A 227,508-nucleotide genomic window follows, 5' to 3' on the forward strand; every position below is an offset into this window, starting at 1 on the left:
TCACTTTGCTGCCTGGGAGGAGCCGGAACTCCTCAGTCAGGAGATCAGGGAGGCCTTCAGAAGCTTGCGGTCTTAACGCCGCCTGGCCTTTGGTTCGCAGTCAGCGTCCCCGAGACCGGTTCGTCGATTGACGTTGGTCGTGCAACGCTTCACAAAGTCCGAAGTTTCGACCAATCCGGCAAAAGCGACGACACCATCGCGGGGACCACGGCCACATGCGCATCATCGACGACCGTCATCCCCTCCGCAGAGTGCGTGCATTCGTGGCGGTGGTATTTTCAACGCTTCTGCTGGCGAGCGCAAACCCCGCCTCGGCGGCTGAGCCGACCAATTCCTCGGCGCCGATCCGGGTTATTATCGAATTGCCGAATGATGATTCCGGACGAGCGCTGGTCGGCCGGATCGTTCCGGGCAATCAGGAACCGGCGCAGCCGGTGGCAGTCTCGCAAGAGGCGGCACCGACTTCGATTGCCACGTCACTACAGGATTTGCGCCAGAGGTTGCTGACACTCGTCGATGCCGTTCCGACCCTTCCCGGGCAGATCCAGTCGGCGATCCGGGTCTTCCAAACGGATGATCGTATCGAACCTGTCGGCCTGATCTTGGCGGTCATACTCTTCGTCGCAGGCGGGTTCGTTGCGCAGCGCCTTGCCTGGTGGTCAGGGCGAGGGCTGCTCCATTTTGTGCTGAACGCGCCTGCCGACACCGTTCGGCAACGGATCAAGCTCCACGCCGCCCGGCTTTCAATGGGTCTTCTCGCGTTGGTCGGTTACCTGATCGGAAGTCTCGGCGCGTTTATCCTCTTTCCATGGCCTGCCGTGTTTCGCGATATTGCGCTCATCCTGCTATCAGCCGCGCTCATGGTGCGCCTTGGCGTGCTTGTGGGCCGTATTGTCATCGCGCCAGGCGCCCGTCTGCCGCATATGCGGCTTCTGACGCTTGTCACCTCGCTTGCCTGGTTCTGGTACTACTGGCTCCTCGGAATCGTCACAGTGCTGGCGGCTGGCTGGGCCACCATTGAAGTGATGGGGACGATCGGGGCTTCACCTATCTTGGCCGACCTCTTTACCGCAGCATGGCTTGGTGTCGTTTCAATCGCTTTTATCGTTATGATCTGGCTGCGGCACTTTCGTTCTGATGGGCCGCCTGTGAGCCGGCTGGTCTGTGTCGCCTTCAGCGCGAGCATCCTGCTATCGTGGCTGTTATGGGTATCCGGGCTCCGCGCTGCATTCTGGACGGTGATCATCATTACGCTTCTGCCGCTTACCGTTTCGGTGGCTCATGATATCATTCGTCGCATTATTCAATCCGGGGAGGGGCAGGCGGTCGAGGATCCGGCCATCGTCGGATGGTCCGTTGTCATCATGCAAACGCTGCGGAACGGTCTCATTGTGGTCGCCGCTCTCCTCATTGCCCGCGCGTGGAATGTCAATCTCAGTGACCTCGCCGCAGCCGAAACCGTGACCACGCGTTTGATCCGCGCCGGAATCCGCATCGTTATCGTGTTGCTGGTGACCGACGTTATCTGGAAGCTCGCAAGCACGTTGATCGACAGTCAGATGGCGGTGGCGTCGCGAAGCGTGCAGGAAGGGCATCAGGAAGGACCCGATGTACGCCGGCGTCAACGGTTGAATACCCTCCTGCCCATTCTTCGCAATGTACTGTTCCTGGCGATCGGAGCCGTCGGCTTCCTGATGATCCTGGATGCCGTCGGCATTCAGATCGGACCGCTGCTGGCAGGTGCTGGCGTCGTCGGCATAGCCGTCGGCTTCGGCGCCCAAACACTCGTCAAGGACATCATCTCCGGCGTCTTTTATCTGTTCGACGATGCCTTTCGCATCGGCGAATACATTCAGGCGGCGAAATATAAAGGGACGGTCGAAGGTTTCTCGCTGCGATCGATCCGCTTGCGCCACCATCGCGGTCCGGTCACCATCGTTCCCTTCGGCGAACTGGGCGCGGTGCAAAACCTCAGTCGCGACTGGGTCATCGACATCATTACGCTCACCCTGAACTATGACAGCGATCTTGAGGAGGTCCGCAAGACCATCAAGCGCATCGGCGTTGAGCTTCTGGAGGACGCCGAACTCGGGCCCAACATCATCGAGCCTTTGAAAATGCAGGGGATCGAGCAGATGGCGGACTACGGCGTGCAGATTCGGCTGAAGTTCATGACAAAACCCGGCGAACAGTTCGGCGTTCGCCGAAAGGCTCTCGCCATGCTCAAGAAGACATTCGCGGAAAAAGGCATCCAGTTTGCAACGCCGACTGTTCATGTTTCCGGCGGTCCCGCCGATGCCGCGGCTTCTGCTGCCGCAACGGAGCTGCAAAGACCATCGAAAGTCATCTCGACACTTGAGGAATAGCAACGGCGGGCGGACAGGCGCGCTTTTCGTCGAATCCCGTCAAAGCAACTCTCTGACCCGGACGTTGCGGCCAAGCGCGTCGTCCGAGACACGGGTTTCGAAAGAGTTTGTTGGCTGGGATCAGTTGTTCCATGAGGGTACTTTCGCCGGTGAACTCGTCGATGTGCTGGATCGTCAAGACGCAAATTCGAGCAGGCCGATTTTAAAAGAGTGGACCTGTGAGATGGATGACGAAGGTATGCCATTGTAATCAAATGGCATCTTTCTGTTCCATAATCTATCTTATGCGATATATGTGTGTAGCCGGGTACATTCTATTTCCAAGCGCGACTTGCGAAAGATGCCAATGGGTTATCGCTCGCAAGGAAAGCGCAATGAGACACACCTACTCCCATATCGACCTGGATGAACGCCGCAAGATCGCTCGCTGGTCACGATACGCGTGGCCGCTCCCATCCACTGACCTAGTCCTGATTGGCAACCACTGGCAAACTGCCTTCGTTGGAATGACGGGTATCGGTCTGCCGGGCGGCAGAGACAAGGCGGCGCTTTGCGCGGATCGCGTGCCATTGTTGGTCGATCAGAACGCCGATGAGGATCACGCCACCCATGACAGCGAAATTCAACGACGAAGGGATACCAAGTAGATTCACGAGATTCTGCAACTCTTGGAGCAGGACCGTCCCCAGCACGACGCCGACGATCGATCCCTCGCCGCCGCGGAGCGAAAAGCCGCCTAGTACGGCAGCGGCAATCGCGTAGAGTTCGTAGAACTGGCCATGGCTCGCCGGCGAGATCGAGCGTGTGTACATGGCGAAATAAATTGCCGAAAGCGCCGTTAGCAGCCCGCAGATGACATAGGCCGACATGACCATGCGGCCGGTACGGATACCAGAATAGCGGGCCGCCTCCTCGTTCTTGCCGATTGCGTAAAGATAACGCCCGAAGACAGAGCGATGCAGCATGACCCACATGACCACGGCAATGATGACGAGTGCGATGAAAGTGTTGGGAACGCCGTAAAACCGCCCAGCGGTGAGGAATTCGAGGTCTGGGAAATTCTGGCCGAAAGCAAAGCCCGCCGTTCCGTCGGCCGTATAGAAGCGCGCTGCCCCACGATAAATCAGGAGGCCGCAGAGGGTGACGACGAAGGGCTGCAGGTTGAGCCGGGTGATCAGCCAGCCGTGGACGGCGCCTATGACCGCGCCAAGCACGAGAATGAGCGGCAGCGCCAGCATCCAGGACATATCCTGGACCGCGATGAAATCGACGAACAGCACGCCGAGAAGCGCGACGAGCGAGCCCACGGAAAGCTCGATACCGCCGGTAATGATGACAAAGGCTTGGCCAATCGACAGGATGCCGAACAGGCCGATCAGGTTGGCGGTGTTGGCCAGGTTGATCGGTAGCAGGAAGCGCGGATTGATGATGGCGACGACGATGCCGACGACGACGATCAAAAGCAGCAGTCCGAGATCTTTTTTGATCATTCGAGATCCATCCCCGATACTTATTTATATTGGCCGCAGCCGCTATTTTACCCGTTTGCCGACAGCAAGCAAAAGGACGCTTTCCTGGCTGATTTCGTCCTCTTCCAATATGCCGGCGATCTGGCCCTCGTGCATGACGGCGATGCGGTCAGAAACGCCGATCACCTCTTCCATGTCGCTGGAGATCATCAGGATCGCCACTCCGGCATCGGCAAGCGCTCGCATCAGGCCGTAGATCTCGTTCTTCGCGCCGATATCGATGCCGCGCGTCGGCTCGTCGAAGATCATCACCCTCGGGCTCATCGACAACCATTTGGCAAGCACTACCTTCTGCTGGTTGCCACCGGATAGAGTGCCGGTTCGCGTCGAAACGGAGGGCGCCTTGATACCGAGGCGAACGCGCTGTTTTTCGGCCGCCGCCTTCTCCTGCTCAGCGGAGAGCATGAAACGGCTGGAGAGCTTGGGGAGATCGGCAAGGGTTATGTTCTGGGCGATCGGGAAATCAAGAAGAATGCCGTTGCGCTTGCGATCCTCCGGCACCAGGAAAATGCCCCGAGCGACGGCGTCCCGGGCAGACCCGATCGCAATTTGCCGCCCGTCCTGAAGAATGGCTCCGCCGTAGCTCCGGTCGATGCCGAAGAGTACTTTTGCAAGCTCGGTGCGGCCCGACCCAACGAGCCCTGCAAGCCCCATGATTTCTCCATACTGGATTTCCAGATCAACGGGACGCCCGGGATAGGCCTCGGTGCGCACGCCGCTTGCCTTCAGCGCCACCGAGCCGGGCGAGCGCTGCGGTTTTGCGGTCCGGGCCGCAAGCACCCGGCCGATCATCAGCTTGACCATCTGGTCGTGGCCGATGTCTTTCTTGGCGAGCGTGCCGACGAGCGTGCCGTCGCGCAGGACTACGACGCGGTCTGCGACGCGCTCAACCTCGTGGAGGCGATGCGAGATGAAAATTACGCTGATGCCATCCGCTTTCAGCGATTTGATAATGCTCAGGAGCCGCTCGGTCTCGGCCAGCGGCAGGCTGGACGTGGGTTCGTCGAAGATGACGAGCCTGGCGTTGATGGACAGCGCCTTGGCGATTTCCACCATCTGCTGCTCGGCAAGGGAAAGCGATGCCACGGGTGTATCGGCGGAAAAATGAGCCCCTACCCGCTTCAAGAGCGGCTTCACCATGTCTCGCAGTCGATCGCGATCGACGAGCTTGAAAGGTCCCGCCTTCAGCGGTTCGCGGCCCAGGAAGATATTGGCGGCAACGTCGAGATTCTCAAAGAGATTGAGTTCTTGGTGCACGAAGGCAATGCCGGATGCGATGCTCGATTCTACAGTGAGGAAACGAAGCTCCGTGCCGTCGAGCAGGATCGTGCCTCGGTCGGGGGCGATCACGCCGCCGAGAATCTTCATCAGCGTCGATTTTCCAGCCCCGTTCTCGCCGACGAGGCCGATGACCTCTCCTGGCATGATGTCGATCGACAGGCCCTCAAGCGCAACGACGCCCGGATAGGTCTTGCCAACGCCGGAAAGCGACAGGAATGGCGTTGCAAGCGCGTCCGGTGACGGGATGTCGGAGCTGTGGTTCATCGCCTGTCCATGGCTGCCAATGGCTGTGTCGGCATGAGACGTCTTTCGCGGCAGCGGCAAGTGCCACCGCCGCGAAGGAGGATTATTTTCCAGACATGGCCTTCAGGCTAGCGGCATACTTGTCGACGTCATCCTTGCCGATGATCACCGTCGGGATGATGATCAAGCCGTTGCTGGGAACGCCTGATTTGTCGCCCTTGAGGTAGGCCGCCATCAGCTTCATGCCCTGATAGGCCCACTCGAACGGCTGCTGCACGACGGTCGCTGCGATCGTGCCTTCCTTGACGCCGCCGAGCGTGATCGGATCGTCATCGAAGCCGACGACGGTGATCTGGCCGAGTTTGCCGGCGTCGCGCAGCGCCTCATAGATGCGCGGCGTATTGTAGGAGTAGAAGCCGACCATGCAGGTGACGTCGGGGCTGGCCACCAGCGCGTCCTCGACGTTCTTCTTTGCGCGCGTCTGGTCGATATCGTCGCCGCGTACATCTGTCAGCTCGATCTTCGTGCCCTTCAAGCCGTCCTTCATGCCCTGGATGCGTTCTTTGGCATTGTCGGCGCCGAGCAGGCCGACGAAGCCGATGCACTTGCCGCCGTCCGGCATCGCCTTCTTGGCGATTTCGGCCGCTTGCAAGCCGGCGTCGATATTGGACGAGCCGATATAGGCAACGCGGTTGGTCTGCGGCGCGTCACTATCGGTCGTGAAGAGAGCAGTCTGCGAGCCGATCTTGTTCAAGCCATCCGTCTGGGTCTTGGGATCGACCGCGGAGACCATGACCCCCTTGACGCCGGCACTGACCAAGTCTTCCATAAGTCGTTGCTGAACGGCGACAGATGCCTGCTCAGGGTACTTCAGCTCCATCTGGTAGTCAGGCATCTCGCCCTGCGCCTTCTTCACGCCCGCTTCTGCGGCTTTCCAGAAGTCGGATGCGCCGTTGACGACGAATGCAAGTGTCGGTTTGTCGGCAGCATGCGATACGGCAATCGGCGCCGCGCTCAGCATCAACCCGGCGAAGAACAAGGCTGCATTGCGTTTCAGCTGTTTCATAATACACCTCCCGAGGGGCCGCAGTTGCACGGGCCCGTTTCCGATTTACGGCCGGCCGGATGCGCGCCCCCTCCTAGGGCCGTCGCCAAGCGACGAGTGGCATAGGTTCCGATCGCTCCCTGACGGTATACAAGAAATTTAATTAGTAAATAGTATTATCAATGCAGATCAAAACATTTCATCACGCAGTGGCCAGGATGGCTATTTTGTACTGGCAATGGCCAATAACTGATAGTGTTGCAACAATTCATGCAATTGCCAGCGCTTTCAGATAGATGCTAATATTAATTAGCCGAAACGACGATCAATCCACCCGACCCTATTATCCCGAGAGAGACAGTTTCCACGAATGCGAAAACCCAAGACCCAAAATAAGCCTGCGCGCGTGACGATGATGGACATCGCCGCGGCGGCTGGCTGCTCGCAGGCGGCCGTCTCCTTCGTCCTCAACGACACGCCCGGCACCCGTATCTCACAGCAGACGCGCGACCGCGTATGGGAGGCGGCGCGCGCGCTCGGCTACATGGAGAAGACCTACACGACGAAGGCCTCCTATTCGGGACTGGACAACGTCATCGGTTTCGCCGTGGATCAGCTCGCCACCAGCCCGGAAGCGATCGTTGCGATCGAAGGCGCGCGGCAAGCCTCCTGGAACGCCGGCAATGTCCTTTTGGTAACCCAGACGCTCAGTGATCCCGTCATGGAGCCGAAAGCAATCGAGGCGTTGACGAGCGGAGGCATATCGGCGCTCATATATATGACAATCTATACCCGCCAGGTGGAGCTTCCTTCCTATGTCCGCAAGCTTAACATCCCGACGGTCCTGCTGAACTGTTATACGGCGGACCATGCTTTTCCCGCCGTGGTGCCGAGCGAGATCGCGGGAGGGCAGAGCTCCACGCGACATCTGATCATGCATGGACACCATCGTATCGCGACGATCACCGGCGAAATCTGGATGCAGGCTGCGCAGGACCGGCTGACGGGATATCGCCGCGCGCTGGCGACCGCCGATATACCCTTCGATCCGGAATTGGTCATTGAAGGCGACTGGTCGGCCAGTGCCGGCTATGCCTCCACGATGAAACTGCTTGCTTTGAAAGAGCCGCCCACTGCGATCTTCTGCCAGAACGACCGCACCGCCATCGGGTGCTACGAAGCGCTCAAGGATGCAGGGCTTCGCATTCCCCAGGACATGTCGGTGGTGGGTTATGACGACGAAGAAATTTCACGACATCTCGTACCCCCGCTGACGACTTCGGTCCTTCCACATCTTGCCATGGGGCAATGGGCGATCGAACATCTCAACCCGGAAAGTACGCCCGGCAAGCGCTATCCGATTGCGAAGCTCGAATGCTCGCTGGTTAATCGTCACTCCGTAGCCGCGCCGCGGGCCGAGGCGCGGCAAATCCTCGATGGCGCATATACCTCGCCATAGGATTTGGGTTCGCGCCGGGACCGAACGCCGCCGGCTGGCACGGAACCCCTGACCGGCGCGCATTGGAGGAAGTGGTCGAAGTCGCTTCGCGGACGATAGAACGGGAGAGTTTGCCTTTGGTCGATAGGTTGCGAACGGGTTGCCCCCTGCCCTTGCTTTGTCACTGACCGAACCACTGATCTCAAACATTCTCAACCACAGACACACTCTGCGCAGAGACGACGTTGACGACGTGTAGATTTGGAGCTAGCTCTATCGCCCATGAAAATCGCAATGGTTCTCGTAGTGGTGATATCGCGCATGGGCAGGACGGTCTGATCGTCCGGCAATAGCCACCCATGCGCCGAAAACAGGTCCCTGACGGGGCCTTTTTTTATGCCCCGTCGCACCTATCACCTCACTCACGACGGAACCCAGATATGACCGGCGAGAAAGCCAACTCTTCCCTCAATACCCCTTCTGATCGTCTCATGAACGGTGGCGAGATCGTTATGCAAGCGCTGCGCGACAACGGTGTCGAACACATTTTCGGTTACCCCGGCGCAGCGGTGCTGCCGATCTATGACGAAATCTTCCAACAGGAGGATATTAAACATTTCCTGGTGCGCCATGAGCAAGGCGCCGGACACGCAGCCGAAGGCTATGCCCGCTCGACGGGAAAGGTCGGCGTCATGCTGGTGACATCGGGACCAGGGGTCACAAATTCGGTTACGGCGCTGCAGGATGCGCTTATGGATTCCATTCCGATCGTCTGCCTCTCCGGTCAGGTGCCGACAAGCCTGATCGGCACGGACGCCTTTCAGGAATGCGATACGGTCGGCATCACCCGTCCCTGCACAAAGCACAATTTCCTGGTCCAACACATCGACGATCTGGCCAAAACGATCCATCTGGCTTTCCGGATCGCGGCGGCCGGTCGACCCGGCCCTGTTCTCGTCGACATGCCGAAGGACGTGCTCTTCGCCAGCGGGACCTACGTCTCACCTGACAAGGTATCTCCCCTGCCCAGCTACCAGCCCGCAATGCAAGGCGATCAGAACGCGATCCGGGCGGCTGTCGCATTGATGGCCGAAGCGCGACGACCTATCATCTATGCCGGCGGCGGCGTCATCAACTCGGGGCCGGAGGCGTCACGATTGTTGCGTGAGCTCGTCGACCTCACCGGCTTTCCCATAACGTCCACCATCTTGGGGCTTGGAGCCTATCCCGCCACCGGGCCGAACTGGCTGCGCGTCGCCGGACAGGGCGGCTCGCATGAAGCCAATATGGCAATCGGCGATTGCGACCTGTTGATCGCCATCGGCGCGCGCTTTGACGACCTTGCGACCTCGCGCATCCATGAGTTTTCGCCTCACTCGAAGAAAATCCACATCGATATCGATGCCTCGTCGATCAACAAACGCGTTCCCGTCGATATCGGCATTCAAGGCGACGCCGCGCACGTGCTGGCGGATATGCTCCATGCCTGGCGGTCACTTTCCTCTGTCCCCGACCAGAAGCGGCTGCGGGCGTGGTGGACACAGATCGACCATTGGCGACCCCGCCATTCGTTTTCCTACGAGCGGCTGGACCATACAATCATGCCGCAACACGCCCTTGAGCGTCTGCATGCGCTGACAAAGCCACACGACCCCATCATCGCCACGGAGATCGGTCAGCAGATGTGGGTGGCGCAGTTCTTCGGGTTCGACAAACCCAATCGCTGGATTACCTCAGGGGGATTGGGGACTATGGGCTTCGGTCTTCCTGCCGCCCTGGGGGCGCAGCTCGCAAATCCCGGCCGCCTTGTCATCGACATTGCGGGCGACGCGTCGGTGCAAACGACGATGAAAGAGCTGTCGACGGCGATACAGCATCAAGCGCCGATCAAGATCTTCATCTTGAGCGACGAGCATCCGGGCATGGCGCGACAATGGGGTCAAGTGCCGGATGGCAATGGTCGATCGCGCGCTTATTCGGCCTCGCTGCCCGATTTCACCAAGCTCGCCGAAGCCTATGGTGCCATCGGCCTTCGTTGCGAGAGCCCTCGCGAACTCGATGCCAGGATTGAGGAGATGATCAACGTGGACCGGCCGGTGCTCTTTGACTGCCGGGTTGCAAGGCTCGCCGACGCCCATCCGCAGTGACGGCGGATGATCGACACCCCAAAAGCAAGCCGTGCGATCCAGCAGCCGCCGCACGGTAAGTCCATTCGTTCGTGAACGCTCATGACGCCAAGATCGCCGTTCTCGAGCTGCCGAAGCTGTCCCCAGATCCGCCGCTCGTTTAGTGCTTGCGGGCCTGGGGCAGCAGGTTCATGCTTGTCCCCTGTCTGAGGCCTGCTGGTTGCGGCTGAAATAGCCGTACATCGGGGTTTCGTGAGATGCGTCCGATGGAGTGCAGCGGCTGCGGGTTCGATATTCAGAGCGGTTTTGCTTTCTGTCCGCGATGCGGCGCAAAGCAACCACTCTCCTGTGCTGCCTGCGGCCATCCTTGTCAGCCCGATTTTGCCTTCTGCCCCCGATGTGGTGCGTCGATACCAGGCACAGCGCAGTCCGCATCGAAGCCGAAGATCGAGGCGGTCCTGTCTAAATCGGAGGGTGACGCCGACCGGCGGCCGGTGACCGTGCTCTTTGCCGATCTCTGCGGCTTCACGACGCTGAGCGAGCAGATCGACCCTGAAGTCATGCGGGTGCTGCAGAACGAATTGTTCGAAGAGATGACCCAGGCAGTCGAAGCCTATGGCGGCTTCGTCGACAAGTTCGTCGGCGATGCGTTGCTGGCGCTGTTCGGCGCGCCGGTCGCTCATGAGGATGATCCCGTCCGGGCGCTCGGTGCCGCACTTGACATGATCGGTCGAGCGACGCAGGTCGGCGAGCGCTGGCATGCACGCGCCGGTGTGCCGCTGCGTCTGCATATCGGCATCAATAGCGGCCCTGTCGTCACCGGTGGCTTCGGTGCGGTCAGTACAAAATCCTATTCCGTGACCGGCGACACGGTGAATACCGCCCAACGCCTGCAGTCCATGGCCGGCGAAAACGATATCCTCGTCGGGCCGCTGACCTATCGCCTCACCCGCCACGCCTTTGCCTTCGAGAGTCTCGGCGCGCAGGCGTTGCGCGGCAAAAGCGGAAACGTCCTTGTCCATCGGCTGACCGGGCTGTCGGAAGCGCCGCATACGGCGCGCGGGCTCGAGAGTCTCGGCCTTCAGGCACCGATGATCGGACGGGATACGGAAATGTCGCGGTTGCTGACATGCCTCGACCTTGCCTGCGGCGGCGCGGCGCAGCTTGTCCGGCTGATCGGCGAAGCGGGCATCGGCAAGTCGCGGCTGGTCAACGAATTCGTCGCGATTGCCGGCAGTGCTGCCCGTTTCCAGGGCCTCGCCATCCGCAAAGCGACCTGCTCTCCGCTCGGCGAACAATCCTATGGCACGCTCGGCGCGGTCGTGCGCAGCGCCTACGGCATCGGCGAGCGGGATGATCTCGACAGGGCGCGGCAATTGCTGGCAACGGGGTTCCGCGCGCTCGATCTGACCCAGGATGAGGTCGAGGGACTTTTGCCGCTGTTTCTACATGTCCTCGGCCTCGGCGATCCCGATGGCGCGTTGCGGTACATCGAGCCGGAGCAGTTGCGGCGGCAGATCTTCTATGCCGTCCGCACGGTCTTCGAGCGGCGGCTGGCGCAAGGTCCCCTGCTGCTTGTCATCGAGGATCTGCACTGGGCGGACGCCACCTCTCTGGAAGTGCTTCGCTTCATGATGGACCGGCTGGAGCGCAGCCGGTTGATGCTACTTGCGGTCTACCGGCCGACATCGCAGACCGACCCTCTGGACTCCAATCGTGTCAGCGTCACCGTGCAGCGTCTTGCCCCACTCTTTGTGGCCGACGGGCAGAAGCTGCTTGCTGCGTTTTTTGGCGTGGATCATGGCAAGTTGCCGGCCACGATGCGCAAGCGCATCCTCGACCGCGCCGGCGGCAATCCGCTTTTCATCGAAGAAATCCTTCGGGCGTTGATCGACATGGGCACGTTGCACAATGACGGCCAGCGCTGGCATGTCGCAGCGGAAGACACGGATGTCGATATCCCGGTGAACCTGCAAGCCCTGTTGCTTGCCCGCGTCGATCGTCTGCCACAGGAGATCAGACGGCTGGCGCAAGAGGCGGCAGTGGTCGGCCCGAAGTTCGATACCGCCCTGCTCCGCACCGTCGCCACAGAGCCGGCCGCCATCGATGCTGCATTGGATCATCTCTGCGATGCCAATATCATCGAAGAATTGCGCGGGCCCGATGCGGGGCAATCGCCGGGCTATCGCTTCAGCCAGACGCTGATGCACGACGTCATCTATCACAATCTCCTGCTGCAACGGCGCATGGAACTTCATCGACGGATCGGCCAGGTTCTGGAACGTCAATATGGCGCAGCACCCGACCGGCCCGAGCACCTGGCGCAGCTCGGCCATCACTTCAGCCTGACCACAGAAAGGGCCAAGGGGGCCAGCTATCTGATGGCGGCGGGCGATCTGGCGCGCAAAACCTACGCCAATGACGATGCGATGCGCCTCTATCGTCAGGCCCTTGCCGCCCTCGCAAACGAGGTGGAGGTTACACCAGAGCAACTCGCGCTGCTGGAGCGTCTTGCCGATCTCTGCGGTCCCGCCGGTCTCCGCGACGCTGCCTTGAACCACTATCAGCGAGCGCTTGCGATCCACCGCAACAACAACCCTATCGCCGCAGCGCGGATATTGCGCAAGGTCGGCCGTTTGCATCTCGATGCAGGACGCCGCGATCAAGCGGAGACACATTTGGCCGAAGCCGAAGCAATAATCGCAACAATCGATGCGCCGGTCGAACGTGCACATGTCCTGCAGGAGCGCGGCCATCTGGCCTTCCGCATGGGGGATCAGGCCGCTGCCGCCGAGTGGGCGACGCTGGCACTGCAATCCCTGCAAACGCTGCCAATCGACGGGACAACCGAGGCCGGACGGGAGACGGCACGAGCGATGGCGGAGGCGCTGAACACCAAGGGTGCGGCCTTTGCGCGGCTCGGACGTCGCCGCGAGGCCGTGCAGGAAGTGGAGCGCAGCCTCTCGGTCGCCGAAAAGGCCGATCTGCAAAGTGCTGCCTGTCGCGCCTATTCCAATCTCGGCGTTCTCTACACGATTGTCGATCCGGCCAACGCCATCAAGATCTGCCGGCGCGGACTGGAGCTTGCGACCCGTATCGGCGATCTCGGCTTCCAGGCGCGGCTTCTCGCCAACCTCGCAGTTGCCTGCTGCACCTTCACCGATCGCTGCGCTGCCGAGGGTGTACCGGCTGCGGAAAAGGCCGTCGAAATCGACCGGGCACTCGATCAGCGCGACCATCTCTCCGTACCGCTGATCGTGCTGGGCCAAATTCATCAGTGCCACGGGCAGCCGAAGCTAGCTCGTAAGTATTACGAGGAAGCCCTTGAGGTTGCGAAGGAAATTGATGAACCGCAACTGCTCTTCCCGTGCTATGATGGCTTAGCGACACTCAGCCTTGAGCATGACGACATGGACGAGGCGGAACGGTATTTCACCCTGGCACAGGATGTGTGCATCCGCCACAACCTCGATCCTGGCACGCTCGTCGTCCTGCCGTTTCTCGACTGACTTGCCCTCGTTTCAGTGATCGCCGGAGATCGATTAGGCAAATCGATTCAACAATATAAAGGGAGGAACGAAACATGCATGAGAACCACGCCGGAAGACCGCTAAAGCCGGGAGATCGCGCGCCGAACGTGGTGCTGGACGCAATCACCCGCCAGGGCAAGGTCGCCATCGACGATTTTCGCGGCCAGAAACCGGTGCTCGTCGGCTTGTTCCGCGGACTGCATTGCCCGTTCTGTCGCCGGCAGATTGCCGCCATGGCCGAACTCACCGATGCCTTGCAGGAGAAAGGCATCGACAGCCTGACCGTTGTCAACACGCCGATCGACCGCGCTCGCCTCTATTTCCGCTACCATCCGCTTCCCAATCTGCTGGCGGCCTCGGATCCGGAACGGGTATCGCACAAGGCCTTCGGCCTGCCGAACCTTGAGTTTACCGAAGACGAGAATGACTGGCCGCACAAAATCAGCATGAGTGCGGTGACGTCGATGCGCATCGACATGCCGGACGAGCTTCCAGCGCCCATGGACCTGATGGCGGCGGTGGACTACCTCGACAAGGCGGACGGCTATGAATTCACCGAGGACGACAAGCAGATGATCGCCACCGGCCACGGCCAACTTGTCGGCGAATTCCTGCTCGATCGGGATGGAATCGTGCGCTGGTGTTTCACGGAAGTGGAGGAGGATGGTCGCCATATGTTCGGCGGTCCCGCCCCTCGGGAAGTGATGTCGGCAGCGTCGAATATGGCTGTTTGAAGCGAATGATCTGGGACGGCGCGGCGTGCCCGCGCCCATTCCACTTATCTTGAGGAACAAAACTCGCATGTCGATGTTGTCCTTGCGATGGCATGGCCATGGGAGGTACTCATGCGGAAATCACTTCAGTTCATACTCATCGGCTCGGCGGCCTTAACCGGGTTGACGATCTCGCCGACGATCGCGGCGGCGCAAGATTTGGAGTTGCGTGTCGGCCCCGGTGGCCTCGGCGTTTACGAACGTGATCGCGACCCTGATCGATATGACCGATATGGCCGGCGCGGACCACGGGGCTGCGATCCTGACGACGCTCTCGACATCGCACGCAGCGAAGGGTTTCGCAGGGCACAGATCGTACGCATGTCTTCCCGCACTATCGTTGTGCAAGGGATGACGCGCCGTGGACCGGAACGAATGACCTTTGCAAACAGGCGAGGTTGCCCGGAAATCTGACCGTTGCGTGAGCAACGAGGTGGACGGCCGGGCCTTCGAGGCCTCATACCAATGCGGACGGCGCGGCCTTGTTTCCAAACCGGCGCGGAACCTTTGAGCACTCAGGACATTGCGTCCTTGCGGCGCGCCGCGCTGCAGGAGCACCATAGGAGGATTCATCATGATGAGCGGTCAATTGAAGGCGCTTCTCGCCGTCCTTGCCGTTGCCGGCTACCAAAACAGAGACAAGATCGGGGAGCTCCTGCGGGGCATCCAGAACCCTCAGCAGGCGGGCGCAGGAAACCAGCAGCCCGGCGGACTTGGGGGCCTTCTTGGCGGACTGGGCGGCTCGGGTGGTCTCGGCGGCCTTCTCGGTGGGCTGACATCAGGCGGTATCGTCAGCGGTGGTCTCGGCGACCTGCTGAAGACGTTTCAGCAGAATGGTCAGGGTGACAAGGTGGAGTCGTGGATACAGCCCGGTCCGAATGCCGACATCGATGACGGCCAGCTCGCGGAAGCACTAGGTCCGGACGTTCTCAACGAGATCGCTGCCAATACCGGCCTTTCGCATCAAGAGATTCTTGGGCGACTGAAGCGCGATCTTCCCAAGGCTGTCGACGACCTGACCCCGAACGGAAAACTGCCCACCGCCGAAGAGGACTTTTTGTCTTCCGCGAGCCAATCAACTGCGCGGCCCGGCACCGTCTAGATCGGAGCCGTCTTCGAGGCACGCCGGCGTCACCCCGGAAGCCCCGCCTTGCGGTAGCCGTCAACGAAATGCTCAAGCGTCCGAGCGTCGCGGAAGGGTTCCGTCGCCGCCCAGTGGCGGGTTGAAAAATGCGGGTTGGCGACGAGGAACAGTTCGGCCTCGGCGCGAGCCTCGTCGAGCCGGCCCAGTTGGGCAAGACTTGCCGCCAGGAAACGGCGTGAGCTTGTCCGATAGGTCTCGTCCCTGCGCAGCGTCTCGACGGCGGCTTCGTACTGGCCGGCGGCATATTGCGCCTGGCCGAGCGCCAGATAATACCAGCTTGCCGGAAATGGGTTCAGCCGGAAGGCCTTGGCGATATGCTCAAGGCCCTCTCCGACCCGCCCGGCCAAGACCGCAATGTCGGATAGTGCCGCAAAGGTGTCGGCCTCGTTCGGGTCAAGCTCGATGGCCTTCGCGAATTCCGCATCCGCCTCGGCAAAGCTGCGCTCATAGGCAAGCAAGTATGCCAGGATCCAGCGGCAGCCGGCATCATTGGGATCGATCATTACCGCTTTGCGCGCCAGCTCCAATGCAAGGCTACGGGTGGGGTGCGTTGGTCCGCTGGAATGCACCTCTCCCATCCAGTGGTTCATGGCAAGCCAGCGATAGGCCTCGGCATAGTTGGGATCGAGGGAAATCGCGCGCGTCAGCATCAGATGCGCTTCCCGCGCCGCCTGCGGCGTATCATCCATAAGCCTGCGCGCCCGCACGCAGAGATCGTAAGCCTCGAGACTTGTGGGCCGATTGCGCGATGGCGGTGCGCGCAGCCGCCCGAGCAGCGCTTCGACGATCTTGCCAGTCACCTCGTCCTGAACGGCAAAGATATCTTCGAGGCTGCGATCGAAGCGTTCCGCCCATAGATGATCGCCACTTGCCGCATCGACCAGCTTAGCATTGACGCGCACGTGCCCTGCTACGCGTCTTGCGCTTCCCTCCAGCAGGTAGCGCACGCCGAGCTCCTCGGCGATCTCGCCTACGTCCCTCGCCTTTCCCTTATAGGCGAAGGCCGAGTTGCGGGCGATGACGAACAGGCCCGGTATCCTGGACAGGTCGGTGATCAGGTCTTCGGTCAGCCCATCCGTGAAGGATTCCTGTTCGGGATCGTTGCTGATATTCACGAAGGGCAGCACCGCGATCGATGGTTTGTCAGGCAGCGGCAAAGGTTTTCGCTTCACGCCGCCAAGTTGATTGATGGCGCCTATGAAGCGGTAGCCGACGCGCGGCACCGTGGAGATCCATTCGCCGCCGTCACCGGTCGGACCGAGCAACTTGCGCAGCTGCGCGATCTGAACGGTGAGGTTGCCTTCCTCGACCGCCCTGCCCGGCCACGCCGCATCCATCAACTCAGCCTTGCCAAGGATTTCGCCGGGCCGCCCGACAAGTGCGGCAAGCAGCATTACCCCGCGGTGGCCAACGGCAACGGGATCATCGTTCCGAAGAAGCGTTCCCGCGGCCGGATCAAGCACGAATGGTCCAAAGGCATAACGCGATCCCTGCATGAGGCGCATCCTAGAGTCTTTAAAGCTTGGATGGAACTGTTCGTCCGCTTAGGCCGCGTGGCATCGAGGACGCGAGCAGTGTAAATCATGTTCCAATGGCTGATGGCGGTGACGACCAAATGATGACGGCCTGAAAATAGAGCGTCGAGGTGACTCCCATGGTTTTCTGGATAGCGGGTGCGGTTGGATTTGCGATCGCTTATCTCCTCGGCTCCACACCCTCGGGCTATCTAGCGGGCAAACTGCTCAAGGGCATCGATATCCGGGAGCATGGCTCCAAATCCACCGGAGCAACGAACGTATTGCGAACGCTCGGCAAATGGCCTGCATTGGTGGTGCTTCTGGTCGATGTCCTGAAAGGTGTGGGAGCAGTCGTCTTTGCCCGCTGGTTTTACCCTTGGTTCTCGACAGTCTCATCGGGCACGCCACCGACAGCGTTTGATCCGCAAATCTTAGAGCCTTGGGCTGTTTGCCTGGCGGGACTTGCCGTGTTGTTAGGGCATGGCCGTTCGGTCTGGCTCAACTTTACCGGAGGCAAGTCGGTTGCCACGGGGCTCGGCGTGTTGCTGGCGATGTCATGGCCCGTAGGTTTAGGTGCTGCGATGGTTTTTGGCGTTGCGCTGGCGGGCTTCCGGATTGTTTCCCTGAGTTCGATGCTGGCGGCGTTGACGGCCATCGCTCTCATCTGCGGCTTGGAACAACCGCTGCCCTATCGGCTGCTGGTGATCGCAGGCGGCATTTACGTGATTGCCCGCCATCGCACCAACATTCGGCGGCTACTGGCCGGGACGGAGCCTCGTCTGGGCAAGGTCGCCTAGAAGCGAAAACGCACCGCACCATGCACTGCTTGCTCGCTCGCAGAGGAAGCAGTGTCTCAATCTTGCCGAACGATGGCGCCGAACGCATTGACAAGGAGGCGCGCGGCGGTCAGGGCCGACAGGCCGTCAATGTCGGCAGGAGGATAGAGCTCGACAAGGTCGAATCCTGCGATTCTGGCCCGCCTGCCGAGGCCCGCGATCAGGTCGATCACCTCAGTGTAGGTGAGGCCGCCGGGCGTACGCGCCGCCACACCCGGCATGATGCTGGGATCGAGGCTGTCGCAGTCCAAGGTGACGACGACCCGCGCTCCTTTCGGAATATGCCGGAGAGCGGCTTCGGCCCCCTCGGCATGAATCTCTCGGGCAGTTACGAAGCGGCTGCCGTAGGCCCGCGCCGCTTCGATGTCGGCGAGGCGTGCGCTGCCGACGCTGCGGAGGCCGACCTGGACCATGCCGACGACATGCGGCATCTCGCTCGCCCGACGCATCGGGCTCGAATAGCCGTGGCGCTCGCCATGCACCTCGTCGCGCCAGTCGATATGGGCGTCGATCTGCAGGACCCAGACCGGCCCGTGATCCGCAAAGCCGGCGAGGAAGGGAATGGTCACGGAACAATCGCCGCCGACTAGGATCGGCACGGCGGGCATTGACAGGACATTACGCGTCTTCGCTTCGATCCGGGCTCGGTTGCCGGCATTGTCATGCAGGGTGGTTGGGATGTCGCCGGCGTCGATGCAGGAGACCGGCCTGCCACCAAACAGCGAGCCGCCGAGATCGAAATCCCAGTGTTCGACGAGCCCGGCATCTTCCTGGCTCGCAACGCGGATGGCATCAGCGGCCAGGGCGTAGCCGCTACTGTCCTTGCCGGGATAGGTGCTGCCGTGAGCGGCTGCGAAGATCACCACGCGGGGCAAACGCCCATCGGGGAGGCGATCGGGAAGGCCGAGAAAGGAAAGTGAGGCGGTCATTTCCTGTAGTCCTGATGATGTCCGGCTGAAATTGCGGTGGTGAGGGCTTGCGGTCGGGGCAAAATGCGATGCTGACCTGTTTAGTCCCTTTGGACGTTTTTGAGAACTTTTTGGGAAAGCTTAAGTACGGCACTCCCGGCCTCCTGCAGAATTCATCCTCTTTGACGTTGGGGCTCCCCGGCCCCTCACACCATACGGTCTGACGAGGACATCTGCATGACTGCTGAAAGCATCACATCAGCGCGCACGGATCGGATCCCATGGGCCGCCATGGCGGGCATCATCGCTACCGTCACGGTATTCGCCGTGGCACAGGGGCTGACCTATCCGCTGCTCAGCTTCATCCTGGAGCGGCAGGGAACGACATCGGGCCTGATCGGCCTGTCGGCGGCAATGACGCCGTTGGGTTTTATCCTATCCGCGCCCTTCATTCCGGCGCTGTCGCAGTGCCTGGGCGGGGCGCGGCTGGCGATCCTGTGTTCGATCCTGGCTGCCCTCACCCTGATTACGATTGCCTGGATGCAGGACATCTGGGCCTGGATGCCGCTGCGCTTCCTGCTCGGCTTCTTCGCCAATCCGCTTTACGTGATCAGCGAGACCTGGCTGATCTCGATCACGCCGGCGCCGTGCCGGGGCCGGATCATGGGCCTCTATTCATCGATCGTTTCGGGTGGCTTCGCCACCGGGCCACTGTCGCTCGGCCTCACTGGCACCGAGGGATGGCCGCCCTTCATGATCGGCATTACGGCCTTTCTTCTCTGCGGCCTGATCGTGCTTGCCGTCGCCGCGCGCCTGCCCGAGATGCCTAACGAAGGCGAAACAACCTCGGTCGGAGGCTTCTTCGTACTGGCGCCGCTGCTGCTGTTTGCGGTTTTCACGGCTGCCGCCTTCGAGCAGATCCTGCTTTCCCTGTTTGCGGTCTATGGCGCAGCACTCGGCATTGCCGAGGGACGCATCGCGTCGCTCATCACCTGTTTCATCGCAGGCAATGCCGCGCTGCAGATTTTGCTCGGGCGGGTCGCCGAACGGTTTGGCTCGACGCGGATGATGTTATTCTGCGTCCTGGTTTGCCTGGCCGGCTGCCTGCTGCTGCCGTCGGTCTTCACCACGTGGCTTATCTGGCCGCTGGTGTTCGTCTGGGGCGGGGTCTCGTTCGGGATCTACACCCTGTCGCTGATTCAGCTCGGCGAGCGTTTCGCCGGTCAGGCCCTGATCGCCGGTAACGCGGCCTTCGCCTTGGTATGGGGCATCGGCGGCATCGTCGGCTCGCCCGCGACAGGACTGGCGATGCAACTGATCGGACATCAGGGTCTGCCATTGTCGCTTGGCCTGCTCAGCTGCGTGCTGGCGGTGTTTCTGATGACCAGGAAATGGCGGGGCTGATAGAGGCACTTGCTCGTGCTACCCTTCCCCTGGTCTCATCTGCCGACCACCTTCGAAGAATTGCAATTTAATTCATAACATGTTATATAACATCCAATGCAAATGGAGAGTCGGCATGGTCGAGGATGTGGTCCGGACGCTGGGGTTTCTCTGCATGGGCAGCCGGCTGCGGCGCATCGGAGAAAGGCTGCAGGCCGATACGCAGCAGGTCATCGACGAGGCCGGTCTCAGCATCCAGGCGGGCCAGTATCCGTTCCTTGCAGCGATCGACCGGGCCGGACCGCTGACGATCGGAGAGCTTGCGCAGGCGGTGGGCATCACCCAGCCCGGCGCAACGCGGACCACCGGCCAGCTTCTCGAACTCGGTTACGTCGACATGCAACCGGCGCCGGACGATCAGCGTCGCAGGCTGGTCTCGCTGACCGACAAGGGACAGGAGCTCGTCGATCATTCGAAGAAGGTGATCTGGCCGCGCATCGCCGCCGCCGTTGCCGATCTCTGCGGCGATTTCGACGGGCCGATCCTCGAACAGCTGGCCGCCATCGAGGACGGGCTTGCGGTGGCGCCGCTTGCGCGCCGCAGCCCTGTCAAGGAGGAAGGATGATGAAACATATTCTCGACCGGCCGATCTGGAGCGCACTGGAGACCGCGCATGCCGACCTTGCCGAAGGCAATGAGAAGGCACGGCGATACCCGCCGTCAATCGTCCCCTTCGCGGCGTCCGCCAACGATGCGCCGGAAAGCCTCGACGCCCTGGAGGAACTGCCGGCGCCGGAGGAGAGCATGATCCTCGTCGAAGCCGGGCCGATCGCCATTCCACCGAGCCTGGCTATCGTCACAGAGGCATCGGTGGTCCAGATGGTGGCCGAGCGGCCCCATGAGAGGATTTCAGATCCCCGCATCGAGCCCCTGACGGAGACCGATGCCGCCGACATGCTGGCGCTGGCGACACTGACCAAACCCGGGCCGTTCACCCTGCGAGCCCAGAGCCTCGGCAGCTTCTGGGGGATCAGAAGCGAGGGCCGCCTGGTGGCGATGGCCGGGCAGCGGATGCGGCAGACTGGCTTTACCGAGCTTAGCGGACTTTGCACCCATCCCGATTTCCAGGGGCGCGGCCTCGGCACCCTGCTCTTCCGTTTCGTCGCCGGCGAAATCGCGTCCACCGGCGACACGGCCTATCTACATGCCTATGCGGCGAATACCTCGGCCATTTCCCTCTACGAAACCCAGGGCTTCGCTCTTCGCTCGGAAATGAACATGCGCGTGGTCAAACGCCGTTCGTGAGCGGTGCTCACCCTATCGTACCGCCGCCGGCAGCACCTCGAATTTCCAGAATTTTTCAGGGCTGAAATAGGCCGTGGCAAACGCGCGGATATCCCCGGCAGTGACCTTGCCGTAGCCACTGAGACTATCGCGTATCCGGTCTAAACGACGCGAATCCGTCTGAGCGTGGTGCAGGTATGCGATCCAATATTCGTTGCTCTGCTGCTGATGCTTCAATGTCTCGAAGATGGGTTCCCGGGCGCGCGCGAGCTCGTCTTCGGAGACGTCATGCGACCGCAGATCATTGGCGGTCTCGTCGACAAGTGCATAGAAGCGCGCAACCTTTGCCGGGTCGGTCTCGACGTAGAAATATGCGTAGCCGTAGCCCGGGATTTCCCTTGACAGGTCAACGTCGCCCTGCACGGCATAGCTTGAGCCTTCTGCAATGCGAAACTGGTCGATCAGCCTGTTTTGGATAATCTGGGTGGCAATATTGGCGGTGAAGGACCGGGGCAGATCGGAGAGCAAATCGCCGATGGAAGCTCCTACCGCGGCGGCGGCGTTATCCGCCCTGCCGTTATGGGTCTGCAAAACGGGCTTCTCGGTCGTCGCCGGAAAGCGCACGTCGTCCCGATCGTTGCTCAAGGCCGTCTCCGGGCGCGGCGGCAATGCGCCAAAGGTTTCAGCCGTCAGGCGGATTGAGTCGTCCACTGTTACGTCGCCGACGATGGTGATGTCGATCGGGCCATTGGAAACCATAGGCCGGAACAGTGTCTCGAATTCGTCTGGCTTGGCGGCGGACAACTGCGCGCGGTCGGGGAAGGTCCAGCGCGGGTCGCCGGAATGCACGAGACCTGCGAAATCGCGGCTGAAAACGCCGCCGGGCGACGCGTCATACTGATCGAGGCCGCTCAAATAGGCCTGCTGCACACGCTTGAACGCCTCGGGGCGATAGGCGGGATCGGAGGTGTATGCGCTCATCAGCTGCAGCTGCGTCGCAAGATCTTCAGTCCGTGTACGACCGTCGAACCTGAAGGAACTGTCGCCGACCGAGAAGTCGACGCCGACAATGTTGGCCGTCAGCGCTTTCTGTATATCCTGGTAATCCATGGCCTTTACGCCAGACAGCACGACAGCCGGAGATGCCCAGATCGCGGCGGAGCGGTCGTGCGGCAGGTCCAACCGACCGCGGCCGATATCTTCGCGCACCAGCACTTCGTTGGCACGCAGCTTGGTTGGCTTGACTGTAAGCCGTACGCCGTTGGAAAAGCGCACCATGGTCACGCCGAGATCTTCAACCGCACGACGTTCGACCACAGCGCCCGGTTCGCCGAAATGGGTGTAGGGCCAGGCAACGTCAGTTGTACCGGATGGTGCCGAGACGGCAATGGCCTTTGAAGCGTCATAGACCTGCCGAACCGTGTCGGCTCCGCCCTCAGGTGGTTGGTCCGCCTGCAGCACGACCTGCGGACCGTTGCCGGAGAAAGCAAGCTGCAAGGCCCGATTGACCTCATCCGCCGTGACGCCGTTCGTCATCGTCTCGAACATCGAGAGGTCTTCGGCGGGTGAGGTGAAGACTTGATCGTCATCGACGCTGCGAGCCAGCATGGAAGCAATGTCGGTGGTCATCCGCGTCGCGGCTCCGGCCGCAGCAGCTTGCAGGGCGGAGCGATATTCGCGGATTTCGCGATCGATCTCTGCCTGCGCAACGCCGAACTCCTGGATCCGGCGCTGTTCCTGGTCAATGGCCGTGAGCGCCGCCTGCCATTTGTCCGGCTCCGAATTCGCCGCGATCAGGACGACATGGGCGGAATCGAGGAGATCCTGGGAGCCGACGTCCGCACTGATGAAAGGGGCATCCGCCTTGCTGGCGATGGCGCTCACCCGACGTTTGAGCACCAGGAAACCGAGATCCTCAATAAGCCCAGCGCGGCGCTTGGCGAAGGTGTCAGGCGCGGCGTCATAGGGACGCGTCCAGGCGATCTGTATGCTGGTCATGCCGCCGGGAACGACGATGACCTCGGCGCTTTCGCTTTTCGTCACAAGCGCGCCAAGATCCGCTTTTGTCGGCGCCGGACCCACGGCCTTCCAGTCGCCGAAGCGCTGCCGGATTTCGACTTCCATGGCGGCGGGGTCGATATCGCCCACCACTATCAGCGTTGCCCGATCGGGTCGGTAATTGGCCCGGTAATAATCACGGACGAGGTCCACGGGCGCATTGCTGATGATGTCGGCTTTGCCGATCGGCGCGCGCATGGTCGCGCGCTGGCCGGCGAGCAGCGAGTTCATGATTCCGAGTGATGCGCGATACTGCGGCGTGTCGCGTAACCGCTCCTCCGACAGGATGACGCCGCGTTCGCGATCAAAGGCGCTGGCATCGAGGGTCAGCTCGCTCGCCGTGTCGCGCATCAGCATCAGGCCCGTCGAAATTGTGTCTGCATCGACCTCGGGCAGATCGAGCGCATAGACGGTCTCGTCATAAGAGGTATGGGCGTTGGTGTCCGGCCCAAAGGCCAAGCCCTTGCGCTGCAAGATACGGACCATCTCCCCTTCGGCGACATGAGTCGAACCCTTGAAGGCCATGTGCTCGAGAACATGCGCCAGGCCCTGCTGGTCGTCGTTTTCGTCGAGCGAACCGGAGCCAATGCGAAAGCGGATAGCTGCCTGTCCGGGCGGCGTGACATTGCGCATGATCGCAAACCGCATACCGTTGGCGAGCGTGCCAAAATGCACATCGGACTCGGCTCGGATGTCGCTTTGCGTTTGCGGCCAGGGCACGGACGGGGTGTCCGCATGGGCTGGCAATGCGAAGGTTGCGACAAGGGAGACCGTCGCAAAAAACCGCCACGCCGTGGAGCATTCCATTTTTTTGTAAGACATTCTTGTCCAGATGATGAGAATGAAGTGGGTAGATGGCGTCAACTTGACTATTCCACAGGTTGCATTCCCCAGCAACTTCGATGTGTGTGAATAAATAAGAAGTCGATAATTCTGCCTAGAACAGGATGATTTTAGGCCCGGTCGGCCTAAAATCTGAATCCTGTTCTCAATTAAAGAGTTAGAGCATGATGTCGTCCGAAAACCGCTCACACTTTTCGGCATCATGCTCTGGGTGTCAGATCATTGTCATCGAACTGAGCCTCCTCCTCGTCATCCTCATGACCGAGAAGCAATGAGTTCAACCCGATGAACCGCCAGCCGGCCGCATCCTCCAGCCAGCGGTCGTCGCCGGCAAGGCTGCGCCAGCGGGAGAGCCGCTCGGCATTGACGGGCTGGTCCGATCCCTTGAGGTGGCCGCATGTGATTGCCGGGGACGATCAGCATCGGGATCGACACCCGGCGCATCAGATCCATCGAAAAGGTGATGTCTGCGTCTTTGTCGGCGCCGTCGACGGTGAGATCGCCGGTATGGACGATCAGGTCAGCGCCGGTCTCTTCGATCCAGGTCAGAAGCGGCGCCCAGTTGCCGTTGAAATGCGGCTTGTCGGGGCTGAAATGGGTGTCGGTGATCTGGATGATTTTCATGGGCGCGTCTCCGAGACGTCGGCAGCGCGTCACCCGCGCCCCCTTCTCGTGCCCTCTCTAGAAGGCTCCCATGTCAATCACACACCTGATGTTTTCAGCTGTTTCTCAGTTTTGACATCAATCTGTCATGTAAGAAGAAGGCTGCCCGCGGAAACCGGGGCAGCCTTCGCCTGCATTTGGAATTGAGATCGCGGCGAAATCAATGCCGTGGCGCGTTGGCGGGAATGGACGACACCGTTGCCGAGACCGGGTCGCTTGCAGGAAAGCTGTCCTCGAGGCCCTCGTTGAGCTCCTCCTCCAGCGTTTGCCTGTCGCCGGCCGAACGCGCACTCGGCTGGCCGATCAAACCCTTGCTGCCTTCGTCGAAATTGCCGTTGCTCAAGGCATCGTACCGGTTGATGCTGCCATCTGCTTCACGGTCGGCAAAAGAGGTCAGCTGAACCATCATGACCTTGGCGTGATCGACCGCCGTCTTATCGTCGAGCTCGCCGTGAGAATTATCAATTTTGACCGAAATCGATTCTCCTCCCTCGCCTAAAAATTCTACGGTGAAAATGTCGCCGGCCTGTGTCACTCGCGTATCGATCAACTGCATGGAAACCTCCTGTGTTCATGCCTCTCAACGGCAAGCAAGCTCCGGAGTTCCATTTCAAAGCAAGCGATCGGCTCTCGGGATAATGGGCCAGCTCGGAACAAAAAGCGGCTATTCGAGTTCACACGCAGTTCAACAGGTCGCATCCATGCCGAAATTGCCGCTGTCGCCTTCCGAGAAACGCTCGTTCTCCAATATTCCCGCAGACCAGAAACTCGCTTTGATATCGAGCTATTCGGAGGCGCTGCGTAAGCTCGCCAGATCGACCGAAGCGGTCGGACGAGCCGACATGCTACCCAAGCTGATCCAGGTGGCGGACGGGCTGGACAGTATGGCAACCACGATTGCCGAGACGGAGGCCGGAGCCGACGTGATGGCGCGCGCAGCGCGGCTGATCCGCGCGACCGAAGGGATGTTGGCATCGATGTCCTCGTCACCAATCGTCCACTAGCGTCACTTGCGAGAATGACGGGATCGATGCGGCGATACCTTTGCCCTTAAGCTTTATGGTTAATTTATTAATAATTCCGGGTTTATAAACGGAACCAGACGGCCTTTCCGAGTGTTGATGGTGCGCCGTGGAGGAACCCAATGATCCTGAAAATTCTTGCCCCCAAGCTCGATGCCGATTGCCATGACACCGGCACCTGGCCCGATGGGATCTTCGCCGAAAACCGCATCGATCTGTCCGCTCGCGGCGACGGCCGCCGCCGCTCGCCGCATGAGCGCGACTACGGCAAAGACAGGAAGGTCGAAAATCTACCGTTCGGCTTCGTCTGACCGTTCCGGGCGTTGCGCGTCACAGCCTGCGAAAGACCAGAACGCCTGATGCCGGCAGCACGGCATCGAGCACTCCTGCTGTGGCTCTAATTCTTCCGCCGCCGTTGCCGACGTTCCAGCCGCCATATTTGTGAGCATCGGTATTGAAGATCTCCTCCCAGAGATCATCCCCCAGACGTTCGCTGTGCAGCCGGTAGCCGTGTTCGAAGGGAGCGTCGTTCAGCGACCCCACGACAAGGAAATCCTCGCCATCGTCCCATCGATGAAATGCGATCACGCGATTTTCGTCGTGAACCAGGGGAATGGCGATATTGCGTGAGCGAATGGCGTCCTGGTGGATGCTGAGCGCGATCAGATCGCGATAACAGCTGATCATCCCTGCCCCGTCACCATCCGCTTCGCCGAGAATATTCTCCCGGTTCTCGAGGAAATCATTGTAGCGATAGGGCTTCTGGGCGCCGATTTCCTCGCCCATGAAAAACATCGGCGTCCCAGGTGACAGCAGCGTCATCGCCGCTGCGAACCTCGATCTCGCCTCCGCCCATGCCCGGGTCTCGCCGACAACAGGCGCGAAATTGACCGCAATAACCGCGGTTCGTGCCGATCCTTCACGATTACCGCAATCGTCATGCGACTGGTTGTAGACCACCTTGGATCGCGCGCTCGTCTGCAATGCGCCGGCAAAAGACGACATGGTCAAAGCCCGCTTGTCTCCGAAACCGGCATTCTTCAATAGCTGCGCCTGTGCGCCGCCGTGATATTCGACGAGGTTGTGATGAAAATCGCCGTACAGGTCGCATCGAAGCCGAGTCCGTCGCCGGTCAGGCTTGGTTCCGTCATCGCCGACCAATCCGAATAGTCTTCAGCCGTCAGGAAAAGCTGTGGCTTGATCAGCCGCATCGTGCGGGTCCACTGCTTCAGGAATTTGGCCCCGAAGGCGGCAGCCCGATCGGCGCGCCGGCCGTCGGCATGCAGGACCGGATATTGATGGATCGAACTCGTCTGATCCAGCCGGAAACCATCGATGTGGCAGACGGAGACGAGAAATGCCGCGCTCGAAATGAAAAGCTGGCGGACGGCTTCCTCATCAAAGCGAGGCGCCCACCCCGTGGAGATATTGTCGATGTAGCCGCCTCTGGGATCGGCGTAGTCGCCGGGATTTCCCTCATACCAATAGTAGATATTGCGGGTGTGATCGTTGGAATCATAGGCCCATTGCGCCCGCTCGCCATCCGGATCGAAATGGTTGTAACAGACATCAAGGATGACAACGATGCCGCGCTGGTGGCAGACCTTGACGAACATCTTCAGCCGGTCGGTGCCGCCAGCCCCCTGGTCGGCAGCAAAGAAATGCGACGTGCCGTAGCCCCAGTTGGCCCGGGTCTCGAATTCCGCGATCGGCAGCAATTCCACGGCGTTGACGCCGAGCGCTGAGAAATGCTCGACGAAGGCGATGGCATCATCAAGCGTGCCGGGCGCGGCCTTGCCGAAACCGAGGGCGCCGACGTGCAGTTCATAGATCACCAGATCCTCGAGCCGATCCGGAAGCTTTCGACCTCCGGCGAATTCGTCAGCCCAGAACGCCTCGGCGGCAAGCTCCTGCCCGGACGGGAGCACCACCCGCTTCGGGTCGCAGACGACCGAACAGCTTTGCGGTCCGTCCAATGCCGCCGGCGATCCGTGATAGGTTGCTCCATCGGGATCGAAGTCTCCGTCGCCAATCTGCATGAGGGACCAGATATCGGTGCGGTAGGCGAGCGATCCATCATCCTTGGTAACGCGGTACATGTACGGCGTGCCGACCATGCTGTCGAAATCTAAAAGGCCATCATCGTCGCCGGTTTCGGCGATCCAGAATCCGTCGACGGTTCTTCGCATTTTGATGGTTGCGACCGCTCCGGTGCCGTCATCGGCGATATAGCCGATGGCCGGATCGGCCAGGACCAGCAAGACATCCCGGGCGTTCGGCGCCCAGACCGAAAAGCGGATGCCATCGGCAGCGTCGCGCTTTTCAACCCGGTTCGCTCCCAGGCGGCCGATCCATGTCAGATAATAGATCTGCGGCCCGATCCCCTGCTGGAGATCGAACGAGCGTTCGCGACGCGACGAGGCCTCGTCGTCCAATTCGCCGGCGATCGCCCACAGGCTTGAAGCGCCGGGTCGACCCAGTTCGATCCCCCATCGAAAATGCGTGCCGATCTCGTCATCGGGAAAGGGAACCCTGATGACAAAGACATCATAGCCATCCTCGTCACGAGAGCGCTGCATAGGAACAGACGTCCAATCATTCGAGGGGTGACCTTGCTCGTCCCAACTTCCGCGGAGACGGACATTGTCGAACGCCAATAATGGCAGGCCGCTGCGAAACCGGAATTGAACATTGACAGTCATCGGATCCTCCAAAACCATGTCGGATTTCGCCAGACTCTGCCTATGGGCCGTCCCACTCGCGCATGATCATCCGGCCGAACGAAAAAATGCAAGCGCAGATTACATAATAAATACAATTCGAATTGAGCCACATTCGCAACAATATATCATGGATAACGAGTCATCGCCGCACGACCCTCCTCGTGTATTAAATCGAATTGGCGCCAACAGATGGGGATTAATTCCCATTGCCACTTCCCTCGTAAACCGGGAGAAAAGCTTATGGCTCAAGCCGTTAGAATAAACGATATTGTTCGTTCCTTTGGAATTGATACGCATATCGACTACACCGACGGAAAATATTCCAATGTCGGAGAAGTTGTTAAGGCTCTCGATTATCTTGGCCTTGATACGGTTCGCGATCACGCCCCCAACTCCGCTTCCGACCCCAACGGCCAAACGCATCTCGGCGATGCGGCAGAGGCCGGCGTGCAATTCGTCTTCAGCGCCCAGCGGGAAGTCGACCCCGCCACTGTCGCCCAGCGGCTGCATGATTTCGTGCAGGCCCATCCCGGGTCGGTCGTCGGCATCGAAGGCCCGAACGAAGTCAACAACTGGCCGGTCAGCTATCACGGCCTGAGCGGGCAGGCAGCAGCGGTCGCCTATCAGAAGGACCTCTCAGCCGCCGTCAACGCCGATCCCTTGTTGAAAAATATCCCGGTCCTCGGCTTTACCGGATATACCGTCGCTTCCGCCTCGGACTACACGACGATCCATACCTATGCGAAGGATGGCGACCAGCCGTACTCGTGGCTTTCCCGAGAAGCCGGCGTTCAGCGCGCTGCCGATCCGGGCAAGCCCCTGGCAATCACCGAGACCGGTTACCACACCTCGCTGACTGCCGACACCAATGGCGGCTGGGAAGGCGTCAGTGAAGCGACGCAGGCAAAGCTCCTGCTCAACACGCTGATGGACGGCGCCGCACTCGGATCGAAAAATACATTCATCTACGAGCTGCTGGATGCCTATTCCGATCCGCAAGGCACCAATCAGGAAAAGCATTTCGGCCTTTTTCATCTCGACTATTCGGCCAAGCCGGCTGCGATGGCGATCCATAATCTAACGGAAATCCTTGCGGACGACGGCGCTCAGAAGGCAAGTTTCAGCGCGGGGACCCTCAATTATTCGATCGACGGCATGCCGTCCTCGGCCCGCAGCCTGCTGACGGAGAAATCGGACGGAAGCTATCAGATCATCATCTGGAACGAGCCCGATATCTGGAACCAGTCCACCGACACGGCGATTCAGGCCGCGACGACAGGCTTCAAGGTCGATCTCGGCGCATCCTTCGGCTCCGTGAAGGTCTTCGACCCTCTGACCGGAACGACGGCGATCAAAAGCCTCAGCAACGTCTCGTCCCTGACGCTTGACGTCGTCGACCATCCCCTCATCATCGACATCGGAGGCGGCAGTGCCAGCACGCCGCCGGCAACCAACCATATCTATGGCGGCACCGGCAACGACATATTCACCGTGAGCAACCCCGCGCAAATCGTCGACGAAAGCCGGGGTGGCGGGACGGATACCGTCATGTCGTCGATCAGCTTCAGCCTCAAGGATACGACGCACACGATCGGAAACGTCGAGAACCTGACGCTGACCGGCACGGCCAATCTGAACGGCACGGGAAATGGCCTAGCAAACACTCTCGTCGGTAATTCCGGCAACAATATTCTCGACGGAAGCACCGGCGCGGACCATATGTCGGGGCGCGCCGGCAACGATACCTATGTGGTCGACAATGCCGGCGATTTTGCCGATGAGACAGGCGGGGCCGGCAAGGACACCGTCAAGGCTTCGACCTCGTTCAACCTGGCCGACCAGAAGCACACCGCCGGAACGATCGAAAATCTCGCCTTGACCGGCACGGCCAATCTCAGCGCGACAGGCAACAACACGGCCAACGTTTTGACCGGCAACGACGGAAGCAACACGATCAATGGCGGCAAAGGCGCCGACCAGCTGACCGGCGGTCTCGGCAATGACAAGCTCTTCGGGAAAGCCGGTGCAGACACGCTCACCGGTGGCGGAGGAGGCGATACCTTCGTCTTCGATGTGAAGCCCGACAATGTCAGCGTCGACAAGATCCGGGATTTTTCCTCCGCGGCGGGCGACAAGCTGATGCTCGATCATTCGATTTTCGCCGCGCTCAGCCTATCCGGATTTTCGGATGAGAATTTCGTGCTGGGAACGAAAGCGCTGGAGGCTGATGACAAGCTGATCTACGATCAGGCGAGCGGCATTCTATCCTTTGACGCAGATGGAAGCGCAGCGGGCGCGGCAATCCATGTCGCGGATCTCGATAATTCCGCAGCACTTCACTTCAAAGACATCCTGCTTGTCTGACCCGGTCGGCCCGTCGCCTTTCAGGCGGCGGGCCTACAGCGTCACGGGCAGCCGCGCCTCCTCCTCTTGCCGGAGCCGAAATCCCGGCCACATTCTCCGTTGACGCCACCCGTGCAGCTCAGGAGAAGCCTTTGCCCTGGATCGCCTATATCGCCCATTTCATCGCCGCGGCATTTCTGACCAACGGCGTCCCACATTTCGTCAACGGCGTCAGTGGCAGGCCGTTCCGCATCCCATTCGTGCAAGGGGCAAAGCTTGGCTCGCCGACGGCCAATGTCATCTGGGGCTGGGCGAATTTCCTCGTCGCCTTCCTGCTGTTTGCCAATGTCGGGCCGCTCTATATCGGCACGCCGGGCGATACGACCTTCGTGGCGGTCGGCATGCTCGTCACCGGAATTCTGCTCGCCCGCATTTTCGGGGGCGACGCCAGATAGTAACTTGCATGATGATAGTCACTGCTATAATGACAGCAGCCATGCAGCGAACAAGCTTCAGCGATTTCAAATGCCCGGCGGCGCGCGCGCTCGACAGCGTCGGCGACTGGTGGAGCATGCTGATCCTGCGTGACGCCTTCCAGGGGCTTTCGCGCTTCGACGAATTCCAGCAAAGCCTCGGCGTGGCGCCGAACATCCTGACGCGGCGGCTCAAACATCTGACGGAAAAGGGGGTGTTCGAACGGCGGCTCTACCATCAGCGCCCTGCCCGCTACGAATATCTGCTGACGGACAAGGGCCGTGATTTCTTTCCTGTTCTGATGACGCTGTTTTCCTGGGGAAGCCGGCACATCCCCGCAGTGGACCTGGCCTTTCTCTTGGGCGATGCCGCTTCCGGCAGAGAGCGCGAGACTATGCTGGTCGATGCGCGGACCGGCGAACAAATGACACCCGAAAACACCAGCCTGCTTGCAGGCCCCGCCGCCGATGATGAAGTGCACGAGCGGATCGCCCGCATGCGCGCCTGGTATCTCGGCATCGACGCCTGATGCATCATTTCATCCTCAAAATCGGAAGCGATTTGCGGATGAAATGATGCATTAATTCAAAAAGTTACAGCGTCCTTTGCGCGTCTGAAAGACGCGTGGCGCTGTCGGAGGAAAATACAATGGATCGCATCGTTGTCACCGGCATGGGACTTGTCTCGCCACTCGGGACCGGCGTCGAGCCCGCCTGGAAGCGCCTTCTCGACGGCGGATCCGGGCTGAGGGTGCTGGCGGAGGATATCGTCGGCGAACTCTCGGCCAAGGTGGGTGGTATCGTTCCTAGCATCGCTGAAGATGCAGACGCTGGTTTCGATCCCGACCGTTACATCACGCCGAAGGACCAGAAGAAGATGGACCGCTTCATCCACTTCGCCATGGCGGCGACGGAAGAAGCGGTAAAGCAGGCAGGCTGGATGCCGACCGACGAAGGCGAGCGCGAACGCACAGCAACGATCATCGCGTCGGGCGTCGGCGGCTTTCCGGCGATCGCCGAAGCGGTGCGGATCGGCGAAACGCGCGGCGTGCGGCGGCTGTCGCCCTTTACGGTGCCGTCCTTCCTCGTCAACCTTGCCGCCGGCCAGGTCAGCATCCGCTACGGCTTCAAGGGGCCGCTCGGCGCTCCGGTGACGGCGTGTGCGGCCAGCGTCCAGGCGATCGGCGATGCGGCGCGGCTGATCCGCTCCGGCGAAGCGGATGTGGCGATCTGCGGCGGTGCCGAGGCCTGCATCGACAAGGTGAGCCTCGGTGGCTTTGCCGCTGCGCGTGCGCTTTCTACCGGTTTCAACGAGACGCCGAAGCTGGCGTCACGCCCCTTCGACACGGCGCGCGACGGTTTCGTCATGGGCGAAGGCGCCGGCATACTGGTCATCGAGACGCTGGAGCATGCGCTTGCCCGCGGCGCGACGCCACTCGCCGAACTCGTCGGCTACGGCACGGCGGCGGATGCCTATCACATGACCTCGGGCCCCGAAGACGGCAACGGCGCCCGCCGCGCGATGGAGGCAGCACTCAAGCAGGCGAAGATCCCGGCTTCGGAGGTCAGGCATCTGAACGCACATGCGACCTCGACACCGGTCGGTGACAGGGGCGAGATCGCGGCGATCGGCACTGTGTTCGGCCGCAATGGCGGCATTGCCGTCAGCGCGACGAAATCGGCGACCGGCCACCTGCTTGGCGCCGCCGGCGGGCTGGAAGCGATCTTCACCATCCTTGCGCTGCGCGACCAGATCGCGCCGCCGACCCGCAACCTGGAACATGCGGATCCGGCCGCCGACGGCATCGATATCGTCGGCAAGACAGCGCGGCCGCTGGCGATGGACTACGCGATAACCAACGGTTTCGGCTTCGGCGGGGTGAATGCCAGCGCCCTCTTCCGGCGCTGGTCGTAAAGTCCGCTTTTCTTGCGCCAGAAATCGCCTACACTTCTGCCCGTCGGGGGATCGTTTCCCTGACGGAGCCGGAGATCAATCCATGCGCGCCTTCTTCGCAGTTCTCATCCTGTGTGCCGCATCCGCCCTCTTCCCCGTATCGGCCCGCGCCGAAGATCCGATCGACACGACGCGGACGATGATCGAGGAACAGATCAAGGCCTTCCTCAAGGACGATGCCGAGACCGCCTATTCCTTCGCCGCCCCCGGCATCAAGGCGATGTATCCCGACAAGAACCTGTTCTTCGCCATGGTGAAGAAGAGCTACGAGCCGGTCTATCATCCCGGCAACTACGCCTTCGGGCGCAGCCGCTCGATCGACGACGGCGCGCTGATCTACCACGAGGTGCTGATCTCAGGCCGCGACGGCAAGGACTGGACGGCGATCTACCAGATCATGCGCCAGCCGGACGGCAGCTACAGGATCAACGGCGTGCAGATCGTGCCGGACGCGGACAGCAAGGGCATCTAAACGGGTTCGAGATCACCCCTCGCCCATTCCTCCTGTGTTTCCGCCATGAAATCGGCGAAGCGGCTTTCGGCGATCGCTTTACGGATGCCCTGCATCAGTTCCTGGTAATAAGCGAGATTGTGCCAGGAGAGCAGCATGCCGCCGAGCGCTTCGTTGGAGCGGACGAGATGGTGCAGATAGGCACGCGAATAGTCGCGTGAGGCCGGGCAGTTCGACTGTTCGTCGAGCGGGCGCATATCTTCGGCATGGCGGGCATTGCGGATATTGACCTTGCCGCGGCGGGTGAAGGCCAGGCCATGGCGGCCGGAGCGGGTCGGCATGACGCAGTCGAACATGTCGATGCCACGCGCAACCGATTTCAGGATATCGTCAGGCGTACCGACGCCCATGAGGTAACGCGGCTTTTCGCTGGGGAGTACCGGCAGTGTCGTCTCCAGCATCTGCAGCATGACGTCCTGCGGCTCGCCGACGGCAAGGCCGCCGATCGCATATCCCTTGAGATCGAGCTGGCTCAACGCCTCGGCCGAACGGATGCGCAGTGCCGGGATATCGCCGCCCTGGACGATGCCGAACATCGCCTTCCCTGGCTGGTCGCCGAAGGCGACCCTGCAGCGTTCGGCCCAGCGCAGCGACATTTCCATGGCGCGCTCGATCTCTTTCGGCTCGGCCGGCAGCGCCACGCATTCATCGAGCTGCATCTGGATATCGGAACCGAGCAACCCCTGAATTTCTATGGAGCGCTCCGGCGACATGTGATGCAGGCTGCCGTCGACATGCGACTTGAAGGTGACGCCCTGTTCGTCGAGCTTGCGCAGGCCCGACAGCGACATGACCTGGAAACCGCCAGAGTCCGTCAGGATCGGATGTTCCCAGCGGATCAGCTTATGCAGGCCGCCAAGGCGGGCGACGCGCTCGGCCGTCGGGCGCAGCATCAGGTGATAGGTGTTGCCGAGGATGATGTCGGCGCCGGTCTCGCGCACCTGGTCGAGATACATGGCCTTAACAGTGCCGACGGTGCCGACCGGCATGAAGGCCGGCGTGCGGATCTCGCCACGCGGCATGGAAATCTGGCCGAGGCGGGCGCCGGCGTCGGTCTTGTCAAGGGTGAATTGGAAGGTCTCGGTCATCTAGTCTTTCCGGAAGAGAAGGCTGGCATCGCCATAGGAATAGAAGCGGTAGCCCGTCTGGATGGCGTGGTCATAGGCGGCGCGCATGGTATCGAGGCCTGAAAAGGCCGAGACCAGCATGAAGAGCGTCGAGCGCGGCAGGTGGAAATTGGTCATCAGCATGTCGACGGCCTTGAAGCGGTAGCCCGGCGTGATGAAGATGCCGGTGGCGCCACTCCAGGCGCGGATTTCGCCGCTCTCTTCCGCTGCACTTTCGATGAGACGCAGCGAGGTCGTGCCGACGCAGACGATGCGCCCGCCGTTCGCCTTGACGGCGTTCAGCCGTGCAGCCGTCGCAGCGCTGACGGTACCGCTTTCCAGATGCATCCGGTGATCGGCGGTATCATCAGCCTTGACGGGCAGGAAGGTGCCGGCGCCGACATGCAGCGTGACGAAATGGCGTTCGATGCCGGCCCTATCAAGCGCCTCGAACAGGCCAGGCGTGAAGTGCAGGCCGGCGGTGGGTGCAGCAACGGCGCCCTCCTCGCGGGCATAGATCGTCTGATAGTCCGCGCGGTCACGCTCGTCCTCGGGGCGCTTGGCGGCGATATAAGGCGGCAGCGGGATATGGCCGACGGCGGCGATCGCCTCGTCGAGCGCCGGGCCGGAGAGATCGAACAGCAGCGTCACTTCGCCGGCCTCGCCCTTCTCCTCGACGGTGGCATCGAGCGAGCCGAGGAAGCAGCTTTCGCCGGAATGGCCGAAGGAGATGCGGTCGTCCTGTTTGATGCGCTTGCCCGGCTTGGCGAAGGCCTTCCAGCGGTTGGGGCCGATGCGCATGTGCAGCGTGGCAGACACCTGCTGGCCACCGGCGCCGTCGCGATGGCGGATACCCTCGAGCTGGGCGGGAATGACCTTGGTGTCGTTGAAAACCAGCGCGTCGCCAGCCTGCAGGAAGGACGTGAGATCGCCGACGCGATGATCCGACAGCTGGTTTTTCGCATTCGGATCGACGACGAGCAGGCGCGCGCTGTCGCGTGGCTCGGCGGGCCTCAACGCAATGCGTTCATCGGGCAGATCGAAATCGAAAAGGTCTACGCGCATCAGGGCACTTTCAGGCAAAGCGAAACCCGCCCCCGCGCGGTTGACGCGCAAGGGCGGGTTTCAGCAGAAATCACAATCAGACGTCGGCGGCAACCCGCATGGAGACGATCGAATCCGGATCGGAAACCGGCTCGCCGCGCTTGATCTTGTCGACGTTGTCCATGCCTTCGATGACCTGGCCCCAGACGGAATACTGCTTGTTCAGCCAGGGCGCGTCGGTGAAGCAGATGAAGAACTGCGAATTGGCCGAGTTCGGGTTCTGCGAACGGGCCATCGAGCAGGTGCCGCGCGTATGCGTGGTCGCGGAGAATTCGGCCTTCAGATCCGGCTTCGACGAGCCGCCCATGCCCGCGCGGCCGGGATTGAAGGTTTCCGAGCCCTTCTTGCCGAATTCGACGTCGCCCGTCTGGGCCATGAAATCCTGGATGACGCGGTGGAACACGACGCCGTCATAGGCCTTCTCGCGGGCCAGTTCCTTGATGCGGGCGACATGCTCCGGGGCGACCTGCGGCAAAAGCTGAATGACAACCTTGCCCTTGGTGGTTTCCAGAATGACGGTGTTTTCGGGATCCTTGATCTCGGCCATTATCTTCTCCTCTAGTTTTCTCTCTTAACTTACTTCTTGCCCAGGGTGACCTTGATCATCCGGTCTGGGCTTTTGACTTCGCCGTTCTGGCCTTCGCCGCGCTTGATCTTGTCGACGTTCTCCATGCCGGAGACGACTTTGCCGACGACAGTGTACTGGCCGTTCAGGAAAGAGCCGTCGGCGAACATAATGAAGAACTGCGAATTGGCGGAATTCGGATCCTGCGAGCGAGCCATGCCGACCGTGCCGCGCACGAACGGGGTCTTGGAGAATTCAGCCGGAATATCCGGCATATCCGAGGAGCCGGTGCCGGCGAGGCTCGCATCGAAGCCTTTTTCCATATTGCCGTATTTGACGTCGCCGGTCTGGGCCATAAAGCCGTCGATGACGCGGTGGAAGGCGACGTTGTCGTATTCGCCCTTCTTGGCCAGCGCCTCGATCTGGGCGACATGCTTCGGCGCCACCTCAGGCATGAGCTGGATGACGACAGGGCCGTTCTTCAGCTGGATGGTGAGATAATGATCGGCCGACTGGGCGAAGGCATCCCCCGCGAAGGAGGCGAGGTACAACACGCCGGCAAATGCGAGATAGAAGAGTTTCATATGAGCTCCATTGCGGCGGGTTCCGCCTGGTCTTTGCGCTGGTTAGTCTTTGTTCTTACTAGTTTGGGCGCTTGGATGTGAGGGCTTGCAAAACGGCGGCCGGCACGAAAGCGCTGACATCGCCGCCCATGGCGGCGATCTGGCGGACCAATGTGGCGGTAATGGGCCGCGAGGCCGTACCCGCCGGCAAAAAGATCGTCTGGAGATCGGGCGCCATCGTCCGGTTCATGCCGGCCATCTGCATTTCGTAATCGAGATCGGTGCCGTCGCGAAGACCGCGGATCAACAGCGTGGCGCCATGGGTGCGGGCGGCATCCACGACCAGATTGTCGAAGGCGACGACGGTGATATCGCCGGTCTTGCCAGGCAGCGCTTGCGCCAGAGACCGGCGGATCAGCTCGGCTCTCTCTTCGAAGGAGAAGAGCGGCGCCTTGCCGGGATGGATGCCGATCGCGACGATCACCTTTTCGACGACGTTCAGCGCCTGGACCAGAACATCCACATGCCCATTGGTGATCGGGTCGAAGGACCCCGGATAAAAAGCTGTCGTCATGTGGTCCGGCCGTTGGTTTGACGCCTTTTGTCACGGATGACGCCTTCTCGCAAGTGATTTGCCCAGCTCCGACTAGCGCGCCGCGCGTCTTTTCACACACGGAAAGGACGTTATGCGTCGGGCGGTTAAACGGCGGATGAATGGCCCGTTCAAGGCCGTTTCAGATGCGATCTGCTTAATTCTCGTCATTCACGCAGCCGATGCCATTCCGGCATCAGGCGCTCCCCGAAAGACCAGGTCCATGCTGATCGTGCTCGTTGCAGTTGCCGTCGTTTTCTCCCTCGCCGCCGAGATGGCCTATGGTTATTTCGCCGATCGTTACGAGATGAGCTGGGTGCGGTCAGAGCTTGCCGAACATGCGGCGATCGTACGCGCCCAAGGCCGGCTGCGCGAAAACGGACTTCGAATCTGAACGCCAGATGAACGAGACATTCAAGGAGGCTTCAGATCGCCATTGGTAAACACCCCTCAACATCCGGCGGAACCATTTTCAAACGGATGCGTTCATTCAACCGACCCCATAGATGCGATTAGCGCGGCAGGAAGGACTAAAGATGCCCGGTAAGATTACGATGATTAACGTGCTCTGGATGGTAATGGTCACGGGCATGCTGACCGCAACTGTCGCTCTCTATGATCAGAAGGTCGATACGTCCAAGGTTTATGGTCCCTATGCTTCGGCCCGGACGGCCGTGCTGGGCCAGTACTGAGGGGCGAGAACGCAACTCCCCAGGAAAGGAATGCCTATGTTCACGATCTTGACAGTGCTCACCGCCCTCATCAGCGTCATGTTCATCGTGTCTGTGGCCTCGACGATTTCAGCGCTTCGGCGCGAAGGCGAAGAGGTGAAAGCTCTGAACGAAAAACATAGAGCGTTCTGACGTTCCTTCTCTCCACTTCCCACCCTTGAGCGGCACCCTTCCGTCGCCAGGGCCATTCAAAGCCGGATGCACCCAGCGTCCGGCTTTTTTCTTTGGGCGCGATCTCGAACCTTCCTCGGACTTCAGAAGAAAAAGGGCGGCCTGAAAAGAAAAGGGCGGCTCGAAGCCGCCCCGTTCATCTGATCATTCCTCGGCTGGCCCGGCCGGATCGCCATCGGCAATCGGCGCCTCGTCGCCGCCACCTTCGTCGGCAGCACCTTCCTCGATAGCAGCAGTACCTTCGGCGACCTCGACAGTCTCTTCCGTCTCATCCTCCTCCGGCTCGCTGATGCGTTCGACCGAGACGACCTTTTCGTCCTTGGCCGTCGAGAAGATGGTGACGCCCTTAGTGGCGCGGCTGGCGATGCGGATACCGCCGACCGGCACGCGGATCAGCTGGCCGCCATCGGAGACCAGCATGATCTGGTCGCCGTCATCGACCGGGAAAGCCGCCACCAGTTCGCCGATCTCGCCTGTTTTCGACGTATCGGTGGCGCGGATACCCTTGCCGCCGCGGCCGGAGATGCGGAAGTCGTAGGAGGACGAACGCTTGCCGAAGCCCTTTTCGGAGACGGTCAGGACGAACTGCTCCAGCTGCTTCAGCTCTTCGTAACGCTCGTCGCTCAGCTGCCCCTCCTCGGTGACTTCCTCGCCCACCAGCGCGATCTCCTCGGCCTCGCCCGTTGTCAAGCGCCTGTCGTTGGCGGCGCGCTTCAGATAGGCAGCACGCTCCCACGGTTCGGCGTTGACATGGCGCACGATGGTCATCGAGATGATCCGGTCGCCTCCGGCAAGCGTGATGCCGCGCACGCCGATCGAGTTGCGGCCGGCAAAGACGCGGACGTCGTCGACGGAGAAGCGGATGCACTGGCCGAGCGCCGTCGTCAGCAACACGTCGTCATCTTCGGTGCAGGTCTCGACAGAGAGGATTTCGTCGCCCTCCTCCTCGAGCTTCATGGCGATCTTGCCGTTGCGGTTGACCTGGACGAAGTCCGACAGCTTGTTGCGGCGAACCGTGCCGCGCGTCGTCGAGAACATGACGTCGAGATTGTCCCAGCTCGTCTCGTCCTCGGGCAATGGCAGGATCGTGGTGATGCGCTCGCCGGGTGCGAGCGGCAGCATGTTGATCAGCGCCTTGCCGCGCGAGGTCGGCGTGCCGATCGGCAGGCGCCAGACCTTCTCCTTGTAGACGATTCCGCGCGAGGAGAAGAACAGAACCGGCGTATGAGTATTGACGACGAATAGCCGGCTAACAAAATCCTCGTCGCGGGTGGTCATGCCGGAGCGACCTTTGCCGCCACGGCGCTGGGCGCGATAAGTGGTGAGCGGCACGCGCTTGATATAGCCGAGATGCGAGACGGTGACGACCATGTCCTCGCGAGCGATCAGGTCCTCGTCGTCCATTTCGAGGCCGCCATCGACGATCTCGGTGCGACGCGGCGTGCCGAACTCGTCCCGGACGGCGAGAAGTTCGTCCTTGACGATGGTCTGGATGCGGACGCGTGAGGAGAGAATATCGAGGTAGTCCTTGATTTCCTCGCCGATCTTGTTGAGTTCATCGCCGATTTCGTCGCGACCAAGGGCCGTCAGGCGGGCCAGGCGCAGTTCGAGGATGGCGCGCGCCTGCTCTTCCGACAGATTGTAGGTCAGGTCGTCATTGATGCGATGGCGCGGATCGTCGATCAGGCGGATCAGGCTTTCGACATCTGCCGCCGGCCAGCGGCGGGTCATCAGCTCTTCGCGGGCCGACTGCGGATCGGGCGCCTGGCGGATGACGCGGATGACCTCGTCGATATTGGCGACGGCAATGGCGAGACCGACCAACACGTGGGCGCGATCACGCGCCTTGCGCAGCAGGAATTTGGTTCTCCGGCTAACAACTTCTTCGCGGAACGAGACGAAAGCGCGCAGCATGTCGAGCAGGGTCAGCTGTTCGGGCTTGCCGCCGTTCAGCGCCACCATGTTGCAGCCGAAGGACGTCTGCAGCGGCGTATAACGATAAAGCTGGTTGAGGATGACTTCGGCATTGGCATCGCGCTTCAGCTCGACGACGACGCGATAACCCTGGCGGTCGGATTCATCGCGCAGGTCGGAGATGCCCTCGATGCGCTTGTCGCGCACCAGCTCGGCCATCTTCTCGATCATCGTCGCCTTGTTCACCTGGTAGGGAATCTCGGTGATGATGATCTGCTCACGGTCACCGCGCATCGGCTCGATGGCAGCGACGCCGCGCATGATGACGGAGCCGCGGCCGGTCTCATAAGCCGAGCGGATGCCGGCACGGCCGAGGATCTTCGCGCCCGTCGGGAAATCGGGGCCGGGAATGATCTGGATCAGTTCCGGCAGCTCGATTGCCGGATCGTCGATCAGCGCGATGCAGCCGTCGATGACTTCGGAGAGATTGTGCGGCGGGATATTGGTCGCCATGCCGACGGCGATGCCGCCGGCGCCGTTGACGAGCAGGTTCGGGAACTTGGCGGGCACCACGACCGGCTCGGAGAGAGTGCCGTCGTAGTTGTCGCGGAAATCGACGGTTTCCTTGTCGAGATCGTCGAGCAGCGAGTGGGCAGCCTTTTCGAGGCGGCATTCGGTGTAACGTTCGGCCGCCGGCGGATCACCATCGACCGAGCCGAAATTGCCCTGACCATCGATCAACGGCAGCCGCAGCGACCAGGGCTGCGCCATGCGGGCGAGCGCATCATAGATCGCAGAATTGCCATGCGGATGGAATTTACCCATCACGTCACCGGTGACGCGGGCGCATTTGACGTATTTCTTGTTCCAGTCGATGCCGAGCTCGGACATGCCGTAGAGGATGCGCCGGTGCACGGGCTTGAGGCCGTCGCGCACGTCGGGCAGCGCGCGGCTGACGATGACGCTCATGGCGTAATCGAGATACGACCGCTGCATTTCCTCCATGATGGAGATGGGCTCGATGCCTGGCGGGAGCTTCCCGCCGCCGGGGGGTGTTTGCTCAGTCAAAACAGATCACGATCTCTTCTAGAATCACTTGAAGATTTATAGCGGAAAGCCTGTTCCCGCGCCAATTTCACAGCGCGTTTTGAACAGGCTTTTGCGGCTTAAAGACGGTAAAACATGCAAGTTGCGCGGCCGGACCGGACAAATCCGCCGCGGGCCGCTGCGGGATATTTGCCAAATCGGAATCCCCGCTTCACAATCATAAAAACCACGCACTCATATGGGGTTCCGGAGAGCCGATGGCAAGCGCCGACCAATTGATCAACGCCTTCACGACGCTTCTCGTCACCATCGATCCGCCGGGGCTCGCACCGATCTTTCTGGGGCTGACGACAGGCATGAGCCGCAGTGAGCGCACGCAGGTGGCGCTGCGTGGCTCGACCATCGCCTTCATCATCCTCGCCGTCTTCGCTCTGTTCGGCGCCGGCGTGCTCAGCGTGCTCGGGATTTCGATCGGCGCCTTCCGCATCGCCGGTGGTCTGCTGCTGTTCTGGATCGCCTTCGAGATGGTGTTCGAAAAGCGCCAGGACCGCAAGGAGAAGGCGACCGAGGTGGCGATCACCAAGGATCACATCGAGAATATCGCCGTCTTTCCCCTCGCCTTGCCGCTGATCGCCGGCCCGGGCGCGATCTCGGCGACGATCCTGCTTGCCGGCACGCTGGCGACATCCGTCGGAAAGGCGCAGCTGATCGGCGTCCTTGCCGCCAATCTATTGCTGACCTTCCTCATGCTGCTCGTCGCCGAAAGGCTGGACCGTTTCCTCGGCGTCACCGGCCGGGCCATCCTGACACGCCTTCTCGGCGTCATCCTCGCCGCCCTCGCCGCACAATTCGTCGTCGACGGGGCAAAATCGGCGCTCAACCTCATCAGCGCGACACCGCACTGAAAATCGCGGCATCTGCCGCGAAATCAAAGAAAAAGAGCATGACGCCATCCAAGGCATCATGCTCTCTCACCTCTTTCACAAAGCCAGCAAAGGCTATCGATCAGAACGGGATATCGTCGTCGAGATCCCGCGAGAAGTTGCCACCGCCGCCACCGCCGCGGCTCGGCGATGAGGAGGGAGCCGGGGCGCCGTAATCGTCGCCGTAATCGTTGCCGCCAGCGGCACTGCCACGGCCGCCGCTCGCGCCGCCGCCTTCACCGCGGCCGTCGAGCATCGTCAGCGTCGAACCAAACCCCTGCAGCACCACTTCCGTGCTGTAACGATCCTGGCCCTGCTGGTCCTGCCACTTGCGGGTCTGCAGCTGGCCTTCGATATAGAGCTTGGCGCCCTTCTTTACATATTGCTCGACGACCTTGCAGAGGCCCTCGTTGAAGACGACGACAGTGTGCCATTCGGTCTTCTCACGGCGCTCGCCGGAATTGCGATCGCGCCAGGTCTCCGAGGTCGCGATACGAAGATTGGCGATCGGCCGGCCATCCTGAGTGCGGCGGATTTCGGGGTCTGCACCGACGTTTCCAACCAGAATTACCTTATTCACGCTACCAGCCATACTTCTCACCCTGCCTGCCGCCCTGACCGGCGGCGTTTAATCGATCGGCGCACCTTAAACCATCACGGACCGCCGATGCGCATGGGCGGCATTTAATCCACATGTTTATCCATCAGACAGCCGCATGCATTCATCAGGAATTTTGTTCTTTATTTGTTCTAGTTTATCCGTATGATCCTGTCAACAGAATCGAAAACCTTGAGCCCTTGCGGATATTCAGCCTCGACTCGCCCGTCGGCATCACTAAATAAGGGCTGTCATCCAGAAAACCAAAGCAGAGACGATGAGCGAACTGAAGACGATCTCCATCCGCGGTGCGCGCGAGCATAATCTCAAGAGCATCGATCTCGATCTGCCGCGTAACAAGCTGATCGTCATGACCGGGCTGTCGGGTTCCGGCAAATCCTCGCTCGCCTTCGACACGATCTATGCCGAGGGCCAGCGGCGCTATGTCGAGAGCCTGTCGGCCTATGCCCGCCAGTTCCTCGAAATGATGCAGAAGCCGGATGTCGACCAGATCGACGGGCTGTCGCCGGCGATCTCGATCGAGCAGAAGACCACCTCGCGCAACCCGCGCTCGACGGTTGGCACCGTCACTGAGATCTACGACTACATGCGCCTGCTCTTTGCCCGCGTCGGTGTTCCCTATTCGCCGGCGACCGGCCTGCCGATCGAGAGCCAGACCGTCAGCCAGATGGTCGACCGCATCCTCGATTTCGGCGAGGGCACCCGTCTTTATATTCTCGCGCCGCTCGTGCGCGGGCGCAAGGGCGAATACAAGAAGGAACTGGCAGAGCTGATGAAGAAGGGCTTCCAGCGCGTCAAGGTCGACGGCCAGTTCTACGAGATCGCCGAGGCGCCGGTGCTCGACAAGAAATACAAGCATGACATCGACGTGGTGGTCGACCGCATCGTCGTGCGCTCGGATGTCTCAGCGCGCCTGGCGGACAGTCTCGAAACGTGCCTGAAGCTCGCCGACGGGCTGGCGGTCGCCGAATTCGCCGACAAGCCGTTGCCGCCGGAAGAGACGTCAGCCGGCGGCTCGGCCAACAAGTCGCTGAACGAGACGCATGAACGCGTGCTGTTTTCGGAGAAGTTCGCCTGCCCAGTCTCTGGCTTCACCATTCCCGAGATCGAACCCAGGCTGTTCTCCTTCAACAACCCGTTCGGCGCCTGCCCGACCTGCGACGGCCTCGGCGCCCAGCAGAAGATCGATCCGGATCTGATCGTGCCCGAGCCCGAGCGGACGCTGCGCGACGGGGCGATCGCACCCTGGGCCAAGTCGACCTCGCCCTATTACAATCAGACGCTGGAAGCACTCGGCAAACATTACGGCTTCAAGCTCGGCACTCGCTGGAACGATCTTTCCGATGAGGCCAAGGACGTCATCCTCAACGGCACCAACGACAAGATCGAATTCCACTACGCCGACGGCGCCCGCTCCTATACGACCCAGAAGAATTTCGAGGGCATCATCACCAATCTCGAGCGCCGCTGGAAAGAGACCGATTCCGCCTGGGCGCGCGAAGACATCGAGCGCTTCATGTCGGCGGCCCCCTGCCCGGCCTGCAACGGCTTCCGCCTGAAGCCGGAGGCCCTGGCGGTGAAGATCGACACGCTGCATATCGGCGAAGTGACGGGTATGTCGATCCGCGTCGCCCGCGACTGGTTCGAGACACTGCCGGCAAGCTTCAATGCCAAGCAGAACGAGATCGCCGTGCGCATCCTCAAGGAGATCCGCGACCGGCTGCGCTTCCTCAACGATGTCGGACTGGAATATCTCAGCCTTTCGCGCAATTCCGGCACGCTGTCGGGCGGCGAGAGCCAGCGTATCCGGCTCGCCTCGCAGATCGGCTCCGGGCTGACGGGCGTGCTTTACGTGCTCGACGAACCGTCGATCGGCCTGCATCAGCGCGACAATGCCCGGCTGCTCGACACGCTGAAGCACCTGCGCGACATCGGCAACACCGTCATTGTCGTCGAACATGACGAGGATGCGATCTTGTCGGCCGACGACGTCGTCGATATCGGCCCGGCGGCCGGCATTCACGGCGGTCAGGTCATCGCCCATGGTACGCCGCAGGATATCATGGACAGTCCGAATTCGCTGACCGGCAAATATCTCTCCGGCGAACTCGGCGTTCCCGTTCCCGACGAGCGCCGCAAGCCGAAGAAGGGCCGCGAGATCAAGGTGGTCGGGGCGCGAGGCAACAATCTGAAGAACGTTACGGCGTCGATCCCGCTCGGTGTCTTCACGGCGGTGACCGGCGTTTCCGGCGGCGGCAAATCCACCTTCCTGATCGAGACGCTCTATAAATCGGCGGCACGCCGCGTCATGGGCGCGCGTGAAAATCCGGCCGATCACGACCGCATCGACGGCTTCGAGCATATCGACAAGGTGATCGATATCGACCAGTCGCCGATCGGCCGCACGCCGCGCTCGAACCCGGCGACCTATACTGGCGCCTTCACGCCGATCCGAGACTGGTTCGCCGGTCTGCCGGAGGCCAAGGCACGCGGCTACCAGCCGGGCCGTTTCTCCTTCAACGTCAAGGGCGGACGCTGCGAGGCCTGCCAGGGCGACGGCGTCATCAAGATCGAGATGCACTTCCTGCCCGATGTCTACGTCACCTGCGACGTCTGCCATGGCAAGCGCTATAACAGAGAGACGCTCGATGTTACCTTCAAGCAGAAGTCGATCGCCGAGGTGCTCGACATGACGGTGGAGGAAGGCGTCGATTTCTTCGCGGCAGTGCCTGCGGTGCGCGACAAGCTGCAATCGCTGAAGGATGTCGGCCTCGGTTACATCAAGGTCGGCCAACAGGCGAATACGCTCTCCGGCGGGGAAGCGCAGCGTGTCAAGCTTGCCAAGGAGCTGTCAAAACGCTCGACGGGGCGCACGCTCTACATTCTCGATGAACCGACGACCGGCCTGCATTTCCACGACGTCGCCAAATTGCTCGAAATGCTGCACGAACTGGTCAACCAGGGTAACTCGGTGGTGGTGATCGAGCACAATCTCGAAGTCATCAAGACGGCCGACTGGGTGCTCGATTTCGGCCCCGAAGGCGGCGACGGCGGCGGTGAGATCGTCGCGACCGGAACGCCGGAGGCGATCGTCAAGGAGAAGCGGTCCTATACCGGGCACTTCCTGAAGGAATTGCTGGAGCGACGGCCGGTGAAGAAGGCGGTTGCGGCGGAATGACGATGAGGCCAGCGTCGCCCGATGATCTGGAAACGATCGCGATGCTGACAACCGCCGCCTATCGGCCCTATACCGAGTTGTTCGGCGCTCCGCCGATCCCGGTGAGGGAGGATTACGCGCCGCGGATCCAACGCGGCGAGGTCTGGCTGCGCGAGATCGGCGGGCAAACGGCCGGCCTGGTGGTCGTCGAGCGGCATGCCGATCACCTGATGCTGTTCAGCATCGCGGTCTCGCCGGCCTTTCAGGGTGCCGGGCATGGAGTGGCGATGCTGCGCTGGCTGGAGGGCAAGGCGCGGGAATGGGCCGTGCCGGAGATCCGGCTCTACACCAATGCGCGGATGGAGCGGAACATCGCTCTCTACAGCGCCTTCGGGTTTCAGGAAACGGGTCGCCGGCCGAGCCCATATCGGCCAGGATGGACGCTCGTCGATATGACCAAAGAGATCGATGCGGCCTGAGCGGCTGCGAATGGGGAGGACAACATGACGAAATCCGGCACTATCCGCACCGGCATCGGCGGCTGGACCTTCGAGCCCTGGCGCGGGCATTTCTTTCCCGATGACCTGAAACAGAAGGACGAGCTGAATTACGCCAGCCGCCAGCTGAAGGTCATCGAGGTCAACGGCACCTATTACAGCACGCAAAAGCCTGCGGTCTTTGCCAAATGGGCGGCGGACGTGCCCGACGGGTTCATCTTTTCGCTGAAGGCGACACGTTTCGTCACCAATCGGCGGGTGCTTGCCGAAGCCGGTGAATCGATGGAGCGATTTCTGTCATCGGGCATCAGCGAACTCGGCGATCATCTCGGGCCGCTGCTCTGGCAGTTCGCGCCGACGAAGAGGTTCGATGCAGACGATTTCGAAGCCTTCCTGAAGCTGCTGCCGGCAAAACAGCACGGGCTGACGCTCCGCCACGTGGTCGAGGTACGGCACGATTCCTTCAAGGTGTCGGAGTTCGTGGCGCTGCTTTCGAAATACGGCGTGGCGCCGGTTTGCGCCGAACATTTCGAATATCCGATGATCGCCGACGTGACCGCCGATTTCGTCTATGCGCGGCTGCAGAAGGGCTCGGACGATATTGCGACCTGCTATCCGGAAAAGGACCTGAAGGCCTGGGCAGACCGGCTCAAGACCTGGGCCGAGGGCAAGGTTCCTGATGACCTGCCGCTGATCGATGGCGATCGCAAAGTGAAGACCGAGCCGCGCGACGTCTTCGCCTTCATGATCCATGAGGGCAAGGTCAATGCGCCGCATGGGGCAATCGCCCTGCAGCAGGCGCTAGCGAAATAGGCGAGGCTGGATAGTCACAACAGGGATCGTGACATTGTGGGTATCACATCGTCGGTCACGCATTCCATGAGGCTGGATATGACGCCTTGCTCGTCGACGGACTCTGGCTTTATTTTTTCCCGTCCGCCAGCGCCTCTTTTCGCCGGCGCGGCAGGAGCGATTTGAGGTACCGCCATATCGGCGAGACGGCGTAGCCTGTGACCGGAATTGCGATCAAGCCGACGACGATACCGACGATGCCCGCGCCTGCGGCCTCGACGATCCAGCGCAGCACTGATGCCAGAACGGGAACTGCATGCGCCGTCGCCTCGCCGGCATCATGGATCAGATGCGCAAGTCCGCTGATGCCATAGGCTTCGAGGCCATGAACGATGATGCCGCCGCCGACCCAGATCATGGCCGCCGTTCCGACGATGCCGAGCACTTTCAGAAAATAAGGCATGCCCGTGACAAGCCCCTTCCCGATCGAACGCAAGAAGGCGCCCATTGGAGATGCCGTCTGCAGACGCGCCAGCATCAGACCCAGATCATCGGCCTTCACGATAAGCGCCACGCCGCCATAGACCATGATCGTGATCCCCAGTCCAACGACGGCAAGGATGAGGGCCTGCGTGAACATGCTGCCTGACGGCACCGCAGCGAGCGTAATCGCCATGATTTCGGCCGACAGGATGAAATCCGTCTTGATTGCGCCGGCAACCTTCTCGTCTTCTAGCGATTTGGCATCGAGGCTTGTCGTCTCGAGTGCCGATTCATGGGCATGGGCTGCATGCGGCATCACCAGTTCGTAGACTTTTTCCACACCCTCGTAGCAGAGATAAAGCCCGCCGATCATCAGCAGCGGCGTGATCGCCTGCGGTGCGACAAGGCTCAGGATCAGTGCTGCCGGAAGCAGGATCAGAAGCTTGTTCTTCAGCGAGCCGAGCGTGATCTTGCCGATGATCGGCAATTCGCGTGCTGCCGAAAATCCGGTGACGTAGCGGGGTGTGACTGCCGCATCATCAATGACGACACCAGCCGCTTTCGCGCCTGCCTTGGCAGCCTGGCCGGCAATATCGTCGAGCGACGCCGCAGCCACCTTGGCCAATGCCGCGATATCATCAAGAAGGGCGATCAGGCCAATACTCATTCGAGCCTCCGTCGAGAAGACAGACTTACGCAGTAAAAAACGGAAAGCCCGTCAACGAGAGGTGGAATCCTCCGCCGGGAAGATGCCACGCAAGGAGCGCGACGACAATGGCCGTTATTCAGCCGACATAGGGCTCAACCCGCCCTCGTCCAACGAAGGACGGACCTGCCCATTCCCGTTTCTGCGAAATCCGCGACAGAACACCCTGGCCGCATTTGCAATTGTAAAACAACCCAGCCTGCGCCCGGCCACACAGGTCGGGTGACGATGCGGATTGCTTCCGCGTTCGAGGTGCCGGAAGCCCGCAGCGCGCAGATCCGCCAGATGGCCGGATCCGCGGCGTCCGCGCTCCTAATCCTGGCCCATGCGGAGGCGCACGCGCATCGGCCCGAAAATCGGAATCGATTGCCGGAAAGCACGATGCGAGGATTAAAAGAGTTAGAGCGTCCTTTGCGCGTCCGAAAGGACGCACGGTGCTCTAAAGCGGCAATACACGGGCTGCAAGCTCCTCCGCCGTCAGCCCCTTGCCGGCGCGTTGACCTGCCTCGCCATGCAGCCAGACGCCGGCAGCCGCTGCCTCGAAGGCCGGCAGGCCCTGGGCGAGCAATCCGCCGATGATGCCGGCAAGCACGTCGCCGGAACCGGCGGTGGCAAGCCAGACGGGAGCGTTGGTATTGATAAGCGCCCGTCCATCAGGCGCGGCGATGACGGTATCGGCGCCTTTGTAAATTATCGCAGCATTGGCGCGGCGGGCGGCGGCCAAGGCCTTGTCCACCTTGCCGAGCCCCTCGTCGCCGCCGATATCGGGAAAGAGCCGCGCGAATTCGCCTTCGTGCGGCGTCAGCACCAGACGCGGCTCACCCCGGAAAAGATCAAACAGCTGTTGCGGATCGTCCTTGAACGAGGAGATGCCGTCGGCATCGAGCACCAGATGGCGATCGGCAAGGGCCGAGACGAAGCCGCGCGCCCTGGCGCCGATGCCGAAACCGGGGCCGAGGACGAAGGTTTGCAGCCGCTTGTCGGAGAGCCAGTCGCCGAGGTCGGCCTCGTCGTCGATGGCATGCAGCATGACGGCGGTCAGATGTGCGGCATTGGCGGCCATGGCCGCGCGGGGGGCGGCGATCGTCACCAGGCCGGCGCCGGCCTTCAGGCCCGAGATTGCCGACATGCGCGCGGCACCCGTCTTGTCGGCCGCGCCTGAGAAGACGACCAGATGACCGCGCTTGTATTTGTGGGTTTCCAGCTGCTCGGCCGGCAGCGCACGCTTCCAGGCGTCCGGCGTGTTCTCGGCGATGACACCGCCCGCCTCAGCGCGGATGATGCGGGCGGGAATGCCGATATCGAAGACCTCCAATTCACCGCAAAGCTCCCTGCCCGGCATCAGGAGATGGCCGGGCTTGCGGGTCATGAAGGTGATGGTATTGCAGGCCCGGAAGGCAGCCCCCAGCACCTTGCCGGTGCGGCCGTCGAGGCCGGAGGGCAGATCGATGGCCAGCACGGGAATAGCGGTCTCGGTGACGCGGCCGATCAGCGCGCGCACATCGGCCGGCACCTCGCGGCCAAGCCCCGCCCCGAACAGGCCATCGATGACGACGTCGCCGGTTTCGGGCCGATAGAGGTCGAGGTTTTGCCCCTGGAGCACGCAACCGGCTTGGGCACGGGCGGCATCGCCCTTCAGCCTGGAGGGATCGCCGAGGTGGAAGAGCGCCACCCTCGCCCCGCTCTCATGCAGATGACGTGCTGCGACATAGGCGTCGCCGCCATTGTTGCCGGGTCCGCAGAGTACGACGAAGCGCAACGCTCCGGGATGAAGGCGCAGAGCAGCGGCCGCGACCGCGGCGCCTGCCCTCTCCATCAGGCCGAAGGAGTCGATGCCGGATGCGGCAGCGGCCGCATCGACGGCGGCCATTTCGGCAGGCGTGAGAAGAAGGTCGGACAGATGTTTGATCATCACCCTATTCAATCAAAAAACGCCTAAAAAACAACCGCCTGAAACACCAAAGAGAAGGACGCAATTTAAGCATTTGCCTATATTTTCATCTCCTCGAGATGTGTATTCGCAGTTGCGAAAATACCTGACTTTTTCCGTTTCGGATGTGATTTTGATCGGAGACAATGTTTTTCCACCTATTCCGGCACCAAAACGACATGGAATTCCCCGCAAACGCGCCGGTTTTGGCAGAATCGACGACTTTTTTCGATAAGATGGATTTCAAACTGGCACGATATCTGCATCATATCCGGCGAGCGGGAAAATTCCTGCCATAACAAGAGAAGCGGAGAGACATTTTCTCATGAAAAAGATCGAAGCGATCATTAAGCCTTTCAAGCTGGACGAAGTGAAGGAAGCCCTTCAGGAAGTTGGCCTGCAGGGTATCACGGTCACGGAAGCCAAGGGTTTCGGCCGTCAGAAGGGCCACACGGAACTCTACCGCGGAGCTGAATACGTCGTCGATTTCCTGCCGAAGGTCAAAGTCGAGGTCGTACTGGCCGACGAGAACGCGGAGGCCGTCATCGATGCGATCCGCAAGGCGGCGCAGACCGGCCGCATCGGCGACGGAAAGATCTTCGTCTCCAATATCGAAGAGGTTATCCGCATCCGCACCGGCGAGACCGGCATTGATGCCATCTGACCACTTTGCCAATCGCGCAAAGTCCGTTACCGTCATCGCCGACCTAGACCGTCATCGCAAATCGGAGGAAACTCATTAATGGCGACCGCAAGCGAAATTCTGAAGCAGATCAAGGAGAACGACGTAAAGTTCGTCGATCTGCGTTTCACCGACCCGAAGGGCAAGCTGCAGCATGTGACGATGGACGTTGTCTGCGTCGATGAAGACATGTTCGCTGACGGCGTGATGTTCGATGGCTCCTCGATCGGCGGCTGGAAAGCCATCAACGAGTCCGACATGGTGCTGATGCCCGACACCGAAACGGTGCATATGGACCCGTTCTTCGCCCAGTCGACCATGGTCATCGTCTGCGACATCCTCGATCCGGTCTCCGGCGAGGCCTATAACCGCGATCCGCGCGGCACCGCCAAGAAGGCCGAAGCCTATCTCAAGGCATCCGGCATCGGCGATACGGTCTTCGTCGGCCCGGAAGCCGAATTCTTCGTCTTCGACGACGTCAAGTATAAGGCCGATCCTTATAACACCGGCTTCAAGCTCGATTCGACCGAACTGCCGTCGAATGACGACACCGATTACGAGACCGGCAACCTCGGCCATCGCCCGCGCGTCAAGGGCGGGTATTTCCCGGTTCCCCCTGTCGACAGCGCCCAGGACATGCGTTCGGAAATGCTGACGGTGCTCTCCGAGATGGGCGTCGTCGTCGAAAAGCATCACCATGAAGTCGCTGCCGCCCAGCACGAACTCGGCATCAAGTTCGATACGCTGGTGCGCAACGCCGACAAGATGCAGATCTACAAATATGTCGTGCACCAGGTAGCCAACGCCTATGGCAAGACGGCGACCTTCATGCCGAAGCCGATCTTCGGCGACAACGGCTCGGGCATGCATGTGCACCAGTCGATCTGGAAGGGCGGCAAGCCGACCTTTGCCGGCGACGAATATGCTGGCCTCTCCGAGAGCTGCCTGTTCTATATCGGCGGCATCATCAAGCATGCCAAGGCGATCAACGCCTTCACCAATCCGTCGACGAACTCCTACAAGCGTCTTGTCCCGGGTTACGAAGCACCTGTGCTGCTCGCCTATTCGGCCCGCAACCGTTCGGCCTCCTGCCGCATTCCGTTCGGCTCCAACCCGAAGGCCAAGCGCGTCGAAGTCCGCTTCCCGGATCCGACTGCCAACCCCTATCTCGCCTTCGCCGCCATGCTGATGGCCGGCCTCGACGGCATCAAGAACAAGATCCATCCCGGCAAGGCCATGGATAAGGATCTCTACGACCTGCCGCCGAAGGAATTGAAGAAGATCCCGACCGTCTGCGGCTCGTTGCGCGAAGCGCTCGAAAGCCTCGACAAGGACCGCAAGTTCCTGACAGCCGGCGGCGTCTTCGACGACGATCAGATCGATGCCTTCATCGAGCTGAAGATGGCCGAGGTGATGCGTTTCGAAATGACGCCGCATCCGGTCGAATACGACATGTATTATTCGGCCTGATCGGGCTCTGAACACAGAAAGTCCCGGCTCGCCGGGGCTTTCGCCTCCCAGGTCATGGACGCCACTAGGAGGATATGACGTTCATGTGACGAACTCGCGCAAAAATCTTGATTTGCGCGACACCAATCACCAGATTTGGTGATGAAAGGAAGTCGTACCATGAAAGAAAGAATAGCAAAGTTCAGTATTGGCGAAGTGGTTCGGCACAAGGTATTTCCGTTTCGCGGCGTCATCTTTGACGTTGATCCGGAGTTCGCGAATACGGAGGAGTGGTGGAATTCCATTCCGGCCGAGGTGCGCCCGAGCAGGGACCAGCCCTTCTATCACCTGCTCGCTGAAAATGACGAAAGCGAATATGTCGCCTACGTCTCCGAGCAGAACCTGATGAACGACGAAAGCGGCATGCCGCTTCGCAACCCACAGATCTACCAGATTTTCGATCAGGCCCCGTCAGGGCAGTTCAAACCCAAGATGAGCTTCGCCCACTAACTCAGTCGTGCCGATCGTTGAATCAAGGCCTCGCTTCTCCCGGCGAGGCCTTTTCTTTGCGCAACAAAAAACCCGGCGCAAAGCCGGGTTTCTGTTTAGTGATGGCGGCAGGATTACTGCGCCTTGGCTGCCTTCTGGGCGTCTTCCAGTTTCTTGCGGGCTTCCTCGGCCTTCTTCTGCATGCTGTCCTGCAGGCTGCGCTGGCTTTCGGCAAGCTTGGATTCGGAAACTGGTTCGCCGTCATACGCGCCAGTGAAGCCTTCAAGCGAAATCTTGATCGGGTTCGGAGCGCGGCGGAAGTTGATCGAGGTGAAGATCACGTCGCTGCCCTTCTTGAGGCTGGCGATCATCGCGTCGGTCAGCGGAATTTCGGCGGTGCACTTGTCTGGCAGGCAGACAGCGTAGTCGAGCTTCTGGCCCTTGCCGCCGTCGATCTGCATGATGACGCCGGGAGGAACGAGGCGTGCCGTGGGAACCGAGACCTGCAGGAGCTTGCGGTTGATCTTGCCGGAAACCGAGATCAGGCCGACGGCCGTAACGAGCTGGCCGCCATTGGCGAGGATCAGGTTCTGGACAACACAGATGTCGTTGTCTTCCTGCTTGCTGCAGGTCTTGTACCAGCCGAGCTTCGGCGCTCCTGCGGCCTGTGCCGGGGCATCGGCCGGAGCCTGCGCCGCCGCATCCTGTGCGAAGGAGGAGACCGGAGCCGAAGCGCCGAACACCACCGCCAGAACGGACAGTGCTGCCCGCATTTTCTTTTCAGACTTGAACATCATAACGAATTCCGTCTCCTGATATCCGTTCGGGGCAGCGTCTTGCCGCCCCAACCATCGGGTCGTTCGGCACTCCACCTCTTAAAAAAATAAGGCAAATGCATGACCCCGAAACTTCGGGTTCACCTGTTACATCGCAGCGTTCAAGATATCCAGCATTTCTTTGGCAATTTGAGGTGCATTTCGTCGCGATGCCAAAGAAATCGCCGCTCCGTGTTGGAATCGGTCGACCCCATGATAATCTCCGCGGTGAATCATGCCCGTTTTCACGGATCAAGGATTGCCGAATGCTCCGGATCGTCGTCCCCCTCGTCCTCTCGCTGCTGTGCGGCACTGTCGCCGCCGAGCCGCTGCATGGCATTGCGATGCATGGCGAGCCGGCTTTGCCGGCCGATTACAAGCACTTCCCTTACGTCAATCCCGACGTCAAAAAGGGCGGCAAGATCACCTATGGCGTGGTCGGCACCTTCGACAGCCTCAATCCGTTCATCCTGAAGAGCATGCGCACGACGGCGCGCGGCATGTGGGATCCGGACTACGGCAATCTCGTCTACGAATCGCTGATGCAGCGCTCCAGGGACGAGCCCTTCACGCTCTACGGCCTGCTCGCCGAAACGGTCGAATGGGACGACAACCGGAGCTTCATTCAGTTCAACCTCAATCCAAAGGCGAAATGGGCCGACGGCCAGCCGGTGACGCCCGAGGATGTGATGTTCACCTTCGAGCTGATGCGCGACAAGGGCCGCGTGCCCTTCGCCAACCGCCTCAACGTCGTCGCCAAGATGGAAAAAGTCGGCGAGCGCAGCGTGCGCTTCACCTTCAACGAGAAGGCCGACCGGGAGACGCCGCTGATCTTCGGCCTGTTCCCGGTGCTGCCGAAACATGCGATCGACCCAGAGACCTTCGACCGTTCATCGCTGGCGCCGCCGGTCGGCTCCGGCCCCTACAAGGTGAAGACGGTGAAGCCCGGCGAGAGCATCACCTATGAGCGCGATCCGAACTACTGGGGCAAGGACATTCCCGCCAAGGTCGGCACCGACAATTACGACCAGATCACCGTCCAGTATTTCCTGCAGGATACGACCCTGTTCGAGGCCTTCAAGAAGGGCGATGTCGACATTTATCCCGACGGCAATCCCGGTCATTGGGCCAATGCCTATAATTTCCCCGCCGTCACCTCGGGGGCTGTGGTCAAGGACGTGTTCACGCCGAAACTGCCGAGCGGCATGCTCGGCTTCGTGTTCAACACGCGCCGACCGATCTTTGCCGATCCCAAGGTGCGCGAAGGCCTGTCGCTGGTGTTCGATTTCGAATGGGCCAACAAGAACCTCTATTCCGGCGCCTACAAACGCACCCAGAGCTTCTGGCAGAATTCCGAGCTGTCAAGTTTCGGGGTTCCCGCCAATGCGGCCGAGCTTGCCCTGCTCGGGCCGATCAAGGACAAAATTGCGCCGGAGATTCTCGACGGCACCTACAAGCTGCCGGTCACCGACGGCTCCGGCCGCGACCGCAATGTGCTGAAACAGGCCGTCGAGCAGCTGAAACAGGGCGGCTATACGATCCAGGGCGGAAAGATGCTCGATGCCTCCGGCCGCCAGCTCGCCTTCGAGATCATGACGCAGAATGCCGACCAGGAGAAGCTCGCTGTCGCCTATCAGCGTTCGCTGCAGACGATCGGCATCGCCGCTTCGATCCGCACTGTCGACGATTCGCAGTATCAGAGCCGGACGAACAGCTTCGACTTCGACATGATCATGAAGTCCTACACGTCCTCGCTATCACCTGGAAACGAACAGCTCGGCCGCTGGTCTTCGGCCGCGAAGACCCGCGAGGGCAGCGACAGCTTCGCCGGCGCTGCGGATCCCGATCTCGATGCGTTGATCGATCACCTGCTCCGGGCGCGCTCGGCCGAGGATTTCACCGCGGCGGTGCGCTCCTACGACCGGCTGCTGCTGTCCAGCCATTACGTGCTGCCGCTCTATCATATGGGGCAGCAATGGGTGGCGCGCAGCAAACGCATCGGCCATCCCGATACGGTGCCGCTCTACGGCTACCAACTGCCGCTCTGGTGGGATACGAGCGCCCAATAAGAAGCAGCCGGACCGCTCCGGCTTGAATGTCTCCCTTGGGAGACGCACAGAATAAGGAAAATCATCATGGAGCGTATCACCATCGACGTCGTCTCGGATGTCGTCTGCCCCTGGTGCTATCTCGGCAAGGCGCGGCTGGAGCTCGCCATCGCCGAGGTGCAAGACCAAATCGGCGTCGACATCAACTGGCGGCCGTACCGGCTCAATCCCGACTATCCCAAGGAAGGCGTCGACCAGAAGAAGGCGCTGGCTGAGAAGCTCGGCGGCGAGGAGCGCGTGGCGCAGGCGCACAAGATGCTCTCCGATTACGGCCGCGAGGTCGGCATCGCCTTCGATTTCGAGGCGATCAAGATCGGCCCTAACACGCTCGATGCGCATCGGCTAATCCACTGGGCGATGATCGAAGGCCGTGAGAAGCAGGACAAGGTCGTTGCCGCGCTGTTCAAGGCGAATTTCGAGGAAGGCCGCAATGTCGGCGACCATGCGGTGCTGCTCGATATCGCCGAGAAGGCCGGCCTCAACCGTTCGGTCATCGCCTCGCTGCTTGCTTCCGAAGCCGATCGCGATCTGATCGTCGCCGAGATCAAGGCAGCGCAGGAGATGGGCGTCAACGGCGTGCCATTCTTCATCTTCGACCAGCAATATGCCGTCAGCGGTGCACAGACGCCTGACGTCCTGGCGAACGCGCTGCGCGATATCGCCAAGGCGAAAGCCGAGGCACGATCAGGCCTCAACTGACGTCGACGGCCCCAGCTCTAGCCCAGAACCGGAACGCAGCGCACCTCGGTCTTCACCGAATTAGCGATGAAACATTCGTCGTGGGCGCGATGGTGCAAGCTTTCCAACTCGCTGAGCGAGGGCTGCTTTTCGCCGCTGAAGACGACATGCGGACGGAGGGTCACGACGGTCATGGCAAGACGGCCTTCGGCATTCTTCTCCATGATGCCCTCGGCAGCATCGGTATAGCTGTCGACGCAAAATCGCTGTTTGGCGGCGATCGATAGGAACCAGAGCATGTGGCAGCTGGAGAGCGAGGCGACGAAGGCCTCTTCCGGATCGACGGCATCCTCAGCCGAATAGGGCAGCGGAACGACATGCGAGGACGAGGATGCCTTCACCTCGATGCCGCCGTCGAAGGTCCAGCGGTGGGCACGGCTGTAGCGGTTGTCGGTGAAGGTTTCGCCGTTCCGCTGCCAGGCGATCGTTGCGCCGTATGTTCCCATCTCTATCTCCCTTTTTCACGCAATTCCTGGCAAAATCGCTTCGCGCTTTGCCCAGCAAAACCGCGGCACAGTTTTGCTGGAATTGCTCTATTTCGCCAGTTCCGCCAGTTGCGTCATGATAACAGCTGCGCCCTGCAGGCGTTTTTCCGGCGTCGGCAGGTCGCGGGTCAAGAACAGGCTGTGATCGGGGCGGATCTTCGCCATCGTGCCCTGCTTGCCGATATAACCTACGAGGTTTGCCGGGTTGGGGAATTCCTTGTTGCGGAACTGCACGACGACGCCCTTCGGGCCGGCATCGAGCTTTTCGACATTGGCGGTGCGGCAGAGCGATTTGATGTAGACGATCTTCAACAGATGCTGGACTTCGATCGGCATCGGGCCGAATCGGTCGATCATCTCGGCGCCGAAGCCATCGATCTCCTTGAGCTCGGTGATTTCGCCGAGACGGCGATAGAGCGCCATGCGCAGGTGCAGGTCGGGCACGTAGCCTTCCGGGATCATCACCGTCGTGCCGACCGAGATCTGCGGCGACCAGCCGGTGTCGTGGATCTCGTCGACACCCTTGACCTCGGCAACCGCCTCTTCCAGCATCTGCTGGTAGAGCTCGAAACCGACCTCCTTGATGTGGCCGGACTGCTCCTCGCCGAGCAGATTGCCGGCGCCGCGGATATCGAGATCGTGGCTTGCCAGCTGGAAACCGGCGCCGAGCGTATCTAGCGACTGCAGCACCTTGAGGCGGCGTTCGGCGGTGGCCGTCAGCACCTTGTTGACCGGCAGGGTGAAGAGGGCGAAAGCGCGTACCTTCGAGCGGCCGACGCGGCCGCGCAGCTGATAGAGCTGGGCAAGGCCGAACATGTCGGCGCGGTGGACGATCAGCGTATTGGCCGTGGGCACATCGAGGCCGGATTCGACGATGGTGGTGGACAACAGCACGTCGTAACGGCCTTCATAAAAGGCGTTCATGATGTCTTCGAGTTCGCCGGCCGGCATCTGGCCATGGGCGATGGCAACCTTCAACTCCGGCACGTCCGATTGCAGGAAGGCATGCACGTCCTCGAGGTCGGCAAGCCTAGGGCAGACATAGAAGCTTTGGCCGCCTCGATAATGCTCGCGCATCAACGTCTCGCGGATGACCAGGCTGTCGAAGGGCGAGATGAAGGTGCGCACCGCCATGCGGTCGACCGGCGGCGTGGTGATCAGCGACAGTTCGCGCACGCCGGTCATGGCAAGCTGCAGCGTGCGCGGGATCGGCGTTGCCGACAGCGTCAACACATGCACGTCGCTCTTCAGCTCCTTCAGCCGCTCCTTGTGCTTGACGCCGAAATGCTGCTCCTCATCGATGACGAGCAGACCGAGATTGGCGAATTTGATGCCAGCGCCGAGCAGCGCATGGGTGCCGACGACGATATCGGTCTTCCCCTCAGCCACTTCCTTCTTGGTCAACGCCAGCTCCTTGGCGCCCACAAGGCGCGAGGCCTGCTGGATGCGCACCGGCAGACCGCGGAAACGCTCGGAAAAGGTCTTGAAATGCTGGCGGGAAAGCAGCGTCGTCGGCACGACGACGGCGACCTGGGCACCGTTCATCGCCGCGACGAAGGCGGCGCGCAGCGCCACTTCGGTCTTGCCGAAACCGACGTCACCGCAGACCAGACGGTCCATCGGCCGGCCGGCGCCGAGATCGGAGCGCACCGCCTCGATGGCGTTATCCTGGTCCTCGGTCTCGTCATAGGGGAAGCGGGCGGCGAATTCGTCGTAAAGGCCTTCAGGCGTCGTCAGCATCGGCGCATGGCGCGTCAGGCGCTCGGCGGCGATTCGGATCAGCGCATCGGCCATGTCGAGCAGGCGTTTCTTGAGCTTGGCCTTGCGCATCTGCCAGGCGCCGCCACCGAGCTTGTCGAGTTGGGCTTCGGTGCCCTCGCCGCCATAGCGCGAGAGAAGATCGATGTTTTCGACCGGCAGGAAAAGCTTGGCCTCGTCGGCATATTGCAGTTCGAGGCAGGCATGCGGAGCACCAGCGGCCTCGATGGTCCTCAGCCCTATAAAGCGGCCGATGCCATGTTCGGCGTGGACGACGATCGAGCCCTCGTCGAGGCCCGCGACTTCCGAGATGAAATCGGCTGCGCGCTTGCGGCGCTTGGAGCGGCGCACCATGCGGTCGCCGAGGATGTCCTGCTCGCCGATGACGACGAGGTCGCCGGCCTCGAAGCCGGCTTCGAGACTGAGCACGGCAGCGGCCGCCTCGCCTCTCGCCAGCGAACCGACATCCTTCAGCGCCTCGATCGGCTTGACCTTTTCCAGGCCGTGCTCGTTCAGCACCTGCAGCAGCCGCTCCAGCGAGCCTTCGGTCCAGGCGGTGACCAGCACTTTCGCGCCGGCGGCACGGCGATCGGCAATATGCTTGACGACGACGTCGAAGATGTTGATGCGTTCGGCATCGCCGCCGCCTTCGGCGTTCGAACGCGCCCAGCGCTGGCCCTGGCGGGCGTCGACATTGACGACCCGCCGCGCCTCACCCTCATGTTCATTGAAGGGGCTGATACGGATCGCGCCGAGCGCGTCCAGGGTTTTGACGAAAAGCTTGCTGTCGAGATAGAGCTGGCCCGGCGTCACCGGCTTGTAAGGCGTGCCCTGCGTCATCTGGCCCTTGGTCGGCTGGCCGGAATTCAGGCGGGCGTCGTAATAATCGAAAACGAGCTTGGAGCGCTCTTCTGCTGCCTCACGCACCGTATGGTCGATGACGATCCGGAAGCCGCTGAGATAGTCGAAGACGGTATCGAGCTTCTCGTAGAAAAGCGGCAGCCAATGCTCCATGCCGGGGTAACGGCGGCCTTCGGAGACGGCGAGATAGAGCGCGTCGTCGCGTGTGGTCGCACCGAAGGCGGAGAGGTAATTCTTGCGGAAGCGGCTGATCGTATCCGGCGTCAGCGTCACTTCGCTCATCGGGTTGAGATCGAGGGATCGCACCTGCCCGGTCGTACGCTGGCTGGCCGGATCGAAGCTGCGGATGCTTTCCAGCGTATCGCCAAAGAAATCGAGGCGGACCGGCTCTTCGGAACCCGGCACGAAGACGTCGAGAATGCCACCGCGCACGGCATATTCACCGACCTCGCGAACGGTCGCGACCCGCTCGAAGCCATTGCGCTCCAGGCGACCGGCGAGATCGTCCATGCGCAGCTGGTTGCCGGGACGAGCCGAAAAAGTCAGGCTTTCGATGACATCCTGCGGCGCCACCTTCTGCAGCATGGCATTGGCGGTGACGAGCACGATTGCCGCGTGCGGCTTCTTGCGATGGGCGATGAGGCCGCCGAGTGCGGCAAGCCGGCGGGCCGAGGTGTCGGCACTCGGCGAGACGCGGTCATAGGGCAGACAGTCCCAGGCCGGCAGGGTGAGAACCGGAATGTCGGGGGCGACAAAGCCCAGCATCTGTTCCAGATCGGCCATGCGGTGGCCGTCGGACATGACATAGGCGACCGGCTCTCCCGTTCGGGCGAGCTCGGCGAGCAGCAGCGTCTCCAGACCTGCCGGCACATTGCCGATCGTCAGCGGCTCGGCAATGGCCGCAAGCTTCTTCGCATCGAAACCAGGGATCATTCCGGCGTCCTGAGGGGCTTGTCGAAATCGGGCTTGTAGGCGGCGATGCGGGCAAACATCGGTGTCTGGAAACGCTCAGGCACCGGCCATGTTCCCATGATCCAGCGGACGAGATCATTGTCCTCTTCCGCCATGATCGTCTCGAACTCGTCGAGCTCGGCTTCCGACAGATTCGCGACCTCGGCTTCGGCGAACTGGCCGAAGACCAGATCCATCTCGCGAATGCCGCGATGCCAGCAGCGGAAAAGGATTCTGCGGCGGCGCGGGTCAAGACCGGCACTCGTGAGCGTGACACCTGTCATGGCATTACCTTCCTGTTGATGCGCCTCTATAGACCCTGGAAAGCGGCTTGTCAGCCTTGCCAAGGCCGCATTGTTCATCGCATTTTGGCCACATGCGCCCCGCCATTCTCGATCCTCTGTTTTCCCCCATTTCGGGCCTTCCGGGCGTCGGCCCGAAGATCGCCGACCTGCTGGTCAAGCTGCTCGGGCGCGAGACGCTGGAAGATTGCCGGGTCATCGACCTGCTCTTCCACGCGCCCTTTTCGCTGATCGACCGGCGCAACCAGCCTGGAATCGCGCGCGCGCCGCAGGGCGCGATCGTGACGATCACGGCGCGCGTCGACCGGCACCAGCTGCCGCCGCGCGGCAAAAGCAACATTCCCTATCGCGTCTTCCTGCATGACGAGACCGGCGAGCTGACGCTGGTCTTCTTCCGCGGACAGGCGGCGTGGCTGGAAAAACAGCTGCCTGTTGACGCGGAGGTGACGGTCAGCGGCAAGATCGACTGGTTCAACGGCCGCGCCTCGATGGTGCATCCCGATTATATCGTCAGGGCGGACGAGACGGAGAGCCTGCCGCTGGTCGAGCCGATCTATTCGCTGACGGCGGGGCTCTCGCCGAAGACGCTGCGCAAGATCATCGACGCCGGCCTGCCGCGTTTTCCCGAGCTGCCGGAATGGATCGACCTGGCCTTGACTGAGAAACAGGGCCTGCCGTCGATCCGCGACAGTTTCCACATGCTGCACGAGCCGCGCGACCCTACCGATATCGACCCGCAGGCCCCTGCCCGGCGGCGGCTTGCCTATGACGAGTTCCTCGCCGGACAGCTGTCACTGAGCCTGGTGCGGCAGAGGCTGCGCAAGGTGGCGGGCCAGCCGGTGCATGCGACCGGCGCCATCAGCAGCAAGATCCTGAAGGCCTTGCCCTTCTCGCTCACGTCAAGCCAGAACGAGGCGATCGCCGAGGTTTTGAAGGATATGGCCGGCAACGAGCGCATGCTGCGGCTGCTGCAGGGCGATGTCGGTTCCGGCAAGACGCTGGTGGCGCTGATGGCGATGGCGGCGGTGATCGAGAGCGGCGGCCAGGCCGTGCTGATGGCGCCGACCGAAATCCTGGCGCGGCAGCACCACGCGACGATCTCGAAATTCGCCGCCGCCGCCGGACTCAGCATCGAGGTGCTGACCGGGCGCACCAAGGGACGCGAGCGGGAGGAAATCCTGGAGCGCATCGCCTCGGGTGCTGCCCAGATCATCATCGGCACGCATGCGCTGTTCCAGGACAGCGTCGCCTACGCCAATCTGATGCTTGCCGTCGTCGACGAGCAGCACCGTTTCGGCGTGCATCAGCGCCTGCGGCTGACCGCCAAGGGCCTCTCGCCGCATATGCTTGTCATGACGGCGACGCCGATCCCGCGCACGCTGGTGCTCGCCGCCTTCGGCGATATGGACGTCTCCAAACTCACCGAAAAACCGGCCGGCCGCAAACCGATCCAGACGATCACCGTGCCGATGGAACGGACCGGCGAAATCGTCGGCCGACTGCAAAGCGCGATTGCCGAGGGCAAGAAGGCCTACTGGATCTGCCCGCTGGTCGAGGAGTCCGAGGAGCTCGACCTGATGTCGGCCGAGGAACGGCACGCGACGCTGGTCTCGGCACTCGGCCCGGATGTCGGCCTCATCCACGGCCGCATGAGCGGGCCGGAGAAGGACGCGGCGATGATGGCGTTCAAGAACGGCGAGACCCGGCTGCTCGTCGCCACCACCGTCGTCGAGGTCGGTGTCGACGTGCCGGATGCGACGATCATGGTGATCGAACATGCCGAACGCTTCGGCCTGGCGCAATTGCATCAGCTGCGCGGCCGCGTCGGGCGCGGCGACGAGGCCTCGACCTGCATCCTGCTCTACAAGGGACCACTCGGCGAGACCGGCCATGCCAGGCTTTCGATCATGCGGGAGACGGAAGACGGTTTCCGCATCGCCGAGGAGGACCTGAAGCTGCGCGGTGAAGGCGAATTGCTCGGCACGAGGCAATCGGGCACGCCGGGTTTCCGCATCGCCAGTCTCGAGGCGCATGCCGACCTGTTGGAGATCGCCCGCAAGGATGCCGCCTACCTCATCGAGCGCGATCCGGAGCTGACCACGGAGAGAGGAACGGCGATCCGCACCCTGCTCTATCTTTTCCGCCGCGACGAGGCGATCCGTTTTCTCAGGGCTGGATAAAGCGCGCCGCGGCGCGCTTTAAGTCTTTGTTCTATGCATGTCGTTAACTCAAAACCGCTGAACACTTTTGGGCGACATGCATCAATCCGCTTTGGAAACCGCCACCGGCTTCGGCCGCGGCAAATGCTTCTGCTTGGGATCGGCCGGCTTGTGTTCGGGCGCCACAAGCCCGCCTGAAATCAGGTACTTGGCGGCGTCTTCCGGCGACATATCGAGCATGACGATCTTCTCGCGCGGCACGAAGATGAGGAAGCCGGCTGTCGGCACCGGCGTCGGCGGCAGGAAGACGGCGACCATATCCTGGCCCATGGCATTGAACTTCGAAGCGATTTCGCCCTTGGCGTCGGTGGCGATGAAGATCAGTGCCCAGAGGCCGGGACCCGGATACTCGATGAGGCCGACCTTCTTGAAGGAGTTCGCCTGTTCCTTCAGCACGGTTTCGAAAATCTGCTTCACGCTTCTGTAGATCGTGCGCACCAGCGGCATGCGTTGAACGATCGATTCGCCGAACCGGACGATGCTCTGGCCGATGAGGTTCTTGCCGAGGAAGCCGACGACGGTGATCAGGATAACGGCGGTCAGCAGACCGAAACCGGGAATGGCGAAATTGAGATAGCTTTCCGGATTCCAGCGCGCCGGAATATAAGGCCGGACCCAGCTGTCCGACCAATGGATGAAGGTCCAGGTCAGCCAGATGGTGATCGCGATCGGCGCGCAGATGATCAGCCCTGCGAGAAAATTATTCCTCAGCCGGGTCGCGACCGGCATTCTGGGGGTGTTGTCGGTCATCGTTTCCTGATGATCTCCATCTCAGTCGTGGACAGGCCGGTACGCCGGCCCTTCCCCCTTGTCCGTAGACCAAAACTGCCAGAATTCGGCGCGCCGCACAATATGTTTCGGCGCGACGGTCCCGGCCCTACAGGCTTATTCCACGGTCACGGATTTCGCCAGGTTGCGCGGCTGGTCGACATCCGTGCCCATGAAGACGGCAGTGTGATAGGCGAGCAGCTGGATCGGCAGCGAGAAGATCATCGGCGCGATAATTTCGTCGACCACAGGCAGGGTGATCGTCGCCATGGTCGGCAGTTTCGAGGCGGCCGCGCCGGCCTCGTCGGTGATGAAGATGATGCGGCCGCCGCGGGCTGCGACCTCCTGCATGTTCGAGACGGTCTTTTCGAAGAAACGGTCGTAAGGGGCGATGACGATGACAGGCATGTTCTCGTCGATCAGCGCGATCGGTCCGTGCTTCAATTCGCCGGCAGCATAACCCTCGGCATGGATATAGGAGATTTCCTTGAGCTTCAGGGCGCCTTCCATGGCGAGCGGGAAGCTGGTGCCGCGGCCGAGATAGAGCACGTCCTTGCACTTCGACAGCTCGCGCGACAGGCTTTCCATCTGCGGCTGGATAAGGTTCAGCACCCGGCTCATGATGCGCGGCATTTCGGCGAGATGGCGCACCAGCGCCCTCTCCTCGTCAGCACTCACCGTGCCGCGCGCCTTGCCGGCGCCGATTGCCAGCGCTGCCAGCACGGCAAGCTGGCAGGTGAAGGCCTTGGTCGAGGCAACGCCGATTTCGGGGCCGGCCATGATCGGGAAGACGGCGTCGGATTCGCGCGCGATCGTCGATTCGCGGACATTGACGACCGCGCCGATCTTCAACCCGTTATCGCGGCAATAGCGCAGCGATGCCAGCGTATCGGCGGTCTCGCCGGACTGCGAGATGAAGAGTGCTGCCTGCGACGGCGACAGCGGCATTTCGCGGTAGCGAAACTCGGAGGCGACGTCGATCTCAACAGGCAGGCGGGCATAACGCTCGAACCAGTATTTGCCGACGAGGCCGGCGAGATAGGCCGTGCCGCAGGCCGAGATCGCAAGTCCGGTTGACGCGTTGAAGTCGATCGCGGCGGCATTGGCGCCGATCGTGTTCTCGGCGAAATCGACATAGTGGCTGAGCGCATGGGAGATGACCTCCGGCTGCTCGTAGATTTCCTTTTCCATGAAATGGCGGTGGTTGCCCTTGTCGACGACATAGGCGGTCGCTTGCGAGATCTGGCGGGCGCGCTTGACCGGCTTGCCGGCGAAATCGAGCACTGCGACACCGTCCCGGGTGAGAACGGCGAAATCGCCGTCGACGAGATAGGTGATCTCGTTGGTGAAGGGCGAGAGCGCGATCGCGTCCGAGCCGAGGAACATCTCGCCGCGGCCATAGCCGACGGCAAGCGGCGGTCCGGAACGGGCGGCCATGATCGTGCCGGGATGAGCCTTGAGCATAACAGCCAGCGCATAGGCGCCGGTCACCCGGTTCAGCATCTTCAGCATGGCGTCGCGCGGCTCGAGGCCTTCGCGCAAATATTTCGCCAGCAGATGGGCGACCACCTCGGTGTCGGTCTGGGTTTGGAAGACCGAACCCTCCTCGGTCAATTCGTCGCGAAGCTCGGAGAAGTTCTCGATGATGCCGTTATGGACGACGGCGACGCCTTCGACGAAATGCGGATGGGCATTGGTCTCGTTGGGAACACCGTGGGTCGCCCAGCGCGTGTGGGCGATGCCGACGATGCCGGGCAGCGGTTCGCTGTCGAGGCGCTTTTCCAGATTGAACAGCTTGCCCTCGGCGCGGCGGCGATCCATCACGCCGTCATGAATGGTGGCGACACCGGCGGAATCGTAACCACGATATTCGAGACGCTTCAGCGCATCGACCAGGCGCCCAGCAACAGGCGCAGTTCCGACGATCCCCACAATGCCGCACATATAGTATCCCCATGAAGGCTTCGATGACGAGGCCAGTCCTAACGATTCCTGCTTATTTCTCAATCACCTCGGCGGTCACTTTGAATTTCCGCCGGTTACGCAAGGCCGGTCAGGCTTTCGCCTTCTTCGCCGCCTTGATGGCGAGCGCGCGTTCGCGCAGCGGCGTCGCGCGGCCGGGCTTGATCTCCTGTCGGGCTCGGCCGAGGGCCAGCGCGTCGGCCGGCACATTGACGGTGATGACACTGCCGGAGCCGATATAGGCGCCGTCGCCGATCGTCACCGGCGCGACCAGCGAGGAGTTGGAACCGATGAAGGCGTTTTCGCCGATCACCGTCTCGCTCTTGTTGACGCCGTCATAGTTGCAGGTGATCGTGCCGGCGCCAATATTGCTGCCGGCGCCGATGACGGCATCGCCGATGTAAGTCAGGTGGTTGACCTTGGCGCCCTCGCCCAGCCGGCCGTTCTTGACCTCGCAGAAATTGCCGACCTTCGCGCCGTTGGCGAGATCGGCACCTGGCCGCAGCCGGGCGAAGGGGCCGACGGTCGCACCTTGGCTGACATGGGCGCCTTCGATATGCGAGAAAGCATGAATGACGGCGCCGCTGTCGATCACCGCGCCGGGACCGAAGACGACGTTCGGCTCGATCAGCGCATCCTGGCCGATGACGGTATCGTAGGACAGAACAACCGTTTCCGGCGCGATCATGGTGACGCCGGCCAGCATCATCTCGTGGCGGCGGCGCTCCTGCCAGAAACGCTCGATGACGGCGAGTTCGGCACGGGTGTTGCAGCCGGTCATCTCGATCTCGGGAGCATCGACCGCGGTGACGCGTCCGCCGAGCGAACGAGCGATCTCGACGAGATCGGTCAGATAAAATTCACCCTTGGCATTGGCATTGCCGATACGCGCGAGAAGATCGAGCGCCTTTCTGCCGTTGATCGCCATCAGCCCGCTGTTGCACCAGGTGACGGTGCGCTCGGCATCGGTCGCGTCCTTCTCCTCGCGGATGGCGATGAGTTCGCCGTCCTTGACGAGCAGGCGGCCGTAGCCGGTCGGGCGGTCGGTGTGGAAGCCGATGACGACGACATCGCTGCCATCGGCAAGGCCCTGGCGGGCGGCTTTGAGCGGCCCGTCGGTCTGGAGCGGCACGTCGCCATAGGTGACGAGGATATCGTCGTAACCCTTGGCGATCGCTTCGCGCGCCGCCAGCACCGCGTGGCCGGTGCCGAGGCGTTCCTTCTGCAGATAGGATTCGATGCCGACGCCGTCGATGCTTGCCGCCTTCGCCACGTCCTCGGCGTCGCGGCCGACGACAAGGGCGACGGACGAGATGCCGGCGGAGGCGACCGCCTCGACCACATGGGCGATCATTGGCCGTCCGGCGACCGGATGCAGCACCTTCGATTTCGAGGATTTCATCCGCGTGCTGTCACCGGCGGCAAGGATGACGGCAAGACAAGTGCGTTCCATGATTTGCTCCGCGAATCCGCGCCATGAGGCGGCTTTATCGCCTCATACTGCAAAATTCCCTAAATCGGAATCGATTTAAGGATAAATTATGCAGCCATTCAAAGTGCTGCAGCGTCCTTTGCGGCTCTCGAAAAGACGCGCGGCGCTATCGATAAGCAAAGCCTTCACAAAGGTGAAATTGCGGCCGAAATCGGCCCTGTGACGGCGTCGGAACCGCGGGCCACGAAGGCCTCGTGCACATGAACGCGGCCATCCAGGATGACGTCCTCCATCGCGCGGCGCGCGGCGGCGTTATCGCCGGAAACGATCGCATCGACGATGCGCATATGGGTGTCGGCGATATTGGCGAAGCCGTTTTCGGTTGGCGGCGTGCTTATGCGGAACATGCCGACGAGAGCCGCTTCGATGAGGCTGCCGAGCGTCCGCATGAAGGGATTGTGCGAGGCTTCGGCGATCGCCAGGTGAAAACGAAGGTCGGCGAGTGCGAGGCTGTCGGCTGTATGACCGGCCGCGGCCATCTCGAGCGCCAGCCCGCGCAGCATCTCGATATCCTCGGCATTCGCCCGCTCGGCGACGAGACCGGCGGCGAAGGGTTCGAAGGCGAGGCGAATATCGTAGAGCTGCAGCAGAAACTCCTCCGTCACGCCGTTGTCGAAGTGCCAGGCGATGATCTCGCTGTCGAACATGTTCCAGAGGTTCTTCTCGGTCACACGCGTGCCGACCCGCGCCTTGGCGACGACCATGCCCTTGGCGGCAAGCGTCTTCATCGTCTCACGCAAGACGGTGCGGGACACTTTGAAACGCTGCGCCAGTTCCGTATCGCCAGGCAGGATCGAGCCAACGGGATAGGTGCCGGCGACGATCGCCTTGCCAAGTTCGTCGACGACCTGGGCGTGGCTCGTCCGGGTTCTGCGCCCCGTCTTGCGTGTCTCGTCCAATTTGTAGCGCAAGCGATCCGTCTCCCCCTCAGGCGTACCTCTTGTTCAGACTGGAAACGAACAGGATGGCTTTCTGCATCAGGATGAATGCAAATAGCAGAAGGCCAATCAGGATCTTGGTCCACCAGCTCGACAGCGTACCGTCGAAGGTGATGTAGGTCTGAATGAGCCCCTGGATCAGGATACCGATCAAGGTTCCCGCCACGAATCCCGCTCCTCCGGTCAGCAGCGTCCCTCCAATGACCACCGCCGCGATGGCATCGAGTTCGACGCCGACTGCTGCAAGAGAATATCCGGCAGAGGTGTACAGCGAAAAAACGATCCCGGATAGGCCTGCAAGAAAGCCCGACAGCGCATAGATCTGGATTGTCGTGCGTCCGACCGGCACGCCCATCAGCCGCGCCGTCTGCGTGCCGCCGCCGAGTGCATAGACGTTGGTGCCGAAGCGGGTGCGCTGGGCGATGAAGATGCCGACCGCAAAGACCAGAAGCATGATGCCGCCGATCAGCGTCAGCCGCCCGCCGCCGGGGAGACGGTAATAGAGGCTCGTCAGCGTCGAATAATATTCGTGATCGATCGGAATGCTGTCGATCGAGAGCACGAAGGCCATGCCGCGTGCCAGGAACATGCCGGCAAGCGTGACGATGAAGGCCGGCATTTCCAGATAGTGGATGATCGCGCCCATGATACCGCCAAAGGCAGTCGTGATGACGAGCACGATCGCAAAGGCGAGCAGCGGATGGATCGCGGTTTTCTGCAGGATCACCGCGAGCAACACGCCGGTAAAGGCAATGACCGAGCCGATCGACAGATCGATGCCGCCCGAAATGATGACGAAGGTCATGCCGACGGCGGCGATGCCGAGAAAGGCGTTGTCGGTCAAAAGATTGCCGATGACGCGCGTCGACAGAATGTTCGGATATTGCAGCGCGCATCCAGCATAGGCGAGCACGAAGATGACGATGGTCGCAAGCAGCGGCAGGTATTTGGAGTTCATTTCGGCTGCTCCCTTCCGCCCTGCCGGCGGCTGGCGAAGATGGCGAGCGATTGCACCGCAGGCGACTGGATGACGAGGATGACGATAATGATGACGGCCTTGATGATCAGGTTGAATTCAGGCGGGAAGCCGGCGGACAGGATGCCGGTATTCACCGCCTGGATGATCATCGCGCCGATCAGCGATCCGAGAATGCTGAAGCGACCGCCGAGCAGCGAATTGCCGCCGACGACGACGGCCAGGATCGCGTCGAGTTCCAGCCATAGGCCGGCATTGTTGGCATCCGCGCCCTTGATGTCGGCTGCGACGATGATGCCCGCAATCGAGGCACAGATCCCGCTCAGCATATAGACCGCCATCAGCAGCACCGGCGTTTGAATGCCGGAGAGCGTGCTGGCGCGGCGATTGATGCCAACGGCCTCGATCAGCATGCCGAGCGCCGTGCGGCGGACAAGCAGGATGACGAGCAGGCCGACGAGAAGCCAGATGACGACAGGCATCGGTAGAAGCAGCAGCGAACCGCTGCCGAAGAAGGTCAGCCCGTCATCGTTGAAGGTCAGGATGGCGCCTTCGGTGATCAGCTGGGCGATGCCGCGGCCGGCCACCATTAGCACCAGCGTGGCGATGATCGGCTGGATATTGAGGACTGCCACCAGGAACCCGTTCCAGACGCCGCAGGCAAGCCCAATCGCAAGTGTCAGGATAATGGTGTAGGCAACTGAATTTCCTGAAACAATCGACGATGCGGCGACGGCGCCGCAGATCGCGATGACCGCACCGACGGACAGGTCGATGCCCTTGGTGGCAATGACCAGCGTCATGCCGATCGCCAGCAGCGCCACCGGCGCGCCGCGGTTCAGCACATCGATCAGGCTGCCATAGAGCCGGCCATTCTGAACAACGACATTAAAAAACTGCGGTGACGTGATGAAATTCAACAAAAGAATGACAACGAGCGCAATCAATTGCGGCGCCAGGCGATATGCCAGCGCTTTCACGGAGGACCTCATGCATCCTCCATCTTGTGTTCGGCGGCGGCAATGGCTTCGACGATGCCGGCAGCGGTGATACGCTCGCCTGTCAGTTCAGCGATATGCTGTCTGTCGCGAAGTACGATGACACGTGAACTATAGGCGACAAGCTCTTCAAGTTCCGAGGAAATCACGATCAGCGACATGCCGCCGGCACAGAGCTCTTCGATGAGCCGGATGATCTCGGCATGGGCGCCGACATCGATGCCGCGGGTCGGCTCGTCGAGGATCAGAAACTTGGGATTGGTCGCCAGCCAGCGGGCGAGGATCGCCTTCTGCTGATTGCCGCCGGAGAGCAGCCGGATAGGCTTCTCGCGATCGGTGGTGCGGATATCGAGCGCCTTGATGTAGCGGTCGGCAAGCGTATTCTGTTCGGCGCGCGAGAGCGGCCGCGTCCAGCCGCGGCGAGCCTGCAGCGCAAGTGCGATGTTCTCCCTGATCGACAGGTCGCCGATGATGCCATCGGTTTTGCGGTCCTCGGGGCAGAAGCCGAAACCCTTTGCGATCGCGGCGCGCGGACTCGAAAGCGTGACCGGCTGGCCGTCGATCGTGGCGCTGCCGCTGTCGGCATGCTCGATGCCGAAAAGCAGTTCGGCGGTTTCGGTGCGGCCGGAGCCGAGCAAGCCGGCAACACCGACCACCTCTCCGGCGCGCACCTCAAGGTCGAATGGTTTGACCTTGCCGCGTTTGCCGTAGCCTGCGAAACGATATCGGACCTCGCCTGCCGCGAGGCTGTGTTGCTTGACCGTCTCCTCGACATGCGCCAGTTCGCGACCGAGCATCATGGCGATCAGGCCCTGGCGCGGCAGATCGGCGACCTCGCGGGTGCCGACGAGCTTGCCGTTGCGCAGCACGGTAATGCGGTCGCTGATCGCATAGACCTGCTCGAGAAAATGGGTGATGAAGACGATGCCCAGGCCGCGCTTCTTGAGGTCTTCGATGATGCGGAAGAGCAGCGCCACCTCCTGATTGTCGAGACTTGCAGTGGGCTCATCGAGGATCAGCACCTTGCCTGAAAGATCAACGGCACGGGCGATGGCAACCACCTGCTGGACGGCGACGGAGAAACGGCCAAGTTCGGCGGTGACGTCGATTTCGACGCCATAGCCGGCGAGCAGATCGCGTGCCTTGCGGTTCATCGAACGCACGTCGGTCATGCCGAACCGCCTTGGCTGGCGTCCGAGAAAGAGGTTTTCAGCGACGCTCAGATTGGAAAGGAGATTGACCTCCTGATAGACCGTGCCGATACCGAGCTTCTGGGCGGCGAGCGTATTGGCCGGATTGATTTCCTGGCCGTCCAGCGTCAGGCTGCCCTCGTCGCGATGATAGGCGCCGGTGATGCACTTGATCAGCGTCGACTTGCCGGCACCGTTTTCGCCCAGCAATGCGTGCACCTCGCCTCTGCGGAGCGTGAAATCGACCTTATCCAGCGCCACTGCGCCGGGAAAGAATTTCGATATTCCGGAGGCCGCGAGAACGTTCTCGAAATCGTGAATCATAAGGGTCTGTTTTCCTGATATTGACGGCAAAAGCCGCGCCGCGGCCGGACATGACGTCCCAAGGCGGCAAAGGCAGTTCCGCACCGGTCCATGACGGGCCGGTGCGGTTCTACAGCGCCGCCTGTGTCTTTCGAGACGCATAAGGACGCTGTAGCGCTTTGAATTGCTGCATGATTTTATCCCGAAATCGAGTTCCGATTTAAGGAATTATGCAGCGGTGTCACATCAGATCAGTAGCCCTGACCCTTCTTCTCTTCGTAGACCTTCATCGGTTCGTCGGCAGGCGTGTAGAGCTTCGACTCAGTCTGGATCCACTTGGCCGGAGCCTTCTTGTCCTTCAGATAGGCTTCGAGCGCATCGAAGGCCGGACCTGCCATATTCGGTGTCAGCTCGACCGTGGCATTGGCCTCGCCTTCGGACATCGCCTTGAAGATATCGGGCACGGCGTCGATGGAGACGACGAGGATATCCTTGCCGGGCTTCAGGCCGGCTTCCTTGATCGCCTGGATGGCGCCGACGGCCATGTCGTCGTTATGGGCGTAGAGAGCGCAGATATCCTTGCCGCCATTCTCGGCCTTCAGGAAGCTTTCCATGACTTCCTTGCCCTTGGTGCGGGTGAAGTCACCGGTCTGGCTGCGAACGATCTTGAGGTTGTCGTGGCCGGCAAGCGCCTCTTCGAAGCCCTTCTTGCGGGCGATGGCCGGCGACGAGCCGGTGGTGCCCTGAAGTTCGACGACATTGCACTTCTTGTCGCCGACGGTCTTGACCAAGAAGTCGCCTGCGACTTTGCCTTCATGGACCAGGTCTGACGTCACCGCCGTCAGGTAGAGATCGTCGGGAGCCTTGATGGTACGGTCGAGAAGGATGACCGGAATCTTGGCTTCCTTGGCTTCCTTGAGAACGTCGTCCCAGCCGGTTTCGACGACCGGAGCAATGAGAATGGCATCGACGCCCTGAGCAATGAAGGAGCGCAAAGCCTTGATCTGGTTTTCCTGCTTCTGCTGCGCATCGGCAAACTTCAGATCGATGCCGCGCTTCTTGGCCTGCTCCTTGGTCACAGTCGTTTCAGCCGCACGCCAGCCCGATTCCGAGCCGATCTGCGAGAAGCCGACAGTGAGGCCGGCGGCCGAAGCAGAACCGAACATGCAGGCAGCCAGAATCGTGGCACTCAAAAGTGCAGTCTTCAATTTCATGATTTCCTCCCAATGCCGCATCTCGCGGCACAGGGTCAAAAAATCATATAGTATTACTTTTGTAAATCGGAATCTTGGGATGCATTGCAGCAAAAAAAAGAGCGCCCACAGGGGCGCTCTTCGCATCTGCGAGACAGCTTGCGGGATTATTTGCCCGGCAGCTTGTCGTCGACGCCTTCGATGTAGAAGTTCATGCCGAGCAAAGTGCCGTCATCGGCCTTCTCGCCGGCCTTCAGCCAGGGCGTGCCGTCCTGCTTGTTGATCGGGCCGGTAAAGGGATGCAGCTCGCCTGATTTGATCTTGGCTTCGGTTTCCGAGGCGAGTTTCTTCACATCGTCGGGCATGTTGGTATAAGGCGCCATCGTCAAGATGCCGTCCTTCAGGCCGTCCCAGCTCTGCTCGGACTTCCAGGTGCCGTCGAGAAGCGCCTTGACGCGCTTGGAGTAGTAATTGCCCCAGGTGTCGATGATCGCAGTCAACTGGACGTTCGGGCCGGCCTTGATCATGTCCGAAGCTTGGCCGAATGCCTTGACGCCGCGTTGTTCGGCGACCTGCATCGGAGCCGTGGTGTCGGTGTGCTGGGCGAGGATATCGACGCCCTGGTCGATCAGCGCCTTGGCGGCGTCAGCTTCCTTGCCCGGATCGAACCAGGTATTGACCCAGATGACCTTCATCTTGAAGTTCGGGTTGACCGACTTGGCACCGGCTTCGAAGGCATTGATGCCCATCACCACCTCAGGGATCGGGAAGGTGGCGATATAGCCTGCCGTACCGGTTTTCGAGAGCTTGCCGGCGATGATGCCGCTGATATAGCGACCTTCATAGAAGCGCGAATTGTAAGTCGCGACGTTGTCGGCGGCCTTGAAGCCGGTCGCATGCTCGAACTTCACCTTCGGGAACTTCTTGGCGACGGCAACGGTGGCGTCCATGTAGCCGAAAGACGTGGTGAAGATCAGCGAGCAGCCGGAGCGGGCCATGCGCTCAATGGCGCGTTCAGCATCCGGGCCTTCCGGGACGCTTTCGAGGTAGGGCGTCTCGATCTTGTCACCGAATTCCTTCTCGACCTGGAGGCGGCCGTTCTCATGGGCCTGCGTCCAGCCGCCGTCGGTGCGGGTGCCGACATAGACGAAGCAGACCTTGGTCTTGTCGGCGGCCTCGGCGGCCGAGCCGATGCTCAGGACGAGGGCAGCGGTTGCTGCGAGAGCAAGTGCTAGTTTTTTCATTTTGATCCCTGTTGGTTGGAAGTTTCGAAACCCGTCTTTTTGTTGTTGCTCACCGGTCGGGCACAAAGGCCTTGCCGAGCGATGCCGGCGTATTGATCAACGTCGTGCGTCGATTATGCGAGATGATGATGAGGACCACAACCGTCGCCGCGTAGGGCAGCATCGATAGGAACTGCGAGGGAATGCCGATACCGAAGGCTTGCGCATGCAACTGAAGGATCGTCACCGCGCCGAAGAGATAACCACCAGCCAGCAGACGCCACGGCCGCCAGGAGGCGAAGACCACAAGCGCGAGTGCGATCCAGCCGCGCCCGCCCGACATGTTCTCGGTCCATTGCGGCGTATAGATCAGCGATAGCTGCGCGCCGGCAAGGCCCGAGCAGGCGCCGCCGAACATCACGGCGAGGTAGCGCATGCGGATGACATTGATGCCGAGCGCATGTGCGGAGGCGTGATTATCGCCGATGGCGCGGATCTTCAGGCCGGTGCGGCTCCTGAACAGGAACCAGTTGACGGCGATGACGAGCAGGATCGACAGGTAGAAGATCAGATCCTGCTTGAAGAGGACCGTCCCGATATAGGGAATGGCTGAAAGTACCGGGATTTCGATCGGCAGCAGCCGGATGCCGGGGGCGCCGACGAAGGCTTCGCCGAGCATGCCGGAAGCGCCGAGACCGAGGATCGTCAGCGCAAGGCCTGTTGCCACCTGATTGGCGACGAGCGTCAACGTCAGGAAGGCGAAGAGCCAGGAAAACAGCGCACCGCTGACGATGCCCCCGACAATGCCGATATAGGCCGAACCGGTGAGCTGTGCCGCAGCAAAGGCGCCGACCGCACCCATGATCATCATGCCTTCGACACCGAGATTGAGAACGCCGGAGCGCTCGGTCACCAGTTCACCGAGTGCTGCGATGACGAGCGGTGTGGAGGCGGTGATGACTGTCAGCAGAATGGCTTCGAAGATGCTCATGCCGCCCTGCCCCTTAGCCGCGACCAGACAATGCGGATTTTGTAATAGATCAGCGTATCACAGGAGAGCACGAAGAAGAGCAGCAGCCCCTGGAAGACGCGGGTGACCTTGTCGGAAACGCCGAGCGAAAGCTGTGCTGCCTCGCCGCCGAGATAGGTCAACGCCAGCACCAGGCCTGATGCGATGATGCCGAGCGGATTGAGGCGGCCGAGGAAGGCAACGATGATGGCGGTGAAGCCGTAGCCCGGCGAGATCGCCGGCTGCAAATGGCCGATCGAGCCCGAGACCTCGGCTATCCCGGCAAGCCCGGCAAGAGCGCCCGAAAAGAGAAAGCTGAACCAGATCATCTTCTTGGAGGAGAAACCGGCAAAGCGCCCTGCCCGCTCCGATTGGCCGAGCACGACGATTTCGAAGCCTTTCAGCGTATAGCGCAGCATGAACCAAACGCCGATTGCGGCGACAATGGCGAAGATGAAGGCCCAATGGGCCCGGCCCGACTCTTCCCAGATCGCCGGCAGCACCGCTTCCGGTGCGAAATCGCGCGAGACTGGAAAGTTGAAGCCCTTCGGATCGCGCCAAGCGCCGCGGATCAGCCAGTCAAGGAAGAGCTGGGCGATATAGACCAGCATCAGTGACGTCAGGATCTCGTTGGTATTGAAATGCGCCTTCAGCAGCGCCGGAATGGCGGCGAAAAGCGCACCGCCGAGCGCACCAAGGATCAGCATCAGCGGCAGCACGAGCGGCGAATGCCAGTCGTAAAAGACGATCGGCAGATAGGAGCCGGTGATGGCGCCGATGGTGAATTGGCCTTCGGCGCCGATATTCCAGTTGTTCGAGCGATAACAGACGGCCAGGCCGACGGCGATCAGGATCAGGGGCGCGGCTTTGATCGCCAGCTCGTGCAGCGACCAGATCTCGAGCAGCGGCTCGATGAAGAAGGCGTCGAGTGCCTCGACCGGGTCCTTGCCGAGCATGGCGAACATGATGGCGCCGAACACCAGCGTCAGGACAAGGGCAAGCAGCGGCGAGGCGAAGGCAAAGAGCTTCGAGACGTCGGCCCGTTTTTCAAGTTCAATGCGCATGGGGCGCCTCCGGGGCGGAGCTGCTCTCGTGCAGTCCGCCCATCAGCAGTCCGATCCTTTCCCGCGTCAGTTCGCCTGCCGGAAACGGGCGGGAAAGACGGCCTTCGCAGATGACGGCAATATCGGTCGCCACTTCGAAGATCTCATCGAGATCCTGGCTGATGACGACGACGGCCGAACCGCTTCTTGCGAGATCCACGAGCGCCTGGCGGATGCGGCTTGCAGCCCCGGCATCAACGCCCCAGGTCGGCTGGTTGACCACGAGTACTGCCGGCTGGCGGTCAAGCTCGCGGCCGACGATGAACTTCTGCAGGTTGCCGCCCGATAAGGAGCCGGCGGCCGGATCATCGCCGCTCTTGCGGACATCCATCGCCTCGGAAATGCGCCTTGCGGCAGATTTCACTGCCGCGTGGCGGATGATGCCGAGCAGGCCCAGGAACGCCTTGCGGTCCGACTGGCTGCGGGCAAGGACGAGATTGTCCGACAATTTCATGGCGGAGACGGCGGCATGGCCGTGGCGCTCCTCCGGCACGAAGCCGGCGCCGAGAAGACGGCGAGCGGTAATGCCCTGATTGCCCACGTGCTTTTTGCGGATGACGATCGCCTCGGCCGAAGCAACCGGATATTCGCCAGACAGAGCGTCGAAGAGTTCACTCTGCCCATTGCCCGCGACACCGGCGATGGCGAGGATCTCGCCCGAGCGCACCGCCATCGACACATCGCGCAGCGGCATGGCAAAGGGGGTGCGGGCTGCGACGGAAAGGTTGGCAACGGCAAGCTGCACCTCGCCCTTGTCGCTACGCTCCGGATGCGTCACGGTCGCCACCTCGCTGCCGACCATCATGCGGGCGAGCGAGGCCGGCGTTTCATGCTTGGGATCGCAGGCGCCGGTCACACGGCCATGGCGCAGAACGGTGGCGCGATCGCAGATGCGCTGCACTTCCTCCAGACGGTGGCTGATATAAAGAACCGAACGCCCCTCGGCGCGCAGCTTGAACAGCGTCTCGAACAGCTTGTCGGCCTCCTGCGGCGTCAGCACCGAGGTCGGCTCGTCGAGGATGATGAGTTTCGGGTTCTGCAGCAGTGCGCGGACGATCTCGATGCGCTGGCGTTCGCCGACCGAGAGATCGGCGACATGGGCATGCGGATCGAGCGGCAGGCCGTAGGCGACCGACAGCGCCCTCGCCTCCTCGGCGATTTTGTCGATTGGGATAGCGTCGTCGAGCGACAGGGCGATGTTTTCGGCCACCGTCAGCGCCTCGAACAGCGAGAAATGCTGGAAGACCATGCCGATGCCGAGCTTGCGGGCCTCCCCCGGCGAGGCGATCGCAACCGGCTGGCCCTGCCAGAGGATATGCCCGCCCGTCGGCTCGAGAACACCGAATAGCATCTTCACCAGGGTGGATTTGCCTGCACCGTTTTCGCCGAGAAGCGCATGAATTTCGCCCGGCGCTATATCGAGATCGATTTCATTGCAGGCTGCAAAGCTTCCGAAGAACTTCGTCAGCTTCTGAACCGATAATAACGCACCGGAATCCGGCACATTCAATGGCGACACGTTCCCCTCATTTCTTCTGCCAACCGGTCCGTTCGGATCTCATGGAATCAGCAGCGTCGTTCCTGTTGTTTTTCTTGTTTCCAGATCCGCGTGAGCCTGCCCAACCTCACGTAACGGATAGGTTTGATTGATATTGATACGCACTTTGTTGCTTTGCACAATATCAAATAGCGCTTTCGCACTGTCGATCAGTTCCTGGCGCGCGGCGATGTAGGTGAAGAGCGTCGGCCGCGTCGCAAAGAGCGAGCCCTTCTGCGCCAGTGCCGCAAGGGTGAAATTCTCGATCGGCCCGGAGGATTGACCGAAGGAGGCAAAAAGGCCGCGCGGCTTCAGGCAATCGAGCGACTGTGGAAAAGTATCGCGGCCGATCGAATCGTAGACGACATCGGCGCCCTTGCCGCCGGTGATTTCGCGGACACGGCCGACGAAATCTTCGCTCTTGTAGTTGATCACATGGTCGTAGCCATGGGCGAGCGCCAGCTCGATCTTGTCTTCGGAGCCCGCCGTGCCGATGACGGTGGCGCCGAGCGCCTTTGCCCATTGGCCGGCGATTAGGCCGACGCCGCCGGCAGCGGCGTGGAACAGTAGGACCGTCTGCGGGCCGACCTTGAAGGTGCGGTTCAAGAGATATTCGGCGGTCATGCCCTTCAGCATCATCGCCGCTGCCGTTTCGAGTTCTATGCCGTCAGGCACAAGCACCAGATGCCGCGTCTCGATATTGCGTTCGGCGCTATAGGCGCCGTCGGCGCCGGCATAGGCGACGCGGTCGCCGACCTTGAAATCCTCGACGCCGGGGCCAACCGATGTCACGGTGCCGGCGCCCTCCTTGCCGGTGACGAAGGGCAAATGCGGGGTCTTGTAGGTGCCGTTGCGGAAATAGACGTCGATGAAATTGAGCCCGACCGCCGCCTGCCTGATCTGCACTTCGCCCGCCGAGGGTGGCGGAAGATCGATCTCGACATAGTCGAAAACCTCCGGCCCGCCCGTCCTCGAAAATGAAACCGCCTGCGTTTTGGTCATCTGCCTACCCTAAGCTTCGCGTCCAAGAGCGGGGAAGAATTGCAGCACCGCGCCGATGACGTAAAGATAGATTCCGGTCACGATAAAGAGAATGAGCGCCCATTCGGGCGTGTCGAAATGCATCAACAACGAAAAAATCCCCAGCGCCGACCACAGGAAAAAGACGCCGAGGTTGAGCGGGCGCAGCCTTTTGACCCGGACCGGGTGGAGGAAATTGATCGGCAGGAAGGTCAGCACCACCGAGACGATGACAACGGTGAGCGCCGTCGTGGCGCTGGCATCGATGACGAACAGCGTGAAGACGATCATGTTCCAGACGACGGGGAAGCCGGAGAAGAAATACTCGTCCGTCTTCATGCCCATATCGGCATAGTAGATGGCGCTGGAGACGACGATCATGCCGGCGGCGACGAAGGACCAGGGCTCGCCGATCATGCCACTCTGATAGAGCGCGAAGGCCGGCAGAAGCACATAGGTGACGTAATCGATGATATTGTCGAGCGTATCGCCCGACCAGTTCGGCAGCACTTCCTTGACGCGCACCTTGCGGGCGATCGGCCCGTCTATGCCGTCGACCAGAAGGGCGAGGCCCAGCCACCAGAACATGTCGATGAAGCGGTGTTCGGCGGCGGCAACGACGCCGAGAAAGGCAAGGAAGGAGCCGGATGCCGTCAGGATATGGACGGAAAAGGCGCGCATCTCCGCATAAGGAACACGCTTGTAGTTGAAAATCTTCATATTCCCCCGACCGCCCTATCGCGCTCGCCCCGGCAAGCATCTTTTTTTCGCCACCATCGCCGAACCCTGTTGCTGAATCGGGTTCGACGCCGTAGGTCTTTGTTGTCGCACCGTTTTTGCCGAAAACCGGCATCCGTTTCCGGCGTGCTGCTCTAATATGCATCCTTTGCCGGGCTTCGCCAGCGGGAAATACGACATTCCCCGCCAGCCATTGAATCCTGACAATGACATGCATATTTCCCTTTAGAAGCGTCGCGTGGAATGGAATGCCTTTAATTCCGGCCCGATTTGTAATATCTCGCTCGCATCCGACTGTTCATCCGACGAAACGGGATCCGCTACCGAAATGAACGCGCCTGCAAAGACCGAAGACTTCGCCTTGTCCATCCCCGCCGGCGTCTATGCCGAGACGGTGCTCGATGTCACGCACTATACCGACCGGCTCTTCCGCTTCACGATGACCCGGCCGCAGGGCTTCCGTTTCCGTTCCGGCGAATTCGCGATGATCGGCCTGATGGTCGAGGGCAAACCGGTCTTCCGCGCCTATTCGATTGCCAGCCCCGCCTGGGCCGAGGAGCTTGAATTCTTCTCGATCAAGGTGCCGGACGGTCCGCTCACCTCACATCTGCAGGCGATCAAGCCGGGCGACCAGGTGCTGATGCGCAAGAAGCCGACGGGCACGCTGGTGCTCGACGCGCTGACGCCGGGCCGTCGTCTCTACATGTTCTCGACGGGAACGGGCATTGCGCCTTTCGCCAGCCTGATCCGCGATCCCGAGACCTATGAGAAGTTCGAGGAAGTCATCCTCACCCATACGACACGTGATGTCGCCGAGCTGAAATACGGCTTCGACCTCGTGCACGAGATCCAGAATGACGAGCTGCTGAAGGAAGTCGTCGGCGACAAGTTGCGCCACTATCCCACAGTCACGCGCGAGGATTTCGAATATCGCGGCCGCATCACCGACTTGATCTCCTCCGGCAAGCTGTTCACCGATCTCGGCGTGCCGCCGCTCGATCCGGAAATCGACCGCGGCATGATCTGCGGTTCCTCGGCCATGCTGAAGGATACCAAGGAACTGCTCGAAAAGGCCGGCCTCGATGAAGGCGCCAACAGCAAGCCCGCCGAATTCGTCATCGAGCGCGCTTTCGTCGGCTAAAGCATTTGTGACAATCAGACCTGTGGCGGCTCCGGAAACGGAGCCGTTTCTATGTCTGGCTGAGGTAATCGATCAGCACCGCCATGGCGGCGCGCGCCTCATCCGGCCTGCCCTGATGGATGGCGCGGATGACGGCGACGTGCAGCGCGATGGCGCGATCCGTGCGCTCCGGGCTTGCCTTGGAGTACCAGAGGCGACGTGAATGCGTCTGCACCGGGCCGAGCGCCGCGGTGATGAAGCCGTTCGGGCAGGCATCCTCAAGGATTTCGTCGAAAGCCTTGTCGGCGGCGAAGAAGCCGGCGAGATCGCCGGTGACGGCACATTCCTCCATCGCGCGGGCGCAGTCGTTGAGACGCGCGCGCTGATCGTCGCTGGCATGTTCAGCGACCAGGCTTGCCGCGATCGGCTCCAACTCACGGCGCACTTGCATGACGTTGCCGTGATCGTCCGGTGCGATTTCGGCCACCTGCAGCCCGACGCGCGGCTTGACCAGGATCAACCCCTGCCAGGCGAGCTTCTGGATCGCCTCGCGCACCGGCGTACGCCCGTGGCCGGCCATATCGATCAACTGCTTTTCGGTGACAAGTGCGCCGGGCTTCAACGCCAGCGTCACGATCAGATGCTCCAGCGCGAGATAGGCAAGATGGCTTTGTGAAGTCTGCAATACGGAGCTCCGTCGCCAAATCTGATATATCACATTGTCGCACGGTCGAAAACCGAAGACAAGGCGGCACTGAATATCAGAATAGAGACAGATAGATAACAAAGGCGAGGCTGCTGAAAACCGGCGAGGCATTGACGTCTGCGCCGTGAAGGCTGTTGCCACCCGCCCCGATCTACAGAGGCATTTCGCGTCGGCTGCTTCATCAGGCCGGCAGATCACCCCTTGCAGAACGCCCGGCTGGAAACCGAGATCGAATTTTGACACGGGTCTTTTGCATTGGCGAACAGATAGCCATCGGCTTTATGGATGGCACCGAACTCCAGGCCATTCTCCGCGCATCGCCTGCAAAAGGCCTCGACATCCTCTACGTCGAAGACCAGCTTGACGATGGATTGACCGCTCCGCTGCCCCTTGGCGGCCTGGTGCAGCATGATATTCGCACCGCCGTCCTGAGCGATGAGTTCAACGATCCTATCGCCAGGCAGGCTGGTCGCCTTGAAACCGAAGTTCTTCTCGTAGAACCGCGCCGTTTCCTCGACATTCCCAGCGTAGATTACCAGTCTGTTGAGCGGCATGATGCCAGCCTCCGATAGCGCTTGCGTTCGATTAACAGGAATAGAGGGACATCACGCGTTTTGCCACGGCGCAATTATTCGTGTCGCAGCGCCTCGATGGGGTTCAACTGCGCTGCCCTTCTCGCCGGGAAATAGCCGAAGATCATGCCGATCGCCGCGGAGAAGAGGAAGGCGACGGCGACCATCAGCGGGCTGAAAACGAAGGGGACTTTCAGCAGCGTCACGGCGCCGAAGCCGAGGCTCAAGCCAAGTACGATGCCGGTGATGCCGCCGAACAGCGACAGTGCCACCGCTTCGACCAGGAACTGGGTGAGCACCTGGCTTTCCAGCGCGCCGATCGCCAGGCGGATGCCGATCTCGCGGGTGCGCTCGGTGACGGAGACCAGCATTATGTTCATGATGCCGATGCCGCCGACGAGCAGGCTGATCGCAGCGACGGCGCCGAGCAGGCCGGTCAGCAGCGTCGTCGTGCCGGTCATCGCTTCGGCGATCTGGGTCATGTCGTTGACGTTGAAATCGTCCTGGCGGCCGGGCACGATCTTGCGGCGCTCGCGCAGGAGATTTTCGACATCGGACTGCACCTTGGCTGTGGAGACGCCGTCGCGCGCCGAGATGATGATCTGCGGCACGTTGCTGTTGCCGCTGATGCGCCGCTGAAACACCTTGACCGGCATGATGACGACATCGTCCTGGTCGTTGCCCATGCCGGACTGACCACGCTTGGCAAGCACGCCGATGACAGGGCATGAGACCTTGCCGACGCGGATCTGCTGGCCTGTGGGGTCGGCGCTGCCGAAGAGCTGCGAGCGCACCGTCTCGCCGATGATGCAGCGCGCCTGGCCGCGTTCCTCGGCGGGCAGGAAATTGCGGCCGAGCGCCAGATTCCAGTCCTGTGCGATGAAATAGTCATTCGTGGTGCCGGAGACGCTGGTCGAATGATTCTGGCCGCCGAAAATGACGGTCGCTGTGGACTGGTTGAGCGGCGCCACGGCCCTGAGGCCGCCGATCTGGTCGCGGATAGCCGCGACGTCCTTGACGCTGAAGCGCTTGGCCTCGGAGCTCGCCCGGCCGGGGCCGAACTGGCCGGGGCGGACGAACAGCATGTTGGTGCCGAGCCGCGACAGCTCGGTCGAGACCTGTGCAGTCGTGCCGTTGCCGATCGTCACCAGCGCGATGACGGCGGCAACGCCGATGACGACACCAAGCACGGTCAGGAACGAGCGCAGCATGTTGCGGCTGATGGCCCGCAGCGCCAGCTTCAGCGTCTCAAAGAACATGATCCGCCCTCCTCCGGTGCTCGACCTCAGTCTCCAGCTTGCCGTCGACGAAACGCAGCAGCCGCTGGGCATAGGCGGCGATATCGGGCTCATGGGTGACCATGACGATGGTGATGCCCTGCTCGCGGTTCAGCCGCGTCATCAGATCCATGATCTCGACGCTGGTCCTGGTGTCGAGATTGCCTGTGGGCTCATCGGCGAGGAGCAGCGCCGGCTCGGTAACGATGGCGCGAGCGATAGCGACTCGCTGCTGCTGGCCGCCTGACAGTTCCTGTGTCTTGTGATGTTCGCGCCCGGTGAGACCGACCAGCGCCAGGGCTTCGCGGGCCCGCTCGCGCCGCTCGCGCACCGCCATGCCGCGATAGATCAACGGCAGCTCGACATTTTCGACGGCCGAGGTGCGCGACAGGAGGTTGAAGCCCTGGAAGACGAAGCCGAGCATGTGGCGGCGCAGCAGCGTCAGCTGGCTGCGGTCGAAGCCGCTGGTCGGAATGCCTTCGAAGATGTAGTCGCCGGCGCTCGGCACGTCGAGGCAGCCGAGAATATTCATCGCCGTCGACTTGCCGGAGCCAGACGGCCCCATGATCGCGACGAATTCATGGGCGTTGATCGCAAGGTCGACGTGGTCGAGCGCGCGGATCGCCGCCTCGCCCTCGCCGTAGATTTTCGAGACCTGTCTGAAATCGATGAGCGGCGGGCTTGCCATCCGTCTCTCCGCCTAGTTCGCACGCGTCGTGGCGTCGGTCACCAGTGCGTCGTTTTCCTTGATGTCGCCGGAGACGACCTGGGTGAACTGGCCGTCGGATGAGCCGACCTGGATGACAACAGGCGCCGGGCGACCGTTGCGCAGCACCCAGACACGGCGCTCAGCGCCCTTCAGCGCCGGGCCGGCATTGTTGTTGCGCTGGCGTGGCGGGCCGAAGATGCCGAAAATGCCGCGGCCGCGCCTTTCGGCCTGCGCCGGGGCGTAACGCAGCGCGGCGTTCGGCACCATCAGCGTATCCTTGACGGCCTCGACGGTGACGTCGGCCGTCGCCGTCATGCCGGGGCGCAGCAGCAGATCGGCATTGTCCACGGATAGAACTGCCTTATAGGTCACGACATTGTTGACCACTTCGGAGGCGAAGCGGATCTGCTCGATCTCGGCGGGAAAGCTCCGGTCGGGATAGGCGTCGACTGTGAATTTCGCCTTCTGGCCGACAGCGATCTGGCCGACATCGGCCTCGTCGACATCGACCTGCAACTCCATCTTCTTCAGGTCGCCGGCAATGGTGAAAAGGATCGGCGCCGAAAGCGAGGCTGCGACCGTGGCGCCCGGATTGACGGAGCGGGTGAGGATGACGCCGTCGATCGGCGAGATGATCTTCGCCTTGGCGAGATTGACTTCGGCAAGCTGCAGGTCGGCCTCCGAGGCAAGGACCTCGGCCTCATTGATCTGTTTGGCGGCGACGGCGGAATCATATTTGTAGCTGGCGTCGTCGAGGCTCTGCTGGGTGGAGACGTTGCTCCTGACCAGGCTCTTCAACCGCTCGAGCGAGGTGCCTGCCGATTGCATATCGGCATTGGCCTTGACGACGTTCGCCTTGGCCGAATTGAGCTTGGCGCGCGAACTCTTCACATCCGCCTCGAGCTTATTGGTATCGAGGAGAGCGAGCACTTCGCCTGATTTGACCGTGCTGTTGTAATCGACGTTGACGTCGCGAACCGTGCCGGAAAGCTCGCTCGATATATCCACCTGCTCGGTCGGCTGGACGGAGCCGGTGGCAGTGACCAGCACCGTCAGGTCGCCGCGTTTTGCTGGCTGGGTGTCATAGCTCAATTCGCTTTGCCCACGACCCATGTAGAAATAAACGGCGACTGCGGCAGCAGCGATGAGGATCAGCAGGATGATCAGGCGTCCGCGCCAGCGGCTGCGCTTGCCCTGCCGTCCCGATGCCGCAAGGACTGCGGCGAGATCGGACGCTGCGCCTGTCTTTGCTCCGGTTTCGCTGCCGCTTACGATTTTGTTCATGTCGTCCTCAATCAGTCAGTGGCCGCTTGCGGCCTCTGCGGCAAAATAATCACAACGCAGATGAACCGGCGATTAGCACTGCCGCCGAACTGGCACGGAATTGCAGATGGGTGAAATGAAATATTGGTAAGGAAAGTCAAGTTTCGGTGCGACTGAGCATGTCGCGCAAAACTGTGCAGCGGTTTTGCGATCACGACATGCGGAAAATCAAAGATCTAAAGCGTGGCAAGCGATCTCGATCGCGACGCGCTTTAGCGCCGGTCAGTTCGCATCCTCGGCAAATTGGGCCGCGCCGGGCAACGGATGCAACCACGGTTCACGCCGCTTGATCCAGACCTCATAGCTAGGCGCAAGGTCGGTCGGTGGAGTGTCTAGGGACCCCAGACGGAGTTCCGCCTCATCTTCCCTGAGGCAGAAAAGCCTGCCGCCGCAGACGGGGCAGAAGCTGCGACCAGCGAAGGTGGCGATCTCGCCGCTGTGGGAAAAAGCCTGGCGCGGCCAGACCGCAAAGAAGACGAAGGCGGAGCCGCTCGATTTGCGGCAATCGGCGCAGTGGCAGAGGCCGGTGCGAAGCGGCTCGCCTTCCACCCTGTAGGCGACCGCCCCGCAAAGGCAGCTTCCGGTTCGGATCCCCATGGCGCGCGTCAGGCGTCGAGATTAGTCGGCAGGCCCGGTGGGCGCCGCTTTGCCGCCATCAACAGGTCGAGTTCGGTGGCGGACGGGCCGAACTTCTCGTAGAGGCGCTTTGCCTCCTTGTCGTCGAGCCGATATTTCCTGGCAAATTCGCCGATGCTGTAGGGGCGGCCACGCAACACTCTCCGCGCCGGGGTCGCCGTATTCGGTGCGTCGGTCATGGTTTTCTCCTTTTCGTCAGGTACCCTTTAAGCTAGAGCGACCCGTCGATTTGGAAAGAGCCCGCAAGCCGCATTGAGGCTTCCGGCATGGATGGATGCGGTTGTTTTCCTGGAACCTTTTCGTCGACATGCGCATTTTTTTGATCGAGGTTGCGGGCCGCGCCAAGCGGACGCGGCGGTGCTGGAGAACATCGGGATTTTTCCGCTTTCTCCCGGTGGCCAACGCAATGGCAGGCCGAGCTCCCTACCCGCCCGGTTCGCTTCCTTATCCGGTTCTTTTCGAGCGGAGATCACGAAATATTAAAATGCGGAACGCATGCGCCGGAGCGAGGTTTTCCCATCGAGGTCGACGTGGCCTCGTTCAACAACCAAGGAGAACCGAATGGCAAACCAAGGTGGATCCCATGAACAGCACGTCAAGGTTGGGCAGCAGAGTCACAAGAACGACTCGAATGCCCGCAACGCCTCAGCCGGCCGCGACGCGCAGTCCAGCGGAACCCGCGGCGGCAGCCAAGAACAGCATGTAAAGGCTGGTCAACAAAGCCACAAGAACAGCCACTAAAGCTGCTCTGATATGAATTAGGCTCGCGCTTCGGCGCGGGCTTTTCTTTGTCGAGTCGCTACGACTAGGGATCGACCGCTGCCGGGAAGCCGATCTGTCCTCAATCAGTATTCGGGCGTGTTGCGCGTAGACGCGTCCCGCGAGTGGCCGCCGTCATTCCATCCTGAACCGGGTGTGGCAGGTCGCGCAGGTCTGCAGCATGAGGTGGAACGCGTGTTCCGCCGGCATCGCCGACAGCTCGTGCTCGTTGCGGACGTGAGTGCCGAAAGGACCGCCGCCCATGGCCTCTCCGGGCTTCATGCGCATGCTGGCGGTCATCGGCCCAGGGTTCTTCTGCGCGGCGGCATCCAGCGCGACGGCGTAGTCGCGCAGGTCGTTGGCGATGCGGTCGAACCGGTCGCGCTCATTAAGAATGTTCGGTCCGGCCTTCGACTGCCGACTATCGGTCGCGGACGCGAAATGTGCAGAGAGAACGCCTCCAGACTTGTCGCGGATGGTGTCGGCCGCCCATTGAAACTCGCTGGCCTTGTAGGTCGTCGAATCCTTGAACATGCCGGAGATCGTCTTTGCCGCTGCGGCCATAGCTTTCATGTCCGCTTGCCGAATGGCGACGATGTCCTCCTCGGCGGAAACCATGGCCGCCGTCATCAGGACCGCCGCCATGAAGGCAAACAGTCCGAGTTTGCTGATGTCAGCTGTTAATCTCATCGACGAAGCCGTCTGGATTTGGTGACCATGATGCTGCACGGATATCCGATGCCGTGACCGGATATCCGTCTTTATCTGGGCAGCAAGAGGGCGGATGCGCGCCCGTCAGGCGGCGGGCGCATTCCCAGCTTCCAATCGGCGATTTTGCAACCGAGCGATGAGAAAGCATTAACTGCTGCCGGTTAGTCTGCGCCTCTCGCTCGGAGAGGATTGATCGATGAAGAGTGGCTACTCGCTCGCCCAGATAGGACTCCACTGGCTCGTCGCCTTCATGGTGCCGGTTCAGTATCTGACCGGCGGCAGCATCGAGAGAACCCACCACGCCGTCCACATGGGTCTCACACCGTCCTATTGGGACGTCGTCCAGCACCAGCTTCACAACTATGCGGGAATGGTGATCGGCCTGCTGATGGGCGTGCGGCTAGTTCTTCGTCTCCTTCAACCGCCCGAAACCAACGGGCCGAATTCATGGGCCGAGCGAGCCGCGAAGGCGCTTCACTACGGCTTCTACGCCGCAATCATCGGACAGGCCTGCATGGGGTTCGTCGCGAGCTATCTCTCGTTCGCCATCGCGCCGTATCACGTGATCGGGTCGAAGATTATCTTGGCGATGGTCGCGCTGCACTTCGCCGCGGCGGCCTTGCACACGCTGGTCGCCCGCGACGAGACGGTCGACCGCATGGTGTTCTCGCGCCGGAAGCGGTCAGCCGAGAATTTCTAGGGTGGCCAGCGTCAGCACAACATAGCGGCCGGTCTTGGCGGCGAACACAGGGATCGTGAACGGGATGATGTTCGTGCCACATAAAGGACTCGAACATTGACGACAGGTGAGTTGCAATTGAAATCGAGCTGCTTTGCATGTAGTTCGAGGGGCATGGGCAAGATGTACCGAATCGCAATGAGCAGGCTGCTCGTGATGATGCGGCTGGTGATGATCATATCACTGGCGGGGTACTCGCTGTCGAACGCCAGCGCCGCCATGCATGGCTCCTCGTTCCCCGAAATGGCAGCGGCCGTGTCAGAAACCGATGCCATGCAGCATCACGATGGCCATGACATGACGAAGATGGCTGTCCATGATCACTCCCAAGGCGAGGCCAGCGGTGACGCCGATGGCGTATCGAAGCCCGTCAAGCAAGAGTGCTGCAAGGATTTCTGTGGCGGGCTCGGCATTATTTGTGAAGGCCAGGACGTCGGCGGACCTGTCGTAACCTCGATCCGGCAGTTCATCGACGACCGGACGACCCTTGGCGAACTGCCGACCCTCAACCGTCCCCCGAATATCTGAATAGAGACGCACCCGCTTGATCGGGTCTAGTCGGACGCTTGCCTGTTTCTGGGCGAGCGCGCCGTAGGCTATCTCCTATTCGGATATTTCAAAATGAAACCCTCGCTTTTCGTGGTGGGGCTGCCGCTTGTTGCCGGTGGCTGCGCATCCACGCTTCCTCCCGACGTGGTGGCATTTCCCACCGCGGTCATTCAGCCGTCCGCGCTTCCGCCGGCATACAGGTCGCCGATCACAGGTTACGTCGCCCGCCAGCCGGTCGATCCCAAACCCTGGCGCAGACAGAACGATCTGCAGTCTCCCATGAATGGAGACGGCTCATGATCGGCACCACAAGACTGATCGCGGCGCTGGCATTCCCGCTCGCCTTGAGCGGCTGCGTTACAGGTACCGACTATTCCCGCAAGGAGGCGGGCTTCACCTCCGTTGCCAACAAAACCGCTACTGTCACGGCGAAAGAGACCGTCTGGATCCAAAACCAGAACCAGGCCCGATCGGCGGCCGCGCAGGTCAAAGGCCTGCTTGCTCGAACGAAGCCTCTCGACGTCGAGACGGCCGTCCAGATCGCGCTGCTCAACAACAAGGGCCTCCAGGCCGCCTATGCCGATCTCGGCGACAGCGCCGCCGACGCCTGGCAGTCGACGATGTTCATCAATCCGACCGTCTCCATCGGCACGACAGGCATGGGGACGCCGGAGCTGGGGGCGTTCAAAACGATCGAAGGAATGATCACGACGAACATCCTGGCGCTCGCCACGAGGAACCGGGACGTGGCGATCGCCGACACCCGCTTCCGGCAGGCGCAGTTGACCGCTGCAGTGAAGACACTCCAGGTCGCTGCTGACACCCGGCGCGCCTGGATCGGCGCGGTCGCGTCATGGGAAAACGTCGGGCAGCTCCAGCACGCCCAGGCGACTGCCGACGCAGCCTCGGAACTCGCCGAAAAGCTGGGCGAGACAGGCGCGATGGCCAAGGGCGCCCAGGCCCGTGAACATGTCTTCGTCGCCGAGCTCGCCGGAGAAACGGCAAAGGCCCGGCTGGCGGCCCGTCTCGCCAAGGAGGATCTAACGCGGCTGATGGGCCTCTGGGGCTCCGATCTGGACTACCAGGTCCCGAACAGCCTGCCCCCGCTCCCCAAATCCGTCGTCAGACGCGATACCATCGAGGCCGAAGCCCTCAGGAACCGTATCGACCTGCAGATCGCTAAGCTCGACCTTGAGGCCACGGCCAAGTCCTACGGCCTCACCGAGGCGACACGCTATGTGACCGACCTCGAAATCCTGACCGGTTTCGAAACGGAACGCGAAATCGAGGACGACGAGACGAAAACGAGGACCACTGCGCAGGTCGAGCTTGAGTTCGCCATCCCGATCTTCGACACCGGCAAGGCCCGGATGCGCAAGTCCGAGCTGACCTACATGCGGGCGGCGAACCTGCTGGCCGAAAAAGCCGTCAACGTCCGCTCGGAAGCACGCTCCGCCTACGAGGCTTACCGCTCGCACTACGATATCGCGCGGCACTACCGCAACAACGTCGTGCCGCTGCGCACCAAGGTCGAGGAGGAATCCCTGCTGACCTACAACGGCATGATCTCGAACACCTTCGAGCTGCTGACGGACACCCGCGACAAGATCAACTCCACCCTGCTTTCCGTCAACGCGAAGCGAGATTTCTGGCTGGCCGAAGCCGATCTGGCGCCTGCGATCTACGGCGGCGGCGCGACGAAGGCGGCGGCAGAGACCGAGGTCGCCGCTGCTTCCGAAAGCAGCGCTGGCGGCGGTCATTGAGAAAGGACACACCATGTTCAACAGACGACAACTTTTTGGAGCCAGCGCTGCCCTGCTCACCACAGCCGCCTGGACGAAGACCTCGGCGATGGGTCTGCCCGAGGCCCCGACGATGGAATCGGCCGACATGCAGCCGCCACTCCGCCCTAGCTCCGGTCCTGACTATCAGCCCGTGGTCACCCTCAACGGCTGGACCCTGCCGCACAGGATGAACAATGGCGTCAAGGAGTTCCACCTCGTCGCCGAACCGGTCGAACGCGAGATGGCGGACGGCATGACCGCCTATCTGTGGGGCTACAACGGGCAGTCACCGGGACCGACGATCGAGGCTGTCGAAGGCGATCGCGTCCGCATCTTCGTCACCAACAAGCTGCCGGAGCACACGACGATCCACTGGCACGGCATGATCCTGCCGTCGGGCATGGACGGCGTGGGCGGCCTGACGCAGCCGCACATTCCAGTCGGCAAGACCTATGTCTACGAGTTCGACCTCGTGAAATCCGGTACCTTCATGTACCACCCGCATTCCGACGAGATGGTGCAGATGGCCATGGGCATGATGGGTTTCTTCGTGATCCATCCGAAAGATCCCAAGTTCATGCGCGTCGACCGAGACTTCGTCTTCCTGCTCAACGCCTACGACATCGACCCCGGCTCCTACGTGCCGCGGATCATGGAGATGACCGACTTCAACATGTGGTGCTGGAACAGCCGCGTGTTCCCGGACATCAGTCCTCTCGTCGTGTCCAGGAATGACCGGGTGCGCGTCCGGGTCGGCAACCTGACGATGACCAACCATCCGGTCCACATGCACGGCTACGATTTCGAAGTGACCTGCACCGACGGCGGCTGGGTGCGGCCGGAAGCGCGGTGGCCGGAGGTGAGCATCGACATCCCCGTCGGCGCGATGCGTGCCTACGAGTTCGACGCCAAGTATCTCGGCGACTGGGCGATCCACTGCCACAAATCGCACCACACGATGAACGCCATGGGTCACGACATTCCAACCTTCATCGGCGCGGACAAATCGAAGGTCGCCGAGAAGATCAGGAAGCTGCAGCCGGAATACATGCCCATGGGCACCAAGGGCATGGCAGATATGGGCGAAATGGAAATGCCCATCCCCGAGAACACCGTCCCGATGATGACCGGCTGGGGACCGCATGGTCCGATCGAAATGGGCGGCATGTTCTCGGTCGTCAAGGTCCGCGAGGGCATCTCGGCAGACGATTACTCAGATCCCGGCTGGTACGAAAACCCGCCCGGAACGCAGGCCTGGGAGTGGACCGGAGAACTTCCGGACGCGACCAAGGCCAAAGACGCGGAAACGCAAATCACGCCGAAGCCGACAAACGGCTGAGGTCCAATCTCAACATCGAAAAGGAATTACGGATGAAGAATTATCTCATGGCACTGGCCTTCGCAGCAATCGCGTCGCCAGCACTTGCCTCAGGCAACCACGCCGGCGGCCATGGCGAGAAGATGGCCATCGGAGAACCCGGCGACAAGGCAAAGGCGACGCAGACGATCCGCGTCACGATGAAGGAAACCGACGACGGGAAAATGTTGTTCACCCCCGCCGTCTTCAACGTCCGCAAAGGGCAGACGGTCAAGATCGCGATCAAGAATGCCGGAACCGTCGACCACGAATTCGTGCTCGATCAGGAAGACAAGATCCTGGAGCACAAGAAGGTCATGGAGAAGTTCCCGGAAATGGAACATGCCGACGCCAACTCCATCCGTCTTCCGGCCGGCCAATCCGGCGAGATCGTCTGGAAGTTCACCACCGACGGCGAGTTCAAGTTCGCCTGCCTGATCCCCGGCCACTACGAAGCCGGCATGCACGGCGACGTCACCGTCGCCGGCAAGTAATCTGCAACAAAGGAGCTACACGCATGAAAACTGCAATGATCAAAATCGGCCTCGCCACCCTGCTCTGCACCAGCGCAGCCTTCGGCGCATTCGCCGAGGAATTCACCAAGGGTGTCGTCAACAAGGTCGACACAAAGGCAAAGAAGGTCACCATCAAGCATGAGGACCTGAAGAACCTCGACATGCCCGCGATGACGATGGTCTTTCGCGTCGAAGACCCGGCTCTGCTCGAAAGACTGAAGGAAGGTTCGAACATCGAGTTCGTTGCCGAACGCGTGAATGGCAAGTTGACCGTCACCGAAGTAAAATAGCCACCTCCCGCCGCCCGGACGGGTCCGGGCGGCGGGACATCGAGGAGTGGAGACGATGCACAGGAGAAGCTTCATCGCGTTGGCGGCATCAGCCTTGGCTTTCCTTGGCGCAGGAGCCCGCGCCGCCCCGGCGAAGATGACCGTCTACAAGGATCCGAACTGCGGCTGCTGTCATGAATGGTCGAAGGCGATGGCCGCGGCAGGATTTTCCGTCGACGCCCGCGACACCGACGACCTTGCCGCGGTCAAGGCACGGCTGGGCGTACCTGCCGACTTGGAGGGGTGCCACACCGCTGTCGTCGAGGAATACTACCTTGAGGGACATGTTCCGCTCGAGGCCGTGCAGCGCCTGCTCCGAGAGCGGCCGCCGGTCCGAGGACTGGCCGTGCCGGGGATGCCGTCTGGCTCACTGGGAATGGGTGTCGATCCGGCCGCGGTCTATGACGTCTATGCGATCCCCTCGGGAACCGGCGCGCCATACGTGTTCATGGAGGTCCGCCCCCGGAAAAGCTGACGCTCGATCGATCAAGCCACGCTGAGCTGCCGCTCAGGAAACCGGAGCGGTGCAGAGCGCCGCCCAGAGATCGTGCTTCCAGTCCGTTCCCGGCCGCGTCGACAGGTCGATCACATAGTCGGCGGAATTGATCCGCACCATGGCGGGCGCAATGCAGCGCACGCTCGCCTGGTGTCTTCCCCCGTCCCGATAGAGCACTGTCCCGTCACCGTCGAATTCCGACAACGTGATGACTACATCGAAATCAAAGGCGCGATCGCGGGCGGGACCGCCCTCTGCCAGACTGAGGCTGACCGACCGGCTGCCGCCGAACGAAGCGGTGTGGAAAATGGCGAGCTCGGACGCCGCCGCCGTCGATGCGGATTGCGCGCAAAGGATCAGACACAGAAGGACTCGGCGCATTTACCCCTCCCGTGGTCAATGCATTGCGATCCTATCATATCCTCGGCGGCTCCGCGACTATTCGCAGAGCCGAGGCTGGATCCCAGGCCCCGCTACGGCCGCATGAATGCCTGCAATTCGTCGGTCGTGACCTTGCCGTCGTTGTTCGCGTCCACGCCGTCGAATATCCGCTTGTGGATCGCCGTCACCTCCTCGAAGGACAGCGCGCCGTCTCCGTCGGCGTCGGCGACCGCGAACATGATTTTCATCATGTGTCCGCGCATCGACATCATCGGCATGCCGTCCATCATGCCGGACGGTATCATCATGCTCCGCCCCATCATTCCGTCGGGCATCATGCCGGATCCGCCGGGCATGGATCCCTGACCTGGCCCCATCGTCCCGTCGTCAGCGTCGGACGGCTGGCTTGCCTGCGCCGATGTCGCAGGATGATGGGGGGTCGGCGTCGTTTGTCTGCGCGAGCGCGAGACCAGCTCTCGCAGCCCATCAGGACAGGCGCCCCCCGTCCTCGCCGAAGAGGTGCAGCACATGGGGATCGAGATGCAGCGGCAGGCTGTCGCCCGATTTCATCCGCTGCTGGCCGGCAAAGACCGCAATCAGCTTCTTCCCGCCTGCGTCGGCGTGGACGACGGTCTCCGAGCCCAGTTCCTCGACAAGGGTGACGCGGGTGTCCAGTCTGCTCGCTGAGGCCGCATCGGCCAGGGTGATGTGTTGCGGGCGGATGCCGATGCTGACCCTTTCGCCCGTCGGGCGTGCCTCCTTGGCAATCACCGAGAGACGATGGCCACCAACGGTTTCGACCTCAGCGAAACCGCCCTGGTGACCGACAATCGCACCTTCGAGGAAATTCATGTGCGGCGCGCCGATGAAGCCGGCGACGAAACGATTGGCCGGGTTGTTATAGAGTTCCAGCGGCGTTCCCACCTGCTCGACCCTGCCGCTTCTCAAGACGACGATGCGGTCGGCCAGCGTCATCGCCTCGACCTGATCGTGGGTGACATAGATCATCGTCGCCTTCAGGCGGGCGTGAAGGGCCGCCAGTTCGGCCCGCATGCTGACCCTGAGTTCGGCGTCGAGATTGGACAGCGGCTCATCGAGCAGGAAGGCATCCGGCCGCCGCACGATGGCGCGGCCGATGGCGACGCGCTGGCGCTGGCCGCCGGAGAGCTGGCCCGGACGGCGCTGCAGGAAGGGCTCGATCTCCAGCATGCGGGCGGCGTCCGTGATGCGCGCTTCGATCTCGGCTTTCGCCACTTTGGTGTTCTCGAGACCGAAGGCGAGGTTTTCCTTGACACTCATATGCGGATAGAGCGCATAGGACTGGAAGACCATGGCCAGGCCGCGATCGGCGGCGCTGATAGCGGTGACATCCTTGCCGTCGATGGCGATGCTGCCGCGGGTGGGCTTATCGAGGCCGGCGATGAGGCGCAGCAGCGTCGATTTCCCGCAGCCGGAAGGGCCGACGAAAGCGACGAACTCGCCGTCATTGACATGCAGCGAGACATCGCGAATGACCTCGACGGCGCCGAAATTCTTGACGATGTTCCTGAGCTCGAGCCCGCTCATGCACTCTCCTGTTCAAATTATAGCTGGCCTATTTGAGCCCCGAGCCGGCGATGCCCGTGGTGATGAAGCGCTGCAGGAAGACGAAGATCAGCACGACCGGGATCATCGAGACGACGGTCATCGCGAGTATGTAGTGCCATTGCACATTGAGTTCGCCGGCATAGACGTTGAGGCCGACCTGCAGCGTATAGAGTTCCTTGCGCGAGAGCACGATCAGCGGCCAGAGGAAGTCGTTCCAGCGCCAGACGACCGAGAAGATCGCCAGCACCGCCAGTGCCGGCGCCGACAGCGGCAGGATGATGCGCCAGTAGATCTGCCATTCGCTGGCCTTGTCCATGCGCGCGGCGTCGAGCAATTCGTCGGGGATCGTCAGCATGTATTGCCTGAGCAGGAAGACGCCCGTCGGGGTGGCGACCGTCGGCAGGATGACGCCCCAGAGGCTGTCGAAGAGGTTCAGCGTGCCGATGACGGAATAGAGCGGCACGACGATGACCGAAAGCGGCACCATCAGTGTTGCCAGGATCATCAGCATGACGGCGGTGCGGCCGGGGAACTGGTATTTCGACAGCGCGAAAGCGGCCATGGAATTGACGAGCAGCGTGATGGCCGTCGCGACGACGGTGACGAAGACGGAGTTGCGCAGGAACAGGAAGAAATCGAAGCGCTGGAAAGGTTCGGTGTAGTTGCCGCCGGCAAATTCGACCTGGCGCACCGGCGTGCGGTCCTTGATATTCGCCTTGACGATTTCGCCCGGCTGTTTCGGATCGACCATCTGGCCGATGATGCCGATGCGGCGCACTTCGGCGAGCACACGGGTGCTGCCATCCGGCATTGCGACATTATAGAGCGGCAACGGCTTGTCGTAGCCCGGCACCACTGCCTGTTCGGTGACATAGGGCAGGAAGGACGGCGGAAACTCGGCAAGGGCGGCCGGCGTCTTGAACGATGAGAAGACCAGCCAGACGGCCGGGCCGAACATCAGGATTACGCCTGAGATCAGCCAGATCCAGGTGACGACATCCGTCCAGTGCCAGCCTCGGCCGCGGCGGCGGAGCAGGAAGGCAGAGACAGCGCTCATTGGCGTGCTCCCTTCTTCTCGTTGCGGCTACTGACGCCGAGCTGGACCAGCGTCAGGATGACGAGCACGAAACCCATCAGGATCGAGGCAGCGGAAGCCAGCCCCGGATTGCGCAGCGAACTCGCAAAGCCGGTCTCATAGATATACTGGGTGATGTACATGGTGCTGGTGCCCGGCCCGCCGCCGGTCAAAACGAAGACCTCGTCGAAGATCTGCACGGCGCGGATCAGCGCCAAGACCAGCACGACGATGAGGTTCGGCATTAGAAGCGGCAGGGTGATCCGCCGGAAAATGCGGGTTGGACGGGCGCTGTCCATCGCCGCCGCCTCGTAGAGATCCCGCGGGATCGCCTGCAGGCCGGCGAGCAGGATCAGCGCATAAAAGCCCATATGCGCCCAGACCGAGACGAAGACGGCGAAGAAGAAGGCCCAGAAACGATCGCTGAGCCAGGAGAACGGCTCGAAGCCGAAGGGGCTCAGCGCATAGTTCAACAGGCCCTCCCGCTGCAGTATCCATTTCCAGATCAGGCCGACGACGACGGGCGACAGCAGCACCGGAAAGAAGAAGACGGCGCGCCAGAAGCCGCGATTGGAAAGCTCACGGTTGAGGATCAGCGCCGTTGCGAGCGCTGCGACCAGCATCACAGTCACCTGGAAGACGACGAAGACGGCGGTGTTGCGCACGGCCGCCCAGAAGGTGTCGGCAGCGCAAGTCGAAGGGTCGAGATAGCTGCCGCAATCGAAGAGGATACGGTACTGGTCGGCGCCGACATAGGTCCTGTTCTGCAGGAAGATGGCGCTGCCGCTCGTCGTCGAATAGATGAAGTTGATGACCAGCGGCAGCAGCACGAAGACGGTGAAGATCAGCATGTTGGGCGCCAGGAAGACGCCCGCCATGCCGTTCAGCCCGGTCAGCTTCTGCCAGCCGCGCATGGGAATATCGACGAGCCCCATGGCAAGCCGGACAGGCGCCAAGAGCGCCTGCCGCAGACCGGTTTTGACAGGTGGTTCAGAAGAAACCGTCTTCGCCGTCATCTGTTCTTCCGTCAGTTGCCGGCAACCTTGGCCTTGATGTCCTCGTCGATGCGGGCATAGGCGTCGTCGAGCTTCATTTCGCCGGCGATCACCTGGCTGATGCGGGCGACGATGGCGCTGTAATAGGCGTCCGACCACTTCCAGCCCGGCAGCTTCATGGCCGGTGCCGCCGTCTGGCCGGCCGCTTCGACGAAGGCCTTCAGCGCCGCCTGCACATGCGGATTGTCGGTCTTGAAGTCCATCTGGCCGGCGGCAACGCCCTTATGCGCCGGAATGAACAGGCTGCGTTCGGCAAATTCCTTCTGCACGTCGGCACCTGCCAGGTAGTCCATCACCTTGGCGACGTCCTTCGGGTTCTTGGTGTATTTGACGGCAACCAGACCGGCGCCGCCCTGCATGCCGGAGCATGCGACCGAACCGCAGGGGCTGCCCGCCATCACCCAGTCGAAATTGTCGCCAATCTTCTGGGCAAAACCCGAAACCTGCCAGCTGCCCGAATAAAGATAGGCAAGGCCGCCATTGATGAAGTCCTCGGCGGCGGAGCGGTAGGTGGTGCCGGCAGCACTGACCCAGACATCCTTGTTGATGGTGCCGTCCTCATTCCACTTGACGAAGCGGCTGAGGAAGTCCTTGGCGCCCTGATCGATCGGCGCCGGCTTGCCGTCGGCGGCGATATAGTTGGCGCCGTAGGAGATGTTCGGGCCGGAGACGCGATGGCCGGAGCGGTCGATCGCCATGGCGAAGACCTTCTGGCTGTCGGCGACCTTCTTGGCGGCCGCCGCCCAGTCGTCCCAGGTGGCTTTCGGGCCGGGGATCTCGACGCCGGCCTGCTCGAACAGCGTCTTGTTGACGAAGCCGCCGGTCAGCGTCAGCTGCGTCATGAAGCCGGTGATGGCATTCGAGCCGTCCGGACGCATCCAGTCGGCCTGGGCGCCGAAATTGTCGTCCCAGTATTTCGCATCGGCAAGGAGTGGGCGAAGATCAAGCCAGTGCTGCGCCGGCGCCTTCAGATTAGTGACACGGGCGATATCCGGCCCCTGCCCGGCTTCGAGCTGCACCGGCAGCTGTTCCTTGACGACGTCGTAGGAGACCTCGTCGAGGATGACGTTGACGTCGGGATTGGCCTTGGAGAAGCGCGAGAGCAGGTCCTTGATCACCTCGCCTTCGCCGCCGTCAGAATACCACATGATGCGCACGTCACCGGCATGGGCGGCAACGGAACTCAAGAGAACCGCAGCAAAAGCCGCGCCGATCGATTTCATTCTGGTCATTTTCTCCTCCTCTTGACCGATCAATTCCTGCGTCCGGCCGGTCCTCCACCTGCCGGACACGTCGTCTACGAGGCCGCGCGCCGAGGCTGCCTGCCCGGTATCTTCAGATGTACCGCGTCTCCCCGCACCGACCAGTCCGTCGGGCGAAGAATACGGCCTTCGGCGCGCACGGTGCCGTCTTCTTCGAAGACGACCCGGCCATAATCCGGATCGACGACGATCAAGGCGCCCTCGTCGTCGCGGCGGGCCGAAAGCGTGGCGAAACGCGCCTGCATGCCGTCAAGGCTACCCTCGCGCCCGACATCGGAGAGACGGACGATCCAGCGGCCCTTGCGGCCAGCCAGCCGCAGCTCGATATCCGTCGTCGGACCTTGCTTCACCGGCTCAAGCGCGCCGTTGCCGATCAGCATCGCAATCCCGTTGCCTGAGCGGGCGAGCGCCAGATTGCCGTCGACCACCGTGTCGTCGAAGGCCTCGAGCGGGAACCAGGCATGGGTGAAATCCGGCTGGCCCTCGTGGATCTCGAAATCGAGGATCGCCAGATCGCGATACTGATGCACGCGCGGCAGCGTTCCGCAGCCGCCCCAGAAGCTCGGCCGGCCGTAGCCGAACTGGATGGTTTCGCCGGGATGATTGATCCAGATCTGCGCTTCCGGCCCGTCGCCCAAGCGCAGATGCAGCACCGTCTCCTGGTAGCCCCAGGCGCCGGGACGATAATGGGCGATGGTGCCAAGCGCGGTGTCGCGGGTCTTATAGTGGTAGAGCGCGGCGAAACGGTTCTCGCCCTGGGAAAAGGTCCATTCCTGTGCGTCGTCGGACTGGTGCGCCGCAATCGCCGCAAGCGCTTCTGGAAAACGCAGGCCATGATCGCGAATGCAGACGGCAAGCTGCGGCAAAGCGTGGACACGCCGGCCGTACCAGCCGCGGCCCCAGAGCAGCCGGGCGATGGCGGAGAGTTCGACCGATCGGCCGGGGCGCAGCGTATGTTCGTAAGAGCGGCCCTGGCTGCCGGTCAGCATGCCGTGATGGGCGGAGCGGGCGACGATCTCCATCAGGCGGACGATGCTGGCACTCGCCCGGTTGCGGATCGTCTCATCCGGCGCACAGGCGGCCAGCGCCGTCAGCCCCTTGAAATCGATCGGGAAATAGGGAACAGAATTCCACTCGGCCATTTCCCAGCGCTCGAAATGATCGAGCCAGGCGCGAACACGCTCTTCGCCGATCTTCATCTGCTCAGCACCGGTGCGGCCCGAACGGACGAAGAGGGCATCGGGGAAAAGTCTGCCGCCGAGATAGGCGGCCGTATGAAAGAGAAGCGCGTGGTTTTCCGAAAAATACCACTGAACGTCGTTGCCCGGTTCGTCCATCCAATAGCGGTAGTGGAGAACGGCCTGCTCGATCCTGTCGCGCAGCTCCGATGACAGCAGATCGCTCCAGCGCGTATAGGCAAAGAGCAGCGGCACCAGCACGAAATCGGCGCAGTCGTGGCAATCCTCGATGACCGGCAGCATGGCCGAGATCATCGCCTCGGTTTCCTCGCCGCCCTGCCCCTGCGCAAGACGCGCGAAAGCACAGACCGTATCGGGTTCGGAATGGGCGGCGACCTCGGCCAGCGCCTCGGCGACGCGGTCCTCCAGAGCGGCGGGCGCTTCCCCCTGGCGTTGGGGATGACAGATCTCGACGCCGAGCGTTCGGCCGAGCGAGAGCTCGCCTGTTTTGAAGGTGATGCGGAAATGGCGGAAATCGGCGGGCATATCCGCCGATGTTCCGAGTTCCAGCTTGGTTGCTCCCGCTTCCAGCTCGAAATCATAGTCGAAGCGTTCGATCGACATGAAGTCGCCTTCGATCTCGACATGGCAGCTTAACGCCAGCGGCAGCGGCACGGGGAAGAGGACCGTCACGTCTTCGCCGAGATAGGCGGTGCGGTCGAAGCGCATGCCCTCGAGGATGACCTCCAGCGCATCCGCGTCGCCGGCGGCGATGGGAACGGGCACGGCGGCTTCAACTTCCGGTCCTTCGACATAATCCAGCTGGAAATAGAAACGCGCGTCGCGCTCGGCGAGATCGTCGAAATAGACGCGGATCTCGTTGAGGCCAGCCGCCAGTTCGACCTCGAACAACTGCTCGGCCTCGAGATTGCGCTGGTACGGCGCCATGAAGCCCTGCTCGCGGCCATTGACGAAGAGGATCGCACCGCCGCAGGTCGACAGGCGAAGCGTCGCGGGTCCCACTGAGCGGGCATCGAGGAAGGTGCGCGCCCAGCAGCCGATGCGCGTCGGGCGAAACCAGAAGCCGGAGAGATCGACACGCGGGGAGGCAAAGGGAAGCCACCAGCGGACAGCGTCGAACTCGGCAGCCGGCTGCGGCCGCCGGCCGGAGAAGGATTTCTTGAATTGGGTGCGGCAGGGATATTCATGCGGGATGAAATTCTTCGTCTTGGTGACGAAGAAAAACGGATCCATGTTGCCGTCCATCGGACGGTCGGCGACGTCATAGCGCTCCTGCCACAGGTTGGCGAGCTGCCAGTAGACGATCGGGCTATCCTTCGCCGTTGCGCGGCGGAGATGGGATTGCTGCTCAGTGGTCATATTTCAGCCCGCTCAAGCCTTGTGACGCCGGGTAAAACCCTGGCGCATGGACTGGCCGCCTAGCCACATTTCAAAGCCTCCCTGCTCTGCCGCTTGTCGCGGACTCCTCAGGCAACAATTGTGCATAGGCATTCCATTTGCGCAATCTGAAAGATTTTTGCATAATAGTCGGGAGCGAGGAGAGGACATGGCGGCGGAAGAGAAAAAAGGTAGGCGCACGCGCCTCGACGACATTGCCGCCAGATGCGGCGTCTCGATCAGCACGGTGTCGCGTGCGCTGGCTGGCGAAAAGGGCGTCAGGCCGGAGATTCGCAAGCTGGTGCTGGAAACGGCGAGTGCGGTCAGCTACGCCCTGCCGGCGAGCGTTGCCGGCAAGAAGGTCATGCTCGTCGCCTCCGGCGCGGCGATGATCGACTATGTCCGCAACCAGTTCACGCTCTATGTGCTCGAAGGATTGAATGCGCGCGCAGCCGCTCTCGGCATCGAACTGGCGATGCGCCCTATCGCCGACAAGGGGGATGAAGCCCGCGTCGTCGCCGAGATGCGTGACGATCCGAGTTTTGGCGGCATGCTGATCCTGACCGTCGACGAGGAGGAGATGCTGGCGGCGGCCGCCGATCTCGGAAAGCCCGTCGTGCTCGTCAACAGCGACGATCCCTATATGCGGCTTTCGAGTGTTACGCCCTGTAACCGATCGGCCGCCTTCATCGCCGCCGAGCGGCTGATCAAGGCGGGACATCAACGTATCCTGTTCATGCTGAGGCCGGGTCGGCGGACGATCGAGCGGCGCCTGGAGGGCTGGCGCGACGCCCTGCAGCATCATGGGCTGACGGCCGATGCCGATCTGGTGCTCGAGGTCGACGACTGGCTGCCGGAACTCGGCGCCGAGGCGGTCACCCGTCTTGTCCGCGAGAAAGGCCTCACCTTCACCGCCATCCTGACGGCGGGCGACAGTCTTGCCAATGGTGCCGTGCGCGGATTGCAGGCCATGGGTTATGCCGTCCCGCAGGACATCTCGGTGATGGGCATAGACGACCTGCCGCAGTCGGCCTTTCTCAATCCGCCGCTGTCGACGGTGCATATTCCGATGCGCGAACTCGGCGCCACCGCGCTCGATCTGCTGCGCGACATGATGCTCGGCCTTGCTGCCCCACGACGGCGGGTCGAGCTTGCCTGCCATCTCGTCGAAAGGGGTAGCGTCGCAGCGGTCAACCGCGTCCATGTCGCAACAGTGGATCGCTGAACCCCACCACGTTCGAGGATATCAAGCCTCGATAAAGCTCGCTTCGAACAGTTCTCGCGCATAGGCATCATGCGTGGTGCCGGCCTGCAGATCCGCTTTGGTGAGTTCATCAACGAAACAACCGTTCTTCATGATCAATACCCGGTCGCACATATGGCCGATAACCGCGAGGTCGTGACTGACAAGCAGATAGGTCAGGCCCTTTTCCTCTCGCTGATCGGCAAGCAGGTTGAGGATTTCGGCCTGGACCGAGACATCGAGCGCCGATGTCGGCTCGTCGAGCAACAGGATGGGCGGCGACAGGATCAGGGCCCGGGCGATTGCCACCCGCTGCCGCTGGCCGCCGGAAAGCTCATGCGGAAAACGGTTTGCGAAACTCGCTGGCAAACCCACCTGGATCAACGCCCTCTCGACCTTCGACCAGATATCGGAATGGCGCATGGCGCGCAGCGGCTCGGCCAAGGCGGTGCCGATACGATGGCGCGGATGCAGGGATCCGTATGGGTCCTGAAACACCATCTGGGCAAATTTCAGCTCCTCGCGGGAGCGTTTCTTGCCGATCGGTTTGCCGCCAAGCTCGATGTGACCGGTCCAACCGGCCTCCATGCCAGCGAGGCACCGCAGCACCGTCGATTTGCCGCATCCGGATTCACCGACAATGCCAAGGGTCTCCCCCTGGTTGACCTGAAAACTGATGCCCCTGACGACATGGTTGCTTGATTTGCCGGAGGCAAAGACGACATCGAGGTCACGCACATTGATCATTGCGCCGTCTCCAGATCGAGTTTCGTCCTGTCGAGAACCGCAAGGCGGCGAACCGGGTTCCTGGGGTCGGGCAGCGCCGCTATCAGCCCGCGGGTATAGGGATGGCGGGCGTCTTCGAGACGAGTCAGGGTCTCGACGATCCGGCCGGCATACATGACGATGATACGCTCGCAAAAGGCTGCCACCATGCGAATGTCGTGGCTGATCAGGAGCAGTCCGGAATTGTTCTCGCGCACCAGCTCATCGAGCAACAGCAGCACGTCCTTGCGGACGCTGACGTCAAGCGCCGAGGTCGGCTCGTCGGCGATGACAAGCTTCGGGCGCGCCAGCAGCATCATGGCGATCATCACGCGCTGGCCCATGCCGCCCGATATCTGATGCGGATAAAGCGCCATGACCCGCTCCGGATCGCTGATGCGCACGCGCTCCAGCATGGCGCGGGCAGCCTCATGCGCCTGTTTCTTGTGAAGACCGAGGTGAAGGCGGGCGGCTTCGGCGATCTGTTTGCCGATCGAAAGCACCGGGTTCAGCGAATAGCGCGGATCCTGCATGATCAGCGCGATGTCCTTGCCGCGCAGCGCGCCCATCTGACGTTCGGTCTTCGACAGCAACGAACTGCCGGCGAGATCCAGGCGTTCGGCCGAGACCACCGCGGCCGGCGGCAGAAGACGCATGATGGCGCGACCGGTCGTCGATTTGCCGGAACCGGATTCTCCGACGATCCCGACGCGTTCGCGCCCGACGTCGAAACTGACATTGGAGACGGCAGGCACGGCGCCTCGGCCGAAACGGACACTCAATCCTTCGACGGATAGAACGGGCTGCAGATCACGATCTTGCATGGCGAGGATCCAGAATGTCGCGCAGAGCATCTCCGGCGATGTTGAAGGCAAGGCTGGTGAGGAGGATGGCGATACCCGGCATCACGGCAACCCACCAATAATCCAGCATGAACTTGCGGCCGCTGGAGATCATCGCGCCCCATTCCGGCGCCGGCGGCTGGGCGCCAAGGCCGAGGAAGCCAAGTGACGCTGCCGTCAGAATGATACCCGCCATGTTGAGCGTCAGACGAACGATGACCGACGGGACGCACATCGGCGCGATATAGAGGAGAAGAATGCGGATCGGCGAGGCGCCATAAAGACGGGCGGCGACCACATAGTCGGCGTTTCTGACGACAAGCGCCTCGGCGCGCGCGAGCCGGGCAATCGGCGGCCATGCGGTCAGCGAGATCGCGATGATTGCCGTGGTCAAGCCGGCGCCAAGTGCTGCAGCAAAAGCCAGAGCCAGGATCAGCGACGGGAAAGACAGAACGATATCGGTGGCGCGCATCAGAAGCGCATCGATGCGTCCGCCGAAGAAGCCGGCGACAACGCCGATCAACAGGCCGATCGGGCCGACGATCAAGGAGATCGAAAGCACGGTCTGGAGGGTGATGCGCGTGCCGAAGATGAGGCGGCTTAAGATATCCCGGCCGAATTCGTCCGTGCCTGCCAGATGCGCGAGGCTCGGCGGCTGCAAGGCATCGCCAAGCGCCTGTATCGCCGGATCGTAGGGCGCCAGGAGCGGCGCGAAAATCGCGATCAGGCAAAGCAGACCGAGGATGACGAACCCTCCAAGACCAAGCGGCTCGGCCGCCAATTTGCGGCCGGCGCGCGCAAACGACGCCGCGACACGGGTCGACACGCTTGGGGGGCGGATCTGAATCTCGCTGCGGATGACATCGCTCATCGGGCCGCCTCCCGCATGCGCGGATCAAAGACGGCGTAAGCGACGTCGGCCAGGAAGTTCAACAACATGAAAATGAATCCCACAATGATGGTGCCGGCGACGATGGCGTTCATGTCGCCGATCATCAGCGCGTTCGTCATGTACTGGCCAATGCCCGGCCAGGAGAAAACGATCTCGGTCACGACAGCGCCCTCGAGCAGACCGCCATAGGAAATGGCAAGGATGGTGATCAGCTGCACCGCAATGTTCGGCAGGACGTGGTGCCAGATCGTGCCGAGGGGGCTCACACCCTTGGCTCGGGCCGCAATGACATAATCCTGGCTCAACTGCTCCAGGGTGAAGCTGCGGGTCATGCGCGTGATGTAGGCCATCGCCGCATAGGCGAGGATGACGGCCGGCAGAATGATATGGCCGAGCGCATTCCAGAAGATTTCGGTCTCGCCCTGCAGCAGGCTGTCGACCAACAACAGACCGGTGCGCGGTGTGACGAGGCCTTCGTAAAACACATCGATCCTGCCCGGCCCGCCGACCCAGTTGAGGCCGGCATAGAAGATGACGAGGCCGACGATGCCGAACCAGAAAACCGGGATCGAATGACCGACGAGCGCGACGACCCGGGCCGTCTTGTCGATGAAGCTGTCGCGAAACAGCGCCGCGACCAGCCCGAGCGGGACACCGACGAAGGTCGAAATGATCACCGCCAGCGTCGCAAGTTCGAACGTCGCCGGAAACGCCTGGGCGAGGTCCGAAGAGACGGGATTGCCGGTGAGGACGGCCGTGCCGAAATCACCATGCGCCAGGCCGTTCAGATAGAGGAAAAACTGCTGGTAGATCGGCAGATCGAGCCCCAGGCGCGCCCGCATCGCCGCATAGGCGGCGGGATCGGCGAGCTCGCCGACAATCGCGCCGACCGGATCGGTGGGCAAGACGCGGCCGATCACGAAGGTCACACATAAGAGGATGAACAGGCTGACCAGCAAATGCGCCAGGCGTCGGCCAAATTCGGCTACGGAGAGTTCCTTCATGATCGGCTGTCCTGGGAAGTATTACTGGGTTTCGACCTTCGTCACGTTCTCGAGACGCGTTAACTGAGACGGATGCCCCACATATCCCTCGACCTTGCTGGACAGGACGATCGGCTCAAAGCGCTCGAAGAGCGGAAGCACCGCCGGCTTCTGTTCGACAAACATCTTCTGCATCTGAACGTAGAGTTCGCCGCGCTTCTTGGCGTCCGGTTCCATCGATGCTTTCGCCGTCAGCGCGGTAAGTTCCGGGATGTCCCAGGCCGAGCGCCAGACGAAATTGCCGGCATTGTTGGCTTCCTTCGAGTTGTCGGGATTGGAGGAAAACTGCTCCATCGAGCCGAGAACGTTCGGCATGTAGGCGCTGGTCTGCGGGATCAGCAGATCAAAATCCCTGGCGCGATGGGCGGCGATGATTTCCGAGCCGTTGCCCTGCTGGATGTCGATCTTGATGCCGACCTGAGCAAGCGATGCCTGGATGGCGGTGGCAAGATCGATGCGCGGCGTTTGCGCGATGGTCTTCAGCGAAAGCGAGAAGCCGTCCTTGAAGCCTGCCTCGCTCAGCAGCTGCTTGGACTTTTCAACGTCGAGATGCCAATCGGGATTGGGGATGGCATATTCGAAATTCTCCGGAACGGGAACGTTTCTGGCCCGGCCGTAAGGACCCATAATGGTCTTTTCGATGCCCTTATAGTCGATGCCGTAGGCAATGGCTTCGCGAACCTTCGGGTTGGCGAGGTATTTGTTGCCGGCATTCATCGACAGCACATAGAAACCGCCCGTCGGAATGCGCTGGATGGCAAAGCCCTTCTTGCTCTGGAACGTCGCGAGATCCGAGGCGGTCAGGGCGCTGGCAATATCGATGTCGCCGCGTTCGAGCATCAGCCGCTCGACCTGGCTTTCAGGCACATGCCGGACGATGACGCGACGCATCTTCGGCGCCCCGGCCATATAGTCCTTGTTGGCATCGAGAATCACCAGTTCGTTCGGAGACCAGCGATTGAGGGTGAACGGACCGGAGCCGGCCGAATGGGTTCGCATCCAGGCGTTTCCGTAGTCATTATCAACGGCGTGGCTCTCGACCTCGACGCTGTCGACCACGCTGGTGGTGGTCGTCGTCAGCCGGTAGAGCAGAAGCTCTGCCGTCACCTGGTCGGAGAGATCGATCCGCACCGTCTGGTCGTCGACGGCCTTGACGAGCTTTTCGACATTGTCCTTGTCGTAACCGACGCGCTTGAGGTTGGCGGCGGCGGCCTGATCCATCTTCAGGAGCCGCGCCAGCGAGTAGACGACATCCTTGGAGGTGACCGGGTTACCGGAGGCGAAATTGGCCTTGCGCAGCGTAAACGTGATGCCCTTGTCGTCAACCTTCCAGCTTTCCGCCAGCTGCGGAAGAATTTTGCCGTCCGCTGTGCTGGCGACCAGCCGATCGTAAAGGTTCGACATGATCTCGACCGCTTTGCCTTCGGTCGCCTGCTGCGGATCCAGCGACAAAACCTGCGCCAGCGAGGTGCCGACCACTAGCTGGTCCTGTGGGGTGGCAGCCTGCAACTGCGGTGCAGCGATCGTCAGGGCGCCGATGACGGCGCCGACGAACAAGCCCTTAGAAAAATGCTTCATTGTAAGTCCTCCCTAGACTACTATAAAAGACATATTATGTCGCCCGTATGTCGTATTATGATTTATCGAAGTCTGATATGATTTGCAAGACCCGAGCGGGAGACTTGATGCAAAGGGATTGGGGGAACGGACAATGACAACATTCGGCGGTGGCCGGCAAAGACTGGCGCAACAGGTCATCGATCAGCTGCGGGCGCAAATTGAGACGGGGACGCTGCGTGTCGGCGATCAACTGCCGACCGAGCCGCAGCTTGAAGCGACATTCGGCGTCAGCCGCACCGTGGTGCGCGAGGCGATAGCCGATCTGAGGTCGGCAGGCTTCGTCAAGCCGATCCAGGGCAAAGGCGTTTTTGTCGCGGATCCGAAGGCGCATTCGGTCCTGCCGCTGACGCCGGTGGAAATCAAAAGCATTCCGGAAACCCTGGAGTTGCTGGAGTTTCGCATGGCGGCCGAGGGTGAAGCGGCGGCAATTGCCGCCTATCGCCGCACCGCCGAGCAGGAGGCGGCAATCCGTGAGGCCAACCGCAGAATGGCGCACCTGATTGAAACCGGACAGCAAACCGTGGAAGCGGATTACGCCTTCCACATGGCGATTGCCGCCGCCACGAACAACCGATTCTATGTCGATGTCCTGCGCCATTTCGGCCCCAGAGCCATCCCCCGCGGCCAGTTTCCGACACTCCCCGAGGCCAATGACCGCAGCTATCTTCAGAAGGTTTATGCCGAACATGTCGAAATCCTGTCGGCAATCGCCGATCAGGATCCCGAACGCGCCCGCCAGGCAATGCGCGCACATATGCTGGCCAGCCAACGCCGCTACCGCATGCTCGCCGAGCAGCAATAGGGCTCGACACTCTTCAAAATTCATATTATGTCATATGACATTATGTAATTTCGAAAGAGACTCAAATGTATCTGGGAACACAGGTCGCCGCGCGGGATGACGACGATTATCGTATCTTCGCGCAACTGGGTGTGAAGCATATCAATGCCGACCCGCCGGGAAAGCCGAGCAGCTGGACGCTGTCCGACCTCGAGCGCCATCGCGACAAGGTCGAAAGCTTCGGCCTGATCCTCGACATGATTCAATTGCCGCTGCCCTCGCAGCCGATCGAGAAGGCTTCCTATCCCGATATCCTGCTTGCCGGCCCCGAGCGCGACAGACAGATCGACGCCGTCTGCAAGTTGATCGAGAATGTTGCGGCGGCCGGCATTCCTTCGGTGAAGTACAATCTCAACCTGATCGGCATTCCCCGCACGCCGGATGAACCGGGACGCGGCGGGTCGCTGAATGCCAGCTTCCGCTGGGACAAGACGGATCAGCAGGCCGAGCCCGGTCTTGCCGGCGTGCTTTCCGAGGACGAAAACTGGGAGCGGATCGATTATTTCCTGGAACGCGTCGTTCCTGTCGCTGCAAGCAACCGCGTCCGGCTCGCCTGCCATCCGCACGATCCCTATACGCCGCCGGGCTATCGCGGCGTCACGCGGGTGCTGGGCACGGTGGAAGGCCTGAAGAAGTTCGTGCTGATGCGCGAAAACCCCTATCACGGCCTCAATTTCTGCCAGGGCTCGATCGGCGAGATGCTGGAAAATCCCGGCAATGAAATCGACGATGTCATTCGCTGGTTCGGCCAGCGCGGCAAGATCTTCAATGTTCACTTCCGCAATATTCGCGGCGGCAAGCTGTCCTTCATGGAGACCTTCCCTGAGGAAGGCGACATGGACATGGTCCGTTCGGCCAGGATCTACAAGGAGGTGGGCTTCAAATACATGCTGATGCCCGACCATGTACCGACCGTCAGCGGCAAGGACCCAACCGCCACCGCATTTGCCTTCTGCTACGGCTATATCGCTGCACTTCTGCAAGTGCTCGACAGCGAGTGACCCGGTTTTCAACACCTAAGAAATAGGACTTCATGATGAACCCGATTGAATTGAAGAAGGCCGTCGGTAGTGGTCTCCTGTCGTTTCCGGTGACCCATTTCGACGATCAACTCAAATTTGACGAAGCCAAGTACCGCCGTCATGTCGAGTGGCTTTCCGGTTATGACGCTGCTGCGCTGTTTGCCGCCGGCGGCACCGGGGAGTTCTTCTCTCTCAATCCGGCCGAGATTCCGCAGGTTGTCCGGGCCGCCAAGGCGTCGGCCGGCAAGACGCCGATCATTTCGGGAACCGGCTATGGTACGTCACTCGCCATCGAGATCGCCGTCGCGGCCGAGAAGGCCGGCGCCGACGGACTGCTGCTGTTGCCCCCCTATCTGATGTTTGCCGAACAGGCGGGTCTCATCGCCCATGTCAAGGCAGTCTGCCAATCGGTCGGCATCGGCGTCATCGTCTATAACCGCGACAACGCCATTCTTTCAGCCGACAGCATCGCGCGCCTGGCGGAGGAATGCCCGAACCTGATCGGCTTCAAGGACGGCGTCGGCGATGTCGACAAGGTGATCGAGATTACCACCCTGCTTGGTGACCGTCTCGTCTATGTCGGCGGCATGCCGACCCATGAGGTTTATGCGCAGGCCTATTTTGCCGCAGGCGTGACGACCTATTCATCGGCCGTTTTCAACTTCGTACCCGCCCTCGCCCAGCGCTTTTACGGCGCCTTGCGCACCGGCGATCAGGCGACGGTCGACGAGATCCTGAAAGGCTTCTTCTTTCCCTTCGTCGCCTTGCGCAACCGCAAGAAGGGATACGCCGTCTCGATCATCAAGGCCGGCCTTCGCGTCCTCGGGCAGAACCCCGGCCCCGTGCGCCCGCCTCTGACGGATCTTTCCCAGGAAGAGGTCGCGCTGCTGGAAAAGATCGTCCAGGCCAACGGCGTCACACGGATCGCGGCGGAATAATATATCGCTGTAGTTGGTCGCCGGGGTGGCCCGGCGGCTGTCCGGTTCGCACCAACAACAGACCAGCGCCGCACTGGCAACCGCCGGAATAGGACTCAGCCATCACGCCCCCTCACCGCCCATGAGGTGGTATCGTGATCGGGGTGCTGGTTGCTGCTCTCCTTGATCGCCGCGGCCCAGTCGGCGCCGTTGTCTTCGGTCGCACCGGTATTTTCTATGCCCGTGATCGTATCGAACCAAGCCACCATGTTCTCGGTGCAGGTATTGGCAAGCGGCAAGAAGGCATGCGGATCGTCAAGCGAACCGATCATCAGGTTGGTGCGGCCGTTTTCGAGGTGGTGGAAGAACAATGGCGTGCCGCAATTGGCGCAAAAGCCGCGCTCGACAAGCTCCGAGCTCTTCCAGACGCTTGGCTTGCCGCGTGTCCAGCTGAGCGCATCATCGGGCGCGGCGACGAGCGCGGCAAAGATGTTGCCCGAGGCTTTCTGGCACATGCGGCAATGGCAGAGATGCGAATTGTCAAGCATAGCGGTTGCGTGGTAGCGCACGGCACCGCACTGGCAGCCGCCGCTCACCTCCATCTCGATGCGTTTCATTTTTCTCCTCCTTCAAGAGGCGGGTTTGGGCTTAATCTCTTTTAGGTTTTCGTCGCTTTCCCGCTGCCCGAAGCTGTCATGCGGCCTTAGTGGTACGTCACGACGGGATTGAACACCCTTTGCAGGAAGGGCCTGAGAGCTCCCTGCATGTCGTTCCTTGGAATTTGATGTCCACACCCGCTCATCCGTCCGTTTCGATCTTTTGAACAAGCAGGGGCTGGTTATCCGCCCTATTCATTGGCCACCGAGTAGGCAGCAGCAAATTCCTTGGCCAAGGCTTCAAGTGCTTCCGGGTAAGCTACATCAACACACTGAAGTTTGGCGTCTCGCGCTGCCTCTAACATTTCCCTCTTGTCGCGGATCGAACGCTCTACAAATTTCTCGATGATCAAAGCTGCCGACTGAGCGGCGTCCTTGTAGCCGGCTTCTTCCATCATGCGGGCACGTAAGAAGTCGTCTTCTGCGTACAGAAATACGGTTCTGACGAGGTTTGGGTCGAGATTCGTCATATATTCTGGCCGCAGTGCTGACCCTTCAAGTACGAAAGGCTTCAAAAGCCGCCTGTGATTTTCGATGATCTGACATATGTACGGCCACATATTCTCGTGATGAACCTTCAAAAACCAATGCACTGTATCGTCGGAGAGACGTGAATAATATTCAGCTACCTGGGGACGGAGCGTCGGCCACGGTCTACCGGGGTGGCGGCCCAATTTGTCGGTGGAAATGAGTTCCCTACCAAGCGAGACAGCCAAGCGCTTTGCCAGTGTGGATTTTCCAACATGCGAACTGCCACCAATCAAAATCCCCAAGTGGTGTTGCTGCATCCTCTGACCTCCAGTATCGCGATCAATTGGTCACTAATATTCGCAGTTGATGACTGCTTTTGGCGAATTGCCAGCGCTCCACGGCCGGTGGCGTTTGCCATGCATTTGCAGAGCCATTTCCAGAAGGAAATCCTCAGATAGAGCGCAGCTGGTGGTTTAAAAGTGCCGGAAGCTGGCTAGACCAGCGGCATCAGTCCATAGCCGATGGGTGCCAATCGCTCGGTCACGTTAAGGACGGTCCACATTGCGGCCGATTCCGCCCAGACGGCCATATCGGCATTACCTGTATGCGCGAACCATCGGACTTGCTCATCTCAGAAATGGTCGCGATCACCCACGGCAAAGGTGGCAGCAAACCGGGGCTGGTTTCGGCGATCTCCCGGGCCGAGGATTCCCATGCCCCATTCTTGCGTCTACAGCGCCACACCGGTGCCGCGGTCGAAGACGTGCACCTGATCGCTGGTGATGCTTGCCTCGAACACGGCGCCGTAACGGGCGGGATATTCGCCATCGACGATGGCGGTCACCTGCTGTCCGGCAAGATCGAAGACCACGTGGGTCTGGGCGCCTGTCGGTTCCACCAGCATCGTCCGGCCGGCGAGCGGCGTGCCGGCGGCAACACCGGGAACGAGATGTTCGGGGCGCAGGCCGATGGTGATGGCCTGGCCGGGCTTGACCTTGCGGTCGGGCGCGATGCGGATCGCCGTGCCGTCACCGAGGCGGGCGGCCGGCTCACCGTTTTCGCCGTCGACGGTGCCGTCCAGCATGTTCATCGCCGGCGATCCGATGAAGGCGGCGACGAAGAGATTGGCCGGTTTCCTGTAGAGTTCGAGCGGCGTGCCCTGCTGCTCCACCCTGCCCTGATTGAGCACGACGATGCGGTCGGCAAGCGTCATTGCTTCGATCTGGTCGTGGGTGACATAGATCGACGTCGTCCTGACCTTCTGGTGCAGCGTCTTGATTTCAGAGCGCATCTGCACGCGCAGCTTGGCATCGAGATTGGACAGCGGTTCGTCGAACAGGAAGACGGCCGGATTGCGCACGACAGCGCGACCCATGGCGACACGCTGGCGCTGGCCGCCGGAAAGCTGGGCCGGCTTGCGGTCGAGGAGCTCGGCGAGATCCAGCATACGGGCAGCCTCTGCCACCCGGAGCTCGATCTGGGGTTTGGCAACGCCGGCGAGCTTCAGATTGAAGCCCATGTTTTCAGCCACGGTCATGTGCGGATAGAGCGCGTAGGATTGGAAGACCATGGCAATGTTGCGTTCGCGCGGCGTCATGGCGTTGACGACCTTGCCGCCGATGGCGATTTCGCCGTCGGTGATCTCCTCGAGGCCGGCGATCATCCGCAGCAGCGTCGATTTTCCGCAACCGGACGGGCCGACGAGCGCGACGAATTCCCCATCCTCAATATGAAGCGAAATGCCGTGGATGACGTCGACGGCGCCATAGGTCTTGCTGATTTCGGTGAGTTCAACGGATGCCATGATTGCACTCCAACGGTTCGGGCTCAGGACTTCACGGCGCCGGCGGTCAGACCGGCGATGATGTGTCTCTGGGCGACGAAAAAGACGATGATGGTGGGAAGGATGGTCAGCGTGATGAAGGCCAGCACCAGCTGCCACTCTGTGCCGTACTCGCCGCGATAGACCATGATGCCGAGCGGCCAGGGATATTTCGATTCCGAATTCAGCATGATCAGCGGCAGGATGTAGCTGTTCCAACTGCCGACGAAGGAAATGATGCTGACAGTGGCGACGATCGGGCGCGAAAGCGGCAGCGAGATGTGCCAGAAGAATCTGAGATAGCCGCAACCGTCGACGAAGGCCGCCTGAAACAATTCTTCCGGAAGGTTGCGGAAATAGTTTCGAAACAGCAGGATGCTCATGCCAAGGCCAAAAGCCACCTGCGGCAGCACCACACCCCAATAGGTATCGAGCAGGCCGAGATCGCGGATGCGGATGAAGAGCGGCAGGATCGCGGTCGCCGCCGGAAACATCAGGCCGAGCAGGAAATAATTGAGCAGGAACGACGATCCGAAAAACCGGACATGGGCAAAGGCGAAAGCCGCCATCGACGAGACAATCAGCGTCAGGAGGACGGTGAGCGACGCGATCACCAGGGAATTGCCGATCTGCAGCCAGTAGCGCTCACCGAAAAGAATGTCGGTATAGTTCGCCCATTGCCACTCCGTCGGCAGGCCGAAGGGATTGGTGCGCAGGTCGCCCAGCGTCTTGAAGCCGCCGAGTGCGGTCGTCAGCAGCGGCACAAGCACGATTGCGGCAATGAGGCTCAGCGACGCGTAGAGATAGACGCGTGTCGACGTGCTCATGCGGATGGAAGAGCTCATATCAGTCATGGCGCATGAATATCCTTTTGTAACCGAAGGCGAGCGTCACGCAGATGATGAAGAGCACGACGCCGACGGCGCTGCCGAGGCCGACCTGCATGCGCATGACGCCATAGGTGTAGAGGAAGGTGACCATCGTCTGTGTGGAGTTGGACGGCCCGCCGCCTGTCAGCGGCATGATCATGTCGAAGAGCTGCAGCGAGCCGACGACGGCAAAGAAGATGGAAAGACGCAAGGTCGAGCCGAGCAGCGGCAGCGTGACGTAACGGAACTTCTGCCAGCCGGTGGCGCCGTCGATTTCGGCTGCCTCCAGCACGCTCTTGTCGACGGATTGCAGGCCGGCGATGAACAGCATCATGTGAAAGCCGAAATATTTCCAGACGATGACCCCAAGCACGGCATAGATCGCCACGTCCTTGTCGGCGAGCACGTAAGGGTTGGCGAAGCCGAAGAAGTTGGAAACGGCGGCAAACAGGCCATAGTCGCCATCATAGACGAAGCGCCAGATGAGGCCCGCGGCAACGTCGGCCAGCACATAGGGCAGGAAGAAGATCAGGCGGTAGCCGACGACACCCGGAATGCGGTGCGCCAGCATGGTGGCGAGCCAGATGGCGAGCGGCACCTGGATGCAGATCGAGATCACGATGATCAGGCCATTATTGACCAGCGCCTGGGTAAAGGCCGCATTTCGAAACAGAACCTGGAAATTGCGCAACGCGATGAACTCGGTCGGCGTGCCGTAGCCATTCCACTTGTAGAGGCTGTACCAGGCCGCCTCGCCCATCGGCATGATGACGAAGAGCGTGAAAAGCAGCAGCGCCGGCGGCAGGAAGATCAACAGCACCGCCAGCCGGTCATGGGCGACCGAGCTCTTGCTGTTTGCGGCTCTTTTTGCCGGCCTTGCGGCAGTGGTTATCGACGGGACTGAAATATTGGCCATGGATCCTGCTTTCGGCATGTCGGCAGCAATGCCGGCGCTCCGTTCTTGGCTGGGAGCGCCGGGAATGGTCTGCAGGCGCTGGCTATTGTTCCAGCTCGAAAGCGTCCTGGATCATCTGGGCGCCGTCCTTGGAATTCATCTGACCGGAGACGATTTCCACCGACACGTCGTTGACGACACGGCCGACCGCCGCACCCAGATCCTGGTCGAAATAGTTCTGATGCCAGGTCGATGCGGCCAGCTGTTTTGCCGATTCGGCAAGCAGAGGGTTGGTAACGCCGTCACCGGCGCCGACGGCTACAGGCAGAAGCATGCCTGATTTGGCCATCGCCCGCTCGTTCTCCGCGCTCGTCAGGAAAGCGAGGAAATCGATCGCTTCCTTGGATGCCTTCTTGGTAACGGCCCAGCCGTTCAGACCGCCAAGCGTATCCGTCGGCTTGCCGGCGCCGCCATCGACTGCCGGGAAGGCGAAACGGCCGATATTGTCGGGTGCGAGACCCTTGCCGTCGCCGGCATTCTTGCGCTGGTTGGCCTCGGTATTTTCAAAGCCGAGGATGATCGCAGCCTTGCCGTCACCGAAGACGCCGAGCGCCTGCGGCCAGGTCGAGCCGAGATAGCCGGGCTGGAAAGGTTCGAGCTTTCCGAGTTCGGCGAGGTCGTCGCCGGCCTTGATGATTGCGGGATCGAGGAAACCTTCGCCCTGGCCGGTCTTTGCCGCTTCGAAGACCTTCTGTCCGCCTTCGCGCATGACGAGATAGCTCCAGTAGAAGTGGATCGGCCACTTCTCGCCGCCGCCGCCGGCGATCGGCACGATGCCGGCTGCCTTGATCTTCTTCACCGTGGCGAGAAAATCAGCCCAGTTCTTGATGTCCTCGGCCTTGACGCCGGCCTTGGCAAACAGCGCCTTGTTGTAGAAAAAGCTGACCAGACCGACCTTATAGGGAATAGCCCAGGTCTTGCCTTCGAATGTCAGGCCGCTGACCGAAGCCGGGCTATAGGCGCTGCGCAGTTTGCCGCCATCGGCGTCGAGGGCCGGCGTCACATCCTGGAGCGCACCGGTCTCGGACTGCTGCTTCAAGACGCCGCCGCCCCAGCTGAAAAAGAAATCCGGCACGTCGTCGGACTGCAGCAAGGTCGGAAGCTTGGCCTTGAAGGCCTCGTTTTCGAGAAACTGCATCTGGATATCGACGTCAGGGTGCTGGGCTTCGTATTTCTTGACGATGTCTTCCCAGGCCGCGACATATTTCGGGTCGAGCTCGAGATGCAGCCACTTGACCACCGTCGTCGCCGAGGCTGCACCTGCCCCGGCCAGCAACATGCCGGCAGCCGCGGCCATGGATGCGATGCGCCTGCCGCGAAGACCGGCGCTCTTCAACATAAAATTCATGATTTTTCCTCCCAGGGGCTGTCCTCACAATTTTTCCCCTATGCGGATTAATTCAACGGAGCTTTGACCCAATGTCAACCCAATGCCTCTATTTTTATCAAATGCGCTTGACATGACCGCAGAATTGCCCGCTATTTATTTCGTAACCCGTTAAAAATATTTGGGTTCCGCCCCAACGAAACGATCGCCTGGCTAATTTCAATGAAGACCGCAGATCCAGAATTAATGCGCGCGATCAATCGCTTGAACGTGCTCGATACCGTCCGGCGCCATGGTCCGATCTCGCGGATAGAGATCAGCGAACGTACCGAACTTTCCACCACGACCGTTTCGGCCATCACCGCCTCGCTGCTCGACGACGGGCTGATCCTCCCGCGTCACGAAGGCGATATCCGCAATGAGGCTGTGCGCGGACGGCCGCGGGTGATGCTGGAGCTCAATCCCGATGCGGCCCGCGTGGTGGGCGCCAAGATCGCCGCCAACAGGATGGTTTTCGTCGTCACCAATTTCCGCGGCGACGTGCTGTCGAAGCTCGCCTTGCCGATCCGGATCGACCGGCAGCCGATCGGCGTCATCGCCGATCTGGTCGAGGATGGGGTCAGGCGCTGTGTCGTCGATGCCGGGCTGTCGCTGGAGGATGTCGACAGCGTCTGCCTCGGCTTTCCCGGCGTCATCGAGCACCGCACCGGCTATATAAGAAGCAGCCCGATCTTTCGCGACACCAATGTCGATTTCGCCGCCGAGATGTCGACGCGGCTGGCGACGCCGACCATTGTCGAAAGCGACGCCCACGCCATCACGCTTGGCCATCACTGGTTCGGAAAGGCCCGCGATCTCGAGGATATGGTGCTGATTTCGCTGGAGCAGACGCTGGGGCTGGGCGTCCTGCACGGCAACAGCCTGTTTCGCGGCGCCGGCGGCCTCAGCCACAATCTCGGCGACCTCGTGCTCGGCATGGGACCGAATGGCGTCGTCCGGCTTTTCAGCCAGGCCGGCGAAAGCGCGATCCTCGGCGAACAGCAGGCCGACGGGCGTTTTGCCGAAGCGATCCGTCTCGGCCGCGGCATGAACCATGCCCAGGCGCTGATCAAGGCCGATGACGACCGGCTGATCAGCGCCGCCATCCGCGCCGGCGAGGCGGTCGGATTGACCATTGCCAATATCGTCACGCTGTTTGCGCCGCCGCGGGTCATTCTTGTGGGGTCGAGCCTGGCGCTCGGCGAACCCTTTCTCAACAGCCTGCGCGATGCCTATACACTCGCCATTCCGCCGTCGCTGCGCGGCGTGAGCGAACTCGTCTTCGACGATTCGACCGATGATTTCTGGGCGCAGGGTGCGGCTGCGGTGGCGCTCTACGAACTCTACGAATCGCCCTGGAGCACGACGGGGCCGGCGCTCTGACGGGCGCCCCAATCACCATCAATGGCACGATCAATGGAGGAATTCATGGACAAGGTCGGTATCGGCATCATCGGATGCGGCAATATTTCGGGCGCCTATCTCACGGCGATGGCATCCTTTCCCATTCTCGACATCCGCGGCGTCGCCGATCTCAACCGGGAGCTGGCCGATGCAAAGGCTGCGGAATTCAATGTTGCCGTCAAGACGGTCGAGGAGCTTTTCGCCGATCCCAAGGTCGAGATCATCGTCAATCTGACAATCCCGAAGGCCCATGTTGCCGTAGCATTGCAAGCTCTTGATGCCGGCAAGCACACCTATTCGGAAAAGCCGCTCGGGATTAATTTCGCGGAAGGGAAAAAATTGGCGGAAGCCGCCAAAGCGAGGAATCTTCGCATCGGCGCTGCCCCCGACACTTTCCTCGGCGGCGGCCACCAGACGGCCCGCAGCCTGATCGACAAGGGCGTCATCGGCCAGCCGGTCGGCGGCTCGGCAACCTTCATGTGCCCGGGCCATGAGCGCTGGCATCCGAACCCGGCCTTCTTTTACGAAGTCGGCGGCGGGCCGATGCTCGATATGGGTCCCTATTACATCACCGATCTCGTCAATCTTCTCGGACCGGTTTCCCAGGTGGCGGGTTTTGCGACGACGCCGCGATCGGAACGGCTGATCACCAGCGAACCGCGGAATGGCGAGCGTATTCCCGTGCAGGTGCCGACTCATGTCAACGGTATGATGGCCTTTGCCAATGGCGCCGTCGTCCAGATCGCCATGAGCTTCGATGTCGCCGGCCACAAGCATGTGCCGCTGGAAATCTACGGAACCGAGGGCACGCTTGTTGTGCCCGATCCGAACAAGTTCGCCGGCCCTGTGGAATATCTGAAGAAGGGCGGTGCGTTCGAGGACCAGCCGGTCACAGCACCCTATGCCGATGGCAACTACCGCTCGCTCGGCGTCGCCGACATGGCGCATGCGATCCGCTCCAACCGGCCGCATCGCGCCAATGGCGATCTGGCGCTGCATGTGCTCGAAGTCATGGAAGCGTTCCACACCGCTGCCGCGACCGGCCGAACGGTCACGATCACCACGGCAACGGAGCGCCCTGCCCCCTTGTCCGATTCCATCGTCGACGGACGGCTGGCGAAATAAGTTTCAGGAGGAAAGACTATGCGTGAAGCACTGATCGTCTGGGGCGGCTGGAGCGGGCATGAGCCGCAGGAGTGCGCCGAAATCATCAAGACCATGCTCGAGGAAGACGGCTTCAAGGTCTATCTCGAACACGGCACCGAGGCGCTTGCCGACCCTTCCGTCCATGATCTTAGCCTCGTTGTGCCGATCATGACGATGTCGAAGATCGAGAAGGAGGAGGTCAAGAACCTCGCCACGGCGATCGAAAGCGGCGTCGGCATTGCCGGCTATCACGGCGGCGCGGGCGATGCCTTCCGCGACTCCGTCGATTACCAGTTCATCATCGGTGGCCAGTGGGTGGCTCACCCCGGCAACATCATCGACTATACCGTCAACATTACCCGGCCTGACGATCCCCTCATGGAGGGCATTGCCGATTTCCCCTATACGTCAGAGCAATATTACATGCATGTCGACCCCTCGAACGAGGTTCTGGCGACGACGAAGTTCACCGGCGAGCACGCCTACTGGATCGACGGCGTCGTCATGCCTGTCGTCTGGAAGCGGAAATACGGCAAGGGCCGCGTCTTCTATTCCTCGCTCGGCCATCAGGCCAAGGAGTTCGACGTTCCCCAAATGAAGACCATCTTCCGCCGCGGCGCCAACTGGGCGGCGCGGTGAGGTTGTCCGATTTGGACCCGGGACGCGGCCCCTCACCCTAACTCAATCCAGTTCGTGCGGATGGCTGCCCCTCACCCTAACCCTCTCCCCGTAAACGGGGCGAGGGGACGTGCCCTGCGAGAGGCCAGTGGGGAACGGAGAGGTCGCAACATGTCCCCTTCTCCCCGCCTGCGGGGAGAAGGGGGCGGCAGCCGGATGAGGGGCAGGCGGCGATCTCATGAGCGAAGCCGACCGACCCCAGGATCAGCCAATGATCAACGCCGTGCCGTAGAGCCCCAATGCAAACACCGTATGAGCCAGCAGATTGAAGCACCGGACCTTGTTCGGGGTCGGATGTTTGGAGGCGGCCCAGCCGATGCCGAGGCCCGGTTGCAGCAGGAACCACCCTGCCCCGACGGTGACGATGCCGAAGATCCAGGCGGGAAGAAATGTCGGGGCCGCCAGCCAGGCAGAGCCCATGATGATGGCAAAGATCACCCCATAGAGAAGGCCGACGGCGTAGTGGCTGATCCAGCCGAGCGCCAACTCATGAGCATAGGGTTCGGCGTCGGCGATGCTGTCGTGAAAGACCTTGCCGCGGCGGAGATGCCAGAACCAGCGTCCCACAGGTGCCCAGTTGGGCGCCGCCTGACCGAACTGGGTGAGCAGGATCGCCCAGAGGTCCATGAGGATGGTTGCGCCGGCGCCGATCACCAGGCCGCGCCACAGAATATCGAACATTGGGAATCACCGGAAAGCGTTGCGATTGCAGGACGCTACAAAATCATTGCAGACGCGCCGGCGCAATGGCTGCGGTGAATTCACCTGCCACATCAAGGAAGGATTCCGAGGCTAATCCGCTTGCGGTCCGCCCTCGCCCTCAGTTTCTCCCGCGCCATTGCCGATATCGCCGCTGATATCCTGCGCAAACTTCCGCATCAGCCGCACGAGTTCATTGAAGTCATGTTCCTCCCAGCTCTCGAAGATGGCGCGGCCCATCCGCTCGCGGGCGACGTCGATGCGATCGGTCATTGCCTTGCCCTTCGGGCTGATGACCGCCTCGCGCACGCGGCGATCGGCGGCATTTCCGCGGCGCTCCACCAGATCGAGGCTTTCGAGCTTGGCGACCTGACGGCTGACGGTGGTGTAGTCGCGGCCGGCGCGGTCGGCGAGCTCGACCACCCCGATGGGGCCGAGCCGCTCTATCGTGACGAGCAGCGGAAACAGGGCGCGATCGAGCGAAATGCCCGCCTCGCGGACCATCTGCTCGTCGCGCTGCGGGCGGTTCATGACGCTGACGATCTCGATCAAAGCTCCATGCAGTTCGCGCAGTTTTTCGCTGATATGTGTATTTTGCACATTCTTTGTTGACGTCATGCCGATTCTCCTATTATGTGCATAATACACACATGGAGAGATCAATGACAGAAAATTCCACAGTCGACGTGCTGATATCAGGCGCTGGTGCGGCCGGCCTGACGCTGGCGATCGAGCTGGCGCGGCGCGGCGTATCCTTCCGCCTGATTGAAAAATTGAACGACCCATTCCGCGGCTCCCGCGGCAAGGGTATTCAACCGCGAAGCCAGGAGGTGTTCGAAGATCTCGGCATTCTCGACCGGATCGTCGCGCTCGGCGGCATCTATCCCCGGCAGCGGGAATATCGCGACGACGGCAACTTCAGCGAATCCGACGCCGTGGTTGGTGGGGAGCCGACGCCGGCCGAGCCCTATCATCTTCCCCTGATGGTGCCGCAGTTCCTGACCGAAGGGGTGATGCGCGAGCGCCTGCTCGAGCTAGGGCACCGGCCCGAATTCGCCAGTGAACTCATCGGCTTCGAGCAGGACGAGACGGGCGTGACTGCGCGGCTTAAGGGCATATCCGGTGAAGAGACCATCCGCGTGCGCTGGCTCGTCGGCGCCGATGGCGGCCGCAGCTTCGTGCGCCATGCGCTGGATATCGGCTTTCCCGGCAAGACGCTCGGCGTGCGCGCCATCGTCGCCGATGTGATTCTGACGGGATTGGATCGCGACGTATGGCATCGCTTCGGCGATGGCGACATGCAGCGACAGGTCGCGATTTGCCCGCTGGCGGGGACGGATCTGTTCCAGATCCAGGGACCCATCCCGCTCGAAGGCGAGGTCGACCTCTCCGCGGCGGGCTTGACCGCCCTGGTCAAGGAGCGCACCGGCCGCGACGACATCGAGGTCCACTCGGTCTCCTGGGCGTCGGCCTTCCACATGAACGCCCGGCTTGCCGATCGTTACCGGCTCGGCCGCGTGTTCCTGGTCGGCGATGCCGCCCATACGCATCCGCCGACCGGCGGACAGGGTCTGAATACCAGCGTTCAGGACGCCTATAATCTCGGATGGAAACTGGCGGCGGCTGCGGCAGGCGCCCCCGACGCGCTGCTCGACAGCTATGAGGAGGAGCGCCGCCCGGTCGCCGCCGCCATGCTTGGTCTGGCGACCAATCTTCTCGACGCCCTGAAGCGAGGCGAGATGCGGCGCGGCCGCGAGGTCCATCAACTCGATATCGGCTACCCCTCCTCCTCTTTTGCGGTGGAAAAGCCGGAACGACGCGGCGGCCTGCTTGCCGGCGACCGTGCCCCCGATGCACCGCTCAGAGGTGTGGGCGGCCAGACGACGCGGCTGTTCGAACTGTTCAAGGGCGCGCACTGGACGCTGCTGGGCTATGAGGTCGAGCAAGCCGCCATGCCGCCGCGCCCAGGCCTGCACATCCACAGGATCGGCCGGCGCGGAGACGTCATCGACGAAGGCGGGCACTTCCATGATGCCTACGGTCTGGCATCGGGCGACTGGGTGCTCGTGCGTCCGGATGGCTATGTCGGCGCCATCATTGCCTCCGCGCACGCCTGGGCGCTGGAAGCCTATCTCGCAAATGTCGGCCTTGCTGCATAAGCGGCAACTCAAAACGCCACGGCGCTGTTGGCGCGTCTGAAAGACGGGCGCCGTAGCCAACCGCCACCACGAGTAGCGCGCTTTCGTTGTTAGCCGCCGCACAAGGCCCAAGAGAGCAGGCCAAAAGCCGGAGCCTCGAAGGACGAGGCGGGTGTTCGGCACCAGATGTGAGGTGGCAGGAAGCAGCGCTGCGGCAGATCCTTCGAGGCTCCGCCCGATGGGCTCCGCACCTCGCGATGAGGAGCATCGGAGGATGCCGTACCATAGACCAGGCGGCATCGATCTTTCAGAGGGCGTCCCGCTCGTATCGCGGCGCCCAGCCGCGGCCATCCCGCGGCTCATCACGCTTTCCGCCAGCGCCAGTTGCTGGCGGAGATGTTTGCAGTCATCGAGCAGCGAGCGTATCGCCGCCTTGGCATTGTCGTCATGCCAGGCAAGCACGGCTTCGACTTCCCAGGCTTGATCGGGCCAAGTTTGATCGGTCCAGGCTTGATCGGCCCCAGCATGTTCGGCGCGTGCCTGACCGGGTTCCAAGATCCTTGCCGGCCGCATCAGTTCAGCGCCAACGGCAATTGAACCGGACGCGGCAATGGCGGCAGCGGCCGGCTGAGTTCGACCTTTCTCTGCCAGGCGGCACGTCGCTGTTGATCTCGCTCGCGGGCTGCGCGGGACGCCTCGACAAGCGCAAGGGCGTTGGCGATCACCTGTTCCGTATGCGTCATGATCATCTCCAATGTTCCTGTTTTGTTCTAAGTTAGAACTTTGGCAGGAAAAGTCAAGCGCCGGAACGATCTGGCTGAGGTAGGTGTTGCAAGCCGGGACTGGCGTCGAAGCGCGGCCGATAGTCAGTCCGCCGCCTCTATGACCGCGATGCCGGCCTCCTGCGCAGCCCTGATGAAGGCCGCCCGCACGTGTTCCGGTGGGAGATCGCCGATAATCGCATCCAGGCACGACTTGACGGCCTCGAAATACTCTTCGCCGTCATCTACCGGCCAGTCGCGCAAGAGCGTGCGCGCGGCGTCCCACACAGAGTTAATAACGGCATAATGGCCGAGCCCCATTGAGGCCAAGCCAACCGGTCGAAAATGTGCCGTCTGTCTCACTTTGCTACAGCTTTTCCCAATTTCGGTGGCGCTCATGGGTACGATGCAATTTGCGTGCCGTCGGCGGGCCGCGTCACCAGCCGAAGCACGGCCCTACGAGACTTGATTTTCGGCGAGGCTCGCAGTGTAGACGTTCCTCTTCGTCGCCTCCAGATCCCCTGCAGCCGGTGCTTTTGAGAACATGGAGCTTGAAGTGGAGTCCTGCGATCAGTCATTAAGCGACTGATTATGGTAAATATCGGGCTTCCCATCCCACGCCTGCTGATTAAAACTCAGTCTTTCCTTTTATACTCTATAAGGATTACAGCAACTCATATGCATTGCTGGACGCAAGAACCTTCATAACCATTCATGGATTGTGCCAGAGGTGGACGGAGTTTCATCCGGGTCGTACAATGCGATCTATCCTGCACGCGGCGGATCTCGGAGGAGCGCGCGATGCCTATCTTCATGGACCGGCACTTTCTTGAAGGAACGTCAGCGGCTGACGTTGCTCAGGCACATCGCATGGATCTCGACATTCAGGACAAGTACGGCGTCAAGTTCCTGACCTATTGGTTCGATCAGCGGCGCGGGACCGCCTTCTGCCTCGTGGATGCGCCGGATGCGGAAACTGCGCAATGTGTGCATCGCGAAGCGCACGGCTTCGTCGCCGGCGAGATCGTCGAGGTCGCCCTGTCAGCGGTCGAGGCTTTTCTTGGCCGAATCCATGACCCTGAGCCGGCGCCCGGCCAATCCTCCGCTCAGGTGGATCCCGGCCACCGGGCAATCCTCTTTACCGATATCGTCGGATCGACAGCGATGACATCGCGCCTCGGCGACCGGATTGCGACCGAAATGGTCCGCGCCCATGACTCTATCGTGCGCCGATGCCTCAGCCAGAATTCAGGCCGGGAGGTTAAACACACCGGCGACGGCATCATGGCGGCCTTCGCCGCGACAACGGCAGCCGTCGAATGCGCCATGGCGATCCAGCGGGAATTCGAGCGTTACAACGGCGGAAACACCGAGCCAATCCATATCCGCATCGGACTGGATTGCGGCGAGCCGGTCGAGGACAGCAACGACCTGTTCGGCTCGACGGTGCAACTTGCCGCACGACTATGCGCGGCAGCCTCCAGCGACCAGATCCTCGTCTCGGAGAATATTTTTCGGGAATACGGCGCCGCCGATCTCTTCGCTCACGCAACGCGCCGACGGTTCAAGGGGTTTTCGAAGCCCATGCTGGTGTTCCGATGCGAGTGGGCGGATGCCGGCGTAAATTAAGATCGGCTGAGATCCGACACCCGCGTGGCGAGTTGGCTCCAGGCAGGGCTTGCTGCGGCGTTTTTGTGGCCAAGAAATAGGCGATCATCAAAGCATGGCGCGCAAACTGTGCCGCGGTTTTGCGACAACGACCTGCGGCCTTGCGGAATTGGCCACCGCGCTCACGACCTTTGATCGGAAGCGGCATTGGCGATTTGCACCCGGCAATCAAAATAGTTCAAGACCGATGTCGGCTTCCAGCAGGCTCATGCGTCGTCACGATAGGAAGCCAAAGAAATTCGCCCAAGCAAGGAAACGATGCCATGACAATCACGATCACAGCATTTGAACGATCGCCCGATGGCGGCAAGGGACTGGCGCGCGATACGCGCGTTCGCTGGGCGCTCGAAGAAGTGGGGCAGCCTTATGAGGTTCGCCTCCTTTCCTTCGCGGAGATGAAGACGCCTGACCATCTGGCCATCCATCCCTTCGGCCAGATCCCCACCTATGAGGAAGGTTCTCTCTCGCTGTTCGAGACCGGCTCGATCGTCTTTCATCTTGCTGAGCAGCATGCGGGCCTGCTGCCCAGGGATCGCGATGCCAGAGCGCGCGCGATCACCTGGATGTTTGCCGCACTTAACACCGTCGAGCCGCCGATCCTCGAATTGACGACGGCAAGAATATTCGAAGCAGACAAGCCTTGGAGCGAGGAGCGCTTGCCGTTGGTCAAGGACCGTGTCCGCGCTCGGCTGGACAGGCTCTCGGCTTACTTAGGCGGCGCCGACTGGCTCGACGATGCGTTCAGCGCGGGTGATCTGTTGATGGTTTCAGTGCTGCTGCGACTAAGAATGTCAGGCATTTTGGACGAATATCAAAACCTGGCTGCCTATGTCGCGCGCGGGGAATCTCGGCCCGCTTATGCCAGGGCTTTCGCCGCGCAATTTGCGATCAACGCCCCATCGTCCAGCTCAATCATGAGCTCATAAAGCCGAGCCGAAAGCGGGTTCAAAAACAGGATGCCGCCGAGCAGTTGACCAATGCTCGGCGGCATCCCGCTCACCCCCGCTTAACTTCGCCGTGATCAAACGGCCGCGAGGCCACCCCCACGCTATGGTCCAACTCACCTCAATCCGGCTATGGCTGCGCGCTTATGCGTCGACGACCTAAAGCACGTCGCGATCTTTCAGATTCGCTCCTCGCGCTTTAGCTCTTTGTTTTTGCGCATGTCGTTATCGCAAAACCGCTGCACACTCTTGCGCGACATGCTCTAAGCATTGCCCATATGTTCGTTCATCAGCCGCTCGAATTTGGGGCCGCCCTCGACCTTCGCCAACACGCCCGACATTTTCAGGAAACGCCGGAAATTCTCGCGTGCAGCGCTCAGCGGGAAACGCCCGTTGGCCGTATCTCTGCACGCCTTCAACAGCGTGTCATATGCCAAACCCCGTTTGTCCTCCGGCCACCCGTCCAGAACATCGAAGATTTCATCGAGGCACGTGACCTCATCGATGAAATGTTGGCGATGAAGCAGAATCGGATCAAACCGAGTTGACGACATAGTATCCTCCCATTTATATTACTTTTTTATGCTGTAATTTTACTGAAAAACCGTGACTTATTCAAGTCAAAATCGTGTCCATTTGGCTATTGACGCCATGCAACTACTTCCATAACGACAGAATAACCCTATCAGATTAGACTTAAGCGTATTTGATCATCGGCCGAGGGTCGACGCATCACAAATATAGATTGATTGATCAATCGCGCGAATGTTGCGGGTCAAGCGAGCGTGATCAAATGCACCGGAAGTTTCGTATAGTCTCGTGTTGGCATGGTATATTGCGACCATGACAACCTTGCGAGGAGACGTTCAGATGAACCGATTTTTTACATTGGTAGCGGGCGTGCTGATCGGTGTGTCCGCGATCACGTCTTCCTGCACATCGCCGGCAAGGCAGGATCACCAGGATTTTCAATATCAGCGGGATAGCTCAACAAACCCGGCATGCGCGGATGGGTTCAGACCCAGCAATGCCCGCTCGTGCAGTTATTGAAGGCATAGAGCCGGAATTGGTTTTGCGCCGGAGGTGGCAGGCGACAGCAATGGGACCGGTCGGGAACTCCTAACCCTGCTTCACCGTTATGTGATCGGGCCACAGTTGGCCCGATGCTAAACAGGAGAACGGTTCCCCATGAACAATTTGATCTGGCTTGTCGGCGCTGTCGTTATCGTGCTCGCGATTTTGAGTTTCTTCGGCTTCCGCTGATTGTAGAAGCATGCTGATGGAAATGTCGTGGCCCAACCACGTCTTCCCTTCCCGGCGATCGGATGGACGATGAATCCTCCGCGCCGGTGGATCTATAAGGATTAAGAGCGCCTTGTCCTTCTTGGCCGCTTAGCCGGGCTGCGGCCGATATCTGCACGTCGAGCGACGTCCCGCCGAGTGTAGCTGTATTGTCTCTAGCCCACTTCCTGAAAGCGTCAGGGTCTAATCGAGACTACCGCCGTTTCTTCGAAAATCCGCCGATTGACGTGTGATCAGCGCGAAAAGTGGATGATCACCCCCTCGGTCTTCCTTTACAATCAGTCGTTTCGGCCTCTCAAGGCAGATCGTAAGGGAAGATCGATGGCTTGCCTTGTTGGCGCAGATGAAGCGACGCAATCGGAGAAGCCGGCTGTAAAAGCGGATCGGCCGGATGGCCTGGCGCGGGATGTTTCGGCCATCAAGGTCGGCGACTGTCTGCTGGGTTACAAGGCCGTCCAGCGCCGCATGCGGGCCAGCCGTTGGAACCATTTCCGCGGCCGGATGCGCGAGATCGAGAAATTGATCCGGCATCGTCATGGAGACATCGTGCCCGAGGCCGACGACGCATTGATCTATGTCGAGGTGATCGCCAGCCTCGCCCTGGTCGAATTCAAGGAAGAGTTCGTCGATGTGGTTCTAAACTGGGCGACGCGATGGCTGCCATGGGCTGGGAAAGCCGAGATAGAGGACGTCATCTACGAGCGGACAAAGCTGCGCTTTTCTCCCTTGTCCGCCGACGCGCTCGGCCACGCTCTGCACTTAAGCTACGCGGAACGGAGCGCCCTCAATATTCGCACCATCGGTGCCTTCGACGTGCCGAAGCGGAAAAGAGCAAAACTGCAAAAGGAAAAGCGGCGCCAGCGCGACCGAGCGCGAAAAGAGGAGCAACGCCGTGCCGCCGGCGTGCTTTCCAGAGCCGACTATCTCGCCAATTCTTTCAGCCAAGCGCGCCCCTGGGAGGCTTTCGGCATCAGCCGCCGGACCTGGGAACGCCGTGGCAAGCCGATGCCGGATCCCGAGACGATATCGGACTGTGGTTCGATCTCGCTCGCCGCTTAGGTCAGAACTTTTCGGCTTTTAGCCGGATGGTCCGAACCAGCTATTCACAGCCTCCTGTAGACCATCCTCAGTCCCGTCGCCCACCCAGGCCACATATCCATCGGGCCGGATCAACAGTGCGGCTGGCGCGGAGACCACACCCAGCGCAGGCAGCTCCCATGCACCGGCATATCCGGCGTCGACCAACCTGATGCGGTCCGACCACCGCGGGAGGCCGATGCTGCCGGGCGTGCCGAGGTTCAAGAACACCGGTCGCGCATCTTGCAGCAGCGTAAAGACACGCACGGGACTATCTGATGTGAGCAGGTCGAGGTCAGGCATGCGGCGGCCGAGCAGCGGATGCCCGTCGCCGAGATCGTAATGGATACCAAGTCCGGACATCTCGGCCGCGATGCGTTTGCGCGGCTCCTCCATGCCAAGCAGCTCCGTTACGATGTCACGCAAGACTTCGGTGCGATCGTCGGCGCGCTGCAATGCGACCTGCGCCATCGTCGTGCGCAATACGCGGGCCGCAACCGGATGCCGCTCGGCGTGATAAGTGTCGAGCAAGGTTTCAGGCGACGTGCCTTTCACCACCTGGGCCAATTTCCAACCGATATTGACGGCATCCTGCACGCCCGTGTTGAGGCCCTGCCCGCCGACCGGAGAATGTACATGGGCGGCATCGCCAGCGAGGAGTACCCGGCCCTTGCGGTAGGCCGTTGCCTGCCTGGACATGTCGGTGAACCTGCAAATCCAGTTGACGCGATGGAGTCCGTAATCGGTTCCGAATGCGGCGATGAGCGCGTCTTTGAGATCGCCGAGCGTCGGCTCGGTTGTCGCGCCGGCATTCTTCTCCGGCACCATCACGCCGATCGGCCCCTCTTTGGCGAAGACGATCTTGCCGTCGTGGATTTCGTACTCCTCCCTGCCGAAGGCATAGATGCCAAGGGCGGTGCGATGGATGCCCAATGGCGGCTCCTCTTCCATCTCCACCTCGGCGAGAACGTTGCTGGTCGTCGGATCCCATCCTTCAAACGCAATGCCGGCAGCCTTGCGAACCAGACTGCGGCCTCCATCGCAGCCGACGAGATAGCCTGCCCTGAGCGACGCCCCATCGGAGTTTTCAATGGTGACGCCGGTATCGTCCTGCGCGAAACCCGTTACCTCAAGGCTGCGATAGATCGGCACCGCCAGTTCCCCGACCCAGCCGGCCAGAATGCGCTCGATATGCTTCTGCCGCAGCGCCAGCCCATAATTGTGCCGGGTCGGAAAATCGCTGATATCCAGACGCGTGACCGCGAAACCCGTGACCTGGGCTATCTGCCCTTCCGCGAGGAACCGGTCGACGATGCCCCGCTGATCGAGAACCTCGAGCGTGCGTGCGCTCAGACCGCCGGCCCGCGTACCGGCAAGCTTCTGGTCAGGGCGGCGTTCGACGATGGCGACGTCGACGCCTGCCAGGGCCAGTTCGCCTGCCAGCATCAGTCCCGTCGGCCCTGCCCCGGCAACCACGACTGCATGTTCCCTCATCCGCAAACTCCCATGTTCCGGCTGTTCCAATGCGATCTCTCAGGGTCCAGACAGACCTGGCCCCTGTGCATCTCTCCGATCCAATCAATCCTGCCCAGGTGCCGATTTTCTCTGTCGCAGGTTGTTCTCCCTATAAATATAAGCTCCATACTGGTTGGAAGGACTTGCGACAGGATTTCAGGCTTGCTCTCCAAAGCCCTATTCGCTGCCACTTGCGGATCTCTTGCTGTGGAGCTCAGGCTTTTCAATACGACCTGACCGGGTGGGCGCCGGATGGTGGCAGGCGCCGTCCGGGGTCGATTCTCTCGAAGGGATCAATCAATTGCTTGGCGACCTATCTCACTGCGGAGCTGGAGCTTTTTGCGGAATCGTCTCAGCCGCTGGTCGCTCAGACGGATCGGCGGGACGGCCATAGATTGTGTAGGCGGCCCCCGCTAGCACCCCCAAGACGAGAAGAGCGAGGACGTACAGCATCATTCCGCGGATAGCCGTCTTAGGTGTCTTGTCCATCAGGATCTCCAAGATTGCTCAGCGGTCAATTCAATGCGAGCGCTTTTGGTTCCGACTCGGAGGTTGTTCAAGGGAGCAGCCATTCACGGAACGATCCGGTCCCGATCTGGTTTACCCCACACCCCGGTTGCTATGGAGGTCACCATGTGGGCAATCCTGACCGGAGCCGCTCTCATCATCGGCGGACTTCTTTTTCTCTTTACCTCGGCGCTTGGTCGAAGACCGAGTGATCCGCATCAAATGCCGCAAGGCGGCACCACGCTGGAGCCACGGCGCCAAGGCCTCAGGTTCCTCGGAATAACTAAAAACTGGCCGGCGCTGGCCCTTATCGCGATCGGTGCACTTCTCTTGGCTTTTGGTGGATACTCCTGACATCCGACAGGTCTTGGCCGCCTCAGCTCCTTCGGCAAAAACCCGGCTTTCACCGGGTTTTTGTTCAGGCACTACCAAGTCTGGCGACCGGTCCAGTCATCGATGTCGCGTCTGATACGGTCCTTTTCGATGCCATAACGCTCCTGGATCTTGCCTTCCAGCTGGTCGCGCTTGCCGGCGATCTGGTCAAGATCATCGTCGGTGAGTTTGCCCCACTGCTCCTTGATCTTGCCCTTCGCCTGCTTCCAGTTTCCTTCGATCCGATTCCAATCCATGGTCGATTTCTCCTCTGTGTTGATGAGAAGAAAACGGACCGCAGTGGAAGTTGGTTCCTGTGTCTCAGCGGATTTCCGCGAAGCTCAATTCCTGCGGCAAAGACGCCAAGCGCTGCCCATGCCAAATATCCACACCCGAATGAAGAAAAGCATAAATAATTCGTGAAGAACGAATAGATGTATAAAATATTTATTTATGTATGAAGCAAATATTCCCCTGTTCTTGTGTTATACTGTTCCACGGGGAGAAGAACAATGGCACTCGATGTATTCGTGAACCTCTACAATTTAGGGGGCCTGGACGCACTTAACGTTTCTCTGCGAAGCCTGTCCGATGACGAAAGGCTTGGCACTTTACTCTCGCTTGAAAAGATAGGGTACGAAGTGATCTGGAATGCCCAGAGAAAGCCGGCTTCTGCCTATGTGTGGAGCGGGCCGAACGAGAATTAGTTGCCAGGCGGGACAAAGACCTGTCCCGACCATGGGGGTGAGACCTCACGACCTTGTGTCTCCCTTCATGCGCTTAAAAAGCAGATGTTCCATCCTCCTATCGATCCGAGGAAGCGAGGGCGATCATGATCCGATCCCAGATAGCCGACGCACAAACCGTATTGGGCGACGAAGAAGTCGCCCTCTGCCAGAGAGTATTTGACCACGTCATCTCGGTGCGACAAATCACAACAGACACCGAGCGCGAAGATCTGGCTCAGCGGGTGATCCATTCGTACCAGCATGGAGTGAAGGATGAGGGCGCATTACTGCGACTGTTGATCTAAGATCGCGGCAGGTGTCTTGAAGACTAGAAATGGTGAGAGCGTCGGGGTTCGAACCCGAGACCTACTGATTAAAAGTCAGTTGCTCTACCGGCTGAGCTACGCTCTCCCTCTCCGCGGGTGTGACCACCCCGGCTGGAAGTGGGCGGAACATAGGCAGGCGACCCATTGCGGTCAACCGAAAAATTTGCCTTTTTCCGGCGGTCGGCACATTTCTTGCGGGCGCGAAGGCAAATGTCTTGCGCGCGCAAAAAGGTGATTGGCAATCCCGGGCCTGCAAAGCTAGGAACATCACGCAGATTGCAGCCGGAGAGAATGCGTGTCGATTGCCGATATTTCCCTGTGGAGCGCGCTGATTGCCGGAGCGCTTTCCTTTCTGTCGCCCTGCGTGCTTCCCCTCGTCCCGCCCTATCTCTGCTATATGGCCGGCATTTCAGTCGAGCAGTTCCGCGGCGGCGGTGCGGTTGTGGTGGCGCCTGACGTCAGACGCGGCGTGTTCTTCTCTGCCCTCTTCTTCACGCTCGGCTTTGCCACTGTCTTCGTGGCGCTCGGCGCCGGTGCTTCCAGCATCGGCATGGCGCTTCGCCAGCATCTCGACCTCCTGTCGAAGATCGGCGGGCTGATCATCATCGTCATGGGGCTGAACTTTCTCGGCCTCTTTCGAATCGGGGTGCTTGCCCGCGAGGCGCGCTTCCAGGGCAGCGGCAAGCCGGCGACGCTGACGGGCGCCTATATCATGGGCCTTGCCTTCGCCTTCGGCTGGACGCCCTGCATCGGCCCGGTGCTCGGCGCGATCCTCGGCGTTGCCGCCTCGCGCGAGACGGTCGGCTCCGGCGCCGGGCTGCTCGCCATCTATTCGCTCGGCCTTGCCATCCCGTTCTGGATCGCCGCCGGCTTTTCCGGCGCCTTTATGCGGTTCCTGTCGCGCTTCCGCCGCCATCTCGGCACGGTGGAAAAGGTGATGGGTCTCTTCCTCGTGCTCACCGGCCTCGCCTTCCTGTTCGGTTGGGTCAGCAATGTGGCGATCTGGTTCCAGCAGACCTTTCCGATCCTGATGCAGATCGGCTAGGCCACGGGTTGCCGATTTTCCAGGCTATGCAGCAGGCTTGCCGCGTTCGCTGATCTGATCGACTCCGCGCTCATCAGCACGCCGCCGGCAGTAAAAAGCCAGGCCTGCACCTATGCCCTGGTATGGCTTGCCCTGTCCCTCGGCCCCACCCGCCCTTATCCCTCGACCCAATCGATCGCAAATACGCCTCGATGTAGCGTCGTCGATGCCGTGTTGAAGGCGGCGGTCAGAAGGAGACGAACATGAACCTTGAGACAAAGACGAGCCGGGAAAACACCGCACACACCGGCAGACCTCGGCTCGACGAACTGGTTCCGTCGCGCTACGCGGTGCGGGTCGGCGAGATTGAGGTGCTGGTGGTCAGCGATGGAGTGTTACCGCTCCCTACCGCGATGCTGGGCCACAACATCGATCCGTCGGTCCGAGCGACCTGGCTGAAAGACATGTTCCTGCCAACGGATGCTTTCGACTGGGCGCTGAACGTGGTCGTGGTGCGCAGCGGCGACCAGACCATACTCCTCGATGCCGGGCTGGGGATCGACCCTGACTTGCACCTGCCGCGGGCCGGGCAGTTGATCAAGCGATTGGAAGCCGCCGGCATCGATCTGGCGTCGGTGACCGACGTGGTGCTGACCCACATGCACATGGACCATATTGGCGGGCTGCTCGTCGACGGGGTGAAGGACCAGCTCCGTCCGGACCTGCGGATCCATGTGGCGGCCGCCGAGGTCAAGTTCTGGGAGGCGCCCGATTTCTCCCGGGTCTCCATGCCGCCGGGGTTCCCGGACGCGCTTCGGGCGACCGCCAAGCGGTTCGCGAAGGAATATCGCAGCTATTTCCGGCTGTTCGATGACGAGTACGAGGTGGCGCCGGGCGTGGTCGTCCATCGCACCGGCGGCCACACCCCCGGGCACAGCGTGATCCGCGTGGCGTCCGGCGGCGACAGGCTGATGTTTGCCGGCGACGCCGTGTTCGCGGTCGGGTTCGAACACCCGGACTGGTACAACGGCTTCGAACACGACCCCGAGGAGGCGGCGCGCGTCCGGGTCCGTCTTCTGCGGGAACTGGCGGAGACCGGCGAGCAGCTGGTGGCCACTCACCTGCCGTTCCCGTCTGTCGGCCGGGTGGCGGCCGACGGCGACGCCTTTCGCTGGGTAGCGGCCTTCTGGGATTACTGATCGCGTGTTCGGTTGGCGGTAGAGCGTGTACTCAATGAGTCCACGCTCTACCGATTTGTTTTTACGCAATTCCGGACGCAAAACCGCTACACAGTTTCGCTGGAATTGCATAAGTCAGATCCTGACCCGCCGACCATCCCCGCGCACTGGAAGACCTCTTGGCCGATATTGTCAGCCTGCTTTTGCCGTTCTTTGGCCTGATCCTGATCGGTTACATCGCCGCCAAGGCGACCAAGCAGCCGGCCGAAGCGCTCGGCTGGCTGAACACCTTCATCATCTATGCCGCCCTTCCCGCTCTGTTCTTCAAGCTCGTCTCGCGCACGCCGATCGAAGAGCTGACGCGCGTCGATTTCATTGTCACCGATATCGCGGCGACCTATGCGGTCTTCATCCTGCTTTTCGTCATCGGCCGTGTCGTGCGCGGCAATTCGCTTGCCGATTGCACCATCCAGTCCTTTGCCGGCGCCTATGGCAATATCGGCTATATGGGGCCGGGCCTGGCGCTGTTGGCGCTCGGCGAAGGCGCAGCCGTGCCGGTGGCGCTGATCATCTGCTTCGAAAACGCGCTGCATTTCATCGTCGCGCCGGCGCTGATGGCGGCAGCCGGCGACGACAAGCGTTCAACAGGCCAGCTTGTCGCTGATATCGTCCGGAAGGTTGCGCTGCATCCCTTCATCCTGTCGACGGCGCTGGGCTTTGCGGTGGCCGCCTTTGATATCGACCAGCCGCCGGCGTTTCAGCGCCTCGTCGATTATCTCGCCCAGGCGGCGGCGCCCTGCGCGCTCTTTGCCATGGGCGTGACGCTGGCGCTCCGGCCGCTGAAACGAACCCCGGCCGAGATCTCCTATATCGTGCCGGCGAAGCTGATCCTGCATCCGATCGCGGTTTTCATTGCGCTCACCGCGGTTGGTGGTTTCGAGCCGGTCTGGATCCAGGCCGCCGTGCTGCTTGCCTGCCTGCCGACGGCGACCAACGTCTTCGTCATCGGCCAGCAATATGGCGTCTGGCAGGAGCGCGCCTCGGCAACGATCCTGATCACGACGGTGCTATCGGTGGTGAGCGTTTCGCTCTGGCTGATCGTGATCCGATCAGGCCTTCTTCCGCTTCAGCTTTTCCCTTAGCGCATCCGGAATATCGCGGAAGCCGCGGCCCGGCTCGATGCCCTCGCGCATGACGATGTTGCGCAGCGGCGGTATGGCCGAGAGGATATGCAGGCCGGCGGCGCGGAGCATCTGGACGGGCAGGAAATCCGAAAGCAGCGAGCGGTTGAGAAGATCGACACTGGCCGTGCGCGTCATGATGTCGGCGCGGCGCCTGCGGTCGAAGCTTTCACCGGCATCGGCCGGCACCGGCAATTCCGCCCGGTCGCAGAGGATCTCGGCAAGCGCCATGATATCGCGCAGGCTGAGGTTCAGCCCCTGTGCCCCGATCGGCGGGAAGACATGGGCGGCCTCGCCGATCAGCGCGATGCGTCCCTTGCCGAAACGATGCGCCATCATGCCGGAGAGCGGCCAGACCTGGACGCCCTCCTCGACATCAACCTTCCCCAGCATGGATTGCATGCGCGCCTCGACGAGGGCGCCGAGTTCGGCAAGCGGCAATTCCATGCGGCTCGCGGCTTCCGCGGGATCCTGCACCCAGACGAGGCTGGAGCGGCTTCCCGGCAGCGGCACCTGGGTGAAGGGGCCGTGTTTGGTGTGGAATTCGGTCGAGATATTCTTGTGCGGCAGCGAATGGGCGAAATTCAGCACCATGGCAGATTGCGGATAGGACCAGTTGCGAACGGTGATGCCTGAGGTCTCGCGCAGCTTCGAGCCGCGGCCATCGGCGCCGACGGCAAAATCGGCCGACAGCGTCTCGCCGCCGGTCAGCGTGATCGAGACTGAAACGGCTGATATTTCAATCGATTCGGCCATATCGGTGAAACGGGTGATATTGCCCTCGCCGGCCGCAGCTTCTTCCAAAATGCCGGTCAGCGCCTTGTTCGGGAAATTGTAGCCGAAGGCATCGAGACCGACCTCGGCCGCGCGGAAGGTGGTCGTCGGCGCGCGCAGCAGCCGATCGGTACCGTCGACGATGCGCATGCTGGTGAGAGGAGCGGCTGCGGGGCGGAGCTTTTCCCAGAGCGCCAGGCGATCGAGGAAACGGATCGACTGATCCATCAGCGCCGTGGTGCGCCGGTCCTCTTTCGGGGAAACGGGTGCCACCAGCGCCACGCTGCGACCGCCGCGCGCCAGCGCGATTGCGGCGATCATGCCGGCGAGACCGCCACCGATCACCGCCACTTCGAATGTCTTCATGCTATCATTCCGCCATTCTAAAGCATGTCGTTATCGCAAAACCGCTGCACACTTTTGCGCGACATGCACTGCAACGGCGGACCGGTCGCTTATGCGGCCGGCTTCGCCTGACGGCGCCAACTATAGCCCTTGCCGGCTTCGGCGTCACGCACCGCCGGCTGATAATGATGGGGGATGGCGGGAAGACGGTTTTCGCCCAGCCGCTTCAGCGCCGTGGCGTTGGTGACGGAAAAGCTGTCGATGCCGACGCGCAGCATCAGCGGCACCTGATCGATCAGCACGTCGCCGACGGCGCGCAGCTCGTTGGTGTAGCCGAGGCGCTGACGCAGCAGCGAGGCATGGCTGAAGGCGCGGCCGTCGTTGAAAGCCGGAAAGGCGACGGCAACGATTTCAAGGCGATAGAGATAGGGCTCCAGCCGGCGCACGTCGTCGGCCGGCTTGATCAGCACGCCGAGGCCGACATCGTTGCTTTCATCGGCCTTGGCGATCAGTTCGTCGAGACCAAGCAGCGGCTTCTGCTCCTCGGTTGCCTTCACCTCGTCGGTTTCGATCACCCAGGGATCGTTTTCGACAAAACCGGTTTCTCTCCAGATCTTCGTCATCATCCCCTCCTTATGCCGCTTCGGCGGCCGAGCCGTAGAGTGCAGTCTTGAACGGCTGCGGTCCGACACGGCGATAGGCGGCGAGGAAGTTCTCGGAATGATCGAGGCGCAGGCCGAGATAGGTGTCGACGATCGTCTCGATCGCGTCCGTCACCCGGTCCGGCTCGAAGCCGCGGCCGATGATCTCGCCGATCGAGGTATGTTCGTCGCCGGAGCCGCCGAGGGTGATCTGATAGAGTTCGGCGCCCTTCTTCTCTACACCGAGCAGGCCGATATGGCCGACATGGTGATGGCCGCAGGCATTGATGCAGCCGGAAATCTTGATCTTCAGCTCACCGATTTCTGCCTGGCGTTCGGCATCGCCGAAGCGGCGGGAGATTTCCTGCGCCAGCGGGATGGAGCGCGCATTGGCAAGCGCGCAGTAGTCCAGCCCCGGACAGGCAATGATATCGGTGATCAGGCCGGCATTGGCTTCCGCCAGATTGATGGCGACGAGACCGCGATAGACGGCTTCGAGATCGGCAAGCGCCACATGCGGCAGGATCAGGTTCTGCTCATGGCTGACGCGGATTTCGTCGAAGGCATATTCCTCGGCCAGATCGGCGATCGCATCCATCTGCGCATCCGAGGCATCGCCCGGAATGCCGCCGATCGGCTTCAGCGAGATCGTCACCATGCCGTAATCGGGGTTCTTGTGCGGCTGCACGTTCTGCTGGACCCAGCGGGAGAAACCGGAATCGGCCTTCTTCCAGCGAGCAAGGTTTTCCCAGCCTTCGGCGCGCTCGGGCAGATCAGGTGGCGCGAAATAGGCTGATATCGACTGGACGTCCTTTTCCGGCAGCTTGAGCTCGGTATCCTTCAGCGCGGCGAATTCGGCTTCCACCTGGCGCGTCAGCTCCTCGGTGCCGGTTTCGTGCACGAGGATCTTGATGCGGGCCTTGTATTTGTTGTCGCGGCGGCCGTGCAGATTGTACACACGCACGATTGCCGTGGTGTAAGAGAGCAGGTCTTCCTCGGGCAGGAAGTCGCGGATCAGCTTGGCGATCATCGGCGTACGGCCCTGGCCGCCGCCGACATAGACGGCAAAGCCGATCTCGCCCTTGTCGTTCTTCTTCACGTGCAGGCCGATATCATGGACCTGGATTGCGGCGCGGTCACTCTCGGCGCCGGTGACGGCGATCTTGAACTTGCGCGGCAGGAAGGAGAATTCCGGGTGGACCGACGACCACTGGCGCAGGATTTCGGCGTAAGGACGCGGATCGGCGATCTCATCGGCGGCGGCACCGGCGAAGTGATCGGCCGTGACGTTTCTGATGCAGTTGCCCGAGGTCTGCAGCGCATGCATCTCGACGCTGGCAAGGTCGGCGAGCGCATCTGGAATATCGGACAGCTTCGGCCAGTTGAACTGCAGGTTCTGGCGCGTGGTGAAGTGGCCATAGCCGCGGTCATAGGTGCGGGCGATATGGGCGAGCATGCGCAGTTGGCGAGAGCTCAGCGTGCCATAGGGAATGGCGATGCGCAGCATGTAGGCGTGGAGCTGCAGGTAGACGCCGTTCATCAGGCGCAGCGGCTTGAACGCGTCCTCGGCGAGCTCGCCGGAGAGGCGGCGCTGGACCTGATCGCGAAACTGCTCGACGCGCTCGGTAACAAAGGCATGGTCAAATTCGTCGTAACGGTACATCGTCTTCCTCAGACTGCAATGAATTCGGGATCGGCAGGAGCGTAGCCCGGGGCATATTCCATGGTCGGGCCTTGCGCGCGGATGCGTTCGCGCAAGCGAAGCGGCCAGAGAATGCCGTTGGTTTCCTGAACGTCGACGACGGCGACGTCAACGACCTCGTTGTCGGCATAGGATTTTTTGCCGATCGCCTCCAGCGCCGCAACGGCCTCGGCATGACGGGCAACGAGCGCCTCCTGCAGCGAGGTGGACCACTTGCCGTTCGCATCCAGCCAGACGGCAATGCCGTCCGTCAGCCGGTTGGCGGTCAGAACCTTGTCACCCATATTCAGCTCCTTGCAAGTTCCTCGAGCCGGGCGTTTGCGCGCACCAGGGGCTCGGACAGTTCGAAATTGGCGCCGGCGACCGCATCGCCGATGATGACCATGACAGGCCCGGTCAATTCGTCGCGGCGCTGCAGATCGGGCAGATCGGCGAGCGTGCCATGCAGCAGGCGGCGATCGGCACGGCTGGCATTTTCGATGACGGCGACGGTGGTCTCAGACGGAATGCCCGCTTGCATCAGCCGCTCGGCGACGGAGGCGGCAACCGTGCGGCCCATATAGACGGCGATCGTCGCGCCGGAAACGGCAAGGCTTGCCCAATCGGGCAGCACGTCGCCTGTGAGATCGTGGCCGGTGGTGAAGACCAGCGAGGAGGCGACGCCGCGCAGCGTCAGCGGCAGCTCGAAATCGGCAGCGGCTGCGAAAGCCGAGGTGATGCCAGGCACGACCTCATAGGTGATGCCGGCAGCGCGCAGTGCCGCCATCTCTTCCCCTGCCCGGCCGTAGACCAGAGGATCACCGGATTTCAGACGGACGACGCGCTTGCCCTGACGGCCGAGATCGACCAGCAGGTCGTTGATTTCTTCCTGGGACTTCGAATGGCAGCCCTTGCGCTTGCCGACGGAAAGCCGCTCGGCATCACGGCGGCCCATATCGACGATCGCCTGCGGCACGAGGGCGTCATAGACGATGACGTCAGCTTCCATCATCACGCGCTGGGCGCGCAACGTCAGCAGATCCTCGGCACCCGGACCGGCGCCGACCAGCCAGACGTGGCCGGCGACCTTGTCCATCGCGTGCAGCAGCCGGTCGGCGGCATGGCGGGCCTGCGGCAGGTTGCCATTGGCGACCGCATCGGCGACGGCGCCGGAAAAGAAACGGCGCCAGAAGACCCGGCGGGAGACGCCTCTCGGAATCAGTTGGTCGACGGCCTTGCGGTAGCTCGTTGCCAGCCCGGCAAGCCGGCCGAGCGAGGGCGAAAGAAGCTGGTCGATCTGCGCGCGGATCATCTGCGCCAGAACCGGCCCTGCCCCTTCGGTGCCGATCGCAACGGCGACGGGCGCACGGTTGACCAGCGCCGGCGTGAAGAAATCGCAGTAATCGGGCTGATCGACGGCATTGGCCGGAATTCTGGCGGCGCGCGCAGCGTCGACGATGCTGCGGTCGTCGGCTTCATTGCCAGTTGCGGCGAAGACGAGCGCCGAACCCTCGACCTGTTCGGCGGAGAAGGCAGCGCGCACGGTCTCGATGCGGTTGGCGATCAGGAACGCGTGGTAATCGGCTTCCGGCCGGTCGGCATAGGCGACAATCCGTGCCTTTGTGTTGAGCAGCAGCCGCACCTTGGCGAAAGCTTCATCGCCATTGCCGAAGACAGCCGTCTTCTGGCCTTCCACGCGAAAGAAGGCGGGAAATACCGAAAGCTGTTCAGTCTTGGGAGGCATCATCAATCCACTTCGAAGTTGCCGGAATATGCCCTCGATCGACAAGGGATTGAAGGAACAGAAATTCGAAAGCCCAAGCAAGCAGGTATTCTTTTGCTCGTGCCGTCAGTGATTTGAGAAAAGTCACCCGTGCTGCCAAAAAGCCGCATATTCCCAGCCCGCTTGCTGCAGTGCAGTATAAAGCCTGTGACAAAAGACGTCCACCGGTGCTTCACGCATTTCACTCGCGCCGCCAAGGCGATAGACTGAGGAAAACTGGAGGGCCTCATGCCTGATAAGACCATTGCCTCCCGCCTGCTTTCGGTGATGGAAGACGATATCCTGCCGCTGACGGAGCGTGGCGTTTCGCTTGGCAATAAGGTGTTCGGTGCGGCGATCCTGCGGAAATCCGATCTTTCGCTTGTCGTCGCCGAGACCAATAACGAGCTGGAAAACCCGCTCTGGCACGGCGAGGTGCATACGCTGAAGCGCTTCTACGAGCTTGGCGACAAGCCGCCGACCAAGGATCTGATCTTCCTGTCGACGCACGAACCCTGCACCATGTGCATGTCGGCGATCACCTGGGCCGGCTTCGACAATTTCTACTATTTTTTCAGCCATGAGGATTCCCGCGATGCCTTCGCCATTCCGCACGACCTGAAGATCCTCAAGGAGGTCTTCGGGCTTGAACCCGGCGGCTATCGCAGGCAAAACGCCTTCTGGAACAGCTTTGCCATCGCCGATCTCGTCGAGACCGAGGAGGCTCCGGTGAAGACCGCGCTGAAGACACAGACCGCCCGCATCAAGGCGCGCTACGACGCGCTGTCGATCAGCTACCAGTCGTCGAAGAGCGCCAACGACATTCCATTGAACTAAGCCCGCTGAACCGAGGCAACATGCAACCTTCCAAAGACATTTCGCGGCTGATCGAGATCATGGCGGCGCTGCGCCATCCCGAAACCGGCTGCCCCTGGGACATCGTGCAGAGTTTCGAGACGATCAAGCCCTATACGATCGAGGAGGCCTATGAGGTCTCCGATGCGATCGAGCGCGGCGATATGGACGATCTCTGCGACGAACTGGGCGACCTGTTGCTGCAGGTGGTCTTTCACGCCCGCATGGCCGAGGAGGCCGGCGAATTTTCCTTCGGCGACGTGGTCAACGCCATCACCGCCAAGATGATCCGCCGCCATCCGCACGTCTTTGCCCGCTCGGCGGCGGATACGCCGGACGCGGTGAAGATACAATGGGACGAGATCAAGCAGGCGGAGAAACGCGAGCGCGCCGAGCGGCGCTCACGGCGCGGCATCACCGAGGACGTCAACAGCGGATTCCTCGGCTCGGTGCAGCGCAGCTTCCCGGCCTTGACGGAAGCCCTGAAGCTGCAGGAACGCGCCGCCAAGGTCGGCTTCGATTGGTCAGCACCCGAGCCGATCCTCGACAAGATCGAAGAAGAGATCGGTGAATTGCGGGCAGCCCTTCGCGAAGGCGATCAGGCAAAGGTCAGCGACGAGCTCGGCGACCTGATCTTCGCGGTCGTCAATATCGGCCGCCACGTCAAGGCCGATCCGGAACAGGCAGTGCGCGGAACGAATACGAAATTCCGACGTCGCTTCAGTCACATCGAGCATGTTCTTGAAGCAGAAGGCGAGACTCTGGAAGACGCGACGCTGGAGCGGATGGAAGAAATCTGGCAGGCAGCGAAGGCGATCGAGCGGGCTGTGTCGTCGGGGGCGGAGTGAGCGGAACGTTGCCACGTCCCCCTTCTCCCCGGCGGGGAGAAGATGCCGGCAGGCAGATGAGGGGGTGAGCGACGACAGGAGCGAATGCGCTGAGCGCAAGCGAAGGGCAAGGAAGGGCGTGCCGCGTGGCCCCCTCATCCGACCCTTCGGGCCACCTTCTCCCCATGGGGAGAAGGGAACGCCTTACCGCTCCCAATCTTCCTTTGAAGACTTCGGGCCATTGCCGATGCGGCGCTCGAGTTCGGTTGCCTCGGTTTCGGAGAGGCGCAGATCAAGCGTGATCGTGCCGTCCTCATTATCCTCACGGCCGTCGACGATCGCATGGTCGTAAAGCCAGGGCAGCAGCGCCAGCTTGTCGACCGGAAGGCGGATCGTCGCCACGGTCATCACGCCTGACAGTCTGCGGCTGATCTCTTCCATCAGCGTGTCGACGCCCTCGCCGCTGACGGCTGAAACCGCCACCACGTTGCTGGCGCCGGCCGATTTCTGCACCATGGCATCGTGCACCTCGGGCTCCAGCCGGTCGATCTTGTTCCAGACCTCGATCAGCCGCTTTTCGGCTTCGGCCTCGTCGATGCCGAGATCGTTCAGGATGCGCATCACGTCGGAGCTCTGCGCCTGATTGTCGGCATCGGACATGTCACGGACATGCAGGATGAGATCGGCTTCCAGCACCTCTTCCAGCGTCGCCCGGAAGGCGGCGACCAGATGGGTCGGCAGGTCGGAGATGAAGCCGACGGTGTCGGACAGGATGACGGTGCGGCCGTGGGGCAGTTTCATGCGCCGAAGCGTCGGGTCGAGCGTGGCAAAGAGCATGTCTTCGGCCAGCACGCCGGCGCCGGTGATGCGGTTGAACAGCGTCGACTTGCCGGCATTGGTATAACCGACGAGCGCCACGATCGGGTGCGGCACCTTGCGGCGTTTGGCGCGGTGGAGCTGGCGGGTGCGCACGACCTGCTCCAGCTCGCGTTCGAGCTTGATGATGCGGTCCTGCAGCATCCGTCGGTCGGCTTCGATCTGGGTTTCGCCGGGGCCGCCCATGAAGCCGCCGCCGCCGCGCTGGCGTTCAAGGTGGGTCCAGCTTCGCACCAGACGGCCCTTCTGATAATTCAGATGGGCGAGATCGACCTGCAGCGTGCCTTCCTTGGTGGAGGCGCGGCGGCCGAAGATTTCGAGGATGAGGCCCGTCCGGTCGATGACCTTGGCGTTCCATTCCTTTTCGAGGTTGCGCTGCTGCACCGGCGTCAACGGATGATCGACGATGACGAGACCGGAATCGCGCTCGTCGAGCAGCGCCTTGATCTCCTCGATCTTGCCGGTGCCGAGCAATGTGGCCGGCCTCGGATCATTGACCGGGACGATCTGGCCATTGACGACATCGAGGTCGATCGCCTGGGCAAGGCCCGTCGCCTCTTCGAGCCGGCTTTCCGGCGTGCGGGTCGAGGCCGATTCGCTCTGGCCGCCGCGACTGCGCGATTTCAGAACCGGCACAACGACAGTCGCGCGCATGTCGTCCCTGTGCTTGGCGGCCTCAGGGATGATCGAATCGTTCTTGGTATCGCGTGTCGAAATGACGGCTGATCCTGTTAGGACGCTGCTTCTTCGCTCTCGAACATCTGCATGGGCTGGCCCGGCATGATCGTAGAGATCGCATGCTTATACACGAGCTGCGAATGGCCGTCACGGCGAAGAAGAACACAGAAATTGTCAAAAGACGTAACAACGCCCGTGAGTTTCACGCCGTTGATCAGAAAGATTGTCAGGGAAATCTTTTGCTTGCGAACAGTATTGAGAAATAAGTCCTGAAGATTCTGAGAACGTTCCGCCATCGCGCCGCTTCTTTCTTTATTGCCGACCTGATCTGGCCGGTAGAATATCAATCAACCTCACCATGCGAAGACCGGTGGCATCCTCATTCCACCTGTCCAGCAAATCTTGGTATCAAATCGCAATCTTTTCCGCAACGTCGAAAAAGGCTTCGCGAACTTTCTGCGAAACGCTGCCCGGATGGCCGTTGGCAATGGCCTGGCCATCGACGGAAACGACCGGAAAACAAATGCTTGTGGCTGCAGTGAGGAAGACTTCGCGGGCTGCGAGCATCTCCGAAACGGAGAAGCTCCGCTCGGCGATCTGCAACCCCAACTTGGCTGCGACATCCATCAGAGTGGTGCGGGTAATGCCGCGCAGAATGCCGTGTTCGGCCGGGCGCGTCACCAGCGTTCCGTCCGGATCGACGATCCAGACATTGGTCGCCGCCCCTTCCTTCACCATGCCGTCGCCGTCGACATAGATCGCTTCCTGGGCGCCGGCCTCCTTGGCTTGCTGGCGGGCCATGGCATTCGGCAGCAAGCCGACGGACTTGATGTCGACGCGGTCCCAGCGATTGTCGACAAGGGTGATCGCCTTGATGCCGTTGGCGTTCTTGGCGGCGATGATCTTGGCATCGGTGCTTTTGGCGGTGATCACGAGCGAGGGCGGCGTTCCCTCGGCCGGGAAGACATGATCGCGGCGGGCGACGCCGCGCGTCACCTGCATGTAGAAAAGCCCGTTGCGGACATGGTTGCGGCGCAGCGTCTCGCGAATGACCTGCGTCAGCGCCGCCCGGCTCATCGGCCAGGCGATGCGCAATTCACCGAGCGAACGGTCGAGACGGTTCAGATGGCGCGTGAGATCGACGATATAGCCGTGGCGCACTTCGCAGACCTCGTAGACGCCATCGGCAAACTGGTAGCCGCGATCCTCGATATGCACGCTGGCATCGGAATGCTTGACGTAACGGCCATTCACATAGGCAATTCTCGGCATGGGAAACCTGGTCTTCCGGGAAGCAATATATAGGGGGCGGCGCGGCCTCGGCCGCGCCGGATACAATCAGACGCCGAGCGACTTCAGCTTGCGGTGCAGCGCCGAACGCTCCATGCCGACGAATTCCGCGGTGCGAGAGATATTGCCGCCAAAGCGGTTGATCTGGGCGATCAGGTAATCCTTCTCGAACATCTCGCGGGCTTCGCGCAGCGGCAGCGTCATGATGTGATAGTCGTTCTTGGCGGACACTTTCGGCAGCATGTCGCCGAGATCGGTCGGCAGCATGTCGGCGGTGATCGGCGCATCCGGGCCATCGGTGCGGGCAAGGATCATCAGCCGCTCGATATTGTTGCGCAGCTGGCGGATGTTGCCGGGCCAGTCATGCGCCTGCAGCACCGCCATGGCGTCGTCGCCGATGCGGCGCGGACGAATGCCGGCCTGCTCTGATATCTGGCGCATCAGCTGATCGACGAGGAAGGGAATGTCCTCGCGCCGTTCGGCCAGCGCCGGCACACGCACCGGCACGACGGCAAGGCGGTGGTAGAGATCCTCGCGGAACCAACCCTCGGCGATGCGGCTCTCGAGATTGTAGGCGGTCGAGGAAATGATACGGACATCGACCTTGACGCGCTTGGAACCGCCGACGCGCTCGAACTGCTGATCGACCAGCACGCGGAGGATCTTGTTTTGCGTTTCGCGCGGCATTTCGCCCACTTCGTCGAGATAGAGGATGCCGCGATGGGCTTCCTCGAGCGCGCCGATCTTGCGCGCCTGGCCGGGCGTGCCCTCGGTGCCGAACAGCGCCACCTCCATGCGTTCGGGCGTGATGTTGGCGGCGTTGATCGCAACGAAGGGGCCGTTGGCGCGGGCCGACTTCTTGTGGATCATTCGCGCCACCAGCTCCTTGCCGGAGCCAGAGGCGCCGAGAATCATGATGCGGCTGTTGGTCGGCGACACCTTCTCGATCGTCTGGCGCAGCTGCGAAACGGCGACCGATGTGCCGATCAGCTCCAGTGCGTCGCCGGTGCGGCGCTTCAACTCGGAAACCTCGCGCTTCAGCTTGGAATTCTCCAGCGCGCGTTCGGCGATCAGGATCAGCCGGTCGGCCTTGAAAGGCTTCTCGATGAAATCGAAGGCGCCGCGCTTGATCGCCGAGACGGCGGTCTCGATGTTGCCATGGCCTGATATCATCACGACGGGCAATTCCGGATGGCGGGTCTTGATCTCGTCGAGTAGCGATAGACCATCGAGCTTGCTGCCCTGCATCCAGATATCGAGGAAGATCAGCCGCGGTACGCGATCGGAAATTGCCGCCAGCGCGCTGTCGCTGTCATGGGCGGTGCGCGTCTCGTGCCCTTCGTCGGAGAGAATGCCGGAAACGATCTCGCGAATATCATGCTCATCGTCGACGACGAGAATATCAGAAGCCATAAACGCTTTCCTTGTCATTGGCTGCGGGGGCAGCAGGCGTCGGATCCAGGCGTGGCAGATGCACGCGGATCATGGCCCCTCTTCCCCGGTCAAAATCGGCGGGCGCATCATGCAGCTCGAGCTGCCCGCCATGTTCCTCGATGATCTTCTTGACGATGGCGAGGCCGAGGCCGGTGCCCTTCTCGCGCATCGTCATATAGGGTTCCAGAATGCTGTGGCGGTTCTCCACCGGGAGGCCGCGGCCATTGTCGATCACGTCGACGGTGAAGCGGTCGCGGCCGGTATCGAGTGCGGCGCGGACGAGAATCTTGCGTTCGTCCCGCTCGTCGCTCGGCACCGCCTCGATCGATTCCACAGCATTCTTGATGAGATTTCCGAAGGCCTGGCCGAGCATGCGGCTGTCGAACAGGCCCTCCAGCGGCTGCTCCCCGAAATCCTGTTCGAAGGTGACGTGATGGTTGCCCATCTCACGCAAGAAGATCGCGTCGCGCAGGATATTGCGCAGGTCGCTCGGCTCCTTGGTCGGCTTCGGCATGCGGGCAAAGGCGGAGAATTCATCGACCATGCGGCCGATATCGCCGACCTGTCGGATGATCGTATCCGTGCACTGGTCGAAGACGGTCCGGTCGCCCGGATCGATCTGCTTGCCGTAGCGGCGCTGGATGCGCTCGGCGGAAAGCTGGATAGGCGTCAGCGGGTTCTTGATCTCATGGGCGATGCGCCTTGCCACGTCACCCCAGGCGGTCGAACGCTGGGCGATGACGAGATCGGTGATGTCGTCGAGCGTGATCACGTAGGATTCGCTCATGTCGCGCACTTCCTCGCGGGTGACCTGCACGCTCAGCGTCCTCACAGTGCCGCCGCGCACCAGCGCAATCTGCTTGCGGAAATCGCCGCGATAACGCACCGCCGCCTCGGTCAGCACCTGATCGACCTCCGGCGCGATGTCGACCAGCTGCTTTCCGAGCATTTCGTCGGCCGACAGTGACATCAGCGTCTCGGCCGAGCTGTTGACGATGGCGATGCGGCGGTCCTGCTCGACGCCGATGACGGCGGCGGTGACGCCCGATAGCACCGCTTCGATGAAACGGCGTCGGTCGTCGACCTCGTCCTTGGCCTCGAGGATCTCGTCGCGCTGGGTGCGGATTTCCGAGATCATCTTGTTGAAGGTGCGCGAGAGATTGGCGACGTCGCCGTCGACGGCATGCACCGGCACGACGATATCCATATTGCCCGATGCAACGCTGTCGGCCGCCGTGATCAGCAGGCGGATCGGCCGGACGATGCGGTCGGCGACGGCGATCGCAGTCCAGATCGCCGCCAGGAGCACGATCAGCGCGAAGCCGATGTAGAGCACGGCAAAAGCGATCTGCAGCGAGAAGCGGTTGGCCTCCATCGAGCGGTATTCGGTGGCGTTCTCCTCCATCATGCGCATGGCGCCCATGACCTTGGGATCGACGGCGCGCACCGTATAGAGAAAGGTGCTCTGGATGGCATCGAGCTTGATGATAGCGCCGACGAGATTGGTAACGCCGGGCGGGATCAGCGTCGGCTGGCCGGCGGCGGCCTTTTCCAATGCGTCCTGCGGAATGGCCGGCAGCGGCTTTTCGGTGGCGATATCGGCCTGGACGATCACCGAGCCGTCGCGCTCGACGAGGAAGGCGCCAAGCAGGCCGCGGCCCCTCGCCTGGCGGGTCATCAAGTCGGCAAAGCCCGTCCTGTCGAGGCTGTAGAGCGCGCGGTTGCGCTCCAGGTCGTTGGCCATGGAGACCGTCTGCCCCTGCAGGTAGCTGGCATTCTCCATCATGTAGGCCTGGCCGATATTGCGCGACGAGCTGACGATCGACTGGGTGCGCAGGGCAAACCAGCGGTCAAGGCCGGCATTCAGCGTGATACTGGCAAAGATGGCGACGAGGATCGCCGGCGTGATCGCGACGATCGAAAAGAGCACGACGATGCGGATATGCAGGCGGGCTGCGGCACGGCCGCGGGTGCGCGCCTTCAGCAGCCTTGCTACCTCGCGAGCGATCAAGGCGAGCAGCGTCAGCACAAAGAAGGAATTGACGATCACCGAGGTGATGACGACATGCGACGTCGGCGCGATCGGCGTCAGGCCGAGCAGCACGAAAAGCGTGGCCGTGGCGCAGAGAAGCGCGCCGCCGGCGAGCACAAGGCCAGGCACAGCAAAAAGGGCGCGGCGATCGGTCACCGTCGTCACCGTCTCGCCCGCCGCCGCCGGCGATACCCCATCCTGCGTCATTCGGCCTCTCTTCGGACGGCACCTGCCGCCCTCGCCATCAATCGAAACCAAGCAACGCCGGCTCAGAAAGCCAGCGTCGCAACGACTCGATCGGGAGCGAAATACCTAAACCCTTGCGTGACCTTTAAGCAACGCATTGTGGCGAAAATGCAACGCGTCTCGTCACGTTGTCAAGCCGTGCTTCCCTCGACGAGCCTTAATCTGACCCGTCGAGGGAAGTTGTTTCACTGAAGCGCGTCGCAATCTTTCAGATCGCTCCTCGCGCTTTAGGTCTTTGTTTGACGCATGTCGTTAGCGCAAAACCGCTGCACACTTTTGCGCGACATGCTTTAGAAGCGACGTGGTCCTTCGGGCTTGTTTCCGACGATCGTGTCGATCCGGTCCAGCACGTCAGACGTCACCTTCTCTCGGTGTGAGAGGGCCGCGAGATTGTCCTGCAACTGGCTGGCGCGCGAGGCTCCAAGAATGACGGTCGAGACGTTCCGGTTGGCAAGGCACCACAAAAGGGCGAGATGCGTGATCGATATCCCGATCTCGTCCGCGAGCTTTGCGAGTTCGCCAACTTGTTTGAGCTGGGCAAGGCCGGCATCGCTCGACCACTTTTCCTTCAGCCATTCATAGCCCGGCAGGTTCATACGACTGTCGGCCGGCACACCGTTATTGTACTTGCCGGTCAGGACGCCCGAGGCGAGCGGTGACCAGATCGTGGTGCCAAGGCCGATCAGGTCATAGAGCGGCAGATAGTCGGACTCGACCTTCTGGCGTTCGAAGATGTTGTACTGCGGCTGCTCCATGGTCGGCGGCGTGATGCGCAAGTCCCGGGCAACGGCGTAGGCTTCCGTCAGTTGCTGCGCCGACCATTCCGACGTGCCCCAATAGAGCACCTTGCCCTGGGCAACGAGATCATGCATTGCCCGGACTGTTTCCTCGATCGGCGTGTCGATATCCGGGCGGTGGCAGAAGTAAAGGTCGAGGTAGTCGACCTGAAGCCGCTTGAGCGCCGCATGGCAGGCATCGGTCACATGCTTGCGCGACAGGCCGCGCTGCGTCGGCTTCTGGCCTCCCCAGAAGACCTTGCTGGAAACGACAAAGCTGTCGCGGCTCCAGCCAAGCCTGCTGAGCGCCTCGCCCATCACGATTTCGGACTTGCCGCTCTCGTATCCTTCGGCATTGTCGAAGAAGTTCACCCCGTTGTCATAGGCAAGCTTCATGAGGTCGACGGCGTCGCCTCCATTGACCTGCTTGCCGAACGTGACCCATGAGCCGAAGGAGAACTCGCTCACCTTCAGGCCCGACTTTCCCAAACGTCGATATTCCATCATGCAACTCCCGTAAATTATGAATATGTGCCGGCCTGTCACCGGGGTCGGCGTCGCCCGATTGATCGACGACCGATTCGCGTAATCTATGGCATGCTCAACGATATGCGAGGCTCAGCCCGCCAAGTTGACCAAAACACAATGTCGCAGCTCCCGTCAGCCCGACCGTAAAGAAAAAGGGCGCTCCACGACATCAGTCGGAGCGCCCGTGGCATGCGATCGACGACGTTTGCGGCGGAGGTCGATAGCAGCGACCGCAGAATGATGAGATTCGGAACGGATAGGCAACATGCGATTGGAATCTGCGACGTTATCGCCCGCTGGTTGATCGTGTCGTCCACCGGATATCCACAGCTTATCCACAGGCATGGCGACGACGACCGCAGCAACTTCAATGACATTCGCCTGGCGCCAAATCACTCCTCACAAATGCTTATGTGACTGTTGAATGACACCGCACCTTTGTTTGTCTGCTTGGATATAAACCGCGACCTGGCTCAGATAGGCTCACCTCTCCTCCCGACCGTGGCGGCGGACGCCGGGAGGGGTGGGCGGTGGGCAAACATGAGGGCCCGCCGCCTTCTTTTTATCGCGCCCCCGAGCGAGCTCAGGCGGTGCGAGAACTCCTGTAGACCGAGACGCCAAGTTCCCTGATTTTCTTGCGCAAGGTGTTGCGGTTGAGACCGAGAAGATCGGCCGCCTTGATCTGGTTGCCGCGCGTCGCCGTCAGTGCGGCGAGGATCAGCGGATATTCCATTTCCGTCAGCACACGGTCATAGACGCCGGGCGGCGGCAGATTGTCCCCGAAGCCTGCGAAGCAGCACAGGCAGTTTGATCCAACGCAACGCTTGAATCCGGCATTCGTCGTATCTCTAAAAGCAGCTCCATCGTGATGGAGGATAATGGCTCAAAGAGGAGATGCAGAATGTCCATGCTCAGACTGCCAACTATCACTGTGCTGGCCTTGCTCGGTGGCGTCGGTGCCGTGGGCATCGCGTCCGCCCAGACGAAAAGTCCAGACTCGGCTCAGTCGGAGGTTAAGCCCGCGGCCGAAGGATCGAAAATGATGCCCGGCATGATGAGCCGCAACATGATATCATCGGACATGAATGAAGGAATGCGCATGATGGGGCCAATGCGCGGTCATATGATGAAGATCATGTTCGTCGTCGCCGATACCAATGGGGACGGCGCAATTTCTTTCGAAGAGTTGACCGCAATCCACAAACGCGTCTTCGACGCGGTCGACGCAAACAATGACGGCAAAGTCACACCTGAAGAAATGCAGGCGTTTATGCAGGACATTTGACCGGCGCCTCGGCATTTGCCACCCCATGTGAGCAGCAACCACCAACTCCAGGTGCAATGCTCCTTCGGGGCTAGCCTTACGCGGCGCCGTGCCAAGGCCAGAGAAGCCGGAGCGCCGGCAATTGCGTTACATCAATGCCGACTTGCGACGAATGGAATAGATTGCAATCGTGACAGTCCGCGAGAGATGGAGCAGGACATGACGGCACAATATTTTCTCCCGCTGGCAACATATCCCGATTCAAGTTCCGGATTGATCATTTCGAACGCTGTAGCGTTTGCGGGGTACTACGGTGCAAATCTTCACGCCTGCGCGCTACGGGTCGGGATCCCGCACATTCCCAACGCCTGGTCGTCGTTGCTGCTCGATACTCCACAGATGATCGAGCATGCCGAGACTTTGAGCCGCGATCGCGCCGCAACCCTGGTTGCCGCGGCGACCAACCTCGCAGCGAACGCCATGGTTGAATTATCTTGTCGAACGGTCAAAACCACCTTGCCTCTATTGCACGAGACGGTGGCCACGGAAGCACGGTTCTTCGATCTGGCTATTCTCGAATGTATCGCGGACGTTCCGGATACCCGTATTGTCGCCGAAGCGGTCATATTCGGATCCGGCCGGCCAGCCATCATCTTTCCCAACAAGACCCTTGCGGGCCCAATCGACCATCTGGTCATCGCCTGGGACGGAAGTCGAGCCGCCGCTCGGGCCGTCAGCGATGCAAACCCATTCATTCACAAGGCCAAGCGGGTTTCGGTCCTCTCTCTGACGGGCGAAAAGCCGCTGCCGGAGACAACCGGGGCGCATCTCGCTGAGATCTTGGTTTCGAGCGGCGTCAATGCAAGCGCAACGGTCACTCGCTTTACGTCGTCATCGACCGGTCAGAGCATTCAACAAACAGCACTGGAACTGAGCGCCGATATGCTGGTCATGGGAGGATTTGGACACTCGAGGTTGCGAGATTTCGTCCTGGGCGGAGCAACCGATGGCGTCTTGGAAAAGCCTCTGCTGCCGGTGCTGATGTCACATTGAAGGAAACTGCCCGCATGGGTCTGTGACCTTCTTCTGCCCGTTTCCGAGTCACGGCCCTGGGCGAAGCCAATGTAAAGCAGTATCCTGCAAGTTGGCTCTTCGGACAAGGAAGCCTGGACACTCGCGGACCGAAAGCTACTTCCCGTCAGGGGCGAAATTCCCCGCAAAACAAGGTGTCGGTCGCGAACATAGGCCGGCTGGAGAGCGATCATGCAGAAGCAGTCCTCCTCACAAACGAGGCAGTATATCGAAAAGCACAAGGCGATCCTTGAGCAACGCCGGCGCGAGCTAGCAACCCGCCTGCAAGCGATCGAGAATGATTTCGAAGAACCTCGGAATCCTGACGATGATGATCGTGCCACAGAGCGAAATAACGATGAAGTCCTGGAAGAACTCGGCGAAGCTGGACAAAAGGAGCTCCTCGCCGTCCAAGCGGCGTTGGACCGGATTGAAGCCGGAACTTTTGGCACATGTGTGAAATGCAGCAAGCCGATCGGCGAGAAGAGGCTTGACGCCGTCCCCCACACACCTTTCTGTCAGTCTTGCGCTCAGTCGTTTGAAGCCTGAGTTGCAAGGTCACCATGCTCATGAAGCACTATCTGATATCGGTCCAGCTCAGCCGGCGCGTGCGCTGATGAGCCATTCATGAGCGTCATCGCGACCGGGAGGATGCGCGTTCGACATCCCTCCGCAGCACCGTGCAAGCCCAACACGCTCAGGCGGTGCGGGAGCTTCTGTAGACCGAGACGCCAAGTTCCCTGATCTTCTTGCGCAAGGTGTTGCGGTTGAGACCGAGAAGATCGGCCGCCTTGATCTGGTTGCCGCGCGTCGCCGTCAGTGCGGCGAGGATCAGCGGATATTCCATTTCCGTCAACACACGGTCATAGAGGCCGGGGGGCGGCAGATTGTCCCCGAAGCCTGCGAAGTAGCTGCGCATGTTCTCTTCGACGGCTTGCGCGATCGTCATCGAGCCGCTGCGGATCGGCCCCTTGTCGATCGGGCTGTCGGGCACGTCGGAGCGGAGTTCCGCATCGATGATCTCGCGGGTGATCACATCCTGCGGATAGAGCGCCATCAGACGGCGGATGAGATTTTCCAGCTCACGGACGTTGCCCGGCCAGGCATAGGCCTTCATCAGCTCCAGGGCTTCCTGATCGAAGCGCTTGGAGCCAAGGCCCTCCTTTTCGGCCTGCTGGATGAAATGGCGCACCAGGTCGGGAATATCCTCGGCGCGGTCGCGCAGCGGCGGCAGGCGTAGCGGCACGACATTGAGGCGGTAATAGAGATCCTCGCGGAAGAGGCCCTGGTTGATCGCCTGCTTCAAGTCCTTGTTGGTGGCGGCAACGATGCGCACATCGGTGCGGATCGGCGTGCGGCCGCCGACGGTGGTGTATTCGCCCTGCTGCAGGACGCGCAGAAGCCGTGTCTGGGCGTCCATCGGCATGTCGCCGATCTCGTCGAGGAAGAGCGTGCCGCCTTCGGCCTGCTCGAAGCGGCCGGTCGAGCGGGTCTGCGCGCCGGTGAAAGCGCCCTTCTCGTGGCCGAAGAGTTCGGATTCGATCAGATCACGCGGGATCGCCGCCATGTTGATTGCGACGAACGGGCCGTTGCGGCGCTTGCCGTAGTCGTGCAGCGCGCGGGCGACGAGCTCCTTGCCGGTGCCGGATTCGCCGGTGATCATCAGCGTCAGGTCCGTCTGCATCAGGCGGGCGAGCACGCGGTAGATTTCCTGCATCGCCGCCGACCGGCCGACGAGCGGCATGCCGTCCTGCATGTCGTCTTCAAGCTTGGCAGGCTTGCGCTTCGGCTCGGCAAGCGCCCGGCCGATGATGCCGATCAGCTCGGTGAGATCGAAGGGCTTCGGCAGATAGTCGTAAGCGCCCTTTTCCGAGGCCTTGATGGCGGTCATGAAGGTGTTCTGGGCGCTCATGACGAGAACGGGCAGGTCGGGCCGCGCCTTCTTGATGCGCGGCAGCAGATCGAAGGCGTTCTCGTCGGGCATCACCACATCGGTGACGACCAGATCGCCCTCGCCTGCCGAAATCCAGCGCCAGAGGGTAGCGGCGTTGGAGGTGATGCGAACGTCATAGCCGGCGCGGCTCAAAGCCTGGTTGAGCACGGTCCGGATGGCCGCATCATCATCTGCAACGAGGATCGTGGCTGTCATCGAGAAGGTCCTGTCGAGCTTGCTATAGAGGCGTCCTCAAGCGAGGCGTCCTTCGACGCCGGCATGAGAACGCGGAATGTCGTGCGGCTGTTCTGGCTGTCGCATTCAATGATGCCGCCGTGATCGCCGATGATCTTGGCGACCAGCGCCAGGCCGAGGCCGCTGCCGTTCGGCTTGGTGGTGATGAAGGGATCGAAGAGATGCGGCACCAGATCGGCGGGAACGCCGGGACCGTTGTCATGGACGCAGAATTCCAGCGGCAGCGAGATCTTTTCGCGCGTGCCGGCGACCGAAAGACGGATGCCCGGGCGATAGGCCGTCGTCAGCATGATCTCGCCGTCCGGCCGATCGCCGACCGCTTCGGCGGCGTTCTTCACCAGATTGAGAAAGACCTGGACGAGCTGATCGCGATTGGCATAAACGGCCGGCAGCGACGGGTCATAACTTTCGGTAACTCGGATGTTGCGGGCAAAACCTGCCTTGGCGACGGCCTTCACGTGATCGAGCACGGAATGGATATTGACCGGCATGCGGTCGACGGGGCGTTCGTCGGAAAAGACTTCCATACGGTCGACCAGCGAGACAATGCGATCGGTCTCGTCGCAGATCAGCCGGGTCAGCGCCCGATCGTCATCGATCGCAGACTGCTCAAGCAGCTGGGCGGCGCCGCGTATGCCGGAGAGCGGGTTCTTGATCTCATGCGCCAGCATCGAGGCAAGACCGGTCACCGAGCGGGCGGCGGCGCGATGTGTCAGCTGCCGGTCGATCTTGTCGGCCATCGAGCGTTCCTGAAAAACGATGACGACGGCGCCGGGCTCGCTGAGCACCGGGGCGACATAGAGATCGACGAGCTTGTCCTGGCCGAGGCGGGGCGAACTCAGGTCGACGCGATATTCGTTGACCGGCGCCTTGCGCTCGCGCACCTGGTCGATCAAGGCGAGCAGCGGGCTGCCGAAGGGAATGAAGGTCGAGATACGGTAACGGGCCAGATGCGAGGCGCTAGCGCCGAAGAAGGCCTCCGCCTCCCAATTGGCGAAAACGACAAAGCCGGATTCGTCGACCATGATGACGGGGTTCTGGATGGCGTTCAGCACGGCCATGGCGACGGTCCCGCCGGCGTGATCGGACGGAGATGTCATATCCTTTGTCATGCCGCCTCCCGGCTGTCGACAATACTCGCCGCAAGCGCATCGTAGAGGCGCGCGGCCACCTCGCGCGGGTCGCGCGAGGTCATAATCTCCGCCTTTTCCGCGCCTGACAGATCAGGCGCGAAACGCTGGAGATACCAGCCAAGGTGCTTGCGGGCGTGGCGGATCGCCACCGCTTCGCCGTAGAAATCCAGCATCATGCGGTAATGCTCGACGGCGAGCTCGGCGATCTTCAGGGATTGCGGTGCAGGCACACCGGATATGGTGCCGGCATGCCACGGCCTGCCCTGGCAGCCCCTGCCGATCATCACGGCATCGGCCCCAGACCGGCGCAATATTTCCTGCGCATCGCCTGCGGTTTCGACATCGCCATTGGCGATCAGCGGAATGGAGACCACATCGCGGACGGCGCGTATCGCGTCCCAATCGGCCCGGCCTTCATAGAATTGCATACGGGTGCGCCCGTGAATGGTCACAAGCTGGATGCCGGCTGCCTCGGCGCGACGCGCGATGTCAGGCGCGTTAATCGAATTCTCGTCCCAGCCGAGGCGCATCTTCAGCGTTACCGGAATGTCGACGGCCTTGACCGTCGCCTCGATGAGGCCGAGCGCATGATCGGGATCGCGCATCAGCGCCGAGCCGGAATAACCGCCGATCACCTTCTTTGCCGGACAGCCCATGTTGATGTCGATGATATCGGCGCCATGATCGGCGGCGATCTTGGCAGCCTCGGCCATCCAGTGCGCCTCGCGCCCGGCAAGCTGCACCATATGCGGCCGGAAGCCCGCAGCCCGCAGCCGCGACCAGGACTCGGCCGTGTCGTTGACCAGTTCGCGGCTCGCCACCATTTCGGTGACGACGAGGCCGGCACCGAAGCGCCACGCAAGCTCGCGGAAGGGCATATCCGTGACGCCGGACATCGGCGCCAGCACAACGCGGTTCCGCACGGACACGGGTCCGATTCGGAAAGGCGCTGCGAGGTCCTTGGAAATCAATTGATTATCTTTCGGGCACACAATAGAACTGCATTATTTTTAGCCATTATTCCCTAGCTTGCCAAGGGGGCTGGGATGGGAATTGATATTTTTCGGGCAGATGCTGGAAAAGGCCAAAGCAAGACGTTAGAGCACTCGGGTCAATTCCGCATATTTTAGGGGATTTATGCTGCAAATGCCTTCTAAGCAACCGATATCGGCTGGAATTGTCATCGTGGCCGCCGGCCGCGGCGAGCGCGCGGGATCCTCCACGGAGGGCCCCAAGCAGTATCGCATGATCGGCGGCAAGCCGGTTATCGTGCATACGCTTGAAAACTTCATGACATGGGAAGCGGCAACGCAGATCGTCGTCGTCATTCATCCGGATGACGAGGCGCTGTTTGCAAGAGCCTTCCGCCACATCATCTCGGCAACGCCAATCGAAACGGTGCATGGTGGCGCCACCCGGCAGCAATCCGTGCTTGCCGGCCTCAGATACCTCAAGGACAAGCAAATCAGCCATGTGCTGATCCACGATGCCGTGCGGCCGTTCTTCGACCATGTGCTTCTGGACCGCATTGCCGAGAGCCTTGACGCCGGCGCACAGGCGGTCCTGCCGGCGATCCCGGTCACCGATACGCTGAAACGCGCCGACAGCGCCGGCACCGTGCTGACAACGGTTTCACGCGAGCATCTCTACGCGGCGCAGACGCCGCAATCCTTCGCCTTCGAAACGATCCTCGAGGCGCATGAGAAGGCGGCGGCGAGCGGACGAAGCGATTTCACCGACGATGCCTCGATCGCCGAATGGCTGGGCATTCCGGTGACGATCGTCGAGGGCACGCCCGACAACGTCAAGCTGACGGTCAGGAACGATATCGCCATGGCCGACGACAAGCTGTCGACTTCGCTGCTTCCAGACGTGCGCACCGGCAACGGCTACGACGTGCACCAGCTCGTAGCCGGCGATGGCGTGACACTCTGCGGCGTGTTCATTCCGCATGATCAGAAGCTGAAAGGTCACTCGGATGCCGACGTCGCGCTGCATGCGCTGACGGACGCGCTGCTCGCCACCTGCGGCGCCGGCGATATCGGCGATCATTTCCCGCCGTCCGACCCGCAATGGAAAGGGGCGGCCTCGCGGATCTTCATCGAGCATGCCGCCCGGATCGTGCGCGAGCGCGGCGGCACGATCATGAATGCCGACGTCTCGCTGATCGCCGAGGCACCGAAGGTCGGCCCGCATCGCGAGGCCATGCGAGCGAAACTGTCGGATTATCTTGGCATCGCTATCGAGCGTTGCTCGGTCAAGGCGACGACCAACGAGACGATCGGCTTCGTCGGCCGGCGCGAAGGCATCGCGGCGATCGCGACTGCCACCGTCGTCTATCGCGGAAGGAAATGATGAGCCCTTTTCCTCAGGATATAATTTCGATGGCGGAGGCGATCATCCGTGACTTCACGGCTGCAGGGCTGATGCTCTCGACCGCCGAATCCTGCACCGGCGGACTGATTGCCGGGGCGCTGACGGAGATATCGGGTTCATCAGCCGTCGTCGACCGCGGCTTCGTCACCTATACGAATACTGCAAAGATCGAGATGCTCGGCGTACAGGCGGAAACGCTGCTGCGTTTCGGGGCCGTCTCCGAGGAAACGGCACAACAGATGGTGCACGGCGCCCTCTTCCGTTCACGCGCCGAGATCGCCGTTGCTGTCACCGGTATTGCCGGCCCTGGCGGCGGATCGGCGGAAAAACCGGTCGGCCTCGTGCATCTCGCCGCCAAATCGCGCGCCGGCGCGCTCATCCATCGGAAAATGCTCTATGGCGATATCGGCCGCAGCGAGGTTCGGCTGGCGACGATCAGGACGGCGCTGGAGATGGTGCGCTCGCTCCTTGCTGCCTGACGCGGGTTCGCTCATCAAGCCGGCGTGTAGATCCTGTTTGCCCTGGTCTCGAAGGCCTCGGTGAACATGCGAAAGGCGCGGTCAAACATCGAGCCCATCAGCGCGCCGAGAATGCGGCTCTTGAACTCATAGTCGATGAAGAAATCGACGGTGCAGCCGCCAGAAGGCGTCTCGGCGAAATGCCAGCGATTGTCGAGATATTTGAACGGGCCATCGATATATTTGACCTCGATGACGTACTCGGGCCGGTTCAGCAGCACCTGCGTCGTGAAGGTCTCGCGGATCGCCTTGTAGCCGACCGTCATGTCGGCGACGAGCAGGATCTTGCCGTCGCGCTCCTTGCGGCTCCTGATGGCCAGCGCTTCGCAGAGCGGCAGGAATTCCGGATAGCGCTCGACATCGGCGACGAGGTCGAACATCTGCTCGGGCGTGTGCGGGACGGGACGGTGCGTTTCGAATTGCGGCATAGGCGGCAATTAATCGGGCCGGCCGAGAAGATCAAGAAGCTCGCGCATCTGGCGGCGGGATTTTAGCTGAAGAACCGGCACGTCAGGGCCATGTGCGGCGATGCCGGCGACGAGGCGCGGCGCAAATTTCTCCTCGAAGGTCCAGATGAAGCGGAGGAATTCCCAATCGACCTTCTCGATACAGCCCGGCGCCATTTCGGGGCGAGTGCGGCCGATCCATTTCGCCCACCGGCTGATTGCGCCCCAGATACAGAGAAGCCGCGGCATGCGGACCCAGATGACGAAATCGGAGCGCGGCAGCCGAATGTCCAGGGAGGATGGGTTCGTGCCGTCCATGATCCAACGTTCTTCGAGGATCCGGCTGGCGATGATATTTCTCTGCTCGACCCTGTCGCGCACCACCCAGCCGGGAAGCCAAAATACGTCGCGATCGAGCGAAATGTAGGAAAGCCCGAAGCGCTTGGCAATCTTCAGCGATAGCGTGGATTTGCCGCCGCCCGAGCAACCCATGACGAGGATGCGGCGGGCTGTGCGAGTATGCTCCGCAGCCTGTTTAAGATCGGTGATCTGCTGACGCGGCGGCAAGTCTACTCTCTGATCCATCATCAACTCCCTCGAGCCAAAACGTGCGTTTCGCCGGCGCGACTCAAGCGCTAAGAGCGGCGAGCCGGTTAGCTGCTTTGCGCGATCTTATGATGACGGTGGAATTGAAAAGCCCGTGATCGCGAAGTGCTGCCTCGATCAGAGGTGCGGCATGCCGTTCGAAATTCCAGATATAGGCAAGCGCGTCCAGCGAGAGGCGTTCCGGGCAGCCGGCAGGCAGTTCGGGGCGGTTACGCCCAAAGTAGCGGAATGCTCTCGATAGGGCGCCGTAGAGGCATGCATATCTGGGCAGCCGAAGCCAGATGACGGCATCCGCGCGCGGCAGGCGAAGATGGAAGGAGCTGAGGCCGGTTCCATCCATGATCCAGCGTTTTTCCGCCACCGCCTCGGCTATCCGGCGGTCGATCTCGTCGCGCGGCCTCTTTCGCCAGCCCGGTAGCCAGTAGAAATCGCGGTCCATGGAGATGTAGTTGAGGTCGAGCGCTCGCGAAAGCCGCGTTGCAAGCCTGCTCTTGCCGCCGCCGGGGCAGCCGATCACCAGGATACGGTCGGCTTCGATCAGCGGCGATTTCAATCCGGAGGTGATGTTCATCGTCGGCCTCCCAAAGAAAAACCGCGGCGAAAATCGCCGCGGTTCAATCAAAAAGCAAGTACCAGATGTTACTCGGCTGCCATCAGCAGCTTTTTTTCGCGCGCCGCTCTCAGCCGGGCAAAGTCGTCGCCGGCATGGTGGGAGGAGCGGGTTAGCGGGCTGGAGGCGACCATCAGGAAGCCCTTGCTGTAGGCGACGGTCTCATAAGACTTGAACTCGTCGGGGGTGACGAAGCTTTCGACCTTGTGGTGCTTGCGCGTCGGCTGCAGGTACTGGCCGATCGTCAGGAAGTCGACATCGGCTGTGCGCAGATCATCCATCAGCTGGAGGACTTCGTTTCGCTCTTCGCCAAGACCGACCATGATGCCCGATTTGGTGAACATGGTGGGATCGAGTTCCTTCACCCGCTGCAGCAGGCGGACAGAATGGAAGTAGCGGGCGCCGGGGCGAACCGTCAGATAGTTGCCGGGCACTGTTTCCATATTGTGGTTGAAGACGTCGGGCTTGGCGGCGACGACGCGCTCCAGCGCACCCGGCTTCTTCAGGAAGTCGGGCGTCAGGATCTCGATCGTCGTCATCGGCGAGGCCGCACGGATTGCCCAGATCACCTTTTCGAAGTGTTCGGCGCCGCCGTCCTCCAGGTCGTCACGGTCGACCGAGGTGATGACGACGTGGCTGAGGCCCATCTCCTTGACCGCCTTGGCGACATTCTCCGGCTCGGCCATGTCGAGCGCATTCGGCTTGCCGGTGGCGACGTTGCAGAAGGCGCAGGCGCGGGTACAGATCTCGCCCATGATCATGAAGGTCGCGTGCTTCTTGTCCCAGCACTCGCCGATATTCGGGCAGCCGGCCTCCTCGCAGACGGTGACGAGCTTGTGCTCCTTCACGATCGCCCGCGTTTCGGCATAACCCTTGGAGGTCGGCGCCTTGACGCGAATCCAGTCCGGCTTGCGCATGACTTCCGTATCAGGCCGATGCGCCTTCTCGGGATGCCGCACGCGCTTGGCGTCGGGATTGATCGTATCGAGGATCGTCACCATTGCAGTTTCAGCTTTCTACCGCCCCTATGCGGCAAATCGATCGGATCTAGCGCCGCACCAGCCGCGCAAGGAATATCAACAGGCAGGCTCCGAGGAAACCCGTCACGAAATAACCGAGCCGTCCGCCGACCACCTCGACATGGAATTGCGCGAGGACGGCGCTTGCGACGACCGAACCGACGATGCCGAGCACGATGTTCAGAAAAATCCCGTATCGCGCTTCCATCAGCTTGCCGGCGAGCCAGCCCGCAAGCCCACCGATGATGATTGCCGAAATCCAACCGACGCTTTCCATGCCCTGCCCTCAGTTACGCCTCAAGCGACCGCCCTTGCGATCAGAACCACGATGATGGCGCCGACGGTGGCGTGGATGATCTGCACCACCAGCGCGTTTTCAATGCCCAGCGAAATACCGAGCGCGCTGAACAGATAACCGCCGACGAAGGCGCCGATGATGCCGCTCAGCAGGCATCTTATCAGCCCGCCGCCACCGACGACCAGGCTTGCGAGGAAGCCTGCAACCAGGCCAATCAGTAAAAATACCAGCAACGCCTGCGTCTCCATAGACATGATGATTTCCTTTCGTTTTTTCCACCCTAGCGGCGTGGCTTTCCACTCCGGACATAAAGGGCAGCTTCGGAAATTCTCAAGCGTTCAGCACACGGCCGTAAGCATCTAGCACCGCTTCCTTCATCGTTTCGGACACGGTCGGATGCGGGAAGATCGTGTGCATCAGCTCTTCCTCGGTCGTTTCGAGGTTCATCGCGACGACGAAGCCCTGAATGAGCTCGGTGACTTCGGCGCCGACCATGTGGGCGCCGAGCAGCTCACCGGTCTTCTTGTCGAAGATCACCTTCACCATGCCCTGGTCTTCGCCGAGCGCGATCGCCTTGCCGTTCGCGGCGAAGGAGAAGCGGCCGACGCGGATGTCGCGGCCCAGCTCTTTGGCTTTCGCTTCGGTGATGCCGACAGAGGCGACCTGCGGATTGCAATAGGTGCAGCCCGGAACCTTGCCCTTGTCTGTGGGATGGACGTTCGGGAGGCCGGCGATCTTTTCGACGCAGACGACGCCCTCATGCTCTGCCTTGTGCGCCAGCATCGGTGGGCCGGCGACATCGCCGATCGCATAGATGCCGGCGACATTGGTCTTGCCGTAGCCGTCGATGACGACGCAGCCGCGGTCGGTCTTGACGCCGAGCGCCTCGAGGCCGAGATTCTCGATATTGCCCTGAACGCCGACGGCCGAAATCAGCCGGTCGGCAGTGATCTGCTGCACCTTGCCATCGGCCGTCTCGACATGGGCGGTAACGCTGTTCGTGGCCTTGTCGACCTTCGAGACCTTGGCGCTGGTGAAGATCTTGAGGCCGCGCTTTTCAAGCTGCTTGCGGGCGATCGCCGTTACCTCGGCATCCTCGACCGGCATGATGGTCGGCATGACTTCGACGACGGTCACATCGACGCCCATCGAGCGATAGAAGCTGGCGAATTCGATGCCGATCGCGCCTGAGCCCATGACGATCAGCGACTTCGGCAGCACATCCGGCTTCAGCGCCTCGAAATAGGTCCAGATCAGCTTGCCATCCGGCTCGATGCCAGGCAGCGCGCGCGGACGGGCGCCGGTCGCGATGATGATGTGCTTGGCGGTATAGGCGCCCTCGCCGCTCTTGACGTTCTTCGGCAGCGGATGCTGCGGCTCGACAACGGGCTTCGTCGACTTGCCGACAACGATCTCGCCGGGCTTGGTGATCTTCGCTTCGCCCCAGATGATGTCGATCTTGTTTTTCTTCATCAGGAAGCCGACGCCGGCATTCAGTCGGGCGGAGACGGCGCGCGAGCGGCCGACGACGGCCTTGGCATCCGGCTTGACCGTGCCTTCGAGAACGAGGCCGAAATCCTTGAAGTGATTGGCGTGGTCGAGCACCTCGGCCGAGCGCAGCAGCGCCTTGGTCGGGATGCAGCCCCAGTTCAGGCAGATGCCGCCCATATGCTCGCGCTCGACGATCGCGGTCTTGAGGCCGAGCTGGCTGGCACGGATAGCAGCGACATAGCCGCCGGGACCCGAGCCGATGATGATGACGTCGTAGGATTCAGCCATGTGTTTCCTGCCTTTGTTACGCTGCGCTGCGGGTCATGAGCACCCACGCGTGTCTCTTGCTGTTTTCGAAGAGCGGCACGGCATCGGCGCGCGCAGCCTCCAGGAATCCGTTTCTTCCATAAAGCGACAAAGCCGCTTCGTTGTCGCTTGCGGTGATCAGGCTGACGGGCCGCCGATCGGCCCTTTCGATCTGATCGTCGAGCAGCCTGCGTCCGATGCCGATGCCGCGCAGATGGCGATAGACGCCGAGACTGCCGATGAACCAGCTTCCCACAACCGTTTTCTGCAAGGCGAGCATCGGTGCGGTTGCCGGAATCGTCGCCTCGATATCGCCTATCCCCTCACCCAGCGCATGGCCGATCGCCACACCCGCGACCTCGCCATAGGCCTCGGCAATGACGGCATCCCGCCAGCCGCCGACGGCTTCCTCCTCGCTCATCTTCAGCCGGCCCCGCTCCAGCGGCGTATCGCTCACGCCGTTTTCCACACCGGCAAACCAGAGCCAGGAGGCAAACCCGCGCGATGCGATATCCGCCAGAATCGCCAGCTCCGAGGCATCCCGCCGTGAGGCCTGCCGGAGGGCGATGAAGGAGGCCATGGTCAGATCCCCAGCATCATCCGCACGATCGATTCCAGCCCGCGTCCGAGCGCACGCGTATTGTCCGCATCGAGGTGAATGCCATCGATCGGCGTGGTCTTGGCGACGGAATTGCCGTCGAAGAAGCCACAACCGAGTTCGTCGGCAAGATCACGATAAAGCGTTGCAAGTTTTGCCGATTCCTCGATACCGCCGGGAAAGGATGCGGCGAAAGGCACGTTGCCCGTCGCGCGGATCGCCGGCGGCGCCACGATCAGAATCTCCGGCCCATCGAATTCAAAGGGCCAGGCATGATTGCGGATCAGCCGCACGAGTCGGCTGATACCCTGGCAGGCGGCAAAGGCCGAGCCTGCCACGACCGGCTTCATATCATTGGTGCCGAGCAGAAGGATGACGAGGTCGAGCGGCGCATGGGTCTGCAGGATCGTCGGCAGGATGCGAGCACCGTTGCGGTCGCAATCGGCGAGATGGTCGTCGAAAGCGGTGGTGCGACCGTTCAAGCCTTCGGCGATAACGCGCGCCTCATGGCCGAGCGCTGCCTGAAGCACGCTCGGCCAGCGATTTTTGTAGTCATGACGGCCGATCGTCTCGGCGTCATAACCCCAGGTCAGCGAGTCACCATAGCAAAGAACGGTCTTGGTCATTTCCGCCTCCGCGCCGCTATCAGACAAGCATGCCCATCGGGTTCTCGATGTAGCCCTTGAAGGCCTGGAGCAACTCGGCGCCGAGCGCGCCGTCGACGCAGCGATGGTCGGTCGAGAGCGTGACGGACATCACGGTGGCAATCGTAATTTCGCCCTTCTTGACGACGACCCGCTGCTCGCCGGCGCCGACCGCGAGGATCGTCGCATGCGGCGGGTTGACGACGGCTGCGAAGTTCTTCACGCCCATCATGCCCATGTTCGAGACCGAACTGGTGCCGCCCTGATATTCCTCAGGCTTCAGCTTGCGATCCTTGGCCCGCTTGCCGAGATCGCGCATCTCGTTGGAGATCGTCGACAGGGTCTTTTCCTCGGCCTTGCGGATGATCGGGGTGATCAGGCCGCCGGGGATCGAGACGGCGACGCCGACATCGGCGTGCTTGTGCTTGACCATGTTGCTGTCGGTCCAGGAGACGTTGGCATCCGGAACGTCGCGCAGCGCCAGCGCCATGGCCTTGATGACCATGTCGTTGACCGAGAGCTTGTAGGCCGGAGCGTTGTCCTTGCGCGGAGCCGCATCGTTCAGCTGGGCGCGCAGCGCCAGCAACGCATCGAGCTCGCAATCGACGCTGACGTAGAAATGCGGGATCGTCTGCTTGGATTCGACCAGACGCCTGGCGATCGTCTTGCGCATGCCGTCATGCGGCACGAGCTCGTAAGAGCCCGGTTCGAAGAGCTTGAGCACGGCTTCTTCGGACGCGCCCTTCGGTGCAGCGGCGGCCGGAGCAGGCGCGGCAGCCTGCGGGGCGGCAGCGGATACGGGCGCAGCAGCAGCCTTGGCGCCACCGCCGGCAACGGCGGCTTCGATGTCGCTCTTGACGACGCGGCCGTGCGGGCCGGAGCCTGCGACTGCCGAAAGGTCGATACCGGCTTCCTTGGCCAACCTGCGGGCAAGCGGCGAAGAGAAGGTGCGGCTGCCATCCGATGAAACCGAGGCCGGCGCGGGGGCGGTTACAGGTGCCGCAGCCGGAGTGGACTGGGCCGGAGCCGGTGCAGCTTCGGCCTTCGGCGCGGCTGCACCGTCTGCCTTCGGCGCTGGGGCGGCGGAACCCGCACCGCTTGCGGCAGCGGAGACATCCTCGCCATCGGCGGCGAGAACCGCGATCAACGCATTGACTTTGACGCCTTCGGTGCCGGCGGCAACGACGAGCCTGGCGACCGTGCCTTCATCGACGGCTTCGACTTCCATCGTCGCCTTGTCGGTCTCGATCTCGGCGATCACATCGCCAGACTTGACCTTGTCGCCTTCCTTGACCAACCATTTGGAAAGATTGCCTTCCTCCATGGTCGGAGAGAGGGCGGGCATCGTGATATTGATCGGCATCGAAACACCCTCCCCTTATTTGTAGCAAACAGCCTTCACCGCATCGACCACTTCGCCGACGTTCGGAAGGGCAAGCTTTTCGAGATTGGCGGCGTAAGGCATCGGAACGTCCTTGCCTGCGATCGTCAGGATCGGCGCATCGAGATAGTCGAAGGCCTGCTGCATGACGCGGGTGGCGATTTCGGTGCCGACGGAGGACTGCGGATAACCTTCCTCGACGGTGACCAGACGGCCAGTCTTCTTCACCGATTCGATTACAGTCGGCAGGTCCATCGGGCGGATGGTGCGAAGGTCGATCAGTTCGACGTCGATGCCGATCTTCTCGAGTTCGGCGACAGCCTTGGTCGCATAACTCATGCCGATGCCGAAGGACACCACAGTGACGTCCTTGCCCGGACGATGGATGCGGGCCTTACCGATCGGCAGGACGAAATTGTCGAGCTTCGGCACGTCGAAGTGCTGGCCGTAGAGAATTTCGTTTTCGAGGAAGATGACCGGGTTCGGATCGCGGATCGCAGCCTTCAGCAAGCCCTTGGCGTCGGATGCCGTGTAGGGCATGACGACCTTCAGGCCGGGGATGGCGCTGTACCAGGCTGCATAATCCTGGCTGTGCTGGGCGCCGACGCGAGCCGCAGCACCGTTCGGGCCGCGGAAGACGATCGGAGCACCCATCTGGCCGCCGGACATATAGAGCGTCTTGGCGGCGGAGTTGATGATGTGGTCGATCGCCTGCATGGCGAAGTTGAAGGTCATGAATTCGACGATCGGGCGAAGGCCGGCCATTGCGGCACCGACGCCGACGCCGGCAAAGCCGTGCTCGGTGATCGGCGTATCGACGACGCGGCGGGGGCCGAATTCCTGCAGCAGCCCCTGCGTGACCTTGTAAGCGCCCTGGTATTCGGCGACTTCCTCGCCCATGACGAAGACGTTTTCGTCGGCGCGCATTTCTTCGGCCATGGCGTCGCGGAGCGCTTCGCGCACGGTCGTCGACACCATTTCAGTGCCGGCCGGGATTTCGGGGTCGTTCGGAACGACAGCCTTCGGCTCGGCCGGAAGCGGTGCGGAGGCGGAACCGGTGTTGGTCGGCTTCTCTTCCTGGGCAACCGCGGGCGCTGCCGCGGCGGCGGGCTTGGCGGCGGAAATGTCCGAAGCGGATTCACCGTCCTGCAGCAAAACGGCGATCTTGGTATTGACCTTGACGCCTTCAGTGCCGGCATCGACGAGCAGCTTGCCGATGATCCCTTCATCGACGGCTTCGACTTCCATCGTCGCCTTGTCGGTTTCGATTTCGGCAATCACGTCGCCGGAGGTGACCTTGTCACCTTCCTGCTTCAGCCATTTGGACAGTGTGCCTTCTTCCATGGTCGGAGAGAGGGCGGGCATGAGGATATCGATAGGCATGGGTTCCCTCCCCGATTAGAGCAGAATGTCGGTATAGAGCTCGGATGCATCCGGCTCCGGATCGGCCTGGGCGAAATCGGCACTGTCAGCGACGATATCGCGGACATCCTTGTCGATCGCCTTCAGATCGTCTTCGGAAGCCCAGCCCTTTTCGACGAGGCGAGCCTTGACCTGTTCGATCGGGTCATGCTCGGAGCGCATCTTCTGCACTTCGTCCTTGGAGCGATATTTCGCCGGGTCGGACATCGAGTGACCGCGATAACGATAGGTCAGCATTTCGAGAATGATCGGGCCCTTGCCGGAACGGCAATGTTCGAGCGCCTCGTCGGCCGCAGCCTTGACGGCGCGGACGTCCATGCCGTCGACCTGAATGCCGGGGATGCCGAAGCCGGATCCACGAAGCGAGTAGTTCGACTGCGCAGTGGCGCGCGCGGTCGACGTCCCCATGGCGTAACGGTTGTTCTCAACGATATAGACGATCGGCAGCTTCCAGAGAGCAGCCATGTTGAAGCTCTCGTAGACCTGGCCCTGGTTGGCGGCGCCGTCGCCGAAATAGGCGATGGAGACATTGTCGTTGCCGCGGTAGCGGTTTGCGAAGGCAAGACCCGTTCCGAGCGAGACCTGGGCACCGACGATGCCATGACCGCCGTAGAAATGCTTCTCTTTCGAGAACATGTGCATCGAGCCGCCCTTGCCGTGGGAATAGCCGCTGCGACGCCCGGTCAGTTCCGCCATGACGCCGCGTGCTTCCATGCCGGTTGCCAGCATATGGCCGTGATCGCGATAAGCGGTGATGACCTGGTCGCCATCCTTCTGCGCCATCTGCATGCCGACGACGACAGCTTCCTGACCGATGTAGAGGTGACAAAAGCCGCCGATGAAGCCCATGCCGTAAAGCTGGCCGGCCTTCTCCTCGAAGCGGCGGATCAACAGCATCTCGCGATAGGCCTTGAGCTCTTCATTGCGATCGAAGTCGGCTACAGGGCCTCCATTCGATGCTTTGGCTGCCGGTTTTGCTGCAGTTTTGCGGCTGGAAACGGTCGCGGTCTTTCGCGGCGCCATTCAACCCTCCCTATGGGTTTGTCGTTTCTTGGTGGGGCGTACCATAGGGAAGAAATATGACCACAGCAATGCCATAATTGCATGGCTCGTATTCGCTGCTAAATTATTGGAAAAACTATGAAAATTCAAATTAACCTGTTTTCGGTTAATTGGAATAATGGTTGAATATGACGATCTCGTCCGCGCGCGACATGTTGAGCTGATAACGCGCTTTTTCGTCCAACATATCCTTGTCGAGCGAGCCGTCACTGAGGAGCGCGACCTGATTTTCCAGATGTTCGCGCTTCGCCTTCAAGACTGCAAGCTCTTTTTCACGCGCGACACGCTGATGCTCGAACGTCTCCGTTGCGCGCAGGCCGTAATCGCCATGGATGCAATGATAACCGAAATAGGAGAGGAAGGCGACCGTCATGGCCGGAATGACGAAGCGACCGATCTTTCTCTTCTTATGATGCTTTGTCCACATACACGCATGCTCTTGAACGCATTACCAATTCGTTCAATCTAACGCGCAGAGATTAACCGTTCGTTGACTCTAAAAACCGGGCAATAAAAAACCCGCGCCGGGAAGGCGCGGGTTAAACCATTGAACATCAGATCCGATCAGCCGCGAATGATCGAGCGGCCGGCATACTGAGCCTGCGGGCCGAGGCCCTCTTCGATGCGGATCAGCTGGTTGTACTTGGCAAGACGGTCGGAACGCGACAGCGAGCCGGTCTTGATCTGACCGCAGTTGGTGGCGACCGCGAGATCGGCGATGGTCGAATCTTCGGTCTCGCCGGAGCGGTGGGACATGACGGCGGTATAGGCCGCCTTGTGCGCCGTGTTGACGGCATCGAGCGTTTCCGTCAGCGAGCCGATCTGGTTGACCTTGACGAGGATCGAGTTGGCGACGCCCATGCGGATGCCGTCGCGAAGACGGGCGGAGTTGGTAACGAAGAGATCGTCGCCGACGAGCTGGGTCTTCTTGCCGGTCAGGTCAGTCAGCGTCTTCCAGCCGTCCCAATCGTCTTCGGCCATGCCGTCCTCGATCGAGATGATCGGATACTTGGCGGCGAGCTCAGCCAGATATTCGGCCATGGCGCCCGATTCCAGCGTGCGGCCTTCCCCTTCGAGAACGTATTTGCCGTCCTTGAAGAATTCGGTCGAGGCGCAGTCGAGGCCGAGGTAGATGTCCTCGCCCGGCTTGTAGCCGGCTTTCTCGACCGACTTCATGATGAAGTCGAGAGCTTCCGAAGCACTCTTCAGACCCGGTGCGAAACCGCCTTCGTCGCCGACATTGGTGTTATGGCCCTGCGCGGCAAGTTCCTTGCGCAGCGTATGGAAGACTTCCGAACCCATGCGCACGGCTTCGGCGATCGAATCGGCGCCGACTGGCAGGATCATGAATTCCTGGAAATCGATCGGATTGTCGGCGTGGGCGCCGCCGTTGATGATGTTCATCATCGGCACCGGCAGCAGGCTGGCGGAAGCGCCGCCGACATAACGGTAGAGCGGCAGGCCGGACGCCTGGGCAGCAGCCTTGGCGACGGCGAGCGACACGCCGAGGATGGCGTTGGCGCCGAGGCGCGACTTGTTCGGCGTGCCGTCCAGCTCGATCATGATGTTGTCGATCTGGATCTGGTTTTCAGCATCGATGCCACCGATGGCATCGAAGATCTCGGTGTTGGCGGCTTCCACCGCCTTTTCGACACCCTTGCCCAGGTAGCGCTTGCCGCCGTCGCGCAGTTCGACCGCCTCATGCGCGCCCGTCGAGGCGCCCGAGGGAACGGCCGCGCGGCCCATGCTGCCATCTTCGAGATAGACATCGACTTCGACGGTGGGGTTGCCACGGCTATCGAGAATCTCACGGGCGATGATATCGGTGATTGCAGTCATGGGTTCTTCCTGCTCGGTGGGTGGTGATAAGTCGGTTCGAAACCTGTCTTAGTCGAAGGCGTGCAAATTACAATGCTGCAATTTCCAGCCTTCGAACCAGCGTTCGGATCTCGCCTAAAGCGCGTCGCGATCTTTCAGATTCGCTTGCCACGCTTTAGGTCTTTGGCTTTCCGCATGTCGTTGTCGCAAAACCGCTGCACACTTTTTCGCGACATGCCTATAGCACGATCATGTCAGGCTGTTGAACGTCAAGCCTTGGCGACCGCATCGAAGGCAAGCAGCTTTTCAAGCAGCCGCGGCATGTCCTTGAGATAGACCATGTTCGGGCCGTCCGAAGGTGCATTGTCGGGGTCCTGGTGGGTTTCGACGAAGACGCCGGCGATACCGGTGGCCACTGCTGCGCGCGCCAGTGTTTCCACGAATTCCCGCTGACCGCCGGAGGAATCGCCCTGCCCGCCCGGCTGTGCCACGGAATGGGTGGCATCGAAGATAACGGGCGCGCCCATCGCCGCCATGATCGGCAGCGAGCGCATGTCGGAAACCAGCGTATTATAGCCGAAGGAGGCGCCGCGCTCGCACAGCAGCACGTTCGGATTGCCGCTGGCGTTGAGCTTCTTCAGGACGTTCTTCATGTCCCAAGGGGCGAGGAACTGGCCCTTCTTGACATTGACGACGCGGCCGGTCTTGGCGGCGGCGATGAGAAGGTCGGTCTGTCGGCAAAGGAAGGCCGGGATCTGCAGGACGTCGACGACCTTTGCCACCTCCGCGCATTGCTCGGCGGTATGAACGTCGGTCAGGACAGGAAAGCCGAATTCCTTCTTGAGGTCGGCAAAGACCTCCATGCCCTTTTCGATCCCGATGCCGCGTTCAGCCGAAAGAGAGGTGCGGTTCGCCTTGTCGAAGGAGCTCTTGTAAACGAGGCCGATGCCGAGCTTTGCGCAAAGCTCTTTCAGCGTACCGGCAACCATGAAGGCGTGGTCGCGGCTCTCCATCTGGCAGGGACCGGCAATCAGCGACAGCCGGCCGGTATTGGAAAAGGTCACCTGGCCTTGGCCTTCGCCGATCTTGACTTCGGAATTCGTCTCAGTGCTCATCGTGTCTCCTCGAAGGCGAAGAGCGTGCCCTGCCCGGGCGCGGGCTTCACCAGAATGCGATTGTTCTTGCGCGTGTATGTCACCCCGTTAGCAGCCAAATGCGCTTCTGTCACGGCAAGATCGGCGACAATGAAGAGGATTGCCCGGCCACGCAGGCCGCGATCGGCGGATGAGCCGGCGATCTCGAAATAGGCTTCTAGCCCTTCCGGCGTCATCAGGCTGATTTTCGCGTTCGACGCAGCAACATTGACGCCAAAACCGGTTTTCTCGACTGCCGCCTGCGCCACGGCAAGGCCGACGAAGGCTCCGAAAGCGGCAGCATCAGGCGCGCAGAGCGCGATCTCGGCAATGCCGGTGACGCCATTGGCATGCGTCTCCAGCGCGCCGCGGTCGGCCGGCAGCGGATTGACGCGTTCGACGCTGAAAAGGAAGAGATCGGGCGCTCGCAGGTCGCCGGCAAAAGCCAGCTTGAAGCCGGCGATGCTCTCAGAACCGTCCGGCATCGTCATCGGCCGGGTGAACTGCAGCATCTCGCCGGCGCTCGATCCGTTGCCGACGAAGTTCTGATGATCGATGCCGGCATCCTTACTACCGAAAGCAAGCCCCGAAAGCCCCTCCTCGCCGCAGCGGAAGCGGAAGGCCCGGTTGCGGGCGGTGAAGACATTGCCTTGCCGCGCTGAGGCCTCGCTCTCCTCGACAATCGCAATCCCGAGCGGCTCCAGATAGGTCTTGTCGGCAAAAAAGACGCAGGCGTTTTCCGTTCCGAAGGGATGGCGTGCATCGGCGGCAACGGTGAAGCCGAGCTTGCCAAGCCTCTCGCGCGCCAGATCGATATTGACGACGGGCAGCACCACATGATCCAGCGGGTGCGGCTTGGCGGAACGCTCGTTCATGATATCCCTCCTGGAAACGGCAAGAGATGTGCGATGGCGCGCCCCTCAATGCAAGACATGTGTCCCAATCCGGCGAATGAAAATAAAAATCTCAACGAGTTGGCGCCAAGTTTTACGGAAATTTAGCTACTTGCGGAACACATATGGAACATATAGTGTCTGTTCTGGATTTGTTTCAATCACGAGGTCACAACGTCGATGCTCACGCGCAAACAACAGGAGCTTCTCCTTTTCATTCATGAGCGCATGAAGGAATCCGGCGTTCCGCCATCTTTCGACGAAATGAAGGATGCCCTGGACCTCGCTTCCAAGTCCGGGATTCACCGGCTGATTACGGCGCTCGAGGAACGTGGCTTCATTCGTCGCCTACCGAACCGCGCCCGTGCGCTCGAGGTTATCAAGCTTCCGGAGGCCTACAGCCCCAGCATTCAGCCCCGGCGGGGCTTTTCGCCCAGCGTCATCGAGGGCAGCCTTGGCAAGCCGCAGCCGGTCGCCACTCCTGCTCCCGCAAAACCCGTCGCCGACAACGGCAACTCGGTCTCCGTGCCGGTCATGGGCCGTATCGCCGCCGGTGTTCCGATCTCGGCGATCCAGAACAACACCCACGACATCGTCGTTCCGGCCGACATGCTCGGTTCCGGTGAACATTATGCGCTCGAGGTCAAGGGCGATTCGATGATCGACGCCGGCATCTTCGACGGCGACACCGTGATTATTCGCAACGGCAGCACCGCAAGTCCTGGCGACATCGTCGTTGCTCTCGTCGACGACGAAGAAGCGACACTCAAACGCTTCCGCCGCAAAGGCGCCTCGATCGCGCTGGAGGCGGCCAACCCGGCTTACGAGACCCGGATTTTCGGGCCGGACCGCGTCAAGGTTCAGGGCAAGCTCGTCGGCCTCATTCGCCGCTATCACTGACATCAGGCAGTCCGGATTCGGCAAAACTGTTGCTGCGCCAGTCATAGGCGCGATGCCGCATCCATGGCCGCGACAATGCATCGAATGCGGTTGCGACCTCCAGGCCGGCGTCGGCGAACCGCAACTCGACGGAGCCGGTCCTGCGCAGCGTTTCGCCGGTGAAGAGCGTCGCCCCTGAGCGGCAGCTGTTGAAGCGCAGGCGGACCGACGTCACGACGATATCGGCCGCGTCGCATGCCGGACCGAGATAGGCGGCATTGTCGATGACAGCAACGACATGACCATTGCCAAGCCTTGATGTGCACCAGGCCTTCTTGACGCAGGAAAAGCGGTTGGCTTCACCGGCCGCTGCAGCCGCCCGCATCGCCGACCTTGCTTCGTTCTGCTGATCGCGGGAAAACCTGACGCGGCGGTCTTCTCCCTCCGGCGGGATAGCAGGACCATCCAGCATCTTCGGCGGGTGATGCGTCGGCAGGACCAGCGCTCTCTGCCACTGGTCGAAGATGAAATCCGGCGGTCTTTCACGGTTGGAAGCCATGGCCCCCGCCTCGACGATTGCGACGAGACCACCATCCTCCGAAATCGCCAGATCCGGCGGCCGGGGAACCGGCAGAAGCAAGAGGACGAGCGTCGAGATCGCGATGATCGACGTGCCGATATGGCGCAGCCGGGTGCGGAGCAGCGTCAGCAGCAGAAAGCCTGCGACGGCTATCGCGAAATACCAAGCGGGCAAGCGGCCGATGCCGATGTCGCCACCCCAGCCGGACACCGTCTTTGCGATCGCGATCACCAGATCGAGGCCGAATCCGACGACCTTCCAAGGCAAAACATCCAGACCGAAAGGCATGAGCAGCATCGCCAGCAACCCGGCCGGCATGATGATGAAGGAGATGATCGGCATCGTCGCGAGGTTTGCCGGCAGGCCATAGGCAGTCACGCGATGAAAATGCTCGATCGAAAACAGCGCGGTGGAAAAGCCGCCGATCAGCGAGGTCAGGAAGACGCCGCCGAAGAAACCCGCAACCGTAACGACGGGCCGAAACACCGGCAGCTTCAGGAAAGCGTTTTCGCGGACGCGCCGGTCCTTCCACAGCTGGTAGCCAGATACCAACGCCAATGTCGCAGCAAAGGACATCTGGAAGCTCGGACCCAAGACCTCGGACGGTGAAATGGCGAGAATGACGAGCGCCGAGAGAGCGACATTGCGCAGGCTGATCGACGGCCGGTCGAAGAAGACGGCAATCAACATGATCGCCATCATGATGAAGGCGCGTTCGGCCGAGACGGCAAAGCCGGAGATCAGGAAATAGGCCGTGACGGCGAAGAGCGCGCCGGCAGCGGCGATCTTCTTGGTCGGATAGGCTTGGGCGACACCGGGAAAGAGGCTGAGCAGCATGCGGAAACCGACGAAGAAGATGCCGGCTGACAGCGCCATGTTGAGGCCGGAGATAGCGATGATATGAGCCAGACCGGACTGGCGCAGCGCCTCCGTCGTCTCATTCGAGATGGCGCGCCGCTCGTCCGTCACCAGAGCAGCGGCAAAAGCGCCGGTGTCGCCGGGCAGGATCGACCTTATGCGGTCGCCGATACCGCTGCGCAGCCGGTAGAGACCTTCGAGCAGCGCTTCCGTCGTCGATCTGGCCGCTTGCGGACCTGCCTGCAAATCGACCTTTGTCGGCGCACCGTAGAAGAAGCCGTTGGCGCCGATGCCATCGAAATAGGCACCGAAGGAGAAGTCGTTGAGCTCAGGAAGCGCTGGACCTGCTGGCGGCGTCAGCCGTGCCCTGCCGGTTATGATATCACCGATCTCGAAAGGCGCGTCCGCGCCGCGGGCGATCGCGGTTATACGCCCCGGCGGCCGCTTCACCTCCGGCGCCTCAGTGCCGGTGACGGCAAGAATATAGCGCCACCGCCCGCGACCATCGCCTTCGCGCCGCTCGCCACGGCCGGTCACCGTCGTCGTCACTGATGAATCGAGGATCACGGTCGAAGCCCGTCGGCTCTCGAGCTGCGCAGAGACCACGCCGCAGGCGACAAGTGCAAGCGCCAGCAGCGTTGCCCGCAATGCCGCCCGGCTGCGGCTGGCGATGAGAACCGCGACGGTCAGCACCAACAGGCAGAGCAGCGATGCAACGAGCGGGAAGTCCGATGCCGCTAGAAACCAGAAGGCTGAGCCGGCGCCGAGGAAGACCGGTGAGAACAGCAGCAGGCGGCCATGGTCCCGCCTCTTCGCCCAGCATGCGCATGCCACTACGCAGCGATTGCGAGGCTGCTGCCGGCAGCCGGTGGCGCCGCGGTGTCGCCGACTGCGTCGTTGGCGGCCGCGTCACCACGACAGCCGGAGAAAAACCGGCGGAGTCGGCAAGGCCGGCGCCTGCTTCCGGCCGCAATTCGACTGTCGTCAACTCCTGCATGTGCTGCCCAAGGTCACTCGCCCCGACAGGCAGAATGCAACCGCCAATCAAATCCGGCAAGAATAATCGATTGAAAAGTGAGGGAAAATTGAAAGAGCCAAAAGAGCAGTCGAATCATCGGCTTCCGATATGCATGCGGCTCATCGCTGCAGTGCCTAAAAGGTGATACTGCAATGCACAAAATGCCATCACGGTAACTTGGCATTAGCCTCGCGATCATATAGCTATCGGTGAGGACGCTTAACCCCTATGGCGCTTTTATGGCGCCACCGCCATTTCGGAGGATCAGCATGACGGATCAAAGCGCTACAATAAAAATCGGTGACAAATCAGTCGACCTTGCCGTTAAAAGCGGCACGATCGGCCCGAGCGTCATCGATATCGGTGCCCTCTACAAGAACACGGCTTCCTTCACCTACGATCCGGGCTTCACGTCGACTGCATCCTGTGAATCGAAAATCACCTACATCGACGGCGACGAAGGTGTCCTGCTGCATCGCGGCTATCCGATCGAGCAGCTCGCCGAACATGGCGACTTCCTCGAGGTCTGCTACCTCTTGCTTTACGGCGAACTGCCGACCACCGTGCAAAAGAAGGATTTCGATTATCGCGTCACGCACCACACCATGGTGCACGAGCAGATGAGCCGCTTCTTCACCGGCTTCCGCCGCGATGCGCATCCGATGGCCGTCATGTGCGGCTGCGTCGGTGCGCTGTCGGCTTTCTACCACGACTCCACAGACATCACCGATCCGCACCAGCGCATGGTCGCCAGCCTGCGCATGATCGCCAAGATGCCGACGCTTGCCGCCATGGCCTACAAGTACCATATCGGCCAGCCCTTCGTTTACCCGAAGAACGACCTCGACTACGCCTCGAACTTCCTGCGCATGTGTTTTGCCGTGCCTTGCGAGGAATATGTGGTCAATCCGGTGCTTGCCCGCGCCATGGACCGCATCTTCATCCTGCATGCCGATCATGAGCAGAACGCCTCGACCTCGACCGTCCGTCTCGCCGGTTCGTCGGGCGCCAACCCGTTCGCCTGCATCGCCGCCGGCATCGCCTGCCTCTGGGGCCCCGCGCATGGCGGCGCCAACGAAGCAGCGCTCAACATGCTGAACGAGATCGGCTCGGTCGACCACATTCCGGAATATATCGCCCGCGCCAAGGACAAGAACGATCCGTTCCGCCTGATGGGCTTCGGTCACCGCGTCTACAAGAACTACGATCCGCGCGCCAAGATCATGCAGAAGACGACGCATGAAGTGCTTGGCGAACTCGGCATCAAGGATGATCCGTTGCTCGAAGTGGCGATGGAGCTGGAGCGCATCGCGCTCACCGACGAATATTTCATCGAAAAGAAGCTCTATCCGAACATCGACTTCTATTCCGGCATCACGCTGAAGGCGCTGGGCTTCCCCACGACCATGTTCACCGTGCTCTTCGCGCTTGCCCGCACCGTCGGCTGGATCGCGCAGTGGAACGAGATGATCGAGGATCCGGAACAGCGCATCGGCCGTCCGCGCCAGCTCTATGTCGGCGAACCGAAGCGCGATTACATCCCGGTTTCGAAGCGCTGATCGCTTTAAAAGAACCGAAAAGAAAACCCGGTCAGAAACGACCGGGTTTTTTCTTTTTCAGGACGTCGAGAAGGATCTCGGCGGCGTGCTCGCCGGGCGGCTTTTCGGTCTGCATGCGTTGCCAGACGAGATCGTAACCCTCGTTCATCGCCTTCAATTGGAGCGTATCGGCCGACAGCCGCTCCATCCAGCGCGCCAGGCTGGCGCCGCGGACCACCTCGTTGAGATATTCGGGCACGACGGCATAATCGGCGATGATATTGGGCAATGCGCCCGTCCATACCTTGATGCGCTTGGTCAGCAGGCTGATGATCCAATCCGTCTTATAGACGGACACCGTCGGCACGCCGGCAAGGCCGAGTTCGAGGATGACCGTACCGGAAGCCGCCATCGCGGCATCCGCTTCGGCAAAGGCCTTCCACTTCTGCATGGATCCGACCACGACCTCCGCCGGCGTGGCCCAGCCGGCGACGAGCCCCTTCACCAGCGCTTCATTGTGCGGCACGGTGGGCAGCAAAAAGCGCATCGGGCCGTTGCGGGCGACGAGTTCCCTGGCCGCGTCCTCGAAGAACGGCAGCAGCCTGCTGATTTCGGAGGATCTTGACCCCGGAAGCATCAGGATCGTCTTGCCCGCTTCGCCGACGGCTGCGCGCCCGGCGCGCAACCGCCGCGCTTCGAGCAGCGCCGGATCGACGGTCAGGCGATGGCCGACATAGGTGGTCTCAGGCCCGCCGAGCGTGCGCATCACTGCCGGCTCGAAGGGCAGGACGGCGAGCACATGATCGACGTAGCCGAGCATGCGCGTGGCGCGATATTCCTTCCAGGCCCAAACGCTCGGACAGACGTAATTGACAACAGGCAGATCGGGCAGCGCGGTGCGGACACGCTTGGCGACGCGATGGGTGAAATCCGGGCTATCGATGATGAGAAGAATATCGGGCTTTGCGGCAATGATGGCAGCCGTCGTCTGGCGGATCAGGGTATAGAGCTTCGGCAGCCGACTCAGCACCTGGGTGATGCCCATGATCGACAGCTCGGAGAAATCGAACAGGGACCGCAAGCCTTCCGCCTGCAGCCCCTCGCCGCCGACGCCGACGAGTTCCACCGGTCCGCTATGAATCCGCTTCAGGGCGGCAATGAGATCTGCTCCAAGCAGATCCCCCGACACCTCGCCGGCAATGACGGCGATCTTCAGCGGCGCCCCGTTCATTCGAGCCCCCATGACGGCAGGCCGCGATCGATGCCGCAGACGAAAAGCCCGGCCTCGTCGGCGGCTTTGATGACGGCGGCGCGATCGAGCACCAGCGAGCGGCCGGCCTCGACGGCGACGCCGGCAAGGCCGGCTTTCCTCGCGTTCAAGACCGTGGAAACGCCGATCGCCGGCAGGTCGGCACGGATATCCTGTTGCGGCTTGCAGAGCTTGACAAGCGCGCCGCGGCGGCGCGGCGAGATGCGCCCGGCGGCTCTGAGACCCGCGACACGCTCCAGCATCTCGTCCGTGCCCTCAAGACCCTCCAGCGCGACGATACGCCCGCCGATGGCGACGGCGCCCTGGCCGACATCGAGCCGGCCGAGCATTTCGGCGGCTTCCGCCGCGCGGTTGATATCGCGCCGGTCTTCTTCGCCCGGTATCGCCGTGCCGAGCGGGCCGACGGCGGCAAGAAGGTCGGGGGCGATCTCATGGGCACCGACGACACGCCGGCCGTTTCCCTCGATCAGCCGGATCACCATCTGCAGCACCGTATCGTCGCCGCCGGACAGCAAGGTGCGGATCGCGGCCGGCATCTTCATCAGAGTGCGCAGAGTCGGGCGCACCTCGCGCCATTCCGGCCGGCGCCGCACGCTGCCGGACATGACGACACGGCCGATGCCGTAGCGGTTCAAGAGGCCCTCGAGAGCTGCAAAATCGCCGATGCCGATGACGGCATGGTCATACCCTTCCCAGCGCCGGTCGCTTTCGTCCTTCAGCGCGACGATGACGGGATTTTCACCCGCCGCTCGCGCGGCTTCGGCGACATAGGAAGGCAGAAGGCCGCCGCCGGCGATGATCGCCAGCCGGCCCGCAGCGGTGTCGCCGGATAAAGTCACGGACTAGCCCTTCTGTCCCCGGGTCGGCGAGGACAAGGCGCGGTCGCTGTCAGCGGCGATGAAATCGAGGATGTGGACCACCTGCTCGCAATCGGCATATTCTTCGCGGATGGCGGCGGCGTTTTCGCGGACCGAGCCCGTTCCTTCGAAGATCGACTTGTAGGCGCGGCGCACTCTATGAATGACGGCGCGGTCGACACCGGCGCGCGTCATGCCGACGACGTTGAGGCCGCTCAGCAGCCCGGGATTGCCGTTCAGCATGCCGTAGGGGATGACGTCGTAGCTCACTGCCGAGAGCCCGCCGACGAAGGCCTGACGGCCGACGCGGGTGAACTGGTGAACGGCCGAGCCACCACCCAGGATGACACGATCCTCGATGACGACATGACCGGCGAGCATGACGTTGTTCGACATGATCACGTGATTGCCGACCCGGCAGTCATGCGCGACATGGGAATTGGCAAGGAAGAGGTTGTTGTCGCCGACGATCGTCTGGCCGCCGAAATCGGCCGTGCCGGTGTTCATCGTCACGCCTTCGCGGATCGTGCAGTTGGCGCCGACCGTCAGCGTCGTTTCCTCGCCGCCGTGATGCACGCTCTGCGGATCGCCGCCGACGACCGCCATCGGGAAGATGCGCGTGCCCTTGCCGATCACAGTGCGGCCGGTAACGACCGCATGCGACAAAAGCTCGACATTCGCATGCAGGACGACGTGCGACCCAACATGGCAGAAGGGACCGATCTTGACGCCCTCACCGATAACAGCACCGTCTTCGACGGCGGCCATCGGATGAATGCGGGCGCTTTCGGCGATAGTGCTCATGCCTGATCCTTACGAACGATCATCGCGCCGATATCGGCTTCGGCGACAAGCGCGCCGTCGACCTTGGCATCGCAATGGAATTTCCAGATATTGCCGCGCTGCTTGTGCTTCTTGACATGGAATTCAACACGATCGCCGGGTACGACGGGCTTGCGGAAGCGCGCATTCTCGATGGTCATGAAATAAACGAGGTTGCCGGGCTGGCCATCCTTCTTGGCACAGATCGCACCCGCGGTCTGGGCCATGCCCTCGATCAAGAGAACGCCGGGCATGATCGGAGATTCCGGAAAATGGCCAGTGAAATGCGGTTCGTTCACGGTGACGTTCTTGATGCCAATCGCTGTGTTGTCGCCGTCGATCTCGATGATCTTGTCGACCATGAGAAACGGGTAGCGATGCGGCAGCAGTTTCATGATCTCGATGATGTCAGCCGAAGAAAGCGTTGTCGTGGCTTCCTCAGTCATTTTGCTCGCCTCCAGGTTTCTTCCCGCGCACTCTCGTCTTGGACATCATTTGCGCGACATCTCTCAGATAGTCATTTAGCGGACGCGCAGGTGTGCCACCATATTGTCCGCCGGCGGCAAGATCGGTCATGATACCGCTTTGGGCGGCGATCTGCACGCCGTCGCCGATCGTCACGTGCCCCTTGATGCCGACCTGGCCGCCGATCTGCACGCCATTGCCGATCTTCGCGCTACCGGCGATGCCGACCTGCGCAACGACGGCGCAATGGCGGCCGATCTGAACGTTGTGGCCAATCTGGACCTGGTTGTCGATCTTGGTGCCCTCGCCGATCACCGTATCGTCCATGGCGCCGCGGTCGATCGTGGTGTTTGCGCCGATCTCGACATTGTCCTGAATGATCACCCGGCCGATCTGGACGATCTTGATCATGCCGCGCGGACCCGGCGCGTAGCCGAAACCATCCTGGCCGATGCGGACGCCGTTGTGGATGATGACGCCATTGCCGAGCAGTGCACAGAGAATGCTCGCACCGGCCGCAATCGAACAATCCCGGCCGATCTTGACGCCCGGACCGATGATGCTCTGCGCGCCAATGCGCGTCCCCTCGCCGATCTCGGCATGCGCACCGATGACGGCCATCGGCTCGACGATCACACCTTTTTCGAGTTTGGCGCTCGGATCGATCACCGCGCTTGTCGCGATCTCGCCTTCACCTGGCGAAAAGGTGACAGGGCGCAAGGCTGCGGGATAAAGCAGTCCGCCCGCCATCGCGAAGGCCGCATGCGGATTGGACGACAGAATGACCGGGATATGCTGAGGTACGAGATCAGCAAGCGCCTTGTCGCAGATCACCACCGAGGCTTCGCATGTCGCCAGCTCATCGCGGCTGCGGCGCGACAGGATATAACAGACATCGCCTGCCCGTGCCCGGCTGATGGGGGCAACGGACCTGACAATAACACCGGCATGGTCGGAATTAACAAGCTCCGCCCCAAGAAACTCTGCCAGCTCAGCGAGCTTCAGACCTTCATGGGGCAGAAAGAAAACGTTTTGCTCCATCGGCAATGCTCCAGAACGGAATTGAGTCTTACAGTTCCGGACTGCCGATATCAGAATTGGTTGTTGATGCCAAACTTGAAGTTCTGTGTCTTGTCGAAGTCTTCCTTGAGGACCGGGATTGCGTAATCCAGGCGCAATGCACCGAAGGGAGACTGCCAGACGACACCGACACCGACGGAAGCGCGCAGGGAGGCGTCTTCGCCGTCGATGCCGTCGCCCCTCAGGTCAACGTCGTTGCCGAACAACGTGCCGGCGTCGGCGAAGACCGCGCCGCGCAGGTTGAAGTCACGCGGGAAGCCGGGCATCGGGAAGGTCGCTTCGGCCGATGCTGTGAAATAAGTCGTACCGCCCAGCGGATCGTCGTTGGTACCAGAAACGCGCGGGCCGATACCCTTGTTTTCGAAGCCACGAATGTCACCGTTGGTCAGCGTGAACTGGTCGAAGACGTTCAGATGGTCGCCAAAGCCGATGACATAACCCGCCGAAGCCGAGACCGAACCGATGATATCGGCATCGTCGGCGAGCAGACGGTAGTAACGAGCCTTGCCGTAGATCTTGTAGAACTGCGAGTCACCGCCGAGACCGGCAATTTCCTGCGTCGCCGTCGCATAGATGCCTTCGCGTGGCAGGATCGTGTCGTCAAGCGTGTTGTAGGTCAGCGTCTGCGAGACGGAAGAACGTGTCCACGGGCTGTCCTCAACCAGGTGCTGATACGGAGCAGACAGATCGGAAAGATCGCTGTTATCAGCGTCATACTTCATCTGCTTGTAGTTATAACGGAAGGTCGTCGCCAGATCCTCGGTAATCGGCGCGGTGACGCGCAGGACGACACTAGTTTCCTCGTAATCGTAGTTGTCATTGCTCGACGTTTCGCTGCGGTTGACGTCGAAGCCTGCCGCCAGACGGTAGCCAAGGAAATAAGGCTCGGTGAAGCTGACGCCGTAGGCGCGCGAGCCTTCCTGACCGCCGCCGGCCGAGATGCGGATATACTGGCCGCGGCCGAGGAAGTTCTTTTCCTCGATCGAGGCTTCGAGCAGCAGGCCGTCGCCGCCGGCAGCATAACCCGCGCCGACGCCGAACGAACCGGTCGACTGATCCTGCACATCGACAACCACCACGACACGGTCAGGGGAGCTGCCCGGCTGGGTGGAGATGTTGACCGAGGAGAAATAACCGAGCGCTTCGAGGCGACGCTTGGCCTTGGTGATCATCTGCTGATTGAAGGCGTCGCCTTCGCTCATGTCGAATTCGCGGCGGATGACGTAGTCGCGCGTGCGGCTGTTGCCGCGAATCTCGATGCGCTCGACATAGGCGCGCTCGCCCTGGTCGACCAGATATTCGACACCGATCGTGTTGTTGTTGAGGTCGCGGTTACCGCGCGGCGTGACGCGCGCAAAGGGATAACCGGCAGACGCCACCTGATCGGAGATCGCCTCGATCGACTTCTGCACTTCCTTGGCGTTGTAGACCTGGCCTTCGCGGGTGCGTACGAGCGGCTGCAACTGGTCGGAGCCGACGCCTTCGACGGTCGACTGGACGGTCACTGGTCCGAAGTCATAACGCTGGCCTTCCTCGATGTTGAAGGTGAGCGTGTACTTGTTGGTCGCGTCGTCGAAAGCGGCATCGGAAGAAACGATGCGCATGTCGGCGTAGCCGCGATTGTAATAGAACTGACGCAGCGCTTCTTCGTCTGCGTGGAGCTTGTCTTCGTTATAGACGTCCTTGCGGGTCAGGAACGACAGGAAATTCGAACGCTTGGTGTTGATGACGGCAGCCAGGCGGCCGGCGCTGTAGGCATTGTTGCCGACGAAGTTGATCGAATCGATCTTGGTGCGGTCACCTTCGTTGATGACGAAGGCGAGGTTGACGCGGCCTTCGCCGAGCGGCACCACCTGCGTCGTGACTTCAACCTCGCTACGGCCGGTGGCAGCGTAAGCTTCCTTGATCGACTGAATGTCGGATTGGATCTGGGTGTCGCTGTAGGGACCAGCAGCGTGGGTCTGGACGATCGTCGCGAGCTTGTCGTCCTTGATCTTGCGGTTGCCGTTGAAGACGACCTGATTGACGAGCTGGGCTTCCTGAACGTTGACGACGAGCGTGCTTCCGGAGACCGAGATCTTGACGTCGGAGAAGTAACCCGTCCCGTAGAGCTGCTTGACCGATGCATCGATATCGCTGTTCGAAAAACTCTTTCCGGGAGCGATGGTGAGGTTCGACCGAACGGCTTCCGCGCCGACACGGCTTGCGCCGCGCACATCGATGCGCTGGATAACCGCGGCCTCAGCGGCCGTAGCGGAAACGAACGTCAAAGCACCTGCGCCCGAAGCAACAACACTAGCAGACAGCGCAACCGCCGATACTGCGTTCAAAAACTTTGAACCAGCCTTCATTTCACCCATTACCTTTTGTTTCCCTCGTCCCCGGCTCCAGGAGAACCCGATTCCGGTCACGTGTGTCGTTTTACCCGCTTTTGACATACAAGCAAGGCAGGTCGTTAATTTCTGTTTACTTCATTTGCAAGCGTGACCCATTCGCCACTACAGCCTTGAAACATCGTAAATAAATAGTAATTACCCTCGCCTTGCTCGTTTACCCTCTCAGCGAGCCAATATCGTTCCAGGTCGTGAAAACCATCAATGTCAGTATCATCGCCAGGCCGATGCGAAAGGCAATTTCCTGGGCCGAAGAGCCCAGCGGTTTTCCCCTCACCGCTTCCACCGCATAGAACATCAGGTGGCCGCCATCAAGTACCGGAACCGGCATCAGGTTAAGCAATCCTATCGAAACAGAAAGCACCGCCGCAAGCTGCAACACCGCGCCTATCCCAAGCGACGCCATCTGGCCCGAAGCTTGCGCCACGCGGATCGGCCCACCCAATTGATCGGCGCGCATCGTTCCGCTGAAGATGTTAGCGATATATTTGAAGGTGCCGGTAACGATATCCCGGGTCTGGAGCACAGCCTCACGCAGCGCCTGCAGCGGCGTATAGGTCTGCAGGCGGAAATTGCCGGCCTGCTGGTTGGTGACAATGCCGATCTGGCCGACCTCAGCCTTGTTGCCGAACTGGTCAGTCATGTCGACGCGTTGCGGCACCATCGGCAGATCGAGCTTCTGCCCACCACGCTCGATGGTCACGACGATCTTCTGGCTCGGACGGATGCTGACATAGCGGCGCACGTCGTCGAAGGTCTCGACCTTGCCGCCATCGATGGCGACCAATAGATCGCCTGGAAGCACGCCAGCGGCAGCCGCGGCGCCATCAGGCTTGACCTCGGCAACGACAGGATCGGCGATCGTGCGGCCATAGACCGAGAAAAGAATGGTGAAGATGGCGATCGCCAGCAGAAAATTGGCGATCGGGCCAGCCGCGACGGTTGCAGCGCGTTTCCACAGCTTGGCGCCAGCAAAGGAGCGCGCCCTGTCTTCCTCGGACATGGCGGCGATCTTGTCGGTGTCGGGCTTGCTCGAGGCGTCCTCGTCACCGAAGAACCGGACGTAGCCGCCAAGCGGGATCGCCGCGATCTTCCAACGCGTTCCGTGGCGATCGGTGAAGCCGAATATCTCCGGACCGAAGCCAACGGAAAAGGCAAGGATGCGAATGCCGCTCCAACGCCCGACGAGGTAATGGCCCATCTCATGCACGAAGACGAGCAGAGACAGCACGAGGATGAAGGTAACGATATTCCCCATCAAAAATGCGTATATGCCGCTCAGCGTTTCCATGAGTGCCTTCCGTCAGACTGCCGCGTTGTCAGAGTCCGAACAATGCCGCGCCAAGCGACGTCATTCCGGTCCCCTTTATCAGGGAAAAAAGCCCTGCAAGCAAGAACGCCGAAAAACAGGCAAAAATCAGTCCGTCGACACGGTCCATGACGCCGCCATGGCCCGGAATGAGACGGCTGGAATCCTTGACGCCGAATCTCCGCTTGATGAACGATTCGAAAAGATCGCCGGACTGGCTGCAAATGGAGAGAACAAGCGTTGCGAAGGCGGCGATGATTTCAGCGCCCGGAAGGAGAAAATGGACGAGAACGACGCCGGCTGCGACCGCCGAAACGGCGCCGCCGATTGCGCCGGACCAGGTCTTTCCCGGCGAGATCGAAGGAGCAAGCTTCGGTCCTCCGAGCGCCCGGCCGACGAAATAGGCAAGGATATCGGTTGCCCAGACGACGGCAAAAACGAAGAGCATGGCGTAAAGGCCAAGCCGGTCATCGCTTCTGATCGCGGCAAGCGCCAGGCCGGTGACGCCGGCATAAAACAGGCCCACTGGCAACCAGCGGCTCGCACCATGCAGAATGACCAGGGCTATGCCGACGGCGGTGACGCCGGCCAACATGCCGGCGGCGAATTCGAAATTGCCGACAAGCACGAGGAAGGCGACCGCCGCCTCACCGATCCAGCCGACGGCATTGACGACCCAATCGCGCGCGATGCCGGTGATCTTCGACCATTCATAGTAGATCAGCAGGCCAATGGCGACCGCCAGGATACGGAAGGCAAGGCCGCCATACCAGGTGGCGGCAAGAACGATGGCCGCAAGAATCAGTCCTGAAACGATGCGGAGCTTCAGTTCCCTCTGCATCAGGTGCCGACCGCAGCCGCCTGCGACGACAGGCCGCCGAAGCGCCGGTCGCGAGAGGCGAATGTCTCGAGCGCCGAGCGGAAGATCTCAGGGCTGAAATCCGGCCAGTACTCCGGAAGGAAGATGAATTCCGAATAGGCGGCCTGCCATAGGAGGAAGTTGGAAAGCCGCTCTTCGCCGCTGGTGCGGATAATGAGATCCGGGTCGGGGATACCTGCCGTATCGAGACGGGCGTTGATCAGCGCGGGTGTAATATCCTGCGCCCTCAGGCGGCCGGCCTCCACATCCCTGGCGAGGCTCACCACGGCGCGGGCGATCTCGTCGCGCGAACCGTAGTTGAAGGCGATGACGAGCGTCAGTGACGTGTTGTCCTTGGTCGTCTCCTCCGCCTCCAGCAGCAGGCCGAGAATGTCGCTGCGCAGGCTGTGGCGGTCGCCGATCACCTTGATCCGCACGTTCTGGCGATGGAGCTCCGCGAGGTCGCGCCGGATGAAAGCCTTGAGCAGGCCAAGCAGATCGGAGACCTCGGCTTCGGGCCGGCGCCAGTTCTCCGAGGAGAAGGCAAAGAGGGTCAGATATTTTATGCCGGCCGCACCGGCGGCGCGTACTGTCTCGCGCACCGCCTCGACGCCCTTGCGATGGCCCATCGTGCGCGGCAGACCACGCTGCTTGGCCCAACGGCCATTGCCGTCCATGATGATGGCAACATGCTCTGGCACAGTCACAAATATAGATTCCGACATTTCCCGTCCGGTCTTTCCAGGCAAAGGCACAGATCCACTAGACCTGCATGATTTCCTTTTCCTTCTCGCCAAGCAAGCGGTCGATTTCGGAAATCGTCTCGTCCGTCATCTTCTGTACACGTTCCGACTGCGCGCGGCTCTCGTCCTGGCCGATGACGCCGTCCTTTTCGGCTTTCTTCAGGCCGTCCATGCCGTCGCGGCGGACATGGCGAATCGCCACCTTGCTCTTTTCGGCATAGTCGTGCGCCACCTTGACGAGCGACTTGCGGCGCTCCTCGTTCAGTTCCGGCAGCGGAATGCGCAGGTTCTGGCCGTCGACGATCGGGTTGAGGCCGAGATTGGATTCGCGGATGCCGCGCTCGACAGCACTGACCATCGATTTGTCCCAGACGGAAACCGACAGCATGCGCGGCTCGGGCACGGTGATGTTGGCGACCTGGTTCAGCGGCATGCGGGAACCATAGGCCTCGATCGTCACCGGGTCGAGGATGTTGGCCGAAGCACGGCCGGTGCGCAGCGATGCGATGTCGCTCTTAAATGCGGAAATGGCGCCGTCCATGCGGCGCTTCAGTTCCTTGATATCGATACCTTCACTCATGTCGATGCTCCCGTCTGGCGAGGGCTGCGCCGAAACCGCGGCGCAGCTTTATCAGTTGTCGGAGACGATGGTCTTGAGGCCACCGCCCGTCAAGATTTCAGCAAAACCACCCTTCTCGTGGATCGAGAAGACGATGATCGGAATGGAATTTTCCCTGGCGAGCGCCACGGCGGCAACGTCCATCACCGCAAGCCCCCTGTCCAGCACTTCCTGGTGCGTCAAGCGGTCGAGGCGAGTCGCATCGGGATATTTCTTCGGGTCGGCGGTGTAGATGCCGTCCACCTGCGTACCCTTGAAGATCGCCTCCGCGCCCATTTCGGCGGCGCGAAGTGCTGCGGCGGAATCGGTGGTGAAGAAGGGGTTGCCGGTGCCACCGGCAAAGATCACCACGCGTCCCATCGACAGATGATAAAGGGTTGCGCGCTGCGAAAAGCTCTCGCAGATCTCGGGCATGGAGATGGCCGAAAGCACCACCGTGTCGATGTTCAGCTTGCGCAGCGAGGTCGCCAGCGCCAGCGCGTTGATGATGGTGCCGAGCATGCCCATATGGTCGCCGGTGACCCGGTCGCCGCCCTTGGACGCCACCGCGACACCGCGGAAGATATTGCCGCCACCGACGACGACGCCGACTTCCACGCCCATATGCCGTGCCTCGGCTATGTCGGATGCAATGCGGTCCGCCACCGTCACATCGATCCCGAAACCCTGGCCACCCATGAGCGCTTCGCCGGAAGCCTTGAGTAGAACGCGTTTATAGACAGGCTCTAAAGACATCTTGGCTCCTCGTAAATTGCCGTGAATGCCCGATACACGAAGGGCACCGCGTTGTCACGCGATGCCCTTCGTGTTTTCCCAATTATGACTGGAAGATCAACCCTTGACGGCAGCCGCAACTTCGGCCGCGAAGTCGGTTTCTTCCTTCTCGACGCCTTCGCCGAGCAGCAGACGGGCCATGCCGGCAACTTCGATCGGCGCGCCGACGGCCTTTTCAGCTTCCTTGATGGCGGCAGCAACCGTCAGGTCCGGATTGATGACGAAAGCCTGCGAGAGAAGAGCGACTTCTTCGAAGAACTTGCGCATGCGGCCTTCGACCATCTTTTCGATGATGTTGTCAGGCTTGCCGGAAGCGCGCGACTGCTCGATGAAGACGTTGCGCTCGCGCTCGGCGACGGCGGCATCGACTTCTTCCGGGCGGATCGCCAGCGGCGCGGTCGCCGCGATGTGCATGGCGACCTGACGGCCGATGGCGTTCAGGGCTTCCTTGTCGCCGGTCGACTTCAGCGCCACGAGAACGCCGAGTTTGCCGAGGCCGTCGGAAACAGCATTGTGGATATAAGTGGCGACGACGCCGTCCTCCACCGAGAGAGCGGTCGAACGGCGCAGGTTCATGTTCTCGCCGATCGTGGCGATCGCATCCTTGATCGTGTCGGAAACGGACTTGCCGGATGCCGGGTAGGTCGCAGCGGCAACGGCGTCGACCGTGCCGTCGGTCGAGACGGCGACCTTGGCGATGCCGCGGACGAGTTCCTGGAAGGCATCGTTACGGGCGACGAAGTCGGTTTCGGAATTGACTTCGACGACGACGGCCTTGGTGCCCTGGCTCGAAACGCCGATGAGGCCTTCGGCAGCGGTGCGGCCGGACTTCTTGTCGGCCTTGGCGATGCCCTTGGCGCGCAGCCAGTCGATCGCCGCTTCCATGTCGCCACCGGTTTCAGCAAGAGCCTTCTTGCAGTCCATCATGCCTGCGCCGGTCTTTTCGCGCAGTTCCTTCACCATTGCAGCCGTAATCTCGCTCATTAGCTTCCTCTTGTCGGTTCATACGGTGGGCCGTAAAGCGCGGCTCAGCACCGGATTGAGGCACGAAATGTACCTGTATGTATGACAGCGTGATGAAGACGCGCCATAACGAAACTTCTCTGGCGAAGAGCCTGATGCCTTCGCCCTGAAACAGGCAAGGCCGCCGAACTTCGATGAGTCGCGAGCGGCCTTTCCCAGTCTCTGCAAGCCCTGTCTCTGTAAGCTTTGGCGGATCTTTCGATCCGCCCGCTTTCATCAGCCTTCGGCTGCTTCCTCGAGAGCCGGTTCGACCGGAAGTTCGGAGGATGCGCCGAGATCGCGGCCGGAAGAGCCCTGCTGACGGGCGATGCCGTCGATGGCAGCGCGGGAGATCAGCTCGCAGTAAAGAGCGATCGCGCGCGAAGCATCGTCGTTACCCGGGATCGGATAGTCGATCAGGTCCGGATCGCAGTTCGAATCGATGATGGCGACAACCGGGATGCCGAGGCGCTTGGCTTCGTCGATCGCGATCTTTTCCTTGTTGGTGTCGATGATAAACATCAGGTCAGGCGTGCCGCCCATATCGCGGATACCGCCGAGGGCCTTGTCGAGCTTTTCACGCTCGCGCTCGAGGTTCAGGCGTTCCTTCTTGGTGAAGCCCTGGGCTTCGCCGTTCAGGATCTCGTCGAGCTTGCGCAGGCGCTGGATCGAGTTGGAGATCGTCTTCCAGTTCGTCATCATGCCGCCGAGCCAGCGCGAGTTGACGTAGTACTGGGCCGAGCGCTTAGCGCTGTCGGCAATGATCTCAGACGCCTGGCGCTTGGTGCCGACGAAGAGAACGCGGCCGCCGCGGGCAACGGTGTCGCTGACGACCTGAAGGGCGCGCGACAGCATCGGAACGGTCTGGGCCAGATCGATGATGTGAATGTTGTTGCGATCGCCGAAGATGTACGGCTTCATCTTCGGGTTCCAGCGATGCGTCTGGTGGCCGAAGTGGACGCCTGCTTCAAGAAGCTGGCGCATAGAAAAATCAGGCAATGCCATGCCTTGTTACTCCTTTTCCGGTTGAACCTCCGCAAGGCGAACAGCACCCTCTTCGAGGATGCCACCGGGCGGAACAGCCCGGATTTCTCCCGGACGATCCCATGCCTTACGTGTGGAATGCCGGTGCCCATACATTCGATTTGGCACAAAAGCAAGACTTATGCCGAAAAAACCTGGCGGCTCAGCTTGCCAGCGTCGGCTGCAGCGACAGCATGACGCCTGCATCCGGCATCGGGAGGATGGCATCGACCTCGGCCGGCAGCAGGATCGCACCGACCCGAAAAGCAGGACGACAGACGGCGACTCAGTCATCGCTGATCGCCGAACCATAGTGAATTTTATGATACAGTTTTATGACGGGCGAGAGCTCGTCGCCTACTTGCAAACCTCGGCCTTGCGGTCGAGCAGCTCCAGCTTGGCGAGCTTGCCGGTCAGGACGAAATCGCCATAGTCCATCGTCAGATCGCGGGTGATGCCGTTCTCATAGAGCTTGAAGGACATGCGGTAGACCGGCAAAGCATCGGATTTCGCATTCTCGTTGAAATAGGCGATCGTCACCGGCCAGAAGGCCGTCTTCGAGAAGGCGCCGGCATTGCCGGCATCGGCTTCCTCGGCGATCGGTGTCTCCTGCTTGCCGACGATCGTCGTCGTCGCCAGCGACTTGTCGCCGTCGTCGGAACCATCGAAGACGCGCGCCTCGAAGAAGCGCTTGCCGTCCTTGGCATGCTGGATCACATCGAGCATATGTTCAGTGGGAAAACGGCTTTCAGCAAGCTGCAGTTCACGGTTCGCCGGCTGCTTGAGATCGACCTTGACACCATCCGGCTGGTCCTGCGCCGCACCGTTGACCTCCTTGTCGAGCTGCTCGTCGGTGAAGGATTTGGTGTCGAAGGTGAACTTGCCGTCCTTCAGGTTCTCGAAGGTCTTCGTCTGCTGGTCGCTGACACGCACGCTGTCGCCGGTGTCGATCTGTGTCACGAAGCGGAAATTGGTGGTGAAGCCCTGGCAATAGCTGCCGTCGAACTCATAGACCATGCGACCATACATGCCGGCGATGCCAGAGCGGTCCGAGGCGTCCTTCAGTTCCAGATCGTAGACCGCGCGATGTGCGACGAGGCCGGTCGCGATCGCAGCGCTAACCGCGGGCGCAGCCGCCCATGCATTGGCGGAAACGCTGGCGAGAAGCAGAGCGACAAGACTCGATCGGAACATTCATTAACTCCTGTTGGACTCGGTCGCGATGTTATAAGAACGCTTTCGGCCAAATCGAGGCTCGAAACTGTCATATTAAAGATTCTAGTCTTGATGCATAATTTTTGAAGAATTGACAACAAAAGCGGAGACGAAAATGTCCGATGAAATTGCAGCGCGCCTGATTGAGATGGGGATAACCCTGCCCCAAGCCGCAGCACCTGCTGCAAATTACGTTCCCTATGTGATCAGCGGCAATCTTCTCTACATCTCCGGCCAGCTGCCGCTCGAAGGCGGCAAGGTCACTGTCTCGGGCCATCTCGGCAAGACCGTCGACGTTGCAACGGGCCAGCGCGGCGCAGAACTCTGCGCCATCAACATCCTTGCCCAGGCAAAGGCGGCACTTGGCGGCGATCTCGGCCGTATCCGGCGCGTCATCAAGCTGAACGGCTTCGTCGCCTCGGCGCCCGACTTCGTCGAGCAGCATCTCGTCATCAACGGCGCTTCGAACCTGATTGCCGGCGTGCTTGGCGAAGCCGGCAAACATGCGCGTGCCGCTGTCGGCATGGCGGCCTTGCCGCTGAATGCCGCCGTCGAGATAGACGCTATCATGGAAATCGCAGAATGACCAATGTTGCCTGGATCAGGGACCTGCCGGTCGCCCATCGCGGCTATCACGATCTCAACACGCATGTCTGGGAAAACACGCTTTCCGCCTTCTCGCGCGCCGTCGAAGCGGGGTTTGCGATCGAATGCGACCTGCATTACGCCTCCGACGGCGTACCGGTCATCTTTCATGACGAGGACCTGCAGCGCCTGTGCAACCTCCACGGCGACATCCGCGAGCGCACCTCCCGGGAACTCGGACTGATCGCCATCGGCGGCACCAGCGACAAGGTGCCGACGCTGCGCCAGCTCCTCGATCTCGTCAAGGGCAAGGTGCCGCTGGTGCTAGAACTCAAGGGGCGGGAGGCCGATGACGAAGGTTTCGCCGAAGCCGTGCTCGAGGTGCTCGAAGGCTATGAGGGCAAGGTGGCGCTGATGAGTTTTGACCACTGGCTGCTGCGCGATCTGAAGGCGCTTGGCGCACCCTACCCGCTCGGGCTGACGGCCGACGGCAACACACCGGAGGCGTTCAAGACGCATGTGAAGGCGATGGAGATCGGTCTCGATTTCATCTCCTATCATTATGGCGATCTGCCGAACGCCTTTATCACCAGCGAACGCGAAAAGGGCATTCCTGTCATCACCTGGACGGTGCGTGACGAAGCGGCGCGCCGGCTTACATTCGCAAACGCAGACCAGATGACCTTCGAAGGCTTCGATCCGCGTGTGGCTGCTTGACGCTCGCTTTTTGGCCAAGATCATGCGCAGACTGAGACAGAGCCGAAACCATCCTCCCACAGGCTTCGCATTTGTCCGATGACTGACGAACTATCCATTCGCGTCGAACGCTCCTTTACCGCGATTTCCCCGGAGAGCTGGGCCAAGCTTTCCGGAGCGTCGAAGGCATGCGCTACGATTGCCTACAACCCTTTCGTTTCACACGCTTTTCTATCGTCGCTGGAGGAATCCGGCTCGGCCGACGCAGAGACGGGATGGCTCGGCCACCATCTGCTGCTCGAGACCGATCGCGGCGAGTTGATCGGCGCCCTGCCCGGCTATCTCAAGAACCACAGCCAGGGCGAATATGTCTTCGACCACGGCTGGGCCGACGCCTTCGAGCGGGCCGGCGGGCGTTATTATCCGAAACTTCAGTGCTCGATCCCGTTCACCCCGGCGACAGGCCCGCGTCTTCTTGTCGCCGAGGGGCTGCAACGGCTACCGATCCAGAGCGCGATCGCCGAAAGCCTGAAGGAGGTGGTGCGGCGGCTCGGCATCTCCTCGGCCCACATCACCTTCGTGCCGGACGAAGAGATCGGCGTCTTCGAGATGGACGGCTATCTGCATCGCACCGACCAGCAGTTCCATTTCATCAATGACGGCTATGCCAATCACGAGGAATTTCTCGAAACGCTTGCCTCGCGCAAACGTAAGGCGTTGCGCAAGGAGCGCCGCGCCGCCCTCGAAAACGGTATCAGCATCGACTGGCTGACCGGCCGCGACCTGACGGAACGCATCTGGGACCAGTTCTTCAAATTCTATATGGATACTGGCGGGCGCAAGTGGGGCCGGCCCTACCTCACCCGTAAGTTCTACTCGCTGATTGGCGAGCGCATGGCCGACGACATCCTGCTCGTCATGGCCAAGCGCGACGGGCGCTATATCGCCGGCGCGATCAACTTCATCGGCGGCGATACGCTCTACGGCCGTCACTGGGGCTGCATCGAGGACCATCCCTTCCTGCATTTCGAGGTCTGCTATCACCAGGCGATCGACTTCGCCCTTTCGAAAGGGTTGAAAAGGGTCGAGGCCGGAGCGCAAGGCGAACACAAGCTCGCCCGCGGCTATCTGCCGGTGACGACGCATTCCGCCCATTATGTCGCTCATGCCGGCCTTCGCCGGGCGATCGGCGACTATCTCGCGCGCGAGCGCGCCGATGTCGAACAGATGAGCGAATTGCTGACCGAGCACAGTCCTTTCCGCAAGGGCGAGCGTCTGCAGGACGATTGACGCCGCCGCACCGGCCGCGCTACCCGCTCAACGACGCATATTCCTTAAATCGGAATCGATTTGAGGATAAAACTATGCAGAAATTCAAAGTGCTACAGCGTCCTTTGCGCGTTTGAAAAGACGCACCGCGCTGTGAAAAACGAGGAGATTTCGTGATGACCAGCCCGGCCGCTTATGACGACAACAACATCTTCGCCAAGATCCTCCGCGGCGAAATCCCCTCGCACCGGGTTTACGAGGACGAGCATACTATCGCCTTCATGGATGTGATGCCGCAGGCGCCGGGCCATGTGCTCGTCCTTCCCAAGGCGCCGTCCCGCAATCTCCTCGATGCCGATCCAGCCACCCTCACCCATGCGATATCAGTCGTCCAGAAGATCGCCATTGCGGTCAGGGACGTCTTCGACGCCGATGGCGTGTTCATCGCCCAGTTCAACGAACCGGCGGCCGGGCAAACGGTGTTCCATCTGCATTTCCACGTCATCCCAAGGCATGAAGGCGTCGCACTCAAGCCGCATTCCGGCAAGATGGAGGACGGCGCCGTGCTTGCCGCCAATGCCGAAAAGATTAGGGCAGCGCTGGCGTAACCGGTCCCTGCCGATGCCTGAAAAACGAAAAAGGCCGCGGAGAACGCGGCCTTTTCCAATTCGGTGACGGTATCTTACTTCTTGCGTGGAACCTTCGGAACCGCGCTTCCCTTCTTCGGGGCATCGCGGACCTCAGGCTCGGCCTGCGGCACTGCTTTGGCGCGGGTCTTGCGGGCCGCCTTCGTCTTCAGCTCGCCGTCATCCCCATCATCGCCTTCGGGATGCACGACCTCGGCTTCGGGCTTCGGCTTGATCGGCGCCGTTTCCGAAATGGCTTCCAGCACGATGCCGGGTTTGCCATCTTCCTTCGGGCCGACAGTGACGTTGACGACGCCGCCCTTCTTCAGCTTGCCAAAGAGGATTTCGTTGGCGAGCGGCTTCTTGATCGTATCCTGAATGACGCGAGCAAGCGGGCGGGCGCCCATCTTCTCGTCGTAACCCTTTTCCGCCAGCCAGGCGATCGCATCCTCGTGCAGGTCGAAGGTGACGTTCCTTTCGGAAAGCTGGGCCTCCAGCTGCATGATGAACTTCTGCACGACCTTGTGGATGACGGCCGTCGGCAGCGCCGCGAAGGGAATGATCGCGTCGAGACGGTTGCGGAACTCCGGCGTGAACAGACGGGTCAGCGCCTCTTCGTCCTCGCCGGTACGCTTGGACGAGCCGAAGCCGATCGCCGCCTTGGCCATTTCGGATGCGCCCGCATTGGTCGTCATGATCAGGATGACGTTGCGGAAATCGATCTTCTTGCCGTTATGGTCGGTCAGCGTCCCGTGGTCCATGACCTGCAGCAGGATATTGTAGATGTCGGGATGCGCCTTCTCGATTTCGTCGAGCAGTACCACGCAATGCGGGTGCTGGTCGACGCCATCAGTCAGAAGACCGCCCTGGTCGAAGCCGACATAGCCGGGAGGCGCGCCGAGCAGACGCGAAACCGTGTGCCGCTCCATATATTCCGACATGTCGAAGCGCAGGAGTTCGACGCCGAGCGACGATGCCAGCTGCTTTGCCACCTCGGTCTTGCCGACGCCGGTCGGACCGGAGAAGACATAGGCGCCGATCGGCTTGTTCGGCTCGCGAAGACCAGCACGCGCCAGCTTGATCGAGGTCGAAAGGGCTTCGATCGCGATATCCTGGCCATAGACCACCGAACGCAGTTCCTGCTCGAGATTGGCGAGCACGGCCTCGTCATCCTTGGAGACGGTCTTCGGCGGGATGCGCGCCATCGTGGCGACCGTCGCCTCGATCTCCTTTTCGGTGATCAGCTTGCGGCGCTTGGACGGCGGCAGCAGCATCTGGGCCGCACCGGTTTCGTCGATCACGTCGATCGCCTTGTCGGGCAGCTTGCGGTCGGAGATGTAGCGGGCCGACAGTTCGACGGCCGACTTGATGGCGTCGTTCGAATAACGCAGGTGGTGATACTCTTCGAAATAGGGCTTCAAGCCCTTCATGATCTCGATCGCATCATCGATCGACGGCTCGCTGACGTCGATCTTCTGGAAACGACGGACCAGTGCCCGGTCCTTCTCGAAGAACTGGCGGTATTCCTTGTAGGTGGTCGAACCGATGCAGCGAATCGCGCCCGATGACAGGGCCGGCTTCAGGAGGTTCGACGCATCCATTGCGCCGCCCGAAGTGGCGCCGGCGCCGATCACCGTGTGGATCTCGTCGATGAAGAGCACAGCGCCCGGATATTCTTCCAGTTCCTTGACGACCTGCTTCAAGCGCTCCTCGAAATCGCCGCGGTAGCGCGTGCCGGCCAGAAGCGTGCCCATGTCGAGCGAGAAGATCGTCGCATCGGCGAGCGCTTCCGGGACCTTGCCTTCGACGATGCGCTTGGCAAGGCCTTCGGCGATCGCCGTCTTGCCGACGCCGGGATCACCGACATAGAGCGGATTGTTCTTCGAACGGCGGCACAGGATCTGGATCGTGCGGCTCACCTCGGCGTGACGGCCGATCAGCGGATCGATCTTACCGCCCTTGGCCTTCTCGTTGAGATTGACGCAATAGGCCTTGAGCGCATCCTGCTGCTTCTTGGGGCCGCCCTCTTCCTCGCCACCGCGCGCCGTCGGCTTGCTGCTTTCGGCTTCGTCTTCGGCGCCGCGCGGGGGACGCGCTTCGGAAACGCCCGGGCGCTTGCCGATGCCGTGGGAGATGTAGTTGACGGCATCGTAGCGGGTCATCTCCTGCTCCTGCAGGAAATAAGCGGCGTGGCTCTCGCGCTCGGCGAAGATCGCGACGAGCACGTTGGCGCCGGTCACCTCTTCGCGACCGGACGATTGCACGTGGATGACGGCACGCTGGATGACGCGCTGGAAGCCGGAGGTCGGCTTCGAATCTTCGTCATAACCGGTGATCAGGTTGGAAAGTTCGTTATCGACATATTCGACGAGCGTCTTGCGCAGCGCGTCGAGATCGACATTGCAGGCACCCATGACCGCGGCCGCATCGGCATCGTCGATCAGGGCAAGCAGCAGATGCTCGAGCGTCGCATATTCGTGGTGCCGCTCGTTGGCAAAGGTCAGTGCCTGATGGAGCGCCTTCTCTAAACTAGGCGAAAATGTTGGCACGTTCAGATCCTCACTTCTTTTCCATGACGCATTGCAGCGGATGCTGGTGCTGCCGGGCGAAGTCCATCACCTGGCTGACCTTCGTTTCCGCTACCTCGTATGTGAATATTCCGCATTCGCCGACGCCGTGGTTATGGACATGGAGCATGATGCGGGTGGCACTTTCACGATCCTTCTGAAAAAAACGCTCCAGAATATGGATGACGAATTCCATGGGAGTGTAGTCGTCATTCAAAAGCAGCACACGATAAAGATTGGGCTTCTTGGTCTTCGGCTTGGTGCGCGTGATGACCGAGGTTCGATTTGCGTTGTCCCCGTTCCTTTCGCTGTCGTTCTGCATCCGGATCGGCTTTGCGATCATTGTCATTTATTCCTCAAGCAATCCAGCGGAGCATGGGAGGGTGCTTTTCCCGCCGAATATCTGAAACACTAACTTAGTTCATAATAGGCTGATTTTAAGCCCCCTGTCAGACACTGCAATCAAGAAATGGCCGGCATGCACGGGAAAGACCAAAAAAGTCCCCGGCCGATCCCATGCGGGCGCTGCAGCGAAAGTGGAAACAAAAAGACCGGCTACAGATGCGTAGCCGGTCTTCTTTTTTCAATATGTAGCGCAGGTTGCGCCTTTTGAAATCAGTTCATGCAGCAGCAGGCGTCGCCGCCGACACCGACTTGGCGGTCTTGACGACGGCAGCGGCGATCGGCGCTTCATAGGGCTTGTAGGCTGATTTGGCGAGATCGGCATACATCTCACTGAGCTTCGTCGTCTCGGAGACGAAGCCTTCAAAATACGCCTTGACGTAGCTCGTCTGCAGCTCGAAGGCAGCCTCAAAGCTCTTGACGCCGGCCAGCGTTTCGAAATGCGTCACCGCGTCCTGAAAGGATTTCTTCGAATATTCAGTGGCTTCTGCGGCGATTGCCTGAAAGCCCTTGGTCGTGTCGGAATAGGTTTTCAGGGCCGTGTCGACGGCTTCCTTGCTCTTCTTGTTGGCGTCTTCAAAGTTGAACATGAGCCATCCTCCGTTGGGCTGTTGATGGCGGCAGGGTAGCTGCAATGCACAAATAGTCAAGTAGTCTTGTGCGCCGCAAAACATCCATGAGTTGCATTACAATTATATAACAAAGCCCGCGCGCCGGGGCACGTACGTCTTTAACTGATTTTGCTAAAATATATCAGAATGCCGCAACCGGAAGTTTTGAAAAAATTCTCGTTCCGAATCGAAAAAACGAAAAAAGGACCGAACGGATCGCGCCGTTCGGTCCTTTTGAAGCTTTCGAGCGCGATCAGAGATCGACGTCGAGGATCGCCATCGAGAAGTTGTAGGAGCGGTCGCCGTCCTCGTCATCGATATAGACGACACCCAGAAATTCTTCGCCGAGATAGACTTCCGCAGAATCATCCTTGCGTGGACGCGCCTTGACGATCATCTGCGGATTGAACATGCGCTTGAAATAGGCGTCGAGCTTCTTGATTTCTTCTGGCTTCACTCTGTCATCTCCGTAAGCGGTCTTGATTGGCCGCTTCTTGCACAGGAAATGCAGCGGTGTAAAGGCAAGGTTGCCGTTTGCTCATGGCTCTCCCCGCTCGGATCCCGCCGACTTTTCCTATCCTTGTTTCCAACGGGCGCTCAGATATCGGCGCCGATCACCTGGTCCATATTGCGCGACGGCTCAGAACAACCGGCCTCACCAACGACCTTGGCCGGCACACCCGCGACTGTCTTTTTGGGCGGCACCGCCTTCAAGACGACGGAGCCGGCGGCGACGCGCGAGCAATAGCCGATCTCGATATTGCCGAGGATCTTGGCACCGGCGCCGATCATGACGCCGGAGCCGATCTTCGGATGGCGGTCGGCGCCCTCCTTGCCGGTACCGCCGAGTGTGACGCCGTGCAGGATCGAGACGTTGTCGCCGATGACGGCCGTCTCGCCAACGACGAGGCCGGTGGCGTGGTCGAGGAAGATGCCCTTGCCGATACGGGCGGCCGGATTGATGTCGGTCTGGAAGACGCTGGAGGAGCGGCTTTGCAGATAGAGCGCAAAATCGCGCCGGCCGCGGTTCAGAAGCCAATGGGCCAGACGATGTGTCTGCAGCGCATGGAAGCCCTTGAAATAAAGCACCGCCTCCATGAAGCGCAGGCATGCGGGATCACGGTCATAGATCGCCTGGATATCGACGCGCAGGATGGAGCTCCAGTCAGGCCAGTCGAGGAGCATTTCCTCGAAGGTCTGGCGCAGCAGGTTCGCCTGCATGTCGGGGTGATCGAGACGTTCGCAGATGCGGTGGATGACGCATTCCTCGAGCGAATGGTAGTTGATCACCGTAGAATAGAGGAAGGCGGCGAGAACCGGGTCCCGTTCGGCGGCGAGCCGGGCTTCCTCACGCAGGCTGTCCCAGATGGGATCCATCACCTTCAGCGGATGGCCTGTGTCAAAAGCACGAATGTCAGTCTTTGCGACCATCGCCGCTCTCCTCGCTGCCAGCCGGAATGCCGTTTTCGGAATGCCAATATATAGAGGAAAACGCCAATAACATAAATGGGTGCCGTCGCCATGGTTTTTTAGCATGGTTTTTCGGCATCACGATGTTGTTAGCGATGGGCGACCCTTGCATAGAAGGCCAGCACCGCCTGCTTGAAAACCCTGTCGCCGACGGCGAGCATATGATCGCGGCCCGGAATATCGAGCGCTTCGGCATTCTGCATCAGCGCCGCCAATTCCTGCGGCGAGCCGGCGATATCATCCTTCGTGCCGACGCCGATCAGCGTCGGCATGTCGAGCTTGGCCATATCAGAACGGGCGACGAGATCGCGCGAACCGCGGATGCAATCGGCAAGAGCGACCCGGTCGCTCTTCGTCTGCTCGGCGAAGGCGCGGAACATGCGGCCGCGGGCATGGGTCACCGCGTCCAGCGAGGGCGCCAGTAGCGCATCGGCGATCGGGTCCCAGTCGCCGACACCGTCGGTCATGCCGATGCCGAGGCCACCAAGAACCAGCGAACGGACGCGATGCGGATTGGCAAGTGCGGCAAATACGGAAATGCGCGCGCCCATCGAATAGCCCATGACATTGGCTTCTGGGATGCCCAGATGATCCAGCAAGGCGATCGCATCGCTGGCCATGACCCATGGACGATAGGCTTCGGCATGGTGCGGCTTGTCGCTTGCCCCGTGGCCGCGATTGTCCATGGCGATCACCCGGTAGCCGGCATCGCCGAGCGTCTTCAGCCAGCCCGGATGGACCCAGTTGACGTTTGCAGTCGAGGCAAAGCCGTGGATCAACAACACCGGCACACCGGCCGGATCGCCCTCATCAAAGAAAGCGAGCTGCAATCCATCATGGGTGAAGCTTGAAAATGCGGGTGTATTCAGGTTCATCGGGCCTTCCTTTTTGGCGCGAACATAGTCGAGCGGCCTTTCATCGTGAAGCCAAAAACTGCGGCTAAAAACTGTGCCCGGCGCGGCGGTTTGGCTCTACACATTTGCGGCGAAGGCTTATAAGGTTCGCGCACATTTCAAAGCATTCGGAGAGCGACATGGCCGGCCACAACATTCCCCACTTCCAGAACGACGGCGGTCACCGCGTTATCGAAGTCGGTGTCAAGGAATTCATGTGCACCGGCGCATCGGCTCCCTTCGATCATCCGCATATCTTCATCGACATGGGCGACGACAATGAGAAGGTCTGTTCCTACTGCTCGACGCTCTATCGCTTCAATTCCACGCTCAAGCCTAGCCAGACCAATCCGGCCGGCTGCGTTTTCCACGTGAAGGCGGCGTAGTCGGTCCAGATCCGGATCGGACGGACAATGCCGGTCGAACATGCCGCCATCATCGGCGCCGGGATATCAGGGCTGACAGTTGCCCTTGCGCTTTCGCGCCGGGGCATCAGTTCGGAGATCTTCGAGCAGGCGGGCGAACTCACCGACGTCGGCGCCGGATTACAAGTTTCGCCAAACGCTTCGCGCATCCTTGCCGAACTCGGTATCCTTGAAAGACTGTCAAAGGTCTGGCTAGAGCCCGACGCAATCCGGCTGATATCGGGCGGATCGCTGCGCCAGCTCGCGGCGGTGCCGGCCGGCAAATTCGCGCGGGAACGCTGGGGCGCTCCCTATGGCGTCTTGCATCGCACCACATTGCAGAAAGTCCTTTTGGCTGCGGTTAGCGCCGATCCGCTCTGCCGGCTTCACCTCGGCGTGCGGATAAATTCGACCCTACCGTCTTTCGAGCGCGCGGCCGATGTTGTGATCGGCGCGGACGGCGTCTGGTCAAAGCTTCGGCAATCCATTCCGGGCAGCCCCTCGCCGCGCTTTTCCGGCAATATCGCCTACCGTTTTACGATTGCCGAAACTGAGGCGCCCGGCTTCCTCGACCGGGCAAGCGTTTCGGCTTTTCTCGGCGGTTCGGCGCATCTCGTCTGCTATCCGCTAAGGGAGACCGGCAGCTTCAACATGGTGGCGATCACCGCCGGCAATATTGCGCCGCAGGCCTGGCAAAGCGAGCCGACGGAAGAACAGCGGACGCAGCTGCGGGCGCGCCTTTCCGGCTGGAATGCCGCGATCGTCTCGCTGCTCGAAAAAAACCGGAAGCTGACGTTCTGGCCGCTGTTCGAAACCACGACAGGCTCCTGGCAGGATGGCCGCAAGACGGTTCTGATCGGCGACGCCGCGCATGCGATGATGCCTTTTGCCGCCCAGGGAGCGGCGATGGCGATCGAAGACGCCTATGAACTCGCTGCGTTTCTTTCGAACCGCTCCGCGGCGGAAGCGCTGGCGCTGTTCGAAAGACATCGGACGCCCCGCATCGCCAAGCTTCGCCAGCGCGGCGCCTTCAACCGGTTTGCCTATCATGCGAAAGGACCGATCCGGATCGGCCGCGATCTCGTGCTCGGCCTCAAGCCGCCGCTAAGCCTGGCGGCGGATCTCGACTGGATCTACGGCTATCGGGCTGTCGATCTGCCGTGAGGCATTGCCAGCCACGACAAACCGTGTCCGGTCAGACCGCGCTTGCGGCGGCAAACCCCCGTTCGATATCGGCCTTGAGGTCGGCCACGTCCTCGATGCCGATCTGCAGGCGAATGACCGGACCGTCCGTCGGCGCCTTGGCGACCTTGCGGTCGTTGAGATAGGCGTGCAAAGCCAGGCTTTCATAGCCGCCCCAGGAATAGCCGAGACCGAAAATCCTGAGCGCGTCGAGGAAGGCATGCGCCTTTGCTCTGGACTTTTCGGGGCCTTCAGCGGCCAGCACGAAGGAAAAGATGCCGCTGGCGCCTTTGAAATCCCGCTTCCAGAGATGGTGCGAGGGGAAACTCGGCAGGGCCGGATGCAGCACGCGGGCGACGTCCTCCCTGCCCTCCAGCCATTCTGCGATATCAAGCGCGCTTTCATAATGCCGTTCGAGGCGCAGGCCCATGGTGCGCAATCCGCGCAGGATCTGATAGGCGTCATCGGGTGCGCCGCAGATGCCGAGCACACCGTTCGATTCCTTCAGCCGCTCCCAGTGTTCGGCATTGGCCGAAACCGTTCCGAGCAGAATATCGGAATGGCCGGACGGATATTTCGTCGATGCATGGATCGAGATGTCGACGCCGTGATCGAGCGGCCTGAAATAGAGCGGCGTCGCCCAGGTATTGTCCATCATGACGACGGCGCCGTGACGGTGCGCAACCGCCGAGATCGTCGGAATATCCTGCATTTCGAAGGTATTGGAGCCGGGCGCCTCGGTGTGAACGAGTTTCGTATTCGGCCGGAACAGAGCCTCGATGCCGGCGCCGACCGCCGGGTCGTAATATTCCACCTCGACACCGAGGCGCTTCAGCATCGTATCGCAGAAATGGCGCGTCGGGCCATAGACCGAATCGACCACCAGCGCATGATCGCCGGCAGCGACGAAACCCAGAAACGGAATGGTGACGGCCGCAAGGCCCGAGGGCACGAGGATCGTGCCGGCCGAGCCTTCGAGTGCGTCGATCGCCTCGCAGAGCGCATCCGTCGTCGGTGTGCCGCGCGTTCCGTAGGTGTATTTCTGCGTGCGCGTCTCCATCGCCCGCGCATTCGGAAACAACACCGTCGAGGCATGCACGACCGGCGGATTGATGAAGCCGTGATAGTCGAAAGGGTCGTTGCCGATATGGGTCAGGCGGGTGTTGATGCCGGCATTCTGCAGCAAGCTGTCTTTGTCTTTCATGTCGGGAATAGCCTTTGGCGACGGAGACGCAAACCCGGACTTTTGGACGCCCCGCCATATCAGGTCAACCCCTAGGCGCTGATCGCCGGCGACGTGGCGAAGCGGTGGAAGCCACGATTTTCGCGCTATTTTTCCGCAATCAGGCGCCTATTTCATAGCCAAGTGCCCACGAACGCAGCGCAATCTACCAAAATGCTGAAATTTGCCGCAATTATTGACCGCGACACTTGACCATGGTGACATTTGCGACTGTGATAGAACAACTCGCGCCGGGAGGGTGTCGAGAAAATGGGGAGGCGGCAGAGTTTTTCCGCTGGAACTTCCCACAAGAAAATACAAGACAACGGAAAAGGTTGGGAAAAAATGAAGAACAAGCTTCTGTCCGCAACGATCGGCGCAGCAGTTTTCGCTCTTGGCGCTTCGGCTGCTTCGGCCACGACACTCACAGATGTCAAGGCAAAGGGTTTCGTTCAGTGCGGCGTCAATACCGGCCTTACCGGCTTTGCCGCACCTGACGCTTCCGGCAATTGGGCCGGCTTCGACGTCGACTTCTGCAAGGCCGTCGCTTCGGCCGTGTTCGGCGACCCCACCAAGGTCAAGTACACGCCGACAAACGCGAAGGAACGCTTCACCGCTCTGCAGTCCGGTGAAATCGACGTTCTCTCGCGTAACACCACCTGGACGATCAACCGCGACACCGCACTCGGCTTCAACTTCCGTCCTGTCACCTATTATGACGGTCAGGGCTTCATGGTGCGCAAGAGCTTGAACGTGAAGTCGGCTCTCGAACTCTCCGGCGCCGCAGTCTGCGTACAGTCGGGCACGACCACCGAATTGAACCTCGCTGATTACTTCAAGACGAACAATCTGCAGTACAATCCGGTCGTCTTCGAAAATCTTCCTGAGGTCAACGCGGCTTACGACGCTGGTCGTTGCGACGTTTACACGACCGACCAATCCGGTCTCTATTCGTTGCGTCTGACGCTGAAGAATCCCGACGAACACGTTATCCTTCCTGAGATCATCTCCAAGGAGCCGCTTGGCCCGGCCGTCCGTCAGGGTGATGATCAGTGGTTCGATATCGTTTCCTGGACGGCTTATGCGCTGATCAATGCCGAAGAGTTCGGCATCACCCAGGCAAATGTCGACGAGATGAAGAATTCGCCGAATCCGGACATCAAGCGCTTCCTCGGCAGCGAGACCGACACCAAGATTGGCACCGATCTCGGCCTGACCAATGATTGGGCCGCCAATGTCATCAAGGGCGTCGGCAATTATGGCGAAATCTTCGAGCGCAACATCGGCCAGGGCAGCCCGCTCAAGATCGCACGCGGCTTGAATGCTCTCTGGAGCAAGGGCGGCATCCAGTACGCACCGCCGGTTCGTTAATCGAGCTTTGGCATGAAATCCCGGGAAGGCGGCCGAGCCGCCCTCCCATCTTCCAAAAAGCAAAAAGAAAGCCCGAAAACGGGCACAAGGGGATTGGCGCGGCATGACGCATGGGGCTGTGGATACGACACCTTTGCATGGCACCGGCTGGAGTTTCCGGTCGGCAATGTACGACCCGAAATACCGGAGCATATTTTTCCAGGTTCTAACAATCGTTATTCTCGTGGGCATTGTGTGGTGGGTGGCCCACAACACGGCCGTGAACCTTGCCCGCAGCAATACGGCATCGGGTTTCGGCTTTCTTCGCGGTCGCGCCGGTTTCGAAATCGGCCAGTCGCTGATCAGCTTTTCGAGTGACTCGACTTATGCGCGCGCACTTGTCGTCGGCATTCTGAATACCTTGCTGGTGGCGGTGACCGGTATCTTCACGGCGACCATCATCGGTTTCCTGATCGGGATCGGCCGGCTATCGCACAATTGGCTGATTGCCAAGCTCTGCACGGTCTATGTCGAGGTTTTCCGCAACATTCCGCCGCTGCTCGTCATCTTTTTCTGGTATCTCGGCGTTCTCTCCGTTTTGCCGCAGCCGCGCGAGTCGGTGGGTCTGCCGCTCAGCATGTTCCTCAACAACAGAGGACTGGCCTTCCCGAAGCCGATCTTCGAGACAGGTATGATAGCGGTCGGCATCGCCCTGGTGATTGCGATTGTCGCCACCATCATCATCGCGCGCTGGGCCCACAAACGCCAAGCCGCAACCGGCCAGCCGTTCCACACGGTATGGACGTCGATCGCACTGATCGTCGGCTTGCCATTGCTGGTCTTCGTCGTCTCCGGCTTTCCGCTCACCTTCGACGTTCCGGTTGCCGGAAAATTCAACCTCACGGGCGGCTCGGTCGTCGGTCCCGAATTCATGTCGCTGTTTCTCGCTCTGTCCTTCTATACCGCCTCGTTCATCGCCGAGATCGTTCGCGGTGGCATTCGTGGCGTTCCAAAGGGACAATCCGAGGCAGCCGGCGCGCTGGGGCTGCATCCGTCGAGCGTGACGAGACTTGTCGTGGTGCCGCAGGCGCTGCGCATCATCATCCCGCCGCTGACGAGCCAGTACCTGAACCTGACCAAGAACTCCTCACTCGCCATCGCGATCGGTTTCTCGGATCTCGTTGCCGTCGGTGGCACGATCCTCAATCAGAGCGGTCAAGCGATCGAGATCGTCTGCATCTGGGGTATCGTCTATCTCAGCTTGAGCATTCTCACGTCGCTGTTCATGAATTGGTTCAATGCCAAGATGGCACTGGTGGAGAGATAAGATGTCGGTCGCCGATAAACCCTTCGTCAGAACGTCCATCCTTGCCGCCGAACCACCGCCCCCCGGCGAGAGGGGAGCCGTCGCCTGGATACGCCGCAATCTCCTGGCAACCCCGAAGGACGTGATCCTGACAATCCTGGCTCTTGCGCTCATCGCATGGGCCGTGCCGCATCTCGTCAACTGGCTGTTCATCCAGGCCGTATGGTCCGGGCCGGACCGCACATTCTGCGCGACGACGATCCAGGGCGGCGTCCAGCCTGACGGCTGGAGTGGTGCATGCTGGGCCTTCGTCAGCGCCAAGTACGATCAGTTTATATTCGGCCGCTATCCGCTGGATGAGCGTTGGAGACCGGCGATCGTCGGGATCCTGTTCATTGTTCTGCTGGTTCCGATGCTCATCCCTTCGGCGCCGCGCAAGGGCCTGAACGCCATTCTTCTGTTCGCCGTCCTGCCGGTCCTCGCCTTCTGGCTTCTTCACGGTGGCTTCGGCCTCGAAGTGGTGGACACTCCGCTCTGGGGCGGGTTGATGGTGACGCTCGTCCTGTCCTTTGTCGGTATTGCCGTCTCCTTACCCTGCGGCATTCTGCTTGCGCTGGGGCGCCGCTCGAAGATGCCCGTCATTCGGATGCTCTGCGTTACCTTCATCGAGGTCATTCGAGGCGTCCCGCTGATCACCGTTCTGTTCATGGCAAGTGTCATGCTGCCGCTCTTCCTTCCCACAGGCTGGAACGTGGACAAACTGCTTCGGGCGCTGATCGGTGTGTCGATCTTCACCTCGGCCTATATGGCGGAAGTGATCCGAGGCGGCCTTCAGGCGATCCCGAAGGGACAATTCGAAGGCGCCGATTCGCTTGGCCTCGGCTATTGGCAAAAAACCCGGCTGATCATCATGCCGCAGGCCATCAAGTTGGTCATCCCGAGCATCGTGAACACCTTCATCGGAACCTTCAAGGACACGTCGCTGGTCACCATCATCGGCATGTTCGATCTGCTTGGCATCGTCAAGCTGAACTTCTCCGATGCCAACTGGGCAAGCGCCGTCACGCCGATCACGGGTCTGATCTTCGCGGGCTTTATCTTCTGGCTGTTCTGCTTCGGCATGTCGCGCTATTCAGGCTTCATGGAACGCCATCTCGATACCGGCCACAAACGATAAGAACGCTAAAACGATAAGAATGAGGGAAAATATCATGGCTGAAGCTCCAGCGAAAAAGCTCACCGTTTCCGCGACGGAAGTGGCGGTCGAGATCGTCAACATGAACAAGTGGTACGGCGATTTCCACGTGCTGCGCGACATCAACCTGAAGGTCATGCGCGGCGAACGGATCGTCATTGCCGGCCCGTCGGGCTCGGGCAAGTCGACGATGATCCGCTGCATCAACCGCCTGGAAGAGCATCAGAAGGGTCGCATCATCGTCGACGGCACCGAGCTCACCAACGACCTGAAAAAGATCGACGAGGTGCGGCGCGAAGTCGGCATGGTGTTCCAGCACTTCAACCTCTTCCCGCATCTGACGATCCTCGAAAACTGCACGCTGGCGCCGATCTGGGTGCGCAAGATGCCGAAGAAGCAGGCCGAAGAAGTGGCCATGCATTTTCTGAAGCGGGTCAAGATTCCGGAGCAGGCCAACAAGTATCCGGGACAGCTTTCCGGCGGTCAGCAGCAGCGCGTGGCGATCGCCCGGTCGCTATGCATGAACCCGAAGATCATGCTGTTCGATGAGCCGACCTCCGCACTCGATCCCGAAATGATCAAGGAAGTGCTCGACACCATGGTGGGGCTTGCCGAGGAAGGCATGACCATGCTCTGCGTCACGCATGAAATGGGCTTTGCCCGCCAGGTCGCCAACCGGGTTATCTTCATGGACCAGGGCCAAATCGTCGAACAGAACGAACCGGCCGCCTTCTTCGATAACCCGCAGCACGAACGCACCAAGCTGTTCCTCAGCCAGATCCTACACTAAAGCGCGTCGCGATCTTTCAGATTCGCTCTTCGCGCTTTAGGTCTTTGTTTTTACGCATGTCGTTGTCGCAAAAACTGCTGCATAGTTTTGCGCGACATGCTTTAGATCGAATCATCCTTTGAAAAAGACCCGCCGAGCCGCTGGCTCGGCGGGTTTTGTATGTTCAGCGGGACGCGGTCGCCTGCAGCAGACTGCAGAGACCGGCAAGGCCGGAATCACCGCCGGAGGCGGAGATGTCGGCGCAACGGACGAGCATCTTGCGTTGGTCATTGACAGGCATGCTGCGGAAGGCCTCCAGGGTACGTGCCCGCGACGCGCTGAGCGTGCTGCCGGGCGCAGCCCTGGCATTGCTGCCGCCAGCTTCATCCACCCGGCCGATGGCGAGATTGGCATCGACCCCATTACCGGTGCCAACCGAGGCCGTGGCCTTGGCATCGATTCCGCTAGAACCGCCGACGCGTGCATTGACATCGGCATTGATGCCCCGGCCGCCGCCAGCATTGGCGGTCGCATCGGCATTGACGCCGGTCGAGCCGCCAACGGAAGCACCGGCATCGGCGCTGATGCCACTCCCGCCGCCGAGTGACGCGCCGACATCGGCGCTGACAGCATTGCCGGCATTCACCGACACGCCGACATCGAGCGCACGCGCATCGCTTGCCGGCATGACAAGGAGGGCGCAGCTGGATGCGAGCACTGCAAGGGATAGTGTCTTGTGATAACGGGTCATGTTTTCCTCCGTTTCCATTCTGCCGGACGATCTGCCCGGCAGTCGAAAATCGAGGAACGCGCGTGCCTTCGATCGATCGGACGCCTGCAACTCCAGGACGTCCATGGCAAGGCAACGTGAAGGGATGACGAATGTTTCACGAGACGGCGCGGCAAGTCGGTTCGGTAGCGTGCGATGATGTTTCACGGTTATTGAAATACGAATTATCTGACAGACTGTGCCAAAAGCGAACATATATCGCAGCGGCTAGAGAGCCGACGGAGTATTTCCTCCCCCATTGCGCCAGGAAACTTAGAGCCAGCAAGCAAATCTCAGTTCGCGATACGATTGGCGGCGAACAATCCATTTAGAGCGTTCTCGCGCAGATCGACTACACCCTTCCCCCCAATTGACTTTTCCACCTCCGATTTAGATTGCTAAAAATAACTCCCCTTCCGTCTGGATATATCAGGCGGGAAGTCCATGTTTCAGCTTGTTCTCATCTGATGGAACTGGAGGTTTAGAATGGGCATTTTCGACAAGATCAAACATGCAATTTTCGGAGAGGCGAAAGCAGCCGAACCGGTTGCTGCCGGCGCGCCGAAGACAGAGCCGGCGCAAGCGCCTACCTCACCGTCGGCAGCGCCCAGTCCTACGCCTGCGGCCCCTGCCCCGCAGAGCAAGCCGGCCCCCACGGCCACTGCTCCAGGCACAGGCACAGTCGATATCGTCCCGATCCTTGACGCGGCAGTGAAGAAGAGCGGCCAGAAGCTCGATTGGCGCCGCTCGATCGTGGACCTGATGAAAGCCGTCGGGATGGATGCAAGCCTGACCGAGCGCAAGGAACTTGCCGCTGAACTCGGCTATACGGGCGACAACAACGATTCCGCAAAGATGAATATGTGGCTGCACAAGGCGCTGATGAAGCGGCTTTCGGAAAATGGCGGCAAGGTACCTGCCGATCTCCTGGATTGATCGATGACGGATGGCTGCCGCCATGTCTGTGGCGGCAGCTATGCGATTGCTGTTCCGCCGAGGTCACGGCCGATCAGACCGGAGGCCGGGAAGTCCCCTTGCCCGCAGGCACTGGAACGAATAATGTTCCGCTCGATACTTCGATAATCGATCAGGGGGAATTAAATCCGATGAGATTGATGGTAGTCGTTGGTCTTGCACTTAGCCTCGGCTGTATATCGGCCGCAGAATCTCCTTCAAACTATCATTCCTACAGTGGCATTCGGGTCGATACTGACCCGGCGCTCCTGGCTCGATACGATAAAGCGCTTCAACGCTGCGTGCCGGAGGCAAGCTCATGGCGACGAGGCTCGCCGGACCCGCGAAGCCTGCATTACAATGCGGCTCTCAGAAGTTGCCTCTATAGGTACAGCTTCGTCGACAGAGGTGTCTACGCGTACCCTATCCCCCAGGTCTACTTCGATCATTTCCTGGATCGCTGAGAAGAGACTGGCCCTTCAGGCCCCATCAAACAAAAAACCCGCCATTTTGGCGGGGATGTCTTCAACCGAGATGCTGCGACCTCTGCATAATTCCTCAAATCGGAAAGACGCGCGGCGCTAGTCAGCGTTTGCCACCAGTTGGTGGACGACCCTTGCCTGCCGGGCGATTGCCGCTTCCGGACGAGGTCTTGGCGTCGTTGCCCTGACCGAAGTTGGTGCCGCCGAGATGGCCACCGCCGCTGGTATTGGCAACCTGGCGCTGCGCTTTGCGCAACAGTGCCTCTGCATTGGTCTTGCTCATGAAAATCTCCTCAATGGCTGGAAAACCCAGCCGGAATGCCGCCACTGACATCCGCGGTCAAAGACCGAAGGCATATGAGGCAGCGACGATGGGTGTTTGGCGGAGGCTTGCGTCGATCAAAGAATTGCCTGCGTTCATGACGATTCCCCCTCAACCGGCATGACAATCACCCTCCGGCGGCTGCCGGACGGCGCAGAAATCGATTTTGAAAGGAAAGATCAGCTGGGACGCCAAGGGCGCAAACCAAGCTCGACAAGCAATTTCGATAGAAGAATCAATAGGACGGCAATGTGTTTAAAACAAGTTCCGGCCACCTGGTTGTGTAAGCATTGCTTCGAATTGCTGCCCAATCGGACAAGAGGGCAATAGCCCTAAGCATTTTAACAATCCAGATAATCCGATCGAAAGCTGCGCCTGACAAAACAACAACTTAAGATTTCAACGGAGAAACGAGATGTCACGGCTTTTGGTAGGATCGATGGTATTGGCCTTCATCGCGGATATGGTGATGAACATCGTGTTGTGGCTTGGAGGATTGGACACCGTGGTTTCGGTGTCCTCTGGAGCAATGGAGGTATTCGCGGGGACAATGGGCGAAGTCCTGGTCTTTTGGTTCTTTGCTTTCGCGGCTGGCTTTGTGTTCCTCTGGGCGGGTCGAAAATCTCCGGTTCCCGTGTTGAGCATCGTCGCATCATTCCTTTCGGTGTTGATCATGGTAACGGCGGCCCTAATTGGAGCCTATCATCCGTCCGAGAAGCACCCCAAGATCAATTCAGATCTGCTCCGCAGCGCTTTGACGTAGATCGGCTTGATCACTCTGCGACTGCATAATTCCTTCAATTGGACTCGACCTCCCCGTTCAGTTGCCGACAGTTTTGCGAAACCATCTGCGGATGATCATGCTGCGGGCCCGGTTGGAACGCTTCTTGCAGAGTTACTAATATGTTTATGATGCAAGGACCAAATGTCATGAATCGGTACACATCGCATCAGTTTCCCGCACTGAGGATCCTCATGAGCGGCCAAGATAAATACAGCGTCGTCAGGACCCTCGGCGACGCAGCCACCATGCTCATTTCCGAATGGCCTGGGGATGATGGCGAGGAGTATGTCGTGGCAGTGAGGACATGCCTCGACGCCATCCGCGGCACCACGCCTCCAAACGCTGCGCGGGAAGCGCTGATGAGAGCGGCTGATGAAGCCGGCATCCGCTACCTCTCGGTCGTTCACTGAGATCACTGCCCGGATCCGGCAACACGCAATAGGCGCGCAGCCGACGCTGATCGCCGAAGCCGAATACACCGCTTGGACGGATGACGGAAAGCTGCAGCTTGCTGCGTATAAGGGCTGGGGGAAGTGCGGGATAGCACCGGGTTCCATGAGCCCTCCCAGATTGAGCCGCGGCAGTGAGCGGAGAGATCCCCAACCTCACCCGACTGTCGAGATTGCATGGACTTTCATGTCATCTCGAACTTCATAGAACTTATCGCCGTCGATATAGATAAAGTGGCAATTTGGCTTTTCGCCTTTACCGTTGGAACAAGCTTTATCGCCCCTGAACGTGAGTTTCGTTTTCACGTCGATCATTTTGCCGCCGACATCCGCCTTACCGGTAATGGTGCCCTTCTTCCAACTCCATACGAGATCAGCGGTCACGGGCTTTTCCAGATCGAGAATTTCCACCTTTACATGCTTGCCATCAGCAAACGCTTTGAACTCTTCCATCGTGACCTTCTTGGCCCCTGCCGGGAGATCGGCGGCATAGGAGTTCACTGCCGACAGCAAGAGTGCCGCCGAACCAACGCTCGAAAGGATGTTTCTCATGTTTAGGCCCCTAAAGATTGACGGCCAAATTACAACCCATCGGGCGAAACGACATCCCACCTATTGTGATTAGCTGCCCATACCGCAGGCTGAACTCGCCCCAGCGCGAAAGGGCAAGCGCTGGAGATGTCATGTCCGACGGGTATCGTTCTGAAATCAAGGTGCGGTCTTAGCTTCTCCGGTCGCGGGTTTTCTCTTGATGCAACGGAACCCGACATGGCTGGTGGAGGTGTCCTCCGGCTCGGCGTGACGAGCCGCCGGGCGATAACGACGGCAGTAGTTCGGAGCGCAGAGATGCGATCCGCCCTTCAGCACGCGCCGATGGATGCGTATCTCGGGCTGGCGGGGGTCGAAGCTCGCCTCGGCATCGCCGCCGCGCGGGTTGCTTGGAATGCAGCACGAATGGCTGGCAGGCTCCGGATGGCGTGTCGACCAGTAGTCGGACGTCCACTCCCAGACGTTTCCAATCATGTCGTGGAGGCCGTAGCCATTCGCTGGAAACCAGCCGACGGGTGAGGTGCGCTCATGGCCTTTCGGCTTTGTCGTCGTCGTGGGGAAGATGCCTTGCCAGGTGTTGGCCATGGCGACGCCGTCCGGCATGAATTCGTCGCCCCATGCATATTCCGTGTCGTCCGAACCGCCGCGCGCTGCGAGCTCCCACTCCGCCTCGGTCGGCAGGTCGAGGCCAGCCCAGTCGGCGTATGCCTTGGCGTCGGACCACGCGACGTGGACGACGGGATGATCGAGCTTGCCGCGAAGATCGCTCAGGCCGCCGAGAGGCCGCCGCCAGGTCGCGCCGAACTTGAACGTCCACCACTGCGAGATATCGGGACCATTCACCGACTTCGGCCGGGTGAACACCAGCGATCCCGCCCTCAGCATCTCCGGCAGCGCGCCGGGATAGTCCTTCGGATCGGGCACCGTCTCGGCGACGGTCACGTGTCCGGTCGCCTTTACGAATTCCATGAACTTGCGGTTCGTGACCGGTGTCCGCTCTATCCAGAAGCCGTCGACCTTCACCGGGTGGGCCGGCGCCTCCTCCGGATAGTGGTCGTTCGATCCCATGGTGAACGTACGGCCCTCGATCCACACCAGATCGTCGGGCACGTGTTCTGCTCCGAATGCCAAGGCCATTGCCGCCTCCATGGTATGACCGCCGAGCATCGCGCGGCGGGTACCCGCTCAGCTCAACCATATCTGCATCCCTATTTGGCCATCAAGGAAGCCGCTCCCGTAACGGTCGCCCTTCAATGACCGACCTCATCGACGCTTTAGGACGGATGACAAGCTATTGCCGTTCGTTGACAAACTCCGACTGGCTTTGAACTGATGGTGCCGCGGGAACCGCGGCATCACAATTCACCTGACGGTCTGTTCGAATAGTGCGAGAGTCGCTTGTCGACCCATCGCGACCATCCAAGTCCACCCGCTAGAAATGGATAGCGAGCCCAACGATCGGCCCTTGCTGCACGGCGTCGAAGACGAACCCGTCGTTGCTGTAGTTAACCCCCAATGCCCGGTACCCCGCGACCGCGGACACCGTCTCGTTGAATTTGTAGCCGAGGGCCAAGGCGACGTCCCAGTCGATATCCGCGCCGCCTGCCCCGACCAGTCCCCATCCGGTCATGTAGATTTCCGGCGTAAAGAAGTAATTGCCCCGGAAACCCGCGATGCCATCGACCCAGGTATCACCATCGTCGCCCTCCACGCCGTCGAGCAGCCCACCGTTGAATCCGATGGTCGTGTCGACCGACCAGACCCTGATGCCCCCGACGATATCAAGGTGGCCGGACGGACTCTCCAGCACCGAGTAGCCGACACCGAGCAGGCCGGCAAACGTCTTCGAGGTGACGTCGACACTGTCGGCCAGGATGCCGGCAGGCGTGCTCGCATCCGCCCCGAGTTTGGTATAGATGACATCGCCGAAAATGCTGAAGCGGTCGTAACGCGCCTCGCCTGCCGCCATGAAGGCAAAGTCGAGATTTGACAACAGGTCGCTGAAGTCGGCGTCCATGTGGACCTCGGGCAATCCGAACTGTGCGGTATCGCCGGAGATACCGGCCGCCCAGAAATAGGGGGCGACCGTGAAGGTCCACCCGCTTGAGCTTTCCACCTGCTTTGCATCGGGCGTCAGCGGCGTGATGTCGGCCGTCCTCACAGGTGATGCAATTGCAAGCGCGGCGCAGACGGTGGCGATATAGATGGCTTTCATGTCCTATCCCTCAATCAGCAAGCGAGTGCGAATCCCGCCTGACAGTTCCCCCAAAACAAAATATTCCAGATAACTAATAAAATTATAAATAAATTTCCATTACACAAGCGCGCATAAATTGTGTGCCGTCGGTAGCAATCACTGCTTTTGGCATTCCTGCGTCGAATGTCCCGCGGCACAGGCCGTTGCCGCCGTGCGGGCACGCTTGTCGCCACCTATCAGCGCGTTTGCCCTGTCCCCATAATTCTCTCTTGTATTCTGATCGACGACCGCGACCGGGGCGGTGAGGATCAGACCGGCGGCGTGACCTGCTGCCGCGGCCGTTCCGATCGTCGCATCGAGTATGTGGTCACCCAGCCCCACCTTGTCTTCGCTCAGCGTCTGCCCGTCGGAAATCCTGGAACCGATCAGCCGAACGATCTCGGGAGATTCTGCAAACTTCGTGTGGTGGAGACGGTCGCCCTGCTTGACCTTGGTGAGATCGATCACGCTGATCTTGTTGATCTCCAGTTCTTCCTTGTAGGGCGATTGCTCCGGATCGATCGCGCCGAGGCGCGACACATCTCCCCAAACGCGGCGCGAGACGGCAAGCGCCCGGTCGTCTCGTGATACGAACAGTGTGAACTGCGGGTGCTGCTTGCCCATATCCACGATCTGCTGGCTGAACACGTCGACATCGACGTCGGGTGCGGCGAGAATGACGTTCCTGAACTTCGCCGGCAGCCTGCCGTTGCGAATGGCCATCTGACGCAGTGACTCCAGTGTCAGCCAGTTCCCCATCGAATGGGCGAGGATGGAAACCTCCTTCACCTCTTTGTCGCGGGCCAGGTACTGAAACAGCGTTTCAAGCGCATTGCGGGTGTAGTTCGTACTTTCCCGGTCATAGCCATAGGCAAGCAGGCTGCCGCGCGATGGCCATGTGACGAGAATGGGCGCGCTGTGGACGCGGGAATCATGGACGATCTGGGCAAAGCGGTAAACGGAATCTTCGAATCGCGTGTTGAAACCGTGGATGAACACCAGGACGCTTCCATCCGGTGTCTTGCGCACGCTGGCGCTGAGCCAGGATTTTGCGGCGTCGATATCTATCTCCTTGGCCTTCAGCGTCGCGAAATCCCTGGAAGGATTCGGAGGCAACCTTCTTGGCCATGCGACACTTCCCACCTTGCGGGCACTGTCAGGTGGGATGGAGATAGTCATTTCCGCAAAGGTGGGCTTCAGCGCACGTTCGCCCGAGAACATCTCGCCGGGAACGGTCGAGCGGCTCCTGGTCGTTGCGACAAGGAGGTTCACCCGGCTCAAACCAGGTGAAGAGGTATCGGCGATCGGCGTAAGGACCCCTTTGGGATGGCCACCGCAACCAGAAAGAAAAATGAGCGAAATGCAGAGAATCACCAGGAGGTTGGTAGGCAATTCGTTGATCCCCATAGGTGCCCTTTGCTTTCAGCAGTAATAGACACCGACCGCGCATCGCCTGACGGTGCGTCGTGCAACACCTGCCACGCTGACGGGCGTGAGGGGCCGCCCGACACGCGCCTCGGCCGGCGTAAAGATTCCCGTCATTCCGGGGACCGCCAGCCGCTCGCCGAGTTCAAGACCGGACATGGCCACAACGATGGTCAGCAACAGGATTTTGATTTTTTGCAACGAGGTCATTTGCTGTCTCCCTTGGCGAAGCGATCCGGAAGCTCATCAATGTCCACGAGCTTTTCCAGCTCGACTTTCTTTGCATCCGTGGTGTTCTTGAAACTGTAGTCTTCGGCAACGACATCGGTGCCTGTTTTCCAGTCGCTGATCTGGATGCTGTATTGCGGTCCCAGATCGACCTGCGTGGCGGTGATCACGTATCGACAAGGATATGGTTTTTCGCCTTGCGCGATCCATAACTGCCAGTCGAGTTCCTTGGTTCGGAATGCAAGATGATCGCATTCAACGCCGCCAATCACGCCGCTTCCGAGATCCTTGACGTCAACAACGTCGCGCATCAGTTCGTCGTAGACATTGGGCAGCAGGAGATCGGCGCCGGGAACCGGGCGGTGAAGTTTATCCCGCATTTCATCGACGAGATGATCGATCGTGCCGGGCAGATCAGCCTGAGTATAAAGATTGAGATGTTTTCCAAGGACCGTCGCCGTCTTGCCATCAAAGGTCATCTCGACATCGGCAAAGCCACCGGTGCGAGTAACGCGGAGCTTGTCGGGTCGGCCCATCTCCACCTTTCCGGAACTTGCGAGCAGTAATTTCTGGTGCTCGGTGGTGACAATCTCAAAATTGGTGTCGTAGGCGAATGAAATCGCCTTCTGGGCCGAGAGATAGTCGGACATCGCCTTGACGAGCTTCCTGGCATCGGGCTCTTCGGCACGGGCGGCCAAAGGTGAGATCAACGTGACGGCCAGCGCAAGCGCTACGGACGATCGCCAGTTTGCCGTCAGGCAATGCTTGCAGGAGAGTTTTACCATCGACCTGTGCTCCTTGCGTCTTGGTGGCGAGCGAAGTCAAACGTGTCGGGAGAGGATGGAGATCGCGATCCAAGGATGACCGCCTCATTCGCCCCGCCCCTTTGTCCTGTTGCATCAGCTATTGTGCGGCAAAGACGAGCTCGGCGCTCGTAACATCGGGTATGCTCTGTAGTACACGCACCGTAAAGCAGATACGGACAACGCCTGAGGGTTGTGGGATCAAAGACCTGACCCGACGGCCGAAACGGTGGTTGCGGTTCGACTGCTTATGGCCAGTCCCGCCTTTCGGATTGCGGCGCTAAACCGCTCCTGATCCACGGGGCGGACGTTTCGGGACTGAAGTTCCGCCGCTAAGTTGGGCAGGAAGTCCGGGCGCATTTCAACGAACTTTGCGCCTTCGCGCCGTGCCTCAGCCTCAAATCCATTCTCGGCATAGATAACCGCGGCAACGAGGTGGAATAGCGGGAATTTCTGCAAATCGGCCTGTCTGATTTCCGCGACCGCCGTCTTGCCGTCGTTCAGCATGAACGCAGCAAGCGCTCGTGTCCCGTGATAGTAACCGCCGCCACCCGGATTGAGAACGATGGCCCGCTCAAGAAGTGCTGCCCCGCGAGCCCAATCCCCGCCCATCGCCACGCGTGTCCCGAACTCTCCAAGCAGTTCCGTGTCGTTCGGGTTGGTTGCGAGCGCCAGTTCGCCAACGCGTAAAGCCTCATCCAGCTGCTGATTGAAGAACAGTGCCATCATCAACGCCTGATGCGCGCGCGTGCTGCCGGGATCAAGCTGGATTGCGCGCCGCGCGGCGACGAGGCTACGCTCGATTGGAATGGACGATCCCCGCCGCGCATTGAAGTCGAACCGATCTTCGTCGAGGTAGACGATCGACAGCATCGCCCATGCGGTCGCGAACGACGGATAGCGAGCGACCGCACTTTCAAGGCAATCCCTGACCTGCCGATGCCGTTCCGGACTCAACTCGGTTCGATAGGTGTAGAAGCTTAAAGTGCAGGCATAGGCGCCGAGATCGTCGGGAGGTTGATTGGCGACATCTTCCTGCGCGATAACTCCATAGGGTTGAGCAATGGCCGTCGCCACCCTGTTTGCGACGTCTGCCTGGATCGCGAACAGATCGCCCGAACCCATGTTCTCGTCATAGATCTGCGACCACAGGATTTCGCCGTTGTCCGTATCAAGCAGCCGCGCGGTAACCCGCATCTTGTCCCCCGAAATACGCACTCCTCCCATCAACAGATAGCCGGCACCGAGTGCGTTCCGGACGCGAGAAGCATCGACTTCGGGCGACAACGATCTGGACGTCTCACGGCCGAAGACCTTGATCTCCTTGAAGCGTGGCAAGGCTGTGAGAAGCTCCTCGGTCAGGCCGGCCGAAAAAATCTCCGCCTTAGGATCCTCACCAAGATTCGCAAACGGGGCAACGACCAGACTTGCCGTATGCATTTCCGGCATCGCCGTAGGATTGCGGGCGAAAGACGGTGATCCGCTTTGCATCTGATACAGGAAGGTCGATATCAGAGCTGGAATCAACAGACTGGCGACAAGCCACCTTCCATACCCTTGAAACCTGCCAATACCGACTGGTCCATCTGCGGGCGCAGATGCGCCAACGGAAGACTTGGTGTCTCCAGGGCTGCTCCAGACGAACGTTGGAACATACCCCCCTTTCGGAATGTCCATTCGAACAGGATCATCCTGTCCGGCTACAAGATAGTAGCGCTCCAAGCTTTGCCGCAGCCGTCCCGCCCCGATCCGCACGACCGGGTCGTCCTGCGAGAAGCCTTGGGAGCGCTTGAACACCTCCACCGCAACGGAATAGCCCTTGATGCGCTTGGCGTTGCCTGCCAGCGTCTCCTCTGTGATGTACCGCAGGAAATCGGCGCTACGGCCAGTGTGGGGAAACTCCGGATTCGCGATGATGCGCTCAAGCTGCCTGCGAATATCATCAGGTCCGGGAGGCGGTCGCGTGGAAGGTCGTGCAGCATCGGCTGCCATCGCATTCTGCATGCCATGCTCCTCACCGCTCTTGAGGGCGCCACTACCAGAAATTTTATTAGTGTAATCTACTTCACAAAGTCATCCGCGTCCACGGAGATGTCGTGGACGCGCCTTGGCGTTGCCTGCACGGCAGATGCGGGCTTACCGTGTGTTACCGTTAGATATGTTGCTTTTTGCAGTGCCCTGGCCAGGATGCAATCGGCGGTCGACATCCCACCCGCCGCTCATCAAGGGGGAGGTATGACGGTGACACGGCAAAATCGGGATGGCGTCGTCAATAGCCGCAGACTTGCCGCATGAGCGCATCGACGATCGTCCGCAATTGTCCTCAGTTGCCTCGCACTTGCTTCGGCGGTCGGAATGATCGTGCGGCATCGGCTGCCGCATCAGGGTGAAGGCGCTGCCGCGTAGTTACTGCCGTTGTTACGGTAACATACGTTGATTGTGGATCGCGGTGAGCGATCATCGCGGACGTCCGCCCCCGTCGCGATGGGCGCGAAGCCGTCGTGCCCACCATTGGCAGCCACCATACCGGTCCGCGCCGCGACGTTATCCAGGAGGAGAAATTCCATGTGCCGTCGAAATGCGTTGCACTTTTCTCGCGGCGCGCTTGCCGCGCTGGGTTTCACAGCTTTGACCGGGTTGGGCTGTCCTGCGGCATTCGCGCAGGCGGTCACGGGAGCGCCCGGAGCGACGATCACCCTCGACGGCAAGCAACTTCCGCCTCCCCCACCGAATTTCGGCGGCGTCATCAAGGAGAAAGCCTCGGAGTCTCAACCTTGGTGGGCGCCGCGCGTCGTGCCGCCAAAGGGTGCGCCGAACGTATTGCTGATCATGACGGACGACCAGGGATTCGGTGCACCCAGCACCTTTGGCGGCGTCATTCCCACCCCTGCAATGGACCGCATTGCAAACCAGGGGTTGCGCTTCACCAATTTCCATTCGACGTCACTTTGTTCGCCGACACGGGCTGCTTTGATTACGGGGCGAAACCACCATTCGGTCGGCGCCGGGGTCGTCGGCGAAATTGCGACGGGCTATCCGGGTTATGATTCCATCATCCCGATCGAGAAAGGCACCATCGGCACGATCCTCAGGGAGAATGGCTACGCGACATCGTGGTTCGGCAAGAACCACAACACGCCTTCCTATCAATCGAGCCAGGCAGGGCCGTTCAATCAATGGCCAACGGGTATGGGCTTTGAATATTTCTACGGTTTTGTCGGCGGTGACGCCAGCCAATGGCAGCCCAACCTCTACCGCAATACGACTGCGATCTATCCCTTCGAAGGAAATCCGACCTGGAACCTGGAAACGGCGATGGCCGACGAGGCCATCCACTACGTGAAGCAATTGAAGGAGATTGCCCCCGAGAAACCTTGGCTTGTCTATTACGTCCCGGGCGCCACCCATGCACCGCATCACCCCACACCGGAATGGGTCAAGAAGATCAGCGACATGCACCTCTTCGACGAAGGATGGAACAAGCTGCGCGAGACGATCTTCGCCAACCAGAAGCGGCTCGGTATCATGCCCGAGAACGCGCAACTGACGCCGTGGCCGAGGGAACTGCCGGAATGGGATAGCTTAGGCCTGGAAGAGAAGAAACTCTTTATCAAGCAGGCAGATATCTATGGCGCTTATCTCGCCTATGCCGACAATGAAATCGGCCGGGTCATTCAGGCCGTCGACGATCTCGGCGAACTCGACAATACGCTGATCATCTATATCGGCGGCGACAATGGCGCGAGCGCTGAAGGCATGCTGAACGGCACGCCGAACGAGTTCACCACCTTCAACGGAATCCCCGTGCCGGTGAAGGACCAATTGCTTTGGTATCCGTTCTGGGGATCGGAACGAACCTTCCCGCATTTCGCCGCGGCCTGGGCATGGGCGATGGACACGCCTTTCAAGTGGGTGAAGCAGGTGCCGTCGCACTTTGGCGGAACCTCTCAAGGTGTGGCGATGTCCTGGCCTGGCCATATCGATGACGTCGGCGGCATCCGTCGCCAGTTCCACCACGTCATCGACATCGTGCCCACGATCCTCGAAGCGACCGGCATCCCGACGCCTCAGACAATCAACGGCATCGAGCAACGCCCCATCGAAGGGGTCAGCATGATGTACACATGGGATAAGGCAAATGTCGACGCTGCCACCCGGCACACGACGCAATATTTCGAGATGCTCGGCAACCGCGCCATCTACGACAATGGCTGGGTGGCTGCGACGACGCCGGCGACCCGTCCATGGGAGTTGAGCACTGCGACGCCTCCCGACGTCATCAGCGGCTACAACTGGGAACTCTACAACGTCAACGATGATCCGACCCAGTTCAACGACCTTGCCGCCAAGATGCCGGACAAGCTCAAGCAGATGCAGGATCTCTTCTATTCCGAGGCGAAGAAGTACAACGTCCTGCCATTGGACAATTCGACGCTTTCCCGCTGGAACACGCCGCGCCCGAACCTGACTGCCGGACGAACCGAGTTTGCCTACTCGGGAGAACTCAGCGGCGTGCCGCCCAGTGCAGCGCCGAGCGTCTTGAACAAGTCCTATACGATCACGGCCGAGGTCGAGATACCCGAAGGCGGCGCGGAGGGCATGATCGTCACCGAGGGCGGCCGGTTCGGCGGCTACGGCTTGTTCCTCAGCAAGGGCGACTTCGGCGTCGGGCGAGGCAGGGTCGTGTTTCTCTACAACCTTCTCGACCTGAAGCGCACCATGTGGGAAGGGCCTGAACTGGAACCCGGCAAACACGAGATCGTCTTCGCGTTCAAGTCCGATGGTCCAGGCCTGGGAAAAGGCGGCACAGGCGTGCTGTCGGTGGACGGCAAGGACGTGGCGACGAACTCGGTCGAACACACGATCCCGGTCACCTTTCCGGAGGATGAAAGCTTCGATGTCGGGCAGGATACGCGCACCGGGGTCGCCTTGGTCGAGTATCGGTACGACGCTCCGTTCAAGTTCACCGGCAAGATCAACGAGCTGACTTTCAAACTCGACCAGTAGAAGCGAACGAGGGTCTCCGACGCAAGCGCCGAGATGTTCAAGGAGCCGACATGCCTGAAACCATGCGAGCGAATTCCAAGCTCCTGCTTTCGGTGACGGGCGTGGTTGAAGCAGCCACGGGCCTGGCGTTGCTGCTGGTACCGGCTCTTCTGATTGAAGTGCTGCTCGGGGCAGCGCCAGATACCCCTGTCGACATGACCGTCGCCCGTGTCGCTGGTGCGGCAGTGCTCGCCTTGGCCGTCGCCTGCTGGCTTGGGCGGCACGAAGCGGGAGGCAAGGCCGCCAGAGGACTGGTATCGGCAATGCTTCTCTATAATGTTGCCGTCACCGCAATCCTGGCATTTTCCTGGCTCCGTCACGGCATTTCCGGCATCGCGTTTTGGCCAGTTGTCGTGGGGCACGTCGGGCTGGCCGTCTGGTGCGTGGCGTGCGGATTGGCGTCACCGCGCATCGCAGACCGTTAGCTGGCTGTCATCGATATCCTCATGTTCACCTGCCGCAATCTGCTGGCAACCTTTACCGTGTCGTTGCAAAGCAGCCTTTTTCCCGCAACGCAATTGGCCAGATTGCACCCGCTGCGGTCATTGCGCGATATCCGAGAAGTCGCTCGTCTGCATCGTCATTTGTCATACTCAGAGATGATGTGAGGCGGTAGCGAGACGATGACTGCTTTCGTGTTTCTCATGCCGTGGAGAGAGACTTCGGTCATGGAGGAACGTCTTCGATTTGTCGCCCGGCTGCTCGAGGGCAAGGGTATGAGCGATGGGTACCGAGGCATATTCGCGGCGGTGGCGCTTGAAATGCTGCGCAATGGGTTTGGTCGAATCAGCTACGGTCATGCCCCCATTACCATCTCGATCAGTACGAATTGGTAAGGCGACGCTGCCCAAAATTGCGAAAATCACAAAAAATGTCGATTCCGCCTTAGGCGAGAGGAATCCAGTCACGCCCCCCTGGATTTTTCTAATGTTTTCAATGGATGCGTTTCGCTGTAGTTGCAGAAAGAATAATTCTCGGCATGCGGGACCTTTATACTGCCGTAATTTGGGCGACTCGAATTTCCGCAAATATTTCAAAATGTAACTTCGGAGTGATCGGGATAATGTGGCAGCAATATGGCTATGTTTCTCAAGCACTTACTGTCGCGTTGCTGTTGCGCCTTCCAGAATGTCGCCCTATAACCCGCCGCCGTAACGCCTGATTAACTAAAAATAGTAACCGGCAAAGACAACGCTAAGGTTGAGGAACAAGACCATGACGACATACTATGTAGCGACGACTGGCAGCGACAGCGGTAACGGCAGTACCACTTCTCCCTTCCGCACGATCAGCGAGGCGATGTCGGCGAACCTTAGGCCCGGCGACGAGGTCGTGGTGAAAGCAGGGACCTACAACGAGAGCATCAACATCGACAAGGACGGCTCGGCGGCAGGCGACATCACGCTGCGCTCGGAAGTGCCTGGCGGGGCGCTGATCCGGCCGCCCGCGGGCTCGTGGAACGCGATCAGTGTCAACGGCAACTACGTGACAATCGACGGCTTTGACATCGGCGGCGCCAAAGGCGACGGCATCGAAGCGAACAACGTCCACCACGTCTCAGTTCTCAACAACAAGGTCCACGGCAGCGGCGAGTCCGGCATCCAGTTCAACCAGTCGGACTTCATCAAAATCGAAGGGAACGAGACCTACAATAACGCATCGACGGGCTGGTTCTCGGGCATCTCGATCTACCAGAACCGGAACATCACCGGCGATACTTCGACGGACGGCTACCGGAATATCGTACAAAACAACATCTCGCATGACAACGTCACGAAGTCGGGTGCGCACACCGATGGCAACGGCATCATCATCGACGATTTCCAGAGCACGCAGACGAGCGGTCATCCGAACTACACGTTCAAGACCCTGGTCGACAACAACCTCGTCTACGAAAACGGCGGCAAAGGCATCCAGGTTACCTGGAGCGACTCCGTCACGGTGCAGAACAACACAGCATACCACAACAATCAGGACCCGCTGAACGACGGCACCTGGCGCGGCGAGCTCAGCAACTCGGCGTCGAACAACAATACCTGGGTCAACAACATTGCTGTAGCGGACCCATCGGTGAACAAGAACAACACTGCGATCGATAACACGTCTATCGGCGGCGCCAACAACAACGTCGTCTGGGCCAACAACATCACCTACAACGGCACGGCCGGCCAGGCATCGGTCAAGACCGACGGGGGCAACGCGATGCCGAGCACGGCGAACGGCAACAAGCTCGGCATCGACCCGCATTTCGCGGGAGCAGCGAGCGACAACTTCCACCTCGGCTCGGGATCGGCAGCGATCGACGGCGGAACCGCCAAGTACGGCGTCAGCTCGGCCGATCTGGACGACCACGCTCGCGTCGTTGGAACTGTCGATATGGGTGCCTACGAATCGGGCTCCAGCCCGGTATCGGGAACACCAACCACGCCGACGCAACCGACAACCCCAACCACGCCCACGGAACCGACAACGCCGACCACGCCGACGCAACCGACAACGCCAACGGCGCCGACAAAGGAATTCATCGGCACCAACGGTGACGACATCCTGCCACACACCGGCCAGTCCAACGGCGGCAACGAAACCTTCAAGGGTCTCGGCGGTAGTGACGTGTTGAAGGGCGGCGCCGGCGCGGACGTGCTCGACGGCGGTACTGGCAATGACACGGCCAGCTATGCGGGCTCCGACGCGGTCAACGTCGACCTGGCGACTAAGGCCGCATCGGGCGGCCAGGCGACCGGTGACAAGATCGCCGGCATCGAAAACTTGACCGGCTCAAGCTACAACGACGTACTGACCGGCGGCAACGGCGGCGGCAACGTTCTCACTGGCGGGGCTGGCGCGGACAAGCTGGACGGCGGCGCCGGCAATGATGTCCTCATTGGTGGTGCCGGAAAGGACATTATGACCGGTGGCATCGGTGAGGATTCGTTTATCTTGAAGGCACCGACGGAAACCGGGTCCGGCTTGAACCGCGACGTCATCACCGACTTCCAGCACGGCGTGGATAAGATCGACATCTCGGCGATCGATGCGAATGGCTCTGCGGCGGGCAATGGTACCTTCCATTTCCAGGCACAGGAGAATGCCTTGTTCGATCACAAGGCTGGCGCGCTCGCTTGGCACTACGACGACAACGCCGGATCCGCGAGCGATCTTACCGTTATCCAGGCCGACATGAACGGCGACGGCATTCATGACTTCGAGGTTCAGCTGAAGGGCCTCGTCCACCTGGGGGCAGGCGATTTTCTCCTGTAACGATAGCGTTGTGGCGGTCGTCCGATCGCCACAACACGCTGGCCGCAAAAGTCGGCTACTTCGGCGCGCGGATGAGGGAGCCCCATCCGCGCGCTGCGATTTTTCGACAGGCGTCAGCCGGCCTTTCGGGCCGGCTTTGCGTAAACCGATAACTCGTCAGAACGCCTCACCTCCCGCCATCAGGCGTATCGACGATCGTAGCGCGAATAGAATCAACTCCGACGAATTTCAGGCTGACAGGTCGCCAAGGACCTTTAGAATATGCTCTCGGATCGCGATGGCCGTTTTTCCCGGTGATGCGGAGGTGACGTCGAGCACTAATGTGTTTGGGTGGAGTGGATCGAAAACCCCCGCCCTCCGACTGCGATCCCTCGAGGCTGCACATCCGTGGATTTCAACCTTTGGCGTCGCTCGGGGTTCGAAACCCGGCGAGCCAGCTCCTCTTCATCACAGCAATCGCACCGGCACCAAAACGGCGTCGCAGCCTTCGGCAGCACCGGCGATCTGTTGAAAGGTACGAAGGCTCCGCTCGTCACCCTCCAAGCCGGCATGCGTGAAAATGAAATTGGCGGACGGCGCGTAAGCGGTGATTGCATCAAGGACGGTTTGTCGAACTGGACCTGTAAACTCCCATATTCCCTTTGGAAGCGGGGCCGTTCCATCCTCATCCAGCAGACGCAGAATCGGGTTGTTGACCCAGTGGTTGTCGACAATTTTTGCCGAAACCATGGCGCTCAACTCTTTCGCGATGGTCAACTTCCCAACGCCCGGGAAGCCTATGAGCACGATGCGGACACCCATCTTTCGCGACACCTACATAGTTTTCGTTGATAATCATATCGCCCGAAGACATGGCCGTAAATGCATGTTCCAATCGGATAGACGGTCCACGGCCCAGAAGCTTCGTTTTACGGAAGCCGCTCTACCTGTTTGGCGAAAGGCATGCTGCATGGATGGACACTTGAAAAATGGCGACCCCTGCAGGAATCGAACCTGCGACAACCTGCTTAGAAGGTCGCTGGCAGGCGGGCGGATCGTTTCCGATGGTTTCACTACGTTTCCAAGTCGCTGATTTTGTTGACTTATTCAGAATTGCGGAGCATTGATTCCGCTTTCGGCGCAGACGGTTGCGCGATTTTCAAGCGGGCGTTGACCAGTCCGTCGCCCAGTTTGAAGAGGAGGAGTCCTTGTCCAAGCGAGCAATGACGACGGAAAAAATTGATGCGCTGCCGCGGCGGAAGGGTGAGCGTTATGAAGTGGCCGACCCCGGATGCGACCGCCTGTGGCTTCGGGTCGGCGCACGCGACATCGTCTTCGTCCTGGCGGTGCGCGTGGAGGGGAAGCGCGACCCCACCCGGCTCAAGCTCGGCGTCTATGCCGAGACGACGCCCGGTGGTGACGGGTCGGCGTCGGCGGATGCGAAGCCGGGGCCGCTAACACGGCTGACGTTGGAGCAGGCCAGGGAGAAGGCCCGTCGCTGGAACGCCTGGATCAAGGCGGGCCTCGATCCGCGCGCGGAGGACGTCCGGCTGCTTCTGGAGGCCGCGACACGGGCCGAGGCGACATTCGGCAGAGCCGTCCAGGAGTATTGCGCGTACATGCCGACGCGTGAGAAGAACAAGTCGGCGCCGGATCAGATC

Annotated in this window: 213 protein-coding genes, 1 tRNA gene and 7 pseudogenes (2 of these 221 running past the window's edge); 87 read left to right on the top strand and 134 right to left on the bottom strand. The window is 61.0% G+C overall.

Annotated elements, in window-relative coordinates; translation table 11 throughout:
- Both BS629_RS30365 and BS629_RS30370 read left to right on the top strand, forming a co-directional pair.
- Positions 1-76 carry the final stretch of an epoxide hydrolase family protein gene (locus BS629_RS30365; RefSeq protein WP_018242046.1) on the top strand. It extends 1,235 nt beyond the left edge of the window, so 76 of the gene's 1,311 nt are visible here — the last part of the coding sequence; its start codon lies beyond the left edge, outside the window; it ends in the stop codon at positions 74-76.
- Positions 77-215: 139 nt separating this feature from the next.
- Positions 216-2,366 carry a mechanosensitive ion channel domain-containing protein gene (locus BS629_RS30370; protein WP_018242045.1) on the top strand — a complete coding sequence of 717 codons (2,151 nt, stop codon included), beginning with the start codon at positions 216-218 and terminating at the stop codon, positions 2,364-2,366.
- Between the two features lie 464 nt (positions 2,367-2,830).
- Here the strand turns inward: BS629_RS30370 and BS629_RS30375 are convergent, their stop codons facing one another.
- The 3 genes from BS629_RS30375 to BS629_RS30385 form a co-directional block, all read right to left on the bottom strand.
- Positions 2,831-3,856, bottom strand: coding sequence for an ABC transporter permease (locus tag BS629_RS30375; RefSeq protein ID WP_018242044.1), 1,026 nt, complete (start codon positions 3,854-3,856; stop codon positions 2,831-2,833).
- Between the two features lie 42 nt (positions 3,857-3,898).
- Complete coding sequence (locus BS629_RS30380) at positions 3,899-5,440, bottom strand: sugar ABC transporter ATP-binding protein (protein WP_026188391.1); 1,542 nt, start codon at positions 5,438-5,440, stop codon at positions 3,899-3,901.
- Positions 5,441-5,522: 82 nt separating this feature from the next.
- Positions 5,523-6,485: a sugar-binding protein gene (locus BS629_RS30385; protein ID WP_018242042.1), complete on the bottom strand. Its 963-nt coding sequence runs from the start codon at positions 6,483-6,485 to the stop codon at positions 5,523-5,525.
- Between the two features lie 349 nt (positions 6,486-6,834).
- Between BS629_RS30385 and BS629_RS30390 the strand changes: the two genes are divergently transcribed.
- The 6 genes from BS629_RS30390 to BS629_RS30415 all read left to right on the top strand — a co-directional run bounded on the left by BS629_RS30390 (position 6,835) and on the right by BS629_RS30415 (position 15,433).
- Positions 6,835-7,923 carry a LacI family DNA-binding transcriptional regulator gene (locus BS629_RS30390; RefSeq protein ID WP_018242041.1) on the top strand — a complete coding sequence of 363 codons (1,089 nt, stop codon included), beginning with the start codon at positions 6,835-6,837 and terminating at the stop codon, positions 7,921-7,923.
- 419 nt (positions 7,924-8,342) lie between these two features.
- The gene (gene ilvB, locus BS629_RS30395) at positions 8,343-10,049 is read left to right on the top strand and encodes a biosynthetic-type acetolactate synthase large subunit (protein ID WP_018242040.1); all 1,707 of its coding nucleotides are present in this window, start codon (positions 8,343-8,345) and stop codon (positions 10,047-10,049) included.
- A 245-nt stretch (positions 10,050-10,294) separates the two neighbouring features.
- Positions 10,295-13,537: an adenylate/guanylate cyclase domain-containing protein gene (locus BS629_RS30400; RefSeq protein ID WP_026188390.1), complete on the top strand. Its 3,243-nt coding sequence runs from the start codon at positions 10,295-10,297 to the stop codon at positions 13,535-13,537.
- A 74-nt stretch (positions 13,538-13,611) separates the two neighbouring features.
- On the top strand, positions 13,612-14,292 hold the full coding sequence (locus tag BS629_RS30405) for a peroxiredoxin-like family protein (RefSeq protein ID WP_018242038.1): 681 nt from the start codon (positions 13,612-13,614) through the stop codon (positions 14,290-14,292).
- A gap of 111 nt (positions 14,293-14,403) precedes the next feature.
- Positions 14,404-14,745 (top strand): hypothetical protein, encoded by a 342-nt coding sequence (locus BS629_RS40110; protein WP_018242037.1) that lies wholly within the window; start codon positions 14,404-14,406, stop codon positions 14,743-14,745.
- 160 nt (positions 14,746-14,905) lie between these two features.
- Positions 14,906-15,433: a YidB family protein gene (locus BS629_RS30415; protein WP_018445331.1), complete on the top strand. Its 528-nt coding sequence runs from the start codon at positions 14,906-14,908 to the stop codon at positions 15,431-15,433.
- Between the two features lie 29 nt (positions 15,434-15,462).
- Here the strand turns inward: BS629_RS30415 and BS629_RS30420 are convergent, their stop codons facing one another.
- Positions 15,463-16,971 carry a winged helix-turn-helix domain-containing tetratricopeptide repeat protein gene (locus tag BS629_RS30420; RefSeq protein WP_018242035.1) on the bottom strand — a complete coding sequence of 503 codons (1,509 nt, stop codon included), beginning with the start codon at positions 16,969-16,971 and terminating at the stop codon, positions 15,463-15,465.
- Positions 16,972-17,129: 158 nt separating this feature from the next.
- On the opposite strand from BS629_RS30420, the gene plsY reads away from it, so the two are divergent.
- Entirely contained in the window at positions 17,130-17,789 is a 660-nt protein-coding gene (plsY, locus tag BS629_RS30425; protein ID WP_018242034.1) for a glycerol-3-phosphate 1-O-acyltransferase PlsY, read from the top strand.
- Between the two features lie 56 nt (positions 17,790-17,845).
- Here plsY and BS629_RS30430 read toward each other — a convergent pair whose 3' ends face one another.
- Entirely contained in the window at positions 17,846-18,757 is a 912-nt protein-coding gene (locus tag BS629_RS30430; RefSeq protein WP_018242033.1) for an agmatinase, read from the bottom strand.
- Between the two features lie 216 nt (positions 18,758-18,973).
- Here BS629_RS30430 and BS629_RS30435 point away from each other — a divergent pair, with 216 nt between their 5' ends.
- The 3 genes from BS629_RS30435 to BS629_RS30445 all read left to right on the top strand — a co-directional run bounded on the left by BS629_RS30435 (position 18,974) and on the right by BS629_RS30445 (position 21,424).
- Positions 18,974-20,140, top strand: coding sequence for an MFS transporter (locus BS629_RS30435; RefSeq protein ID WP_018242032.1), 1,167 nt, complete (start codon positions 18,974-18,976; stop codon positions 20,138-20,140).
- Between the two features lie 115 nt (positions 20,141-20,255).
- Positions 20,256-20,744 (top strand): MarR family winged helix-turn-helix transcriptional regulator, encoded by a 489-nt coding sequence (locus tag BS629_RS30440; RefSeq protein ID WP_018242031.1) that lies wholly within the window; start codon positions 20,256-20,258, stop codon positions 20,742-20,744.
- Entirely contained in the window at positions 20,744-21,424 is a 681-nt protein-coding gene (locus BS629_RS30445; RefSeq protein ID WP_018242030.1) for a GNAT family N-acetyltransferase, read from the top strand. The genes BS629_RS30440 and BS629_RS30445 overlap by 1 nt, the downstream gene beginning before the upstream one ends.
- Before the next feature lie 12 nt (positions 21,425-21,436).
- Here BS629_RS30445 and BS629_RS30450 read toward each other — a convergent pair whose 3' ends face one another.
- From BS629_RS30450 to BS629_RS30460, 3 genes and pseudogenes are all read right to left on the bottom strand, one after another.
- Complete coding sequence (locus BS629_RS30450) at positions 21,437-24,283, bottom strand: M16 family metallopeptidase (RefSeq protein WP_018242029.1); 2,847 nt, start codon at positions 24,281-24,283, stop codon at positions 21,437-21,439.
- A 248-nt stretch (positions 24,284-24,531) separates the two neighbouring features.
- Positions 24,532-24,928 (bottom strand): annotated as a pseudogene (locus BS629_RS30455) (metallophosphoesterase family protein); the annotation flags it as partial.
- A 199-nt stretch (positions 24,929-25,127) separates the two neighbouring features.
- Positions 25,128-25,523, bottom strand: a complete 396-nt coding sequence (locus BS629_RS30460) for a hypothetical protein (RefSeq protein WP_018242028.1) — start codon at positions 25,521-25,523, stop codon at positions 25,128-25,130.
- A gap of 82 nt (positions 25,524-25,605) precedes the next feature.
- Between BS629_RS30460 and BS629_RS30465 the strand changes: the two genes are divergently transcribed.
- Both BS629_RS30465 and BS629_RS30470 read left to right on the top strand, forming a co-directional pair.
- Positions 25,606-25,971 carry a hypothetical protein gene (locus BS629_RS30465; RefSeq protein ID WP_018242027.1) on the top strand — a complete coding sequence of 122 codons (366 nt, stop codon included), beginning with the start codon at positions 25,606-25,608 and terminating at the stop codon, positions 25,969-25,971.
- A 140-nt stretch (positions 25,972-26,111) separates the two neighbouring features.
- A complete protein-coding gene (locus BS629_RS30470) occupies positions 26,112-26,300 on the top strand; it encodes a hypothetical protein (protein WP_018242026.1) in 189 nt (62 codons plus the stop codon).
- 19 nt (positions 26,301-26,319) lie between these two features.
- Here BS629_RS30470 and BS629_RS40370 read toward each other — a convergent pair.
- Positions 26,320-28,691 (bottom strand): annotated as a pseudogene (locus BS629_RS40370) (alpha-amylase family glycosyl hydrolase).
- A gap of 261 nt (positions 28,692-28,952) precedes the next feature.
- Here BS629_RS40370 and BS629_RS30480 point away from each other — a divergent pair.
- The 5 genes from BS629_RS30480 to BS629_RS30500 all read left to right on the top strand — a co-directional run bounded on the left by BS629_RS30480 (position 28,953) and on the right by BS629_RS30500 (position 33,954).
- Complete coding sequence (locus BS629_RS30480; RefSeq protein ID WP_018242025.1) at positions 28,953-31,076, top strand: calcium-binding protein; 2,124 nt, start codon at positions 28,953-28,955, stop codon at positions 31,074-31,076.
- Between the two features lie 131 nt (positions 31,077-31,207).
- Positions 31,208-31,510: a hypothetical protein gene (locus BS629_RS30485; protein WP_018242024.1), complete on the top strand. Its 303-nt coding sequence runs from the start codon at positions 31,208-31,210 to the stop codon at positions 31,508-31,510.
- Positions 31,511-31,551: 41 nt separating this feature from the next.
- Entirely contained in the window at positions 31,552-32,058 is a 507-nt protein-coding gene (locus BS629_RS30490) for a winged helix-turn-helix transcriptional regulator (protein ID WP_026188388.1), read from the top strand.
- A gap of 119 nt (positions 32,059-32,177) precedes the next feature.
- Positions 32,178-33,443, top strand: coding sequence for a beta-ketoacyl-ACP synthase II (fabF, locus tag BS629_RS30495; RefSeq protein WP_018242022.1), 1,266 nt, complete (start codon positions 32,178-32,180; stop codon positions 33,441-33,443).
- An 82-nt stretch (positions 33,444-33,525) separates the two neighbouring features.
- Complete coding sequence (locus tag BS629_RS30500; protein WP_018242021.1) at positions 33,526-33,954, top strand: DUF4864 domain-containing protein; 429 nt, start codon at positions 33,526-33,528, stop codon at positions 33,952-33,954.
- Here BS629_RS30500 and tgt read toward each other — a convergent pair.
- From tgt to coaD, 5 genes are all read right to left on the bottom strand, one after another.
- Positions 33,951-35,081 (bottom strand): tRNA guanosine(34) transglycosylase Tgt, encoded by a 1,131-nt coding sequence (tgt, locus tag BS629_RS30505; RefSeq protein WP_018242020.1) that lies wholly within the window; start codon positions 35,079-35,081, stop codon positions 33,951-33,953. The two genes, BS629_RS30500 and tgt, sit on opposite strands and share 4 nt — an antisense overlap.
- Complete coding sequence (gene queA, locus BS629_RS30510) at positions 35,082-36,164, bottom strand: tRNA preQ1(34) S-adenosylmethionine ribosyltransferase-isomerase QueA (protein ID WP_018242019.1); 1,083 nt, start codon at positions 36,162-36,164, stop codon at positions 35,082-35,084.
- A gap of 76 nt (positions 36,165-36,240) precedes the next feature.
- Positions 36,241-36,750, bottom strand: a complete 510-nt coding sequence (locus tag BS629_RS30515) for a peptidylprolyl isomerase (protein WP_003559389.1) — start codon at positions 36,748-36,750, stop codon at positions 36,241-36,243.
- 29 nt (positions 36,751-36,779) lie between these two features.
- Complete coding sequence (locus tag BS629_RS30520) at positions 36,780-37,352, bottom strand: peptidylprolyl isomerase (RefSeq protein WP_003586475.1); 573 nt, start codon at positions 37,350-37,352, stop codon at positions 36,780-36,782.
- A 58-nt stretch (positions 37,353-37,410) separates the two neighbouring features.
- Positions 37,411-37,905 carry a pantetheine-phosphate adenylyltransferase gene (gene coaD / locus BS629_RS30525; RefSeq protein ID WP_018242018.1) on the bottom strand — a complete coding sequence of 165 codons (495 nt, stop codon included), beginning with the start codon at positions 37,903-37,905 and terminating at the stop codon, positions 37,411-37,413.
- 136 nt (positions 37,906-38,041) lie between these two features.
- Between coaD and BS629_RS30530 the strand changes: the two genes are divergently transcribed.
- From BS629_RS30530 to BS629_RS40265, 3 genes are all read left to right on the top strand, one after another.
- The gene (locus BS629_RS30530) at positions 38,042-38,317 is read left to right on the top strand and encodes a hypothetical protein (protein WP_018242017.1); all 276 of its coding nucleotides are present in this window, start codon (positions 38,042-38,044) and stop codon (positions 38,315-38,317) included.
- A 142-nt stretch (positions 38,318-38,459) separates the two neighbouring features.
- Entirely contained in the window at positions 38,460-38,615 is a 156-nt protein-coding gene (locus BS629_RS39410) for a hypothetical protein (protein WP_003539654.1), read from the top strand.
- 36 nt (positions 38,616-38,651) lie between these two features.
- Positions 38,652-38,786 (top strand): hypothetical protein, encoded by a 135-nt coding sequence (locus BS629_RS40265; RefSeq protein WP_018445350.1) that lies wholly within the window; start codon positions 38,652-38,654, stop codon positions 38,784-38,786.
- A 183-nt stretch (positions 38,787-38,969) separates the two neighbouring features.
- Here the strand turns inward: BS629_RS40265 and gyrA are convergent, their stop codons facing one another.
- Entirely contained in the window at positions 38,970-41,807 is a 2,838-nt protein-coding gene (gene gyrA / locus BS629_RS30535; protein WP_018242016.1) for a DNA gyrase subunit A, read from the bottom strand.
- A 236-nt stretch (positions 41,808-42,043) separates the two neighbouring features.
- Here gyrA and BS629_RS30540 point away from each other — a divergent pair, with 236 nt between their 5' ends.
- On the top strand, positions 42,044-42,691 hold the full coding sequence (locus tag BS629_RS30540; protein WP_018242015.1) for a MarC family protein: 648 nt from the start codon (positions 42,044-42,046) through the stop codon (positions 42,689-42,691).
- Positions 42,692-42,791: 100 nt separating this feature from the next.
- Here the strand turns inward: BS629_RS30540 and BS629_RS30545 are convergent, their stop codons facing one another.
- Positions 42,792-43,301, bottom strand: a complete 510-nt coding sequence (locus BS629_RS30545) for a single-stranded DNA-binding protein (protein ID WP_018242013.1) — start codon at positions 43,299-43,301, stop codon at positions 42,792-42,794.
- 283 nt (positions 43,302-43,584) lie between these two features.
- On the opposite strand from BS629_RS30545, the gene uvrA reads away from it, so the two are divergent.
- From uvrA to BS629_RS30560, 3 genes are read left to right on the top strand one after another with little or no spacing between them, the layout of a single operon-like run.
- On the top strand, positions 43,585-46,506 hold the full coding sequence (gene uvrA, locus BS629_RS30550; RefSeq protein WP_018242012.1) for an excinuclease ABC subunit UvrA: 2,922 nt from the start codon (positions 43,585-43,587) through the stop codon (positions 46,504-46,506).
- Positions 46,503-46,964, top strand: coding sequence for a GNAT family N-acetyltransferase (locus BS629_RS30555; protein ID WP_018242011.1), 462 nt, complete (start codon positions 46,503-46,505; stop codon positions 46,962-46,964). Before uvrA ends, BS629_RS30555 begins: the two co-directional genes overlap by 4 nt.
- 24 nt (positions 46,965-46,988) lie before the next feature.
- Positions 46,989-47,795, top strand: a complete 807-nt coding sequence (locus BS629_RS30560; RefSeq protein WP_018242010.1) for a DUF72 domain-containing protein — start codon at positions 46,989-46,991, stop codon at positions 47,793-47,795.
- A gap of 109 nt (positions 47,796-47,904) precedes the next feature.
- Here BS629_RS30560 and BS629_RS30565 read toward each other — a convergent pair whose 3' ends face one another.
- The gene (locus BS629_RS30565) at positions 47,905-48,924 is read right to left on the bottom strand and encodes a DUF808 domain-containing protein (RefSeq protein WP_018242009.1); all 1,020 of its coding nucleotides are present in this window, start codon (positions 48,922-48,924) and stop codon (positions 47,905-47,907) included.
- 478 nt (positions 48,925-49,402) lie between these two features.
- Positions 49,403-50,875 carry a bifunctional ADP-dependent NAD(P)H-hydrate dehydratase/NAD(P)H-hydrate epimerase gene (locus tag BS629_RS30570; RefSeq protein WP_018242008.1) on the bottom strand — a complete coding sequence of 491 codons (1,473 nt, stop codon included), beginning with the start codon at positions 50,873-50,875 and terminating at the stop codon, positions 49,403-49,405.
- Between the two features lie 343 nt (positions 50,876-51,218).
- Here BS629_RS30570 and BS629_RS30575 point away from each other — a divergent pair, with 343 nt between their 5' ends.
- The 3 genes from BS629_RS30575 to hspQ all read left to right on the top strand — a co-directional run bounded on the left by BS629_RS30575 (position 51,219) and on the right by hspQ (position 53,534).
- The gene (locus BS629_RS30575) at positions 51,219-51,557 is read left to right on the top strand and encodes a P-II family nitrogen regulator (protein ID WP_003579240.1); all 339 of its coding nucleotides are present in this window, start codon (positions 51,219-51,221) and stop codon (positions 51,555-51,557) included.
- A gap of 78 nt (positions 51,558-51,635) precedes the next feature.
- A complete protein-coding gene (gene glnA / locus BS629_RS30580; protein WP_011651961.1) occupies positions 51,636-53,045 on the top strand; it encodes a type I glutamate--ammonia ligase in 1,410 nt (469 codons plus the stop codon).
- Between the two features lie 159 nt (positions 53,046-53,204).
- Positions 53,205-53,534, top strand: coding sequence for a heat shock protein HspQ (hspQ, locus tag BS629_RS30585; RefSeq protein ID WP_018242006.1), 330 nt, complete (start codon positions 53,205-53,207; stop codon positions 53,532-53,534).
- A 113-nt stretch (positions 53,535-53,647) separates the two neighbouring features.
- Here the strand turns inward: hspQ and BS629_RS30590 are convergent, their stop codons facing one another.
- The gene (locus tag BS629_RS30590) at positions 53,648-54,310 is read right to left on the bottom strand and encodes an invasion associated locus B family protein (protein WP_017994059.1); all 663 of its coding nucleotides are present in this window, start codon (positions 54,308-54,310) and stop codon (positions 53,648-53,650) included.
- A 284-nt stretch (positions 54,311-54,594) separates the two neighbouring features.
- On the opposite strand from BS629_RS30590, the gene BS629_RS30595 reads away from it, so the two are divergent.
- Positions 54,595-56,397 carry an extracellular solute-binding protein gene (locus BS629_RS30595; protein WP_018242005.1) on the top strand — a complete coding sequence of 601 codons (1,803 nt, stop codon included), beginning with the start codon at positions 54,595-54,597 and terminating at the stop codon, positions 56,395-56,397.
- A gap of 66 nt (positions 56,398-56,463) precedes the next feature.
- On the top strand, positions 56,464-57,135 hold the full coding sequence (locus BS629_RS30600) for a DsbA family oxidoreductase (RefSeq protein WP_018242004.1): 672 nt from the start codon (positions 56,464-56,466) through the stop codon (positions 57,133-57,135).
- Between the two features lie 17 nt (positions 57,136-57,152).
- Here BS629_RS30600 and BS629_RS30605 read toward each other — a convergent pair whose 3' ends face one another.
- The 3 genes from BS629_RS30605 to BS629_RS30615 form a co-directional block, all read right to left on the bottom strand.
- Positions 57,153-57,620: an OsmC family protein gene (locus BS629_RS30605; RefSeq protein WP_018242003.1), complete on the bottom strand. Its 468-nt coding sequence runs from the start codon at positions 57,618-57,620 to the stop codon at positions 57,153-57,155.
- 87 nt (positions 57,621-57,707) lie between these two features.
- A complete protein-coding gene (gene mfd / locus BS629_RS30610) occupies positions 57,708-61,211 on the bottom strand; it encodes a transcription-repair coupling factor (RefSeq protein ID WP_018242002.1) in 3,504 nt (1,167 codons plus the stop codon).
- Positions 61,208-61,513, bottom strand: coding sequence for an FAD assembly factor SdhE (locus tag BS629_RS30615; protein WP_018242001.1), 306 nt, complete (start codon positions 61,511-61,513; stop codon positions 61,208-61,210). The genes mfd and BS629_RS30615 overlap by 4 nt, the downstream gene beginning before the upstream one ends.
- Positions 61,514-61,605: 92 nt before the next feature.
- Here BS629_RS30615 and recG point away from each other — a divergent pair, with 92 nt between their 5' ends.
- Entirely contained in the window at positions 61,606-63,711 is a 2,106-nt protein-coding gene (gene recG, locus BS629_RS30620) for an ATP-dependent DNA helicase RecG (RefSeq protein ID WP_018516381.1), read from the top strand.
- Positions 63,712-63,792: 81 nt separating this feature from the next.
- On the opposite strand, the gene BS629_RS30625 is transcribed toward recG, so the two are convergent.
- From BS629_RS30625 to pcsA, 14 genes are all read right to left on the bottom strand, one after another.
- A complete protein-coding gene (locus tag BS629_RS30625; RefSeq protein ID WP_018241999.1) occupies positions 63,793-64,500 on the bottom strand; it encodes a DUF502 domain-containing protein in 708 nt (235 codons plus the stop codon).
- A gap of 135 nt (positions 64,501-64,635) precedes the next feature.
- Positions 64,636-66,462 (bottom strand): glutamine--fructose-6-phosphate transaminase (isomerizing), encoded by a 1,827-nt coding sequence (gene glmS / locus BS629_RS30630; protein ID WP_018241998.1) that lies wholly within the window; start codon positions 66,460-66,462, stop codon positions 64,636-64,638.
- 109 nt (positions 66,463-66,571) lie between these two features.
- A complete protein-coding gene (glmU, locus tag BS629_RS30635) occupies positions 66,572-67,933 on the bottom strand; it encodes a bifunctional UDP-N-acetylglucosamine diphosphorylase/glucosamine-1-phosphate N-acetyltransferase GlmU (RefSeq protein WP_018241997.1) in 1,362 nt (453 codons plus the stop codon).
- 164 nt (positions 67,934-68,097) lie between these two features.
- Complete coding sequence (locus BS629_RS30640) at positions 68,098-68,883, bottom strand: FadR/GntR family transcriptional regulator (protein WP_018241996.1); 786 nt, start codon at positions 68,881-68,883, stop codon at positions 68,098-68,100.
- 16 nt (positions 68,884-68,899) lie between these two features.
- Positions 68,900-69,868: a galactofuranose ABC transporter, permease protein YjfF gene (gene yjfF, locus BS629_RS30645; protein WP_018241995.1), complete on the bottom strand. Its 969-nt coding sequence runs from the start codon at positions 69,866-69,868 to the stop codon at positions 68,900-68,902.
- Entirely contained in the window at positions 69,865-70,878 is a 1,014-nt protein-coding gene (locus tag BS629_RS30650) for an ABC transporter permease (protein WP_018241994.1), read from the bottom strand. Before BS629_RS30650 ends, yjfF begins: the two co-directional genes overlap by 4 nt.
- A complete protein-coding gene (gene ytfR, locus BS629_RS30655; RefSeq protein WP_077988718.1) occupies positions 70,875-72,398 on the bottom strand; it encodes a galactofuranose ABC transporter, ATP-binding protein YtfR in 1,524 nt (507 codons plus the stop codon). The genes BS629_RS30650 and ytfR overlap by 4 nt, the downstream gene beginning before the upstream one ends.
- Positions 72,399-72,628: 230 nt before the next feature.
- Positions 72,629-73,591, bottom strand: coding sequence for a galactofuranose ABC transporter, galactofuranose-binding protein YtfQ (gene ytfQ, locus BS629_RS30660; RefSeq protein WP_003559333.1), 963 nt, complete (start codon positions 73,589-73,591; stop codon positions 72,629-72,631).
- Between the two features lie 146 nt (positions 73,592-73,737).
- Positions 73,738-74,814 carry a BMP family ABC transporter substrate-binding protein gene (locus tag BS629_RS30665; RefSeq protein ID WP_018241992.1) on the bottom strand — a complete coding sequence of 359 codons (1,077 nt, stop codon included), beginning with the start codon at positions 74,812-74,814 and terminating at the stop codon, positions 73,738-73,740.
- 49 nt (positions 74,815-74,863) lie between these two features.
- Positions 74,864-75,784, bottom strand: coding sequence for an ABC transporter permease (locus tag BS629_RS30670; protein ID WP_018241991.1), 921 nt, complete (start codon positions 75,782-75,784; stop codon positions 74,864-74,866).
- Positions 75,781-76,866: an ABC transporter permease gene (locus BS629_RS30675; RefSeq protein WP_018241990.1), complete on the bottom strand. Its 1,086-nt coding sequence runs from the start codon at positions 76,864-76,866 to the stop codon at positions 75,781-75,783. The genes BS629_RS30670 and BS629_RS30675 overlap by 4 nt, the downstream gene beginning before the upstream one ends.
- Positions 76,856-78,424, bottom strand: a complete 1,569-nt coding sequence (locus BS629_RS30680; RefSeq protein WP_018241989.1) for an ABC transporter ATP-binding protein — start codon at positions 78,422-78,424, stop codon at positions 76,856-76,858. The genes BS629_RS30675 and BS629_RS30680 overlap by 11 nt, the downstream gene beginning before the upstream one ends.
- A gap of 39 nt (positions 78,425-78,463) precedes the next feature.
- The gene (locus BS629_RS30685) at positions 78,464-79,444 is read right to left on the bottom strand and encodes a quinone oxidoreductase family protein (RefSeq protein ID WP_018241988.1); all 981 of its coding nucleotides are present in this window, start codon (positions 79,442-79,444) and stop codon (positions 78,464-78,466) included.
- 9 nt (positions 79,445-79,453) lie between these two features.
- Positions 79,454-80,182 carry a phosphatidylcholine synthase gene (gene pcsA / locus BS629_RS30690; protein WP_018069600.1) on the bottom strand — a complete coding sequence of 243 codons (729 nt, stop codon included), beginning with the start codon at positions 80,180-80,182 and terminating at the stop codon, positions 79,454-79,456.
- A gap of 346 nt (positions 80,183-80,528) precedes the next feature.
- Between pcsA and BS629_RS30695 the strand changes: the two genes are divergently transcribed.
- Positions 80,529-81,341: a ferredoxin--NADP reductase gene (locus BS629_RS30695; RefSeq protein WP_018241987.1), complete on the top strand. Its 813-nt coding sequence runs from the start codon at positions 80,529-80,531 to the stop codon at positions 81,339-81,341.
- A 49-nt stretch (positions 81,342-81,390) separates the two neighbouring features.
- Here BS629_RS30695 and BS629_RS30700 read toward each other — a convergent pair whose 3' ends face one another.
- The 7 genes from BS629_RS30700 to BS629_RS30730 all read right to left on the bottom strand — a co-directional run bounded on the left by BS629_RS30700 (position 81,391) and on the right by BS629_RS30730 (position 86,722).
- Positions 81,391-82,005 carry a GntR family transcriptional regulator gene (locus tag BS629_RS30700; RefSeq protein WP_018241986.1) on the bottom strand — a complete coding sequence of 205 codons (615 nt, stop codon included), beginning with the start codon at positions 82,003-82,005 and terminating at the stop codon, positions 81,391-81,393.
- Positions 82,006-82,220: 215 nt separating this feature from the next.
- Complete coding sequence (locus BS629_RS30705; RefSeq protein WP_018241985.1) at positions 82,221-82,580, bottom strand: VOC family protein; 360 nt, start codon at positions 82,578-82,580, stop codon at positions 82,221-82,223.
- A gap of 74 nt (positions 82,581-82,654) precedes the next feature.
- On the bottom strand, positions 82,655-83,857 hold the full coding sequence (locus tag BS629_RS30710; protein ID WP_018241984.1) for an ABC transporter permease: 1,203 nt from the start codon (positions 83,855-83,857) through the stop codon (positions 82,655-82,657).
- Complete coding sequence (locus BS629_RS30715; RefSeq protein ID WP_018241983.1) at positions 83,847-84,563, bottom strand: ABC transporter ATP-binding protein; 717 nt, start codon at positions 84,561-84,563, stop codon at positions 83,847-83,849. The genes BS629_RS30710 and BS629_RS30715 overlap by 11 nt, the downstream gene beginning before the upstream one ends.
- 12 nt (positions 84,564-84,575) lie before the next feature.
- Positions 84,576-85,868, bottom strand: coding sequence for an efflux RND transporter periplasmic adaptor subunit (locus BS629_RS30720; protein WP_018241982.1), 1,293 nt, complete (start codon positions 85,866-85,868; stop codon positions 84,576-84,578).
- A gap of 261 nt (positions 85,869-86,129) precedes the next feature.
- A complete protein-coding gene (locus BS629_RS30725; RefSeq protein WP_018241981.1) occupies positions 86,130-86,504 on the bottom strand; it encodes a GFA family protein in 375 nt (124 codons plus the stop codon).
- Positions 86,505-86,512: 8 nt separating this feature from the next.
- Positions 86,513-86,722 (bottom strand): hypothetical protein, encoded by a 210-nt coding sequence (locus BS629_RS30730; RefSeq protein ID WP_018241980.1) that lies wholly within the window; start codon positions 86,720-86,722, stop codon positions 86,513-86,515.
- Between the two features lie 382 nt (positions 86,723-87,104).
- Here BS629_RS30730 and BS629_RS30735 point away from each other — a divergent pair, with 382 nt between their 5' ends.
- Positions 87,105-87,284: a hypothetical protein gene (locus BS629_RS30735; RefSeq protein WP_018241979.1), complete on the top strand. Its 180-nt coding sequence runs from the start codon at positions 87,105-87,107 to the stop codon at positions 87,282-87,284.
- Positions 87,285-87,437: 153 nt separating this feature from the next.
- Here BS629_RS30735 and BS629_RS30740 read toward each other — a convergent pair whose 3' ends face one another.
- Positions 87,438-87,992 (bottom strand): cytochrome c, encoded by a 555-nt coding sequence (locus BS629_RS30740; protein ID WP_020572877.1) that lies wholly within the window; start codon positions 87,990-87,992, stop codon positions 87,438-87,440.
- A 217-nt stretch (positions 87,993-88,209) separates the two neighbouring features.
- On the opposite strand from BS629_RS30740, the gene BS629_RS30745 reads away from it, so the two are divergent.
- The 8 genes from BS629_RS30745 to BS629_RS30780 all read left to right on the top strand — a co-directional run bounded on the left by BS629_RS30745 (position 88,210) and on the right by BS629_RS30780 (position 93,761).
- Entirely contained in the window at positions 88,210-88,713 is a 504-nt protein-coding gene (locus BS629_RS30745) for a cytochrome b (RefSeq protein WP_018241976.1), read from the top strand.
- 153 nt (positions 88,714-88,866) lie between these two features.
- On the top strand, positions 88,867-89,280 hold the full coding sequence (locus BS629_RS30750; RefSeq protein WP_245506135.1) for a hypothetical protein: 414 nt from the start codon (positions 88,867-88,869) through the stop codon (positions 89,278-89,280).
- Between the two features lie 93 nt (positions 89,281-89,373).
- Complete coding sequence (locus tag BS629_RS30755) at positions 89,374-89,601, top strand: hypothetical protein (RefSeq protein ID WP_018241974.1); 228 nt, start codon at positions 89,374-89,376, stop codon at positions 89,599-89,601.
- Complete coding sequence (locus BS629_RS30760) at positions 89,598-91,064, top strand: TolC family protein (RefSeq protein WP_018241973.1); 1,467 nt, start codon at positions 89,598-89,600, stop codon at positions 91,062-91,064. The genes BS629_RS30755 and BS629_RS30760 overlap by 4 nt, the downstream gene beginning before the upstream one ends.
- A 13-nt stretch (positions 91,065-91,077) precedes the next feature.
- Positions 91,078-92,424 carry a multicopper oxidase family protein gene (locus BS629_RS30765; RefSeq protein WP_018241972.1) on the top strand — a complete coding sequence of 449 codons (1,347 nt, stop codon included), beginning with the start codon at positions 91,078-91,080 and terminating at the stop codon, positions 92,422-92,424.
- 32 nt (positions 92,425-92,456) lie between these two features.
- A complete protein-coding gene (locus BS629_RS30770) occupies positions 92,457-92,936 on the top strand; it encodes a cupredoxin domain-containing protein (protein WP_018241971.1) in 480 nt (159 codons plus the stop codon).
- A gap of 23 nt (positions 92,937-92,959) precedes the next feature.
- Positions 92,960-93,247, top strand: a complete 288-nt coding sequence (locus BS629_RS30775; protein WP_018241970.1) for a copper-binding protein — start codon at positions 92,960-92,962, stop codon at positions 93,245-93,247.
- A 55-nt stretch (positions 93,248-93,302) separates the two neighbouring features.
- Positions 93,303-93,761: a DUF411 domain-containing protein gene (locus BS629_RS30780; RefSeq protein ID WP_018241969.1), complete on the top strand. Its 459-nt coding sequence runs from the start codon at positions 93,303-93,305 to the stop codon at positions 93,759-93,761.
- Between the two features lie 33 nt (positions 93,762-93,794).
- Here BS629_RS30780 and BS629_RS30785 read toward each other — a convergent pair whose 3' ends face one another.
- The 7 genes and pseudogenes from BS629_RS30785 to BS629_RS30815 all read right to left on the bottom strand — a co-directional run bounded on the left by BS629_RS30785 (position 93,795) and on the right by BS629_RS30815 (position 101,700).
- Complete coding sequence (locus tag BS629_RS30785; protein WP_018241968.1) at positions 93,795-94,163, bottom strand: hypothetical protein; 369 nt, start codon at positions 94,161-94,163, stop codon at positions 93,795-93,797.
- A 92-nt stretch (positions 94,164-94,255) separates the two neighbouring features.
- A pseudogene (locus BS629_RS40375) lies at positions 94,256-94,634 on the bottom strand (EF-hand domain-containing protein); the annotation flags it as partial.
- 15 nt (positions 94,635-94,649) lie between these two features.
- A complete protein-coding gene (locus tag BS629_RS30795; protein WP_018241967.1) occupies positions 94,650-95,729 on the bottom strand; it encodes an ABC transporter ATP-binding protein in 1,080 nt (359 codons plus the stop codon).
- A 28-nt stretch (positions 95,730-95,757) separates the two neighbouring features.
- On the bottom strand, positions 95,758-96,807 hold the full coding sequence (locus BS629_RS30800) for a carbohydrate ABC transporter permease (protein WP_018241966.1): 1,050 nt from the start codon (positions 96,805-96,807) through the stop codon (positions 95,758-95,760).
- On the bottom strand, positions 96,804-97,841 hold the full coding sequence (locus tag BS629_RS30805; RefSeq protein WP_018241965.1) for a carbohydrate ABC transporter permease: 1,038 nt from the start codon (positions 97,839-97,841) through the stop codon (positions 96,804-96,806). Before BS629_RS30805 ends, BS629_RS30800 begins: the two co-directional genes overlap by 4 nt.
- Positions 97,842-97,852: 11 nt before the next feature.
- Positions 97,853-99,112, bottom strand: a complete 1,260-nt coding sequence (locus BS629_RS30810; RefSeq protein WP_018241964.1) for an ABC transporter substrate-binding protein — start codon at positions 99,110-99,112, stop codon at positions 97,853-97,855.
- A gap of 65 nt (positions 99,113-99,177) precedes the next feature.
- Positions 99,178-101,700 carry a hypothetical protein gene (locus tag BS629_RS30815; RefSeq protein ID WP_018241963.1) on the bottom strand — a complete coding sequence of 841 codons (2,523 nt, stop codon included), beginning with the start codon at positions 101,698-101,700 and terminating at the stop codon, positions 99,178-99,180.
- 187 nt (positions 101,701-101,887) lie between these two features.
- On the opposite strand from BS629_RS30815, the gene BS629_RS30820 reads away from it, so the two are divergent.
- Positions 101,888-102,943 (top strand): LacI family DNA-binding transcriptional regulator, encoded by a 1,056-nt coding sequence (locus BS629_RS30820; RefSeq protein WP_018241962.1) that lies wholly within the window; start codon positions 101,888-101,890, stop codon positions 102,941-102,943.
- Between the two features lie 21 nt (positions 102,944-102,964).
- Here BS629_RS30820 and BS629_RS30825 read toward each other — a convergent pair whose 3' ends face one another.
- Genes BS629_RS30825 through BS629_RS30845 form a run of 5 tightly spaced genes read right to left on the bottom strand, consistent with a single transcriptional unit; the run spans position 102,965 to position 108,081 of the window.
- A complete protein-coding gene (locus tag BS629_RS30825; RefSeq protein ID WP_018241961.1) occupies positions 102,965-103,708 on the bottom strand; it encodes an ABC transporter ATP-binding protein in 744 nt (247 codons plus the stop codon).
- Positions 103,705-104,550 carry an ABC transporter ATP-binding protein gene (locus tag BS629_RS30830; protein WP_018241960.1) on the bottom strand — a complete coding sequence of 282 codons (846 nt, stop codon included), beginning with the start codon at positions 104,548-104,550 and terminating at the stop codon, positions 103,705-103,707. Before BS629_RS30830 ends, BS629_RS30825 begins: the two co-directional genes overlap by 4 nt.
- Positions 104,537-105,439 carry an ABC transporter permease gene (locus BS629_RS30835; RefSeq protein ID WP_077988719.1) on the bottom strand — a complete coding sequence of 301 codons (903 nt, stop codon included), beginning with the start codon at positions 105,437-105,439 and terminating at the stop codon, positions 104,537-104,539. Before BS629_RS30835 ends, BS629_RS30830 begins: the two co-directional genes overlap by 14 nt.
- The gene (locus BS629_RS30840; RefSeq protein WP_018241958.1) at positions 105,436-106,464 is read right to left on the bottom strand and encodes an ABC transporter permease; all 1,029 of its coding nucleotides are present in this window, start codon (positions 106,462-106,464) and stop codon (positions 105,436-105,438) included. The genes BS629_RS30835 and BS629_RS30840 overlap by 4 nt, the downstream gene beginning before the upstream one ends.
- A 21-nt stretch (positions 106,465-106,485) precedes the next feature.
- Positions 106,486-108,081 carry an ABC transporter substrate-binding protein gene (locus BS629_RS30845; RefSeq protein WP_018241957.1) on the bottom strand — a complete coding sequence of 532 codons (1,596 nt, stop codon included), beginning with the start codon at positions 108,079-108,081 and terminating at the stop codon, positions 106,486-106,488.
- A 133-nt stretch (positions 108,082-108,214) separates the two neighbouring features.
- On the opposite strand from BS629_RS30845, the gene BS629_RS30850 reads away from it, so the two are divergent.
- From BS629_RS30850 to kdgD, 3 genes are all read left to right on the top strand, one after another.
- Positions 108,215-108,925, top strand: a complete 711-nt coding sequence (locus BS629_RS30850) for a FadR/GntR family transcriptional regulator (RefSeq protein WP_018241956.1) — start codon at positions 108,215-108,217, stop codon at positions 108,923-108,925.
- 65 nt (positions 108,926-108,990) lie between these two features.
- The gene (locus tag BS629_RS30855; RefSeq protein ID WP_018241955.1) at positions 108,991-109,965 is read left to right on the top strand and encodes a mannonate dehydratase; all 975 of its coding nucleotides are present in this window, start codon (positions 108,991-108,993) and stop codon (positions 109,963-109,965) included.
- Positions 109,966-109,997: 32 nt separating this feature from the next.
- Positions 109,998-110,924 (top strand): 5-dehydro-4-deoxyglucarate dehydratase, encoded by a 927-nt coding sequence (kdgD, locus tag BS629_RS30860; protein ID WP_018241954.1) that lies wholly within the window; start codon positions 109,998-110,000, stop codon positions 110,922-110,924.
- Positions 110,925-111,019: 95 nt separating this feature from the next.
- Here kdgD and BS629_RS30865 read toward each other — a convergent pair whose 3' ends face one another.
- The 6 genes from BS629_RS30865 to BS629_RS30890 all read right to left on the bottom strand — a co-directional run bounded on the left by BS629_RS30865 (position 111,020) and on the right by BS629_RS30890 (position 117,024).
- Positions 111,020-111,520, bottom strand: a complete 501-nt coding sequence (locus BS629_RS30865) for a GFA family protein (RefSeq protein ID WP_018241953.1) — start codon at positions 111,518-111,520, stop codon at positions 111,020-111,022.
- A 230-nt stretch (positions 111,521-111,750) separates the two neighbouring features.
- A complete protein-coding gene (locus tag BS629_RS30870) occupies positions 111,751-112,347 on the bottom strand; it encodes a hypothetical protein (RefSeq protein ID WP_018241952.1) in 597 nt (198 codons plus the stop codon).
- 413 nt (positions 112,348-112,760) lie between these two features.
- Positions 112,761-113,834: an ABC transporter ATP-binding protein gene (locus BS629_RS30875; RefSeq protein ID WP_018241951.1), complete on the bottom strand. Its 1,074-nt coding sequence runs from the start codon at positions 113,832-113,834 to the stop codon at positions 112,761-112,763.
- A gap of 23 nt (positions 113,835-113,857) precedes the next feature.
- A complete protein-coding gene (locus BS629_RS30880) occupies positions 113,858-114,706 on the bottom strand; it encodes a carbohydrate ABC transporter permease (protein WP_018241950.1) in 849 nt (282 codons plus the stop codon).
- The gene (locus tag BS629_RS30885; RefSeq protein ID WP_003559249.1) at positions 114,699-115,637 is read right to left on the bottom strand and encodes a carbohydrate ABC transporter permease; all 939 of its coding nucleotides are present in this window, start codon (positions 115,635-115,637) and stop codon (positions 114,699-114,701) included. Before BS629_RS30885 ends, BS629_RS30880 begins: the two co-directional genes overlap by 8 nt.
- 82 nt (positions 115,638-115,719) lie before the next feature.
- Positions 115,720-117,024: an ABC transporter substrate-binding protein gene (locus tag BS629_RS30890; protein ID WP_018241949.1), complete on the bottom strand. Its 1,305-nt coding sequence runs from the start codon at positions 117,022-117,024 to the stop codon at positions 115,720-115,722.
- Positions 117,025-117,225: 201 nt separating this feature from the next.
- Between BS629_RS30890 and BS629_RS30895 the strand changes: the two genes are divergently transcribed.
- From BS629_RS30895 to BS629_RS30905, 3 genes are read left to right on the top strand one after another with little or no spacing between them, the layout of a single operon-like run.
- Positions 117,226-118,425, top strand: a complete 1,200-nt coding sequence (locus BS629_RS30895; RefSeq protein WP_018241948.1) for an ROK family transcriptional regulator — start codon at positions 117,226-117,228, stop codon at positions 118,423-118,425.
- Between the two features lie 45 nt (positions 118,426-118,470).
- On the top strand, positions 118,471-119,571 hold the full coding sequence (locus BS629_RS30900; protein WP_018516386.1) for a Gfo/Idh/MocA family protein: 1,101 nt from the start codon (positions 118,471-118,473) through the stop codon (positions 119,569-119,571).
- 18 nt (positions 119,572-119,589) lie between these two features.
- Entirely contained in the window at positions 119,590-120,231 is a 642-nt protein-coding gene (locus BS629_RS30905) for a ThuA domain-containing protein (RefSeq protein WP_003539493.1), read from the top strand.
- 243 nt (positions 120,232-120,474) lie between these two features.
- On the opposite strand, the gene BS629_RS30910 is transcribed toward BS629_RS30905, so the two are convergent.
- Both BS629_RS30910 and BS629_RS30915 read right to left on the bottom strand, forming a co-directional pair.
- On the bottom strand, positions 120,475-120,951 hold the full coding sequence (locus BS629_RS30910; RefSeq protein WP_018241946.1) for a DUF2938 domain-containing protein: 477 nt from the start codon (positions 120,949-120,951) through the stop codon (positions 120,475-120,477).
- Between the two features lie 111 nt (positions 120,952-121,062).
- A complete protein-coding gene (locus BS629_RS30915) occupies positions 121,063-121,587 on the bottom strand; it encodes a MarR family winged helix-turn-helix transcriptional regulator (RefSeq protein WP_018241945.1) in 525 nt (174 codons plus the stop codon).
- 44 nt (positions 121,588-121,631) lie between these two features.
- On the opposite strand from BS629_RS30915, the gene BS629_RS30920 reads away from it, so the two are divergent.
- Entirely contained in the window at positions 121,632-123,128 is a 1,497-nt protein-coding gene (locus BS629_RS30920) for an FAD-dependent oxidoreductase (RefSeq protein WP_018241944.1), read from the top strand.
- A 286-nt stretch (positions 123,129-123,414) separates the two neighbouring features.
- Here the strand turns inward: BS629_RS30920 and BS629_RS40125 are convergent.
- From BS629_RS40125 to BS629_RS30930, 3 genes and pseudogenes are all read right to left on the bottom strand, one after another.
- Positions 123,415-123,680 (bottom strand): annotated as a pseudogene (locus BS629_RS40125) (hypothetical protein).
- Positions 123,680-123,850, bottom strand: coding sequence for a hypothetical protein (locus BS629_RS38685; protein WP_162039352.1), 171 nt, complete (start codon positions 123,848-123,850; stop codon positions 123,680-123,682). The pseudogene BS629_RS40125 and the gene BS629_RS38685 overlap by 1 nt, the downstream one beginning before the upstream one ends.
- Positions 123,851-123,973: 123 nt before the next feature.
- A complete protein-coding gene (locus tag BS629_RS30930) occupies positions 123,974-124,231 on the bottom strand; it encodes a DUF982 domain-containing protein (protein ID WP_011651896.1) in 258 nt (85 codons plus the stop codon).
- Positions 124,232-124,669: 438 nt separating this feature from the next.
- Between BS629_RS30930 and BS629_RS30935 the strand changes: the two genes are divergently transcribed.
- A complete protein-coding gene (locus tag BS629_RS30935; RefSeq protein WP_018241942.1) occupies positions 124,670-125,497 on the top strand; it encodes a nickel-binding protein in 828 nt (275 codons plus the stop codon).
- A gap of 302 nt (positions 125,498-125,799) precedes the next feature.
- The gene (locus BS629_RS30940; RefSeq protein WP_018241941.1) at positions 125,800-126,462 is read left to right on the top strand and encodes a glutathione S-transferase family protein; all 663 of its coding nucleotides are present in this window, start codon (positions 125,800-125,802) and stop codon (positions 126,460-126,462) included.
- 281 nt (positions 126,463-126,743) lie between these two features.
- Here the strand turns inward: BS629_RS30940 and BS629_RS30945 are convergent, their stop codons facing one another.
- On the bottom strand, positions 126,744-127,034 hold the full coding sequence (locus tag BS629_RS30945) for a DUF982 domain-containing protein (protein ID WP_018241940.1): 291 nt from the start codon (positions 127,032-127,034) through the stop codon (positions 126,744-126,746).
- 1,069 nt (positions 127,035-128,103) lie between these two features.
- On the opposite strand from BS629_RS30945, the gene BS629_RS39020 reads away from it, so the two are divergent.
- A complete protein-coding gene (locus BS629_RS39020; RefSeq protein ID WP_018241939.1) occupies positions 128,104-128,841 on the top strand; it encodes a hypothetical protein in 738 nt (245 codons plus the stop codon).
- An 18-nt stretch (positions 128,842-128,859) separates the two neighbouring features.
- On the opposite strand, the gene BS629_RS30965 is transcribed toward BS629_RS39020, so the two are convergent.
- The gene (locus tag BS629_RS30965) at positions 128,860-130,353 is read right to left on the bottom strand and encodes an FAD-dependent monooxygenase (protein WP_018241938.1); all 1,494 of its coding nucleotides are present in this window, start codon (positions 130,351-130,353) and stop codon (positions 128,860-128,862) included.
- Between the two features lie 654 nt (positions 130,354-131,007).
- Here BS629_RS30965 and BS629_RS30970 point away from each other — a divergent pair.
- Positions 131,008-131,235: a hypothetical protein gene (locus BS629_RS30970; RefSeq protein WP_018241936.1), complete on the top strand. Its 228-nt coding sequence runs from the start codon at positions 131,008-131,010 to the stop codon at positions 131,233-131,235.
- A gap of 71 nt (positions 131,236-131,306) precedes the next feature.
- Here the strand turns inward: BS629_RS30970 and BS629_RS30975 are convergent, their stop codons facing one another.
- Positions 131,307-131,510: a CsbD family protein gene (locus BS629_RS30975; RefSeq protein ID WP_018241935.1), complete on the bottom strand. Its 204-nt coding sequence runs from the start codon at positions 131,508-131,510 to the stop codon at positions 131,307-131,309.
- 255 nt (positions 131,511-131,765) lie between these two features.
- Here BS629_RS30975 and BS629_RS30980 point away from each other — a divergent pair, with 255 nt between their 5' ends.
- Positions 131,766-131,960, top strand: coding sequence for a hypothetical protein (locus BS629_RS30980; protein ID WP_018241934.1), 195 nt, complete (start codon positions 131,766-131,768; stop codon positions 131,958-131,960).
- Between the two features lie 125 nt (positions 131,961-132,085).
- On the top strand, positions 132,086-132,286 hold the full coding sequence (locus BS629_RS30985; protein ID WP_018241933.1) for a hypothetical protein: 201 nt from the start codon (positions 132,086-132,088) through the stop codon (positions 132,284-132,286).
- Positions 132,287-132,316: 30 nt separating this feature from the next.
- On the opposite strand, the gene BS629_RS30990 is transcribed toward BS629_RS30985, so the two are convergent.
- Positions 132,317-132,392 (bottom strand) — tRNA-Lys (locus BS629_RS30990).
- Positions 132,393-132,602: 210 nt separating this feature from the next.
- Between BS629_RS30990 and BS629_RS30995 the strand changes: the two genes are divergently transcribed.
- From BS629_RS30995 to BS629_RS31005, 3 genes are all read left to right on the top strand, one after another.
- Positions 132,603-133,352: a cytochrome c biogenesis CcdA family protein gene (locus BS629_RS30995; RefSeq protein WP_018241932.1), complete on the top strand. Its 750-nt coding sequence runs from the start codon at positions 132,603-132,605 to the stop codon at positions 133,350-133,352.
- 242 nt (positions 133,353-133,594) lie between these two features.
- A complete protein-coding gene (locus BS629_RS31000) occupies positions 133,595-134,530 on the top strand; it encodes an MBL fold metallo-hydrolase (protein ID WP_018241931.1) in 936 nt (311 codons plus the stop codon).
- Positions 134,531-134,688: 158 nt separating this feature from the next.
- Positions 134,689-135,651 (top strand): AEC family transporter, encoded by a 963-nt coding sequence (locus tag BS629_RS31005; protein WP_018241930.1) that lies wholly within the window; start codon positions 134,689-134,691, stop codon positions 135,649-135,651.
- Here the strand turns inward: BS629_RS31005 and BS629_RS31010 are convergent.
- The 5 genes from BS629_RS31010 to cysG form a co-directional block, all read right to left on the bottom strand.
- Entirely contained in the window at positions 135,619-136,830 is a 1,212-nt protein-coding gene (locus BS629_RS31010) for a UbiH/UbiF family hydroxylase (protein ID WP_018241929.1), read from the bottom strand. The genes BS629_RS31005 and BS629_RS31010 overlap by 33 nt on opposite strands.
- Before the next feature lie 89 nt (positions 136,831-136,919).
- Positions 136,920-137,432 (bottom strand): DUF934 domain-containing protein, encoded by a 513-nt coding sequence (locus BS629_RS31015; protein WP_018241928.1) that lies wholly within the window; start codon positions 137,430-137,432, stop codon positions 136,920-136,922.
- Between the two features lie 10 nt (positions 137,433-137,442).
- Positions 137,443-139,113 carry a nitrite/sulfite reductase gene (locus BS629_RS31020; RefSeq protein ID WP_018241927.1) on the bottom strand — a complete coding sequence of 557 codons (1,671 nt, stop codon included), beginning with the start codon at positions 139,111-139,113 and terminating at the stop codon, positions 137,443-137,445.
- An 8-nt stretch (positions 139,114-139,121) separates the two neighbouring features.
- A complete protein-coding gene (locus BS629_RS31025) occupies positions 139,122-139,436 on the bottom strand; it encodes a DUF2849 domain-containing protein (RefSeq protein ID WP_011651871.1) in 315 nt (104 codons plus the stop codon).
- Between the two features lie 2 nt (positions 139,437-139,438).
- The gene (gene cysG, locus BS629_RS31030) at positions 139,439-140,875 is read right to left on the bottom strand and encodes a siroheme synthase CysG (RefSeq protein ID WP_026188386.1); all 1,437 of its coding nucleotides are present in this window, start codon (positions 140,873-140,875) and stop codon (positions 139,439-139,441) included.
- Between the two features lie 267 nt (positions 140,876-141,142).
- Here cysG and BS629_RS31035 point away from each other — a divergent pair, with 267 nt between their 5' ends.
- Both BS629_RS31035 and mazG read left to right on the top strand, forming a co-directional pair.
- A complete protein-coding gene (locus BS629_RS31035; RefSeq protein WP_018241925.1) occupies positions 141,143-141,730 on the top strand; it encodes a deaminase in 588 nt (195 codons plus the stop codon).
- Positions 141,731-141,750: 20 nt separating this feature from the next.
- Positions 141,751-142,596, top strand: a complete 846-nt coding sequence (gene mazG / locus BS629_RS31040; RefSeq protein WP_018241924.1) for a nucleoside triphosphate pyrophosphohydrolase — start codon at positions 141,751-141,753, stop codon at positions 142,594-142,596.
- A 183-nt stretch (positions 142,597-142,779) separates the two neighbouring features.
- Here the strand turns inward: mazG and hflX are convergent, their stop codons facing one another.
- The 7 genes and pseudogenes from hflX to BS629_RS31080 all read right to left on the bottom strand — a co-directional run.
- Entirely contained in the window at positions 142,780-144,105 is a 1,326-nt protein-coding gene (hflX, locus tag BS629_RS31045) for a GTPase HflX (protein WP_018241923.1), read from the bottom strand.
- Between the two features lie 77 nt (positions 144,106-144,182).
- A complete protein-coding gene (gene hfq / locus BS629_RS31050) occupies positions 144,183-144,425 on the bottom strand; it encodes an RNA chaperone Hfq (protein WP_003539403.1) in 243 nt (80 codons plus the stop codon).
- A 112-nt stretch (positions 144,426-144,537) separates the two neighbouring features.
- Positions 144,538-145,401, bottom strand: a complete 864-nt coding sequence (locus tag BS629_RS31055) for a D-amino-acid transaminase (RefSeq protein WP_018241922.1) — start codon at positions 145,399-145,401, stop codon at positions 144,538-144,540.
- A 66-nt stretch (positions 145,402-145,467) separates the two neighbouring features.
- Entirely contained in the window at positions 145,468-146,832 is a 1,365-nt protein-coding gene (gene ntrX, locus BS629_RS31060) for a nitrogen assimilation response regulator NtrX (protein WP_018241921.1), read from the bottom strand.
- Complete coding sequence (locus tag BS629_RS31065) at positions 146,822-149,092, bottom strand: sensor histidine kinase NtrY-like (protein ID WP_018241920.1); 2,271 nt, start codon at positions 149,090-149,092, stop codon at positions 146,822-146,824. The genes ntrX and BS629_RS31065 overlap by 11 nt, the downstream gene beginning before the upstream one ends.
- 329 nt (positions 149,093-149,421) lie before the next feature.
- Positions 149,422-150,411, bottom strand: coding sequence for a potassium channel beta subunit family protein (locus BS629_RS31070; protein ID WP_018241919.1), 990 nt, complete (start codon positions 150,409-150,411; stop codon positions 149,422-149,424).
- A 607-nt stretch (positions 150,412-151,018) separates the two neighbouring features.
- A pseudogene (locus BS629_RS31080) lies at positions 151,019-151,228 on the bottom strand (helix-turn-helix domain-containing protein); the annotation flags it as partial.
- Between the two features lie 108 nt (positions 151,229-151,336).
- Here BS629_RS31080 and BS629_RS31085 point away from each other — a divergent pair.
- The 3 genes from BS629_RS31085 (at position 151,337) to BS629_RS31095 (ending at position 153,319) form a co-directional block, all read left to right on the top strand.
- Positions 151,337-151,720 carry an EF-hand domain-containing protein gene (locus BS629_RS31085; RefSeq protein WP_026188385.1) on the top strand — a complete coding sequence of 128 codons (384 nt, stop codon included), beginning with the start codon at positions 151,337-151,339 and terminating at the stop codon, positions 151,718-151,720.
- Positions 151,721-151,918: 198 nt separating this feature from the next.
- Positions 151,919-152,752, top strand: a complete 834-nt coding sequence (locus tag BS629_RS31090; RefSeq protein ID WP_026188384.1) for a universal stress protein — start codon at positions 151,919-151,921, stop codon at positions 152,750-152,752.
- A 210-nt stretch (positions 152,753-152,962) separates the two neighbouring features.
- Positions 152,963-153,319, top strand: coding sequence for a TraR/DksA family transcriptional regulator (locus tag BS629_RS31095; protein WP_077988720.1), 357 nt, complete (start codon positions 152,963-152,965; stop codon positions 153,317-153,319).
- 148 nt (positions 153,320-153,467) lie between these two features.
- Here the strand turns inward: BS629_RS31095 and ntrC are convergent, their stop codons facing one another.
- Genes ntrC through dusB form a run of 3 tightly spaced genes read right to left on the bottom strand, consistent with a single transcriptional unit; the run spans position 153,468 to position 157,083 of the window.
- Complete coding sequence (gene ntrC / locus BS629_RS31100) at positions 153,468-154,919, bottom strand: nitrogen regulation protein NR(I) (RefSeq protein WP_017964172.1); 1,452 nt, start codon at positions 154,917-154,919, stop codon at positions 153,468-153,470.
- Positions 154,916-156,070, bottom strand: coding sequence for a two-component system sensor histidine kinase NtrB (locus BS629_RS31105; protein WP_018241914.1), 1,155 nt, complete (start codon positions 156,068-156,070; stop codon positions 154,916-154,918). Before BS629_RS31105 ends, ntrC begins: the two co-directional genes overlap by 4 nt.
- Entirely contained in the window at positions 156,067-157,083 is a 1,017-nt protein-coding gene (gene dusB, locus BS629_RS31110; RefSeq protein WP_018241913.1) for a tRNA dihydrouridine synthase DusB, read from the bottom strand. Before dusB ends, BS629_RS31105 begins: the two co-directional genes overlap by 4 nt.
- A 145-nt stretch (positions 157,084-157,228) precedes the next feature.
- Here dusB and BS629_RS31115 point away from each other — a divergent pair, with 145 nt between their 5' ends.
- Positions 157,229-158,446 (top strand): bifunctional 2-C-methyl-D-erythritol 4-phosphate cytidylyltransferase/2-C-methyl-D-erythritol 2,4-cyclodiphosphate synthase, encoded by a 1,218-nt coding sequence (locus BS629_RS31115; protein WP_018241912.1) that lies wholly within the window; start codon positions 157,229-157,231, stop codon positions 158,444-158,446.
- Entirely contained in the window at positions 158,443-158,946 is a 504-nt protein-coding gene (locus BS629_RS31120) for a CinA family protein (RefSeq protein ID WP_018241911.1), read from the top strand. Before BS629_RS31115 ends, BS629_RS31120 begins: the two co-directional genes overlap by 4 nt.
- A gap of 14 nt (positions 158,947-158,960) precedes the next feature.
- Here BS629_RS31120 and BS629_RS31125 read toward each other — a convergent pair whose 3' ends face one another.
- The 16 genes from BS629_RS31125 to BS629_RS31200 form a co-directional block, all read right to left on the bottom strand.
- Positions 158,961-159,413 (bottom strand): type II toxin-antitoxin system RatA family toxin, encoded by a 453-nt coding sequence (locus BS629_RS31125; protein ID WP_077988721.1) that lies wholly within the window; start codon positions 159,411-159,413, stop codon positions 158,961-158,963.
- 9 nt (positions 159,414-159,422) lie between these two features.
- Positions 159,423-160,019 (bottom strand): P-loop NTPase family protein, encoded by a 597-nt coding sequence (locus BS629_RS31130; protein WP_018241909.1) that lies wholly within the window; start codon positions 160,017-160,019, stop codon positions 159,423-159,425.
- A gap of 40 nt (positions 160,020-160,059) precedes the next feature.
- A complete protein-coding gene (locus BS629_RS31135; RefSeq protein ID WP_018241908.1) occupies positions 160,060-160,608 on the bottom strand; it encodes a P-loop NTPase family protein in 549 nt (182 codons plus the stop codon).
- A gap of 68 nt (positions 160,609-160,676) precedes the next feature.
- Entirely contained in the window at positions 160,677-161,648 is a 972-nt protein-coding gene (lipA, locus tag BS629_RS31140) for a lipoyl synthase (protein ID WP_003559117.1), read from the bottom strand.
- A gap of 46 nt (positions 161,649-161,694) precedes the next feature.
- Entirely contained in the window at positions 161,695-161,943 is a 249-nt protein-coding gene (locus tag BS629_RS31145) for a GlsB/YeaQ/YmgE family stress response membrane protein (protein WP_012757333.1), read from the bottom strand.
- A gap of 20 nt (positions 161,944-161,963) precedes the next feature.
- Entirely contained in the window at positions 161,964-162,218 is a 255-nt protein-coding gene (locus BS629_RS31150) for a GlsB/YeaQ/YmgE family stress response membrane protein (protein WP_003539329.1), read from the bottom strand.
- Between the two features lie 76 nt (positions 162,219-162,294).
- Positions 162,295-163,743 carry a dihydrolipoyl dehydrogenase gene (gene lpdA / locus BS629_RS31155; protein WP_018241907.1) on the bottom strand — a complete coding sequence of 483 codons (1,449 nt, stop codon included), beginning with the start codon at positions 163,741-163,743 and terminating at the stop codon, positions 162,295-162,297.
- Between the two features lie 16 nt (positions 163,744-163,759).
- Positions 163,760-164,341 carry a GNAT family N-acetyltransferase gene (locus tag BS629_RS31160; protein ID WP_018241906.1) on the bottom strand — a complete coding sequence of 194 codons (582 nt, stop codon included), beginning with the start codon at positions 164,339-164,341 and terminating at the stop codon, positions 163,760-163,762.
- A 2-nt stretch (positions 164,342-164,343) separates the two neighbouring features.
- Complete coding sequence (locus BS629_RS31165; RefSeq protein ID WP_018241905.1) at positions 164,344-164,985, bottom strand: SGNH/GDSL hydrolase family protein; 642 nt, start codon at positions 164,983-164,985, stop codon at positions 164,344-164,346.
- Positions 164,986-165,004: 19 nt separating this feature from the next.
- Positions 165,005-166,366 (bottom strand): pyruvate dehydrogenase complex dihydrolipoamide acetyltransferase, encoded by a 1,362-nt coding sequence (locus BS629_RS31170; RefSeq protein ID WP_018241904.1) that lies wholly within the window; start codon positions 166,364-166,366, stop codon positions 165,005-165,007.
- Positions 166,367-166,381: 15 nt separating this feature from the next.
- On the bottom strand, positions 166,382-167,767 hold the full coding sequence (locus tag BS629_RS31175) for a pyruvate dehydrogenase complex E1 component subunit beta (protein WP_018241903.1): 1,386 nt from the start codon (positions 167,765-167,767) through the stop codon (positions 166,382-166,384).
- Between the two features lie 15 nt (positions 167,768-167,782).
- Complete coding sequence (pdhA, locus tag BS629_RS31180) at positions 167,783-168,829, bottom strand: pyruvate dehydrogenase (acetyl-transferring) E1 component subunit alpha (protein ID WP_012757327.1); 1,047 nt, start codon at positions 168,827-168,829, stop codon at positions 167,783-167,785.
- Between the two features lie 145 nt (positions 168,830-168,974).
- On the bottom strand, positions 168,975-169,295 hold the full coding sequence (locus BS629_RS31185; protein WP_018241902.1) for an FtsB family cell division protein: 321 nt from the start codon (positions 169,293-169,295) through the stop codon (positions 168,975-168,977).
- A gap of 137 nt (positions 169,296-169,432) precedes the next feature.
- Positions 169,433-170,707 carry a phosphopyruvate hydratase gene (gene eno / locus BS629_RS31190; protein ID WP_018241901.1) on the bottom strand — a complete coding sequence of 425 codons (1,275 nt, stop codon included), beginning with the start codon at positions 170,705-170,707 and terminating at the stop codon, positions 169,433-169,435.
- A 248-nt stretch (positions 170,708-170,955) separates the two neighbouring features.
- Positions 170,956-171,801, bottom strand: a complete 846-nt coding sequence (kdsA, locus tag BS629_RS31195; RefSeq protein ID WP_018241900.1) for a 3-deoxy-8-phosphooctulonate synthase — start codon at positions 171,799-171,801, stop codon at positions 170,956-170,958.
- A complete protein-coding gene (locus tag BS629_RS31200) occupies positions 171,798-172,694 on the bottom strand; it encodes a VOC family protein (protein ID WP_018241899.1) in 897 nt (298 codons plus the stop codon). Before BS629_RS31200 ends, kdsA begins: the two co-directional genes overlap by 4 nt.
- Positions 172,695-172,892: 198 nt before the next feature.
- Here BS629_RS31200 and lexA point away from each other — a divergent pair, with 198 nt between their 5' ends.
- Complete coding sequence (lexA, locus tag BS629_RS31205) at positions 172,893-173,612, top strand: transcriptional repressor LexA (RefSeq protein WP_003539306.1); 720 nt, start codon at positions 172,893-172,895, stop codon at positions 173,610-173,612.
- Here lexA and BS629_RS31210 read toward each other — a convergent pair.
- Positions 173,593-176,026 (bottom strand): annotated as a pseudogene (locus BS629_RS31210) (ComEC/Rec2 family competence protein). The gene lexA and the pseudogene BS629_RS31210 overlap by 20 nt on opposite strands.
- A gap of 290 nt (positions 176,027-176,316) precedes the next feature.
- On the opposite strand from BS629_RS31210, the gene gltA reads away from it, so the two are divergent.
- The gene (gene gltA / locus BS629_RS31215; RefSeq protein ID WP_018241898.1) at positions 176,317-177,606 is read left to right on the top strand and encodes a citrate synthase; all 1,290 of its coding nucleotides are present in this window, start codon (positions 176,317-176,319) and stop codon (positions 177,604-177,606) included.
- A 31-nt stretch (positions 177,607-177,637) separates the two neighbouring features.
- Here the strand turns inward: gltA and lpxB are convergent, their stop codons facing one another.
- The 14 genes from lpxB to BS629_RS31285 all read right to left on the bottom strand — a co-directional run bounded on the left by lpxB (position 177,638) and on the right by BS629_RS31285 (position 191,995).
- Entirely contained in the window at positions 177,638-178,816 is a 1,179-nt protein-coding gene (lpxB, locus tag BS629_RS31220) for a lipid-A-disaccharide synthase (RefSeq protein WP_018241897.1), read from the bottom strand.
- A complete protein-coding gene (locus tag BS629_RS31225) occupies positions 178,813-179,694 on the bottom strand; it encodes an LpxI family protein (protein WP_018241896.1) in 882 nt (293 codons plus the stop codon). Before BS629_RS31225 ends, lpxB begins: the two co-directional genes overlap by 4 nt.
- 3 nt (positions 179,695-179,697) lie before the next feature.
- Positions 179,698-180,516: an acyl-ACP--UDP-N-acetylglucosamine O-acyltransferase gene (gene lpxA, locus BS629_RS31230; protein WP_018241895.1), complete on the bottom strand. Its 819-nt coding sequence runs from the start codon at positions 180,514-180,516 to the stop codon at positions 179,698-179,700.
- The gene (fabZ, locus tag BS629_RS31235; RefSeq protein WP_018241894.1) at positions 180,513-180,980 is read right to left on the bottom strand and encodes a 3-hydroxyacyl-ACP dehydratase FabZ; all 468 of its coding nucleotides are present in this window, start codon (positions 180,978-180,980) and stop codon (positions 180,513-180,515) included. Before fabZ ends, lpxA begins: the two co-directional genes overlap by 4 nt.
- Complete coding sequence (gene lpxD, locus BS629_RS31240) at positions 180,973-182,040, bottom strand: UDP-3-O-(3-hydroxymyristoyl)glucosamine N-acyltransferase (RefSeq protein ID WP_018241893.1); 1,068 nt, start codon at positions 182,038-182,040, stop codon at positions 180,973-180,975. The genes fabZ and lpxD overlap by 8 nt, the downstream gene beginning before the upstream one ends.
- 50 nt (positions 182,041-182,090) lie before the next feature.
- Positions 182,091-184,430: an outer membrane protein assembly factor BamA gene (bamA, locus tag BS629_RS31245; RefSeq protein ID WP_032980658.1), complete on the bottom strand. Its 2,340-nt coding sequence runs from the start codon at positions 184,428-184,430 to the stop codon at positions 182,091-182,093.
- Between the two features lie 199 nt (positions 184,431-184,629).
- Positions 184,630-185,763, bottom strand: a complete 1,134-nt coding sequence (gene rseP, locus BS629_RS31250) for an RIP metalloprotease RseP (protein WP_018241891.1) — start codon at positions 185,761-185,763, stop codon at positions 184,630-184,632.
- A gap of 28 nt (positions 185,764-185,791) precedes the next feature.
- Positions 185,792-186,622: a phosphatidate cytidylyltransferase gene (locus BS629_RS31255; RefSeq protein WP_018241890.1), complete on the bottom strand. Its 831-nt coding sequence runs from the start codon at positions 186,620-186,622 to the stop codon at positions 185,792-185,794.
- Positions 186,622-187,365 (bottom strand): isoprenyl transferase, encoded by a 744-nt coding sequence (locus BS629_RS31260; RefSeq protein ID WP_018241889.1) that lies wholly within the window; start codon positions 187,363-187,365, stop codon positions 186,622-186,624. Before BS629_RS31260 ends, BS629_RS31255 begins: the two co-directional genes overlap by 1 nt.
- Positions 187,366-187,402: 37 nt before the next feature.
- A complete protein-coding gene (gene frr, locus BS629_RS31265) occupies positions 187,403-187,963 on the bottom strand; it encodes a ribosome recycling factor (RefSeq protein WP_018241888.1) in 561 nt (186 codons plus the stop codon).
- Between the two features lie 51 nt (positions 187,964-188,014).
- On the bottom strand, positions 188,015-188,737 hold the full coding sequence (gene pyrH / locus BS629_RS31270) for a UMP kinase (RefSeq protein WP_003539289.1): 723 nt from the start codon (positions 188,735-188,737) through the stop codon (positions 188,015-188,017).
- 96 nt (positions 188,738-188,833) lie between these two features.
- Entirely contained in the window at positions 188,834-189,760 is a 927-nt protein-coding gene (gene tsf, locus BS629_RS31275) for a translation elongation factor Ts (RefSeq protein ID WP_018241887.1), read from the bottom strand.
- Positions 189,761-190,015: 255 nt separating this feature from the next.
- Positions 190,016-190,783 carry a 30S ribosomal protein S2 gene (gene rpsB, locus BS629_RS31280; protein WP_003559062.1) on the bottom strand — a complete coding sequence of 256 codons (768 nt, stop codon included), beginning with the start codon at positions 190,781-190,783 and terminating at the stop codon, positions 190,016-190,018.
- Between the two features lie 375 nt (positions 190,784-191,158).
- A complete protein-coding gene (locus BS629_RS31285) occupies positions 191,159-191,995 on the bottom strand; it encodes a cell envelope integrity EipB family protein (RefSeq protein WP_018241886.1) in 837 nt (278 codons plus the stop codon).
- A 136-nt stretch (positions 191,996-192,131) separates the two neighbouring features.
- Between BS629_RS31285 and BS629_RS31290 the strand changes: the two genes are divergently transcribed.
- From BS629_RS31290 to BS629_RS31305, 4 genes are all read left to right on the top strand, one after another.
- The gene (locus BS629_RS31290; RefSeq protein ID WP_018241885.1) at positions 192,132-192,602 is read left to right on the top strand and encodes a RidA family protein; all 471 of its coding nucleotides are present in this window, start codon (positions 192,132-192,134) and stop codon (positions 192,600-192,602) included.
- The gene (locus tag BS629_RS31295; protein ID WP_018241884.1) at positions 192,599-193,318 is read left to right on the top strand and encodes a glycerophosphodiester phosphodiesterase; all 720 of its coding nucleotides are present in this window, start codon (positions 192,599-192,601) and stop codon (positions 193,316-193,318) included. The genes BS629_RS31290 and BS629_RS31295 overlap by 4 nt, the downstream gene beginning before the upstream one ends.
- Before the next feature lie 78 nt (positions 193,319-193,396).
- Positions 193,397-194,587, top strand: a complete 1,191-nt coding sequence (locus tag BS629_RS31300) for a GNAT family N-acetyltransferase (protein ID WP_018241883.1) — start codon at positions 193,397-193,399, stop codon at positions 194,585-194,587.
- Positions 194,588-194,742: 155 nt separating this feature from the next.
- Positions 194,743-195,174 (top strand): HIT family protein, encoded by a 432-nt coding sequence (locus BS629_RS31305; RefSeq protein ID WP_026188382.1) that lies wholly within the window; start codon positions 194,743-194,745, stop codon positions 195,172-195,174.
- A gap of 74 nt (positions 195,175-195,248) precedes the next feature.
- Here the strand turns inward: BS629_RS31305 and clpA are convergent, their stop codons facing one another.
- The 6 genes from clpA to BS629_RS31335 form a co-directional block, all read right to left on the bottom strand.
- Positions 195,249-197,741: an ATP-dependent Clp protease ATP-binding subunit ClpA gene (gene clpA / locus BS629_RS31310; RefSeq protein ID WP_018241881.1), complete on the bottom strand. Its 2,493-nt coding sequence runs from the start codon at positions 197,739-197,741 to the stop codon at positions 195,249-195,251.
- A gap of 10 nt (positions 197,742-197,751) precedes the next feature.
- Positions 197,752-198,102: an ATP-dependent Clp protease adapter ClpS gene (clpS, locus tag BS629_RS31315; RefSeq protein WP_017988219.1), complete on the bottom strand. Its 351-nt coding sequence runs from the start codon at positions 198,100-198,102 to the stop codon at positions 197,752-197,754.
- A 277-nt stretch (positions 198,103-198,379) separates the two neighbouring features.
- Positions 198,380-198,751 carry a phasin family protein gene (locus BS629_RS31320; RefSeq protein ID WP_018241880.1) on the bottom strand — a complete coding sequence of 124 codons (372 nt, stop codon included), beginning with the start codon at positions 198,749-198,751 and terminating at the stop codon, positions 198,380-198,382.
- Between the two features lie 274 nt (positions 198,752-199,025).
- Positions 199,026-199,229, bottom strand: coding sequence for a DUF3126 family protein (locus BS629_RS31325; protein WP_003539277.1), 204 nt, complete (start codon positions 199,227-199,229; stop codon positions 199,026-199,028).
- 140 nt (positions 199,230-199,369) lie between these two features.
- Positions 199,370-200,203 (bottom strand): serine O-acetyltransferase, encoded by an 834-nt coding sequence (gene cysE / locus BS629_RS31330; protein ID WP_003539276.1) that lies wholly within the window; start codon positions 200,201-200,203, stop codon positions 199,370-199,372.
- Positions 200,204-200,331: 128 nt separating this feature from the next.
- Positions 200,332-201,117 carry an alpha/beta fold hydrolase gene (locus BS629_RS31335; protein ID WP_018241879.1) on the bottom strand — a complete coding sequence of 262 codons (786 nt, stop codon included), beginning with the start codon at positions 201,115-201,117 and terminating at the stop codon, positions 200,332-200,334.
- Between the two features lie 158 nt (positions 201,118-201,275).
- Between BS629_RS31335 and BS629_RS31340 the strand changes: the two genes are divergently transcribed.
- Both BS629_RS31340 and BS629_RS31345 read left to right on the top strand, forming a co-directional pair.
- A complete protein-coding gene (locus BS629_RS31340) occupies positions 201,276-201,521 on the top strand; it encodes a zinc-finger domain-containing protein (RefSeq protein WP_018241878.1) in 246 nt (81 codons plus the stop codon).
- Positions 201,522-201,548: 27 nt separating this feature from the next.
- Entirely contained in the window at positions 201,549-202,703 is a 1,155-nt protein-coding gene (locus BS629_RS31345) for an FAD-dependent monooxygenase (protein WP_018241877.1), read from the top strand.
- A gap of 31 nt (positions 202,704-202,734) precedes the next feature.
- Here BS629_RS31345 and BS629_RS31350 read toward each other — a convergent pair whose 3' ends face one another.
- Positions 202,735-203,925 (bottom strand): cystathionine beta-lyase, encoded by a 1,191-nt coding sequence (locus BS629_RS31350; protein WP_018241876.1) that lies wholly within the window; start codon positions 203,923-203,925, stop codon positions 202,735-202,737.
- A gap of 363 nt (positions 203,926-204,288) precedes the next feature.
- Between BS629_RS31350 and BS629_RS31355 the strand changes: the two genes are divergently transcribed.
- From BS629_RS31355 to BS629_RS31370, 4 genes are all read left to right on the top strand, one after another.
- The gene (locus BS629_RS31355; RefSeq protein WP_018241875.1) at positions 204,289-205,314 is read left to right on the top strand and encodes an amino acid ABC transporter substrate-binding protein; all 1,026 of its coding nucleotides are present in this window, start codon (positions 204,289-204,291) and stop codon (positions 205,312-205,314) included.
- 103 nt (positions 205,315-205,417) lie between these two features.
- A complete protein-coding gene (locus tag BS629_RS31360; RefSeq protein WP_018241874.1) occupies positions 205,418-206,620 on the top strand; it encodes an amino acid ABC transporter permease in 1,203 nt (400 codons plus the stop codon).
- 1 nt (position 206,621) lies between these two features.
- Positions 206,622-207,776, top strand: a complete 1,155-nt coding sequence (locus tag BS629_RS31365) for an amino acid ABC transporter permease (RefSeq protein WP_018241873.1) — start codon at positions 206,622-206,624, stop codon at positions 207,774-207,776.
- A 34-nt stretch (positions 207,777-207,810) separates the two neighbouring features.
- Entirely contained in the window at positions 207,811-208,584 is a 774-nt protein-coding gene (locus tag BS629_RS31370; RefSeq protein WP_003559021.1) for an amino acid ABC transporter ATP-binding protein, read from the top strand.
- 163 nt (positions 208,585-208,747) lie between these two features.
- Here BS629_RS31370 and BS629_RS31375 read toward each other — a convergent pair whose 3' ends face one another.
- Positions 208,748-209,419, bottom strand: a complete 672-nt coding sequence (locus BS629_RS31375; protein ID WP_018241872.1) for a hypothetical protein — start codon at positions 209,417-209,419, stop codon at positions 208,748-208,750.
- 399 nt (positions 209,420-209,818) lie between these two features.
- Between BS629_RS31375 and BS629_RS31380 the strand changes: the two genes are divergently transcribed.
- Both BS629_RS31380 and BS629_RS31385 read left to right on the top strand, forming a co-directional pair.
- On the top strand, positions 209,819-210,268 hold the full coding sequence (locus BS629_RS31380; RefSeq protein ID WP_018241871.1) for a DUF3597 domain-containing protein: 450 nt from the start codon (positions 209,819-209,821) through the stop codon (positions 210,266-210,268).
- Between the two features lie 170 nt (positions 210,269-210,438).
- Positions 210,439-210,750, top strand: coding sequence for a hypothetical protein (locus tag BS629_RS31385; RefSeq protein ID WP_018241870.1), 312 nt, complete (start codon positions 210,439-210,441; stop codon positions 210,748-210,750).
- Positions 210,751-210,871: 121 nt separating this feature from the next.
- On the opposite strand, the gene BS629_RS31390 is transcribed toward BS629_RS31385, so the two are convergent.
- The gene (locus BS629_RS31390) at positions 210,872-211,051 is read right to left on the bottom strand and encodes a hypothetical protein (RefSeq protein WP_018241869.1); all 180 of its coding nucleotides are present in this window, start codon (positions 211,049-211,051) and stop codon (positions 210,872-210,874) included.
- Between the two features lie 454 nt (positions 211,052-211,505).
- Here BS629_RS31390 and BS629_RS31400 point away from each other — a divergent pair, with 454 nt between their 5' ends.
- Together BS629_RS31400 and BS629_RS31405 are read left to right on the top strand one after the other, a co-directional pair.
- A complete protein-coding gene (locus BS629_RS31400) occupies positions 211,506-211,853 on the top strand; it encodes a hypothetical protein (RefSeq protein ID WP_018241868.1) in 348 nt (115 codons plus the stop codon).
- Between the two features lie 140 nt (positions 211,854-211,993).
- On the top strand, positions 211,994-212,284 hold the full coding sequence (locus BS629_RS31405; RefSeq protein WP_018241867.1) for a DUF982 domain-containing protein: 291 nt from the start codon (positions 211,994-211,996) through the stop codon (positions 212,282-212,284).
- 195 nt (positions 212,285-212,479) lie between these two features.
- On the opposite strand, the gene BS629_RS31410 is transcribed toward BS629_RS31405, so the two are convergent.
- The 7 genes from BS629_RS31410 to BS629_RS31440 all read right to left on the bottom strand — a co-directional run bounded on the left by BS629_RS31410 (position 212,480) and on the right by BS629_RS31440 (position 219,568).
- Entirely contained in the window at positions 212,480-212,875 is a 396-nt protein-coding gene (locus BS629_RS31410) for a hypothetical protein (RefSeq protein WP_026188381.1), read from the bottom strand.
- A 156-nt stretch (positions 212,876-213,031) separates the two neighbouring features.
- Positions 213,032-214,009 carry a formylglycine-generating enzyme family protein gene (locus BS629_RS31415; RefSeq protein ID WP_018241865.1) on the bottom strand — a complete coding sequence of 326 codons (978 nt, stop codon included), beginning with the start codon at positions 214,007-214,009 and terminating at the stop codon, positions 213,032-213,034.
- 295 nt (positions 214,010-214,304) lie between these two features.
- Complete coding sequence (locus BS629_RS31420) at positions 214,305-215,087, bottom strand: hypothetical protein (RefSeq protein WP_018241864.1); 783 nt, start codon at positions 215,085-215,087, stop codon at positions 214,305-214,307.
- 138 nt (positions 215,088-215,225) lie between these two features.
- Positions 215,226-216,515, bottom strand: coding sequence for an alpha/beta hydrolase (locus BS629_RS31425; RefSeq protein WP_018241863.1), 1,290 nt, complete (start codon positions 216,513-216,515; stop codon positions 215,226-215,228).
- A gap of 15 nt (positions 216,516-216,530) precedes the next feature.
- A complete protein-coding gene (locus BS629_RS31430) occupies positions 216,531-216,743 on the bottom strand; it encodes a hypothetical protein (protein ID WP_018241862.1) in 213 nt (70 codons plus the stop codon).
- Complete coding sequence (locus tag BS629_RS31435) at positions 216,740-217,546, bottom strand: DUF2092 domain-containing protein (protein ID WP_018241861.1); 807 nt, start codon at positions 217,544-217,546, stop codon at positions 216,740-216,742. Before BS629_RS31435 ends, BS629_RS31430 begins: the two co-directional genes overlap by 4 nt.
- Before the next feature lie 219 nt (positions 217,547-217,765).
- Complete coding sequence (locus BS629_RS31440) at positions 217,766-219,568, bottom strand: adenylate cyclase (protein ID WP_018241860.1); 1,803 nt, start codon at positions 219,566-219,568, stop codon at positions 217,766-217,768.
- Between the two features lie 561 nt (positions 219,569-220,129).
- Here BS629_RS31440 and BS629_RS31445 point away from each other — a divergent pair.
- From BS629_RS31445 to BS629_RS31460, 4 genes are all read left to right on the top strand, one after another.
- On the top strand, positions 220,130-222,571 hold the full coding sequence (locus tag BS629_RS31445; protein ID WP_018241859.1) for an arylsulfatase: 2,442 nt from the start codon (positions 220,130-220,132) through the stop codon (positions 222,569-222,571).
- Positions 222,572-222,621: 50 nt separating this feature from the next.
- Positions 222,622-223,035, top strand: a complete 414-nt coding sequence (locus BS629_RS31450; protein ID WP_018241858.1) for a hypothetical protein — start codon at positions 222,622-222,624, stop codon at positions 223,033-223,035.
- Between the two features lie 243 nt (positions 223,036-223,278).
- Positions 223,279-223,446, top strand: a complete 168-nt coding sequence (locus tag BS629_RS31455) for a hypothetical protein (RefSeq protein WP_245268226.1) — start codon at positions 223,279-223,281, stop codon at positions 223,444-223,446.
- Positions 223,447-223,825: 379 nt separating this feature from the next.
- Positions 223,826-225,868: a choice-of-anchor Q domain-containing protein gene (locus BS629_RS31460; protein ID WP_077988722.1), complete on the top strand. Its 2,043-nt coding sequence runs from the start codon at positions 223,826-223,828 to the stop codon at positions 225,866-225,868.
- A gap of 228 nt (positions 225,869-226,096) precedes the next feature.
- On the opposite strand, the pseudogene BS629_RS31465 reads toward BS629_RS31460, so the two are convergent.
- Positions 226,097-226,669, bottom strand: a pseudogene (locus tag BS629_RS31465) (DEAD/DEAH box helicase family protein).
- Between the two features lie 386 nt (positions 226,670-227,055).
- Here BS629_RS31465 and BS629_RS31470 point away from each other — a divergent pair.
- Positions 227,056-227,508: the 5' portion of a tyrosine-type recombinase/integrase gene (locus BS629_RS31470; RefSeq protein WP_143529709.1), read on the top strand. 903 nt of this gene lie beyond the right edge of the window; only the first 453 of its 1,356 coding nucleotides appear in the window; the start codon lies at positions 227,056-227,058; its stop codon lies beyond the right edge, outside the window.

The organism is Rhizobium leguminosarum bv. viciae USDA 2370 (assembly GCF_002008365.1).
Taxonomy (GTDB): Bacteria; Pseudomonadota; Alphaproteobacteria; order Rhizobiales; family Rhizobiaceae; genus Rhizobium; species Rhizobium leguminosarum.

What these genes read in the sequence shown, in the direction of transcription:
- BS629_RS31370 (WP_003559021.1), top strand. Translation starts at nt 207,811, where the DNA reads ATGGCTGAAGCTCCAGCGAAAAAGCTCACCGTTTCCGCGACGGAAGTG.
- BS629_RS31340 (WP_018241878.1), top strand. Translation starts at nt 201,276, where the DNA reads ATGGCCGGCCACAACATTCCCCACTTCCAGAACGACGGCGGTCACCGC.
- BS629_RS31445 (WP_018241859.1), top strand. Translation starts at nt 220,130, where the DNA reads ATGTGCCGTCGAAATGCGTTGCACTTTTCTCGCGGCGCGCTTGCCGCG.
- BS629_RS30815 (WP_018241963.1), bottom strand. Translation starts at nt 101,700, where the DNA reads ATGACCACTGAGCAGCAATCCCATCTCCGCCGCGCAACGGCGAAGGAT.
- BS629_RS31460 (WP_077988722.1), top strand. Translation starts at nt 223,826, where the DNA reads ATGACGACATACTATGTAGCGACGACTGGCAGCGACAGCGGTAACGGC.
- ntrX (WP_018241921.1), bottom strand. Translation starts at nt 146,832, where the DNA reads ATGGCTTCTGATATTCTCGTCGTCGACGATGAGCATGATATTCGCGAG.
- hflX (WP_018241923.1), bottom strand. Translation starts at nt 144,105, where the DNA reads ATGCGCGCGACTGTCGTTGTGCCGGTTCTGAAATCGCGCAGTCGCGGC.
- BS629_RS30935 (WP_018241942.1), top strand. Translation starts at nt 124,670, where the DNA reads ATGCCTATCTTCATGGACCGGCACTTTCTTGAAGGAACGTCAGCGGCT.
- BS629_RS40110 (WP_018242037.1), top strand. Translation starts at nt 14,404, where the DNA reads ATGCGGAAATCACTTCAGTTCATACTCATCGGCTCGGCGGCCTTAACC.
- BS629_RS30380 (WP_026188391.1), bottom strand. Translation starts at nt 5,440, where the DNA reads ATGAACCACAGCTCCGACATCCCGTCACCGGACGCGCTTGCAACGCCA.
- fabZ (WP_018241894.1), bottom strand. Translation starts at nt 180,980, where the DNA reads ATGACTGAGGAAGCCACGACAACGCTTTCTTCGGCTGACATCATCGAG.
- BS629_RS30875 (WP_018241951.1), bottom strand. Translation starts at nt 113,834, where the DNA reads ATGGCATCCGTTGAACTCACCGAAATCAGCAAGACCTATGGCGCCGTC.
- BS629_RS30390 (WP_018242041.1), top strand. Translation starts at nt 6,835, where the DNA reads ATGCGAAAACCCAAGACCCAAAATAAGCCTGCGCGCGTGACGATGATG.
- BS629_RS30545 (WP_018242013.1), bottom strand. Translation starts at nt 43,301, where the DNA reads ATGGCTGGTAGCGTGAATAAGGTAATTCTGGTTGGAAACGTCGGTGCA.
- pcsA (WP_018069600.1), bottom strand. Translation starts at nt 80,182, where the DNA reads ATGAAGATTTTCAACTACAAGCGTGTTCCTTATGCGGAGATGCGCGCC.
- BS629_RS31380 (WP_018241871.1), top strand. Translation starts at nt 209,819, where the DNA reads ATGGGCATTTTCGACAAGATCAAACATGCAATTTTCGGAGAGGCGAAA.
- BS629_RS31090 (WP_026188384.1), top strand. Translation starts at nt 151,919, where the DNA reads ATGACGGCACAATATTTTCTCCCGCTGGCAACATATCCCGATTCAAGT.
- BS629_RS30650 (WP_018241994.1), bottom strand. Translation starts at nt 70,878, where the DNA reads ATGAGGTCCTCCGTGAAAGCGCTGGCATATCGCCTGGCGCCGCAATTG.
- cysG (WP_026188386.1), bottom strand. Translation starts at nt 140,875, where the DNA reads ATGCCTCCCAAGACTGAACAGCTTTCGGTATTTCCCGCCTTCTTTCGC.
- BS629_RS30715 (WP_018241983.1), bottom strand. Translation starts at nt 84,563, where the DNA reads ATGGCAAGCCCGCCGCTCATCGATTTCAGACAGGTCTCGAAAATCTAC.
- plsY (WP_018242034.1), top strand. Translation starts at nt 17,130, where the DNA reads ATGGTTTTCTGGATAGCGGGTGCGGTTGGATTTGCGATCGCTTATCTC.
- BS629_RS31390 (WP_018241869.1), bottom strand. Translation starts at nt 211,051, where the DNA reads ATGAGCAAGACCAATGCAGAGGCACTGTTGCGCAAAGCGCAGCGCCAG.
- BS629_RS30810 (WP_018241964.1), bottom strand. Translation starts at nt 99,112, where the DNA reads ATGACCAGAATGAAATCGATCGGCGCGGCTTTTGCTGCGGTTCTCTTG.
- hfq (WP_003539403.1), bottom strand. Translation starts at nt 144,425, where the DNA reads ATGGCGGAACGTTCTCAGAATCTTCAGGACTTATTTCTCAATACTGTT.
- BS629_RS30370 (WP_018242045.1), top strand. Translation starts at nt 216, where the DNA reads ATGCGCATCATCGACGACCGTCATCCCCTCCGCAGAGTGCGTGCATTC.
- BS629_RS31365 (WP_018241873.1), top strand. Translation starts at nt 206,622, where the DNA reads ATGTCGGTCGCCGATAAACCCTTCGTCAGAACGTCCATCCTTGCCGCC.
- BS629_RS31385 (WP_018241870.1), top strand. Translation starts at nt 210,439, where the DNA reads ATGAGATTGATGGTAGTCGTTGGTCTTGCACTTAGCCTCGGCTGTATA.
- BS629_RS30470 (WP_018242026.1), top strand. Translation starts at nt 26,112, where the DNA reads ATGATCCTGAAAATTCTTGCCCCCAAGCTCGATGCCGATTGCCATGAC.
- BS629_RS31065 (WP_018241920.1), bottom strand. Translation starts at nt 149,092, where the DNA reads ATGACGCAGGATGGGGTATCGCCGGCGGCGGCGGGCGAGACGGTGACG.
- BS629_RS38685 (WP_162039352.1), bottom strand. Translation starts at nt 123,850, where the DNA reads ATGACGCATACGGAACAGGTGATCGCCAACGCCCTTGCGCTTGTCGAG.
- BS629_RS31405 (WP_018241867.1), top strand. Translation starts at nt 211,994, where the DNA reads ATGTTTATGATGCAAGGACCAAATGTCATGAATCGGTACACATCGCAT.
- BS629_RS30460 (WP_018242028.1), bottom strand. Translation starts at nt 25,523, where the DNA reads ATGCAGTTGATCGATACGCGAGTGACACAGGCCGGCGACATTTTCACC.
- BS629_RS31420 (WP_018241864.1), bottom strand. Translation starts at nt 215,087, where the DNA reads ATGAAAGCCATCTATATCGCCACCGTCTGCGCCGCGCTTGCAATTGCA.
- BS629_RS30865 (WP_018241953.1), bottom strand. Translation starts at nt 111,520, where the DNA reads ATGAAACGCATCGAGATGGAGGTGAGCGGCGGCTGCCAGTGCGGTGCC.
- BS629_RS30565 (WP_018242009.1), bottom strand. Translation starts at nt 48,924, where the DNA reads ATGAGTATTGGCCTGATCGCCCTTCTTGATGATATCGCGGCATTGGCC.
- BS629_RS31335 (WP_018241879.1), bottom strand. Translation starts at nt 201,117, where the DNA reads ATGAACCTGAATACACCCGCATTTTCAAGCTTCACCCATGATGGATTG.
- BS629_RS30895 (WP_018241948.1), top strand. Translation starts at nt 117,226, where the DNA reads ATGAAGACCGCAGATCCAGAATTAATGCGCGCGATCAATCGCTTGAAC.
- mazG (WP_018241924.1), top strand. Translation starts at nt 141,751, where the DNA reads ATGCAACCTTCCAAAGACATTTCGCGGCTGATCGAGATCATGGCGGCG.
- ytfR (WP_077988718.1), bottom strand. Translation starts at nt 72,398, where the DNA reads ATGATTCACGATTTCGAGAACGTTCTCGCGGCCTCCGGAATATCGAAA.
- BS629_RS30480 (WP_018242025.1), top strand. Translation starts at nt 28,953, where the DNA reads ATGGCTCAAGCCGTTAGAATAAACGATATTGTTCGTTCCTTTGGAATT.
- BS629_RS30625 (WP_018241999.1), bottom strand. Translation starts at nt 64,500, where the DNA reads ATGACCGACAACACCCCCAGAATGCCGGTCGCGACCCGGCTGAGGAAT.
- BS629_RS30970 (WP_018241936.1), top strand. Translation starts at nt 131,008, where the DNA reads ATGTGGGCAATCCTGACCGGAGCCGCTCTCATCATCGGCGGACTTCTT.
- BS629_RS31150 (WP_003539329.1), bottom strand. Translation starts at nt 162,218, where the DNA reads ATGTCTATGGAGACGCAGGCGTTGCTGGTATTTTTACTGATTGGCCTG.
- bamA (WP_032980658.1), bottom strand. Translation starts at nt 184,430, where the DNA reads ATGAAGGCTGGTTCAAAGTTTTTGAACGCAGTATCGGCGGTTGCGCTG.
- BS629_RS30905 (WP_003539493.1), top strand. Translation starts at nt 119,590, where the DNA reads ATGCGTGAAGCACTGATCGTCTGGGGCGGCTGGAGCGGGCATGAGCCG.
- BS629_RS30385 (WP_018242042.1), bottom strand. Translation starts at nt 6,485, where the DNA reads ATGAAACAGCTGAAACGCAATGCAGCCTTGTTCTTCGCCGGGTTGATG.
- BS629_RS31135 (WP_018241908.1), bottom strand. Translation starts at nt 160,608, where the DNA reads ATGAACATCACCTCCGGATTGAAATCGCCGCTGATCGAAGCCGACCGT.
- pyrH (WP_003539289.1), bottom strand. Translation starts at nt 188,737, where the DNA reads ATGTCTTTAGAGCCTGTCTATAAACGCGTTCTACTCAAGGCTTCCGGC.
- BS629_RS31435 (WP_018241861.1), bottom strand. Translation starts at nt 217,546, where the DNA reads ATGGTAAAACTCTCCTGCAAGCATTGCCTGACGGCAAACTGGCGATCG.
- BS629_RS31345 (WP_018241877.1), top strand. Translation starts at nt 201,549, where the DNA reads ATGCCGGTCGAACATGCCGCCATCATCGGCGCCGGGATATCAGGGCTG.
- lpxA (WP_018241895.1), bottom strand. Translation starts at nt 180,516, where the DNA reads ATGAGCACTATCGCCGAAAGCGCCCGCATTCATCCGATGGCCGCCGTC.
- eno (WP_018241901.1), bottom strand. Translation starts at nt 170,707, where the DNA reads ATGACTGCAATCACCGATATCATCGCCCGTGAGATTCTCGATAGCCGT.
- tsf (WP_018241887.1), bottom strand. Translation starts at nt 189,760, where the DNA reads ATGAGCGAGATTACGGCTGCAATGGTGAAGGAACTGCGCGAAAAGACC.
- BS629_RS31125 (WP_077988721.1), bottom strand. Translation starts at nt 159,413, where the DNA reads ATGCCGCAATTCGAAACGCACCGTCCCGTCCCGCACACGCCCGAGCAG.
- BS629_RS31300 (WP_018241883.1), top strand. Translation starts at nt 193,397, where the DNA reads ATGACTGACGAACTATCCATTCGCGTCGAACGCTCCTTTACCGCGATT.
- BS629_RS30575 (WP_003579240.1), top strand. Translation starts at nt 51,219, where the DNA reads ATGAAAAAGATCGAAGCGATCATTAAGCCTTTCAAGCTGGACGAAGTG.
- BS629_RS30890 (WP_018241949.1), bottom strand. Translation starts at nt 117,024, where the DNA reads ATGAATTTTATGTTGAAGAGCGCCGGTCTTCGCGGCAGGCGCATCGCA.
- BS629_RS31025 (WP_011651871.1), bottom strand. Translation starts at nt 139,436, where the DNA reads ATGGGTGACAAGGTTCTGACCGCCAACCGGCTGACGGACGGCATTGCC.
- BS629_RS30730 (WP_018241980.1), bottom strand. Translation starts at nt 86,722, where the DNA reads ATGACCGACGCACCGAATACGGCGACCCCGGCGCGGAGAGTGTTGCGT.
- BS629_RS30775 (WP_018241970.1), top strand. Translation starts at nt 92,960, where the DNA reads ATGAAAACTGCAATGATCAAAATCGGCCTCGCCACCCTGCTCTGCACC.
- BS629_RS30825 (WP_018241961.1), bottom strand. Translation starts at nt 103,708, where the DNA reads ATGATCAATGTGCGTGACCTCGATGTCGTCTTTGCCTCCGGCAAATCA.
- BS629_RS31070 (WP_018241919.1), bottom strand. Translation starts at nt 150,411, where the DNA reads ATGGAATATCGACGTTTGGGAAAGTCGGGCCTGAAGGTGAGCGAGTTC.
- BS629_RS31000 (WP_018241931.1), top strand. Translation starts at nt 133,595, where the DNA reads ATGAACCTTGAGACAAAGACGAGCCGGGAAAACACCGCACACACCGGC.
- BS629_RS30780 (WP_018241969.1), top strand. Translation starts at nt 93,303, where the DNA reads ATGCACAGGAGAAGCTTCATCGCGTTGGCGGCATCAGCCTTGGCTTTC.
- BS629_RS31015 (WP_018241928.1), bottom strand. Translation starts at nt 137,432, where the DNA reads ATGACGAAGATCTGGAGAGAAACCGGTTTTGTCGAAAACGATCCCTGG.
- BS629_RS30795 (WP_018241967.1), bottom strand. Translation starts at nt 95,729, where the DNA reads ATGAGCGGGCTCGAGCTCAGGAACATCGTCAAGAATTTCGGCGCCGTC.
- BS629_RS31305 (WP_026188382.1), top strand. Translation starts at nt 194,743, where the DNA reads ATGACCAGCCCGGCCGCTTATGACGACAACAACATCTTCGCCAAGATC.
- BS629_RS30900 (WP_018516386.1), top strand. Translation starts at nt 118,471, where the DNA reads ATGGACAAGGTCGGTATCGGCATCATCGGATGCGGCAATATTTCGGGC.
- BS629_RS31130 (WP_018241909.1), bottom strand. Translation starts at nt 160,019, where the DNA reads ATGATGGATCAGAGAGTAGACTTGCCGCCGCGTCAGCAGATCACCGAT.
- BS629_RS31375 (WP_018241872.1), bottom strand. Translation starts at nt 209,419, where the DNA reads ATGGACGTCCTGGAGTTGCAGGCGTCCGATCGATCGAAGGCACGCGCG.
- BS629_RS30675 (WP_018241990.1), bottom strand. Translation starts at nt 76,866, where the DNA reads ATGCGCATTGAACTTGAAAAACGGGCCGACGTCTCGAAGCTCTTTGCC.
- BS629_RS31035 (WP_018241925.1), top strand. Translation starts at nt 141,143, where the DNA reads ATGCCTGATAAGACCATTGCCTCCCGCCTGCTTTCGGTGATGGAAGAC.
- BS629_RS31360 (WP_018241874.1), top strand. Translation starts at nt 205,418, where the DNA reads ATGACGCATGGGGCTGTGGATACGACACCTTTGCATGGCACCGGCTGG.
- BS629_RS30975 (WP_018241935.1), bottom strand. Translation starts at nt 131,510, where the DNA reads ATGGATTGGAATCGGATCGAAGGAAACTGGAAGCAGGCGAAGGGCAAG.
- BS629_RS30845 (WP_018241957.1), bottom strand. Translation starts at nt 108,081, where the DNA reads ATGAAGCATTTTTCTAAGGGCTTGTTCGTCGGCGCCGTCATCGGCGCC.
- BS629_RS30710 (WP_018241984.1), bottom strand. Translation starts at nt 83,857, where the DNA reads ATGTTCTTTGAGACGCTGAAGCTGGCGCTGCGGGCCATCAGCCGCAAC.
- BS629_RS30870 (WP_018241952.1), bottom strand. Translation starts at nt 112,347, where the DNA reads ATGCAGCAACACCACTTGGGGATTTTGATTGGTGGCAGTTCGCATGTT.
- BS629_RS30670 (WP_018241991.1), bottom strand. Translation starts at nt 75,784, where the DNA reads ATGAGCATCTTCGAAGCCATTCTGCTGACAGTCATCACCGCCTCCACA.
- BS629_RS30740 (WP_020572877.1), bottom strand. Translation starts at nt 87,992, where the DNA reads ATGAGATTAACAGCTGACATCAGCAAACTCGGACTGTTTGCCTTCATG.
- BS629_RS31450 (WP_018241858.1), top strand. Translation starts at nt 222,622, where the DNA reads ATGCCTGAAACCATGCGAGCGAATTCCAAGCTCCTGCTTTCGGTGACG.
- BS629_RS31440 (WP_018241860.1), bottom strand. Translation starts at nt 219,568, where the DNA reads ATGCAGAATGCGATGGCAGCCGATGCTGCACGACCTTCCACGCGACCG.
- BS629_RS30885 (WP_003559249.1), bottom strand. Translation starts at nt 115,637, where the DNA reads ATGGCCAATATTTCAGTCCCGTCGATAACCACTGCCGCAAGGCCGGCA.
- BS629_RS30590 (WP_017994059.1), bottom strand. Translation starts at nt 54,310, where the DNA reads ATGATGTTCAAGTCTGAAAAGAAAATGCGGGCAGCACTGTCCGTTCTG.
- BS629_RS30685 (WP_018241988.1), bottom strand. Translation starts at nt 79,444, where the DNA reads ATGACCAAAACGCAGGCGGTTTCATTTTCGAGGACGGGCGGGCCGGAG.
- BS629_RS30450 (WP_018242029.1), bottom strand. Translation starts at nt 24,283, where the DNA reads ATGTCTTACAAAAAAATGGAATGCTCCACGGCGTGGCGGTTTTTTGCG.
- uvrA (WP_018242012.1), top strand. Translation starts at nt 43,585, where the DNA reads ATGAGCGAACTGAAGACGATCTCCATCCGCGGTGCGCGCGAGCATAAT.
- BS629_RS31120 (WP_018241911.1), top strand. Translation starts at nt 158,443, where the DNA reads ATGATGAGCCCTTTTCCTCAGGATATAATTTCGATGGCGGAGGCGATC.
- BS629_RS30820 (WP_018241962.1), top strand. Translation starts at nt 101,888, where the DNA reads ATGGCGGCGGAAGAGAAAAAAGGTAGGCGCACGCGCCTCGACGACATT.
- BS629_RS30835 (WP_077988719.1), bottom strand. Translation starts at nt 105,439, where the DNA reads ATGAGCGATGTCATCCGCAGCGAGATTCAGATCCGCCCCCCAAGCGTG.
- BS629_RS30695 (WP_018241987.1), top strand. Translation starts at nt 80,529, where the DNA reads ATGAACGCGCCTGCAAAGACCGAAGACTTCGCCTTGTCCATCCCCGCC.
- BS629_RS31095 (WP_077988720.1), top strand. Translation starts at nt 152,963, where the DNA reads ATGCAGAAGCAGTCCTCCTCACAAACGAGGCAGTATATCGAAAAGCAC.
- lpdA (WP_018241907.1), bottom strand. Translation starts at nt 163,743, where the DNA reads ATGGCTGAATCCTACGACGTCATCATCATCGGCTCGGGTCCCGGCGGC.
- BS629_RS31355 (WP_018241875.1), top strand. Translation starts at nt 204,289, where the DNA reads ATGAAGAACAAGCTTCTGTCCGCAACGATCGGCGCAGCAGTTTTCGCT.
- BS629_RS30940 (WP_018241941.1), top strand. Translation starts at nt 125,800, where the DNA reads ATGACAATCACGATCACAGCATTTGAACGATCGCCCGATGGCGGCAAG.
- mfd (WP_018242002.1), bottom strand. Translation starts at nt 61,211, where the DNA reads ATGATCCCTGGTTTCGATGCGAAGAAGCTTGCGGCCATTGCCGAGCCG.
- BS629_RS31290 (WP_018241885.1), top strand. Translation starts at nt 192,132, where the DNA reads ATGTCCGATGAAATTGCAGCGCGCCTGATTGAGATGGGGATAACCCTG.
- BS629_RS40265 (WP_018445350.1), top strand. Translation starts at nt 38,652, where the DNA reads ATGTTCACGATCTTGACAGTGCTCACCGCCCTCATCAGCGTCATGTTC.
- BS629_RS31425 (WP_018241863.1), bottom strand. Translation starts at nt 216,515, where the DNA reads ATGGGGATCAACGAATTGCCTACCAACCTCCTGGTGATTCTCTGCATT.
- BS629_RS30765 (WP_018241972.1), top strand. Translation starts at nt 91,078, where the DNA reads ATGTTCAACAGACGACAACTTTTTGGAGCCAGCGCTGCCCTGCTCACC.
- glmU (WP_018241997.1), bottom strand. Translation starts at nt 67,933, where the DNA reads ATGGAACGCACTTGTCTTGCCGTCATCCTTGCCGCCGGTGACAGCACG.
- BS629_RS30985 (WP_018241933.1), top strand. Translation starts at nt 132,086, where the DNA reads ATGATCCGATCCCAGATAGCCGACGCACAAACCGTATTGGGCGACGAA.
- BS629_RS30720 (WP_018241982.1), bottom strand. Translation starts at nt 85,868, where the DNA reads ATGAACAAAATCGTAAGCGGCAGCGAAACCGGAGCAAAGACAGGCGCA.
- BS629_RS30915 (WP_018241945.1), bottom strand. Translation starts at nt 121,587, where the DNA reads ATGACGTCAACAAAGAATGTGCAAAATACACATATCAGCGAAAAACTG.
- BS629_RS31200 (WP_018241899.1), bottom strand. Translation starts at nt 172,694, where the DNA reads ATGAACGAGCGTTCCGCCAAGCCGCACCCGCTGGATCATGTGGTGCTG.
- BS629_RS30850 (WP_018241956.1), top strand. Translation starts at nt 108,215, where the DNA reads ATGACAACATTCGGCGGTGGCCGGCAAAGACTGGCGCAACAGGTCATC.
- rseP (WP_018241891.1), bottom strand. Translation starts at nt 185,763, where the DNA reads ATGGAAACGCTGAGCGGCATATACGCATTTTTGATGGGGAATATCGTT.
- BS629_RS30400 (WP_026188390.1), top strand. Translation starts at nt 10,295, where the DNA reads ATGGAGTGCAGCGGCTGCGGGTTCGATATTCAGAGCGGTTTTGCTTTC.
- lipA (WP_003559117.1), bottom strand. Translation starts at nt 161,648, where the DNA reads ATGGTGACGATCCTCGATACGATCAATCCCGACGCCAAGCGCGTGCGG.
- BS629_RS30530 (WP_018242017.1), top strand. Translation starts at nt 38,042, where the DNA reads ATGAATGGCCCGTTCAAGGCCGTTTCAGATGCGATCTGCTTAATTCTC.
- BS629_RS30600 (WP_018242004.1), top strand. Translation starts at nt 56,464, where the DNA reads ATGGAGCGTATCACCATCGACGTCGTCTCGGATGTCGTCTGCCCCTGG.
- BS629_RS39020 (WP_018241939.1), top strand. Translation starts at nt 128,104, where the DNA reads ATGGCTTGCCTTGTTGGCGCAGATGAAGCGACGCAATCGGAGAAGCCG.
- BS629_RS30405 (WP_018242038.1), top strand. Translation starts at nt 13,612, where the DNA reads ATGCATGAGAACCACGCCGGAAGACCGCTAAAGCCGGGAGATCGCGCG.
- BS629_RS30490 (WP_026188388.1), top strand. Translation starts at nt 31,552, where the DNA reads ATGCAGCGAACAAGCTTCAGCGATTTCAAATGCCCGGCGGCGCGCGCG.
- yjfF (WP_018241995.1), bottom strand. Translation starts at nt 69,868, where the DNA reads ATGAACTCCAAATACCTGCCGCTGCTTGCGACCATCGTCATCTTCGTG.
- ilvB (WP_018242040.1), top strand. Translation starts at nt 8,343, where the DNA reads ATGACCGGCGAGAAAGCCAACTCTTCCCTCAATACCCCTTCTGATCGT.
- BS629_RS31415 (WP_018241865.1), bottom strand. Translation starts at nt 214,009, where the DNA reads ATGGCCTTGGCATTCGGAGCAGAACACGTGCCCGACGATCTGGTGTGG.
- BS629_RS30705 (WP_018241985.1), bottom strand. Translation starts at nt 82,580, where the DNA reads ATGCCGCTCAACAGACTGGTAATCTACGCTGGGAATGTCGAGGAAACG.
- BS629_RS30520 (WP_003586475.1), bottom strand. Translation starts at nt 37,352, where the DNA reads ATGAAACTCTTCTATCTCGCATTTGCCGGCGTGTTGTACCTCGCCTCC.
- BS629_RS31020 (WP_018241927.1), bottom strand. Translation starts at nt 139,113, where the DNA reads ATGTACCGTTACGACGAATTTGACCATGCCTTTGTTACCGAGCGCGTC.
- recG (WP_018516381.1), top strand. Translation starts at nt 61,606, where the DNA reads ATGCGCCCCGCCATTCTCGATCCTCTGTTTTCCCCCATTTCGGGCCTT.
- BS629_RS30965 (WP_018241938.1), bottom strand. Translation starts at nt 130,353, where the DNA reads ATGAGGGAACATGCAGTCGTGGTTGCCGGGGCAGGGCCGACGGGACTG.
- BS629_RS30945 (WP_018241940.1), bottom strand. Translation starts at nt 127,034, where the DNA reads ATGTCGTCAACTCGGTTTGATCCGATTCTGCTTCATCGCCAACATTTC.
- BS629_RS30735 (WP_018241979.1), top strand. Translation starts at nt 87,105, where the DNA reads ATGGCAAACCAAGGTGGATCCCATGAACAGCACGTCAAGGTTGGGCAG.
- BS629_RS30605 (WP_018242003.1), bottom strand. Translation starts at nt 57,620, where the DNA reads ATGGGAACATACGGCGCAACGATCGCCTGGCAGCGGAACGGCGAAACC.
- fabF (WP_018242022.1), top strand. Translation starts at nt 32,178, where the DNA reads ATGGATCGCATCGTTGTCACCGGCATGGGACTTGTCTCGCCACTCGGG.
- BS629_RS30980 (WP_018241934.1), top strand. Translation starts at nt 131,766, where the DNA reads ATGGCACTCGATGTATTCGTGAACCTCTACAATTTAGGGGGCCTGGAC.
- lpxD (WP_018241893.1), bottom strand. Translation starts at nt 182,040, where the DNA reads ATGGAGCAAAACGTTTTCTTTCTGCCCCATGAAGGTCTGAAGCTCGCT.
- BS629_RS31170 (WP_018241904.1), bottom strand. Translation starts at nt 166,366, where the DNA reads ATGCCGATCAATATCACGATGCCCGCCCTCTCTCCGACCATGGAGGAA.
- BS629_RS31115 (WP_018241912.1), top strand. Translation starts at nt 157,229, where the DNA reads ATGCTGCAAATGCCTTCTAAGCAACCGATATCGGCTGGAATTGTCATC.
- BS629_RS30440 (WP_018242031.1), top strand. Translation starts at nt 20,256, where the DNA reads ATGGTCGAGGATGTGGTCCGGACGCTGGGGTTTCTCTGCATGGGCAGC.
- BS629_RS31055 (WP_018241922.1), bottom strand. Translation starts at nt 145,401, where the DNA reads ATGCCGAGAATTGCCTATGTGAATGGCCGTTACGTCAAGCATTCCGAT.
- BS629_RS31295 (WP_018241884.1), top strand. Translation starts at nt 192,599, where the DNA reads ATGACCAATGTTGCCTGGATCAGGGACCTGCCGGTCGCCCATCGCGGC.
- glnA (WP_011651961.1), top strand. Translation starts at nt 51,636, where the DNA reads ATGGCGACCGCAAGCGAAATTCTGAAGCAGATCAAGGAGAACGACGTA.
- glmS (WP_018241998.1), bottom strand. Translation starts at nt 66,462, where the DNA reads ATGTGCGGCATTGTGGGGATCGTCGGAACTGCGCCTGTTGCTGGGCGC.
- BS629_RS30830 (WP_018241960.1), bottom strand. Translation starts at nt 104,550, where the DNA reads ATGCAAGATCGTGATCTGCAGCCCGTTCTATCCGTCGAAGGATTGAGT.
- BS629_RS30745 (WP_018241976.1), top strand. Translation starts at nt 88,210, where the DNA reads ATGAAGAGTGGCTACTCGCTCGCCCAGATAGGACTCCACTGGCTCGTC.
- BS629_RS30760 (WP_018241973.1), top strand. Translation starts at nt 89,598, where the DNA reads ATGATCGGCACCACAAGACTGATCGCGGCGCTGGCATTCCCGCTCGCC.
- BS629_RS31455 (WP_245268226.1), top strand. Translation starts at nt 223,279, where the DNA reads ATGGAGGAACGTCTTCGATTTGTCGCCCGGCTGCTCGAGGGCAAGGGT.
- BS629_RS31400 (WP_018241868.1), top strand. Translation starts at nt 211,506, where the DNA reads ATGTCACGGCTTTTGGTAGGATCGATGGTATTGGCCTTCATCGCGGAT.
- BS629_RS31260 (WP_018241889.1), bottom strand. Translation starts at nt 187,365, where the DNA reads ATGTCGGAATCTATATTTGTGACTGTGCCAGAGCATGTTGCCATCATC.
- BS629_RS31145 (WP_012757333.1), bottom strand. Translation starts at nt 161,943, where the DNA reads ATGGAAAGCGTCGGTTGGATTTCGGCAATCATCATCGGTGGGCTTGCG.
- BS629_RS30465 (WP_018242027.1), top strand. Translation starts at nt 25,606, where the DNA reads ATGGGCCAGCTCGGAACAAAAAGCGGCTATTCGAGTTCACACGCAGTT.
- BS629_RS30540 (WP_018242015.1), top strand. Translation starts at nt 42,044, where the DNA reads ATGGCAAGCGCCGACCAATTGATCAACGCCTTCACGACGCTTCTCGTC.
- BS629_RS31165 (WP_018241905.1), bottom strand. Translation starts at nt 164,985, where the DNA reads ATGACCAAGACCGTTCTTTGCTATGGTGACTCGCTGACCTGGGGTTAT.
- BS629_RS30840 (WP_018241958.1), bottom strand. Translation starts at nt 106,464, where the DNA reads ATGAAGGAACTCTCCGTAGCCGAATTTGGCCGACGCCTGGCGCATTTG.
- kdsA (WP_018241900.1), bottom strand. Translation starts at nt 171,801, where the DNA reads ATGAGCACTGAGACGAATTCCGAAGTCAAGATCGGCGAAGGCCAAGGC.
- BS629_RS30615 (WP_018242001.1), bottom strand. Translation starts at nt 61,513, where the DNA reads ATGACAGGTGTCACGCTCACGAGTGCCGGTCTTGACCCGCGCCGCCGC.
- BS629_RS30595 (WP_018242005.1), top strand. Translation starts at nt 54,595, where the DNA reads ATGCTCCGGATCGTCGTCCCCCTCGTCCTCTCGCTGCTGTGCGGCACT.
- rpsB (WP_003559062.1), bottom strand. Translation starts at nt 190,783, where the DNA reads ATGGCATTGCCTGATTTTTCTATGCGCCAGCTTCTTGAAGCAGGCGTC.
- BS629_RS39410 (WP_003539654.1), top strand. Translation starts at nt 38,460, where the DNA reads ATGCCCGGTAAGATTACGATGATTAACGTGCTCTGGATGGTAATGGTC.
- lexA (WP_003539306.1), top strand. Translation starts at nt 172,893, where the DNA reads ATGCTCACGCGCAAACAACAGGAGCTTCTCCTTTTCATTCATGAGCGC.
- BS629_RS31350 (WP_018241876.1), bottom strand. Translation starts at nt 203,925, where the DNA reads ATGAAAGACAAAGACAGCTTGCTGCAGAATGCCGGCATCAACACCCGC.
- BS629_RS30920 (WP_018241944.1), top strand. Translation starts at nt 121,632, where the DNA reads ATGACAGAAAATTCCACAGTCGACGTGCTGATATCAGGCGCTGGTGCG.
- BS629_RS30500 (WP_018242021.1), top strand. Translation starts at nt 33,526, where the DNA reads ATGCGCGCCTTCTTCGCAGTTCTCATCCTGTGTGCCGCATCCGCCCTC.
- BS629_RS30570 (WP_018242008.1), bottom strand. Translation starts at nt 50,875, where the DNA reads ATGATCAAACATCTGTCCGACCTTCTTCTCACGCCTGCCGAAATGGCC.
- BS629_RS30430 (WP_018242033.1), bottom strand. Translation starts at nt 18,757, where the DNA reads ATGACCGCCTCACTTTCCTTTCTCGGCCTTCCCGATCGCCTCCCCGAT.
- gltA (WP_018241898.1), top strand. Translation starts at nt 176,317, where the DNA reads ATGACGGATCAAAGCGCTACAATAAAAATCGGTGACAAATCAGTCGAC.
- BS629_RS31285 (WP_018241886.1), bottom strand. Translation starts at nt 191,995, where the DNA reads ATGTTCCGATCGAGTCTTGTCGCTCTGCTTCTCGCCAGCGTTTCCGCC.
- BS629_RS31255 (WP_018241890.1), bottom strand. Translation starts at nt 186,622, where the DNA reads ATGCAGAGGGAACTGAAGCTCCGCATCGTTTCAGGACTGATTCTTGCG.
- coaD (WP_018242018.1), bottom strand. Translation starts at nt 37,905, where the DNA reads ATGACGACAGCTTTTTATCCGGGGTCCTTCGACCCGATCACCAATGGG.
- BS629_RS30880 (WP_018241950.1), bottom strand. Translation starts at nt 114,706, where the DNA reads ATGACTGATATGAGCTCTTCCATCCGCATGAGCACGTCGACACGCGTC.
- BS629_RS30420 (WP_018242035.1), bottom strand. Translation starts at nt 16,971, where the DNA reads ATGCAGGGATCGCGTTATGCCTTTGGACCATTCGTGCTTGATCCGGCC.
- BS629_RS30435 (WP_018242032.1), top strand. Translation starts at nt 18,974, where the DNA reads ATGACTGCTGAAAGCATCACATCAGCGCGCACGGATCGGATCCCATGG.
- cysE (WP_003539276.1), bottom strand. Translation starts at nt 200,203, where the DNA reads ATGGTCGCAAAGACTGACATTCGTGCTTTTGACACAGGCCATCCGCTG.
- BS629_RS30750 (WP_245506135.1), top strand. Translation starts at nt 88,867, where the DNA reads ATGGGCAAGATGTACCGAATCGCAATGAGCAGGCTGCTCGTGATGATG.
- ntrC (WP_017964172.1), bottom strand. Translation starts at nt 154,919, where the DNA reads ATGACAGCCACGATCCTCGTTGCAGATGATGATGCGGCCATCCGGACC.
- clpS (WP_017988219.1), bottom strand. Translation starts at nt 198,102, where the DNA reads ATGATCGCAAAGCCGATCCGGATGCAGAACGACAGCGAAAGGAACGGG.
- BS629_RS30755 (WP_018241974.1), top strand. Translation starts at nt 89,374, where the DNA reads ATGAAACCCTCGCTTTTCGTGGTGGGGCTGCCGCTTGTTGCCGGTGGC.
- queA (WP_018242019.1), bottom strand. Translation starts at nt 36,164, where the DNA reads ATGCGCGTAGACCTTTTCGATTTCGATCTGCCCGATGAACGCATTGCG.
- lpxB (WP_018241897.1), bottom strand. Translation starts at nt 178,816, where the DNA reads ATGAACGGGGCGCCGCTGAAGATCGCCGTCATTGCCGGCGAGGTGTCG.
- BS629_RS31105 (WP_018241914.1), bottom strand. Translation starts at nt 156,070, where the DNA reads ATGACAAAGGATATGACATCTCCGTCCGATCACGCCGGCGGGACCGTC.
- BS629_RS30725 (WP_018241981.1), bottom strand. Translation starts at nt 86,504, where the DNA reads ATGGGGATCCGAACCGGAAGCTGCCTTTGCGGGGCGGTCGCCTACAGG.
- tgt (WP_018242020.1), bottom strand. Translation starts at nt 35,081, where the DNA reads ATGACCGAGACCTTCCAATTCACCCTTGACAAGACCGACGCCGGCGCC.
- BS629_RS31175 (WP_018241903.1), bottom strand. Translation starts at nt 167,767, where the DNA reads ATGCCTATCGATATCCTCATGCCCGCCCTCTCTCCGACCATGGAAGAA.
- BS629_RS31085 (WP_026188385.1), top strand. Translation starts at nt 151,337, where the DNA reads ATGTCCATGCTCAGACTGCCAACTATCACTGTGCTGGCCTTGCTCGGT.
- BS629_RS30770 (WP_018241971.1), top strand. Translation starts at nt 92,457, where the DNA reads ATGAAGAATTATCTCATGGCACTGGCCTTCGCAGCAATCGCGTCGCCA.
- BS629_RS31185 (WP_018241902.1), bottom strand. Translation starts at nt 169,295, where the DNA reads ATGTGGACAAAGCATCATAAGAAGAGAAAGATCGGTCGCTTCGTCATT.
- BS629_RS31320 (WP_018241880.1), bottom strand. Translation starts at nt 198,751, where the DNA reads ATGTTCAACTTTGAAGACGCCAACAAGAAGAGCAAGGAAGCCGTCGAC.
- frr (WP_018241888.1), bottom strand. Translation starts at nt 187,963, where the DNA reads ATGAGTGAAGGTATCGATATCAAGGAACTGAAGCGCCGCATGGACGGC.
- ytfQ (WP_003559333.1), bottom strand. Translation starts at nt 73,591, where the DNA reads ATGAAATTGAAGACTGCACTTTTGAGTGCCACGATTCTGGCTGCCTGC.
- kdgD (WP_018241954.1), top strand. Translation starts at nt 109,998, where the DNA reads ATGATGAACCCGATTGAATTGAAGAAGGCCGTCGGTAGTGGTCTCCTG.
- BS629_RS31410 (WP_026188381.1), bottom strand. Translation starts at nt 212,875, where the DNA reads ATGAGAAACATCCTTTCGAGCGTTGGTTCGGCGGCACTCTTGCTGTCG.
- BS629_RS30800 (WP_018241966.1), bottom strand. Translation starts at nt 96,807, where the DNA reads ATGAGCGCTGTCTCTGCCTTCCTGCTCCGCCGCCGCGGCCGAGGCTGG.
- hspQ (WP_018242006.1), top strand. Translation starts at nt 53,205, where the DNA reads ATGAAAGAAAGAATAGCAAAGTTCAGTATTGGCGAAGTGGTTCGGCAC.
- pdhA (WP_012757327.1), bottom strand. Translation starts at nt 168,829, where the DNA reads ATGGCGCCGCGAAAGACCGCGACCGTTTCCAGCCGCAAAACTGCAGCA.
- BS629_RS30555 (WP_018242011.1), top strand. Translation starts at nt 46,503, where the DNA reads ATGACGATGAGGCCAGCGTCGCCCGATGATCTGGAAACGATCGCGATG.
- BS629_RS30415 (WP_018445331.1), top strand. Translation starts at nt 14,906, where the DNA reads ATGATGAGCGGTCAATTGAAGGCGCTTCTCGCCGTCCTTGCCGTTGCC.
- BS629_RS31160 (WP_018241906.1), bottom strand. Translation starts at nt 164,341, where the DNA reads ATGGCCTCCTTCATCGCCCTCCGGCAGGCCTCACGGCGGGATGCCTCG.
- BS629_RS30375 (WP_018242044.1), bottom strand. Translation starts at nt 3,856, where the DNA reads ATGATCAAAAAAGATCTCGGACTGCTGCTTTTGATCGTCGTCGTCGGC.
- BS629_RS31430 (WP_018241862.1), bottom strand. Translation starts at nt 216,743, where the DNA reads ATGACCTCGTTGCAAAAAATCAAAATCCTGTTGCTGACCATCGTTGTG.
- BS629_RS30665 (WP_018241992.1), bottom strand. Translation starts at nt 74,814, where the DNA reads ATGAAAAAACTAGCACTTGCTCTCGCAGCAACCGCTGCCCTCGTCCTG.
- BS629_RS30560 (WP_018242010.1), top strand. Translation starts at nt 46,989, where the DNA reads ATGACGAAATCCGGCACTATCCGCACCGGCATCGGCGGCTGGACCTTC.
- BS629_RS30515 (WP_003559389.1), bottom strand. Translation starts at nt 36,750, where the DNA reads ATGGCCGAGATCAAGGATCCCGAAAACACCGTCATTCTGGAAACCACC.
- BS629_RS30855 (WP_018241955.1), top strand. Translation starts at nt 108,991, where the DNA reads ATGTATCTGGGAACACAGGTCGCCGCGCGGGATGACGACGATTATCGT.
- BS629_RS30445 (WP_018242030.1), top strand. Translation starts at nt 20,744, where the DNA reads ATGAAACATATTCTCGACCGGCCGATCTGGAGCGCACTGGAGACCGCG.
- BS629_RS31010 (WP_018241929.1), bottom strand. Translation starts at nt 136,830, where the DNA reads ATGAAGACATTCGAAGTGGCGGTGATCGGTGGCGGTCTCGCCGGCATG.
- BS629_RS30805 (WP_018241965.1), bottom strand. Translation starts at nt 97,841, where the DNA reads ATGACGGCGAAGACGGTTTCTTCTGAACCACCTGTCAAAACCGGTCTG.
- BS629_RS30910 (WP_018241946.1), bottom strand. Translation starts at nt 120,951, where the DNA reads ATGTTCGATATTCTGTGGCGCGGCCTGGTGATCGGCGCCGGCGCAACC.
- BS629_RS30785 (WP_018241968.1), bottom strand. Translation starts at nt 94,163, where the DNA reads ATGCGCCGAGTCCTTCTGTGTCTGATCCTTTGCGCGCAATCCGCATCG.